Source organism: Brooklawnia propionicigenes (genome assembly GCF_030297015.1).
GTDB classification, from domain to species: domain Bacteria; phylum Actinomycetota; class Actinomycetes; order Propionibacteriales; family Propionibacteriaceae; genus Brooklawnia; species Brooklawnia propionicigenes.
This window is the reverse complement of sequence record NZ_AP028056.1, coordinates 2,356,940-2,584,095: the sequence shown is the minus strand read 5'-3', so window position 1 is coordinate 2,584,095 and position 227,156 is coordinate 2,356,940. Positions and strand designations below refer to the sequence as shown.

The following is a 227,156-nucleotide window of genomic DNA, read 5'->3' as shown; positions in this document are numbered from 1 at the left end:
TGCAAAGCGGCTTCTGCCGAACCGGCCGCCTGTTCGCCAGCGACTACTGGGCCGAGGCCGGCATCCGGCCCGACATCCTGGCCACGGCCAAGTCCATCGCCGCGGGCCTGCCACTGAGCGCGATCATCGCGCGGGAAGAGATCACCGAATCCGTCCCGGCGGGGGTCATCGGAGGCACCTTCGGCGGGAACGCCGTGGCTTGCGCCGCGGGGCTGGCGGTGCTGCGTGTGATGGAACGCGACCAGCTCGCCCGCCGCGCCATCGAGATCGGCGCAATCGTTACCGCGCGCTATCGCGCGTGGGCCGAGCGCTTCGATGTGATCGGTGATATCCGCGGCCTGGGTGCGATGATCGGGCTCGAGTTTGTGAAGGACCGGACGACCAAGGAGCCCTACCCCGAACTCGTCCGCGATCTCATCGCCGAAGCAGCCTCCCGAGGCTTACTCATCGAGAGCGCGGGTACCTGCGGCAACGTCATCCGCTTCCTCGCTCCCCTCGTCATCACCGATGCCCAGATCGCAGCCGGCCTCGACATCCTCGAGGCCTCGTTGGAGGCATCTGTCCCCCGCGTGCCGCAGACCGCCGGATCCACACCGGGCGCCGCATGACCACATCCCGAACACGAAAGGAGGACCACAGATGTCATCAAGGTTCGTCGTCACACTCGCTCGTCAGTTCGGCAGCCTGGGGCGTCCCATCGCACGCACCGTGAGTGAAAGCCTCGGCATCGACTACTACGACCGCGACATCGTAGAGCTCGCCGCCCAGGAAATGGGGCTTCCCGTCTCGACGGTCACCAAGGCCGAGGAGAGCGCGCGTCCGGCGTTCTTCAGCATGAGTGAACCCCTCGGCACCGGCACGATCGCCCTCCAGGACGCGGTCTTCGCCGCTCAGCGCCGGGTCATTCTCAACCTCGCCGAACGGGGGCCGTGCATCATCGTCGGACGATGCGCAGATCACATCCTCGAGGAGCGCCCGGAGGTGATGAAGATCTTCGTCTACGCACCCTATCCCCAGCGGCTGCGCAACTGCGTCGAACACCTCCATATGACGATCCCCGATGCCAAGAAGACCATCGCGGCCGTCGACAAGGCACGCGAGTCCTACCACCGGCACTACTGCGGCTATTCCGTGGCCGACAAAGACCACAAACACCTCATGCTGGATTCCAGCCTGCTGGGAATCGACGGCACCTGCGACGCCCTGTGTTATCTGATCCGCGCCAGGTTCGGCCTTTCCTAGTCCGGACTGCTGAAGATGGCGCCCGGGACGCCGCACCAACAAACCCGGAGAGCCCGCTTTCCGTCCCCAGGAAGAGGCACGCCCCAATGCGGCCAACCCGCACATTGTTAGCAATCCCACCATCGGCGACCTGCCGAGAAGGAGGCGACGGCATGAGCATGCTGGAGATCAAGAACCTATCCAAGTCTTTCGGCGACCTGGAAGTGCTGCGCGACATCAACATCAACATCGAGCGCGGCGAGGTTGTCGTCGTCATCGGCCCGTCCGGATCCGGCAAGAGCACCATGCTCCGCTGTGTCAACCTGCTGGAGCGGCCCACCAACGGCGCGATCCTGTTCGAGGGCCAGGACATCACCCGGCTGGGCCGCGACACTCCCTCCTACCGTCAGAAGGTGGGCATGGTGTTTCAGCGATTCAACCTCTTCCCCCTCAAAACGGTGCTGGAGAACGTGACCTATGCGCCACAAAGGCTGCTGCGGCTGCCGCGGGGGACCGCTCACTTCCAGGGCATGGAGTACCTGCGCAAGGTCGGCATGGAATCCAAGGCCGACGCCTACCCGAACACCTTGTCGGGTGGCCAGCAGCAGCGGGTTGCCATCGCACGGGCTTTGGCGATGCGACCCGAGGTGCTGCTGTTCGACGAGCCCACGTCAGCCCTCGACCCGGAGCTCGTGGGGGATGTCCTGGCCGTCATGAAGCAACTCGCCCGCGAGGGCATGACGATGCTCGTCGTCACCCACGAAATGGGGTTTGCGCGCGAGGTTGCTCACCGCGTGATCTTCATGGACCAGGGCTACATCGTCGAGGAGGGGACGCCGGAGGAGATCTTCGGCAACCCTCGCAACGACCGGACCCGGGCCTTCCTGGCCCGCATTCTCTAGGGGGACGACATGGAACTCCACTTCGGCCGAGCATTCGCTGCCCTGGCGCCGAGCCTGCTGGACGGTGTCGGCATCGTCCTCTACATCACAATCGTCGGGTTTCTCAGTTCGCTTGTCGTCGGCCTGGTGCTGGCGATCGGACGGCTGTCCCACAACCGGGTCCTCAACGTCATCCTCATCGGCTTCATCGAGATCATCCGGGGAACCCCGCTACTCGTCCAGTTCTTCTACATCTACTACGTCGTTCCGATGCTGATCGCCGGATTTGCCTCGATGTTGTTCGGAGTGAACATCAACGTGCAGATCGCAGCCAGCACCAGCGGCATCATCGGATTCGCCATCAACTACGGGTGTTACCTGTCGGAGGTGATCCGCGGCGCGATCGTCGCGGTCGATCCCGGGCAACGGGAGGCCGGTCTCGCGCTGGGTTTCAATGAGGCCCAGGTCTTGTTCCGGTTCATCATTCCGCCGGCCCTGCGCAACTCCATCCCGGTCTTCGGCAACTACCTCGTGATGATGATCAAGGACACGTCCTTGCTGGCCATGATCTCCGTCCAGGAACTGCTCCTGCGGACCCGGACCTTCGCGTCCCAGACCTTCCTCACGGTCGAGGCGTACACCATCCTCGCCCTGGTCTATCTCGTCTTGTCGATCCCACTGTCCCAGGCCGCCAAATACCTCGAGCACAGACTCCAACGGCCCCGATAAATCCCCGATGTTCCAGCGCCCTACGGGCCCCAACCGAAAGCAGTCATCATGAAACTCCTCCGCTCCTGCCGCATTGCGACGGCGGTCGCTCTCACAGCCCTGCTGACCGCCTTGTCTGCCTGCACCATCACCACGGAGACCCCGACCTCCGCCGACAGCGCTTCGGTAGCCGGCGAGTCGGCCCTGCTGACCCAGATCAAGAGCCGCGGCAAGATCATCATCGGCTCTTCCAACGATGCACCGTTCTCCTACATCGACGCCAACACCGGCGAGCTGTCGGGTCTCGACATCGCCATCCTCACCGAGATCAACAAGCGGCTGGGGATCCCCGAGACCGAGATGAAGGTCATCGACTTCTCCAACCTGCTCGTCGAACTCAACAACGGCAATATCGATATGGTGGTGGACGCCATGTATGTCCGGGACGAGCGCCTTCAGGTCGCCGCGTTCAGCGACAAGTGGTACCAGGAAGGCGAAGCACTCGTTGTCCCCAAGGATTCGCCGATCCAGTCGAAGGCTGACCTCGTGGGCAAGTCGGTCGGCGCCCAGCCCGGGACCGCATTCTTCGAGACCGCGCAGGCCTGGCACGACGCGGGCCAGATCGGCGACCTGGTGTCCTACGACAACCAGTCCAACCTCATGACCGCCGTGAACCTGCACAAGGTGGATGCCGTGGTGACCGACGGTATCGTCGCCGGCTACACCCTCGCGCAGGACAGTTCACTCAACCTCCGCCTGGTGACTCCCTACACCCCGGAGGCCGCTGGCCAGATCGGCTCGGCCGTCCGCTTCGGGGACGAGGACTTCCTCGCCGAGGTCAACGCGGCTCTCAACGACATGAAGGAGGACGGCACGCTGCTGAAGATCCTCACCGATTTCGGTCTGTCGGAGGACTACTTCGTCGGTGTCGAGGACGGCAAGACCCAGAACGTCAAGTAAACCCAGAATGTGAAGTGAACTGAGTTCAGGTTCTTCACCACGATCCACGTTCACGCCGTTCCACCGCAACTACCAAGAAATCGCGGCGGCTCCCACCGGTTCGGGAGCCGCCGCGATTCTTTGTGGCTGGGCGGCGAAACGAAGACCATGCCGCAGGGGCACTCGACGCCGAGAGAGTGGCTCGCTCGACGCACCGCGGCCTCGTGGGCCGATGTGATGGGAGGATCAGGCATGGCAGCCGACACTCCTCAATCCCAGCCCGACCTGGCATCCCGCCCGGCTCCGACTTCGCCGCCGGTCGGAGGCGAACCTGCTCGTCCGGCCGGCAGGCACCGCTCTTCTGGGCTGGGCTACCGCGGCTGGGGCGCCGACTGGCCGTTCGGACGCCCCGAGCGGGCCCACGGGGTCGCCATGGAGGGCTACTACTGGCGGATCACCGATCCTGCGACCCACCGGGTCGTCATCGCGCTCATCGGGATCCAGACCGATGACACCGGCTGCTGGGCGCTGGCCGGGCTCGGCACCTCCGACGGGTTCTGGCGTCAGGCGATCATCGCCGGCGCCGAGGCCCGACGCGGCGGGTTGGGGGCGCGAGCGGCCGATCCGCAGGCATCCTTCTTCGGATCGGATAGGCGAGTCGTGGTCGATCTCGGCGCCGACGCCCGCCTCGACATCGGCCTGGACGGGCTCGTCCGCTGGCCTTCCCATCGGCCGTTCGGCGGCTCGAGCTGGTTTCAGCTGATCCCGGGACTCAATCAGTACTGGCACCCGTGGCTGCTGGGCGGACGAGCGTCCGGGACGGTGCTCGCCGGCGACCACCGCTGGGACTTCTCCGACGCTCAGGTCTACGGCGAGAAGAACTGGGGCCGGGCCGGCTTTCCCGATTCCTGGTGGTGGGGTCAGGCACAAGGCTTCTCCGAGCCCGACGCGTGTGTGGCCTTCGCCGGCGGCCAGGTCGTCGCCGGCCCGCTGCAGACCGAGGTGACCGGGCTCGTCGTACGGCTGCCCGGAGGCCGGCTGCTGCGGCTGGGAAATCCGGTCACCTCACCGGTGCGGGCCGACGTCGGCGATGAGCACTGGGTTCTGGAGGGACGCTCGCTCGGCTGGGCCGTCAGCGTCCAGGCCCATGCCCCGCTCAGCGATGCCCACCTGCTGCCGGTGCCGCTGGTCGGGCAACGGCGCGCGGTCCCCGGCGCGATCGAGCACCTCACCGGACACCTCCGCGTCGAGGTGAGCCGGCACGAACGGCAGGTCTGGGCCGGGCAATCCGGGCTGGCCGGACTGGAGCACGGTGGACTCGACCGAGCGGCAGCATTCGCCGCCTCGAAGAAGTGACCGGCCCGCAAGTCAGGTCTGCGCAAGTCAGGACTGCGTAGCGGGTCGCCGTTGCGCCTCGTGGGCCGCGCTGTGGGGGCGGGTAGCGTGGGGATCATCTCAGCGTCGAAAGGAACTCGCATGGACGACACCCACCCTGCGGAAACGCAGGTCACCTCGGTCGAGCGCCTCGACCTCCAGCGATACCTCGGCCGCTGGTTCGAGATCGGCCGGCTGCCACTGCGGTTCGAGGACCTTCATGCCCGCAACATCACTGCCCAGTACTCACTGCGAGACGACGGCACGGTTCGGGTCGACAACCGCTGCCTCGATGACAACGGCAAGCCGAGCCAGGCTATCGGCCGTGCCGTTCCCGACGACGGGCATGAGGGCCGGCTACGAGTGAGCTTCCTGCCCCCGTCGTTGCGGTGGATTCCCTTCGCGCGAGCCAACTACTGGGTACTGAAAATCGACGACGACTACCGTTACGCTCTGGTCGGCACGCCCGACCACAAATACCTGTGGCTGTTGTCACGCACGGCGACCGTCCCACCCGAGATCGAGGCAAAGTATCTGGAGGCCGCACGCGAGCAGGGCTTCGATCTGAGCGAGTGGATCAGACCCGAGCAATCGGGAGAAACCGTGGACGACAGCGTCTTATGACCCGCACCCGGGCGTCCTGACCAGCAGGAGTGAATTCTTGCGGGCCACAAGGCAGATCACCAGGTGCACTGCTACCTTCATGTCGTGAATACTCGCCCAGTGGCCACCAGACGCTCACCGATGCCGATCCGGCGCGGAATCGCTCGGATCTTCTGGAGGCTCAGCCGGTGGACCTATGTTCCGGAATCGCCACGATATGAGGGCTCCCGGATCGTGATCGGGGCTCCGCACACGTCCAACTGGGACTTCGTCTTCATGCTCTGCATCGCGTGGAGCGAAGGGCTGAGGCTGCGATGGCTCGGCAAGAAGTCATTGTTCGCCGGCTGGCGCCGGCCCATCATGCGGGGTCTCGGCGGTATCCCGGTCGACCGGGCGAACCCGGCGGGTCTGGTGGACACCCTGGTCTCCGAGATGCGCGCCGATCCGGATCTCGTGCTCGTGGTCACCCCGGAAGGCACCCGCAGCTCCGGCACCACCTGGCGCAGCGGGTTCTATCGCATCGCTCTCGCGGCGCAGGTTCCCGTCACGCTCGGTTACGTCGACCGCCCGAGCCGGACCTGCGGGCTCGGTGAGACCCTCCGGCTCACTGCGGATGTCTCCGCCGACATGGATCGCATCCGCGCCTTCTACGCGGACAAGTCGGGTTTGCGTCCGGAGTTGCGCACCGAACCTCGCTTGAGCGATGAGGCCGGCGGATCAGCCACGACGACTGATCCGGACAAGCGCTAGGTCCTGTTGCGAGAGTCGTTTGGGCCTGTAGTCAGTCCCAAGACCGGTCGTCCCCTGCTTGGCAGCCGAAGCTAAAGTGAACGTGCATTCAGGTTTCATCAGAACCGGGATCACCACGATATGTCGGGGGTACGGACGACATGACAGTCATCGGCTCGAACGTGCCGATGACGTGCAGGCGACGAGGGGATCCGGTTCATGGGCAGGGTCCCGGAGGAATCCGGAACCGCGCGCTGAAGGCCGCCGCACCCGCTCAGACTGCTCCCGCAATCCTGGCGAGGTGATGTCGGCCCAGAAAGGCTAGGGCATGCTTCAACTGTCGAATGTTCGTAAGTCGTATACGACTGCGGACTTCACACAGGTGGCACTCGACGATGTGTCGATCGCGTTCCGCGACAACGAATTCGTCGCCGTTCTGGGGCCGTCCGGTTCAGGCAAGACGACGATGCTCAACATCGTCGGAGGTCTGGATCACTACGACTCCGGCGACCTGGTCATCGATGGCATCTCGACCAAGCAGTACAAGGACCGCGACTGGGACACCTACCGCAACAACCGGATCGGTTTCGTCTTCCAGAGCTACAACCTGATCCCCCACCAGACCGTCTTGGCCAATGTCGAGCTCGCGCTGACGCTGTCCGGTGTTTCTCCCGCCGAACGCAAGGAGCGGGCGATCACAGCCCTGCGCGAGGTCGGGCTGGGCGACCATATCAACAAGCGTCCGAATCAGCTTTCCGGCGGCCAGATGCAGCGGGTCGCCATCGCCCGCGCACTCATCAATGATCCCGAGATCCTGCTGGCCGACGAACCGACCGGCGCGCTCGACTCGACGACCAGCGTCCAGATCATGAAGCTGCTGACCCAGATCGCCGACGATCGCCTGGTGGTGATGGTCACCCACAACCCCGAACTCGCCGAACAGTACGCCAACCGCATCGTCAATCTGCGCGACGGCGTCGTGGTCGGCGACACCAATCCGTTCGACCCGTCCACCGGCGACATGCGGGTGAGTGAGAAGGACGTCAAGAAGACTTCGATGTCGTTCTTGACCGCGATCGCATTGTCCTTCAACAATCTCATGACGAAGAAGGGCCGCACGCTGATGACTTCCTTCGCGGGGAGCATCGGCATCATCGGTATCGCCGCGATCTTGGCGCTGGCCACCGGTGTCAATGACTACATCAAGAGCATTGAAGAAGACACTCTCTCGGTCTATCCGCTCACTATCCAGAGCCAGGGCATGGACATGACGTCCATGCTTGCTCTTTCGTCCGATATGGGTCCCGATTCGGGCAAGGACACCTCGGGCTCGGACGGGGATGTTCACGAGATCCAGATGCTGACGAATATGTTCGCCAGCATCGGATCGAACGATCTCGCCGCGCTCAAAGAATACCTGGACGGCAATGGCGGGAATATCAATGACTATGTGAACGCGATTCACTATTTGTACAACGTGACGCCGCAGATCTTCAGTCCGGACACCACCGACAAGGTGCGGCAGGTGAATCCCGACACGACGTTCTCCGCCCTCGGGTTCGGCTCCGGCGCGTCCGCGAACAGTCTGATGGCCGCGAACATGAGCACCAACGTCTTCAACGAGATGGTCGGGGACACCTCACTAGTCGAGCCGCAGTACGACGTTGTCGCCGGCCACTGGCCGACCAGCTACGACGAGATCGTCGTGGTGCTGACCGACAACGGCGGGGTGAGCGATTTCATGCTGTACGCCATGGGCCTTCGCGATCCCGCCGAACTGGACTCCATGGTGCAGCAATTGATCAATGACGAACCGATCGTCACCCCGACCGACGGGAACAAGACGTTCAGCTACGACGAGATCATGAATGTGGCGTTCAAGATGGTGAATGCCGCCGATTACTATGCGTTCGACCCGACCTACAATGTCTGGACCGATAAGAGTTCCGACACCGATTTCATGCGAAATCTCGTGAACAGCGGTGAGGAACTGCACATCTCCGGCATCGTCCAGCCGAGGAGCGGGACAACCGCGACGGCACTCACCCCGGGCCTGTACTACACACCCGATCTGACCACCCACCTGATCAACGAGGCAGCCCAGACCCAGATCGTCCAGAAGCAGCTGGCCGATCCGGACGTGAACATCTTTTCCGGACGCACCTTCGCCGACGAGGCGGAAAATCCGCAGAACAGCGATTTCGATATGAGTTCGCTGATGACCGTGGACGAGAACGCTCTCGCCGCGGCTTTCACATTCGACCAGTCGGCGCTCTCGATGGATCTGTCGGGGTTGAATCTCGATCTTTCCGGTCTGGGCCTCGACACGTCCGCGATGGATCTGTCCGCCATGCAGATCGATACCTCGTCGCTGCCCGAACTGGATATCGCAAGCATCATCGGCCAGCTCGATTTCAGTCTGGACGATGTCGACACCGACCTGGCGCGTGAAGTCGCCGGTGAACTCATCCGCGGCTATCTCGACTTCTGCATCAGCAATGATGCCGACCCCACTGATGCACAAACGAACTTCCCGCTGTTCATCGCCTCCGATGCCGGGCAGGAACTGGTCGAGCAAGCGGGTGGGATCATCGACCTGGACAGCCTTCAGACGCAGCTGCAGACCGTGCTCAGCGACTACATGCAGCAGGTCATGACGACGTTCATGAGCCAGATCTCCGCTCAGTTCGGCACGGCCCTGCAAGAGCAGCTCAGCACCGCGCTCAGCGCCCAGATCGGTAGCGCCATCCAGTCCGCGATGAGCCAGCTCACCACCAACATGTCGAACGCCATGAGCATTGATCCTCAAGCGTTTCAAAACGCCTTCCATTTCAACCTGGACGAACAAGAGCTCACCCAGCTCATGATGTCGATGGTGACCACCGGACAGAACACCTTCGACAACAACCTCCAGAAGCTCGGCTATGCCGATTTCGCGAAGCCGTTCAGCATCAACATCTATCCAATCGATTTCGAGAGCAAGACCCAGGTCATCAATGTGCTGGACAACTACAACCAGCGCATGAAAGACGCCGGCAATGATGACAAGGTCATCACCTTCACCGACGTCGTGGGCACCCTGATGTCATCGGTGACCGACATCGTGAACGTCGTCAGCTATGTGCTCGTTGCTTTCGTGGCGATCTCGCTGGTGGTCTCGTCGATCATGATCGGCGTCATCACCTACATCTCGGTCTTGGAACGCAAGAAGGAAATCGGCATTCTGCGCTCCATCGGAGCCAGCAAACGCGACATCCGCTGGGTCTTCAATGCGGAGACACTCATCGTCGGTTTCGTGGCGGGAGTAGTGGGCATCATGTTCACGATTCTGCTGACGATCCCGACGAACATCATCGTCGAATCGAAGTTCAACATCGCCAATGTGGCGAAGCTGCCCTGGCAGGCCGGTGTCATCCTGGTGCTCATCAGTATGGCTCTGACCTTCCTGGCCGGGCTGATCCCGTCGTCGGCGGCCTCACGCAAGGATCCGGTTGAGGCCCTGCGCAGCGAGTAGCAGACACCGGGACTGATGCCGGACCGGCAGCGCGCCGGATTTGGCATCCTGCCAGGGTTGGAGTTGTCTGATCCCAGAGATCGAAGAAAGAAGAACGATGCCCGCAGCCAATGCAGACACTCCCAGCCCAGCGCAGTATCCGCAGGCGCAATCCGTCGAGGACTTCCGAACCCGTCTCGCGGCGGTCCACGCCACGATGGCGGCAGCCGCCCAGCGCGCCGGACGCGACGAATCCGAGATTCGTCTGCTTCCGGTCAGCAAGACGGTCTCCGAGGAGCGCATTCGTCATGCGGTGCAGGCCGGCTGCCATCAGCTCGGCGAGAACAAGGTTCAAGAGGCAAAACGCAAGGCGGAGAACCTCGCTGACCTCGACATCGCCTGGTCGGTGATCGGCCATCTGCAGACCAACAAGGCCAAGGATGTCGCGGCGTTCGCCTCGGAATTCCAGGCCCTCGACAGTCACCGGGTGGCCGAAGCCCTGGACCGCAGGCTGCAATCGGCCGGGCGCAGCCTTGACGTCTTCGTCCAGGTGAACACGTCGGCCGAGGAACAGAAGTACGGGCTGGCTCCCGAAGATGTCGCCGGGTTCTTGCGCAAACTGCCGGCGTTCGAGTCACTGCGGGTGCGGGGGCTCATGACTCTGGCCGTGTTCAGCGCCGACACGCAGCGGGTGCGCGAGTGCTTCGTGCTGCTGCGCGAGCTGCGCGATCAGATCCGCGAGACCGATCCCGACCTGATCGGGCCCGGGGATCTGTCCATGGGCATGTCCGGGGACTACGAGATCGCCATCGAGGAAGGTTCGACCTGCGTGCGCGTCGGCCAGGCCATCTTCGGCGCGAGGTCGCGTCCGGACAGCTACTACTGGCCCACCGATCGGCCACCGGAACAGCGCTAGCACCACTGGCCAACGGCGGGGAGACCCCCACCGTGAACCAGTAGGATCGTGCCACCTCAGCGAAGGAACACACGATGATCGAATTCTTGGCGTCCAATCCCCTGGTCACCATCATGGGTGTCCTCGCTCTGGGCGCGCTGTTCGGGCAGATCAAGTTCGGGCCTTTGCGCTTCGGGGCTGCCGGCGCCTTGTTCGTCGGCCTGCTGGTCGGCATGCTCGATCCGCGCCTCAGCCAGGGCATGGACCTGGTCAAGGCCCTCGGCGTCGTGCTGTTCTGCTACGCCGTCGGACTGGCCGCCGGATCCACCTTTCTCTCGGACCTGAAACGCCAGTGGGCGCTGATGCTCGCCGGCATCGTCGGGCTGGTGGTGATGGCCGGCTTCGGGATCGGCGTCGGCCACCTGATCGGGCTCAGTTCCTCCCACATCTCCGGCCTGTTCGCCGGTGTCCTCACCTCCCCCGCCATCGATGCCGCCCTGAAAGCCACCGATGGCTCACCTGACACCCTGGTCGGCTATGCAGTCTCCTACCCCACCGGTGTGGTCGTCGCGCTGGTCATGGTCGCGATGGTCGCCACCAAACGCTGGCCGGGAAAACGCGACAACGTCTCAATGGCCGAGGCGGGCATCACCGCCACCAGCACCCATGTGACCCGTGAGACCGAGATTTCGGAGATTCCGGGCTGGCCCAACCACATCCGGATGAGCTACCTGCGCCGCCACGGCGAGATGCGGCTGATGACCCGCGCGGACCGCTTGCACGATGGCGACATCGTCCTGGTCGTCGGCATGCCCGACGACGTGAAGACCGCCGTTGACTACCTCGGTTACCCCAGTTCGGCTACCTTGACCGAGAATCGCCGCGATGTCGACTTCCGCCGCTTCGTGGTCTCCAATCCGCACCTCGCCGGACGCTCCATCGGCGAGATCAACGTCCGTCACCATCTTGACGGCATCGTCACCCGGGTGCGCCGTGGCGACCTCGACATGCTGGCCACCGACGACCTGATCATTCAGCCCGGCGACCGCGTCCTGTGCGTCGTGCCGCGCGGACGTCTCAGCGACGCCCAGGATTTCTTCGGCGATTCGGAGGCCCGCATCTCGCAGGTGGACGCGCTCACCCTGGGCCTGGGTATCGCGCTCGGGCTGCTCGCCGGAGCCATCGCGGTGCCCCTGCCCGGCGGCATCACCTTCCAGCTCGGCACCGCCGCGGGGCCGCTGATCGTCGGTATGGTGCTGGGCTCACTGCACCGCACCGGCCCGTTCCGCTGGGATCTGCCGCAGAACATCAACGCCTTGTTGCGCCAGATCGGCCTGATGATCTTCCTCGCCTGCGTCGGGCTGGCCACCGGGCCTGCCTTCGTCTCGCAGGCATTATCGATCACCGGCCTGAAGCTGGTCGGGCTGTCGGCGGTCAGCCTCGTCCTCGGTGGGGCGATCCTGCTGGCCGGGGCCCGGCTGATCGGATTGTCCGCGCAGCGCGCGGTCGGCGGGTTCGCCGGATTCGTGGGACAGCCGGCAGTTCTGAGCTATGCGAACTCGCTGGTCAACGATGAACGCATCGACTCCGCCTATGGCGCGCTGTTCGCGCTGGGGACTGTGGTGAAGATCCTGCTCGTCCAGGTGATCGCCCTGTCCTGACAGCGCGTCAAGCCGCGCCCACTGGGTGACCCGGACCGGCGGCTTCGGCGTGGTGTCGGTGCGGTCTGTCAGAATGGCCACGTGGCAAACCGCATGAGTCAGCTGGCAGCAGGCATCCGCTCCCGCGGAGTCGTGAACTCGATCCGCCTACCGATCGCGTACGCGGTGGGCAATGCGGCCGCCGTCGCCTCCCGGGTGAGCGGACGCGGCAGCGGTGCGTCCATCAAGGGCGCGCTGATGATGCGCATCTACCCCGGCTACTTCAAGGAATTGCTCGTCGGCAAGCGGATCGGCGTGATCTCGGGCACCAACGGCAAGACCACCACGACGCACCTGCTTACCGCAGCGCTGCGCGCTTCGGTGGCCGATCCGCGCGATGTGGTGACCAATGCGGACGGCGCGAACCTGCGCGAGGGGGTGGTCTCCGCGATGTCCACGCGTCCGAAGGCCCCGATTGCGATTCTCGAGGTCGACGAGCAGGTGGTACCCGATGTGATCGCCTACGGCCATCCCGAGGTGCTGATCATGCTGAACTTCAGCCGCGACCAGCTCGACCGTCACCACGAGATCAACGCGCTCGGCAAGAAGTGGCGCAAGGCGCTCATCGCGGCCGGTGAGCAGGGCCCGACGGTTGTCGCGAACGCCAAGGATCCGTTGGTCACCTGGTCGGCGGAGGCGGCCCGCAAGGTTATCTGGGTCGACATGTCCACCGGCTGGACCCAGGATGCTGCGCTGTGCCCGCAGTGCGGGACGATCCTCGAATACGACTGTGCCGGGCATTGGAACTGTCCCGGCTGCCCGCTGGGCGAACACCAGCCCGACTATCGGGTCGAAGGCGGCGAGGTGATCGAGGCCGACGGCGAGCGCTGGCCTCTCGATCTGCAGGTCCCCGGTCGCTTCAATCAGGGAAACGCGGCTTGCGCGCTGGCTGCCGCGGTCGAGATGGGTGTCTACGAACCGATCGCGCTGCGCGGGATGCGGACCGTCCAGGCGCCTGCTGGACGCTTCGCCATCGGCAGCTATGGCGACACCAGGGCCAGGCTGGTGCTGGCCAAGAACCCCGCGGGCTGGGCGGAGTCGCTGCTGGTGATGGCAACCGACCCGGTGATCCTGGCGGTCGATTCGGCGATCGCCGACGGCACCGATGTCAGCTGGATGTGGGACGTCGAGTACGAGAAGCTGCGCGGACGCCGGGTGATCGCCACAGGGCCGAGAGCCACCGACCTGGCACTGCGGTTGAGCTATGCCGAGGTCGAGCATGAGGTGATTCCCGACATGGCGGAGGCGCTGAAGGGCCCGTTCGAGGGCACCGTCGATGTGTTGAGCACCTATTCGGCGTTCCTACGGCTGTGTCACATGGGAGGGGTGGAGCTGAAATGACCCACAAGATCGTCGTCGTCTATCAGTCGCTGCTCGGCATCTACGGAGACCGCGGCAATGCGATGGTGCTCGTCAAACGCCTGGTGTGGCGCGGCATCGATGCCGAGCTGATCATGGTCGAGCCCGGCGACCCGGTGCCCGACGATGGCCTGATCTATCTGCTGGGCGGCGGCGAGGACTGGGCCCAGATCGCCGCGGTGAAGGCTCTCGAAGAAGACCGGGGACTGCATCGTGGTCTGGATGCTGGTGGCGTGCTGTTTGCGGTCTGTGCCGGGTATCAGCTGTGCGGGCACTCGTTCACGGTTGGCGACAACGATGAGGTGTTCGCCGGGTTGGGGCTGCTGGACGTGGAAACCCGCCGCGGCGATCAGCGTGCCGTGGGTGAGATCTTGACCCAGTGGACGAAGCCGGACGGCTCCATGTCATTGATCACCGGATTCGAGAACCATGGGGGTTTCACCGAGCTGGGATCGGATGCGACACCGCTGGCGAAGGTTGTGGTGGGTGTCGGCAACGGCTCCGACGGTTTCGACGGGGCGCTGCAGGACCAGGTGGTCGCCGCCTATCCCCATGGGCCGATCCTGCCGCGCAATCCCGAATTGGCCGACTACCTGCTGGAACGGGCACTGGGCGTCCAGCTCGATCGGTTGCCCCGCCCCGACGTCAATGCCGAGCACGATCAGTTGCGTGCCGAGCGGATACGGATCGTCCGGACGACAAAGAACCGCGCCGAGCAGACGCGCTGAACCACGGGTGCCGCCGCCTGGGCGACGGCTCGACTCGTGCAGGAGGCCGCCGGCCTCAGCATGGTGGTCGCACCGCGAGGTGGGCCGTCCGTGACGGCTGGTCGGCTACTGTTTGCCCGGCTCGGTGGGGACCGCCGGCATCAGCACGGTCGTCTCGTCGCTGGAAACCTCGTAGCTGCCCTCGGGGTGCTCGGTACGGGCGCGGGCGGCGCGCTGGCGCAGTCGGTGCTGGGCCAGCAGACCCCACGGGCTGCGGATACGCGGACCGATCGAACCGGCAGGAAGGCTTCGTCCGAGCTGGGATGAACGCCACGAATCACGCGCCTGGCAGTAGGCGTCCAAGTCGACCTCGGCGATGACCTGGTCGATCGCCGCCAGCAGGCTGCCGCCACGCACCCACAGCTGAGCCTGCGAGGGATCAGCGAGCATCAGCGCAGACAGGTCGTGCCGGGCCGTGCGAACCTTGGCCAGCGCCAGGGTGAGATGTGCCTCGGCGTCGTGCACCCCGCCGGCGACCTCGGCCTCCAGCAGAGCCTCGTAGGCCTCGATGGCCTCCCCCATCGCGCCCAGAACGATCGCGAACTGGATCCGGACGTCATCGCCGTAGCCGTCTTCGGACTGCGGCGACTCACTGACCTCGCCGGTGGTCGGCATCACCGTCAACGCCTGGCGGGTGGCCAACAGGGTCCGCTCGAGGGTGTCCAGCCCTCCCCGCAGCAGCGGCACGATGTTCGCCTGGAACATCTGCCGGGTGTTGAGGTGCTGGACGTCGGCTGCCTCGTCCAGCACCTGGTCGGCCTGGGAGATCAGTGGCGTGATGGCTCGCACCGAGTCGAGCCACTGTCTGGTCGCCTGCGTGTTCGGGGAGTTGACGGTCAGGTAGCGGGCGGCGTCCCGGTAGACCGAACGCAGCCGCAGTGCGATGCGCCTCAGATCGCGGGTCAGGTCGGCGGTCTGCACGCGTCTCGGCAGAACCAACGGCAGCACGATCCCCACGATCGTGCCGATGATGGTGGTGAGGAAGCGGGTTTGCGCAGCCACTTCGGCGCCCACCGAACCGAGGATCAGCATCGCGCTGATGGCTGATTCGAGGCCGGCGTCCCCCAGTTGCAGGACGCGCGCGACCAGCAGTGCGATGAAGACGACCACGGCCAGCGACCACCAGTGCAGGCCGACGAAAGTGGCGACCGCCAGCGCCACCAGAATCCCTGATACCACGGCACCCACCCGCACTAGTCCGGCGCGGAACGAACCACGCAGCGAAGCCTGCGTGACCAGCAGCGCGGTCAGCGCACCGGTCAGGTCGACCGGCGGGGGCAGCAGCTTGACGGTGAGCAGATAGCCCAGGACGGTGGCCAGGGTGAGGCGTGCAACGTCTCGTATCGCGCCCTCCACGGAGCGCTGCCAAGCAACCCGGGTACTTGGCAACCCGGGCCAGATCTTGCGCAACTTGCCACGCAGGAAAGCAACAGTTCCGTTCGTCATTGCCAACGACACTAGCGCGCGTGCCTCAAGAACAGCTATGAACACCGGCAACCTGATTGCCACTTCAGCGGTGGGTTCGGGCCGATCTCCGCACTGACCCCGGACGACCGTCTGCGCCCTCCGCACCCGGAGTCCGGACCCGACACGGTCGTATCCCGAAGCCACGCGAGACTCACGCCGGCCTTGCGCCGCCCCGGCCCGATAGACTCGGCAGATGAGGCTCCGACCGATTGATCTGGTGGACGTGTTCGTCTACCTGGTGGTGCTGGGCGTGTTCTCCGAACTGTTCCCGCGGGTGATCTCCGAAACCTTCCTGCTTGCGCTGCTCACCGCGGTCCTGCTGAAGGTCGTCCTCGAACTCGTTTTGGTGGTGAAGAAGCGGGTGGTTGCACGAATCCGAGCAGCCCCGACTCCCGTCGGCCGGGTCGTCAACGCGTTGTCCTTGGTGCTCGTCATGGCGGGCAGTAAGTTCCTGGTGCTGGAGTTGACCGCCCTGGCGTTCGGCGATTTCGTCCAACTCGGCGGGTTCTTCTCGGTGACGGCTCTGATCCTGACCCTGATGCTGGCTCGCGCCGGCATGCGGTACCTGCTCGCGCGAACCGACCAAGAGGTCGCCGGCTGAACCGCCGGCCGGACCACAGCGGCTAGCCTCGAAGCTATGCGAATCGCCACCTGGAACGTCAACTCGGTGAAGCCGCGCCTGCCCCGCCTGCTGCCCTGGCTCGACCAGCGCCGTCCCGATGTCGTGTGCCTGCAGGAACTCAAGCTCACCGAGTTCGCGTTCGACAACCTCATCGGTCCCGATCTCACCGAGCGCGGCTACGAGTTCGCCGCCTATGGGCAGTCGCAGTGGAACGGTGTGGCGATCGTCTCCCGAGTCGGGCTGGACAATGTCGAGCGCGGATTCTCAGGCATGCCCGGCTTCCCCGAGCCGGAGGCCCGTGCGATCAGCGCGGACTGCGGCGGGATCCGCATCCACAGCCTGTACGTTCCCAACGGGCGCGAGCCGGACTCCGATCACTATCGCTACAAGCTCGATTGGCTTGCGGCGCTGCGCGATGTCGTCGCCGCGGGACCGTCCGACGTGACGCTGTGCGGAGACATGAACATCGCCCCCACCGATGCCGACGTCTTCGATCCGGCCGCCTACGTCGGCCATACCCACGTCACCGAGCCGGAGCGGGCCGCATTGGCGGGCTTCGGCCAGATCGGGCTGCGCGACGTCGTCCGCGACCACTGGCCCACCGCTCGCATGTTCAGCTACTGGGACTACCGCGCGGGCATGTTCCACCAGGATCTCGGCATGCGCATCGACCTGATTCTGGCCAGCCAGCCCGTGGAAGCACGCGTGCGCGCCGCCTGGATCGACCGCGAAGCTCGCAAGGGCAAGGCGCCGAGCGACCACGCGCCGGTCATCATCGACCTGGACAGCGCCCCCGATGGCGACATCGGCCCGGTCGTGCCGCCCCCATCGGCACCGCGACCGACGCGTGGACGACCGGTGCGGCTACCGCAGGCCAAGTAGGGCCTGCTGAGAGTTCATCGAATTCGCTCTGGTGCCCGCCGCGCGAAGCCGATGGGCTTGGCGCGACGGGGACGCATCAGCGCTCAGCTGTTACGCAGCGCATCAATGAGTTCCGACTTGGACATCTTGGAGCGGCCCTTGATGCCGACCTCCCGGGCCCGATCCACCAACTCTTCCTTGGTCCGGTCCTCGTAGTTCTCCGCCTCGCCGCCCTTGTGCCCAACCTCGGAGCGGGACGTCTTGGCCGCGGCATTGACGATGCGAGCGGACTTCTTCTTGCTGAGACCCTCGCGGCGCAGCGCCTCGTACAACCCAGGATCCTTGACCGACGGGCCAGGCTCGCCGGATTCGGCCTTCTTCTGCTTGTTCTTCTTCGCCATGGCGTCGCCTCCCTATAAGGAAAGCGTAGGTTCGCATCTCGAACGGCGGAAGACTTCGGGCCAGCGGCTTGTCATCGTCGGCTTGTCCCCGTTCGGGAACCGAACTTCCCTCGAACTCGGTCCACAGACGACAGAAGCCCCGTCCCAGGGAACCCGGGCGGGGCTTCGATTCGTACACCGCCAGGGACTCGAACCCTGAACCCGCTGATTAAGAGTCAGCTGCTCTGCCAGTTGAGCTAGCGGTGCGCGCGAGAAGTAACTGTAGCGCAACTTCTCAGTGATGCCCAATCGAGGCCACAACTCACAAATAGAGCCCGGTAGACCCATCCTGGAGGCGCTCCGCGGCCACCGCATGGACGTCGCGTTCGCGCAACAACAGGTACGTTTTTCCGCGCAACTCGACCTCGGCACGCTCGGCAGGATCGAAAAGGACGCGATCACCCAGCTTCACCGTGCGCACGCTCGAACCGGTGGCGAGCACCTTCGCCCAGGCGAGTCTGCGTCCCATCTGCACCGTCGCCGGGATGAGGATGCCGCCAGTGCTGCGGCGCTCCCCGGCCTCATCATCGGGATCCACCAGGATGCGGTCATGCAGCATCCGGATGGGCAGCACCGTGGGGCTGGATTCTCCTACCCCGGCCGACTCACCGACGGTCTCGTTGTCATCCGAGTCGTCCGTGGGACGCTCCTCTGAACTCACTTGGCCGCCTTGCGGAACAAAGCCGAGACCCCCGACGCGGCACCGATCACGGTGACCACGCCGACGGCGATCAGCGCGACAGTGCCGAGATTGTTCCAGCGAACCCCGCTCTCGTCCACGAAGTAGCGCCGAGTGCCATCGACGGCGTCGTAGATCATCTGCTTGGTGTCCTTGACGGTCTTCTTGACTTCGTCTTCGGCGCGGTTCTTGATCCCGGTCGGGTGGACCTCCGAGACCAGACCCTGAATACCGACGCTCATCGCATGCCGCGACGCGGCAATGTCGGCCCGGATCTGCTCCGGCGTTCGTTCCCTCGAGGCCACGGTGCCCTCCCGATCATTCGATGTGTTGCTGCGTAACTTAGCCTATTCCCTTCGCCCCGCTCGCCGCATGATCTGACGGATGCCCCGGCGTTTGCCGGGAGTCACTAATCTGAAAGCCATGAGTCAACTGGTCGCTGGAGAAGTCGCGCCCGCCTTCACTCTGCCTGATGCGGATGGGAAGCCGGTTTCGCTGTCGGATTTCGCAGGACGCAAGGTGGTCGTCTACTTCTATCCCGCCGCGATGACCCCCGGCTGCACCACCCAGGCAGTCGACTTCACGGCTGCCCGCGACGACTTCTTGGAAGCCGGCATCGATGTGATCGGCATCTCTCCGGACGCCCCCGAGAAGCTGGCCGCCTTCCGCCAGCGCAAGGGTCTCAAGATCACCCTGCTCTCGGACGAGTCGCAGCAGACCCTGGACGCCTACGGCGCCTGGGGCACGAAGGTGCTGTACGGCAAGTCCATGGAGGGTGTCCTGCGCTCGACCTTCGTCATCGATGTCGACGAAGACGGCGTCGGACGAATCGATCTCGCCCAGTACAACGTTCGCGCGACCGGTCACGTCGACCGCCTGCGTCGCGACCTGGGATTGCTCCACTTGTAGACTGGGCCCGCTCCCCACTCGGGGTGCGCCGGAGTGGTGGAATTGGCAGACACGCAGGATTTAGGTTCCTGTGCCGCAAGGCATGAGGGTTCGAGTCCCTTCTCCGGCACAAGCGATTGAGGCAGGCGGGGAGCAAGCTCATGCACGCCCCGAGCCGATTGAGCGTGCCGCGTTCTCGCCTCAGCCAAAACGACACAAAACCACAGTCTTCACCACACGATCCCCAGCTCGAAGCGTGAGTCTCGAAAGTATCGCTGAATAGCGCCGATATCCTTGCCAGCAGCGGATTCAGCATGTTAGTTTGCCGTTTGAGCCAACCAGCTCACCCCGGTTGTCAATCCTGAGAGGCAGTGCCTGAGCCGCCCTAATGCGAGGACGTGTCTCGGGCCTTTTTCGCCCCCAAGGACCGGGCCGGTAATTCGGCACTTTGAGGAATGACTATGGAGTCAACAGTCGGGCAGTCCCCTGCCGCGCAGATCGTCGCCAATTCGGGTGGTCCCGGGAACATCGAGAGTCTCAGCCACTGCGCGACTCGGCTACGTTTCCAGCTCAGGGACGGTTCCCTCGTCGATCAGGCCGCACTAGAGGCGGTACCTGGAGTGATGGGTGTCGTGCCGCAGGGCGGCGATCGCCTGCAGGTCGTCATCGGCGGCGCGGTGCAATCGATGTATTCCGACATCATGGCACTACCGTCCATGAAATCCGTCAGTACCGGCGACAGCTCGGACGCTGATGTCAAGGCCGCGGCCCGCGCCGGTGGCCCCCGCGGCAAGGTCGCCTGGCTCGACAGCTTCTTCGAGTACCTGTCCGACTCCTTCCGTCCGCTGCTGGGCGTCCTGCTCGGCGCCTCGCTGATCATCGCCTTCGCGGCTGTGCTGGATGCGCTCGGCATCGTCGATTTCCGCGCCGAGAACAAGCCTGCGACGTGGGTTTTCGTGGACGCCATGTGGCGCGCTGTGTTCTACTTCCTGCCGATAATGGTCGCCTACAACGCGTCCAAGAAGCTGAACGTCGATCCCTGGGTCGGCGCCACAGTGATGGCCGCATTGATGACACCCAACTTCGTCAGCCTCAATGACACGACGTTGTTCCCGGACACCGTCTGCACTGTCAACGAGACGCTGGGCACCCAATCGTGTGTGGCCCATGTCTTCGGATTGCCGCTGCAGATGAACGACTACTCCGGACAGGTCTTCGTCCCATTGATCATGGTGGCCGTGCTGGGCCTGGTCTACAAGTGGTTGAAGAAGATCTTCCCCGAGAACATCCAGATGGTCTTCGTGCCGTTCTTCTCCATGATCATCATGATCCCGGTGACCGCTTTCCTGATCGGCCCGCTCGGTGTCTGGCTCGGTAGTGGTCTGGGTGCCGGGCTGGCGTGGCTGAATGGCCACGCGCCCTTCGTCTTCGCGATCATGATTCCGATGCTCTACCCGTTCCTGGTGCCGCTGGGCCTGCACTGGCCGCTGAATGCACTGATGCTGATGAACATCGACACCCTGGGCTACGACTTCATTCAGGGACCGATGGGTGCTTGGAACTTCGCCTGCTTCGGCGCGACCGCCGGTGTGCTGGTGCTGTCGATGCGCGACAAGGACACGACCATGCGTCAGACTGCGACCGGCGCTCTGGCCGCGGGCCTGCTCGGCGGCATTTCCGAGCCGTCTCTCTACGGCATTCACCTGCGCTTCAAGCGCATCTACCCGCGGATGTTGGTGGGATGTTTCGCCGGCGGTCTGACCATCGCTATTCTCGGCAGCCTCGCGACCATCGGCCAGGAGCGCCGCGGTGTCACCACCGAAGCGTTCGCCTTCACCTCGCTGCTGACGATCCCGGTCTTCTCGCCGATGTGGGTCTACGCGATCGCTATCGCGGTGGCCTTCGCCGTCGCGATGACGCTGGTCATCATCTCCGATTACCGCACCCCGGAACAGAAGGCCGAAGCCAAGGCGGCCCTCGAACAGGCCCAAGCCGATGAGGCACTGGCTGCCCGTCATGAGGCTGCTGCCGTGGCCGCCCCGATTGCTGCTTCCGCCGGTTCGGGTGGCGTTGCCACCGCCGTCGCGCCGGCCCCCGCGGCCGTCGCCCAGGCCACCGACGAGATCGCCTCGCCTGTGGCCGGCCATGTTGTCAGCCTGGACGACGTCGCGGACAAGGTGTTCGCCTCTCGTGCGCTCGGCGAGGGCGTGGGCATCGTGCCCACCGACGAGCGTGTCGTCTCCCCGATCGCGGGGACGCTGGTGACGGTCGCCAAGACCGGCCATGCGTTCGGCATCAAGAGTGATGATGGCGTCGAGGTGCTCGTCCATATCGGTATCGACACCGTGCAGCTGGACGGCAAGGGCTTCCAGGTCGCCGTGGCGAAGAAGCAGCGGGTCAACGTCGGCGATCTGCTCGCCACGGTCAACCTGGACACCGTCAAGCAAGCCGGTTTCGATACCACCGTCATGCTGACCGTGACCAACACCGCGGCCTTGTCGGCAGTCACTCCGCACACCGGTATTGACGTTTCGGCCGGACAGACCGTCATCGATGTCGAACATTGATAAGAATGGTGCTACCACTCAGCTACGGCAGCCCGGGATCGTAATCACCGATGACAAGATCCCCCAGTCAAAGGATGAAGATATGAGTACTATTCCAACCCATCAGATCCTGCACGGTATTGGGGTTTCTGCCGGTACGGCGGCCGGACCCGCCGTACTGGTTGTGCCGGCCCCGGGTGTGGACGCCACCGAGCCACCCAGCACCGATGCCGCCGCGGACGGTCAGCGGGTGCGAGATGCCATGAAGGCTGTGTCGGAGGCACTGCTGGCCAAGGCCGAGCACGCGCCCAAGACGTCCAAGCCGATCCTCGAGGCGACAGCTCAGCTGGCGCGCGACCGTGGGCTGGCCAAGTCGGTCGACAAGGAACTCAAGAAGGGCACCGGTATCACCAAGGCCGTGCACAATGCGGTCGAAGAGTACGCGGTGATGCTGACCCAGATCGGCGGATACATGGCCGAGCGCGTCACCGATCTCTACGACATCCGCGACCGGACGATCTGTCAGCTGCGCGGGCTCCCGGCCCCCGGCGTCCCGGATCTGCAGACGCCGTCGATCCTGGTCGCGCACGATCTGGCTCCGGCCGAGACCGCGACGCTGTCGAAGGACACCGTGCTGGGGATCATCACCGAAGCCGGTGGCCCGACGAGTCATACCGCGATTCTCGCCGCCCAGCTCGACATCCCGGCCGTTGTCCAGGCCAAGGGTGCCGAGGTCATCGTCGCCGGCTACCGGGTCGCCCTGGATGGCGGAGTCGGCGAGGTTATCGTCTCCCCGACCGACGCCGAGGTCGAGCTACTTGCCGAGCGGTCCCGCCGCCGGGCGGCAGCCTTGGCCGGCTCCAGCGGCGAGGGTGCAACCCGCGATGGCCACAAGGTGGCGCTGTTGGCCAACATCGGCACCGCCGACGATGCCCGCAAGGCCGCCGGTTACGATCTCGAGGGTTCCGGACTCTTCCGCACCGAGTTCCTCTTCCTGGAACGCGATCAGGCTCCGACGCTCGCCGAGCAGACTGCAACCTACACCGAGGTGCTGAAGGCGTTCGGTGACCGCCGAGTCGTCGTGCGGACCCTCGATGCCGGGGCCGACAAGCCGCTGGCGTTCGCCGATCTCGGTCCCGAAGACAACCCGGCTCTGGGACGCCGCGGTCTGCGGCTGAGCATGGTCCGCGAAGACCTGCTCGACACTCAGCTGCAGGCTCTGGCTGCCGCCTATGAGGCGACCGGAAGGACCGCTGACCTGCGGGTCATGGCACCGATGGTTGCGACCCTGGACGAGGCGAAATGGTTCGCTGAGAAGGTGCGCCCGCTCGGTCTGCCGAAGGTCGGCATCATGGTCGAGATTCCGAGCGCGGCGATCATGGCTGACAAGCTGCTCTCCGTGATCGATTTCGTGTCGATCGGCACGAATGACCTGTCCCAGTACACGCTTGCCGCCGACCGCATGCAGGGCGCGCTGGCGCCCCTGCTGAGCCCTTGGCAGCCGGCGCTGCTGGCCATGGTGAAAAGCACCTGCCTGGGCGGACGAGCAACCGGCAAACCAGTGGGTGTGTGCGGCGAGGCCGGCGGCGATCCGCTGCTCGCCTTGGTGCTGGTCGGCTTGGGGGTGTCGTCGCTGTCGATGGCTCCGAGCAAGGTCGCCACCGTGCGCGCCGCGCTGCGTCTGCACGACTACTCCACCTGCCAGCAGATGGCCGCCTTCGCTGTCGACGCGCCGACAGCCGGCGACGCCAAGGTTGCTGTCGAGACCCTGGTGGCACCGGCCCTGCGAGATCTGTTGTGATCTGACAGGCATTCCACACGAATATCGGGTGTGGTTATGGTTCGTTGAGAGCCATAACCACACCCGATATTTATGTGGCTTCGGCCGATGGACCTGACTGCGGATAATTCGGTCGCCGGCTGGTCATTTGAGTTGGTGCACGGGATCTTCGTGCATGAGGCGCGAAAAATACTCCTGTCCGGAATCTATCGCGGAGCATCTCATGAAACCCGCTGCCACGGCGCGGTTGACCAGTCGATCCTGGAGGATTATCCTGATGCGAGCCTCTCATACAGAGATGTCCGAGATAGGATCACATGCTTGCATCAACACCCGTTTTCGACACCCTTGCGTTCCCTTCCCGCGCCCAACTTGGCGAGGGACCGGTGTGGGATGGCGCCCAGTTGCATTGGGTCGACATTCTGGGACGCAAACTGTTTTCGTCCGACCTGGACGCGGCCGTCACGCGCACGACCGACCTGCCGCAGATGCCCGGCTTCGCAGTGCCGGACATCGCAGGTGGCTGGCTCGCGGGCTTTCCCGATGGCCTGTGGCGCAGCAACGTGGCGCTCACCGAGTGGGAGCAGCTGTGGCACGCCCCGCACCCGCTGGAAACCCACCGGATCAATGACGGCAAGACCGATCCCCAGGGCCGGGTGTGGTTCGGATCGATGACCTACGCCGAGGTCGATCCCCTGTCCGCGCTCTACCGGCTGGACGGTTCCGGGGTCACCGAGGAACTGGCACATGTGACGACCTCCAACGGTTTGGATTGGTCTCCCGATCACCGCACGTTCTATTACACCGATTCGATTCCGCGAGTGATCTGGGCGTTCGATTACGACGAGGCCAGCGGCGATATCAGCAACAAGCGCGAATTCGCCCGCGATCCCGCCGGCTATGTGCCTGATGGCGGATGCATCGACGACGACGGCTGCTTCTGGTCGTGCAAGTGGAATGGCTCCCGGATCGTGCGTTACACACCTGACGGTCGCACCGATCTGGTGTGGGAGCTTCCCGTGCATAACCCGACGAGTTGCGCATTCGTCGGCCCCGATCGTTCGGTGCTTGCCATAACATCCGCCCAATCCACAGATCCGTCGTGCGCCAGCGAATTCGATGGTGCCGTACTGCTGATTCAGACAAGAACGGCCGGGCCGACGATGACCCTGGCCCGGTCCAAATAGGAGGAAAGATGATTCATCAATTCAGCCGCCGCAGTCTGCTTCAAGCAGGACTGGCGATGGGAATCGCGGGTGTGGCCGCCGGATGTTCCACCGCGGGCAGCGGAGGTTCAGGCGGCTCAGCATCTGCCTCGGGCGCCAACCACATGGTGGCGCCGGTCGATGGCAAACTCGTCGTCGGCCTCGCCAACGGCTGGGCCGGCAACTCCTGGCGTTCGCAGATGGTCGCCGAGTTCAAGTACGCGGCAGAGAACAAGTTCGCCGACGACATCTCCCGCACCATCATCACCGATGCGAACCAGTCGGTCGATCAGCAGATCTCGCAGATCAACGACATGATCACTGCCGGCGCGAACCTGATCCTCATTGATGCGGCGAGCGCGACCGCCCTGAGTGGTGTGGTTCAGCGGGCCCAGGAGGCGGGCATTCAGGTCGTGTCCTTCGACAACGCCGTGGAGAGCGAATACAACATCATCATCAACACCAGCGCCGCCGAGTTCGGCCAGATCGGCGGAGAATGGCTTGCCGGTGTGCTGTCCAGCGGTGACGAGGTCTTCATGCTCGACGGCGTCTCCGGCACGCCGAATGACTCGGGCCGTGCAGGCGCGGCCCGTACGGCACTGGAGGCCAAGGGCATCAAGATCGTAGCGAACGCCGCTGGCGACTGGGATCAGGCGAAGGCCCAGGCGGCTGCCGCCAACCTGCTGTCCGCTAACCCCAATGTGAAGGGCATCTACTCCCAGGGCGGCGCCATGTCGCTGGGCGCGATCGAGGTGTTGGAGCAGCGCGGGCTCGACGTACTGCCGATCCCGGGCGAGGGGTACAACGGCTTCTTGAAGAAGTGGAAGGAACTGCGGGATGCCACCGGCTGGGAATCGATCGCTCCCTCGCAATCGCCCGCGCTCTCGGTGACGGCCCTGCAGTACGGCATCAATGCTCTTCGCGGCGAAGATCCCGGGCAGACGGTCGACGTCAAGCTCGACGTGATCGACAAGGACAATCTTGACGAGAACGTGCGCCCCGACATGTCGGATGCGATGTTCCTGCCCACCAGCCTGCCCGACGACATTCTGCACGACCTCTTCGGCTGAGTCATGGCACGAGCTACACACGATGCCGGTGGCGCGATTCTGACCGCCACCGGCATCGCCAAGTCATTCGGCGGAGTGCACGCACTCCGTGGCGTCGACCTGACTCTTCGTCCCCAATCGGTGCTTGCAATCGCGGGCGAGAACGGCGCCGGCAAGTCGACCTTGATCAAGACACTGACCGGCGTCTACCAACCTGATGAGGGCAGCATCGTCATCGACGGCGCCGAGCAGTCGCTCACTCCTGCCCGGGCGCGGGAACTGGGCGTCGCCGCGGTCGCCCAGGAACTCTCGGTGCTTGACCATCAGTCCGTCGCCGACAACATCTTCTTGGGCCGCGAGCCCAGAGGCCGCTTCGGTCTCACCGATAGACAGCGGCGAGACGGGCTCGCTCAGGAACTGCTCACCCGGCTCGGGCTGGGTATCTCCCCGCAGACCATGGTGCGCGATCTGACCCTGGCCGAAAAGCAGATGGTGGAGATCGCCAAGGCCATGTCCACCTCGCCCAGGATCCTGATCCTCGACGAGCCGACATCGGGCCTGCGAGAAGGCGACGTCGAGACGTTACTCAAGCTGATCCGCCAGTTGCGCGATGCGGGCACCTCGCTCGTCCTGGTGACCCACCGGATGAGCGAGATGTTCGAGGTCTCCGACGCGATCATGGTGCTCAAGGACGGCAAACATGTCGGCACGCGGCCGACGGCCGACACCACCGAAGCGGAGATCGTCAAGCTGATGGTCGGCCGGGAACTGGCAGCCGTCTATCCCCCGAAGGCATCGGACCAAGCCGCCGAAACGATCTTGACGGTCTCGGGCTTGTCGGTGCCGGGCACCATGGTGCACGACATCTCGCTGACCATCCCCAAGGGCAAGCTCGTCGCGCTGGCCGGCTTGGCCGGGCACGGACAGAACGATCTCCTGGAGGGTCTTGCCGGGCTGCGTCCGGCGCGCGGCAGCCTGACCCTGGACGGTCACGAGTTCTCGGCCTTTCGGTCTGTCGCGGCCGGAATCCGGCACGGTATCGTTCTCATCCCCGAAGACCGCAAGTCGCAAGGCCTTGTGCTGCCGATGACGATCGGCCAGAACATCTCATTGCCGACGGTCTTCCGCCGCGCGAAGGCAGGCTGGATCAGCCGGACGGCGGAGAAGGAGGTCGCCACGAAGGCGATCTCCGCAATGGCCATCCGACCCGCAGATCCGGGCAAGATCGCTGGACAACTGTCGGGAGGAAACCAGCAGAAGATCGTCATCGGCAAATGGCTGGTAGCTGATCCGCGGGTGATTCTGTGCGCCGACCCCACTCGAGGTATCGATGTGGGAACCAAACAGGAGATCTACGGTCTGCTGCGCAAGCTGACCAACGACGGCATCGGCGTGCTCATGCTGTCGACCGACCTCACCGAGATCGTCGGGCTGGCGGACGTCGTGCACGTGATGGCCGAGGGACGGATCGTCCGCACGTTGACTGGTTCTCAGATCACCGAAGAGACCATCACGGGTGCTGCCTTCCAGGGCGTCGAAGAGAGCATCCAGGAGGAGTCCGCATGAACTCGCTGAAGCGCTTCGCTCGCCGGGAGCCCTCGGCGATTGCGGCGTTCGTGATCCTGGCGATCGTCGCGGTCGGGTGGATGCTCAATACCCCCCGGTTGTCGATCTCATCCATCGCCATCGTGATCGCCCAGACCTTGCCACTGGCGATGGTCGCCTGCGGCATGGCGGTCATCATCTTCGGCAAGGGCATCGACCTGTCGCTGGGCATGATTCTCACCATCACCAACGTGATCATCGCCTATCTGTCCAGTAACGGCGTGCCGGTGCTGCTCGCTGCCCTGATCGCTCTTGCCGTGAGCCTGGTGGTCGGATCGGTGAACGGCGTGCTGGTGGCCTATATGGGGCTGCCGCCGCTGGTCATTACCTTGGCGACGTCGTCCATTCTCGCCGGCGTCGCGCTGTATGTCCTGCCCACCCCGGGCGGGTCGGTGCCCAAGTGGTTCTCCAATATTCCGCTGCTGCTGATCGGCCCGATACCGTTCTCCCTGATCCTGCTCATCGGCATTCCGCTGCTGGTCTGGTACCCGATCCGGCGGTCCTGGCTGGGCACCGCGATCATGGCGGTTGGCGAGGACGACTCATCGGCCTTCACCTCCGGCATCAACGTCCGCGCCGTCCGGGCGAGCACCTATGTGCTCGGTGCGGCCTTCACCTCCTTCGGCGGCATGCTGATGACGATGACCTCAGCCTCCGGTGATCCGAAGATCGGCGTCGATTTCACGATGAACGCTATCGCCGCGGCGGTCATCGGCGGCACGCTGCTGTCCGGTGGACGAGGCACCATCGCCGGAGCGGTTGCCGGTGCCGTGACCCTGCGGCTGATCGGCAACCTGCTGTTCAGCCTCGGCCTGAACGGGTACTGGCAGTACGTGGTGATCGGGACGATCCTGATCGCCGCGCTGGGTGTGCCCTATCTGATCGGCCGCGCCCGCGCGAATTCTCGTCCAGAACTGAGGAGGGCAGCATGAGCGCCACCAGCACTGCCGATACGGGTCCGAGCGCTCCGGCCCCCGCGGTTTCACGTCGCCGCTCGGTGAGCATCCAGACGATTGCGCCACACCTCATCCTGCTGATCGTCTTGGCGGTGACGTTCACGTTCGCGCCCGGCTACCGCAGCACGACCCAGGTCGCAAGCCTGCTGCAGCTGATGGGGCTACTCGGCGTGGTCGCCATCGGCCAGAACCTGGCCATCCTGGTCGCCGGCATCGATCTGTCGGTGGGCGCCGTGATGACACTCACCAACCTGGTGACAGCCCTGGTCATGGCCGGTTCGAATGCGAACATGCCGCTCGCGATGGGGTTGACGCTGCTCATCGGTCTCACCGTCGGTCTGGTCAACGGGGTCGGCATCGCACTGTTGAAGGTGCCCGACATGGTGATGACACTGGCAACCATGACGATGCTGCTGGGTACCGGCTACCTGATCACCGGAGGCGTGAACAAGGGCAATGCCAGTCCCGCGATCGTGACCTTCATGCAGGCCCGGTTCGCCGGGGTGCTGACCGGGGGCGTGGTGCTGTGGGTAATCCTGGGCATCGGCATCATCCTGGTGCTGCGCAAGTCGGTCTTCGGAATGCAGCTGTACGCGGTCGGCCTGAGTCGCCGGGCCGCGCAGGCCTCCGGCGTGCGGGTGGCCGTCATCGTGATCGCCATCTATGTCATCTCGGGCGTGATGTCCGCCTTGGCCGGCCTCATGCTGACCGGCTACATCGGGTCGAGCTACTACGACCTGGGCGGACCGTACCAGCTCAAGTCCATCGCGGCAGTCGTGATCGGCGGCACCAGCATCTTCGGCGGCGTCGGCGGGTACGGAGGCACCTTCTCCGGCGTCGGTACCATCGTGGTTCTGCTCAGCTTCTTGCAGGTCGTCGGCCTGTCGGATGCCGGCCAGCAGATTGCCTACGGCGCCGTGCTGTTGCTGATGTTGATCTTGTTCGCGAGGCAGCAGCGCAAGAACTGACGTCGCCGCACGGATAGGTGGGTCCCGTGTCCGGCCCTCGGATCGCTAGCCGGGGGCCGGATCCTCGCTGTCATCGACCTGGAAGGCCATCGGCAGCGGCCCGACCGGATGAAGTCCCGGGTCGTCGGACGCGAGCGAGCGGACCGGACCGACACCGGTCAACCGGGTCTCGAAACGCACGGTGACGACCCCGTGACCTGCACCCCAGACCCAGCCGCGGCCGTGTTCTTCGTGCTCGACATCCATGCCGGGGATCCATGCGCCGCTCGACCCGTGCCGCCGCCTCATCGCCGGCACCGAGGTGACCTCTTCGGTCATCGGACCGAGTTCCTCGTCGGCCCAGAACAGCTCCTCCTGGGCGGCCGCGGTGAAGTTCGCCACCCCGACCCCCAGCAGGCGCACCCCGCTGGTTGTGGCCAGGCCGCCCAGCAGTCCACGGGCGACGGCCCGGATTCGCTCGGCGGAGTCGGTGGCTCCGTCCAGCGTCCGTGATCGCGTCCATGTGGTGAAGTCTCCAAGCCGCACCTTGATCGTCACCGTCCGCGCAAACAGCCCTGCCTTGCGCATCCGGGCGGCCACCAGCACCGCGTCCCGGTCGATCACCGCGGCGATCTCGTGCGGATCGGTCAGATCGGTCGCGAACGTGTCCTCCACGGAGATGGACTTCGCTTCGCGGACCGCCTGCACCGCGCGATCGTCCCTGGCGAACGCCAGTTCACGCAGGCCGGATCCCGCAGCCTGGCCGAGCTCACGCACCAGTTCCTTGGCCGAGGCTCGCTGCAGATCGGCCACCGTCACCACGCCGAGCCGGGCCAGCCGCTCCATCGTTGCCGGCCCGACACCGGGCACCGCGCGCACGGACATCGGCGTGATCATCTCCAGCTCCCGCCCGGGGGCCACGACGAGCCATCCATCCGGCTTCGCCGCCTCCGAGGCGAGCTTTGCGATGAACTTGCTCGAGCCGACCCCGACCGAGGCACTCAGTCCCTCGGTCCGGCGGGTCAGCTCGGCACGCAGATCACCGACCAGCCGGTCCAGCTCCACGACAGAACTGGTCTCGATACCGCCCGCGGCGAGATCGACGTAGGCCTCGTCGATGCTCAGCGGCTCCACGACCGGGCTCAACTCGTGCAGCAGCGCCATCACGATGCGACTCGATTGCCGGTAGGCGTCGAAGCGGCCGCCCAGATAGGCGGCGTGCGGAGCGCGCCGTCGTGCCTCGGCCGTCGACATCGCCGACCCGACTCCGAACTCGCGGGCCTCGTAGCTGGCAGTAGCGACCACCCCGCGTCCGCCGATGCCTCCCACGATCACCGGTTTGCCGCGCAGCGACGGCTTGTCGCGCTGCTCGACCGATGCAAAGAAGGCATCGAGATCCAGGTGCAGGATCGACGCCGAGGCTCGCACTATTCCGCCCTGCTACGCCAGTGGTGCGTCGAAGAACTTCAGAATGTGCTTGCCCACCGCACACAACTCGCCACCCTGGTTGTGGATCTCGATGCTCGAGTAGGTCTTCGCTGCCTCCTGATCGACCTCGGTGATGGTGTAAGTCACCGTCAATGTGTCGCCGATCAGTACTCCTGCGGTGAACCGCACCTTGTCGTATCCGTAGCTCACGCACGCCTGTCCGGCTCTCGCCTGGATCATCGTCGAGCAGGCGGACGACAGACTCAGCACCAGCATGCCGTGCGCGATACGACCCCCGTAGGGAGTGGTCCGGCCGTACTCCTCGTTGATGTGGTTTGGGGACAGATCGCCGGTGATACCCGCGAACAGGTAGACGTCCGACTCGCCCAGAGTCTTGGTGAACTGGGCGACATCGCCCACCTCGAGGTTGATCTTCATTACTGTGCTCGCGTGTACCGCACGAAGTCGAATTCGCCGCGCGGCTGTCGCGAGACCTCCTTCCATTCTTCGGGTTTGATCTCCGGAAAAAGCACCGAGCCCGCAGCTTGTGCGTGCACCTCGGTGATGTCCAACTCGTCCAGATGTGGCCAGGCGAGCCGGTAGATCTGTCCGCCACCGATGACATACCTGACCTCGTCGGCGTCGCCGGTGGGCACCTGCACTGCCTGCTCCCAGCTGGTCACCGCGATGCCCCGCGGACGCCCATCCTCGGACACCGGGAAGCTGAGCTTCTCGGGATGGTGGGTGATGACGATGCTGGTTCGCCCCGGCAGCAGGCCCATGGCCTCATGAGTCTTGCGTCCCATGATCATCGAGTGGCCCATGGTGATCTTCTTGAACCGTGCCCAGTCCTCGGCGAACTTGAACGGCTGATCGTTGCCATCTCCGATCACGCCGTTGCTGGCCACCACGGCAATCGCAATGAGTTTCATCTGCTGCGCCTCTCCTTTGCGGCGGGACTTCATCAGACCGCGATCGGTGCCTTGATGGCCGGATGCGGGTCATAGTCGGTGACCTTGATGTCATCCAGGGTGAAGTCGAAGATGTCACGCACCTGAGGGCTCAACCACAGTCTCGGCAGCGCGCGCGGTTCGCGGCTGAGCTGCTCATGTACCTGATCGAGGTGGTTGTCGTAGATGTGCGCATCCCCCAGGGTGTGGACGAAGTCGCCCACCTCCAGATCGCAGACCTGGGCCACCATGTGGGTCAGCGTGGCATAGGACGCGATATTGAACGGCACACCCAAGAAGAGGTCCGCCGAGCGCTGGTACAGCTGACAGCTCAGCTTTCCGCGTTCGCCATCGCCGGTCGCGGGCGCCACATAGAACTGGAAAAGCGCGTGGCACGGCGGCAGGGCCATCTGCGGGATCTCGCCGACATTCCAGGCCGAGACGATGTGCCGGCGCGAATCGGGGTTGGTCTTGATCGCATCGATCACCTGAGCGATCTGATCGATGTGGCCCCCGCCGGGGGTGGGCCAGCTGCGCCACTGGTAGCCGTAGATCGGCCCCAGTTCGCCGTCCGGGGAGGCCCACTCGTCCCAGATGTGGATCTTGTTCTGGACCAGCCATTCGATATTCGTCGAGCCCTTGAGGAACCAGAGCAGCTCGCCGAAGACCCCACGGGTGAAGATCTTCTTCGTGGTGAGCAGCGGAAAGCCTGCCTGCAGGTCGAAGCGCATCTGATAGCCGAACACACTGCGTGTCCCTGTTCCGGTGCGATCAGGCTTGTGAACGCCGTGATCGAGAACGTGCTGCAAGAGATCCAGATACTGCTTCATGACGTCTCCAGTCCGAGAACCTCCAGCAGCTGCGGCACCATCGCGCGCAGGGCACGGCCGCGGTGACTGATCGCATCCTTCTGCTCGGCAGTCATCTGCGCGGTGGTCAGGGGTTCGGTTCCGGGCTCCAGCAGCTGATCGTCGGCGACGAAGATCGGATCGTAGCCGAATCCGTTCGCACCCCGAGGGACCCTGGCCAGCTGGCCGCCCATTTCCCCACGGGTGGTGAACTCCCGGCCATCCGGGGTCACCAGCGCGACCGCCGCGACGAAGCGAGCGCCGCGCAGCGGATCGTCCACGTCGTCGATCTGGCGCAGCACCAGCTCGAGATTGGCCTGATCGTCGTGGTCGGGCCCAGCCCAGCGGGACGAGCGGACTCCCGGCATTTGATTCAGGGCATCCACGCACAGACCCGAGTCGTCGGCCAAGGTGACCAGGCCACTGTGCTCGACGCCGGCGCGGGCCTTGATCAGAGCATTGCCCTCGAAGGTCCATTCGGTCTCGGCGGGCTCCGGGTAGCTGTCCACGTCGGCCAGGCCGACGATCTCGACGCCCAGCCCCTGTTCGGCGACGATTCGCCGCAGCTCGGCCAGCTTCTTGGCGTTGTTGGTCGCCAGCATCACTCTGCTGGTCATCGGTGGACCGGTTCGGCGAGAGCTTCGGCCTGCATCCGGGTGAGTTCCGCGCAGCCGGCCTGCCCGAGATCGAGCAGCTGATTGAGCAGGTCACGATCGAACGGCGCTCCCTCGGCGGTGCCCTGCACCTCGATGAAGTCACCGGTTCCGGAGCACACGATGTTCATGTCGACGTCCGCCGACGAATCCTCCTCATAGCACAAGTCGAGCATCGGCTGACCGCGGACGATGCCCACGCTGATGGCAGACACCGAACCGATCAGCGGCTCGCCGGCCAGCAGGTGACGCGCACGCAACCAGGACACCGCGTCGCTCAGCGCCACATAGGCTCCCGTGATGGACGCGGTGCGGGTGCCCCCGTCGGCCTGCAGAACATCGCAGTCGATGACGATGGTGTTCTCCCCGAGCGCCTTGTAATCGATGACTCCGCGCAGCGAACGCCCGATCAGCCGGCTGATCTCGTGGGTACGCCCGCCGATGCGTCCCTTACGGGATTCGCGATCGTTGCGGGTGTTGGTGGCCCGCGGCAGCATCTCGTACTCGCTGGTCACCCAGCCCAGACCGGAGCCCCTGCGCCAGCGCGGCACGCCCTCGGTCACCGAAGCGGCCACCAATACCCTGGTTCGGCCGAACTCCACCAGCACCGATCCCTCGGCATGGTCGAGCCAGCCCCTGCTGAATGACACCGGCCGCAACTCGGCCGCCTTGCGCCCATCGATTCGATCGCTCACGTTCACCAAAGCTACCGTCTATGGAGGAGCGACACGAAGCTTCGGGTCGGCATCGCCATCGAGTGGACGAACACAGTCCGGCGGCGAAACACAGTGCGGCGGCGCCAGCCGGTCAGACCCGCTGGCGCCGCCGCACCGAATGTGTTCTTACTCCGGTATCACTCCGCGATGATCACGTACAGACTGCGTGGACCGTGCACGCCCTCGACACGGCTCAACTCGATGTCGCTGGTCGCGGAACCTCCGCTGATCCAGGTGAGCGGCTGCCCGGCCAGCACAGCGGGCTTCACCCGCTCCACCGCCTCGGGGACACCCGAGACGACCTGATCGGCCATCACTACGCAGATGTGCACGTCGGGCACCAGACTGAGTGCACGGCGTCCCTGATCGGCGCTGTGGTCGAGCACGATCGTGCCGGTCAGCGCAACCCCACAGGCAGCAGCGGTGACCACAGCGCCCGTGTCGTTGAGTTCACTGTGGCTCAACCGGTGACCCGGATTGTCCTCGACGACCTCGACGCCGGCAGCTGCCAGACCGTCTCGCCACGCCTGGGCGAGACCCGCTGGCACCACGGCCGAGGTCACACCCAGATCGCGGGCCGCTGTGGTCAGCGCCGCAGCGAGCTTCGCCTTCGGACTGCGAACCACCGCAGCCTTGTAATCGACGACCCGTTGCTCGAAGGTGTCGATGATGTTCCCGACCTCGACGCTGCGGTGATAAACCCACTCAACGGGCGAATCCGCGGGAGTCTCGTCCGCCGGGACGTCGCGCAGCGCGCTGCGCACCCGGCCCAGAATCTCTTCCTTGGCGCTGGTCACTGCTGATCCCCTCGATTCTTCTTCCACCACTGCCGGAAGCTCTGTTCCGGAAGCATCGGCACGTCACGGGCGCTCGTCCAACGGCTGAGTGGCCCAGGAATAGCACCGAAGCCCTGCACGCCGAGCATCTTGCCGAGAACAGCCGAACCCAACGCGCTGCCGCGCCCGGCCAGTGCCAGATGCCGGTAGTCGTCCATCACCCAGGCAGCCACCCCGATCAACTGCGGCTCGAGTGTGTGCGGGATGTGCGGAGGATCGGCCTTCTTGGCCTCCACCACCTTGTGCCGCTCATGCACGAGCAGATCGGAGATCGGAATGCGTACCGGGCAGACCTCGTTGCAGGCCCCGCACAGGCTGGACGCATAGGGCAGCGAGCGGTCGATCACCGAATCGGTGCCGCGCAGCTGCGGGTTCAGGATCGCGCCGATCGGACCCGGGTAGACCGAGCCGTAGGCATGCCCACCGACACGTTCGTAGACCGGGCAGATGTTCAGGCAGGCCGAGCAGCGGATACAACGCAGTGCGGCTCGTCCGATCGGGTCCGACAGCACATTGGTACGGCCATTGTCGACCAGCACCACATGCACATTCTGCGGACCGTCGCCTTCGGGGCTGGGACCGGTCCAGACACTGGTGTACGGATTCATCCGCTCGCCGGTCGAGCTGCGTGGCAGCAGCTGCATGAAGACCTCGAAGTCGTCGAAGGTGGGCAGGATCTTCTCGATGCCCACCACCGAGATCAGGGTCTGCGGCAGCGTCAGGCACATCCGGCCGTTGCCCTCGGATTCCACGACGACCAGTGAGCCGGTCTCGGCAATCGCGAAGTTGGCTCCCGAGGTCGACACCTTTGCCCGCATGAACTTCTCGCGCAGGTGTGTGCGGGCGGCGCCGGCCAGGTTGACCGGCGCATCGTCCAGCCCCTCGGGTGCCGGGGTGCCGTAGAGTCCCATCTCCTCGAGGAAGATCTCGCGCACCTCGGCCCGGTTGCGGTGCAGCGCCGGAACCACGATGTGACTGGGCCGGTCATGGCCCAGCTGGACGATCAGCTCGGCCAGGTCGGTCTCCCAGGCGGCGATGCCGGCCTCCTCCAGGGCCTCGTTCATGTCGATTTCCTGGGTGACCATCGACTTGACCTTGACGACCTCACTCTCGCCGGTCGCTGCGATGAGGCCGATGATGATCCGGTTGGCCTCGTCGGCGTCGCGGGCCCAGTGCACATGGCCGCCCGCCTTGGTGAAGTTCTCCTCGAACTGCACGAGGTACTCATCAAGATGGCGGCCCACTCTGGTCTTGATCTGCTCACCGGCGGTGCGCAGATCCTGCCAGTTGTCGAGTTCGGCGACCACCCGGGCCCGCTTGTTGCGAATCGTCGTGGTTGCGTGCTTCAGGTTGGCGCGCTGCTGAGTGTTGGCCAGACCTTTCTTGGCGCCAATCTGGAACCGTGGGGAATCGATGTACTCCCCAGGAGGCGGTGCCGGTGTTAGGCGATGTTCGGTTTGGATAGTCATCACTCATCTCCCTCGGTATGGGCGAGGATCTCGGCAATGTGAATAGGTGTGATACCAGCGTTGGTGCGATGGAGCACACCCCCGATATTCAGCAGACAGAGATTGTCGCCCGCGACCAGGTATTCCGCTCCGGTTGAGGCCACGTTGCGAGCCTTGTCTCCGGCCATCGTGACCGACACGTCCGGGTTCTTCAGCGAGAATGTGCCACCGAAACCACAGCACGTGTTGGCGTCCGGCAGGTCGAGCAGGGTCAGCCCCCGCACCGCCTTCAGCAGCTGATAGGGCCGGTCCCCCACGTGCGCCACTCGCTGGGAATGGCAGGTGGGATGGTAGGTCACCTTGTGCGGGAAGTAGGCACCGACATCGGTCACACCGAGCACGTCGATGAGAAACTCGCTGATGTCGTAGGTGCGTGCAGCCACCGCCGCGACCCGATTGGCAACCGCATCGCCGGCCGCCCGCCGTGCCAGCATCTCGTGCTGGTGGCGGACCGAGCCGACGCACGACCCCGAGGGGCCGACTATGTAGCGGTAGGGCTCGAAGGCCTTGAGGAAGTTCTTCACAGAACCCACGGCCTCGTCGTAGTACCCAGTGTTGGTGAAGATCTGGCCGCAACAGGTCTGTTCCTCAGGGAACTCGACCTTACAGCCCAAGCGTTCCAGCAGTTTCACCACCGCAACCGGGGTCTGCGGGAACATCACGTCGTTTGCACAGGTGGCGAACAGCGCGACGGTCTTGCCTGCTCCAGGTTTACCAACCGCCTTTGTGACGGTGGCTGTTGTAGCTGTGGTCGTCGTCATATGTCCTCCTAGTTGATATGTCGAAGCACTAGCCGAAGTTCGGCATCATCCACGACAGCACCGGTGTCGACTGCAATCCGACCAGCAAACACAGCACAGCCAGCAGCCCGAGGCTCCATGGGATGGAACGCCGGAAGATATCCGATTCCTTGCCCACCAGACCGACTGCGGTAGCCGCGATGGCCAGGTTCTGCGGGCTGATCATCTTGCCGACCACACCACCAGAAGTGTTCGCCGCAACGAGCAGGTGCTCGTCGATCCCCAGATGCTGGGCGGCGGTCTGCTGCAGCGTCGAGAACAGGGCGTTGGCCGAGGTGTCGGAGCCGGTCACCGCAGTGCCGATCCAGCCGAGGATTGGCGACAAGAACGCGAAGATCGCGCCGGCGCCGGCGATCCAGGTGCCGACGGTGATGGTCTGACCGGACAGGTTCATAACGTAGGCCAGTGCCAGCACCGAGCCGATGGTCAAGAACGTCCAGCGCAGCTTGTAGACCTGGCGTCCGAAGACCTTCGCCATCAACGCCGGGCTCATCCGGTAGACCAAGCCCACGATGATACCGGTGATCAGCAGCAACGTGCCGGGGTTCGACAGCCAGTTGAAGTTGAAGATGGTCGATGAGTTGTCGGCACCCGCACCGGTCAAAATGAGTGCTCCCTCACCGGTCCACAGCCCCGGCCACCTGAACTTGATATCGGTCATGCCCAGAGCGGTCCGCACCGGCGCGACCAGCTTGGCGACGGTGAATATGACGATGACCAACAGGTAGGGGAACAAAGCCATGGCAACCTTTGGTCCGGTGACCGGCTTAACCTCGTTGATCTCAACCTTGGTGGTGGTGTGGAAGCCTTCACCGGCCTCGTGGGTCTTCATTTCGATCAGACGCTGCGCAGCTTCGGCGGTGCCCTTGGGCTTCCAGAACCGCAGCAGCACGACACCGGCGGCCAGACCAACCAGAGACGCGATGACGTCGGTCAGCTCAACCGACAGCCAGGTAGCGCTGACCCACTGCGCGACCGCGAACGAAAGACCGATGGTCAACGCTGCCGGCCAAACTTCCTTGACGCCGCGCTTGCCGTCGACGATCAACACCAACAGCAGCGGAACGAACCAGGCGAGCACCGGGGTCTGATGACCGACGGTGGCACCGACCTCCTGGTACGGGATTCCGGTCAGGGTGCCGGCGGTGATGATCGGGGTGGCGATAGCGCCGAACGCCACGGGCGCGGTGTTGGCGAGCAGAACCGTCAGGGCGGCCCGCAGCGGCGGGTAACCGATCGACATCAGCATGACACCGGTGATCGCCACCGGCGCACCGAAGCCGGCGAGGGCTTCCATCAGACCGCCGAAGCAGAACGCGATCAAGATCGCGAGAATGCGTGGATCGTCGGAGATGACGTGGAAGGTCGAGCGCAGATCCTCGAAATGGCCCGACTCGACGGTCAACTCGTACATCCAGATCGCGCACAGCACGATCCAGGTGATCGGGAAGATACCGAAGGCCGCGCCTTCCAAGGCCGAAAAGACCGTCAGGCCGACCGGCATGTTGAAGCCGAAGATGGCTACCAAGATGGCGACGGCGACAGCAGAAAGGCCTGCCCAATGGGCCTTCCAGCGCAGCGCGCCAAGCGTTATGAAGATAGTAAGCAAGGGCAGCAGGGCTACCAATGCGGACAACGTCAGGCTGCCGTTGACCGGTGCGATTTCTGGCTGGTATGGCACGCGTAACTCCATCGTTAGTCGCGGACGGAAACAGAACCATCGTCGGGGAGTGGTCTAACCATCGTCAAGGCTTGTCTTCTTAGGTTAGGCTAAGCCTCCTTGTACGACTCCTGGACTTGCGCGGCACTTACTTGCCTCTTTCGTTGCGCTGGTTCGATGATGACGCTGTGAAAGCGTATGAGGCCGTGCGGAAGCACCTCGAGGACCAGATCTTGGCCGGCGAGTTGACGGTGGGCTCCCTGTTGCCCGCCGAACGTGAACTCGCGACCGAATTCGGGGTCAGCCGCGCGGCTGTGAGGGAGGCACTTCGCATGATGGCCGCCCAAGGCCTCATCACCTCGCAGGTGGGTGCCGGACCGAACTCCGGGACGCGGATCACTGCCCAGAACGGGCCTGCCCTGGGCAAGCTGCTTCAGTTGCATGTTGCCTTGTCACAGTTCCCAATCGATGACGTGGTCGATGCCCGGGTGATGCTGGAGCGGTTCAGCGCCACGATGGCTTCGATCAACGCCAATCCCGAGAATCTTGCCAAGCTGGGCGACCTGCTGGGCGAGATGGAGGCCGAGCACATGGAGCTCGACCAGTTCAACGAGCTCGACACTCGCTTCCACATTGTCATCGCGCAACTGGCCGAGAACCAGTTCGTAACCGTGCTGACCACTGCCGTCAGGCAAGCGCTGGCCATCCCGATCCGACGGGCCAGCGAAGAAATGACGGACTATCAGGGTTTCCGCCGTGACCTGAACCGGCAGCACCGCAGAGTCTTCGAAGCCATCGCCAGCCGTGACCCCGAGCGAGCTGCAGACCTCATCGAAGAGCACATCCGGACGGCGTATACGATCCTGCCCATGGGTGGCAGCAAATGTTGATTCGCGTTATGGTCGAACCATATTGCGACGAAGGAGTCCGATATCCATGTCAGTAATCAGTTCCCGAACACAACTGGCCGATGTGCCCGAAGAATACGTCCGCGAACTCGCGGCCGCACTGGGCGAAGATGTTGAAGTCACAACCCGCGCTCTCGACCGCTTCGCGATCGCGATCGATGCGTCCCACTATCTCGCGGTTCCTCAGGCTCTGGCCCGTCCGCGCACTGCCCACCAGGTGGGCATGGCCATGGCATTGGCCGTGCGCTCGGGTTGGCCTCTGACATTCCGCAGCGGCGGCACCAGCCTGTCGGGCCAGGCGTTCTCGCGCGGACTGACGCTCGACGTCAGGCGGCATTTCCGCGATATCGAGATTCTGGACGCCGGTCAGCGGGTGCGCGTCCAGCCCGGAGCGACGGTCCGGCAGGTGAATGCCCGGCTGGCCAAGTACCACACCAAGCTCGGCCCCGATCCGGCCAGCGAGATCGCCTGCACCATCGGCGGCATGATCGCCAACAACTCGTCCGGCATGACCTGCGGAACCACCGCCAACACCTACCGCACGATCGACTCGATGGTGATCGCGTTGCCCTCGGGAACCGTCATCGACACCGCCAGCCCCAAGGCCGGTGAAGTGCTCGCCAACCAGGAGCCGGAGCTGGTCGAGGTGCTGACCAAGCTGCACACGCAGCTGGGTCGCCCCGAGATGCGTACCGACCTGCAGCGCCGCTACTCCATGAAGAACACCATGGGCTACGGCCTGAACTCGTTCATCGATTTCGACGATCCGGTCAAGATCCTCGAGCACCTGATGATCGGCAGTGAGGGCACGCTGGGCTTCGTTGCCGAGGCGACCTTGAAGACCGTCCCGATCCATTCGAAGACCGCCACCGGTTTCCTGCTCTTCAACTCCCTCGACGCAGCCACCGAAGCGCTGCCCACGATCGTCGACAGCGGGGCCGACGTGGCCGAGCTGATCGACTCGGCGTCCATCCTCGCGATGGGCACCGAGGCTGCTCCGGTGCTGCCGAAGAACTTCACCGTCGGCGGCGAAGCGATCCTGCTGGTCGAGTATCAGGGCGACTCGGACGACGAGTTGGCTGCCCGGGCCGGGGCCGGCATGGAAAAGTGCGCGTCGTTCGATCTGTACGCCCCGCCGGAACTGACCCAGGACGCCGGACGCCGCGAACAGATGTGGACGCTGCGCAAGGGCCTGTACACCAAGGTCGCGCGCAATCGTCCGAAGGGCACGGCCGCGCTGCTCGAGGACATCGCGGTGCCGATCATGGATCTCGGCACGGTCTGCAGCGATCTGCAGATGCTCTTCGACCGCCATGGCTACGAAGGCGGTGTCATCTTCGGGCATGCCAAGGACGGCAACATCCACTTCCTGGTCACCGAGGATTTCGACGGTCCGGCGTCCATGAAGCGCTACGAGAACTTCACCGAGGACATGGTCTCCCTGGTGCTCGGCAAGCAGGGCACGCTGAAGGCCGAGCACGGCACCGGACGCATCATGGCCCCGTTCGTCCACCGGCAGTACGGTGACGAGCTCTACGACGCCATGTGGCAGGTCAAGAAGGCCTGTGATCCCTCCCGGATCCTCAACCCCGATTCGGTGCTGACCGAGAACCCGAAGCTGCACCTGGTCGACATCAAGAAGACCACGCCGGTGCGTCCGATCATCGATGACTGCGTGGAATGCGGCTACTGCGAGCCGGTCTGTCCCAGCCAGCATCTGACCACCACCCCGCGGCAGCGGATCGTCATCCAGCGGGCCATCGCCCACGCCGAGGAGGAGCACGACGAGGCTCTGGTCGCCCAGCTGAAGGAAGACGAGCGCTACGCGGTGGTCGATACCTGCGCGGTCGACGGCATGTGCCAGACCGCCTGCCCGGTGCAGATCAACACCGGTCAGCTGATCCGCGATATGCGCGCCGAACTCGCTCCGCGTTGGCTGGACGCCACCTGGAAGGGTGCCGCGAAGATCTGGGGTCCGTTCGTGAACGTGGCGTCGGTCGGCATGACCGTGGTCGACCATGTGCCGAACGCCCCGGTGCGCGGCGTCCTGGGCGTGGCCCGCAAGGTCGTCGGCGAGGACGTCGTCCCGATGCTGTCGCCCGAGCTGCCCGGCGGTGGCCCTGCCCGGCATCCGCATCACGCGCCAAAGCCGGAGATCGTCTTCATGCCCGCCTGCGTGGGCACCATGTTCGGCTCCGATCATGCCTGCGGCAAGGGCTCATCGGACGCCTTCCGGCGGTTGTGCGAGCTGGTGGGCATCCGTATGGAGATTCCGGACGACATCCAATCGCTGTGCTGCGGCACCCCGTGGAAGTCGAAGGGCATGAAGTCCGGCGCCAAGCTCATGGGCGAACGGCTGGCGGCCTCGCTGGCCAAGGCCAGCAACAACTGGGAACTGCCGATCGTCTGCGATGCGGTCTCGTGCACCGAAGGCATGCAGGTGGCGCTGAAGAACCAGGGCGTCACCGACGCGAAGATCATCGATGCCGTGCAGTTCACCGCCGAGCAGATCGCGCCGAAGCTGCCCCAGCTGCCCCGCGAGCATCTGGCCGTGCTGCATCCGACCTGCTCCAGCACCCATCTGGGCGTCAACGACGCACTGATCATGCTGGCCGGGCTGGTGGCCGACGAGGTCATGGTGCCGGACGGCTGGCGCTGCTGCGCCTTCGCCGGTGACCGCGGCCTGCTGCATCCCGAGCTCACCGCCACGTCGACCCGTGACGAAGCGGCCGAGGCCAAGGCTGCCAACGCCGACCTGTACATGTCCCTCAACCGGACCTGCGAGCTCGGCCTGACCAGGGCGACCGGCAAGACCTACGTGCATGTGCTTGAGGAGCTCGCCTCCCGGGCGGCACCCGTCAACGCATAGTCCGGCTCCCCACTGTCGTACCTCTGGGGGCTTCCCGCGCTCCAAATCCGAAGCTGCGCCCGATATACCGGGCGCAGCTTCGGATTCCGGGCGCGGGAACGGGTGGAGTGACCCGCAGGAGGGGGTTCCGTCCCACGCACCTAGGTCGGTTCCGAGCAACCGGGGTATCAGAAGACCTTCAGTCCCAGGTCTACCTGCTCCACGTCGCGGACGAAGCCTCCCATCAGGCGCCGGCCCAGCCCCTCGAACTGCGCCGGATCGCCGGTGGTATTGAAGCTGCGCTCAGCCGTGTGACCGTCGCTGCGCAGCAGGCCCTTGCGCTTGAGGGTGGCGAATGTGGAGCGGGCGCACTCGTCCGCGCTGCTGACCAGGACCACCTCGTCGCCCATGATGAAACTGATCACACCCGACAACAGCGGATAGTGCGTGCAGCCGAGGATCAGCGTGTCGACCTGCTTGTGCTTCAGAGGCTCGAGATAACCGCTGGCGACGGCCATCAGCGAATCGCCGGTGGTGATCCCTGCTTCGACGAAGGGCACGAACTTCGGGCAGACCTGCGTGCTCACCTGCACCGGTGAAGCCGCCAGCGCGTCGTTGTAGCTGCGCGAGGTCGCGGTGCCGGCAGTGCAGATCACGCCGACCCTGCCATTGCGGGTGATGGACGCCGCCTTACGCGCGGCCGGCAGCACGACTTCGACGATCGGCAGCTGGGGGTAGCGCTCGCGGGCGTCACGAAGCGCAGCGGACGACCCGGTATTGCACGCGATGATCAGCGCCTTCACGCCCTGGGCTACCAACCAGTCGAGACTTTGCAGGGTGAACTCCCGCACCTCGGCCAAGGACCGAGGCCCATAGGGGGCGCGGGCGGTGTCGCCCAGGTAGATGATGTCTTCGCCGGGCAACAGATCGACGATTGCGCGTGCAACGGTCAACCCGCCGAAACCCGAATCGAAGATGCCTATGGGCGCCGCGGACAGCTCGTTCACCGGGCCAACTTTAGCCAAAGGATCGCTGCGTGGCTCATTCCTGGGCGTTCAACAGGGATTCCTGTACCCATCCCAGCCATTCATAGATCGAAAACGTCCAGCTGCGGGGATCGTCCTCGGGCAGCTCACTGACGTGATCGGCATCATCGGCATCGCGGATGTCGAGGCGCACCGCGAGGGCCAGCCGCAGATTGGTCAGGGTCTTCAGCCAGCCTGTGGTGTGCGACCCGCAGACCTCGCAGCGGCCATGGGCCTGGATGCCTTCGAGGTCGGCCAGCACCGCGCGCGCCGCGTTCACCTTGTCGTCGAGCTGCGCGGTGTGGGTGAACCGCTGGAAATCGTGACCGGCCGCCGGATCATCGGGGTACGGGTTCGGGAACAGCCGCTGCAGGACCGGATCACCGACCGGCTCGTAGTCGAAATCGTCCTCGCTGACCATCTCGCGCTCCAGCCGGGCGAAGATCTGGTCCTCGTCGTCGACCGCGTCGGATTCGTCCGGGTCGTCGTCGCTGAGCCAGGCGGTGCCCGGGCCGCCCGCCGGGGGGCTCGACTCCAGGAGCAGTTCGATCAGCTGGCTGATCAGCCCGCTCAGCAGACTGAGCTCGGCCGGCTCGAACTGGCAGACCACCCGATCGTCCACCCGGCGGAACGCGAGCATCACTCGGCCTTGTCCAGCGTCGCCCACAGGCCGTAACTGTGCATCGCCTGGACGTCGCGTTCCATACAATCGCGGCCACCACAGCTGACGATCGCGCGGCCCTCCATGTGGACCTGCATCATCAGACGTTCGGCCTGATCCTTGGGGTAGCTGAAATAGGTCGAGAAGACGTGCGTGACGTAACTCATCAGATTGACCGGGTCGTCCCAGACCACGGTCACCCACGGCTGGGTGGTCTGAGATTCTTCGGACGCGAGCTCCTCGACGGCCGTGCCGCCCCCCGTTGCTGCGGATGCCGATTCGCTTGCCATGTGCCTATTGTTACCCACCTGCACAACCCGCGGGCATAGGCTCAACCATATGACGTCCACCGCACTGCTCACCGATATGTATGAGCTGACCATGATCAAGGCGGCCATGCATGCCGGCACGGCATTCCGACGCTGCACTTTCGATCTGTTCCCGCGCAGGCTCCCTACCGGCCGCAGCTACGGCGTCGTGGCCGGCACCGGACGTGCCCTGGAGGCACTGAAACACTTCCGGTTCGGCCCCGAGGAGATCGAATTCCTGCGCGACCGCGGTATCGCCGATGACATGCTCGCCGAGTGGCTGGCCGACTACAAATTCTCCGGGAATATCCGCGGCTATGCGGAAGGCGAACTCTTCTTCTCCGGCTCGCCGGTGGCAGTCGTCGAGGGCAGTTTCGCCGAAGCCGTGGTGCTGGAGACGTTGCTACTGTCGATCTTCAACCATGACTCCGCGGTGGCTTCGGCGGCATCGCGGATGACGCTGGCCGCTGAGGGTCGCCCGATCATCGAGATGGGTGGCCGGCGCACCCACGAGTGGGCGGCCGTCGCGGCGGCCCGGGCGTCGTGGATCGCCGGTTTCGGGCCCAGCTCCGATCTGGAGGCCGGACGCAGCTGGGGCATCCCGGTCAGCGGCACCGCCGCCCACGCCTTCACGATGCTCTTCGATTCGGAAGAAGACGCCTTCAAGGCGCAGCTGGAGGCCATGGGCGAACAGACCACACTGCTGGTCGACACCTACGACGTGGACGATGCCATTAGGAAGGCTGTCGAACTCACCGAGGGGCGCATCGGCGCCATCCGGCTGGATTCGGGCGATCTGAGCGTCGAGGTGCGCCGGCTACGCAAGCTGCTCGACTCGCTGGGCGCCACCAAGACGCGCATCATCGTCACCAACGACCTGGACGAGTACCAGATCGCCGCGTTGCGTGGCGCCCCCGTGGACGGGTTCGGCGTCGGCACCTCGGTGGTCACCGGTTCGGGACATCCGACCTGCGGCATGGTCTACAAGATGGTCAGCCGGGCCGACTCCGACGACCCGGACGCCGTGCAGCATCCGGTGGTGAAGAAGTCGCAGAACAAGGGCACCATCGGCGGGCGCAAGACCGTGATGCGCCAGATCGATCAGAGCGGCACCGCGACCGCCGAGGTCATCGGCGTGGATGTGGCACCGCGCACCGACAGCAACGACCGGCTGGTGATGGTCGATCTGGTGCGAAACGGTGAGATCGTCGGTGAAGAGCCGCTCCAGGACGCCCGCGACCGCCACGCACGCGCGCGCGCCGAACTGCCGCTGGCGGGCCAGAAGATCAGCCGGGCGGAGCAGGCCATCCCGACCATCTTCGTCACCCATGAAGGCGAGAAGACCGAGAACATCTACCTGATCGGCGAGCCCCCGGCCAATCTGTGAGCCATCAGCTCCAGAATCGATAGAAGTGATGAACCGGGCCGTGCCCGTGCCCGACGCCCAGTTCGTCGGCGTGATCCAGCGCCCCGGTGATCCATTCCTTGGCGGCCGCGGCGGTGGACGGCCAGTCGAGGTTGCGCGGACGCAACGCCGCCAACGCCGAGCTCAGTGTGCAGCCGGTGCCGTGGGTGTTCTTGGTCTGTACGACGTGGCTGACGAGCTCGTGGACGCCATCGGGGCCCGCGAGTACATCAGTGGCCCGGGCATCCAGCCGATGTCCACCCTTGAGCAGTACCCAGTCCGCCCCGAGTTCGCGCAGTTTGACTGCCTGGGCCGACATCTCGTCCAGGCCGGTGGCCTGCGTCTCGCCCAGCAGAACCGCGGCCTCGGGCAGGTTCGGGGTGATGATGTCGGCCTTCGCGATGAGCCGCCGGACCGCCTGGACAGCGTCGTCGTCCAATAGGCGATCGCCGGAGGTGGCGACCATCACCGGATCAAGGACCACGGGGGCATCGAGCTCGCCGAGCAGTTCTGTGACCTCGTCGGCCAGCTCGGCGGTGGCCAGCATGCCGACCTTGATCGAATCGATGCGCACATCGGCCACCAGGGTCTCGAACTGCTGAGCGACGAAGTCGACCGGCACCACATGTACCCCGGTGACGCCCTGGGTGTTCTGCGCGGTCAGCGCGGTGATCACGCTGGTGCCGAAAGCACCCAGCGCGGAGAAGGTCTTGAGGTCGGCTTGGATGCCTGCGCCGCCGGAGGGGTCGCTACCCGCGATGGTCAGCGCGACGGGAGGCAGCCCGCCGCTGGCCCAGGCATTCACCAACTCGCGGGTGGCCGCCCGGACATCGGGCTGTCCGCAGATCGCGCTGATCACCGAGACCCCCGCGAAACCCGAACGCCGCACGGCGGCGGTATCGGCCGCCTTCACTCCCCCGATCGCCACGCACGGCCACGGGCTGCGGGCGGCCAGGCCGCTCAGATAACGCAGACCGGTGGCCGGTGCGTGATTGGGCTTGGATGCGGTCGGGCGCACCGGGCCCAGGCCGAGGTAGTCGATGTCACCGCGGCCGAGGTGGGCGACAGCCCAGTCCAGCTGCTCCCCGGTCTCGACCGACAGGCCGAGGATCGGGTCGGGCCCGAGGATCGCCCGGGCCTGTGCCACGGGCATGTCGGACTGCCCGACATGGGCGCCGTCGGCTCCCGCGGCGGCGACCAGGTGCACCCGATCGTCCAGCAGCACCGGCACGCCCGTGCCGCGGACCGTCTCGACGACGTCGCGGGCCATCGCCAGGAATGCATCATCGTCGGCATCGGGGTCGCGCACCTGGACGAGCGTGGCGCCTGCCTGCACGGCCTGCCTGACCGTCTCCGCCACACCGAGCGCCCCGCACTGCACCGTGTCGGTGACCAGGTAGACCGAAAGATCCAGATCCTTGCTCATGAGATCTTCACCCGATCTGCGGCCTGCTCGGCACTCAGCCGAGCGAGCGCATCCAGGAGTTCGACGGCGAAGCTGCCCGGTCCCCTGGCGACGGACGCAGCGTTCTCGGCGGCGATGTTCATATGCGAGGTAGCCGCGATCGCCGCGTTCAGCGGGCTGGTGACCGCCGCATAGCCGGCCATCACCGCGCCCAGCGCGCAGCCGACCCCGGTGACCTGGGTGAGCATCGCGCTGCCGTTGCTCAGTTTCACCAGTTCGTCGCCATCGGTGATCATGTCAACCGGGCCGCTGACCGCGACGACGCAGTGGTAACGACGGGCCAACTCATGGGCCGCGTCCACGGCATCGGTGGTGGAGTCGGTCGCCTCGACGCCGCGTCCGGAGGTGCCGCCCAGGAAGCCCAGGATCTCGGAGGCGTTGCCGCGCAGGATGGTGGCGGGGTTGGCGTCCATCATCTTCTTGACCTCGGCCGTGCGCCACGGCAGTCCGCCTGCCGCGACCGGGTCGAGCACCCAGGGTTTGCCGGCGGCGACTGCAGCGGCTGAGGCCAGGTACATGCCCTGGATCTGCTCGGACGAGGGAGTGCCGTTGTTGACCAGCACACCGGAGGCGACCTGGGTGGCGAATCCTGCGGCCTCCTCGGGGTTGTCACACATCGCCGGGGATGCGCCGACCGCATACAGCACGTTCGCGGTGAAGTTCATCACCACATGATTGGTGAGGCACTGCACCAGCGGGTTGCGCTCCCGCAGTGCAGTGATGCTCTCGGCCAGAGCAGAGGAATGGAAATCGACGTTCATCTGGACGTCCCTTCGCTAGCACTACCTAGATCAGGTCACTACGGGTTTGGTCTCAGCCGGTACCTTCCCCGGCACCCCGCGTCTTGGATGTACGTTAGCACCGGCCACCAGCCGGCAGGCGAGGCGATTCCGGATGGTCGACCGGCCTGCGAGCGTGCTTCCCGGACCGGCGAAGGTCGGATAGCGGGCCATCGCCGCTAGCATCGAGACAGGACTACGGATGCCGGTGCGCGGGAGGCACAGTGACTACTGCATTGATCGTCGTAGACGTTCAGAACGACTTCTGTGAGGGCGGTTCGCTGGCGGTCGCCGGCGGCACCAAGGTGGCCGCGGATATCGCAGCCTTCGTGGAGGGCGAGCTTGGGCGAGGCACCGATCGCAGCTTCGACTATCTGGTCGCCACCCGTGATCGCCATATCGATCCGGGCGCCCACTTCAACGCCACCCCCGATTACATCGACAGTTGGCCCAGGCACTGCGTGGCGGGCACTCAGGGCGCCGATTTCAATCCGGCAGTCGCCGATCTGCCCTTCGACGCGGTCTTCGACAAAGGCGCCTACCAGGCCGCCTACTCCGGTTTCGAGGGGACGATCGGCGGCGACGACGGCGGCGAGGGGTTGGGAGCCTGGCTGGACGCCCACGATGTCGACCACGTCGTGGTCTGCGGCCTGGCCACTGACTACTGCGTCCGCGCGACGGCCGCTGATGCCGCCAAGCATGGCTACCGCACCGAGATGCTGCTCGATCTTTCAGCCGCAGTCAGCCCCGACCGCGTGCCCCAGGTCGTCGCAGGCCTGCAGGAGGCAGGGGTCGTCGTCGCCGGCTGACCGCATCTCGCCGGCCTCGGACAGCCCCGATCGAGCCTCAGGACGCCGGTCTGCTCGGGCCGGGCACCCACGAGTACCCGTTCATCACCGCGGCCAGCCGCATCGGGCGCTCCATCTGGTAGAGGTCCTCCAGCATCAGCGGTGCGCCGTCCGGCCCCGACAACGGTATCTGCCAGTTCGGGTATTGCCGCCAGGTACCCGGCTGGTTCTGGATGCGGTAGTCACCGACGGCATCCACCAGCGCGACATTGAGCACCCGTGAATCGGTGTACGTCAGGTAGCGGTAGAGCGCCAGCACCTTCGCCTCGACATCGTCCTCCACGTCGTCGGTGAACAGGCCGCGCTCGTCGAGACGGCGCATCCAGGCATCCTGCTCGAGTTCAGCGGCGGCCGCTTCTTCCTCGTACGACTCGGTGAGCAGCCCGAGATCGTGCCGCAACCGGACGTGCTCGTTGGCCAGATAGCCCGCGGTCGGAGGCAGATCATGGGTGATCACCGAGGCCATCGCGTATTCGCGCCAATGTTCGGGCGGAGAGGGCTGGCCGTTCGCGTCGTTCTCGAACCACAGCACCGAGGTGCCCAGGATGCCGCGTTCGGCGAGATAGCCGCGCACCCAGGGCTCGACGGTGCCCAGATCTTCGCCGATGACGAATGCCCCGGCGCGCTGAGCCTCCAACATGATGATGCCGATGAGCGCATCGTGGTCGTAGCGCACATAGGTGCCCTCGCGCGGCGTGCCGCCCTCGGGGATCCACCAGAGCCGGAACATGCCGAGGATGTGGTCGATCCGCACGCCGCCCGCATGGCTGAGGGCGGTCTGCAGCATGCTGCGGAACGGGCCGTAAGCGGTATCGGCGAGCCGGTCGGGCCGCCACGGCGGTTGTCCCCAGTCCTGTCCGAGCTGGTTGTAGCCGTCCGGCGGCGCGCCGACGCTGATGTCCTGGGCGTAGATGTCGCTCATCATCCAGGTGTCGGCCGAGGCGCCGCTCACTCCGACGGCGAGATCGGTCACGATGCCGACCGGCATGCCCGCGTCCTGTGCGGCCTGCTGGGCGTCGCTGAGCTGGTTCCAGGAGACCCACTGCAGCCACTCGTTGAACGTGATCTCGTCAAGGTAGTCGTTGTGCAGTTTCGCCACCCGCGGTGAGGTCGGGCGCTGCAGGTCCTCGTCCCATTGCCGCCAGTCGTTGCCGTAGTGCTCGCAGAGCACACACCACAATGCGAAGTCGCGCAGCCGGCGGCCACGGCGACGCTTGAAGTCGTCGAAGGCCATCTGCCGAGCCGGACGAAGACCCGCGCCGAAGATGATGCGCAGCGCTTCTCGTTTGTTGGTCCAGGAGGCGTCGCGATCGAGCAATTGTTCGCCGGCCTGCTCCTCGTTGAGCTGCTCGCGCAGCTCTTTGATCGTGTCCCGATCGTGCTGGCCGAGCAGGGCATATTCGGGCACAGCTTCGGGACGCAAGTACATCGGGTTAAGGAACAGCCGCGAGCTGGGCAGATAGGGTGAGACGTCCATCGGGGGTACCGGCTGCGAGGCGTGCAGCGGGTTGATCAGCACGTACTGGCTGAACTGCTGGGTGGCCGACCAGACGGCCAGATCCGATAGGTCCATCAGATCGCCGATGCCCCACGATCCGGACGAGCGGACGCTGTACAACTGCGCGGCGTATCCCCACAGCCGGGAATCGTTCAGCCGCTCGGGCAGCCCCAGGAAGCGCGGGGTAACGATGAGGGTCGAGTCGGACTGCCGGTCATCGGACAGCAGTTCGAGACGATGGTAGCCAGTGGGCAGATCCGAGGGCACCGCGAAGCTGGCCTCCCCGATCAGCGTCCCGTCGACCTCGCGTGGTTCGACCATGTGGTGGCGCTGGCCGAGGTAGCGGACCTCGCCGTCTTCGAGCCGCAGCCGGATCTGGGCGGGATGGCCGTGCACGACGTGGGCCTCGACGTGAGTGGTGTCGCCTTCGCTGACCACGACGACCGGGGGCAGACCGCGACGCCAGGGTTTCAGTTCGAGTTCGGCGATCGCGGCCTCAGCGCTGGTCTCGGTGGCGGCGTCCACACCCATTGCGGCCATCACCGCGATGATGGTGTGCTGGGGTACCTGAATGTGTCGTCCCTTCCAGTCCCAGAAGTCGGTGGTGACGCCGAGTTTCTCGGCGAGCACATATAGGGACGACTCTAAACTCATTCCGCCTAGTCCTTCGGGTGTGGGCTGACTTGACCAATACACACCCTAACCGATCTGTTACCTGATTTTCACTACTTGGGTTTTGGCGATCATGTCGTGCAGCGCCTGGCGTTTTCTGTTTCCGAGGGGGACCAGCACATTGATGAGGCCGATGATCGTGATTGCGGACAGCCCGTAGAAGGCAATACTGCGTATCAGTGACATGCCGAGCCGCAGGCCGTGCTGCTGGGCTCCCGTGTTGACCGGTACCACCCGGAGTCCCAATGCCATCTGGCCCAGGGTCCCGCCCTTCCACATCAGCATTCCGGTGGAGTAGATGATGCTGACGATCAGGGAAACCAGGTAGATGGTCATGATCGGCCCGGCGAGCCCGTACTGGGGATCGGTGTACTCGGGCGGTATCCCACCGGATTGGGCAGCCCGCACCACGTCTTCCACCCAGGCCTGCATGCCGGTGGCCAGCGCATCGATGAACGGCAGGGCCGCCCCTACGGTCGCGAGCCCCAGAATCAGGCTGTCGATGATCGTCGCCCAGGCCCGCTGCCACCAGCCGGCCAGCGGCACGCCATCGGCGGTGGCCGGGCCGTAACCTGCGGGCTGGTACTGGGAGTAGCCCTGCGGGACATAGCCGGAGGGTTGATAACCCTGCTGGGGGTACCCGGTCTGCTGCTGGAGGTCGGTCCGGGGCTGATAGCCGTACTGCTGTTGCGGGGCCGCCTGTTGCGGAAGGGGCTGCGGCTGGACGGCCTGCGGACGCTGCCGGGTCGTCCAGCTCGTCCCGTCCCAGAATCGTTCTTGCGTCTGGTCGACGGGATCGGGATACCACCCGGACGGCGGCAATTGTTGGGCGGGCTCGTATTGCTGACTCACGTCTCCAGCATCCCACGTCGTGACAATCGGTTCTCAGCCCACCCCGGACGATTCGTTGCGGACCGGGCCGATGCGCAACGCGGCCAGCAGCGAGAGAATGCTCGCGGCCGTACACAATGCGTAGATCGGTCCGAAGGTGAATGCCGCCGAGACCGTGTTCAGTAGCCCGGCGAAGATCGTCCCGGCAAGCCCGGTGACCAGGGCGTTGCCCAGGCCCTCGCCCACCTGCAGCGAGGAGGTGTTGCGTCCGATCAGCTGGGGATCGCTCACCTGCATGTTGATCAGCGAGGTGCTGGACACCACCAGGCCCATCCCGAGCCCGAGGACGACGAAGCCCACCGCGAAGACCGGCCAGGGCCAGACCAGCCAGGTGGCCAGCGTCATCAATCCCGAGCTGAGTACCAGGCACGCCGCCCCGGCGTGGACGATCTCGTCGCGGCGCAGTTTCAGTCCGCTCCAGGCCTGGACGAGCGAACCCAGCGTCCACCCCGTCGCCCCCAGCGCCAGGAAGAAACCCGCCCCTTTCAGCGTGAACCCGTAGACCTGCATCAGCATCACCGGGATGAAACTCTCGCCGGCGAAATAGGCGCCTGCTGCGAGCGCGCGCGTCCACATCACCGACGGCAGTCCCCCGTGCAGGCGCAGGAAGCCGGGAGGCATCAACCGCGGCAACGCCATCAGCAGCACCGCCAGCCCCGCCAGGCCGATGCCGAGGGCAATCAGGTCGAGCCGCTGGCCCGCGAACTGGATCAACGCCGCCCCGCAGGCCGCGGCAGCGGCCGCCCAGATCGGCACCGGATTGATGGCGGTGACCGGCTCGTGATGCAGCCGCATCCGCACCAGCGGACGCCAGGCGAGCGCGCTCACGATCACCAGCAACGGGACGATGCCCAAGAAGACCCAGTGCCAGCTCCAGGTGGTGGTGATCCACGCAGAAACCGGCGGGCCGACGAAGCTCGGCAGCATCCAGCAGAACGACAGGATGCTCATCATCCAGGCCCGCTCGGCCTTGCCGTATGCCTGCGCCACGACGACCATGAATGCCAGGTTGAGTGCGCCGCCGCCGAAGCCCTGGAGCGCGCGGAAACCCAGCAGCATCCCCATGTTGATCGACAGGCCACCGCCGAGCAGTCCGAGGGCGAAGATGAGGACGCCCGCCGCCAGCGGCAGGACCGGCCCGATGCGGTCGACCAGTCGTCCGGCGAGCACGATCGCGAAGACCTGAGCGATGACGAAAGCCGTGAAGGCCCAGGCGTACAGATCCAATCTGCCGAGATCCTGCGCGGCATCGGGCATGGCGGTCAGCGTCCCGTAGGCCTCGAACGCCACCGCCAGGGCACCACCGACCATGGCGATCGTGAAGACGAGCGGTGGGCCGCCGGAGGTGGTGGAGGTCGGCTGAGTCACCAACCCATCGTGGCACGGGTGCGCAAGCGTGCCACACTTGAGGCATGAGTCAATTGGCGCCGGGTTCGCAGAGCATTACCGAGGAACGCGTCGAAGAACGCTATGAAGAAGGCGACGAGGAGCGCTTCAGCCACTATGTGCCGAAGGCCAAGCTGACCGAGGCTCAGGTGATGGGCACTCCGGTTGTCGCCCTGTGCGGGAAGGTCTGGGTGCCCACCCGCAATCCGGAGCGGTTCCCCGTCTGCCCCATGTGCAAGGAGATCTGGGAATCGCTGCAGTCGGGCAAGGGCAAGGGCAAGGATCGCTGATCCGGTCAGCCGACCCGATCCAGCACGCGGGCTGAGGGTGTGGCGTCTGGGCGTCCACCCCACCCGCCCCGCCCACCCAGTTCGCCCGCGTTCTTGCTGGACGGCGAGCGTTCTTGCTCAGTAGCGGTAGTTGTCGGCCTTGAACGGGCCCTCAGTACTGATGCCGAGGTAGTCCGCCTGCTTGTCGGTGAGCGTGCTCAACCGTGCGCCGAGAGCATCCAGGTGCAGGCGGGCGACTTCCTCGTCCAGCAGCTTGGGCAGCACATGGACCCCCAGCGGGTAGGCGTCGTGGTTGCAGAACAACTCGATCTGCGCCAGCACCTGGTTGGCGAACGAGTTGCTCATCACGAAGCTGGGATGTCCGGTGGCATTGCCGAGGTTGAGCAGCCGGCCCTCCGACAAGACGATCACGCCGTGGCCGTCGGGATAACGCCACAGATCGACCTGCGGCTTGATGTTCACCCGCTCGATGCCCGGCCATGCCTCCAGGCCCGCCATGTCGATCTCATTGTCGAAATGGCCGATATTGCCCACCACGGCCTGATGCTTCATCCGGCTGATCTGTTCGGCGCTGATCACATCGCAGCAGCCGGTGGCGGTCACGAAGATGTCGGCGATCGAGACCACATCGTCCAGCCGCACCACCTGGTAGCCGTCCATGGCCGCCTGCAACGCACAGATCGGGTCGATCTCGGTGATCAGGACGCGGGCACCTTGGCCGCGCAGCGACTGGGCGCAGCCCTTGCCGACATCGCCGTAGCCGCAGACCACCGCCGTCTTGCCGCCGATCAGCATGTCGGTGCCGCGGTTGAGGCCGTCGATCAGCGAATGGCGGCAGCCGTAGATGTTGTCGAACTTCTGCTTCGTCACCGAATCGTTGACGTTGATCGCGGGAAAACGCAGGGTCCCGGCGGCAGCCATCTGCACCAGCCGGTGCACCCCGGTCGTGGTCTCCTCGGTCACTCCGAGCAAGGTAGCGGCGATGGCCTCCCAGTCGATGTCGGTGGTGGCACGCAGTTGATCGAGCAGCACCCCGTACTCGTGCGAGTCCTCCGGCCCCGGCTGGGGAACCTCGCGTCCGTATTCGGCGCCCTTGTGCACCAGCAGGGTGGCGTCGCCACCGTCGTCCAGAATCATGGTGGGCAGTTGCCCGTCCGGCCAGCGGAAGATCTCGGTCGTGCACGCCCAGTAGTCCTCGAGGGTCTCGCCCTTCCAGGCGAAGACCGGGATGCCGGCGGCGGCGATCGCGGCCGCGGCGTGATCCTGGGTGGAGAAGATGTTGCAGGACGCCCAGCGCACCTGCGCGCCCAGGGCCACCAGGGTCTCGATCAACACGGCGGTCTGCACGGTCATATGGATCGATCCCGAGATCCGCGCACCGGCCAGCGGCTGGGACGCGACGTAGCGTTCCCGGATCGCCATCAGGCCGGGCATCTCATGCTCGGCGAGGGTGATTTCACGGCGGCCGAAATCGGCCAGATCGAGGTCAGCTACGCGGTAATCCATGCCGGGCAGTCTAGCCGTCCGCCCCCAGCCGGCCCTCCTGGCCGTCGAGCCCGATGGCCAGATAGGTGGCGCCGTACAGCCCCTGCATCAGCAAGGTGATGTAGCGGTCGACCTCGCTGCCCTGCCCCGCACCGATCTCGCAGATCCGCACACCGCTGCGCTGCGCGGTCTCGCGCAGCGACCGCCCGGACTGCTGCTCGGCCTCACCGGAGTGCTCGTCGTCCAGAATCACCAGCACCGTGCGGCGCTGCTGCTCATCGGTGAAGGGATCGGCGAACGGATCGTGCGGCTTGACGTGCCGCAAGACCTCGAGGATCTCGTCGGCGTCGGCGGCCAGCGCATGCCGGCCCGATGCCGCCCGGATGGCCTCGGCCAACCGGCGGCTCGCGCGCGCCGCCAGCACGGATCCGCCCCACAGCAACGGGTCGGCGTCGGCCAGTGCGCACGCCAGGTCTTTGGCGGGGTTGGACGACAAGTCGCGGTGCGGGGTCGACTCCTCGGCCACCATGTCGGCCGCCTCCGCCGCGTTCTCGGTGTTGACGATCGGCCCCAAGCCGGCATTGTGCAGCTGAGCGAGCACTGCCACCGCGGCGGCGGTCGGGTCGTCCGAACGGGTGAACACCTGGATCGCCTGGCTGGAGATCATCTGCGCGATGGGCGAGTCCTCCGGAGCGGCCAGCATCACCTGGGCGCCGCGCCGAGTCGCCTCCGCCACGGTGGCCATCAGTGCTGGGCTCTGGTAGCCCTCGGCTTCGCTGGCCAGCACCACGACCAGGTCGAGCGCTCCGACCCAGCCCGGCAGCCCGGGCAACGGCCAGGCGATCAGCGGCACCGGGCACACCGGCTCCAGCACCGCACGGATCAGCCGGGCCTCTGCACCGGCGACGATGACGCCGCGCGGTGTCATCGTCAGGTCTGCGGGGATGCGCGCGTCCAACGCCTCACTACGAATGCGGGCACCAGCGGTGGCCAGCCGCCGCAGTTGATCGTCATAGTCAGCAAGGACGGCCGGATCGTCGAGCCGGGCCTCATCGAATTCGGAGAACATGTCGGCCTCAGCGCGTGCTTCGTGCCTGATCGACCAGCAGCACCGGGATGCCGTCACGCACCGGGTAGGCGAGTCCGCATTCGGCGTTGACGCAGATCAGCTCAGCCCGGTCGTAGTCGACCGCAAAGGCCGAATGACACGCCGGGCAGGCCGCGATCTCGAGGAACTGCCTGGTCAGACCCAATTCGTCCACGGCATTGTCGGTATTCATCGTCACTCCCCGTCGGCTGTCAGCTCGTTGATGAGCCCGCGTACATAGGTCTGCGTGTCGGCCGGTCCGGTCACCGCATGACAGGGCACCCCCAGCTCGGCGACCGGGTAGTCGTTGCCCCCGGGCATCAGGCGGTCGCCGATGAACAGCATCTGATCCAGGCCGATGCCGGTCTGGCGCGACAGGCTGGTGATGCCGTAGGCCTTGTCGATGCCCCGGCGGGTGACGTCGATGGACGTCGAGCCTCCGGCGCGGACCTCCAGATCGGGCAGCTCCTTGGCGACCGCGGCGCGCAGCTTCTCCCGCTTGCTGCCGTCGGGATCCCAGGCCTTCTTGTCGTCGACCGCGGCCTGCTGGCCCAGCGCGGAGTAGGTGATCTGTGAACCGCGGTCCTCGATGCGAGGCCCGCTCACCAGATCATCGGGCTCCCACAGGCCCAGTCTCTTCGCACAGTTCTCCAGTGCCTCGGTGGCCGCCAGCTTCTGCGCGTGGGAGAGGTCGTGGGCGTAGACCTCGTGCCACAGTCCTTCGTAGAAGCGCAGGTAGCGGGTGCCGCAGGTCGGCATCAGGTGCAGCGCATCGAGGTTGGTGTCGGGCGGCAGGTTGGCCAATAGCTGAGTGTCGAACTGCTCGAACTGGCCACCCGAAATGATGCAGACCGGGCACACCGCGAGCAGATCGGCGAGTGTACGGGCCATCGATTCCTCAAGTGGGGACTTCGATTCAGCGAGGGTGTCATCCAGGTCGAACGCGACCATGCGGATCTGGGCATGCTGATTCACCTGGCCAGTGTAGTTCAGGCGACCATGCTGCGGCCATGCGCGCGTCGAGCTCAGCGCATGAGAGGGCAGACGGAAAACGGCGGGCATGCTCGGGTGGTGCAATGCGTGCTGGCGAACGACCGTGATCAGATGCGCCGTTGCGCGTCGGCGATTACCCTGAGGTGTCCACGGCGTCCCAGTTCGACCACCGAATCCGGGTTGCCGGGCTGCGGGCCGCTGTTCGGGCTGTCCGAGAAGCCGACCTCGCGGACGGCATTGGCGAGGGCGAGCAGATCGTCCTCGTCCGGTTCGGGGACGAGCGTGTCGGGTTCGGCGAGCCGGATGACCTCCCAGCCCTGCGGGACGGTCATTTTGGACGCGTGGGTGGCGCACAGGTCGTAGCAGCCAGGCGTCGCCTGCAGCGCGAGGGGGCCGAGCACGGCGGTGGAGTCCGCGTACACGTAAGTCAATGTGGCCACGGCCCGGCCCTTGCAGCCGCTGCGGGTGCATTGCCTGTTCATCACGACCCCCACGCTAACCCGTGGCACCCGGTCAGGCCAGATCCAGGCAGCTGGAGCCGCGTGTTTCTCAACCTGAGCATTAGAGTGCGGCTATGACCGACAGACGTGACCGTCATGGCCGAGGCGTGCGGGGACCGCTCTCGCTGCCCAACCCCCTGACCGGTGCGCCGATGCGGTTGCCGGGCCATGTCAGCGCCGCGGAGTTCTTCATTCAGGCGATCACGGCCTCGGTCCAGCGGCTGATGCAGACCTGTCCGGATGCCCTGGTCGGAGTCGATATCGGGGTGGAGGACGTGCCCAGCTCCACCTTCGACTGGGCATTGCTGGAGCGGGTGCCGCTGGCGGCTGCCATCGACGCCACCACCACTCGTCCGGCCCGCATCGTGATTTTCCGGCGTCCCCTGGAACGCCGCGCCTCCGACCGCGCGGACCTGCGCGATCTGGTTCACATCACCTTGGTGGAGCAGCTGTCCGCGCTTACCGGGCGCTCGATGCACGATCTGGATCCCGAGATCGACGACGACTGACCAGCGCGGTCGTCGACCTCACCCGCCCAGGCCCGCATCGATCTCCACCGGCATGCTCGCCTGGGTGCGCGCGGCCGGTTCGAGCTGAGCGATGGCGAACCCGGAGCGGCCCTGGGCGCTCAGCAGCAGCGCGGCCGACAGCGGCGCGGTCGAGGTGACGCGCACGGTCTCGGCGCCTTCGGGGATGGGGACGGACACCACGGTCCCGGCGGAGGCTGTTGTGGTGGCCTCGGCCTGGTCTTCTCCCCAGTCGATTACGATGAGCGATTCCTGGTCGCCGGGGTTGGCCAGCTGCAGGCGGCCCGGCCCTGGGACGACCGCAACCAGGTCATTGGCGGCCACCGACTCGTCGACGACCTGGGCCGGCTCGATCCCCAGATCGCCGTTGGTCGTCACCACCGCCGAGGCCGCGATCAGGTCACGTCCGGAGATCACCACAGAGACCGGCAATCCGCCAATCGCGTCGGTGAGGTCGACGGCGGTGGTGCGCTGGGCATCCAGGGTGACCGATTCGAAACCGGGCAGCGCGTAGCGTCCGGCCTCGCTGACGGCTTCGATCTGGACGACAGCGCGGCTGGTTCCCGGGTTGGTCAGCAGCACGACGGTCCCGCTGGCGTCGGCCGGCACCGCCGCGATGATCAGGCCGGTGGACTGCACGGTGCTGGTGGCGAAGTCGCCGCCATCGTCGCGCGCGATCTGGGCGACGGCGCTGACCCGTCCGAGGCTGGTGCGTATCCGGGCGCCCAGTGCGTCCACGTCATCCGCAAACGAGCCGAGATCGATGACCCGTTGCGAGTCGGCGGGAATGGTGATGCCGCGCAGCCCATCGCCGACGATCTCACCGTCGGGTCCGCTCAGCGTGACATCGACCAGCGCGTCGGTCGATTCCGAGTTGATGATCAGCAGGTCGGCATTCGCGCCACCGGGCACCTGCACGTACTGGTCGTCCAGTGGGGCCCGGCAGGCGCCCCACCACAGCTGTCTGTCGCTGCTCAGCAAAGATCCTCCGGTGACCCCGGACTCCTGGACGGCCGGGCTGATGATCACCGGCTGGGTTCGTCCGGGCAGCTGCAGCCACCCGGGCTCGGCGGACGTGCCGGATTCACCGATCGTGCGCAGCTGGATGTCGCCTTCGAGGCTGGCCGCCAGCAGGGTGCTTTCGGCGCCATTGGGGGCCGGGCAGATCCTGCTGATCGCGGTGATCAGCGGGATCGTCTGCGCCAGCGGCGCAGGTTCGGCAGGGATGGCCCCCAATCCGAATGCGGCACCCAAGCCGAGCAGCGTGGCCGCGACCACCCGCAGCCTCCAGCGTGATCCGTCGTCGTCGCCGGCCGGAGTCTCCGGGGCCTGATCGGGTGAGGTCGATGCGGGGCTGTGCGGGGCGGGTCCGGCCGGCGGCAGGTCGGCTGCGGGTTCCTCGTCCGCCTCATCGGCTGGCTCCCCGCGCCGGCTGGGCGCCAGATCGATGGACGACAGCGTGGGCTCGTCGTCCTGGTCATCGGGCAGCGCCCGCGATGCCCGGCGGGGGGCGACGACTTCCTGGGATTCGTCCAGCCACAGTCCGCGCCGGATCGCGCTCTTCTCGAGATCGGTCTCGTCGTTGCTGAACGGGTCGTCCGGTTCGGGCGGCATGCCGCGGCGTGGATTCATCGGCCCTGTCCTCCCGAGCTGCCCTGGTCGGCCTTCAGTGCGCGGCGGGGGGCGTGCGCCCGCTGAATCGTCGGAGCGGCCAGCACCAGCAGCGCGATCAGGGCCAGCGCCTGCCAGCCCACCGCGACGACGTCGGCGCCCAGCCAGTAGCGCAGCTCACCGGTGCGTCCCTGCGTCGCCCAGGCCTGCCGCCAGTCACCGGAATCGGCATCCGGCAACGGTTGGCCATCGATCTCGGCGTGCCAATCGGAATCGGCCGGCGAACTGAGCACGATCAGGGTGTCCGGGTCGGCCTGCTGGACGATCCCGTCGGCCATCGGGCGGAGGTTCTCACCGGCAGGATCGAGCAGCATGGCGCGGCTGGGATTGGTGGTGACGGTGAACACGACGGTCTGTTCGTCATGCACGGCGCTGCTCAGCTGTGCCGCCGAGCCGAGCGCGGCGACGGCTTCCGGATAGGCGCCGCGCAACCAGACGTGGCCGATGCCCAGTTCGGTGAGCCGAGTGGCCAGATCGTCGGAGGGCTGCCCCTGAGCGAACTGTTCGGCCACCTGCAAGATCTCGTCGGCGGCCTGCTCGTTGAGTGCCAGCAGCGGAGACTCTGCACGTCCCCACGACGGGTTGGCTGCCGAGGTGATGTTGAACTCGGCGATCCCGCTGCTCAGGTCGACCATCAGGGCGCGGGTATTGCGCACCGATTCCTGGGCGCCGGTCACGTAACTGGGCAGCACCCCACTGGAACGGTGCAGCGTGGACGTGCTCCCGATCAGCCACCAGGCATAGGCCAGGCACAGTGAGACGGCCAACGCTGCGCCGAGCAGCGTCCGAATACGCGCGGTGGCCGGCTTGGCCGACTGATCGCCCGCCGGATCGGCCACACCCCGGTCGGGATCAGGACCGATGCCGAGGGCGGCCAAGGCCAGCAGCGCGAAAAGGCTGATGAACAGCAGACCGGTCGGGTCCGGGCGCACCGGGACGCGGGCCACCGTGATGACCACGCGGGGCAGCAGCACCGCGAGGATCGCCGTCACCAGGGCGCCGCCGAGCAAGACCGCCGCGCGTGGACGATCCGCCGGCCGGGCGCGTACCGCACCGAGCACCGCGACGAGCCAGAGCAAGCCGATCGCCACGGCCCCCACAGGCCACGGCGCACCCGGCAGGAAGGTCGTCCCGGCGAGCACGTCCCAGGCGTCGGGGGCGTTGCCGGCCAACCGGGTGGCAGGATCGGAGCCGGTCAGCAGACGTCCGGGATCGGCGAAGAGCCGCGGCAGCCAGGGTGCGATCAGCACCAGGGGACCCAGCACGACGGTGAGCATGCCCCGCAGGTCTTTGCGGGTGCGGCCCATCGGGACCGCGATCGCCACACCGAGCAGCCACGCCCACGGCATGGACGCGCAGAGCACCGCGATCAGCACCGCAACCATGGCCGGTGCCCGCAGCCCGTCGGCGCCGGTGACCGCGGCGGTCTGCCAGCGGCGGACGGCCATCCCGAGCAGCGGCAAGGCGATCGCCAGCGCCGACATGTCGAGTGACCCCTGACCGGTGGCGCCGGTCAGCGGTAACAACGCACCCCACAGACAGGCCAGCACGGCGGTCCACCAGCCGGGGCCAGCGATGCCGCGCAGGAAATGGAAGGCCGACCAGCCCGCGAGTGCGGGGCCACCCAGCACCAGCAAGGTGGCGAACCAGTCGGGCTGGCCGAAGGCCAACGTCGAACCGAGAGCCATGAACCCCAGCCACGGCGCATTGGAGCCAGCCATCCCGGGGTCGGACCGGGTCCAGTTCGTCCAGGCCTGAGCCAAGTCGGCAGGCGCAGGCAATAACGCCGGACCCGACAGCTGGCCGAAGTGCATCAGCTGGCGACTGGCGATGACGCAGCCGATGAGCATCACCAGCAACCCGATCACTGCCGGCGACCAGAGCCGGGCGCGCTGCCGGCCGCCGGCAAAGTCGTCGCCGGTCAGTTCGTCGAGCACGCCGGAGTCGTCCTCGGTGGTGAGGTCGTGGTAGTAGTCGCTGACCGCGCCGGCGAGGCGGTCGAAGAAACGCCTGGTCCCCCACCCGCGGCCCGGCAACAGCCCGGCGGGCACGGCCGCGGTGGCCTCGGACTCGCGGCTGGCGGCCGCGGCGACCAGGTCGTCCTTGTGCCGGCGCAGCTGAGCCGCCGCCCGGAGCTGGCTGCCGGCCAGGCTCGGTGATTTGCCGAGCAGATAGCCGAAGGCGGTGACCACCGACTGGGCGCTGATCCGGGTGATCGTGCGCGCCGGCCGGCGGGAGTGCATCACGGCGACAGCCATTCCGGCTGCCTGGTCTGCCTGCACCGAATCGGGCGCCAGCACACTTTCGCGCAGCCCGACGCGTCCGGCCTCGACATGGCGCAAGGCGGCCGTCGGGCAGGTCCGCACCAGCAGTCCTTGCGCGTTGGCCCGCCAGCCCAGGTCGACTCCGTCACGGAAAAGCGGGATCGCCGGGTCAAGCCCGCCGAGTTGCCGCCAGGCGTCCATGGTGACGAGCAGGCCGGCGGTAGATGCGCCCAGCACCTGGGCGGGCTCTTGTTGGTGCTGGTCGATGTCGCCGGGTTCGACGGTGGGCACCCGCTGGCCGGACGGCGAGATGGACTCCCCCACCGCGCTCATCTGGTCGGGGTGATTGCGCCGCTTGGGACGAAGCAGCTTCGGCACCAGGATCGCCGGACGCCGGCCCTGGTCGTCGGTGACGGTGGCGGCCAGCAGCAGTTCGCCGAGCGCGCTTCGGTTCGGCGCGGAGTCGTCGTGCAGTAGCCAGATCATGGTGGGCTCGAAGCCGTCGGCGATGGCCTGCGCCAGGGCCAGATTCACATTCGCGCCGTAGCCCTGCTCGGGATCTCCGTCGATGACGGTGTGGATCAGCCCGTCATGGACGCCCTTGTCGAGCAACGCACGAGAGCCGTCCAGCGAACCGGCGTCCACGGCGACCAGGCGTCCAGGTTGGTGATCCATCCTGGCGATCCCGACCAGGGTCCTGCCGAGCCACTGCTCGGCGTTGTGCGCGACAAGCACCGCCAGCACGGCGCTGGCGTCGATGGGAGTGGGCTGGTCGTCGGGCGAGTGATGAGCCCAGGCCCACATGTCTTCTGGCCGGTCCATTAGCTGAAACCCTAGCCGAACGCCATAAAAAGGCTGATCGACGCGCCCGCGGATCAGACGGCGTGCTTCTTCAGCTGACGGCGTTCCCGCTCCGACAATCCGCCCCAGATGCCGAAACGCTCATCGTTGGCCAGCGCATAGTCCAAGCACTCGGAGCGGACTTCGCAGTTCTGGCAGACCCGTTTGGCTTCGCGCGTGGAGCCTCCCTTTTCCGGGAAGAACGCCTCGGGGTCGGTCTGGGCGCACAGGGCCTGCTCCTGCCAAGCCAGGACGCCGTCGTCTTCTTCGTTGTCGAAGAGCACCTGCAAGGGCTGCATTTTCCCACTCCTTCCGACTGACTCGCGGGGACGGTAAACCTACATGGTTGAAATTACACCCGTGTCGTTCATCGCACGTCAAGATGCAAGATGCTAGCAGAAACGGAATTATGCCCCGGGCGAATCCGGGCCGCGATGGGCCCGCTCAGTCGGACGAATCCGGACGCCGGCCATGCCGGCTGCCTGTGTTCAGCGCCGTCAGCGCCGTTCGGCTACTCAGGACGAGGAGCAGGTGACCAATCCGGTGCCGGCCGCTGGCCCGGTGCGGTGGGCGGCTGCTTGGGGGTCGACGGCGGTTTCGCCGGCTCGGCCTCGGCGGCCGTCTGGTCGGGTGCGGCGGGCAACGCCTCCGGGGGAATACCCCCGCGCGACCACAGCTGGCGAGGTGCAGCCGGCGGCTGGACCGCGGGGCTGTCCGGGGTCACCGCAGCCTCGCCGGTCAGCGAAGGCGGCACCGCCCCGGCCGCGGCATCTCCGGCCCGGTTCCACTGCAGCCCGACGGCTTCCGGCGGATTCCAGACCGGCGGGCGCCCGGGAGCCTGCCCGGACTCCGGCCTGGCGACAGCCTGCTGCTCGGCTTCGTCCGAGCTGGATTCGACCGGCCAACCCCGCAGCCGCCAGAGCACCACTGCCGCGGCCGCCTTGACGAGCGTTTCGACCAGCCCACCCAGAGCCGCCAGCCAGGCCCCGAGACTGAAGTCGCCGAACAGCCCGATGATCCAGAAGACCAGCGCTGCTCCGGTGGCCACGCTCACCACGATGGCGGACGCCTCGATCAACCGGCCGACGTTGGCGACCGGCGGTTTGGTCAGCAGGCACGTCAGCACCAGCGCGACCGTGACGAAGATCCACACCAGCGAGACCGAGTCCGAGCCCGCCTGGCGGGCCGCCGTGGCGATGTAGATGCCGTTGCCGAGCAGCGCCACGAAATAGACGACCGCGACCGCCACATAGAAGCAGATGATGACGAGCACGCCGACCGTGGCCGGACCGCGAAGCTTTCGGGCGTATTCGATCATGGGCATCCTCATCAAGCTAGTTCGGCAGAAACCTCTGCAGCGACCTTATCCGCCAACTGTTTGACCTGCTGGCTGGCCGCCAGCGAGCCGACCACCGTGGCGTCGGCGGTTCGAACCACGAACAAATCCTGGATGCCGACCACTCCCAGCACCGTGCCGGGCTGATCGTTGACCAGCAGGCAGCCGGACGCATCGGCGGTGACCACCGTTCCGACCCGTGCGTTGCCGCCCTCGTCGTGGTCGAGCACTTCCTGAAGCGCGGCATAGCTGCCGACGTCCGCCCACTGGATCGCCAGGGCGACGGCGACGATGTGGGCGCCGGTCTGGCCGTGCGAGACCGGTTCCATCACCGCGTAGTCGACGGAGATCTTGACCAGGTGGGGGTAGATCTCGGCGAGACGCTCGGGATGCTCGGCCAGTTCGAGGACCTTCTGGTAGGTCTGCGGCATCAGGATACGCAGTTGATCGAGCAGGGTGGCGGCCCGCCAGACGAACATGCCGGCGTTCCACCAGTACCGCCCGGACGCCAGGTAGGTCTCGGCGGTGGCCAGATCGGGCTTCTCCTTGAACTCGGTGATCTCGCTGGCCAGGCCGTACCCGGCGATGTCGGCGCCCCGCGCCAGATAGCCGTAGCCGGTGTGCGGGCTGGTCGGCACCACACCGAACGCCACCAGCGCCCCCGGATCATCGGTCGCCAGCCGGAAGCCGTCGTCCAGCGCCCTGGCGAAGACGTCGACCGGGGTGATCAGCTGATCGGCGGTCACCACCGCCACCACCGCGTCCGGATCGCGCCGGGCAAGCACCGCCGCCGGCCAGGCCACCGCATTCAGCGAGTCCCGTCCCTCCGGCTCCCCGAGAATGTTGGCGACCGGCACCTCCGGCAGCTGGGCAGCGACAACATCGGAGTAGGCGGCGCCCGCGCAGACCAGCACGTTCTCGGCCGCAACCACGCCGCGAACCCGCTCATAGGCCAGCTGCAGCAGGCTCTTGCCGTCGAACAGCGGCAACAGTTGCTTGGGCTCGCCTCGCCGCGACAGCGGCCACAGTCGTTTTCCAGATCCGCCGGCCATGATGACTACGTAGCGCACACGATCAATCTAGCTGCCATACGATTGGTCAATGGCCCTACCCGCGAACACGCCCCCGGTCAGCGATCTGCTGGCCGCGCTCGAAGACCGGGTTGCCACGGCAGGTTCCGGTCCGCTCATCACCTGGTACGACCTCGACAAGGGATTCCGCACCGAGCTGTCGGGGCGAACGTTCGCGAACTGGGTCGACAAGTCGGCGAATCTGCTGGTCTCGATGGATGTGGACGAGTTCCCGCGGGTGGCCAACACGCTGCTGATCACCGATCCCGGGCACTGGGTCGGGTTGGTCTGGACAATGGCCACCTGGCAGCTCGGCGGCCAAGTGGTGGCCACCTCACGCGAGGGACTGGCCTTGATCGATCTGCTGGACGCCGTGGTGGTGGGTCCGCACGACCCGCATCCGGTGCCGGGGGTCGAGACGATCGCCTGCTCGCTGCACCCGCTCGGGGCGGGATTCATGCAACGCCCGAACGGGGTCACCGACTACGCCGAAGTGCTCAGCCAGCCGGACGTGCACTGGCGGGTCGCGCCCGAAGCTGCCGTCTGCTTCGACGCCGAGACACCGCACAACTGGGATGAACTGGGCGCTGTCTCGCCGTCCTGCGAGCGGCTGCTGCTCAGTCCCGGCCCCGACCCGTGGACGATGGTCTGCCACGCCCTGGTGGCTCCGATCCTGGGCGGCGGTTCGACCGTGATCGCGGTCGGCGGCACGCCAGACCAGCGGGATTCCCTGGCCCGCCAGGAGCGCGCGACCCTCGCCTGAGCCCCGACTCACGCATGCTGCTGCTCGAGCCGGCCGAACGCCTGCCGGCTCGCCGCTTCGAGGCGATTTGACCCTGTTGCCAGTCGCCGTGAGGAATACGCTGGCTGGCATGACCGACGACCCTGACCGGCAGGCCGACCTCGACTGGCTCTACGGCCGGCCGGCTGCGGAGCAGCCAGAGCCACCACGCCCGTCGCCGGGCGGTGCAGCCGTCCCCGACGCCGCCGCGGGCGGGGCTGCCGGTCGTCCGCGGGTTTCGACGCCCGCCTACGACACCTCACACCTCGGCTCTCGGGCCGCTGAGCAGCCACGGGCGCGGCATTCGGCCTCCCCGTCCAGACCTCAGCCGGCCCAGGCGTCCAGGCCACCGCAGCGTCCGGCGCAGCACCCGAGCGCCGCACCGGCACCTCAGCACGCCCGGCCGGCACCGCGTAAACGGCGACCCCGTTCGCCGCTGCGCATCATCGTCATTCTGCTGGTCGCATTCGTCGTCTGGCTGGTCGCCGTTCCGGTCATCGCCTTGGGACGAATGGGATCGGTCGAAGAATCGAACTCCGCCTACCGGCTCGCCCGGCAGCCGGGCACGGCCGTGCTGCTGGTCGGCAGCGACTCCCGGGAGGGAGTCGACGGCGCGCGGGCCGATACCATCCTGATCCTCTACCGGCCGCCGACCGGACGCTCGGTACTGATCAGCCTGCCTCGTGACTCGTATGTCACGATCCCCGGATACGGGCAGAACAAACTCAACGCCGCGTACTCCTATGGCGGCGCCGCCCTCCTGCAGGACACCGTCGAACAAGCGACCGGCGTCCAACTCGACGGTTATCTGGAGATCGGCTTCGAGGGCTTCACGGATCTGGTGAATGCGGTCGGCGGCATCGAGGTCTGCGTCGACACAGCCGTCAACGACGAGCTGTCGGGGCTCGACCTGCCCGCCGGATGCAGCCTGATCAAGGGCGACATGGCGCTGGCCTACGTGCGGATGCGCTACTCCGACCCCGAGGGTGATATCGGGCGCGCCAAGCGGCAGCGTGAAGTGATCGGCAAGGTGGTCGCCAAGGCCGCCACCCCGTCCACGATCCTCAATCCGATCAAGTACTGGAGCACCGCCATGGCGGTGGCCAGCATGCTGAACAAGGGTGATCAGACCGGCCTGCTCGATCTGATGGGCGCCGGCATGGCTTTGCTGAGCGTGTCGGGCGGCAACGGACTGTCCCTGGTGGTGCCGATCGCCAGCACCGACGGCTGGACCGACGACGGCCAGTCCGTGGTGATCTGGGACGACGCGGCCGCCGCGGAACTGTTCGGCAACATCGCCCGAGGTGACACCTCGGATCTGGACCGATTCATCAGCTGACCACGCAAACCGACCGACAGGAGAACCCCGAGTGCTCGATGTCATACATCTCACCCGTACCTTCGGCCAACTGACCGCCGTTGACGACGTCACGTTCACGGTGCCGGCAGGCCAGATGATCGGCTTCGTCGGCGGCAACGGCGCCGGCAAGACCACGACCATGCGCATGATCATGGGGCTGCTGGCACCCGACAGCGGACAGGTGAACCTGAACGGGCGCCCCATCACCAGATCCGACCGTTCCCGCTTCGGATATATGCCCGAGGAGCGCGGCCTGTATGCCAAGCAGCCGATCCTGAGCCAGCTCATCTACCTGGCCGAGCTCAAGGGCATGACCCGGGACTCGGCAGCGGCCGAGGCGTCCGGGTTGATGGCACGATTCGGCCTGGGTGACCGGCTCAAGGACAAGCTGGAGAAGCTGAGCCTGGGCAACCAGCAGCGCGTCCAGATCGCAGCCGCCGTGATGGCCGACCCGATCGGGCTGATCTTGGACGAACCGTTCAGCGGCCTGGATCCGAAGGCCGTCGACGAGATGGCCGGGCTACTCGCCGAGCGGGCCTCCCGTGGGGTGCCCGTGCTGTTCAGCAGCCATCAGCTCGATCTGATCGACCGGCTCTGCGACGGGCTGGTCATTCTGGCCAACGGACGCGTGGTCGCCGCCGGCACCAAGGACGACCTCGAGTCGCGCGGCGCCACCAAGCACCGGCTGGTCACCGACACCGACGCCGGGTGGGTCCGCGACGTCCCCGGGCTGCGGGTGGACGCAGTCGACGGTGGCACCGCACTGTTCGAGATCCTGGTTCCCGGCGCAGGCGACGATCTGCTCGCCCAAGCCCTGCAGCGCGGACATGTCATCGAGTTCACGCCGGTGCGTCCGACCTTGTCGGAAATCTATCGGGAGGTGACGGCATGAGCCGCCCCAGCACTGCCCAGGGCACGCCCGCCCGCCGGCCCGCCTGGCTGATCGTCACGATCCGCGAGATCGTCGTCAAGGTCACCGACCGGGCCTTCATCATCGGAACCCTGACCACGCTCGGCCTGATCGCGGCCGGATTCGCCATCGGTTTCCTGGTCAGCGGACGCGCGCAAACCACCGATGTCGTGGTCACCACTCCCGATGCGGCCGCGCTGGCCCGCTCCGTGGAAGCCGTGGCCAAGCAGTCCGATCCCCGCAGCAGCGTGCACGTCAGCGAAGCAAGCAGCGACGAAGCGGCCCGCGCCCAGGTGGCCGCCGGGGACGCCGATGTCTACCTGTATCACGGCGACACCGGCTGGTCCACCACCTGGGAATCGGAGTCGGACGATGGCTTCATCACCTCGTTGACCGACGTGCTCAGCGCCCAGACGATCAACGATCTCGCTGCTCAGGCGGGTGTGAGCCCTGAACAGATCAGCCAGCAGATGGCGGTGAACGTCGAGCTGCTGAACGCCGGCGGCACCGCCGGGCCGATCGCCTTCATCGCGACGGTCGTGTTCGGCGTGCTGTTCATGATGTCGGCGATGACCTACGGCATGCAGATCGCCACCTCGGTGATTGAGGAGAAGCAGTCACGCATCGTCGAGATCCTGGTGGCGGTGATCCCGATCCGGGAGCTGCTGGCCGGCAAGGTCATCGCCAACACGCTGATCGCTGCCGCGCAGGTGATGCTGCTGCTCGGCGCCGGGCTGATCGGCTTGACCTTCACCCCACTGAGCGATCTCCTGCCGCAGTTCGCCGGGGCGGCCGGCTGGTTCCTGGTCTTCTTCCTCGCCGGATTCCTGGCGCTGGCGTGCATCTGGGCCGCGGCCGGCGCACTCGGCACCCGCAGCGAGGACCTGAACCAGACCTCCACGCCCCTGATGTGGGTGATCATGGCGACCTACGTGGCCGCCTTCGTGGCCACGGGGACGACCCGGGACATCCTCAGCTTCGTCCCGATCGTGTCCGCCGTCCTGATGCCGGCCCGGCTGATCGACGGTACGGCGGCGTGGTGGGAGCCGCTGGCCGCGTTGGCGTCCAACCTGGTATTCGCGGCGCTGATGGTGTTGCTGGGTGAGCGCATCTACCGCCGGGCGCTGCTGCGCACCAGCGGACGCCTGAACTGGCGTCAGGGCCTGCAGCTGTCCGAGTGAGCGCTGCCGCGGCAGCATCGTGGCGACCTGCCGAGACACCCTGATTCGATCGGTGCTTCCGGTTCGATCGGTGCTCCGGTTCGATCGGTGCGGGGTTCGTCACACCAGCTTCAGTGTGGTGATGCAGGTGGCGTCCTGGTCACCGGTGGCGAACGGCACGGTGCCCGACTTGCCGTCCTGGCTGACGGTAATGGTGCCCGAACTGCCGGTCGGCACCCAGAAGCCGATGAAGCCGTTGGCATACGTGGTGGCGTCCCTGTTGACGATGACGATGCCGTCGGCGGTGGTGATGGTCACGTGGACCTGGGAGTTGACCAGCTCGCCTTGGCAACTGCCGGTGTTGTGGTAGAAGCAGTCATGAGTGTGCGTGAGGTAGGGCGCCACGGAAAGGTAGAACTGGTCGTCGGGCATGTCCAAGGCGAGCTGCTCATCGCCCTCGCTGAGCAGCAGTTGATCGGGACGCACCGAACCCGCCAGTTTCGTGGGCCGGGTCTCCGGCGATTGATCGAGCTTCTCCACGATCTCGGCAGTCGTCAGCGACGCCAGACCATAGCGCTCGAGTAGATCGGACGACGGGCTTGCGCTCGAGTCGCCGCCGGCGGGGCTGCCGCAGCCGGCCAGCACCACCAAACCGACGAGCAGCGCCACGATCCATCTGCCGGCAGATTTCATGAGCTACCCCTTCGACGTCTGTTCCCGGACTCGCTCCCCCTTGGCCAGCGCCGTCTGGCGCAGATTCTGCTGAAAGCTCACCATCTTGTCGATGAGGCCGGGATCACTGGCACCCAGGATACGGACAGCAAGAAGGCCCGCGTTCCGCGCCCCCCCGATGGCGACCGTGGCCACCGGGACTCCGGCCGGCATCTGGACGATGGACAACAGCGAGTCCATTCCGTCCAGGTACTTCAGCGGCACCGGCACGCCGATCACCGGAAGCGGAGTGAGCGCGGCGAGCATGCCGGGCAGGTGAGCCGCGCCGCCGGCACCCGCGATGATGCAGCGCAACCCGCGGGTGTGCGCCTCGCGGCCGTAGCGGACCATCTCCTCGGGCATGCGATGCGCGGAGACCACATCTGCCTCGTAGGCGATGCCGAACTCGTCGAGCGCTTCGGCCGCCGGATTCATCGTCGGCCAATCCGAATCCGAACCCATCACGATCCCCACCAGTGGCGTGGCCATAGTCATCCCTCTCCGATCTCACCCATGAGATAGCGCGCCGCATGCTCGGCCCGCGCTCGTACCTCGTCCAGGTCGTCGCCGTAACAGTTGACATGCCCGACCTTGCGTCCGGGACGCATGTCCTTTCCGTACAGTTCGACGCGCAGCTTCGGATCGCGCGCGAAACAGTGCAGCAGCTCACTGGGCAGATCGTCGCGTGTCCCGCCCAGCACATTGACCATCACGCTCCACCGATCACGGGCTCGCGGATCACCCAGCGGCAGATCGAGAACCGCGCGCAGGTGATTCTCGAACTGGCTGGTGTGGGCGCCGTCGATCGTCCAATGGCCGGTGTTGTGGGGACGCATCGCCAGCTCGTTGATCACCACGCTGCCGTCGTGGCGCTGCATCAGTTCGACCGCGAGCACCCCGGTGACCTGCAATTCGTCGGCGATGTCGAGCCCCAGCTTCGCGATCCGGGTGGCCTGCTCCTCGGTCAGTCCGGGAGCCGGCGTGATGGTTTCGCGGCAGACACCTGCCCGCTGAATCGTCTCGCTGACCGGGTAGACCACGGCCTGGCCCGATGGTGCGCGGACCACGATCACCGACAGCTCGCGGGCGAAGTCGACGAACTCCTCGCCGATGATCTCGACCTTCTCCCCCGCGGACTCGGCGAGCGCCTCTTCGAAGGGAATCTCCGTCTGGTCCGGTCGATCGACCTTCCAGACGCCGTGTCCGTCGTAGCCGCCCCGGCTGGCCTTCGCGATGATGGGGAAACCGATCTGCTTGCCGAATTCCCACAACTCGTCGCCGTTGGCACAGGCCCGCCACTTCGGCGCGGGCGCATTCAGCGAATCGGTGAGACGTTGCCGCATCAGGAGCTTGTCCTGGGCATGCTGCAGCGCGTCGGGCCCCGGTCGCACGAGCTTCCCGTCGGCCACCAGGCCGCGCAGGATGCGGGTGGGCACGTGTTCGTGGTCGAACGTGATGACGTCGCAGCCGGCCGCGAAGGCGCGCACGGTCGCCTCGTCGGTGTAGTCGCCGACCGTCACGTCCTTGAAAATCCGCGCTGCGCCCACGTCCGGCCCTTCGGCCAGCAACCGCAACCCGATGCCCAGCCTGGTGGCTGGGGCATACATCATGCGGGCCAACTGGCCGCCGCCGATAACTCCGATGGTGGTGCGACTCACCCGCACAGACTATCGCCCGTGGGATGATGAGCCCATGACCACGCACATCGTGACCATGGGTGGCGGCGGATTCTCGATGTCTCCCACGGGCGCACCGACGAATCTCGACAGGTACCTCGTGGAACTCACCGGCAGACGTTCTCCCCTGGTTTGTTTCGTACCCACCGCCTCGGCCGATGACCCGACCTATGTGCGCAAGTTCCTCACCGGCTACGCCTCACTCGGTGTGCGAACCATGGTGCTGACCCTGTGGCAGGACGCCGCCGCCTCGCTGGACCGGCTGCCACAAGCAGACCTGGTGCTCGTCGGCGGCGGATCGACGGTGAATCTGCTCGCGCTGTGGCGTGCGCACGGGGTCGACCGGGTGCTCGTCGACATGATGGGCCCCGGGCGCGATCTGGTGCTCGGAGGCCTGTCGGCCGGTGCGGCCTGCTGGTACCAGGGCTGCGTCACCGATTCGTTCGGCGACGTGCGGGTGCTGCCGGACGGGCTGGGCATCCTGCAGGGCAGCTTCTGCCCGCACTGGGACGGCGAGAGCAAACGCCAGCCGATCTTCACCGATGCGATCGCCGCCGGTCTGCTGCCTGCCGGGTACGCGGCCGACGACGGTGCCGCGCTGCACTGGGTGGATGCCAAGCTCAGCGGCGCGGTCGCCGAGCGTGAAGGGGCCAGGGTGGCGAGGTTCTCGCCCAGCGGGGAGCCTGCGTCCGGCGGTCTGGTGATCGAGCAGCTTCCTGTTGAGCTGCTGTGACGGGCCTGGCTCAGTAACCGCGCAGGGCGGCCTGGACGTCGGCGAAGACCTGGTCGTGGTCGACATCCTCAGTGGTGTTGACCAGCCAGCGAGGCTCGGCTGCCCACGATTCGGCTTCGGCGTAGGCCACCACCACATCGTCGAAGCTGATCCTCGGCTGCCCGGCGGGCAGCCGGCGGGTGGCCAGCCGCGCGGCGTGGGCGGCCAGATCGGTGCAGACCACCTCGACGAACAGCAACTCGGTGCCGAACTCACGAGCCAACGAAGTCCAGATGTTGCGGGCATAGCCGGCCGAATTGGCAGCATCGACGATGACGTGACTGCCGAGCGCCAGATTGACGCGCGCCACCTGTTCGGCCACCAGGTAGCCGGCGAGCCCGGTCGCGAAGGAACGTTCGAACTCTGCGCGCACCAGGGCGGACGCGACATCGTCCACGTTGATCAGGACGCCGGGAAAACGCTCGGCGAGCCCGCGGGCGATGGTCGACTTGCCGACCCCGGGCAGCCCCGCCATGGCGATCAGTGCCACTGATCGGGTCCTTCCAGAACCCGGGTCTGCGTCCAGGGATCGGGTCCGGTCCACAGCTCGGGCTGGGCTTCGGTGGCCAGCTCGCTGACCGCCTGCCGCATGGCCTTGATCTGCGGTAGGTGAGCCAGCCTCAACTGTTGCCCGCCGACGGTGGTGAGTAGCAGGGTGCCCGATCCGAAGCCGAGATCGGCGGCGGCGCGGCTGGTGGCGACGTCGACGATGCGGTTGAGCGGTATCTGATGCTCGACATGGCGGACGATGCCGTTGCGCACGATGATCCGTTGGGTCGTCAAGGTGATGCTGCTGGTCGCCCAGCGCAGCAGCGGACGCACGAGGACCACGACACCGAGCAGCGCTCCCGAGGCGGCCACCAGTTGCTGACCGATCGGGCGGTAGTCGCGGGGAACGACCGCGATGCCGGTGCCGACCAGGGCCGATATCGCGAACAGCCCGATGACCGGCCACAACAGTGTCCGGGCATGCGGGCGGATCTTGGTGACCAGCTCCTCCCCCGGATACAGCTCAAGCGCCATGCCTCCATTGTCCCGCCCTGGTCAACGCGGCCGGCCGGCAGGCCGTCGGACCCTTACCGGTCAGCGCAGGTGGACGACATCTCCGGCGGCGAACGACTCGATCTGGCCGCCGAGGTCGACGAGCAACTCACCATTGGGCCCGATGCCCACGGCCTGCCCGCTGACCGAGGGGCTATCGGGTGACTGGGCGTCCAGGTGAACCCGGACCCGTCGTCCCACCGTGGCGCAGCCCGCGGCGTACTCGGCACTCAACTCGGCGCCGGCGTCCCAGCGTGTGTACAGGTCGCCCAGCCGTCCCAGGATCGCTGCCGCCACCTGATCCTTGTCGATCGGCAGGCCGCTGAGCAGCAGGCTGGTCGCCTGCGGCACGGGAAGTTCGGACTCGTCGAACGAGACATTGATGCCCCAGCCGCAGATGGCCGCATTGCCGAGATCGGTGACCACCAGCTCCGACAGGATTCCGCAGACCTTCTTGCCGTCGATCAGGGCGTCATTGGGCCATTTGAGCTGGATGCGGTCCTCGGCGCCGAGGCTGCGCAGGCCGTCGGTGACCGCCAGGCCGACCAGCAGCGAAAGCCATCCCCAGTCCAGCGAGGCGCGCCGCGGACGCAACAGCACCGACGTCGACAACGAGGTTCCGGGCGGCGACTGCCAGACCCGCGCGAAGCGTCCGCGTCCGGCCTGTTGATGCTCGGCGATCAGTACCTCGCCCGCACGCCCCCCGTGGCGGGCAAGCTCGGCGAGATCCTCATTGGTCGATCCGGTGGCGGCGACCGTGGTCACCCGCCATGGGCTGTGCGGCCCCAGGAGGTCAGTGATCCGTTCGGCATTTGCTGCAGGCGTTGAAGGCACGAACTCGATTATCCCCGATCGTGGATTCGCCATCTTCTCCACCACCCTGGCCGCCCGAATCGGGTTATCTTGAGCACATGGAGGCTAACAGCACTGCCGCAAAACTCGCCGACCTCGGCACTCGAATGGACGATGCCGTTCATGCGTCCGGCGCTCAGGCAGTCGAGAAGCAGCACGCTCGCGGGAAGATGACCGCACGCGAGCGCATCCTCGCGCTGGTCGACGAGGGCAGCTTCACCGAGATGGACGAATTCGCGCGGCATCGCAGCACCGCTTTCGGGATGGAGGCCAAACGTCCGTACGGCGATGGCGTGGTCATCGGTCTCGGGGAGATCCATGAACGCCCGGTCTGCGTCTTCAGTCAGGACGTCGGCATCTTCGGCGGCTCGCTGGGCGAGGTCTACGGCGCGAAGATCGCCAAGATCATCGACTTCGCCACCACCACCGGGTGCCCGCTGATCGGCATCGACGAGGGCGGCGGTGCCCGCATTCAAGAAGGCGTGGTTTCGCTGGGTGCCTACGGCGACATCTTCTTGCGAAATGTGCAGGCCTCCGGAGTCATCCCGCAGATCAGCGTGATCATGGGCGCGGCTGCCGGCGGCCACGTCTATTCGCCGGCACTCACCGACTTCATCGTCATGGTCGACCAGACCAGTCAGATGTTCATCACCGGCCCCGAGGTCATCCGCACGGTGACCGGCGAGGACGTCTCGATGGAGGAACTCGGCGGTGGCCGTACCCACAACACCAAGTCGGGCAACGCCCACTATCTGGCGGTCGATGAGGCCGACGCTCTCGAGTACGTCCGCGAGTTGGTCACCTACCTGCCGCAGAACAACCTCGAGGACGCCCCCATCTACGAGTTCACCGAGACCGCCGATCTCGACTTCACCGACCATGACCGCACCCTGGACACCCTGGTTCCCGACCATGCGGCCCAGGCCTACGACATGCGCGAGGTGATCCGCACGGTGCTCGACGAGGACGAGTTCCTCGAGATCATGGAGTTGTACGCGCCGAACGTGATCTGCGGCTTCGGACGAGTGGAGGGCCGCAGCATCGGCATCGTCGCCAACCAGCCGATGGTCCTGGCGGGCTGCCTGGACACCAAGGCATCCGAGAAGGCGGCGCGTTTCGTGCGCACCTGCGACGCATTCAACATCCCGGTGCTGACCTTCGTCGACGTGCCCGGCTTCCTGCCGGGTGTCGAACAGGAGCACGACGGCATCATCCGCCGCGGCGCGAAGCTGATCTACGCCTACGCCGAGGCGAGCGTCCCGTTGATGACCGTGATCACCCGCAAGGCCTACGGCGGCGCCTACATCGTGATGGGCTCCAAGCATCTGGGTGCCGACGTCAACCTGGCCTGGCCGACCGCGCAGATCGCGGTGATGGGTGCCGAGGGTGCCGTCAAAGTGCTCTACCGCAAGGAGCTGGCCGCGGCACCCGATCCGGCTACGAAGGCGAATGAGCTCATCGACGAGTACAACCGGACATTGGCGAATCCATATGTGGCGGCCGAGCGCGGCTACGTCGATCAGGTGATCTACCCGCATCAGACCCGCTCACAGGTCATCCGGTTCCTGCGGGTGCTGCGCACCAAACGCGAGGCGCTGCCGCCCAAGAAGCACGGGAACATCCCGCTATGAGCGAGTTCGAGGTCGTGCGCGGTAATCCGGACGATGAGGAACTCGCCGGTGTCGTCGTGGTGCTCGCGGCCGAACTGGCCGGCCCGGGACCTGCCCAGCCGAACAAGGATCGCCCGATCGCCGGCGGCTGGAACTCGTACTGGCGCAAGGTCCGGCAGCCGTTTGTGTCCGGGCCGGAAGCCTGGCGAGGCAGCCTTCTCTAGGATGGGACCGTGCCCAAACCCACAGCCGCACCGCAGCCCCGACTGGTCGTCCTCGGATCGAGTTCGCCGGCGCGGCTTCTCACGTTGCAGCAGGCAGGCATCGAGCCGCTGATCGTCGTCCCTGATGTGGACGAACAGACGGTGCACCGTCCGGGCGCCCCCGAGATGACCGCCGAACTCGCGCGGCTGAAGGGCGAGTCCGTGCTGCGCAAGATCGAGGCGTCGGGCGAGCTCGAGGCACCGTTCGTGCTGCTGGCCTGCGACTCCATGCTGGAGATCGAGGGGCGCGTCTACGGCAAGCCCGGGACCCAGGAGGCCGCCATCGTCCGCTGGTACCGGATGCGGGCACGGCAGGGCCTGTTCTACACCGGTCACTATGTCGCCGTGGTGCACGGATCAGATGATGTGCGTTCCCAGGTGCGGGTCGCCGAGACCGGGGTGACCTTCGCCGACCTGACCGATGCCGAGATCGCCGCATATGCGGCTACCGGGGAACCCCAGCGGGTGGCCGGGGGGTTCACCATCGATGGTTTCGGTGGGCCCTTCATCACTCGCATCAGCGGCGACCCACACAATGTGGTGGGTATCTCGCTACCGCTGGTGCGGCAGATGCTGCTCGACCTGGGTGTCGCCTGGCAGGGATTGTGGGCACTCGACCAAGGCGGCGAAGAGCTGTAGCGGCGGGCTCTGTCGTCGCACCGCCACAGTCCTCGACGCCACAGTCCTCGACGCCAATCAGCTGCTCAGTTCACCGGCAATGTCGGTGACCATCCAGTGGGCGATCTCCTCGGCCGCCAGACCCTGGCAGAGCAGGAAGACGAGCTTCGCGTAGACCGCCTCGATCGTCATGTCGCGAGCGCTGATCGCGCCGGCCTGGGCCAGCGCGTGGCCGGCCTCGTAATGCCCCAACAGCACATCGGCCTGAGGGCACTGGGAGGCGACCACCAGCGGCACTCCGGACGCAATCGTGTCGCTGATGACCGCGGCCAGGCCCGGCTCCTCGCTGGGCATATTCCCCACCCCGAAGGCGCGGAGCACCACGGCCTCCGGAAGAGGATCCAGAGCCGCCGCCAGCCGGGCTGCGGTGATGCCCGGCGCCAGATCCAGCACCAGTACGTCATGGCGCTGATACGGGGCCGGGTCGTGCCAGCCGCAGCCGGTCTGCACGGCGGGCGTCCACTGCCAGGGCGCTCCGGTGAGCGCCAGAGCAGGCACGCTCGGACAGTCGAACCCCTGGAAGGCCCACGATGAGGTCTTCATCACTCGGTTACCGGCCAGCAGCTTGTGCCCGAAGAAGACCGCCACCCGATCGAGCTTGCCGGACGTGACGGCACGCAGGGCCCCGGTCACGTTGGGGGTGGCGTCCGAGCCGACCACGCCCAGCGGATACTGGGAGCCGGTGAGCACCACCGGCTTGCCGAAATCGGTCAGCGCGAAGCTCAGCGCCGATGAGGTGTAGGACATGGTGTCGGTGCCGTGCAGCACCACGAATCCGTCGGCCTCCTGCTGGTGAGCCCACAGGTCGGCGGTGATCGCAGCCCAGTCCGCGGGCGTGGCATTCGACGAGTCGATGAGATGATCGAAGGCGCTCAACGTGACCTCGTCGGCCAGATCGGTGCCGGTGAGCAGCCGGTCGAGCCAGCCGGTCAGGTCGGCGCCGGGCGCCAGGCCGGCAGGCGTGTCGATCATGCCGAGAGTGCCGCCGGTGTACAGGATGTGAACGCGCATCGTCGGTCGCTAGGAGTTCTCACCCGGAGCCAGTTCTGCGGGCTCCTCGATTGCGATCTCGTCCAGCTTGTCGGCCCTGATGCGGTCGCGCACGCTGTACCAGCCGATCACCATCGCCAGGCAGATGAGCCCGAACAGGGCGAGCGTCCAGGGCCCGCCGTTGTTCACGTCGAAGGCCATGGAAACGATCACCACGAGCAGGAAGATGATCGTTGCGGCATTCGTATAGGGCGCGCCGAACAGCCGGTACTCCGGACGCGTGTCCAAGCCCTGCGCAGCCCGCCGGATGAAGATCCAGTGCGTCACCAGGATCGACATCCAGGTGCCGGCGATGCCGATGCCCGCCAGGTTCATCACGATGCTGAAGGCGTTCTCGGGCACGATCAGGTTCAGTGCAACCCCGAACAGCCCCAGGACCGCGGTGATGATGATGCCGCCGTAGGGCACCTTGTGGCGGTTGAGCCGGCCGGCGAAATGTGGGGCCTCGCCGGCAATGGCCATGGAGCGCAGGGTGCGGCCCGTCGCATACAGGCCCGCATTGAGCGAGCTCAGGGCGGCGGTGAGCACCACCACCTGCATGATGTCACCGGCGTGCGGCACACCGATCCCGGAGAAGAACGTCACGAACGGGGACTCGTTCTTCGAGTAGGCCCGCCAGGGCAGCACGAGCGTCATGAGGATGACCGACCCCACATAGAAGACGAAGATGCGCAGGATCATCGAGTTGACGGCCTTGGGCAGGATCTCCCTGGCGTTCTTCGCCTCGCCCGCGGCCACACCGACCATCTCGGTGCCGCCGAAAGCGAAGACCACGCCGAGAGTCAGCATCAGCATCGCACCGACTCCGGCGGGGAAGAAGCCGCCGTAGTTCGTCCAGTTCGAGAAGCCTGCCTGGGCGTCGGGGATGGTGTCATTGGCCACGGCGTGCCCGGTCAGGATCGCCCAGATCGCCACGACCATGAAGGTCACGATGGCCGTCACCTTGATAGCGGCGAACCAGAACTCTGCCTCGCCGAAGAACTTCACGCTGAGCATGTTGAGGACGAAAACGAGGGCCAACGCGGTCATGGCCAGCGACCACTGGGGGATCGGCTGGAAGAACCGCCAATGGTGCAGGTAGAGCGCGACGGCGGTGATGTCGGCCATCACGGTGGTCGACCAGTCGAGGAAGAACAACCAGCCGGTGACGAATGCGCCCTTCTCGCCCATGAACTCCCGCGCGTAGGACACGAAGGCACCCGACGAGGGGCGCCGGATCGACAGCTCCCCGAGCGCGCGCACCATGATGAAGGCGAAAACGCCACAGATGGCGTAGGACAGCGCCAGCGCCGGGCCGCCGTCGGCGATGCGTCCTCCTGCTCCCAGGAACAGGCCGGTGCCGATGGACCCGCCGATGGCGATCATCTGGATATGGCGGCGCTTGAGTGCCTTGTCGTAACCCTGATCACCCTTATCCACGATCTTCTCGGCTACCTGGGCCGAATGAGGGGTGGCCATGGAGACTCCTTTCTGCGGACGGCGGAGGGGTTGAGCCGTTCGCGATCGGTGCATCAGGAATCGATGCGTCATGATCACGGCACGCTACGCGGCGGGCATGATCGCAATGGCCGTTGTCCATCCAGCGAGCGCCCGTATACCGTTGTCAGCCGCGCAGCGCAGACTTGGCACATATGGCCGGGACCGCCGCGGGGGTTCCCCCGGACGAACGCGCTGACTTAGCGCGGCACCCCGTCCAAGACGACATCACGGGGATTGGCGACCGCGATCTCGATCCGGGCCAGATCGGAAGCCGGAATCGGAGCGGGCAGATCGTCCAGCCTGAACCAACCGGTGTCGACCGACTCGTCATCGCCCACCACCGGTTCTCCGGAGATCCAGCGCGCCCGGACGGTGTGATCCAGGTAGTCGGTCACATCGCCATTCGCGTACCGGACCGGACCGTTGACCGCCACACTGACCAGGCGGTCGATCTCAATGACGACGCCGGTTTCTTCGAGGCATTCGCGCTTGGCTGCCGCCGTAACCGATTCGGCCGGCTCCATGATCCCCTTCACCGGAGTCCAAGTTCGGTCGTCCGCGCGACGCACCAGCAGCACCTCTTCGGGCTCGTCGAACGGCCGCAGAACCACGGCGGTGACCCCAGGCACCCACAGCGGATGATTGCCGACTTTGGCGCGCAACGCGAGGATGAAATCTGGAGTAGGCATGAAACCAGACTAAAACTTCTAGACTCCCCATCATGACGATCACCAAGCTGGTGGTGGCCAACCGCGGCGAGATCGCGGTTCGTGTCATCAGGGCCGCACGGGACGCGGGCATCACCTCAGTCGCCGTCTACGCCGATTCAGATTCCGCTGCACTGTTCGTGGAACTCGCGGACGAGGCGTTCGCACTTCGTGGCGCCACCCCTGCTGAGACCTACCTCAACATCGACAAGCTGCTGGACATCGCGAAACGCAGCGGGGCGGACGCAGTTCATCCCGGCTACGGGTTCTTGTCGGAGAACGCCGGATTCGCGCAGGCTGTCATCGACGCCGGCCTGACCTGGGTCGGCCCTCCCCCGGCAGCCATCGAGGCACTCGGCGACAAGGTGCAGGCCCGCCACATCGCGCAGCGGGTGGGTGCCCCGCTGGTGCCCGGCACCGCCGATCCGGTGGCAGATGCGGACGAGGTAGTCGCCTTCGCCGACGCCTACGGCCTGCCGATCGCGATCAAGGCTGCTCACGGTGGCGGCGGACGCGGCCTAAAGGTCGCCCGGCAGCGCGACGAGATCCGTGAGATGTTCGAGTCGGCGACCCGCGAGGCGGTGACCGCCTTCGGACGCGGCGAGTGCTTCGTCGAGCGCTATCTCGATCGTCCGCGGCATGTGGAGACCCAATGCCTGGCCGACCAGTACGGCCAGGTGGTCGTGGTCTCGACCCGGGACTGCTCATTGCAGCGCCGCCACCAGAAGCTCGTCGAGGAGGCGCCCGCGCCGTTCCTCGCGGACGCCCAAACCCAGCGCCTCTACGAGTCGAGCAAGGCCATCTTGCGCGAGGCCGGCTACGTGGGCGCCGGGACCTGCGAGTTCCTGGTCGGCATCGACGGCACGATCAGCTTTCTGGAGGTCAACACTCGCCTTCAGGTGGAGCATCCCGTCAGTGAACAGGTCACCGGATGGGACTTGGTCCGCTGGCAGTTCGCGATCGCCGAAGGCACTCATCTGCCCGATGCCGACCCCGTCATCAATGGGCATTCGATCGAATTCCGCATCAACGCCGAAGATCCCGGGCGTGGTTTCATGCCGGCTCCCGGCACGCTGACCCGCTGGCGTCCGCCGTGCGGCCCGGGCGTGCGCATGGACGAAGGCTACCGCCGTGGCATGACCGTGCCAGGAGCCTTCGATTCGCTGCTCGGCAAGCTGGTCATCACCGGTTCGAGCCGCGAGGAGGCGCTCGCCCGGGCTCGCCGCGCACTCGACGAGTTCCTCATCGAAGGCATGCCGACGGTCGCGCCATTCCACAAGGCTCTCCTGCGCGATCCAGCCTTCACTGCGCCCGATGGCCAGTTCGGCGTCTACACCGACTGGATCGAGACGGGATTCACCGGCAGGATCGAGCCGTACCTGGGCGAGCTCGGCGAGCCCGACGTGCAGACCCCGTCCAAGGTCGTCGTCGTGGAGGTCAACGGCCGTCGCCTGGAGGTCAAGGTGCCGGCCAACCTGGGTGGTGCAGCCGGGCCCGTCAAGCCGAAGAAGCCGACCCGCCGGGCCCGCTCGATCAGCCCCGCCGATCAGTCCGAGGCGCTGACCTCTCCGATGCAGGGCACCATCGTCAAGACTGCGGTGTCCGACGGCGACACGGTGAGCGAGGGTGACCTGATCGTGGTCTTGGAGGCCATGAAGATGGAGCAGCCGATCAGCGCGCACCACTCCGGTGTGGTGCGCGATCTGGTCGAGGCCGGGACATCGCTGACCTCGGGCGAGGTCATCTGCCTGATTGTCGAGGATTGACCGGCTTGCGGATGGCGTCGATGCCTGCCCGGCCGGGTCGCGTAGGGGTGGGCGAGCAGGATCGCCCGGGCCGCAGATCCGTGGGCTGGCCGGGGCACGCGGTGCTGCAGGTCCCGGTCATCGAGTTGGAGGATTGGATCGTCACGCGCACCCGGCACTACGACGCGGGTTTCATCAGCGACGATCCGGGCTTCCACCATGCGCACATCACCGTGCTCGCTCCGCTGACCAGCTGGGACGTCGAAGCGATCGCCGCCTTGGCGGCGTCCAGCAAACCGTTCGATTTCGAGCTGGATCACGTCGACACCTTCGCCGACGGCACGATCTATCTGCACACCGACAAGACCGGAGAGTTCAAGCAATTGACGGCCGGCGCGTGGCTGGCGCATCCGCAGGTGCGCCCCTACGGCGGGGACGATCCCCTGCCGCATCTGACACTGGATCGGTTATCAGCTCAGGTCGGCGTGGCGTCCACCGAGGCTCTGCTGGACGGCCTGCTGCCGGTACATGGGCGCGCCAATGCCCTGGAATTGGTTTGGTACCGCAGCAACGAGTGTCACCTCATCGGACGCTGGCCGCTGGGCGGGTGACGAAGGTCGGAAGCGACCGCGGCGTCTTGGTGGCCGGGGTGGTTGCACGAAAGCAGTGACCACCAAGACGCCCTGACGGATCAGGCGTCGAGGTCCTTCTCGATGAGGGCGGCGATCTTGTCGACGGCCTCGGCGTTGTCGGACTCAACGGTGATTTCGCTGCCGTGCTCGGCACCCAAGGTCATGATGAGCAACACCGAGGACGCGTCGATCGGGTCGCCACCGGCCAGTGAGAGGGTGATCTCGTCGTCGTACTCACCCGCTGCGGCGGCGACGGTGGCTGCGGGGCGGGCGTGCAGTCCAACAGAAGAACCCACGATGACGGTCTTCTTGGCCATGGCATATCTCCTTCAAATCGGCTTACGAGACCACACGGATTGGCCGGTCTCCAACTGGCAGGAATCTTACGGCCTATCGCCGACCGTCGCGCGCCGACTCAAGAATTCTCAGCCGTCCCGGCGATTTCGCCACTGCCGGCGCAGTTCGCCATGATCCAACTGCTCGCGCTCGAGCTTGTCCTTGATCCACCAATCGGGATCGCCGACGCGTTTGAGGTGCAGCGGCTTGCCCTTGCCCGGCAGATTGTCGAACTCCCCCCGCTCGATCGCCTCGCGCACGATCCTGTCGGCAAACGGCTCGTAGCGGGGCACCGGATCCTCAGCCATGCTTCGACGCTACCCGGTTGCGGTCACAGGGACGAGGTGACGACCTTCATGTACTGGGCGCGCTCGAACTGGCCCGGGTCGGGAACGTTGGCCGCGCTCATCGAGCCCCGCAGCTGACGCACCGACTCGTAGTCATGCTCGTCCAACCAGGCGTCCAGCTCGCGCAGCATCACGGCGAGATAGCCCGGTCCGCGCTGCAGCACCGCAGAGGTGGTACAGGCCACATCGGCGCCGACCAGCAGGGCCTTCGCAGCGTCCAAACCACTGTGGACACCCGAAGTCGCGGCGAGCGACAGGCCCGGACGCTGCGCCCGCAAGATCCCGATCCACCGCAGCGGAAAACGCAGTTCGTCGGGCGACGAGAGCGCCAGACGGCTCTCCAACGTCAAGGAGTCGAGATCGACCTCGGCGCCGTAGAAGCGGTTGAACAGCACCAACCCATCGGCTCCGGCCTCCTGGATACGGCGCGCGAACGAACTCAACCCGGTGATGTGCTGCGAGAGCTTCACCGCCAACGGCACCGCGATGCGTCCACGAACCGACTCGATGATCTGCAGGTACCGGGCCTCGACATCAGCCGATGACTCGTCGGGGTCGGTGTTCACCGAGAACAGGTTCAACTCGATCGCGTCCGCGCCGGCCTCGGCGAGCATCTGGGCATATCTGGCCCAGTCCCCCACCCGGGAGCCGTTTACGCTGGCCAGCACCGGAATGTCGACCAGTTCCTTGGCGCGGCGCAGCCGGTCGATATGGCGGGCCGGCCCGATCTCCGTGAACTCGATCTCCGGCAGCGGCGCGGAGGCGAACTCGGCGAAGTCGTCACCGGTATCCATCAAGTCGGACGCCGCGAGCTCTTCGGCTTCGGCCTCTTCCTGGAACAGACTCGGCAACACGACGGCTCCCGCACCGGCTTCGGCCAGCTGCAGCAACGAGTCCTCGTGTCCGGTCAGCGGGCTGCACGACGCGATGATCGGCGCTCGCAGGTCCAAACCCAGATACGACGTTGTCAGATCTGCCATGACTCAGCTCTCCTTCGGACCCGATTCGGCTTCGCTGGCCGCGGCGCCATGGTCGGCGGGCAACGCCCGCTGGACGCCGGCGAGTTGGCTGTAATAGTGCCAGCGCTCGTCCGCGTCTGCTTGGGCCAGGGCGAACAGCTGGGCGGCGCGCTCGGGATTCGAGCGTCTCAGCATCGCGTACCGGGCCTCGTCGGCCATGTAGTCGGCGACCGCACCCACGGGCGCCTTCGAATCCAGGTGCAGCGGGATGCCCTCGGACTCCTCGGTCGGGCGGAAGCGGTAGAGCGGCCAATAGCCGGTCGCCACCGCGTTCGCCTGGTGAGTCATCGAGGTCTGCATGTCGATGCCGTGCGCGATGCAGGTGCTGTAGGCGATCACGATGCTCGGGCCGTCCCAGGCCTCGGCCTCCAACAGCGCGCGCACCGTCTGCTGCTGATTGGCGCCCATCGCGATCTGAGCCACATAGACATTGCCGTAGGCCTGCGCGATCATGCCCAGATCCTTCTTCGGCGAGCTCTTGCCGGCGGTCGCGAACTTCGCCGCCGCACCGCGCGGGGTGGCCTTGGACGCCTGCCCGCCGGTGTTGGAATAGACCTCGGTGTCGAGCACCAGCACGTTGACGTTGCGCCCCGACCCGAGCACATGGTCCAGACCGCCCGAGCCGATGTCGTAGGCCCAGCCGTCCCCACCAACGATCCACACGCTCTTGGTCACCAGTTCGTCCGCAAGGGTCAACAGCGTCGACGCCTTGGCATCACCGACACCGGCCAGCTGCTGTTTCAGCACAGCCACCCGCTCGCGCTGGGCGATGATTCCGGCTTCACCGGACTGATCGGCGCCGAGAATCCCCGCCACCAGCTCCTCATCCAGTGACCCACGCAGTTCACCCAGCAGCCGGCGCGCCTGCGAGTTCTGCATCTCCCAGGCCAGCCGAATCCCCAGCCCGAACTCGGCGTTGTCCTCGAACAGCGAGTTGCTCCAGGCCGGGCCGCGGCCCTGCGCATTGGTGGTGAACGGGCTGGTCGGCAGGTTGCCGCCGTAGATGGACGAGCACCCGGTCGCATTCGCCATGATCAGCCGGTCACCGAACAGCTGGGTGAGCGTGCGGATATACGGCGTCTCACCACAACCCGAGCAGGCCAGCGAGAACTCGAACAGCGGCTCCAACTGGGCGGCGCCCTTGACCTGATCGTGGCGCACCTTCGTGCGGTCGAGGTCGGGGATTCCCAGGAAGAAGTCGTAATTGGCGCGCTCGGCGTCCAGGTGATCGCGTCGCGGTTCGAGGTTGATCGACTTGTGTTTGACTTCGGTCTTCGACCGTGCCGGGCAGACATCGACGCAGATTCCGCAGCCCGTGCAATCGTCGGGGGCGACCTGGACGACCAGCTGGTGACCCTTGAGATTGCGGTCCTTGTAGGGCTTCGACTTGAAGGTGTCCGGCGCGCCTTCCAGCTGGTCGGCCGGGGCCACCTTGATGCGAATCGCCGAATGCGGGCAGACGATCGCGCACTTGCCGCAGTCGATGCACAGGCTCGGATCCCAGATCGGGATCTCCTCGGCGATACCACGCTTCTCGAACTTCGCGGTACCGCTGGGCCAGGTGCCGTCGACCGGCATCGCGCTGACCGGCAGCAGATCGCCCTCGCCACGCAGCATCGTCGCGGTGACCTGCTTGACGAAGTCCGGCGCGCTGTCGGGCATCGGAGGCATCCGGTGAATCGTCGTGGTGCCGGCTTCGGTGATCCTCAACGGCTCCAGCGCGGCGATGGCGCCGTCGATGGCCGCGAAGTTGCGCTCCACCACCGTGCGTCCGCGGCGGCCGTAGGTCGCCTCGACGGAGGCCTTGATCTGCGAGATCGCATCGGAGCGCGCAACCACGCCCGACAGATAGAAGAAGCAGGGCTGCATCACGGTGTTGATGCGTTTACCCAGGCCGGCAGCGTGTGCGACGGCAGCGGCGTCGATCACCCAGACCGACAACTCACGTTGGACGATCAGATCGCGGATCTCGGCGGGCAACTCGTCCCAGGTGCGGTCGCCGTAGGGCGAGTTGAGCAGCACGGTGGCGCCGGGCTTGGCCAGATCGAGAGTGCGCATCTGGAATAGCAGCTCGAACTGGTGCACCGCGACGAAGTCGGCCCGGTCGATGAGATAGGCCGAGTTGATCGGCTTCTCACCGAAGCGCAGATGGCTGACGGTGGTTGCTCCCGACTTGCGCGAGTCGTAGACGAAGTAGCCCTGCGCGTAGCGTTGCGGATCCGATCCGATGATCTTGACGGTGTTCTTGGCCGCACCGACGGTGCCGTCCGAACCCAGACCGAAGAAGACCGCCGTGAGCGCGTCGGTCGAGGTGCGGAAATCGGCAGGTACCGGCAGCGAAAGATGCGTCACGTCGTCGTTGATGCCGACCGTGAAGCGCCTCTTGGGCTGGTCGGCGGCCAGCTCGGCGAACACGGCGGCCGCCATCGCAGGGGTGTACTCCTTGCTCGACAGGCCGTAGCGTCCGCCGATGATCGCCGGCATGCCGGCGTCGAAGCGGGTGGCATTCTCCGCGGCGGCAACCATCACATCGGTGAACAGCGGCTCGCCGGCAGCACCGGGTTCCTTGGTGCGGTCGAGCACCGCGATCGAGGTGGTGGTGGCCGGCAGTGCGGCGATCAGCTCGGCGGCCGGGAACGGACGATAGAGCCGTAACGTCGCCACGCCGACCTTCTCGCCGCGGGCCACCAGTTCGTCCACCGCCTCACAGGTGGTACCCCAGGCAGAACCGAGGACGATGACGACCCGCTGCGCGTCGGGCGCGCCGTGATACTCGACCAGTGAGTAGCGGCGTCCGGTGCGCTCGGCCAGCTCGTCGAAGACCTCCGCAACAACCTTGGGCACCGCGTCGTAGAACAGATTGGAGGCCTCGCGCGCCTGGAAGAAGACGTCGGGATTCTGTGCGGTGCCGCGAATGCTCGGCGCGTCCGGAGTGAGCCCGCGCTCGCGATGGGCCAGAACGTCTTCTTCGCGCACCAGCGCCCGCAGGTCGTCGCGGCTGAGCACCTGAATCTTGTTCTCCTCGTGGCTGGTGCGGAAGCCATCGAAGAAGTGCAGGAAGGGCACCCGGGTACGCAGCGTGGCGGCGTGCGAGGCGAGCGCGAAATCATGGGCTTCCTGCACGCTGCTGGCACACAGCATCGCCCAGCCGGTCATCCGGCAGCCCATCACATCGGAGTGATCACCGAAGATGCTCAACGCATGCGTGGCAATGGTGCGAGCCGCCACGTGAATGACCGCCGGAGTGAGCTCACCGGCGATCTTGTACATATTCGGGATCATCAGCAGCAGGCCCTGCGAAGCGGTGAAGGTCGTTCCCAGGGTGCCCTTGGTGACCGCGCCGTGCAGCGCGCCCGCTGCCCCGGCCTCGGACTGCATCTCGACGACCTCGGGAACCTCACCCCAGATGTTCGTGCGTCCGGCCGCGCTCCAGGCGTCCGACGACTCGGCCATCGCCGACGAGGGCGTGATGGGGTAGATCGCGATGACCTCGCTGAGGGCGTGCGCCACGCGCGCGGCGGCCTCGTTCCCGTCCATCGTTTGCCATGTTCGTGTGTCTGCCACGTTCCCCAGCTTGGCACATCTGCGATAATGCGCGGCCACCCGTCCGCCAAAGCCTCGCCGGGCGCACGCCGCGACCATTCGCCAAAAACCACACATAACAACAGTGGTATTGCATGGCATTTGTGTGTATTGTCTTCGTTATCGACACGCGCCATCGCAGGCGTCGAAGCAACGGGAGCTTGGAGTTGTGCCACCACATGTATGCCGAGGAACGCAGACAGCTGATCTGTGACGCGCTTGACAGGGACGGCCGGGTGACCGTGGCCGAACTCGCCGAACGCTACGACGTCGTCACCGAGACGATCCGGCGCGACCTCGATACTCTCGAGTCCTCGGGCCTGCTTACCCGGGTGCACGGCGGGGCCATCGCCAAGCGCACAGCCGATCCCGAACCGGACCTGCCGACCAGATTGAGCACGAACACGGCGGCAAAGAAGCGCATCGCACTAGCCGCCTCCCGGTTCCTGCCCTCCGGCCCACTCAAGTCCGTCCTGCTCGATGCGGGTTCCACCACTCTCGAGCTGGTGGGCTATCTGAGCGGCAGGAATCTTCAGGTGGTCACCAACGCCGTGGGCATCGCACAGGCCGCGTTGATGGTCACCACCGACCGGCTCGACCTGCTTCCCGGGCGGCTGCGTCACAGCACTCACGCCGCGGTCGGCGTCGACACCGTGCAAGCCCTGTCCAGGTTGCATCCCGACGTGGCCTTCATCGGCTGCAACGGCATGAGCGCTGCGGGGTTCACCACCCCCGATGTGGACGAGGCAGCCACGAAGACCGCGATGGTCACCCAGGCGGGCCGGCGTATCGTGCTCGCCGATTCGTCGAAGGCAGGTCTGGTTCAGCTCGTCACCTTCGCCGAACTCGGCGAAATCGACGTACTGGTCACCGACTCCGGCCTGTCTGACTCCTACACCCAACTATTCGAAGACAATGGAATTGAGGTTGTGCGGGCATGATTGCAGCCCTGAGATTGCCCGTCGGCCTCCCCCGACAGCACGGTCGGCCCGCTCGACTGAACGTGGCCTGTTTTGTAGCACAATCTCGCCGGCGAGAGCCTGCGATCAGAGAGGAAACGCGATGACCGAACCGCTTATCACTCCCGAGCTGGTCAGACTCGGGGTTACTGTCACTGGCGACAAACATGCAGTCATCGCCGAGATGGCGACGTTGATCGCTGCCAGCGGACGCGCTGATCGCGCAGGTTTGCTGGATGCATTCGAAAAGCGCGAAGCGCAGTTCACCACCGGCATGCCCGGCGGCATTGCGATTCCGCACTGCCGCGCGGGGTCAAGTCCAGTGGAGTGGTGTAGCGGTTCCTTCGTCTAGGCGGTGAGGGCGAGGGGTTCGGTCACCTCCTCAACGGCGTTGGTGATGGTGCTGAGTCGGCATCGTGCGAGGACGTCGAGGCCGAGGTAGCGGCGCCCTTCTGCCCACTCATCGGTCTGCTCGGCCAAGACAGCGCCGACGAGGCGGATGATCGCTTCCCGGTTGGGGAAGATCCCGACCGCGTCGGTGCGGCGGCGGATCTCACGGTTCAGGCGTTCGGCGGGGTTGTTCGACCAGATCTGGGTCCACACGTCCTTGGGGAAGCCGGTGAACGCGAGCACGTCTGCCCGGGCGGCTTCGAGGTGCTCTGCAACCTCGGGTAGCTTCTCGGCGGTGTAGTCGAGCAGACGGTCGAACTGCGCCTGGACCGACTTTTTGTCGGGTTGGTCATAGACCGAATGGAGCATCGCTTTGACCGCGGGCCACATGCTCTTCGGGGTCACGGACATCAGGTTCGCGGCGTAGTGGGTTCGGCAGCGCTGCCAGGACGCGCCAGGCAGGTTCGCCGCGATCGCCTCCACCAGCCCGGCGTGGGCATCGCTGGTGACCAGTCGGACCCCCGCAAGGCCGCGGGCCACCAGATCGGCGAAGAACGTGTTCCACGCCGGTTTGGTCTCGGAGGTGACGACCTGCAGGCCCAGGACCTCGCGGTGTCCGTCGCCGTTGACGCCGGTGGCGACGAGGACCACGGCGTTGATCACGCGTCCGCCTTCGCGGACCTTCATCGTCAACGCGTCAGCTGCAACAAACGTGAACGGCCCGGCCTCGCCCAGGGGGCGGTGCCGGAACTGCGCTACGTGTTCGTCGAGGTCGGCGGCCATGCGTGAGACCTGTGACTTCGACAGGCCGTCGATGCCCAGGGTCTTGACGAGTTTGTCCATCCGACGAGTACTGACGCCGGCGAGGTAGCAGTCAGCGATCACCGTGATCAGGGCCGCTTCGGCTCGTTTGCGGCGCTCCAGCAGCCACTCGGGAAAGTAGCTGCCGGAGCGCAGCTTCGGGACGGCCACGTCGATGGTGCCGACGCGGGTGTCCAGCGGGCGGTGGCGGTAGCCGTTGCGCTGCGCGACCCGCTCGGTTGAGGGCTGTCCCCATTCGGCGCCGCACACGGCGTCGGCATCGGCCGAGAGGAGGGCGTTGATCATGTTCTGCAGCAGCTGGCGCATCATGTCCGGAGAGGCTTCGGTCAGCAGGTTGCCCAGCACGCGGGCGGGGTCGACAATGTGAGGAGCGGTCATCGTGGTTGATTTCCTTTGAGAGAGCTTTGGTAGGTGAACTCGAAGGATCCCACGGTGACCGCCCTGCCGTCATCGACGGCCACGGCCACTGTGGGGGCTACACCACTCTAGGGGGCTCTACTCCGCGCGGCGGCCGTCAAGCAGGCCTCGCTGGGACTGATCCGGCTGGCCGAACCGGTCGACTTCGGGTCGAAGGATGGGCCCGCCGACCTGATCATCGGCATCGCCGCGCCGGAGGGCACCGGCGATGCCCACATGAAGCTGTTGGCCAAGCTCTCCAGGGCGCTGGTCCGCAAGGATTTCCTGGCCTCGTTGCGTGCGGCCAAGACGCCGGCCGAAGCCGCCGCCCTGATCTCGGCGATCGTCCAGCCCGATGAGCCCAAGCCAGCCGCGGCCCCGGCGCCTGTCCCGGCCGCCAGTACTGCGCCCGCTCCGGCCGGGGAACCCGCCAAGCCGGTGATCTTGGCGATCACCTCCTGCCCGACCGGCATCGCCCACACCTATATGGCGGCGGAGGCGCTGGAGGAGGCAGCCAAGGAGAAGGGCATCGAGCTGCACGTCGAGACTCAGGGCTCGGGTGGGGTCGTCCCCTTCACCCCGGATGACATCGCCAAAGCCGGCGCCATCATCATCGCTGCCGATGTCGGCGTCACCGGACGCGACCGGTTCGCCGGCATGCCGCTGATCGAATCCAGCGTCAAGCGTCCGATGTCGGAAGCCGGCAAGATGCTCGACGAAGCCGTCGCGGCAGCCAAGGACCCGAATGCTCGCCGCGTGGTCGCGAGCGGTGAAGGGGGCTCGGAGGCTAGTAGAGCCCCCTAGAGTGGTGTAGCCCCCACAGTGGCCGTGGCCGTCGATGACGGCAGGGCGGTCACCGTGGGATCCTTCGAGTTCACCTACCAAAGCTCTCTCAAAGGAAATCAACCACGATGACCGCTCCTCACATTGTCGACCCCGCCCGCGTGCTGGGCAACCTGCTGACCGAAGCCTCTCCGGACATGATGCGCCAGCTGCTGCAGAACATGATCAACGCCCTCCTCTCGGCCGATGCCGACGCCGTGTGCGGCGCCGAATGGGGACAGCCCTCAACCGAGCGGGTCGCGCAGCGCAACGGCTACCGCCACCGCCCGCTGGACACCCGCGTCGGCACCATCGACGTGGCCGTCCCGAAGCTGCGCTCCGGCAGCTACTTTCCCGAGTGGCTGCTGGAGCGCCGCAAACGAGCCGAAGCGGCCCTGATCACGGTGATCGCTGACTGCTACCTCGCCGGCGTCAGTACTCGTCGGATGGACAAACTCGTCAAGACCCTGGGCATCGACGGCCTGTCGAAGTCACAGGTCTCACGCATGGCCGCCGACCTCGACGAACACGTAGCGCAGTTCCGGCACCGCCCCCTGGGCGAGGCCGGGCCGTTCACGTTTGTTGCAGCTGACGCGTTGACGATGAAGGTCCGCGAAGGCGGACGCGTGATCAACGCCGTGGTCCTCGTCGCCACCGGCGTCAACGGCGACGGACACCGCGAGGTCCTGGGCCTGCAGGTCGTCACCTCCGAGACCAAACCGGCGTGGAACACGTTCTTCGCCGATCTGGTGGCCCGCGGCCTTGCGGGGGTCCGACTGGTCACCAGCGATGCCCACGCCGGGCTGGTGGAGGCGATCGCGGCGAACCTGCCTGGCGCGTCCTGGCAGCGCTGCCGAACCCACTACGCCGCGAACCTGATGTCCGTGACCCCGAAGAGCATGTGGCCCGCGGTCAAAGCGATGCTCCATTCGGTCTATGACCAACCCGACAAAAAGTCGGTCCAGGCGCAGTTCGACCGTCTGCTCGACTACACCGCCGAGAAGCTACCCGAGGTTGCAGAGCACCTCGAAGCCGCCCGGGCAGACGTGCTCGCGTTCACCGGCTTCCCCAAGGACGTGTGGACCCAGATCTGGTCGAACAACCCCGCCGAACGCCTGAACCGTGAGATCCGCCGCCGCACCGACGCGGTCGGGATCTTCCCCAACCGGGAAGCGATCATCCGCCTCGTCGGCGCTGTCTTGGCCGAGCAGACCGATGAGTGGGCAGAAGGGCGCCGCTACCTCGGCCTCGACGTCCTCGCACGATGCCGACTCAGCACCATCACCAACGCCGTTGAGGAGGTGACCGAACCCCTCGCCCTCACCGCCTAGACGAAGGAACCGCTACACCACTCCACTGGACTTGACCTTCAGGGACGGAGCACCCGGGCAGGATAGAATCACCCGCGTGGGCTTTCATCATTTCGGTGCGGATAGTGCCCCCACCCTCTTGTTAGTACACGGTGCAGACACCACTTGGGAGCGGAGCTTCTCCCGAGCGATTCCTCTACTGTCGCGCCACTTTCACGTGGTTGCCTATGGGATGAGTGGTTTCGACTCGACCGAGGACACGACATTCCGAAACGCACGGGCCGAGGCCGAACGGATTATCGGATTTATCGATTCCGAACTCGACGGCATGCTCACCTGCCTGTACGCCCACTCTCTGGGCTGTCAGACCGCGACCTATGTCGCCCACCACGAGCGGGTACTCACCACAATCCTTGACGGCGCCGTCTACGCGAACACCGGCTCGTTCACTCCCGCAATGGCCCGTCTGGAGGAACCGCTGGCTCGCTTTCTGGCGTCCGACACCCTTCGGAAGATCGCAAGCTTCACGGGGCTGCCCGTACTGTCCGGAGGCGTCAGCGATGCGATCTACCTCGGCGCATCCCGCCAGTCCTATCGCAACACCGCATGGTCGAACCTCGCGTGGTCGGCCGACCTCCACACGCTCGAACCGCGACCGCAGGCCCGCGTGCACCTGTGGTGGGGAGAGCGGGAACGCCGGGCCGTGCGCCCCACCCAACGCCTGATGACGCGGATTTTCCCGAGTCTCCAGTCGAAGGAATTCAGAGGGTTCAGCCACGGCGACCTGTGCGCACGCCACCCCGAACTCTTGACGCAGGAGATCACGGTCGTGGCCAGATCACACACGGAATCGGGGCCCCAAGATCAGTCAGCCCAGGTTGACCATTCGCCAGGAAGGTGACGGGACTGCTGACGGTTTGGTTGACTCCAAGATCGCATGACTCCCATGAAAGGGTCGTGCTGGAAGGATGGCATCCATGCCGAAGATCGTTTACACTGACGAGTTCAAGCGCGACGCGGTCGCGCTTGTCGCCTCAGGCATCCCGCAGAAGCAGGTCGCCAAGGACATGGGGATGGCCAAGACCACCCTCCAAGCCTGGGTCCGCGACGCTCGCTTCCAGTCCCACGGGATGACCCCGACCACCGATCCTGAGCAGCGCAAGGACATGGCCCAGGCGCTAGGGCGTGTTGCTAAAGCCATTGGAGGGTGGCGGCGAGGCAGAGCGCAGAGTGGTAGTTCCGGGCGGTCTTGTCTGAGCGCATCGCGATACCGCGCCACTGCTTGAGCTTGTTGAAGCATCGTTCGACGACGTTGCGGCCCTTGTAGCGTTCTCGCTGCTCGCGGCCGAAGTCGATCGGTCGGCCGGACCGCTTGCGGCGGTGGGTGATCTGGTCCTCGCGTTCAGGGATCGTCGCGGCGATGCCGTGCTCGCGCAGCCAAGCCCGGTTCGCCTTTGAGGGGTAGCCCTTGTCTGCGAGCAACCGGTCCGGCCGTGACCTCGGCCTGCCGGTGCGGCCAGCCACGCGGATCTCAGAGAGCGTGTCGATGACCTGAGTTGGACCTCTGCAGCGGATTTCGGGGTTTCGGCCATGTATCGCGGCTAGTCAGTCGCATTTGGGCGTCGGGTTCGGGGCACTAAAGGGCTCTTGTGACTCTTCCGTGGGTGGTTGAGCGGGTCTGTGGGGGTGCACGCCGTTCTCTGGTCTATGTTTCTGGCTTGTCTAGAGTCAGTCACGAGACGCGGAGAACGGCGTGCAGGAAACCACCCTATGGCGAGGGCTGCTGGGAGTCGAGAAGACCACCATCATCGAGCGGGTCGAGTACGACGATGACGAGGAGGTCGTGGTCGCGTCAGTGCGCCCGTCGGGCAAGTTGAAGCCTCGGTGTGGCAAGTGCGCGAAGCGTGCTCCCAGGTATGACTGGGGTGAGGGGCCGCGTCGGTGGCGTGGGCTGGATCTGGGCCCTGTCCCGGTGTGGCTGGAAGCCAACGCGCCGCGTGTTGACTGCCCCGAGCATGGGGTGACAGTCGGCCAGGTCCCCTGGGCGCGTCACGGTGCCGGACACACGAGGTTCTTCGACGATCAGGTCGCGTGGTTGGCGACAGTGTCCTCGAAGTCTGCGGTGTGCGAACTGATGCGCATTGCGTGGCGCACGGTGGGGAACATCATCTCCCGGGTGTGGGAGGACACCGCCGGTAGTGTGGATCTGTTCGCCGGGCTCACGCGCATCGGGATCGATGAGATCAGCTACAAGAAGGGCCACAAGTACCTCACCGTCGTCGTCTGTCACGACACCGGCCGACTCGTGTGGGCAGCGCCTGGGCGGGACAAGAAGACGCTGCGAGCCTTCTTTGACGCCCTGGAGGCCTCCGGGGCGGGCAGGTGCGCCCAGGTCACGCATGTCAGTGCGGACGGGGCGGACTGGATCGGCGACGTCGTGGCGGAGAAGTGCCCTCATGCAGTGCGCTGCGCTGACCCGTTCCACGTCGTCAAGTGGGCCACCGACGCCCTGGATGAGGTGCGCCGGCAGGCATGGAACGATGCCCGCAAGGCCGCCCGGAGTGAGCCGCGCCGCAACGTCGGCAGACCTCGCAAAGACGCCCCCGCCAGACCCGCCAACGACACAGCCCGCAGGTTGAAGAACTCACGCTACGCGCTGTGGAAGAACCCTGAGGATCTCACCGAGAGGCAGACCGAGAAGCTCGCCTGGATCGCGCAGACCGACCCCAGGTTGCACCGCGCCTACCTCCTCAAAGAAGGACTACGGGTCGTCTTCAAGCTGCCCTACGAGCAAGCCATCGACGCACTGGAGCGGTGGATCTCCTGGGCGCGTCGATGTCGCATCCCCGCCTTCGTGAAACTCCAACGCTCGATCGTCAAACACCGCGAGAGGATCCTCGCCGCGATCGAGCACGGACTCTCCAACGGGCGCATCGAGTCCGTCAACACCAAGATCCGACTCATCACCCGCGTCGCGTACGGGTTCCGCTCACCCGACGCACTCATCGCCCTGGCCATGCTCACCCTCGGCGGCCACCGCCCCACCCTCCCCGGCCGACCATGACCCACGGAAGAGTCAGAAGCGCCCACTAAAGGCCCGGTAGGATCGCCCGGTGAGCCCGTTCCTGCGGAAGGTGAAGACCGCTTCGGGGGCCACTGCGGTGCAAATCGTCGAGAAGCGCCATGGGGTCCGCACGATCCTGGAGCACCTCGGGTCCGCCCATGATGAGGCCGAGTTGGCGGCGTTGATGCGGGTCGGCCACGACAAGCTGCACGCGAACCAGCCGGCGCTGGAGTTGCCCGGCGAGCGGGGGGTGCGGCCGGGGGTGGCGGTCATCGAGGGGAAACGCTCCCAACTATTGGTCGACGTGGTCCGTGACTCGTGGGGACGACTCGGGTTCGACGCCATCGAGGATGAGGCGTTCTTCCAGCTGGTGCTAGCGCGTCTGGTGGAGCCCACGTCGAAGCTGGACAGCTTGCGGGTCATCGCGGAGCTCGGGCTGGTGCCGGTGCACCTGTCCACGGTGAAACGCTGCCTGAAACGCTGTGCTGACAAGGGCTATCGCGACAAGATCGCGCAGGCGTGTTTCCAGCATGTGTGGTCCGAACAGGGCGGTGATGTGTCCCTGCTGTTATACGACGTCACGACGTTGTACTTCGAGACCGACACCGAAGACGACCTCCGCAAGGTCGGGTTCAGCAAGGAACGTCGGGTCGACCCACAGATTGTGGTCGGTCTCCTGGTGGACCGCACGGGCCACCCGTTGGAGATTGCCTGCTTCGAGGGCAACAAGGCCGAAACGCACACGATCATCCCGGTCATCAAGGCGTTCCAGCAGCGGCACGGTGTGGCCGACATGGTGGTCGTCGCCGACGCCGGCATGCTGTCGGCGGCAAACCTGAAGGCGATCGACGAGGCCGGGTTGCGGTTCATCGTCGGGTCCCGCGTCGTCAAGGCCCCGCACGACCTGGCCAAGCACTTCCGCTGGCACGGCACTGCGTTCACCGACGGCCAGGTCATCGACACGATCACGATGCGCTCCACCGCCCCCGACCCCAACCGCGTGAAGACACGCGCCGAGCCGGTGTGGGACCCCGCGGTGCATCCCACGGCGTGGCGAGCCGTGTGGCAATACTCGGCCAAGCGAGCAGCCCGGGACACACGCACCCTGGCGCTGCAACGCAACCGCGCCCAGGCCGTCGTCGACGGTGACAAGCCGGCCAAGAAGGTCCGGTTCGTGAAGACCACCGGCCAGCAGGCGAGCTTGGACGAGGCCTCCCTCGCCCGCGCGGAGGCCCTGGTCGGTTTGAAGGGGTACGTCACCAACATCACCGCTGCAGTCATGCCCGCAGCCGAGGTCATCGCCAGCTACCACGACCTGTGGCACGTCGAGCAGTCGTTCAGGATGTCGAAGAGCGACCTCGCCGCCCGCCCGATCCACCACCGGCTGAAGGACTCGATCGAGGCCCACCTCACCATCGTGTTCACCGCGCTCGCCGTCGCCCGCGACCTGCAAGCCCGTAGCGGGTGGTCGCTGAAGAAGATCGTCCGTGGACTACGCCCGTTGCAGCAGGTCACCATCCAACTCGGTGGTCAACGACTCGACGCCGAACCCGCCATCCCCGACGACATCGCCGAACTACTCACCGCCCTCCATCGAGGGCACTAAAGAGGTCCAACTCAGGTCAGAGAGCGTGTCGATGAGCATGCTTGTGTCTGCTGCCTGCCCCGGCGTCAGCAGAAACGCGAGAGCCCTGCCCCTCCCGTCACACACCAGGTGGTTCTTCGTCGTGAGCCCGCCGCGAGAGCGTCCTATCGCGTGATCAGGCGGCTCCGCCCCGAACTTCTTGTAGTTCGATCGAGCCCCCTGTGTCCCGGCGGAGGGTTGCGCCGTGCTGGTGCACGCGCACGATCGTCGAGTCGATCGACGCGACCCAGTCCAGCTCCCCGCGCTGATGCGTGAGGGACTGGACCTTCTCGAGCACGCGCGCCCAGACGCCCTGCTCCGACCAGCGATTGAAGTTCTTGTAGATCGTGTTCCAGTTCCCAAACCGCTCCGGCACATCCCGCCACGGAGCGCCCGTGCGGTACCGCCACGAGTAGAGCCCCCTAGAGTGGTGTAGCCCCCACAGTGGCCGTGGCCGTCGATGACGGCAGGGCGGTCACCGTGGGATCCTTCGAGTTCACCTACCAAAGCTCTCTCAAAGGAAATCAACCACGATGACCGCTCCTCACATTGTCGACCCCGCCCGCGTGCTGGGCAACCTGCTGACCGAAGCCTCTCCGGACATGATGCGCCAGCTGCTGCAGAACATGATCAACGCCCTCCTCTCGGCCGATGCCGACGCCGTGTGCGGCGCCGAATGGGGACAGCCCTCAACCGAGCGGGTCGCGCAGCGCAACGGCTACCGCCACCGCCCGCTGGACACCCGCGTCGGCACCATCGACGTGGCCGTCCCGAAGCTGCGCTCCGGCAGCTACTTTCCCGAGTGGCTGCTGGAGCGCCGCAAACGAGCCGAAGCGGCCCTGATCACGGTGATCGCTGACTGCTACCTCGCCGGCGTCAGTACTCGTCGGATGGACAAACTCGTCAAGACCCTGGGCATCGACGGCCTGTCGAAGTCACAGGTCTCACGCATGGCCGCCGACCTCGACGAACACGTAGCGCAGTTCCGGCACCGCCCCCTGGGCGAGGCCGGGCCGTTCACGTTTGTTGCAGCTGACGCGTTGACGATGAAGGTCCGCGAAGGCGGACGCGTGATCAACGCCGTGGTCCTCGTCGCCACCGGCGTCAACGGCGACGGACACCGCGAGGTCCTGGGCCTGCAGGTCGTCACCTCCGAGACCAAACCGGCGTGGAACACGTTCTTCGCCGATCTGGTGGCCCGCGGCCTTGCGGGGGTCCGACTGGTCACCAGCGATGCCCACGCCGGGCTGGTGGAGGCGATCGCGGCGAACCTGCCTGGCGCGTCCTGGCAGCGCTGCCGAACCCACTACGCCGCGAACCTGATGTCCGTGACCCCGAAGAGCATGTGGCCCGCGGTCAAAGCGATGCTCCATTCGGTCTATGACCAACCCGACAAAAAGTCGGTCCAGGCGCAGTTCGACCGTCTGCTCGACTACACCGCCGAGAAGCTACCCGAGGTTGCAGAGCACCTCGAAGCCGCCCGGGCAGACGTGCTCGCGTTCACCGGCTTCCCCAAGGACGTGTGGACCCAGATCTGGTCGAACAACCCCGCCGAACGCCTGAACCGTGAGATCCGCCGCCGCACCGACGCGGTCGGGATCTTCCCCAACCGGGAAGCGATCATCCGCCTCGTCGGCGCTGTCTTGGCCGAGCAGACCGATGAGTGGGCAGAAGGGCGCCGCTACCTCGGCCTCGACGTCCTCGCACGATGCCGACTCAGCACCATCACCAACGCCGTTGAGGAGGTGACCGAACCCCTCGCCCTCACCGCCTAGACGAAGGAACCGCTACACCACTCCACTGGACTTGACCAGACGCTGCTGAGGGCGGCGTGCAGGTCGGCTGGGGCAAGCGCATCCAGCAGGCGGTCATGACCGGCGTCTCGTACATGATCCCGTTCGTGGCTGCAGGTGGCCTGCTCATCGCGCTCGGCTTCGCTGTCGGTGGCTATGACGTGGCGTTCGTCTCGAACGACGTGGCACTCAACTACTCGCTGTGGAACCTGCCGGACGCGCAGACCTATATGTCGGGCGGCGTCGAGATGACGACCTCGGCTTCCGGGCTTGCGTTGTACATCGGCGCGCTGCTGGCATCTCTCGGCGGCTGGGGCATGGGCTTCCTGGTTGCGGCCCTGTCGGGCTACATCGCCTTCGGGCTTGCCGGACGCCCCGGCATCGCTCCTGGCTTCATCGGTGGTGCACTGTCGGTGGCCATCGGCGCAGGCTTCATCGGTGGCCTCGTCACCGGCATCCTGGCAGGTCTGGTCGCGCTGTGGCTGACCTCACTGAAACCACCGCGCTGGCTGGCCGGACTGATGCCCGTGGTCATTATTCCGCTGCTCACGACCATGCTCGTCGGTCTGCTGATGCTGCTGCTGCTGGGCCGTCCGCTGGCGGCGGCCATGACCGGTCTGCAGGACTGGCTGACCGGCATGACCGGCGCGTCCGCGGTGCTGCTCGGCATTATCCTCGGCCTGATGATGTGCTTCGACCTCGGCGGCCCGGTCAACAAGGCGGCCTACCTGTTCGCCACCGCGGGGCTTTCCCAAGGCACTGAGGCGTCCTGGATGATCATGGCGACCGTGATGGCTGCCGGCATGGTTCCGCCGCTGGCGATGGCCCTGTCGACCACGGTGCGCCGGAACCTCTACACCCCGGCCGAGCAGGAGAACGGCACAACAGCCTGGCTGCTGGGCGCAGCGTTCATCTCCGAAGGCGCTATTCCGTTCGCGGCGGCAGATCCGCTGCGGGTGATCCCGTCCATGATGGCCGGTGGCGCGGTGACCGGCGCACTGTGCATGGCTTTGGGTGTGGGCTCGAAGGCTCCGCATGGTGGCCTGTTCGTCTTCTTCGCGATCGACCCGTTCTGGGGATTTGTGGTCAGCATCATCGCGGGCACTCTGGTCGCCGCACTGCTGGTGACGGTGCTCAAGCAGATCGGGGCCAACAAGAAGAAGGCCGTGGCGGCCGCCGCCTGATGCTTGCGGCCACCAGCACCGGCACGGTGTCTTGGTGGCGGCAAGATCTCCCGGTGGCATGATCCGATGATTCACAACGGCCAGGGAGCATGTGTCGAACACATGGTCCCTGGCCGTTTGTCGTGTGCCGTACCCCGCCGGTGTGAGCCGGCAACCCAAGGTCAGACGAGGAAGCGGTAGAACGGGCTGTCGGGGTCGATGGCTTCGACCTGCAATGGCGAATCGGCGAGCCGCCGCAGCAAGTCCGGCAAATTCGCCGGATCGCCGATCTCGATCCCGACCAGGGCTGGGCCGAGTTCCCGGTTGCTGCGCTTGGTGTACTCGAACAAGACGATGTCGTCGTCGGGACCCAGCACGCTGTCCACGAAGTGCCGCAATGCGCCCGGCTCCTGAGGGAACTGCACCAAGAAATAGTGCTTGCGTCCTTCGAAGACCAGCGAGCGTTCGATGATCTCCGAATACCTCGAGACGTCATTGTTGCCACCCGTGACGATCGCAACCACCGTCTGATCGGGCTCAACGCTGACGACGCTGCGCAGCGACGCGGACGCCAGCGCACCCGCCGGCTCGGCGATCACACCGTCCACCTGGTAGAGGTCGAGCATCTCGCTGCAGATCTGGCCTTCGGCGACCGTCGCCCAGTCGCAGCCGATCCGGTTGATGATCTCGAAGGTCTTGTCACCGGCCTTGCGCACCGCCACGCCGTCGGCGAAGGTCTCGATGTGGTCCAACCGCACGGGGTGGCCCGCCCGCAGCGCAGCCTGCATGGACGCGGCCCCGGCCGGCTCGACCCCGATCACCCGGGTGGCAGGCCAGCGTTCGTGCAGCCAGGTCAGGCAGCCGGCCAGCAGGCCTCCCCCGCCGACCGGGACGAGCAGCACATCGGGAGCGGTCCCCAGCTGATCGACGATCTCGATGGCGACGGTGCCCTGCCCGGCGATCGTCCGCAGGTCGTCGAAGGCCGGCACCTGGATCGCGCCGGTGGTCTGGGCGACCGATTTCTCGGCCGCTGCCGCCTCGTCGTAGGAGTTGCCGACGAAGACCAGATCCACCCAGTCTCCGCCCAGCGACTTCATCCGATCGCGCTTTTGCCGTGGAGTGGTCGTCGGGCAGAAGATACGCCCCTTGATGCCCAGCCGGGCGCACGCATAAGCCACCCCTTGGCCGTGATTACCCGCGGACGCGCAGACCACGCCGGCCGCCCGCTCGGTCGTGGTGAGCGTGCTCATCAGGTGGTAGGCGCCACGCAGCTTGTAGGAACGGACCGGCTGCAGGTCCTCGCGCTTGAGCAGCACCTGAGCACCGGTCAGCTTGCTCAGCCGATCGTTGTAGTCCAACTCGGTCCGCCGGGCCACCCGGGCCAGGCTCCCCGCCGCCTTCTCGACGTCGGACGCAGTCAGGGTCATGCCAGTTCCACATTGTCGGGACTCGATCCGGTGCGCTGACCGCGGTCGAGTGAGTTGATGCGGGCCATCTGGTCGTCCGACAGCTCGAAATCGAAGACGTCGGCATTGCTCGCGATGCGCTCGGGATGCACGGACTTGGGGATGACCACCAAGCCGCGCTGCAGATGCCAGCGGATGATCACCTGGGCGGTGCTGCGTCCCAATTCATCGGCTATCGAGGTGAGCACCGGGTCGGTCAGCAGCGCGCCGCGGCCCAACGGCGACCAGGACGCAGTGACGATCCCCAGTTCGGTGTCGAAATCGACGAGCTCACGCTGGGCAAGATACGGGTGGATCTCGATCTGGTTCAGTGCCGGCTTCACACCGGTGGCGTCGATGATCGCCCGCAGGTGTTTCTGCTCGAAGTTCGAGACACCCACGGCGCGAGCCCGGCCGTCGGCCTGGAACTCGAGCATCGTCCGCCAGGTCGCCACGTAATCGGTCGTCTTGGCCATGGGCCAGTGGATGAGGAAGAGGTCGACGGCCTCGACCTGCAGATCCTCCAGCGTTTGAGCGAATGACCGTCGGGCGGCCGCGGGCTCGTGGAAGGGGTTGTTGAGCTTGCTGGTGATGAACACCTCGTCACGGGCCAAACCGCTGTCGGCGATGGCCCTGCCCACGTCTGGCTCGTTGCCGTACATCTCGGCGGTATCGATGTGCCGATATCCCGCATCGAGCGCGGCCCGCACGCTCGAATACGCCTCCGATGACGTGGCCTTGTAGGTGCCGAATCCGAGCTGCGGAATAAGCACTCCACCAGCCATTTCGATCAGCGGTGACGGTACTGCAGAAGACATCTCATACCTCCGTGGTCAGTCTAGCCAAGGCCGCCGAGAGCGGAATATCCAAGCGGACGGCAGCCAGGTCGTCGGCGCGGGTCGCGCCGTGATTGATGATGACGATCAGTTTGCCCTGTTTGGCCATCTGGCGCGCGAAACGCAACCCTGACATCACGGTCAGGCTCGACCCGGCCACCAGCAGCGCGTCCGCACCACCGCACCAGGCCATCGCGGCACTCACCCGGTGCTTGGGCACGGACTCGCCGAAGAAGACCACATCGGGCTTGAGCACACCACCGCACCGCTCGCATTCCGGCACCCGGAAGCCGCGCCAGTCGGCGACCTCGGCGTCGGCATCCGGACGCAGTTCGGCATGCTCGAGCCGGCGCATCGGCTCGACATCAGGGTTGAGTTCGGCCAGCCTGGTCTGGAGTCCCGCCCGGTCGATCAGCTCGCCGCAGCTCAGGCAGATGACGTCGGCCGAGCGCCCGTGCAGGGTGATCAGGCGCTGGGTGCCGGCGGCTTCGTGCAGCCCGTCGACGTTCTGGGTGATCACCCCGGCCAGGGCGGTGGGTCGTCCGCCGCGCTCCCAGGACGCGATCGCACGGTGGCCGGCGTTCGGCTGTGCGCCGCGTAGATGTGCCCAGCCCTGATAGTTGCGCGCCCAGTAGCGCTGTCGGGCCGCGGGGTCTGAAACGAACTCACTGAACAGCATCGGAGTGGCCCTGATCGAATTCGGCCCGCGGTAGTCCGGGACGCCGGAGTCGGTCGAGATCCCCGCACCGGTCAGCACGACGACGCTGGACGCTTGGGCCAGCACCTGCCGGGCGCGCTCCAGGTCGCCGGCCAGCCGAGCGGTCGGTTGCCAGGGGCTGGTGGCTTGTCGCAACACCGGCGGTCTAGGCGATCGGAGCCCACTCGGGGCCGGTCTCGCCGAGCGAGTCGTCCAGTTTGCGGAACAACGGGGTCGGCTTCACCAGCGGGGTGCCCGCAACGATCGGACGCGACTGCCAGACGGCCTGTTCGTGGGCGTAGTCACCGGTCAGCACCGGGTATGTTGCGGTGCCCGGGCCTTCGTCCACCTCGTGGATCTCGGGCTGGGCCGCCCAGACGCCCTCACCGCCGAGCAGTTCGAACACCCGCTGCGCGGAGTGCGGCAGGAAGGGCGTCAGCAGCGTATTGGCATCCGAGACGATCTGCAAAGCGACGTGCAGCACCGTGTCGCGACGGTCGGTGTCGTCCTTCAGCTTCCAGGGTTCGGTCTGAGACAGGTACTGATTGGCCGAACTCACCACCCGCATCGCCTCGGTGATCGCCTGCTTGAACTTGCGCTGCTCCAGCAGCGTGCCGACCGTGTCGAAGGCAGCCTTGCTGTGCTCGAGCAGTTCGACGTCGACCGGCAGCAATTCGTGAGCCGGCGGAATGGCGCCGTTGTTCTTGTGGGCCATCGAAACCGAGCGGTTCACGAGGTTGCCCCACTCGTTGGCCAACTCGGTGTTGTTGCGACGGACGAACTCGTCCCAGGTGAAGTCGGTGTCGCGGGCTTCGGGGCCGGCCACCGCGATGTAGTAGCGCAGGGAGTCGGGTCCGAATTCACGCAGGAAGTCGCCGACGTAGATGACGTGCCCGTGGGAGGTGTCGACCTTTGAGCCCTTCATGGTGAGGAACTCGGAACTGACGACCTCGGTCGGCAGGTCGAGGATTCCGAACCACTGGCTGGGGTTGCCGCCGCGGCTTCCCTGGCCGTTGACGCCGAGCAGCATCGAGGGCCAGATGACCGAGTGGAAGACGATGTTGTCCTTGCCCATGAACATGTAGCAGCGAGCGCTGGGGTCGTTCCACCAGTCGCGCCAGGCGTCGGGATTGCCGGTGCGCTTGGCCCATTCGATCGATGCCGACAGGTAGCCGGTGACCGCGTCGAACCAGACGTAGATGCGCTTCATGTCGTCGTCGCGCCAGCCGTCGATCGGGATCTTGATGCCCCAGTCGAGGTCGCGGGTGATGGCGCGCGGCTTGAGCTCCTTGACGTAGTTGTAGCTGAAGTTCAACACGTTGGGACGCCAGTCCTGGCGGGTGTCGAGCCATTCCTTCAACTGGTCGGCCAACGCGGGCAGATCCAGGAAGAAGTGCTCGGTCTCACGGAACTCCGGAGTCTCTCCGTTGATGCGGCTGTGCGGGTTGATCAGGTCGATCGGATCGAGTTGGTTGCCGCAGTTGTCGCACTGGTCGCCCCGGGCGAACTCGAACTTGCAGATCGGGCAGGTGCCCTCGATGTAGCGGTCGGGTAGCGTGCGCCCGGTGGACGGCGAGATGGCACCCATCAGGGTCTTCTGCACGATGTAGCCGTTGTCGTACAGGACGCGGAACATCTCCTGCACGACCTTGGCATGGTTGTCGGTCGTGGTGCGGGTGTACAGGTCGTAGCTGAGCCCCAGGCCCTGCAGGTCCTGCACGATGACACGGTGGTACTTGTCAGCGGCCTCCTGCGGGGTGAGCCCCTCCGATTCGGCCTTCACCTGAATGGCGGTGCCGTGCTCGTCCGAGCCGGAGACCAGCAGTACCTCGTGACCCGACATTCGCATGTACCGCGCGAAAACGTCCGAGGGCACCCCGAAGCCGGAGACATGCCCGATATGACGCGGCCCATTCGCATAGGGCCAGGCAGCGGTAGCAAGAATGTGAGCGCACATGGTCCACAGTCTAGGGGCTCGGCGCTGGTGGGCCACCCACCGCTCAGGGCTGTTGCCGGCCGGTCGCCGGCAGACCCGCCGATCGCGCAGACGATGCGCTGACGGCCGCCGCGAATACGTGAGGAATAATCGACCCGTGACCTCATACCGGACGCAAGTGCGATACCGGACGCCAGCGCTGCGAGTGATCGGTCATGCGCTGTGGATCGGGTCGCTGCTGATGTTGGTAGCGATCATCGCCGTCTCGGTGTGGTTCGACAGCACAGCCGGCGGATATGGGCTCACGTCGGTACTTCTGACCATCCGGCTATTCGGCATCACCCGCCTGCCCACCAGCGCGGCACTGTCCGTCCTCATCGGAGCACTCACCGCGGCGGCGATGAACGCGCCGAACCGGATCGCGAGGGCAGGGATTCTCGCGGGTGGCTACGCACTGGTCATGGTGCTGCTCGACGCGCTGGTCCAGCTGACTTACCATGCGTCGGCCTGGTCGAAATGGCTGACGCCACCGCTGTCGCTGTGGATCATCGTGACCGCAGCCGGAGCAGCAGGGCTCGCCTGGCGACAACGAAAGCAGGATCTGCGGCTCCCACCCGCGGCACGACGGATCGCCTGGCGGCTGATCGCCGCGGGTCTCGTCCTCGTCATCGCGCGGCAGGGCTGGCTGCTCGTCCAGCACGGCCGGTACCACAGCCCGTACTCCTCCCAGACGGCGTCTTCTTCCAGCACCGGCGGCGGCGACGAGGCACCGGCGCAGACATATCCCACAGCAGAGCCCGTCGAGCCGCTTGATCCGGCGGTGCCTGTCGCTGCCGTCCGCGAGGACCTGTCCGCGCTGTATGACAGCACCCTGCGAGCAGCCGGCCCTGACATGTTGTGGGTGGTGCCGTTGAGCGTGTCTGAAGCCCCCTGCACGAACTCGTCCGGAGCCGACGGCACCAAGGTGAGCCTGACCGGCCAGTTCAGCACCCGCGATCTGGACACCGCCACCGACAATGTCGATTTTCTGGAGATCACCCAGGCAAACGAGGCGGTAGCAAGGCAGATCGCAGACACCTGGGTGGCAGATGGGCTGATGGGCAACCCCGACGTGATGAAGGGCAACTTCTACTTCGGCGACCGCGGACGAGGCACTCTCGCATCGGCAAAGATCGACTTCGATCAGGGCAACGGCAACATCGACGTTGCGGGCCGGTGCGCCACCTACGCCTAGGTCCTTTCCGGCAAGGGCTGGGACCGGTTACGGCACCTGCGTGCCCTGCGAGAACAGCAGCCGCCAACTACCATCCACCAGCTGCCAGACCGAACTGCGCAGCCAGGTGCTGTGGGCGCCGACCGCCCGCCAGCGCAACAGGATCACATCGTCTGCCAGCCGGTCGGCGGCGATCGGTTCGTAGCTCACCCGCACAGGCATCGGCGCGATATCGGCCAGCAGCCGGTTGCGTGTCCAGATCCTCCCGGACGCGCCGAACTCGCTGAACTGCGGGTGCAACAGCTCACGCACCCTCATGGGATCGCTGCGCACCTTGTCGGAAAGCAGTTCTTTCTCGTAGCCGATGACCGTCTGGATGCCGGGGTCGAATTCGGTCGCCGACGTCGGCCGGGGCTGCCCCTGAGCCGACAACGCGGGCGCAGCTGGCCTCGCCGCGGGCTGTGCAGCAGCCGCCGGTGAGACAACCGGTATCTCTTCGAGGACCGCTGCTTCGGCCGCCTCGACCGACCCGAAGCCCGGTCCGTGCTCCACGGCGGTCCCGTCCCGGTAGGCGGTAGCTGCTGCCCGGGCCCGCTCATCGGCGGCCTCGTTCATTGCATGCCCCGCGTGACCCTTGACCCACTCGAAGCTGACATCGCGGCCCACCAGCGCCTCGTCCAGGGCCTTCAGCAGGTCCTGGTTGAGCACGGGCTGGCCGTCGGCCTTTTTCCAGCCCTTCCGTTTCCAGCCGGGCATCCACTTGGTGACGGCATTGATGACGTACTGGCTGTCGCACAAGATCTTCAACGGCTCGTCCGGCAGATGTGCGGTCGAGCGCAGCAGATCGAGCACCGCGTACAGCTCGCCCTTGTTGTTCGTGCCTTTCGGCCAGCCCCCGGCGTGCCAGTGATCGTCGTCGATGTACCACGCCCAGCCCGAAGGACCGGGGTTCGACAAGGACGAACCGTCTGCGGCTGCGATGATCACGAGCGACAGGCTAGCGCATGAGATCTGCCGGGCCGAAGGCCTGCGGCAGGAGATCGCAGATGGCTTGTGGCCCGTTCGGAGTCAGCACCTGGAGATCGGGACCGCCGTGCTCCCACAAGAGCTGGCGGCAGCGTCCGCACGGCATGATGACGGTTCCGGACGCGTCGACGCAGCACAACGCGGCCAGCCGTCCGCCTCCAGTCGCGATCAGCTGCGAGATCAGCCCGCACTCGGCGCACAGCGTCAACCCGTAGGAAGCGTTCTCGACATTGCAGCCGGTGACCAGGCGTCCATCGTCGGCCGTGCCGGCAGCACCCACCGGGTACTTCGAGTAGGGAGCGTAGCTGCGGGTGGTCATCTCCCGAGCCGCAGCCAGCAGCTCGTCCCAGCCGGCCATCACCGGGCGGTTCAGTCCTCGTCCGCCTCGATCTGGAGCACCACGCTGGCCTCGGCCGTGTAAGCCAGGAAGGTGAACGACTCCTGCAGGTACAGCTCGATGGTGTCGGCGTTGTGCGAGAGGTAGCCGATCGACAGGTCCTGGCCCAGGTACAACTCGTAATCGCCACCGCGGGTGGTCACCAACAGGCCGCCGCTTTCCAGCCCGGGTGCCCAGATGATCTCGCCGTCGAGCATCCGCGCCAGATGATCGACGATGGGATAGCCGTGATCGCTGGTCTCCGAGACCTCGGTGTACAGATCGGCCGACAGCAGCAGGCTGTAGGGGCCGCCGACCCCGGCCAGGCGCAGTTCATTGACCGCGTGTGCGACGGCTTCGGGGAACTCGGTCACGTCGTCGGAGGCGTGGACGAGCTGGTTGCTGCTGGTGGGTGCGATGCCGTCGATCCCCGCCGAGCCCAGGCCGTGGAAGATCGCCCGGTCCTCGGCCAGCGCGATCTGCTGGACGGCATCCTTGACCGGCTGCCAGTCCGAATCCTCGGAGCCGCGCTCCACATCGTCCACGTCCTGACGGGTCACCCGGAACGGGACCCGCAGTTCGATGACCTGCTTGGCCGCGCGCTGGCTGGTGATGACGCCCTCCGCGACGCCCTCGATCGCCCGCAGGTGCCCGGTGCCGACCGCCGACAGCTCGAAGCCTTCGGGGCCGGTGACGTCGACGACCCGACGCCCAGCGATCCACCGCGTGTAGGTGCGGCGCGCCTCGTCCTCGATCTGTTCCCATGCAGCCTCGGAGATCGGGGCTAGTTCGCGATGCAGGTTGTTCATTTCTGACCACTCCTTTTCAAGCTGCCGATACCCAGCGAGCCGTCGGTACGTGATGAATGCGTTGAATTTGTGGACTTGCACGGTTCGGCAGGAAGATCGGCATACGATTCCGGATCGTCGAGCAACCCGATCGGGGGGACGAAGAACAGGCATCCGGTGACCGCCGTCGAGAAATCGAGAATGCGGTCGTAATTGCCCGGCGGATTGCCGATGAACATGTTCGTGAGCATCTGCTCGGTTACCGCCGGGTCGGCGGCGTAGCTGATGAAATAGGTGCCGAATTCGCTCTGCCCGACGCGCCCGAACGGCAGATTGTCACGGACGATCTGGAGCTCGTTGCCGTCGGCGTCCTCGATCACGTTCAACGCGACGTGACTGTTCGACGGCTTGACGTCATCGGGCAGTTCGATGTCACTGAGCTTGGTGCGGCCGACCACCCGTTCCTGCTCCTCGACCGGCAGCGCATCCCAGGCGCTCATATTGTGCAGATACTTCTGGACGACCAGATAGCTGCCGCCGTTGTAGAGCGGGTCATCGGCGATCAGCGCTGCGGTGATGTCGTCGACCGGAGGCTCGGGGTTCTCGGTGCCATCCACGAATCCGAGCAGATCACGCTCATCGAAATAGCGGAAGCCGTAGACCTCGTCCTCGACATCGACCATGCCGTCGAAATGGAGCATCAACTGGCGGGCCAATTCGAAACACATATCAGGCTGAGAAGCGCGCAGGTGGAAGAAAACGTCTCCTGGCGTGCTGACCGCCGTATGGACCGACCCGGTCAGCGCAATGAACGGGTGCAGCCCCGACGGCCTCGGCAGATCGGCATACGCGCGATCCCAGAACCGCGAACCGATGCCGGTCACGCAGCTGAGCCCCGTCTCGGGGACGCGGAACCCGACAGAACGCTTAAGTCCGGGCACGTCTGCGAGCCCTTCACGCACCGCCTGCTCGGAACCTGCCCGCACGGTCACGGTCAGATAGATCGCCGACTTTGCGGGCACCCCCAAGATGGGCTGTGCAAGCTCTTGTGGCTTCGCCCCAGACATCAAACCGCCCTTCATCCGCCCTATTGGTCAACCATCCTAGGGGTTCCCAATTCGGTGGCGGGGGCGGCTGTTCGCAGGTCAGCCAATTGCGGAAGGTGAGGTCACGCTTATCGAGCCATCGATGATATCCTTAGCGATTCGGTCGAGTTCAGCGGTCAAGTCGGCACCGAAATCCCCATCCCGTGCTTCGACCAGTGCCGTGCCGTCATTGCGCAAGGCAGCGGTGAAGACCCCGGAGGCATTGCGTCCGTCCTTGTCGGCGCGGATCAGCTCGTACACGGCCGAGCCGCGATCCTTGACCACCGAGCCCAATTGCTGGTCGCAGGCGACGGCCTCGGTCAGGCAGCCGTTGGTGTCGGTCCAGATCACCTTGAGGGTCCCGGTGTCGGCCGCCAACTGCAGAGCGCCGGTGCCCGAGTCGCCGGCGACAGCCATGATCACATCGGCGCCCTGGGCCGTCAACGCCTCGGCGGCCACCCGCCCGGCCGCCGGGTCCTGGTAGGGCGCCGCGTCGGAGCGAACAAAGGTGCCGTCCTGAGCCGCCAGGTCCCAGCCGAGTGCCTGCACCTGGGCGCCCTTCGCCTGGTTGTAATAGTCGACACCCTGCACGAAGCCATCCATGTAGATGGTGACCGCAGGCACGCTCAGCGCGCCGAAGACGCCGACCTTGCCGCTGGCCGAACGGGCGGCAGCAAGGTATCCGGCAAGGAAGGACGATTCGTGAGTGCTGAACAACACCGGACGCAGGTTGGGCGGGGCCGTGTTCGGGGTGGCATCCACCAGTGCGAACTGGACGTCGGTATTGGTCTTTGCCGCAGCCTCGACCGAATCGGCCATTCCGCTGCCCAGCGCGACCACGATGGAGCACTGGGCGTCCACCAGCGACTGCAATACCCGCGGATAGTCGGCGGCCGAATCAGCGGTCACCGAGTTGGTCTCGATACCGAGTTCGCGCTGCGCACGATCCAGCCCGCTGATCGCCTGCTGGGCGGGGCTGCCGTCGGACGCGCTGCCGGCGTCGGTGATCAGGCATGCCTTGTAGCTGCCCGCGGCAGAATCATCGGGTTCGGTGACGTCGGTAGTGGCGGTCACCGGCGGTTGAGCGCACCCGGCGAGAGCGAATGCCAGCAGCCCGGCGGCGAACGCCATCCATCGCTTCGTCATGGTTCGACAGCCTAACCCGCGGCCGGCGGTGTGACCGAACCATTGATCAGCGCGGCGCGAACTGCTTCCACCTCGGCTTTGAGCTCATCGCCGGCCGAGGCGTCCAGCGGCGCGATGTCGACTCCGCCGTCCTTCAGCGTTCCGTAATACGGCGAGCTGGTGAACTGGCCGCGCGCGGCCTCACCGATCGCGCTGATGACGGCCGCGTCGACGACCTTGCGAACGCCATCGGTGCTGGCAGCAGCATCCGGGACGACCGCCACGGCAGCACCCTTGGCCTGATTGAAGTAGTCCACCCCCGCCGCGAAACCGTTGCGGTAGGGCTCGTCGGCACCGGTCGGCTCAGCGACCGTGCCGGTCTGGGTCTGGGCCGCGGCCACGTAACCGGCCAGGAAGGCGGCGTCGGCAAGGTCGAACAGCAGTGGTTTCAGGTTTGCCCGGGGTTCGGCCGGTTGGGCATCCACCAGCAGGAACTTGACGCCGGAGTTGGCCTGCGCTGCGGCCTGAGCGTCGCCGGCATGCTGCTGGCCGACGGTGATGATCAGCGTGCACTGCGCGGCGGCCAGTGAGGCGATCGATGCCGCGTAGTCGGTCTGGGCATCGGCTTGCGCCTGCCCGACCAGAAGCTTCAGATCGGTGGCGGCCGCCATCATGCCGGTGTAGGCCAACTGGTTGATCCCGCCATCGCTGAAGCCCGCCTCGTCGGCGACCATGCAGACCTTGAATGCTCCCGGTGAAGCCACCGGGGTGGACGAGACTGCCGTACCGGCATCGGGACCGCTCGCACAACCAGCGACGGTGATGGCCGCCAGGGCACACAACAGTGGACGAACCAGACGCACCGGCGAACCTCCTTATGATCCACGGCGACCATAGTTCAGTGATCAGCTAGCCTCAACCCATGACCGATGAGCGCACCAAGTTCCTGCTGCCCGAGGACCAGATGCCGACGCACTGGTACAACCTCACTCCCGATCTTCCGACTCCCCCGCCGCCCCCGCTGAACCCGGCCACCAAGCAACCCGCCGGGCCGGCCGATCTGGCGGCGATCTTCCCGGAGGCGCTGATCGCTCAGGAGGTGAGCACCGAGCGCTGGATCCCGATTCCCGATGCTGTGGCCGAGATCTACCGACTGTGGCGTCCGTCGCCGCTGTACCGGGCGCACCGCTTCGAGCAGGCGCTGGGCACAAAAGCCCGGGTCTACTACAAGTACGAGGGCGCGTCCCCGGTCGGCAGCCACAAGACGAACTCGGCGGTCGCGCAGGCCTTCTACAACAAGCAGGCCGGCATCAAGCGGCTGTGTACCGAGACCGGAGCCGGCCAGTGGGGCGCTGCGCTGTCGTTCGCCTGTCAGGTGTTCGGGCTGACCTGCGATGTCTGGCAGGTGCGCAACAGCTACGAGACCAAGCCGTACCGGCGGATTCAGATGGAGACCTTCGGCGCGCATGTGACGCCGAGCCCCTCGGATCGCACCGAGATCGGCCGCCAGCTGCGCGAGCGGTTCCCCGATACGACCGGTTCACTGGGCATGGCCATCAGCGAGGCCATCGAAGAAGCCGCGAAGGATCCGCATGCCAACTACTCGCTGGGCAGCGTGCTCAACCACGTGGCGTTGCATCAGACCATCATCGGTTTGGAGACCCTGGCCCAGTTGGAGCTCGCGGGTGAGAGGCTGCCCGATCACCTGTTCGCCTGCGCGGGCGGCGGCTCGAACCTGGCCGGTCTGAGCTTCCCGTTCCTGCATGAGAATCTGACCGCCGGCGCCTCGGTGCACGTGCGGGCCTGCGAGCCGGCCGCGGCGCCGTCGCTCACCCAGGGCGAATACCGTTACGACTTCGGCGACACCGGTGGTTTCACTCCGCTGCTGAAGATGTACACGCTGGGTGCCGACTTCGTGCCGGCCTCCGTACACGCCGGCGGGCTGCGCTATCACGGCATGTCCCCGCTGGTCAGCGCCGCCTACGACCAGAAGCTGCTGGACGCGGTCGCGATCAAGCAGCGCGATGCGTTCGCCGCGGGCGTGCTCTTCGCCCGGGCCGAGGGCATCATCCCGGCCTCCGAGTCGAACCATGCCATCGCCGGAGCGGTGGCCCATCTGCGGGCTGCCGACAACGATGCGGACGGTCAGGTCGTGCTGATCGGGCTTTCCGGTAACGGGCAACTCGATCTGCCGGCCTATGCGGACTATCTGTCCGGCACGATGATCGACGCCTGATTGGGATGAGTCAGCCCGGCTGGTATCCCGATCCCGCGGGCTCCGGAGGGCTGCGGCGCTGGGACGGGGCGCAGTGGACCAATGATGTGCGGTCTGCCGCCGGGACCGGCGCGGCGCCGCGCCCGCCCGGCCGGAATGGTGGCCGGGGCTGGCTGCTCGCGCTGCTCGTGGTTGTCGTCGCCGTCGTGGTGGTGGCCGCGCTCATCTGGCAGGGTGGGCGCGGCCCCGGCCCGGGTGTCGAGGACACCAACTCGGCGGCGCCGACCGCCAGCGGTTGGGACGAGACGTCGGCCCCGACCCCGGACCCCAGCAGCGCCGCGCCGCTGAACTGCGAAGCCGCTTCGGGCTCGGGCACGTCGGCGGTCACCATGGATCCCCTCACAGTGGGGCCGCTGTCGATGCCTTCGCCTGGTGCGGACTGGTCGGGTCCGCGGTCCGAACCGCGGATGCCGCTGGGACGAGACGGTTGGGGCTACTCGCAGCAGCTGCCCTATCAGCGGCCGTGGGCATCGTCCATGACGATCGGGATCCTGGCCGACCCAGGTTTCACCAGCACCGCCAACTCGGCACGGACGATGGCCCAGTGCATCTTGACCAGCGGCTTCTATGTGAGCATCGATGTCGCGATGGACGACTACACCGAGCAGTCTGTGGTCATCGACGAGGTCGCGGGCACCCAGGCCGACTTCATCGTCCGCTTCGATGACCCGCAACTCGAGACCAAAGGTTCCCGGCTGCGGCTGATCGTCATCGACAGTGCGCCCGAGCGCACCTGGTTCTTCTCCGCCGTGCCGGTCGAGCGGGACGACCACGCTGCCGCAGTCGACCAGGTCGCCGCCGGCCTGCGGATCAGCCGCTGACGGCCGTCCGCGGGCCGGGCTGCTCAGATACCAGGGGTCGCCTCGTCGGCTGCCTGAGATGCCTCGGCCAGCTGGCGGCGCAGCGCGCTGTCGTGGCGACGGGCTCGGTCGTTGTCGTCCACCGGCTCCTTGGCCGAGGCGTCCTCGCGCGGCGGGGCGGCCTCCGCATTCTCTTGCCGCGTGACATCGATCCAGGCGATCCGGCGGCCATCCATCTCCGAGACCCGCATCGAGAAACTCGCCAGTTGCGGGGCGTCCTCGGATGCGTTGACCGGGGCCAGATCGACGATGATCTCGTCGTTCAGGCGGGGCACGCGTCCCAGGCGGCACATCAGGAACCCCGCGAGCGTGTCGTAGGGCCCCTCGGGGATCTCATAACCAGTGCGATCGGCGAAGTCCTGCAGCGAGATCAGGCCCTCCAGATCGGAGACCATCTCGTGCTTGATCTGGTCATCGTCCACGACATCGTACTCATCGGTGATATCACCAATGAGTTCTTCGATCAGGTCTTCCATGGTGACGATGCCCGCCGTGCCGCCGTATTCATCACGCACGATCGCCAGATGGGATGATTCCCGGCGCATCTCGGTGAGCGCCCGGAGCACCTTGACGGTCTCCGGCAGGCTGAGCACCGGACGCGCCAACTGCCGGACCGGGGCCTGCCGGGCGGCCGCGTCCAAACCCATCAGATCGCGCACGTGCAGGAAGCCGATCACCTGATCGGGCGAGCCGTCGGTGACCGGATAGCGGGACCGCTGATTGCCCTGCACCAGCCGGATTGCCTGGTAGGCGGACATATCGCCGGGAAGGAAATCGACCTCGGTACGCGGCACCATCACTTCGCGCAGGCTGCGGTCCCCCGCGTCGAAGACGTCGTCGACGATGCGTCTCTCCTCGTCGCCGAGCATGTCCGCGTTGGCCACCATCGAACGCAGGTCGTCCTCGGTGACGGCCTCTCGGCCCGCCTCGGGGTCACCGCCGAGTATGCGCACCATGATGTTCGTGCACTTGTCGATCAGCCAGATCAAGGGGGTCGCGGCCTTCGCGATCGCGCTGACCATCGGCGCGAGCGCGAGGGCGTATTCCTCGGGGCGCTGCATGGCCAGCCGCTTGGCGGTGAGCTCGCTCAGCACGATCGACAAGAATGAGATGATCGCGGTCACCACGACCACTGCCAGCACGCTGGCGAGCCCCGCGGCCATCCCGCGGCTCTCGAACCAGGGCGCCAGATACTTGCCGGCCAGCGAGTCGCTGCCGAAGGCCGAGGACAGGAACCCCGCCAGCGTCACGCCGATCTGCACCGACGACAGGAAGCGGTTCGGGTTGTCGGTCAGGGCCATGATGGCCCGGCCGCGCTTGCCCTTGGCCTGCAGCCGCTGGATCTGGGAATCACGCAGGGTCACCAGCGCCATCTCCGCGGCGGAGAAGAGGAAGCCGACCAACAGCAGGACGAAGATGACCCCGATAGAAACGAGCAGGTCAGACATGATTACTCACTCCAGTGAGTCTACCGGGGCCATTCGGCATGCGATTGTGCGCGAGCGCTCACGCCAGCCGGGCGGCCAGCCCGTCGTCCAGCGCGGCCAAGAACTCCTCGGTGGTCAGCCACGGCTGGTCGGGGCCGACCAGCAGGGCGAGGTCCTTGGTCATCCGGCCCGACTCCACGGTCTGCACGCAGACCTCCTCGAGGGTGCGCGCGAACTCGGTGACCTCGGGGGTGCCGTCCAGCTTGCCGCGGTGCTTCAGACCGCCGGTCCAGGCGTAGATGGACGCGATCGGATTCGTCGAGGTCGCCTTGCCCTGCTGATGCTGACGGAAATGCCGGGTCACGGTGCCGTGCGCCGCCTCGGCCTCCACCGTCTTGCCGTCCGGGGTCATCAGCACCGAGGTCATCAGGCCCAGCGAGCCGAAGCCCTGCGCCACGGTGTCGGACTGCACGTCGCCGTCGTAGTTCTTGCAGGCCCAGACGTAGCCGCCCTCCCATTTCAGGGCGGAGGCCACCATGTCGTCGATCAGCCGGTGTTCGTAGGTGATCCCGGCCGCCTCGAACTGCGACTTGAACTCGGCGTCGTAGACCTCGGCGAAGATGTCCTTGAACTGGCCGTCGTAGGCCTTGAGGATGGTGTTCTTGGTGGACAGGTAGACCGGGTAGCCGCGCTGCAGGCCGTAGCTCATGGACGCCCGCGCGAAATCGCGGATCGAGTCGTTGAAGTTGTACATGCCCATCGCGACGCCGCCGTGCTCGGGCATCTTGACCACTTCGAGTTCCAGTGGTTCGGAGCCGTCCTCGGGGGTGTAGGTGATGGTCACCGTGCCGGCGCCCGGCACCTTGAAATCGGTGGCGCGGTACTGATCGCCGAAGGCGTGCCTACCGACCACGATCGGCTTCGTCCAGCCCGGCACCAACCGCGGGATGTTGCTGATCACGATCGGCTCGCGGAAGATGACCCCGCCCAAGATGTTGCGGATCGTCCCGTTGGGCGAGCGCCACATCTTCTTCAGGCCGAACTCGGCCACCCGCGCCTCGTCCGGGGTGATGGTCGCGCACTTGACCCCGACGCCCTCGCGCTTGATCGCGTTCGCAGCGTCGACGGTCACCTGGTCGTCGGTGGCGTCGCGGTTCTCGATGCTGAGGTCGTAGTAGTCGAGGTTGACGTCCAGATAGGGCAGGATCAGACGGTCTTTGATGAACGCCCAGATCACGCGGGTCATTTCGTCCCCATCGAGTTCGACGACGGTACCGGCCACCTTGATCTTGCCCATGAGCGCTCCTGTTCGTTGACGATTACTGCGCACCAATGTAGCGTCTGGCAACCCCGGTCAAGCCTGATGCCGATACGTAGTCACTCGGCGGCCGGACGGGTAGGCTCTCCGGGTGCACCAGTTGATTCTGACGTTTTCCTGCAACGACACTTCCGGCATCGTTCATGCGGTGACCGGGGCGATTGTCGGTTGCGGGGGCAATATCACCGAACTTCAGCAATTCACGTCGCTCGATACCGGACGCTTCTTCATGCGGGTCGAGGTCGATACTCCTGTTCATCCGGACGATTTCTGCCAGGTGATCGAGCAGGTCAGCGACCTGTTCGGCGCTGCCTGGCAGGTGAGTGCGGCGAACCGGAAGGCCCGCGCACTGGTGCTGGTCAGCAAGGCCGCAGGACCGCTGAATGATCTGCTGTTCCATCTGCGGGCCGGTGATCTGCCCATCGAGATTCCGCTGATCTTGTCGAACCATGACAACCTGCGCTCGTTGGCCGAGTTCTACGGCATCGAGTTCGGTTCGCAGGCGGTGCTCCCCGAGAACAAGCACGAATTCGAGAACCGCATCCGGCAATGCGTGGCAGATCTGGATATCGATCTGGTGGTACTCGCCCGCTACATGCAGATACTGTCTCCCGAACTGTGCGACGATCTGGCCGGGCGCGTCATCAACATTCACCACAGCTTCTTGCCGGGCTTCAAGGGCGCCAATCCCTACCGCCAGGCGCACATCCGGGGCGTCAAACTGATCGGCGCGACCGCGCACTTCGTGACCTCCGATCTGGACGAGGGCCCGATCATCGAACAGAACGTGCACCGCGTGGACCACAGCTACACGGTCTCGGAACTGTCCAGTGTCGGCCAGCGCCTCGAATCGGAGACCCTGACCGCAGCGGTACGTCTCTTCGCCCAGAAAAGGATCTTCCTCGACGGCATCCGCACCGTCATCTTCAAGTGACCCCGGCACTCCCCTTCGACCGCGCCCGCCCTACGTCCGCAGCCCCTGCGCCCGCGTCCGCCCGCCCTACGTCCGCGCCTGCCCTCCGGCCGCCCGCCCTACGTTCCCGCGCCCGAAATATAAAGACGCGCCTGATATATCGGGCGCATCCTCATATTTCGGGCGCAGGAAGTGTGAGGGCGGGGCGACGACGGCGGGACGCGGGGAGGCGCAGGCCGGGCGGACGCGGGGAGGCGCAGGTGGGACGCGGGGAGCGCAGGCCGGCGGGGGCGGGGGCGCGAACTGCGGGTGAGCGGGGAATGTGCCACCCGGGCTGCGCGCGGATCAAGCGGCTGCACTAGCCTAGGAACGTCGGACTCAAACCAATGTCGAGAAGAGGAATCCTCGTGAGTGAGACTCCCGTCAAGGTGGCTGTCACCGGTGCAGCCGGCCAGATCTGTTACAACCTGCTCTTCCGTATCGCCAGCGGCTCCTTGCTGGGCGATCGTCCTATCGAGCTGCGGCTCCTGGAGATCACCCCAGCCCTGAAGGCACTCGAGGGCGTCGTCATGGAGCTCGAGGACTGTGCGTTCCCGAACCTGACCAATATCGTCATCGGCGACGACCCCAAGAAGGTCTTCGACGGGGCCAACGTGGCCATGCTGGTCGGGGCCATGCCCCGCAAGGCCGGCATGGAGCGCAGCGACCTGCTGAGCGCCAACGGTGCGATCTTCACCGCTCAGGGCAAGGCGCTCAACGAGTCGGCCGCTGACGACATCCGCGTCCTGGTGACCGGTAACCCGGCCAATACGAACGCTCTGATCGCGATGAGCAACGCCCCCGACATCCCCAACGAACGCTTCAACGCTCTGACTCGTCTCGACCACAACCGCGCCAAGGCTCTGCTGGCTCGCAAGCTTGAGGTCAACGTCGGTGATGTCACGAACATGACCATTTGGGGCAACCACTCCTCCACGCAGTACCCCGATCTCTTCCACGCCAAGGTCGGCGGTAGGGATGCCGGGCTGCTGGTGGACCAGATCTGGGTCGAGAGCACCTTCATTCCCAAGGTCGCCAAGCGCGGCGCGGCCATCATCGAGGCCCGCGGCGCGAGCTCGGCTGCCTCGGCTGCCAACGCCACCGTCGAGCACATGCACGACTGGCTCACCAACACCCCCGAGGGCGACTGGGTGTCGATGGCTGTTCCGGCCGACGGCTCCTACGGTGTCCCCGAAGGCGTCATCAGCTCGTTCCCCTGCATCGTGCGCGACGGCAAGTACGAGATCGTGCAGGGCCTCAGCCTGGACGGCTTCAGCCAGGCCAAGCTGCAGGCGTCGATCGACGAACTGCTGGACGAGAAGCAGGCCGTCACGGAGCTCGGCCTGATCTGATCGGGTCCCGCCTCGACACTGATCGTGTCCGTTTGTCTCCCGTGATGGGCGACAGACGGGCACGATCTTTTCTTGAGTAGGGTGCTTGGGTGCTCCCGATTCGCTCGATCCTATTGTTCTTGGCGGCTGCCGTGTGCGAGATCGGCGGGGCCTGGCTGGTCTGGCAAGGTGTCCGCGAACACCGCGGCTGGCTGTGGATCAGCAGCGGCGTGGTCGCGCTGGGCATCTACGGTTTCGTCGCAACCCTTCAGCCCGACGCCAACTTCGGACGCATCCTCGCGGCCTACGGAGGCGTCTTCATCGCCGGATCGTTGCTGTGGGGCATGGTCGCCGACGGCTTCAAACCGGATCGCTGGGACGTCACCGGCTCGCTGATCTGCCTGGTCGGCGTCGCACTGATCATGTACGGGCCGCGGGGAGTCACTGCCGCCTAGCCGCGCGCCGGGCGCCCTAGGGTTCGTAGACTCCCGGGACGATCATTCCCAGCACCATGATGGCAAGGCCCATGCTCAGCAGCAGCGTCACGTCGAAGGGTTTGCTGCGTACCTGCAGCAGGCCGACCCATTTCGGTGGCAGCAGGAGCCGCAGCACTCCGGCCAGCGTCACCGATGCCCCGATCACCACCGAGCCGCGGCGCCAATGCCAGTTGATGATCAGCACCACACCGACCGCGAAAACGGCGAGCACCGCCAGCAGTGACCAGGGGTTGAGCCCCTCGGATCCCCGCTGTTCGGCCGCCGGCTGCTCGGGGGCAGCCGGCTCGCCGTTCTTCTGATCGTCGGTCTGCTGATCGTCCATCGTCTAGACGATGCCCTCGGCCAAGTCGACGACATTGGCGAGCAGCATCGCCCGAGTCATCGGGCCCACCCCACCCGGATTGGGGGTCACCAGCGAGGCGACATCCCAGACATCGGGCGCCAGATCGCCTACTGGCTTGCCGTTCACCCTGGTCACGCCCACGTCGATACAGACCGCGCCGGGCTTGATCATGTCCGCGGTGATCATGTGCGCACGTCCGACGGCGGCCACCACGATGTCTGCCTGCCGCACATGCCCGGCCAGATCCCGTGTTCCGGTGTGGCACAGTGTCACGGTCGCGTTGAGCGACTTGCGGTTTAGCAACACGCCGAGCGGACGCCCCACCGTGGTGCCTCGTCCGATGATGCACACCTCGGCCCCGGCGATCGGCACGTCATAGCGGCGCAGCAACTCCACGATGCCGCGCGGCGTGCACGGCAGCGGCGCGGGCTGGCCGAGCAGCAGCCGCCCCAGGTTGGCGGGAGCCAGCCCGTCGGCGTCCTTGGCCGGATCGATCTGTTCCAGAGCCCAGTTGTCGTCGATATGACCGGGCAACGGCAGTTGGACGATGTAGCCGGTGCAATGCGGGTCCTCGTTCAGCGACTCGATGGCTTCGCTGATCTGCTCGGCAGATGCGTCGCCGGGCAGGTCGACCCGCAGCGACTCCAAGCCCACCTGAGCGCAATCCCGATGTTTGCCGGCGACATAGAGCTGACTGCCCGGGTCGTCGCCGACCAGAACGGTACCGAGCCCGGGCACGATGCCCCGCTGTTTCAGGGCGGCCACTCGCACGGCCAACTCGGCCTTGATGTCGGCCGCCACCTGCTTGCCGTCGATGCGTTGCGCGCTCATTCGCTGTTACCTCCTCAGCCGACCGGTCTCAGTGGAAGAAGTGCCGGGTGCCGGTGAAGTACATCGTCACGCCGGCCTTCTTGCAGGCCTCGATGGTCTGCTCGTCGCGCACCGAACCGCCGGGCTGGACGATCGCCTTCACGCCTGCGTCCAGCAGGATCTGCGGGCCATCGTTGAACGGGAAGAAGGCATCGGAGGCGGCCACCGAGCCGACGGCCCGGTCCCCCGCCCGGTCGACGGCCAGCTTGCAGGAGTCGACCCGGTTCACCTGTCCCATGCCGACCCCCACCGAGGCGCCGCCCGAGGCCAGCAGGATCGCGTTCGACTTCACCGACCGGCAGGCCCGCCAGGCGAAGACCAGATCGGCCAAGGTGGCCTCGTCGGCAGCTTCTCCGCTGACCAACTGCCAGTTGGCAGGATCATCGCCGGGGGCGTCGATCCGGTCGGGCTCCTGCAACAGCGCGCCACCGGAGATCGTGGTGAGCTTGGCGGTACCGAAGGGATAGGGTCCGGCGGTCAGGATCCGGATGTTCTTCTTGCGCTCCAGGATCTCCAGGGCGCCCTCCTCGTAGCTGGGGGCGATGATCACCTCGGTGAAGATCTCGGCGACCTGCTCGGCCATCTCGATGTTGACCGGACGATTGGTCGCGATCACCCCACCGAAGGCCGACACCGGATCGCAGGCGTGTGCCTTGCGATGTGCCTCGGCGATGTCCGCGCCGATCGCGATGCCGCACGGATTGGCGTGTTTGATGATCGCCACCGTCGGCTCGTCGAAATCGTAGGCGGCCCGATAGGCGGCATCCCCATCGGTGTAGTTGTTGTAGCTCATCTCCTTGCCGTGCAGCTGCACGGCCTGGGTGATACCCGATGACCTATCCTGCCTCGCGTACAGCGCGGCCCGCTGGTGGGAGTTCTCGCCGTAGCGCAGCGCGCCGACCTTCGTCCAGCTGGCGCCGGCCCACGCGGGGAAGCCGTCACCATCGGAGGTGTCGGTCAGCACCGAACCCATCCAGCTGGCCACCGCGATGTCATAGGCCGCGGTATGAGCGAATGCCTTTGCCGCCAGCCGCTGCCGGGTTTCCAGCGTCGTGCCACCGGCGGCCAGCGCGTCGGCGACCAGCCCGTACTGGGCAGGCGAGGTGATCACCGCAACGCTCGGATGGTTCTTCGCGGCGGCCCGCACCATCGAGGGACCACCGATGTCGATCTGTTCGACGCAATCGTCGGGGGCGGCGCCCGAGGCGACCGTCTGGGTGAACGGGTAGAGATTGACCACGACCAGGTCGAACGGCGCAATCCCGAGTTCGTCGAGCTGCTGGCGGTGCGAGGCGAGACGACGATCTGCCAGGAGGCCGGCATGAACCCGCGGGTGCAGCGTCTTGACGCGTCCGTCGAGGCACTCGGGGAAACCGGTCAGTTCCTCCACCGAGGTCACCGGCACGCCGGCATTCGCCAGCTTCGCCGCTGTCGAACCGGTGGAGACGATCTCGACGCCGTTGTCAGCCAACTGCTGTCCCAGCTCGATCAGCCCCGTCTTGTCGTAAACCGAGACCAGGGCCCTACGAATCGGTTGCAGCTCAGTCATGCTTCTCCTTCACCAGTTCGGAAACTACGTGGACGAGCAGTGCGCGCTCAACCACCTTGATGCGTTCATGCAGCGTGGCCTCGGTGTCGTCGGGTGCCACGTCGACTGCCCGCTGGGCGAGAATCCGGCCGGTGTCGACACCCTCATCGACGACGAAGATCGTCGTCCCGGTCACCTTGACCCCGGCCGCCAGAGCGTCTCGGACGCCGTGCATACCCGGGAAGCTGGGCAGCAATGCCGGATGCGAATTGATGAAGCGGCCACCGAACTCGCTCAAGAAAGCAGCTCCGACCAGCTTCATGAATCCGGCGCTGACCACCAGGTCCGGCCGGTATGCCGACACGGTCTCAGCGAGCCTGCGATCCCACAGGGCTCGGTCGGGCAGCATGGGGACGACGAAGGTCGGCACTCCCGCGTCCAGTGCGCGCGTCAACCCGTAGGCATCTGCCCGGTCGGAACCGACGGCCACGATCTCGAAAGCTGCGCCGGGGGCGGAGCTCGCCTCCAGCAGCGCCTGCAGAAGGGTTCCCGATCCGGACAACAGTACGACGACCCGAGATGTCACCCTCAGAGCCTACCTGTCGCGCTCGGCCAGCTTCGACCGGTCTTCCACCACGGTCGTCGGGACTTCCGCCTCGTCAGCTGCCTCCCCGGTGGTCGCCACAGCCGGCACCGGGCCGTCAGCAGGATTCAATGACGGCACCGGCGCTTCGGCAGACCGCACGGACTGCCAATCCGAGCGTCCGGCGCGCCAGCCGAGCACCGCCCCGGTGGCCATCCCGGCCAGGCCCATCGTGGACGGGGCCATCACCAGCAGCGCCGACATCCGCGCTCCCAACGACGTCAGCCGCACCGAACCCAGATCACCGCCGGCCGGAAGCTGCAGCAATGTGAAGACCAGTCCACAACCGACGCCGGCCAGCGCCCCGACGATCGCTGTGACGTCGACCCCGAGCTGTCGGCCATTGGCCGCAGCGCGAGTCTGCAGCCGCTTGACGAGCACCGCTGCCGCGGCACCACCTGCCACCACCCCGCTGAGCAGCCACAACAGGCAACTGGGCGGCATCGGCCCGGCCGCCGGCACTGCGCCGAGGACGGGAATCGACGGCAGCATGCCGAGGGTCGTCTGGGCGGGCGAGACGACGGTGCCCAAGCCGAGTTGGATGCCTGCTCCGACCGACCACGCGCCGGCCCACAGGATCAGATTCGGTAACCAGGCGAGCTGACCCAGCAGCAGCATCACCCCGCCGAGGGTTCCGGGCAGCAGCGACTCGTGGATCATGATGACCTGCGAGCGTCCCCTGATAAGCGCTGTCGCGGTCACCGCAGACCCGGCAGCGATCATCACCAACAGTCCGGCCGCCAACGACCAGCCGACGGTTCGCACGATCGTCATCCCGCGCGGCGGGCGCCAGGCCAGCGCCCGCGCGAATCCGGCCAACGGCAGCAGACACGACAACGCCATCGCACCCAGCAGCGTCGAGGCGCTTCCGCCCGCCTCGACGAATTGGCGGCCCCCGGCGAGCACTACGACATAGACCACCGCGAACACCCCGGACATCCGAAGCAGCCGGGAGCCGATCTCCCCGGCAAGCGGCGGACGGCTGTGCAGCACGGCCTGATGACAGGCCGCCAGGCCGATGAGCACGATGATCAGCGTCAACCCCAGCGGCATGATCGACAATTGCGCACCCGGCAGCGACACCGACACCCCATGCGCCAGCAGCCAGCCCTGGGTGCTCAGGGCGAGCACCGCGGAGGCCTTCAGCTGCGGCACAGAGATCCACCCGAGCACGCAATAGCCGGCCACCAGTACCCAGCCGAGGGCGGCGGTGATCACGGCTGCGAGCCCACTGGTCACGGGCCAGGGCAGCCGCCACGGCTCGGCCTGCTCGGTCATCGCCTCCAGATGGCGGACCCGGGCACTGGGTGTATTGCGATGCCGTCTACCGAACCTCATCAACCGTGCAGGATCTCGCGCATCAGTGCGGCGGTCTCACTGGGGGTACGACCCACCGTGACACCGACGGCCTCCAACGCCTCCTTCTTGGCCTGAGCGGTACCGGACGACCCGGACACGATCGCACCGGCGTGACCCATGGTGCGGCCTTCCGGCGCCGTGAAACCGGCGACGTAGGCGACCACCGGCTTGGTGATGTTCTCGGCGATGTAGGCGGCAGCGCGCTCTTCGGCGTCCCCGCCGATCTCGCCGATCAGCACGATGGCCTCGGTCTGCTCATCGGCCTCGAAAGCGGCCAGCGCATCGATGTGCGTGGTGCCGACGATCGGGTCGCCGCCGATCCCGATGGCCGTCGAGAAGCCGAGATCGCGCAATTCGAACATCATCTGGTAGGTCAGGGTGCCCGACTTGCTGACCAAGCCGATCGGACCGGGGCCGGTGATGGACGCCGGAATGATGCCGGCGTTCGACTTGCCGGGCGAGATGATGCCGGGACAGTTCGGGCCGATCAGGCGGACGCCCGCGTCCAGGGACTGGTTGACGAACCGTGCCGAATCGGCGACCGGGACACCCTCGGTGATGCACACGACCAGGTCGAGATCGGCATCGATGGCCTCACCGACCGCCGATCCGGTGAACTTCGGCGGCACGAAGACTACCGACGTGTTGGCCGCGGTGGCCTCGACTGCCTCTGCCACACTGCCGAAGACCGGGAGGTCGGCGCCGTTGAACGACGCGGTCTGCCCGCCCTTGCCGGGGGTCACCCCGCCGACCACGACAGAACCACTGTCCAGCATTCGCTGGGTGTGCTTGCGTCCCTCCGAACCGGTCATGCCCTGCACGATGATCCGGGAGTCGGTTCCGAGCCAGATCGCCATCTCAGGCCTCCTTGCTTGCGTCGTCGGCCTGCTGGTCATCGGCCAAGATCTCGACCTCGGCAGCCAGTTCGGCCGCCAGCCGGGCGCCATCGTCCATGGTCTCGGCGAGCCGGACGCGTGGGTGCGCATACTCGGCCAGGATGCCACGTCCTTCTTCGACGGCATTGCCGTCCAGCCGCACCACGATCGGACGCGTGGCCTGGTCTCCCAGCACCATCAGGGCCTGCTTGATGCCGTTGGCCACCTCGTCGCACGCGGTGATGCCGCCGAAGACGTTGACGAAGACCGACCGCACCTGCCCGTCGGACAAGATGATGCTCAGTCCGTCGGCCATCACCTGGGCGGACGCGCCACCTCCGATGTCGAGGAAGTTTGCCGGTTTCGGCTGACCGGGCAGGTCGGCGCCCGCGTAGGCGACCACGTCGAGGGTGCTCATCACCAGGCCCGCCCCGTTGCCGATGATGCCGACGTCGCCGTCCAGCTTCACGTAGTTGAGACCGCGTTCGGCAGCCGCCAACTCCAGCGGATCGGTGGCGGAGAGGTCCTTCAGCCCGGCATGATCGGGATGCCGGAAGTCGGCGTTGTCGTCCAAGGTGACCTTGCCGTCAGCCGCCAGAATCTGCCCTGAACCGGTCTTGACCAGGGGATTCACCTCGACCAGCGTGGCGTCCTCGGCGACGAACGCAGCCCCCAGAGTGACCAGTACCTCAGCGATCTTCACGCGGTCGGCCTCGTCGAACCCGGCGGCGTCCACGATCTCGACAGCCTTGGCGGCGTCGATGCCCACCCTGGGGTCGACAGCTACCCGGGCCAGCGCTTCGGGATGCTCGGCGGCCAACGTCTCGATGTCCATCCCGCCCTGGGTGCTGCACATCGCCAGCCAGCGCCGTTCGGCTCGATCGACCAGCAATGAGAAGTAGTACTCCTCGGCGATGTCGATGCCCTCGGCGACCATCACCTGGTGCACCGTGTGACCCTTGATGTCCATGCCGAGGATCTTTTCCGCGGCCTGCGCCGCCTCCTTCGGCGAACGGACGACCTTGACACCGCCGGCCTTGCCGCGTCCACCGGTCTTCACCTGGGCTTTGACGACGGTCACGGGAGTACCGAGCGTGATGGCGGCTCGCTCTGCTTCTTCCGGCGTTCGAGCGACGATGCCTCGCGGAACCGGAACGCCCTGGGCTTCGAACAGATCCCGGGCCTGATACTCGAATAGATCCACCCCGTCAGCCTAGCGGGGCATCGATCACAGCTTCTCCAACGGCGCGTACTTCAAAGCGAATCGCTTCACCCCGCTGGATCCGAAATCGACGTCGGCCTTCGCATTGTCACCACTGCCATGGGTAGCCACCACGGTGCCCATGCCGTAGGTGGAGTGCAGCACCCGGTCGCCGGTGTTCACTGTGGGCAGAGTCTTCTTGATGGCCTGGCCGCGTCCGGTGCCGAAGATCGTGCCCGACCCGAGCGCGGCGCGGGCCGAGGCGGTCCGTTCGGCCGCGCCGGACGCCCAGCTGGCCACCTCGGATTCCTTGCGCCGCCAGTCGATGAGGTCGTCCGGGATCTCGGCGAAGAACCGGCTGGCCGGGTTGTAGGCGGGCTGACCGAACATGGTGCGGACGACCGAACGGCTGAGATAGAGCTTCTTGCGGGCGCGGGTGATGCCGACGTAGGCGAGTCTTCGTTCCTCCGCCAGTTCGGCGGGGTCGGTCATGGCACGCATGTGCGGGAAGATGCCGTCCTCCAGGCCGGTCAGGAAGACCGTGTCGAATTCCAGGCCCTTCGCGGTGTGCAGGGTCATCAGCGTGACGACCCCGGCATCGGCGCCGGCGTCGGGAATCTGGTCGGAGTCGGCGACCAGCGCGATCCGCTCCAAGAAGGCTCCCAAGGACGCGTCCGGCTCGGGCTGGGCCGTCGCCAGAGCACCGGCCAGCTCGGCGCCCGGGTCGGCAGCGCCGTCGGTGCCGGTCGACGCAACGACCTCGAAGTCGTCTTGTCCGGCCAGGTCCTGGGTGGTGGCCTGCGCGACGAACTCCTGGGCGACCTTGACCAGTTCGATCAGGTTCTCCAGCCGGGTCTCGTCCTGCGGGTCGGACGAGTTGCGCAACTCATCGATCATCCCGGAGCGTTTGAGCACCGCCTCCAGGACATCGCTGGCCGGCAGGCCGGCATCGACCATGGCTCGGAAGTCGGCCATCATCTGCCCGAACGCTCTCACCTGGTTGAGCGAGCGGGTGGCGATACCCGGGGCCTGCTCGGCGCGCTCGATGGCGTCGGCGAAGCTGATCTGTTCGTTGGCGGCCAGCATCGCCAGCGCTACCTCGGCGCGCTCCCCGATCCCGCGCTTGGGCACGTTGATGATGCGGCGCAGCGAGACGTCGTCCGAGGGGTTGGCGATCGCGCGCAGATAGGCCAGCGCGTCACGGATCTCGCGGCGCTCGTAGAAGCGCACCCCACCGACCACCCGGTAGGGCAGGCCGACCCGGATGAACACCTCTTCGAATGCCCGGGACTGGGCATTGGTGCGGTAGAAGACCGCCACATCGGAGTACTTGGCCCGGCCGCCATCGACCAGCGAGTCGATCTCGCCGGCGACGAAACGCGCCTCGTCGTGCTCGGTGTCGGCGACGTAGCCGACGATCTGTTCGCCGGCGCCGGCCTCGCTCCACAGCTTCTTGTCCGGACGCCCCGAGTTGTGCTGGATGACCGCATTCGCCGCCGACAGCACGGTCTGGGTGGATCGGTAGTTCTGCTCGAGCAGGATCGTCCGGGCGCCGGGGAAGTCGTTCTCGAAGTCGAGGATGTTACGGATCGTCGCTCCGCGGAATGCGTAGATCGACTGGTCGGAGTCACCCACCACCATGAGCTCACCCGGGGTGATGCGCGGCGCGTCGTCCGGCAGCCCGTCGTCGGGGCCGAGATCCCCGCACAGCTGCTTGATCAGCAGGTATTGGGCGTGGTTGGTGTCTTGGTACTCGTCGACCAGCACATGACGGAAACGCCGGCGGTAGGCCTCGCGGATCTCGGGATGCTGCTGGAACAACAGCACCGTGGTCATGATCAGGTCGTCGAAATCGAGTGCATTCGCCGCGCGCAGCCGCTCGTTGTAGGCCTTGTAGGCCTCGGCACGCACCTCGTCCAAGCCGGAGGCCTTCGCGATGGCCTGGTCGGGAGTGATCAGCTCGTTCTTGCAGTTGCTCACCCAATTGAGCAGGGCCCGCGGCGGGAACTTCTTGGGGTCGAGGTTCTGGTCGCGGGCGACCAGCGTCATCAGGCGCTTGGCGTCGGTGTCGTCGTAGATCGAGAACGTCTTGCGAAAGCCCATCGCATCGATCTCGGATCGCAGGATGCGCACGCAGGCCGAGTGGAATGTGGAGACCCACATCAGCCGGGCTCGGTTGCCCACCAGATCGATGACGCGCGAGCGCATCTCGGCGGCGGCCTTGTTGGTGAAGGTGATCGCCAGTATCGAACCGGGGTGCACATCGCGCTGCGACACCAGATAAGCGATGCGGCGGGTCAGCACCCGGGTCTTGCCCGATCCCGCGCCGGCGACCACCAGCACGGGACGACCGGCATGCGTAACGGCTTCCCGCTGCGGCGGATTCAGGCCCTCGAGCAGATCTGATTGAGTCATAGCCCTATCAGGGTAGCCGGGTCCCCCAACGCACCCTGATAGCGACCCTGACCACGACCAGACCTTCGGGTTCGTAACACTTCTCCTGCCTACACTGGCGCCATGATGTTCATTTCATGGCTTGTCCTGGGTCTCATTGCAGGATCGATTGCGCGAGCTGTAGTCGGCGGGGGCGGTGGATGGATCATGACCCTGCTGCTCGGTGTGCTAGGCGCAGTCGTCGGTGGCTGGATATCGTCGGCGATCTTCGGCATCTCGCTGCAGGGATTCTGGAACCCCATCACCTGGATCATCGCCATCCTCGGCGGATTCCTGGTGACCTTCCTCTACAACAAGCTGACCAAGAAGGCCTGACGGCGCAGGGCCGGCCGCACAGACGTCCGGTCCTCCCCACCCGTCACTCCAAACGCTCGCCATAGAACAGTTTGCTACAGACAGCAGCGAACTGACTTATGGCGAGCGTTCCGTATTTGTGGCGAGCGTGCCGGATCCGCGGCGGGGGTCTACGCCAGCTTGGGATTCATACGAGTTCGGGATTCACACCAGCTTGCGGTCGGTTGCCCACTTGGTCAGCTGATAGCGGTTCGACAGCTGCAGCTTGCGCAGCACGCTGGAGACATGCGTCTCGACGGTCTTGATCGAGATGAACAGCTCCTTGGCCACCTCTTTGTACGAGTAGCCGCGGGCGATCAGCTTCATCACCTCGCGTTCGCGCTGGCTGAGCCGATCGAGGTCCTCATCGATGGACGCCACGTCGATCGAGCCCGAGAACGCGTCCAGGACGAAACCGGCCAGCCGCGGCGAGAAGACCGCATCATTGGTGGCCACCCGTCCGATCGAGTCGATCAGGTCGTCCGTGCTGATCGATTTCGTCACGTAGCCGCGGGCGCCGGCCCGGATGACGCCGATGACGTCCTCGGCGGCGTCGCTGACCGACAGTGCCAAGAACTTCACCTTCGGCTGGGTGGCGTGCACCTTCTTGATGACCTCCGCGCCGCCACCACCGGGCAGGTGAACGTCCAGCAGCACCACATCGGGCACCGTGGCGAGGATGGCTTTCACCGAGGTGGCCACGTCTTCGCCCTCGCCGACGATTTCAACCTTGTCGGACGCCTGTTCGAGTTCGTGGCGGACGCCGGCCCGGAAGATGCCGTGATCGTCCACCAGAACGACCCGCCACGGACCGGTGTGCTCGGGGGTTGGTTCGGTCTGGGCGTTGGTCATGCCTTCATCTCCAATCGGATCTCGGTTCCCTCACCGGGCGCCGAGCGAATCTTCGCGCTGCCGCCATGGCGTTCCATGCGGCCGACAATCGACGAACGCACCCCCATCCGGTCGTCCGCGACATCGGCAGGATCGAATCCCTTGCCCCTATCACGGACGAAGACCTGGACGAGTTCACCCTCGCCGGTAGGTTCCACCTCAGCATAGACATCGATGAACGGCGCGCCGGAGTGCTTCGCAGCGTTGGTCATCGCCTCCCGCGCAGCCTGGACGAGTGCTCGCAGCCCCTCGGTCAGTTCGATGTCGCCCACGCAGACCACCTCGACCGGAACACCGCGTTCGTCCTCGACCTCACCACCGGCCTCGGTCAGGGCGGCCTTCAGAGTCGACGGCCCGGCCTGGTCGGCGTAGAGCCAGGCGCGCAGTTCACGCTCCTGACGACGAGCAAGTGTCGCCACCTGCTTGGGATCGTCGGCCTGGCGTTGAATCAGGGCCAGGGTCTGCAGCACCGAATCGTGCAGATGGGCCGCCATATCGGCCCGGGTGTCGGCGATCAGCTTCTCTTCATAGGCTGCGGCCATCCTGCGCCGGTAGCGCAGGATCCACGGCGCAGCCACCACGGCCACACCCGCGACGGTCAGCGCCGACACCATCGCCACCAGCGGCAGCTGACCGACTCCACCTTGCGATGCCGCCAGCAGCGCCACCGCACCGCCGATCAGAGTCATACCACCCAGCACCCGCACCGCCTCGACCCACTTGCGGCCACCGACGGATACGATCGGCCGCCGGGTCTGCTCGGAACCTGCCGCCACCTCAGCCGCAGACTTCGAGACCGCGGGCTCATCATCGGCCTGTAGCCAGACCAGACCGACACCGAGCGCGGCCAGCATGATCGGCCAGAAGAACGCATTGGCGGGCCCCATGCCGAGCATCCGGGCCAGCATGATCAGGCCGAACCCGACCATCACCACCGCGCTCACCCGACCGAAGCTGACATTCTTCGGACGAGTCGACTGGCGCATGCCCTGGTTGGTCGCCGCCTGCAGCCCGGGCGGCTGCTCGACCGGCGACGGTTCGGGCATCAGGATCCACAGCACCGCGTAGACGCCGATGGTCAGGAAGTTCGCAAACGCCAGACCGACGAAACACAGCCGGACCAGCCACGTCGGCCAGCCCAGATGATCAGCGATGCCGGCAGCGACCCCACCCAGCCAGGCCTCGGAGCGGCTGCGGGTCAGTCGGGTGCGTACCGGCGGGTTCGGTGGTACGGGCGCGACGGGACCAGGTTGTTGATAGCTGGGTTCCGGAACGCTCGTCACCCTTCAAGGTTCACACGTCTGCCCCTGCAATTCCACCGAGCCCGACCCCGAAGGCTCCCGGAAATGGATGTTCCGCAGGACCATAGCCCCGGTAGGATTTTGGGGGATCGCTCCGGGTCCGAATCGATACCATGAGCCGACTAGGGCGGCAAGACTTGACTACATGTCCGCCAGCACGCCACCGCCACCTCAGCAGTGGCCGTTGCGTCCGGATTCTCCTCGGCCGTCTCGTGACTGGGCAGCCGAGTTCCTCGATCTGAAGCGCACTCCTGCTCACGGCAATATCACCGGTCTGAGCGTGGCGCTGGCGGACTGGTTGGGCATCGATGTGCTGCTGGTGCGGTGCCTGTTCGTGTTGACCGGACTGTGTTCGGGCATCGGTGTCCTGGCGTATCTCACCGGATGGATACTCACTCGCAACGCGACCACCGGCATGGCTCCCCTCGATCACGTCGGCCGCCGCTGGCGCAATGCGCCGCCGAAGGTCGTGGTGAGCTGGGCGCTGGCGTTCGGCATCCTGGGCAGCCTGTTGTTCGGCACCGTCACCGGGGTCGGCTGGCTGCCTGTCGCGATGATCGCCGTGACGGCTTGGGCCGGAACCCAGGGCCGGCTGCGCCGAGGTGGCACCCCGCGCCGGGTGACCACCCGCTACTGGTCCCCCACGCCGGCCCCGGTCAAGGCGCATGACCGCGCCGCTGTCGCCATCACCCTGGGGACGCTGCTGTTGGCCGCCGGTGCCGCGTTCGCGACGACGGTCTGGTTCCCCGACAAGGTGGTGCTGCCGCTGGCGGCAGCACTCGGGATGATCGGCCTGGGTCTGCTGATACTCGCCCGGCGCGGACGCGGCCTCGGCCTGATCATTCCGGGCGTGATTGTGGCGGTGGCGATGGCCGCAGCGATGATCGCGCTGCCGCCGCGAGGCAGCGACGCGATCCGCTATCTGGCGTCCGACCAACTCGGTGACGTCTCGCTCTACGACTCGCAGCAGAGCCTGGACATTGGCGCAATACCCATCACCGAGGATGATCAGTGGCAGATCGATCTGCGGGACTCCCGGCTCGGCCTGACGCTTGCGGCCGATCAGAACGTGATCATCGAGCTCAGCTACAGCGACTCGACGGCCATGTTGCCGATCGGCTTCTACAACGGATCAGGCCAGGTCACCTACCACCAGATCATCGATGAGACCCAGCCGACCCTGACGATTGTGATCTCCGCCCACGATTCACAGCTGTGGGTGATGCCATGACCCGCAAACCCAGTCTGGTGGCGATCATCTGGGGGCTTGCCTTCATCGCGATGGCGGGTCTGGCGGTACTGCAAGAACTGAAAGTCCTGACCACGATGACCGTCTTCGGTCTGCTCGCACCGCTCGGGCTGATCGTCCTCGGCCTGCTCGGGCTGGTGCTGAGTAACCGACGCGACAGCCCCCACTGATCCCACCATCACCGACCACGCAACCCACTACAGAAGGGACAATAGACTCATGACAACTCGGAAACTCGTCCGCAGCCGTGATCATCGCGTCATCGCAGGTGTTTGCGGTGGCATCGCCGAATACTTCGACATCGACCCGACCATCGTGCGGGTGGTGACCGCTGCGCTCGGCCTGTTCAGCCTCGGAGCCGTCTGCGCTGCCTACGTGATCGCCTGGCTGGCCATCCCCGACCAGGGAAGCGGCCAGACCGGGGCCGACCAGCTCTACGACCGCTACGGCGACTATCAGCGTCGCCGCGACGCCCGCCAGTCCGGTGGTGAGCCCGACAACGGTCCCGCTGACACCTTCAGCGCCGACTAACTCCCGGATTCGCCGGCATGCCGCTGGGCACCGATCACTCCCACTCGATCGTGCCCGGCGGCTTGCTGGTTACGTCCACCACGACCCGGTTGATCTGGCGCACTTCGTTGGTGATGCGCGTGCTGATCTTCTCGATCACCTCGTAGGGCAGCCGCGACCAATCGGCGGTCATGGCGTCCTCGCTGCTCACCGGACGCAGCACGATCGGGTGACCGTAGGTTCGTCCATCACCTTGGACGCCGACTGAGCGCACATCGGCGAGCAGGACGACCGGCATCTGCCAGACAGCGCGATCGAGACCGGCAGCAGTCAGCTCGTGGCGGGCGATCGCGTCCGCGGCACGCAGCAATTCGAGACGCTCCCAGGTGACCTCACCAATGATGCGAATGGCCAGGCCCGGGCCCGGGAAGGGCTGGCGCCAGACCATCTCCTCGGGCAGACCCAACTCCACACCGGCCGCGCGTACCTCATCCTTGAACAGGGTGCGCAAAGGTTCGATCAGGGTGAACTGCAGGTCGTCGGGCAGTCCGCCGACATTGTGATGACTCTTGATATTGGCCGCGCCGTCGCCACCCCCGGATTCCACGACATCGGGGTACAAGGTGCCCTGCACCAAGAAATCGATGCCGCGCTCGCCCGCGATGGCCCGGGCGGCCGCCTCGAAGCTGCGGATGAACTCACGGCCGACGATCTTGCGTTTGGTTTCGGGGTCCGAGACGCCGGCCAGCGCCTCCAGGAAACGATCCTTCTCATCGGCGACCACCAGCCGCACGCCGGTCGCCGCCACGAAATCCTTCTCGACCTGCTCGGCCTCGCCGGCGCGCAGCAGGCCGTGATCGACGAACACGCAGGTCAGCTGATCGCCGATGGCGCGCTGCACCAGAGCAGCCGCGACCGCCGAATCGACGCCACCGGACAGCCCGCACAGCACCTGCCGGTCGCCGACCTGCGCGCGGATCGCCGCGATCTGCTCGGCGACGAAATTCTCGCTCGTCCAGTCGGGGGTCAACCCGGCCACGTTGTACAGGAAGTTCTCGATGACCTGCTGGCCCAACTCGGTGTGAGCGACCTCGGGATGCCACTGCACACCGGCGAACCCACGATCGGTGTCGGCGAACGCCGCCACCGGGGTGCCCAGGCTGTGCGCGAGCCGACCGAAGCCGGCAGGTTCCTGGGTCACGGAGTCGCCGTGGCTCATCCAGACGTTGAGCGTCTGCGGGATTCCGGCCAGCAACGGCGACGGCTCGTCCACCTCGAGATGGGTACGCCCGAACTCGGAGGTGTCGGTGCGGCGCACCACGCCGCCCAGCGCCTGGGCCATCGCCTGGAAGCCGTAGCAGATGCCGAAGACCGGCACCCCCGCGGAGAACAGCGCCGGGTCGACCTGCGGGGCGCCGCTGGCGTAGACCGACTGCGGGCCGCCCGACAAGATGATGGCCTGCGGGTCGCGGGCGAGCACCTCGGCCACCGACGCGGTATGGGGCATGATCTCGGAATAGACGTGCGCCTCACGCACCCTGCGGGCAATGAGCTGGGCGTACTGCGCGCCAAAGTCGATGACAATGACCGGTCGTGAAGGCATGCGCCAGAGTCTATGCCATCCGATTCGCCCGACTGCATCGAGTGATCCGCGCTGGACCCGGGTTGACGTGGCCTGACGTTGACGTGCGATGACTGGGTATGACGATGTCACTTCGGCGGACGCGACGGCGCAGTCTGCTGTGGGCGGATCTGCCCGGCTCCGGGCAGCCGAGTTCAGCAGTAGTCGACGAAGCCTGTTGCCAGGTGGTTGGATGGTCCCGTGAGCTTGTTTTCGAGGGTCCGCCTGATTGCCTCGCGCGTCGACGAGGACCTGGCCGCCGCCCAGCGTGAGGATCCGGCGGCCAGATCCAAACTCGAGGTCGCGATCATCTACTCAGGCCTTCACGCGATCTGGATGTATCGGGTCGCTCACTGGATGTGGGGCAAGCCGGGGCTACGATTCAGCTCCCGGCTGCTCAGCCAGATCGCCCGCTTCCTCACCGGCATCGAGATCCATCCAGGCGCGACGATCGGGCGGCGGTTCTTCATCGACCACGGCATGGGCGTGGTGATCGGCGAGACCGCGATCATCGGGGACGACGTCCTCATCTACCACCAGGTCACCCTCGGCGGCCGCGCCCGCGGACGCTTCAAGCGGCACCCCACGATCGGCAACCGCGTCCTGATCGGGGCCGGAGCCAAGGTGATCGGCGACATCACCGTCGGCGACGACGCCAAGATCGGCGCGAACGCGCTGGTCGTCAAGGACGTCGCGCCCGGCGCCGTGGTCGTCGGTATCCCCAGCAACGTCCGCTCGGGCGACGTGATCGCCTGAGGGCCCGGTCAGTCCTCGGTGGCCGGGCCGCCCGCGTGCTCGTCGGCGATCTTCATGTGGTGGCGCACCACCTCGCGGACGATGAAGTTCAGCAGCTTCTCGGCGAACTCCGGATCCAGATCGGAATCGATCGCCAGCTGGCGTAGCCGCCCGATCTGAAGCGCCTCCCGCTCGGGGTCGGCGGCCGGCAACCCGTGCTGGGCCTTCAGCGCGCCGACCCGCTTGGTGATCTTGAACCGCTCAGCCATGATGTGAATCAGCGCAGCGTCCAGATTGTCGATGCTACCGCGCAGCCGCAGCAGTTCGGCCAGCGTCCGCTCCTGATCCTCGGTCATGTCAGCGGACGATCAGGTCGATGCGCTGGAAGGCCTTGACCTCGGTGTAGCCGGTGCTTGCCAGCGCGCGGCGCAGCGCGCCGACGATGTTCATGGTGCCGTCGGGGGAATGCGACGGACCGAGCACGACCTCGGACAGTGAGCCGACCTGGCCCACCTCGACCCGGCGACCGCGCGGCAGGGCCTCGTGCCAGGCCTCGGCGCCCCAATGCCAGCCCTGTCCGGGAGCCTCGATCGCGCGAGCCAGTGGCGTGCCCAACATGGCGGCGTCGGCACCGCAGGCGAGCGCTTTGACGACGTCACCGGAATACCCCATCGAACCGTCGGCGATGACATGCACATAGCGGCCGCCGGACTCGTCCAGGTAATCACGGCGGGCTTCGGCGACATCCGAGATGGCGGTAGCCATCGGCACCTCGATGCCCAGCACATGGCGGTTCGTCGAGGTCGCGGCTCCACCGAAGCCGACCAGCACACCGGCGGCGCCCGTGCGCATCAGGTGCAGCGCGGTCTGATAGGTCGCACAACCACCGACGATGACCGGCACGTCGAGGTCGTAGATGAAGCGGGCCAGGTCGAGCGGCTCGGCAGCGTTCGAGACGTGCTGAGCGCTGACCGCGGTGCCGCGCACCACGAAGAAATCCAGGCCCGAGTTCTCGATCACCGAGGCGAACTCCTGGGTGTTCTGCGGGCTGAGGGACCCGGCCACCGGAACCCCCGTGTCCCGGATCTCGCGCAGCCGTTCGGCGATCAGCTCGGCCTTGATCGGCTCGGTGTAGATCTGCTGCAGCTTGCGGGTGGCCTCGGCGGCGTCGGTGATGGCGGCGAGCTCATCGAGCACCGGCTGCGGGTTGACGTAACGCGTCCACAGCCCTTCGAGGTTCAGCACACCCAGACCACCGAGGCGTCCGAAGGCGATCGCCGTGGCGGGGCTCATCACCGAATCCATCGGCGCAGCCATCAACGGGAAATCGAAGGTGATGGCGTCGATGCGCCATTCCAGATCGATGGTCTCGATGCCGCGGGTGCGGCGCGTGGGCATGATCGCTACATCATCCAGCGAGAACGCCTGCGCGGCGCGTTTGCTGCGTCCGATGTCGTACAACATGGATCCTCCATTTTCGGCTGAGCGCCCCACCAATCTAGGCGATCCGGCGCGCTCGCGCAGGCATCGGCCACTAGGCGGTTCCCGACCGACTTCTCGCGGTCACAGCGATCCCGCGGCTGCGGCCACGACGCGCATCACTGCTTGGAGGCGTAGTTCGGTGCTTCCACCGTCATCTGGATGTCATGCGGATGGGACTCGCGAAGCCCGGACGCGGTGATCCGGACGAACCGTCCGTTGGTCTGCAGCTCTTCGATGCTGTGCGCACCGCAGTAGAACATCGACTGGTGCAGGCCGCCGGCCAACTGGTAGAGCACCTGCGACAGCGGCCCACGGTAGGGCACCTGGCCCTCGATGCCTTCGGGAATGATCTTGTCGTTGCTGGTCACATCGGCCTGGAAGTAGCGGTCCTTGGAGTAGCTCATGGTGCGTCCGCGGGTGGCCATCGCGCCCAGCGAACCCATGCCGCGGTAGCTCTTGAACTGCTTGCCGTTGATGAAGACCAGATCGCCGGGGCTCTCGTCACAACCGGCCAGCAACGAGCCGAGCATCACCGTGTCGGCACCGGCCACGATCGCTTTCGCGGTGTCACCGGAGTACTGGAGACCACCATCACCGATGACCGGGACACCGGCCGGCTTCGCCGCCCGGGCGGCCTCATAGATCGCGGTGATCTGGGGGACGCCGACACCGGCGACCACCCGCGTCGTGCAGATCGAGCCCGGCCCGACACCGACCTTGATGCCATCCACCCCGGCGTCGATGAGCGCGCGGGCGGCTTCGTAGGTGGCGACGTTTCCGCCGATGATGTCGACATTGCGGGTGGACACCTCAGCCTTGAGCCGCTTGATGAACTCCACCTCTGCCCGGGAATGACCATGCGCGGTATCGACCACCAGACAGTCGACGCCCTCCTCGACGACGGCCATCGCGCGCTCCCAGGCGTCGCCGAAGATGCCGACCGCGGCACCGACGCGCAGGCGTCCCTGCGGATCCTTGCAGGCCTTCGGGTACTGATCGGACTTCACGAAGTCCTTGAGGGTGATCAGGCCACGCAGGCGTCCGGTGTCGTCGATCAGCGGCAGCTTCTCGATCTTGTTCTTGGCCAGCAGCGCGAGCGCATCGTCCGACTTGATGCCGACCGGTGCGGTGACCAGCGGCATCTTGGTCATGACCTCGCCGACCAGTCTGGTGGGGTCGCTCTCGAAGCGCATGTCACGGTTGGTGATGATGCCGAGCAGCATCATGGACGAGTCGACCACCGGAATGCCGCTGATGCGGTAGGTGGCACACAGTTCATCGGCCTCGCGCAGGGTGGCGTCCGGGCTGATGGTGATCGGCTCGTCGATCATGCCGGCCTCGGAGCGCTTCACCTGGTCGACCATGCGGGCCTGGTCGTCGACCGACAGGTTGCGGTGCAGGACGCCCAGACCGCCCTCGCGGGCCATCGCGATGGCCATCCGCTGCTCGGTGACGGTGTCCATCGCGGCCGATAGGAACGGCACATTGAGGGTGATGTTGCGGCTCAGCCGAGCATTCGTCCGGACCTCGCTCGGGATGACATCCGATTCCCGGGGTTGCAGCAAGACGTCGTCGAACGTCAGGCCCAGAGCTTCGAACATTGGTGGTATTCCGGCGGGAGTCAACTGTTCGGACACCGCACTTCCCTTCCATCACTCAGCTGGAAAAGGCCAGTTTAGCCGCCCCAAATGACCGGTCAGTCGCCAGCGGGCCACCAGCACGGCAACGGCCAGGCCGACGCCCTGAGCGACCGGTATCGGCAGTCCCGCGTAGTCCAGCAGCACACTGGTGCTCAGCAGGGCGCCGACACCTCCGATCACCCAAGCCGAGGCCTTCGGCGACAGCGCGACGGCGCCCAGCAGAACGCCTCCCCACAGCACGTACCAGGGCTGCAGGCTCGGATAGCTGAACGCGAAGACGATCAGCGCCCAGGCCGTGAAGGCGATCGGACGCGTCGCGCCCAGGCGCAATCCGAGCCACCCGATGGCTACCGCGCCGATGATCAGGAAGATTGGGCCGACCACCGACATAGCTCCGCGCAGCGAGACCGAGGTGAACATCTCGATCGTGGCGGCCACCGTGTGGGCGATCGACTGGCTGCCTGCGCTCTGCGGAGAGCCCGACCCGGTGGCCCAGCCGAGTCCCCAGCCCGACGCGAGGGTCGGGATCGCGAAGCCCGCCGCCGTCGCGGCCAGGCCCACCGGCAACCGCCACAGCGCCTGCGGGAAGATCTTTCGCCAGGCCTGCCGGGCGGTGAGGTCTGAAGGGCTGTGACCGAGCGCGACACCGGCCAAGGCAACGGCGACCATCATCAGGCCGAGGGGCTGTTTGACAGCCATCCCCAGCCCCACCGCGACACAGCCCAGGGGCCACCAGGCCGGCCGGCGCAGCGCTGTCCAGATGCCCAGCACACCCAATGCGACCGCCCAGGAATCGTTGTGACCACCTCCGATGAAGTGGACGATCACCAGAGGATTCAAGATGCCGAACCACAGCGCGTTGCCGGCGCTCTGACCGGCGGCACGTCCGATGCGCGGCAGGCAGGCACCGATGGCGATGACCGAGGCCAGGCCGGGGATCCGCATCGCGAACAGTGACCACAGCGGGCTTGCCCCGCTGATCGCCACCATGGCGGCCTGGATGAGCAACGCCAGCGGCGGATAGACGGTGGTGGTGTACTTCCAGTACGTGTCAACGCGTGAAGCGAAGGGCCCGCCCACCGAACTGATGGCGGTGTGATATGGATCGAACCCCTGCAGCACGAGCCAGCCCTGCTCGAGATAGGCCCAGACATCCTTGCTGAGCAGCGGGGGGCAGACCAGCAGCGGCAGGCACCACACGGCAAAGGTGCGCCACGCGTTCTTCTGATCGGTGCCGCGCATCATCAGCCAGCCGGCGAACAGCAGCACCACACCGAGCGCCGCCGGCAACGTGTGCGCCCAGCGGATCGGCAGCGGATTGGAGCGTCCGGCGAAGCCGAGCCCCCACGGTGAGGCCAGCCAAGCCGACACGGCCAGCAGAAGGGTGCCCGCCAGCCCGACCATTCTCCCCCGGCCCGTCTGCTGCACGCAGGCATCGTAGCCGGTGGCTCTCGGCGCGTTGACCACGCCCATCCGATCGATGCCGAACCGTCACCCAAACGAACTGGGTGCAGCTATCTCCCTGTCACGGGAGATAACTGCACCCAGAAACGACTCAGAATGGCTGAGTCATTGACTACTTGGCGTCGTCCTCGTCGTCATCGTCCTTCTTCTCGACCACCAAGGTTTCGGTGGTGAGCAGCAGGGACGCGATGGAGGCCGCGTTGGCCAGCGCCGAACGGGTCACCTTGACCGGGTCGATAACGCCCTGGTCGATCAGGTTGCCGTACTCGCCGGTCTTGGCGTTGTAGCCCTCGTTGGCGCCGAGTTCGGCGACCTTGGCCGCGATCACGTAGCCGGGCACGCCACCGTTCTCAGCGATCCAGCGCAGCGGCTCGATCAGCGCCTTGCGGACGGTCTGGACACCGACGCGCTCGTCGTGATCGGAGCTCTCGACGCCGTCCAGCACCTTGGCGGCATGAACCAGAGCAGCGCCACCGCCGGCGACGATACCCTCTTCGATCGCCGCGCGAGTAGCCGAGACGGCATCCTCGATGCGGTGCTTCTTCTCGTTCAGCTCCACCTCGGTAGCAGCGCCGACCTTGATCACGCAGACGCCACCGGCGAGCTTGGCGACCCGCTCGGCGAGCTTCTCACGGTCCCAATCCGAGTCGGTGCGCTCCATCTCGGCGCGCAGCTGCTCGACGCGGGCCTTGACCTCGGCCTGGTCACCGGCGCCGTCCACGATGGTGGTGTTGTCCTTGGTGACCACGACACGACGGGCACGACCGAGAACCTCGAGACCGACCTGGTCGAGCTTGAGCCCGACCTCCGGAGCCACAACCTGGCCGCCGGTGAGGATCGCAATGTCCTGCAGCATGGCCTTGCGGCGATCGCCGAAGGCGGGAGCCTTGACGGCGACGGCGTTGAAGGTGCCACGGATCTTGTTCACCACCAGGGTCGACAGCGCCTCGCCGTCGACGTCCTCAGCGATGATGACCAGCTGGCCGTGCGCTGCGATGACCTTCTCGAGCATCGGCAGCAACTCGTTCATGTTGCTGATCTTGCCCTGGTTGATCAGGATGTACGGATCGTCGAAAACGGCCTCCATACGATCCTGGTCGGTCACGAAGTACGCCGAGATGTAGCCCTTGTCGAACTGCATGCCCTCGGTGAAGTCGAGCTCTGTGCCCAGGGTGTTCGACTCCTCGACGGTGATGACGCCATCCTTGCCGACCTTGTCGAAGGCCTGCGCGATGATCTCGCCGATCTCCTCGTCGCGGGAACTGATGGTGGCGACACTGGCCATGTCGGCAGCCGACTCGACCTCACGGGCCGCCGAGCGCAGTTCGTCGATCACCAGGCCAACGGCCCTGTCGATGCCCCGCTTGAGGCCGATGGGGTTGGCCCCAGCGGCCACGGCCCGCAGACCTTCATGCACCAGCGCTTGCGCCAGCACCGTTGCGGTGGTGGTGCCGTCGCCGGCGACGTCGTTGGTCTTGGTGGCGACCTCTTTGGCAAGCTGAGCGCCGAGGTTCTCGTAAGGATCGGTCAGGTCCACTTCCTTGGCGACGGTCACGCCGTCGTTGGTGATAGTGGGAGCGCCGTATTTCTTGTCGAGGACGACGTAGCGGCCCTTCGGGCCGAGCGTCACCTTGACGGTATTGGCGAGGGTGTCCACACCGCGCTCGAGAGAGCGGCGGGCCTCCTCGTCGAACTGAAGCTGCTTAGCCATGAATCAGTGCCTCACTTCTCGACGACTGCGAGAATGTCGCGCGCGTTGAGCAGCAGGTAGTCCGTAGCGTTGTAGCGCACTTCCGTGCCGCCATACTTGCTGAAAATGACGACGTCTCCGACCTTAACGTCCATCGGCACGCGGTTGCCCTTGTCGTCGATGCGACCGGGGCCGGCGGCGACGACCTTGCCTTCCTGCGGCTTCTCCTTGGCGGTGTCGGGGATGACCAGACCCGATGCGGTGGTGGTCTCAGCCTCGAGAGGCTCAACGAGGATACGGTCCTCGAGCGGCTTGATCGTGGTTGCCACGTTCAAACCCCTTTCTGTTGTCTAGGTGTCACGGTGCAGTACGAGCGGGACGTCGTCGCGGGTGCCGTTCCGATCGTTGGCACCCGGGCCTGCCGAGTGCCAAGAACCACCTTAGACCCGCGATTGGCACTCAGACAAGCCGAGTGCCAGAGCTAGCTGCGGCGGCAGACCAGGGCCTTCGTCCCGGCGGTCGTGCGGGCGACGATCAGCGTCGCGGCATTGGGTCCGGATGGCTTCAGACTGCGGCGCAGCTGGGCTGGATCGATATCGACGGCCCGCTTCTTGATCTCCAGCACACCCACCCGGTCCGTCCGCACCCACGCCCTGAGCACCTTGGGATTGAAGTCCAAGATCTGCAGCACTTCGAAACAGGACGCGAACGGCGTCCGAATCGGCACGTCGCTGGACAGGTAGGCGACACCGGGGTGCAGCAGCCAGGCCTGCGAGCTGATCTGGTCGATCGCCCGGGCCCGGATGACCGCGCCGTTGGGGTCGAGAAGGTAGCGTCCGGGCGCCGCCACCGGCAGACCCGGCGCCGCCGGATCCGACTCGATGCGATGCTCACCGGGCAGCAGAACAGCCGCACTGGCATTGTCCTGGGCGCCCGCCAGCCGCCACAACCCGGCCTCCACGACGTCTCCCCGGTCGGACACCCAGCAGGCCTCGACACCGTGGGGGATGAGTTCGCGGGGCAGGCCCGGCCCGAGCTTGACACACAGCGGATGCCCGCTCGCGACCAAGCTGAGCACGAAGTCCCAGGACGGACTGAAGTCGGCGACCCGCCAGCTGCGTCCGGACGCGTTGCGCCGGGCGGGGTCGATGAAAATCCCGGTGGACGCATCGGCGTGCGCCAGCAACCGCGGACCGGCCTCGGTCGCGTCGCCGCAGATCACTTCGACGCCCGGCAGGTTGGCGCGGGCCAGCTCCGCGGTGAGCCGATCGGCCTCGACCGCAACGACCTCCAGGCCCGCAGCGCGGAATCCGCGAGCGTCCGCACCGATGCCGCAGCACAGATCGATCACCCGCCGCACTCCGGCGGCGCGGTACCGCTCGGCGCGCCAGGCAGCGACCGACGGCCTGGAGGCCTGCTCAAGGCCGTCGCGGGTGAACCACATCCCCTCGGCCGCGGCACCGAACTTGGCCCTGGCCTGGCGTCGCAGACTCGCCTGGGTCAAGGCGAAGGCGGCCACCTCGGGGCTGAAGCGGGAGCGCAGCCGCGCCGCCGCAGCCAGCGATTCGGGGTCGGCCTCGGCCATCGCCATCTCGGTGGCGGCCGCTCGCTGGTCCCAGGGCTGGTCACTCACTGGGCGTCCTCACCGCAGCGTGCCCGACCAGCCGAGGGGCTGCCCGTTACGGTACGGAATCACCAGATGAAACTGCTCGACCTGCGGATCGAAGGTCTGCGGCAGGAAGTACCGGTCCCCCGCCCACATCGGCAGCTGGTCCAGCGCCGAGAGGGGCTGCCAGGCCAGCGGGCCCTCGGCGTTACGTTCAGGGATCTCTCCGGTCCATGAATCCACCACGAAGACGAAACCGAAGACCGAGGTGCCATCGGGATGAAAACCCGGCCAGCTGACCGTGCCGCGCAGCCGCATCGAGACGACCTCGATCCCGGCCTCCTCGCGCAGCTCGCGGGCCATCCCCGACCAGACGTCCTCGTCCGCCTCGACCTTGCCCCCCAGCCCGTTCCACTTGCCGAGTTGCTCGTCATCGGATCGGCTGATGCGGTGCACCATCAGCACCTGCCGGCCGTCGGGCGAGAGGACGAAGCCGAGCGTGGTCAGCTCCGGGCTGTAGGCCATGGCAGACCTCCCAAACAGAAAAAGAAGAAAATCAGGCGATGACCTGGGTGACCGGCATGCCCGAGTCGGCGGGGATCTCCAGGCTGCTCGGGGCGCGTCCGGCCTCGATCACCTGCGCGCCGAGCACAGCGATCATCGCGCCGTTGTCCGTGCACAGCCCCGGACGGGGACGCCGCAGCTCCACCCCGGCTTTTTCGCAGCGTTCGGCCATCAGGGTGCGTAGCCGCGAATTCGCCGCTACTCCGCCACCGAGCACCATGTGTTTGATGCCCAGCTCCTGGCAGGCATCGACGGCCTTGCCGGTGAGCACATCGGCGACCGCCTCCTGGAAGCTCGCGGCCACGTCGTCGACGCTGATCGGCTCGCCGTCGCGTTCGGAGCGCTCGACATACCGCGCGACCGCGGTCTTGAGCCCGGAGAAGGAATAGTCGAAGCGATGCTTGGCCATGTCGTGGCGGGCGGTGAGCCCGCGCGGGAACGCGACCGCCTTCGGATCACCGTCCTGAGCAGCCTTGTCGATCACCGGTCCGCCCGGGTATTCCAGACCGAGCAGCCGCGCCACCTTGTCGTAGGCCTCCCCTGCCGCGTCGTCGATGGTGGTGCCCACCTCGTCGATGTCGCCCGTGATGTCGCGCACCTCGAGCAGCTGGGTGTGCCCGCCCGAGACGAGCAGCGCCAACACCGGGGTCGGCAGCGGGCCGTGGTCGAGAATGTCCACCGCGACGTGGCCGACCAGATGGTTGAGCCCGTAGAACGGCACCTTCAGCACTGACGCGAGCGTTTTGGCAGCGGACAGCCCGACGACCAGCGAGCCCATCAGGCCCGGGCCCGCGGTCACCGCGATCGCGTCCACCTCGCCCAGATCGGTGTCGGCCTTGGCCAGCGCCCGTTCGAGAGTGGGCACCATGGCCTCCAGATGGGCGCGGGAAGCTACCTCGGGCACCACCCCGCCGAAACGGGCGTGCAGTTCGACCGAACTGGCCACCTCGTTGGCGAGCAGTTCGGTGCCGCGCACGATGCCGACACTCGTCTCATCGCAGCTGGACTCGATGCCCAGTACGAGAGGACCGCTCATGCCAGCCACCCGGCGTGGGCGGCCAGCGCAGGATGCTGCAGCGCGCATTCCATGACCACGGCATCATGACCGGCGCCGTAGTAGTCACGACGGCGCAAGATGGCCTGAAAACCGGACGAGCCGTAGAGCGCGAGTGCGGGCGCGTTGTCCCGCCGGACCTCGAGCAGCATCCGGTCGGCGCCGGCGGCCTCGGCCCATTCCTTGCCGACGCTGACCAGCCGGCGGGCCACGCCGTGGCCGCGGTGGGCCGGAGCGACGATGACCCGCAACAGCTCGGCGGTGTCGTAGAGCACACTGAAGCAGGCGACGGCTTCGATGCCGGCCGAATCCCGGCTGACCAGCACCAGTCTGCCGGTGGCGTCCAATTCACTGACCCACGACGCAGCGCTCCAGCGCTGCGGACGATCGAATCCGGACTCTTCAAGGCTCAGCAGTGCATCCAGATCGTTGCGATTTGCGGTAGAGACGATCATCGACCCTCCTGTCGGTAAGCGATGCGCAGCTTCTTTGTCGAAGGCAGCGCCGATTTACGCGTGCGGGGTACCTCAGCATCAGGTTTGCGCAGATAAGCGGGCTCGAGCCCGGTGTCCGGTAGGTGGTCGATCATGGCGGCGGCCAGCGCAGCATCCAACCGGTGCGGCGCACCCGGAGCAATCCGGTCGGCGAACACCTCGGGGTAGACCTCAATGCCCGGGCCGCCGACCGGCAGCAGCGGCAGCCCACCGGGGACCGTCACCGCCGGGCCGGTCTCCCGAATCCCGGACGCGTCGTAGGCTGCCCAGTAGAGCTCCTTGCGGCGAGCATCGGCGGCGACCACCACCGGGGAGTCCGGCCGGGACTCACCGGCGAACCAGGCCGCCGCGATGGCGTCCAGGCTGCCGAAACCGCGCACCGCGACACCGGCGACCAGACCCAGGGTGCGGGCAGTCACGATGCCGATACGCAGCCCGGTGAACGGTCCCGGCCCGATACCGACCGCGATCAGCGACAGGTCGGACGCCGACAGATCGTGGGCTGCGAGCAACTCGTCGATCATCGGCATCAGCTCTTCGACATGCTTGCGGGAGCTGGTTTCGGTGCGCGAATCGACCGGCCGGCCGTCATGGGCCAGTCCGACGTTGATACCGCTTGCGGTGTCGATCGCCAGCACCCATCCGGAAGTAGAACTCACCATTCCTCCTGCACACCGGCGAGCGCCCACAGATCCACCCCACGCCAGCGCGGCCCGATGCCCCGGACGGTCACGATGCGGGTCTCGTCGTCGACGTCACCACTGCGTTCGATATCGATCTCCAGCCGGTCGGTGGCCAGATACTCGGCCAGGCCGGCGCCCCACTCGACCAGGGTGACCGAATCGGCCAGCGTTTCGTCCAGGTCGAGATCATCGAGCTCGGCGGCCGATCCGAGCCGATAGGCGTCGACGTGCACCAGCTGCGGTGCCGTCCCGGTCGAGTGATGGATGCGGCTGAGCACGAACGTCGGCGACGTGACCGGGCCACTCACCTGCAGCCCCTCGGCGATTCCCTGGGTGAGGGTCGTCTTGCCGGCGCCGAGTTCACCATTGGCGACGATCAGGTCGCCGGGAGCCAGCAGCGCAGCCAGCCGGACGCCGAGATGGCGCATGTCGTCCGCGGTGGGAACCACCACCCGGGCGGGCAGCGCGGCAGCGAGAAGCAGCTGATGGTCATCCAGTTCGCGGATCACCTCGAAGCCATAGCCCTGCCACCAGCAGACGACATGCGGCAGTTCACGGCGGGCGATGAGTTGCAGCCGGCGCATGCCGGCATCGGTCGCCAGCTGAGCGGCAGCCACGATCATATGAAAGGCCACCCCATTACGGCGGTGGCCAGGAAGTACGGATACTCGATGCAGCATGCCCGACGGCACGTCTGCATCGGGATGCAGCGAACAGAACAGGCAGCCGACCACACCGGAGTCGTCGGAGGCGATCAATCCGATCTGGGTTGCGATGCGTTCCTCGATGTCTGCCAGCTCGTCACTCATGGCATCAGCCGGCGGATCGAGCGCGTCTCGTGCGCCGAACGCTTGGGTGATCACCTGCTGCATCGTTTCAGCGTCGCCCGGCTCAGCGAGCCGCAACTGCAGCTGCTGGTCGGTCTCGGTTTCGATCACATCGTGCGAGTCTACGCGCGCGCGGGGCGAAGACCGAATCTTGCGGCCCGGAGGGGCCACCGGCAGCAAACGTTTCCCCGCTAGTCGGCTGCCGGCCATCCGGCACCCGATCAGCGGACTGAGAACGTCGGAATCATCCAGAGTTTGCCATTCGGCAAACTCAATGTCATGCCAGGTTTCATCGGTAACCTAAACTGAAGTCGTGCGAGTTGGATTTGTAACCGAGTGCTTCTTGCCGTCAATCAATGGTGTCACCAACTCAGTACTTCGAGCTTTGGAACACCTGAGACGCCGCGGCCATGAGGCTTTGGTGATCGCCCCCAGTGACCCTCGCGGTGTCCCGGAAAGCTATGCGGGCTTTCCTGTTGTGACGACCGCCTCGCTCTATCTGCCCTGGTATCCCGATCTTCGGCTGTCGGCCACCTCCGCGAATTCGCTGCACAAGCTGCTCGCTGATTTCGCTCCTGATGTCGTGCACCTGGCCGCTCCGGTGATTCTCGGTTCGAAAGGGGTGATGGCCGCAGCCGAGTTGGGCGTGCCGAGCGTCGCCCTCTACCAGACCGAGGTACCCCGCTATGCCGTGCAGTACGGATATCCGGCTGCCGAGCCGATCTTCTGGCGGCACCTGCGCAAGCTCCACAACATGGCGACCATCAATCTGGCGCCGTCCAGCTATACCCGTGACCAGCTGATAGCGCACGGGTTCTCACGGGTGGATGTTTGGGGACGAGGCGTCGACACCGAGTTGTTCAGCCCCGACAAGCGTGATCAGGCGCTGCACGATTCGTGGGCCCCGCACGGCGAGGTCGTGGTGGGCTTCATGGGACGCCTGGCTCCCGAGAAACAGGTCAAAGATCTGCGCGCGCTCACCGATCTGCCCGGCGTTCGGCTGGTGATCATCGGGGACGGTCCACAGCGTGCCGAACTCGAGGCCGACCTGCCTGGTGCGGTCTTCGTGGGCATGAAGTCCGGGGAGGAGTTGGCTCGCTGCCTGGCCTCCCTCGACCTGTTCGTTCACCCTGGGGAGTCGGAGACCTTCTGCCAGGCGGTCCAGGAGGCTCACGCGTCGGGGCTGGCTGCCATCGCACCCCGCCGGGGTGGCCCGATCGACCTCATCGATCCGTCACACAACGGCTGGCTGTACCCGCCCGGTGATCTGAGCGCCATGCGCAATCAGGTCGCCGACCTGGTGGGTGACGGCTTCAAGCGGACGATCTTCGGGCAGACCGCCCGCAAGAGGGTCGAAAATCGCACCTGGCCGCGGGTGTGCGACCAGTTGCTCGACTACTACTGCGCAGCGATCGACCTGGGCGTCAGGTCACCGGCCAAGACCGGCTGATCAGCCAGTTCGGCAAGGTGCACCAGCACCTCGGGAATCGCCTGCGCGACAACATCGGGCGGGAACGGGCCGGGCTTGCGGGCCGCAGCCATGGCCTGAACCGACGCCGCGAGCGCTGCCGCCTTCGGGGCGGGCAGTCCCGCAGCCAGCAAGGTGCCGCAGATGCCCGCCAGCACATCACCCGATCCCGCCTGCGCCGTCCATGAGGGGCCGGCGATCGCCAGGGTGACCCGCTTCTCGAACGGATTGGCGATGTACTGGGTGGCGCCCTTGAGCAGCACCGTGGTCTCCCAGCGTTCGGCCGCCTCGTAGGCCTTGCCGACCGGATCGTCCTCCACCTCGGGTCGGCTGATGCCCAACAGCTCGGCCAGCTCCCCGGCGTGGGGGGTGAGCAACGATCCTTCGGGCAGCCGCTTGGGTAGATAGCGCAGCGCATCGGCGTCGATGACCAACGGCACCCCTGATTCCAGGATCGGGCCGAACCGCTGCTCAGCTCCCTCTTCGGACCAGCCGCAGCCGACCAGCCAGGCCTCGACGCGCCCACTGCCGACCGTCACCGACGGCAGCTTGTGCAAGATGAGGTCGGCCAGCCGGTCGGGGCCGGTGAACCGGATCATGCCGGCCCCCGAATAGACCGCGCCGGTCACCGGCAGCACGGCGGCACCGGGATAGCGATCCGAACCGGTATCGATGCCGAGTACACCGCGGGAGTACTTGTCGGTATAGGGCGTCGGCCACGGCCACCAGCGGGCCACATCCATCCGCTGCATCTGACGCAGGTTCGACTTCGGCAGCTCGAGGCCGATGTCGGCCACCTCGACATCCCCGCAGGCGCTGGCTGCCGGCTGCGCGAGATGGCACAGCTTGGGCGCCGCGAAGGTGATCGTCCGGGTGGCGGCGAGGACATGAGCGGGACGATGATGGTCCTCGGCCGCGAGTCCGGAGGGAATGTCGATGGCCAGCACGGGGATCTTCAAGACGTCACACATCTCGGCGAACCAGTGCACATTCTCCGGCAGACCGGTGCGTCCTCCAATGCCCGTGATGCCGTCGATGACCAAGGCGATGTCGGGCAGCAGCCTGCCGACCTCCAAGTCGTTGAGGAAGCGGATGCCGACCTGGCGGGCAGCCACGACGCCCTGCGGGTGGGCTGTGCCGGCGACCGGCCAGACCATCACCTGGCGGCGCCCGTCGCGCACCAGTTTGCGGGCCGCGAACAGTCCATCACCGCCGTTGTTGCCGGGGCCGACCACCACCAGGATGGTGCCGGACGGAACCATCCGCTCCGCCAGTTCGGCCACCTGGTCGGCGGCGCGCAGCATCAGATTGACGTCGGGATTCGCTTCGGCGAACTCCCGTTCGGCAGCGCGGATCTTATCGACTGGCTGAATCCCGATCACGATTACCCCTCACAGATGACAAATGCCGTTGCCAACCCGCCGTCATGGCTCAGTGATAGCCGGATGTTCTGCACTGCGCATTCGGCGGCTCTCGCCGCAACCGTACCGCGAATGACGAACTCGGGGGCGCCATTGGCCGATGTGATGACCTCGGCGTCCAACCAACTCATGCCGCCGGGCGAACCGAGTGCCTTGGCCAACGCTTCCTTGGCGCAGAATCGGGCGGCCAGCGAATCGGCGGACCGCGGTCTGCCGTCGGCGGTGTGGGACTCGGCCGAGTTGAACAGCCGATCCATCAGCCCGGGGTGACGCTCCAGCATGGCCGCGACGCGGTCGACCTGGCAGATGTCGACCCCGATGCCGATGATCATGCCGAGATCACTCGACGGTGACGGACTTCGCCAGGTTGCGGGGCTGATCGACATCGTGGCCGAGCTCGGTCGCCAACTCACAGGCGAGCAGCTGCAGCGGGACGGTCGCGACCAACGGCTGCAGCAGCGTCGAGGTGTGCGGCAGCCGGATGATCAGATCGGCGTCCGCCTCGATGCCGTCGTCCCCGTTCTCGGCCAGGACGATGGTGTGCGCGCCGCGCGCCTTGACTTCCTTGATGTTGCTCAGCACCTTGTCGCGCAGCTGATCGCGGCCGGCCGGCGGCACGACGACGAACACCGGCATGCCCGGCTCGATGATGGCGATCGGCCCGTGCTTGAGCTCGCCGGCGGCGAATCCCTCGGCGTGCTGGTAGGCGATCTCCTTCAGCTTGAGTGCGCCCTCGAGGGCGACCGGGTAGCCGACATGACGCCCGAGGAAGATGAAGTCCTCGGCGCTGGCCAGATCGTGGGCCAGCTGGTAGATCTCGTCGGCGCCGTCCAGCATCTGCTGGATCATCTGCGGGGTGTGCGCCAGCTCGTCGGTGATGACGCGGATCTCGTCGGCGTACTTCATGCCGCGCACCTGGGCGAGGTACAGCCCCAGCAGGTAGCAGGCGGCCAGCTGAGTGAGGAAGCCCTTGGTGGACGCCACACCGATCTCGGGGCCGGCGTGAGTGTAGATGACTGCGTCCGATTCGCGCGGGATCGTGGCGCCGTTGGTATTGCAGATGGCGATGATCTTGGCGCCTTGGATGCGGGCATGCCGGATGGCCATCAGCGTGTCGGCGGTCTCGCCGGACTGACTGATGGTGACGCACAACGTCTGCGGATCGATGATCGGATCGCGGTAGCGGAACTCGGAGGCCACCTCGACCTCGCAGGGCACCCGCGTCCAGTGCTCGATGGCGTATTTGGCGACCATCCCGGCGTAGTAGGCGGTGCCGCAGGCGACGATCACGATCTTGTTGATACGGCGCAGGTCTTCGGGTGAGATGCCGCGCATCTCGTCGAGCACCAGCTCCCCCTTGGAGTTGAAACGACCCAGCAGGGTGTCGGCAACAGCCTTGGGCTGCTCGAAGATCTCCTTGCGCATGAACCAGTCGAAGCCGGCCTTCTCGGCGGCCGAGGTGTCCCAGTCGACGTGGTAGCGGGCGGTCTCGGCCGGCTGGCCGTCGAAGCCGACCACGGTGATGTCATCGGCGGTGATCAGGACGATCTGATCCTGCCCGAGCTCGACCACATCGCGGGTGTGTTCGATGAAGGCCAGCACATCGGAGGCGACGAAGTTCTCGTCCTTCCCGACGCCGACCACCAGCGGGGAGTTGCGGCGCGCCGCAACGACCTCACCCGGACGCGTGACGTCGATCGCGACGAGCGTGAACGCGCCCTGCAGACGCGCGACGACCGCGCGCATCGCGTCGATCAGCCCGTCGGCGCTCTGCAGTTCGGCGGCCAGCAGGTGAGCAACGACCTCGGTATCGGTCTCGGACTTGAAGTGCACGCCCGCCTCGGTCAGCTCGGCGCGCAGATCGGCGAAGTTCTCGATAATGCCGTTGTGGACCACGGCCACTCGGCCGTCCGCGGAGACGTGCGGGTGCGCGTTCTCATAGGTGGGTGCACCGTGGGTGGCCCATCGGGTGTGCCCGATGCCCTGATGGGCTACGGGGAAGTCAACAGTCGCCAGTTCGGCTTCGAGATTGGCGAGTTTGCCGGCCTTCTTCGCAACACTCAGCCGGCCGTCAGCGACCACCGCGATGCCCGCCGAGTCGTATCCGCGATACTCCAGACGCCGCAGTCCCGAGATGATGACATCACGCGCATCGCGAGGGCCGACGTAGCCAATGATTCCACACATGGGGGAGAGTCTAAGGTATGCCTGGTAGTCGCAGCACACGCACCCGCCCGCTAGGCTGTCCCTCGTGTCCAGAGCCGGGAGTCTCGAGCCGTGAGTAGTCCATGGGTGACCCTGTTACGCCAGACGTGGGCAGATCTCGCCACCGACGGCCAGCTGACGCTGAACACTGCCACGGTCGAAAGGCTGCGCGGCCTGCAGGATCCGACCGATGAACGCGACGTCACCGAGGTCTACCTGCCCCTGGCGCAGCTGTTGAATCTCTACCGCATCAACCATGATCAGCTCTACGCCGATTCGTACGGGTTCTTGAAGATCGCCCCCACCCGAACGCCGTTCATCATCGGAGTGGCCGGCTCGGTTGCGGTGGGTAAATCGACGTCGGCGCGCCTCTTGCGGGAGCTTCTGAGGCAATCGGCCGGCCATCCGAGGGTCGAATTGGTGACCACCGATGGATTCCTGTACCCGAATTCGGTTCTGGAAGCCCGCGGCATCCTCGACCGCAAGGGCTTCCCGGAAAGCTATGACCGCCGCGCGCTGCTGGATTTCGTCATCGCCGTGAAATCGGGTGTCGCCGAGGTCACGGCGCCGGTCTACTCCCATGTCATCTATGACATCGTCCAGGGTGAGAGGATCGTCGTCACGCGCCCGGACATCTTGATCGTGGAAGGCCTGAACGTATTGCAGCCGGCCCCGGCCGGACGAGGCGATCTGGCGGTCAGCGATTTCTTCGATTTCTCGGTCTATGTGGACGCCGACGAATCCGATATCCGCGACTGGTATGTAGCGCGATTCATGGCGCTGCGCGACACCGCATTCCGCGATCCCACCAGCTTCTTCCGTTCCTATGCCGAGCTGTCCGACGAAGAGGCGGTATGGCAGGCGCGCGAGGTCTGGGACACCATCAACAAACCGAACCTCGTCGAGAACATCGAACCGACCCGCGACCGCGCCACCGCGATCCTGCGCAAGGGCAGCGATCACGTGATCTCCGAGGTGCGGATCCGGCGGATCTAGCCGTCGGCGACCTCGGCCCGCGGCAGTTCCACGGCAGCTGTTTCACCGGCAGCCAGCTGGGAGCCGTTGCGGGACGGCTGGTGGTTCTGCGCACCGGTAGTTTCGACGGCATCGGGTCCGTCGCCGGAGATGATCAGCGGTTCATCGGCTTGGACGGCGGTACCCAGCTGGGCCTCCAGCCGGTCGAGCACCGTCCGGAGTTCATTGATGGTCGCCTCCACCCCGGCCCGTTCACCGCCGGTCGCCATGTATTCCAGCGCACGCTCGTGGTCGCGTTCCTTGTACGCCTCGTCCAGGCTGTTGATGACGATGCCGACCACCAGGTTCACCACGATATAGGTGCCGATGAGCAGGAAAGAGATCACATACGGCACCGCGAACGGGCTGACCTGACGCAGGTCATGCAGCGTCTGGTTCCAGCCTTCCAAGGTGAGCAGCTCGAACATCGTCAGCATGGCTTCGCCGATGTTGTCGAAGTAGCCCGGAATGTCGGCATTCCCATGGTCACGAAACGCCATCCAACCGACCACCGCATACAGATAGCACAGCAGTACGGTCAGGGCCGCCAGCGACAGCGCGGGTCCTGCTGCCCGGCGCAGCCCGCGCAGCAGCACACGCGAATCGGGCATGATGCGCAATAGTCTGCTGACCCGAAGCAGCCGGATCACCCGCAGCGCCGTGGCGCTGGTCGACACCCCGGGAATGAAGCAAACCGCCACCACCAGGAAGTCGAAGGTATTCCAACTCGACCTGAAGAAGCGGCGCGGGTCCAGCCCATCGGCGGCGAAACGCACCACCAGTTCGATCACGAAGATCGTCACGAAGATCCAGTCCAGGCGCATCAGCACACCGGAGACCCAGCCGTCGAGCGTGAAGGTGTTGATGCCGATGATGACGGCATTCGCGACGATTGCGCCGATGATGAACGACTGGAAGAAACGCGACCGGACGAGGCGATCTGGCGGTCAGCTCTGCCAAGCCGGCATCGGCTCGGCGGGTGGGCGGGGCTGGGGGAACGGCACGGCCCTTACAGAGCGAGGCGGCTCGCGACCAAGCCCGCGAGTTGCTCGGCGACCTGCTGGGCGTTCTCGGCGGTGGACGCTTCGACCATCACGCGAACCAGCGGCTCGGTGCCCGACGGACGCAGCACCACGCGCCCGCTCATGCCCAGCTTGTTGTTGGCCTGGGTGACCGCACGAGTGATCTCGGGGTCGACGCCGGCCCGCATCTTGTCGACATTCGGCACGTTGATCATGACCTGCGGCAAGGTGGTCATCACCGAGGCCAGCGAGGCCAGCGAGCGCCCCGACCGTGCCACCCGGGCCGCGACATGCAGCCCGGTCAGCACACCGTCGCCGGTATTCGCATACTCGCTGATGATGACGTGGCCGGACTGCTCACCGCCCAGCGTGAATCCGTTCTGAGCCATCGCCTCCAGCACGTAGCGATCGCCCACCCGAGTCTGCTCGACCTGGATGCCGTGCTCGCGCATCGCGATGATCAGCCCGAGGTTGCTCATGATGGTGGCGACCAGGGTGTTGTTGTGCAGCTTGCCCTGCTCCTTGAGATCCAGTGCCAGGATCGCCATGATGTGGTCGCCGTCCACGACGGCACCGGTCGCGTCCACGGCCAGGCAGCGGTCGGCGTCGCCGTCCAGTGCGATACCCAGGTCGGCGCCGTGCTCGACGACCGCCGCCTGCAGTCCCTCGATGTGGGTCGAGCCGGCGTTGTCGTTGATATTGAGGCCGTCGGGAGTGTTGTTGATCCCGACGACGGTGGCGCCGCTGGCCTCGAAGGCGGGCCCGGCGGTATAGGACGCGGCGCCGTTCGCGGCGTCGATGACCACCTTCAGGCCATCCAGCCGCACGCCTTCCAGGCTGGCGACCAGCGCGTCGATGTAGGTCTGGCGCAACGCATGTCCCTCGTCGGTGGTGATGCGTCCTACGTCACCGGCGATCGGGCGCTCCCACTGCTCGTTGAGGCGTTCCTCGATGGAGTCCTCGATCGAGTCGTCCAGCTTGACGCCGCCACGCTGGAAGAACTTGATGCCGTTGTCGGGCATCGGATTGTGGGAGGCCGAGAGCATCACTCCCAGGTCGGTGCCCTGCGTGTTGACCAGGTAGGCCAAGCCGGGGGTCGGCACGATACCGACATCGATGACGTCCACACCGGTACTGGCCAGCCCCGCGTTCACCGCGGCTGACAGCAGCTGGCCGGATATCCGAGTGTCACGTCCCACCAGCGCGGTGGGACGCCGGCCCGTGAATGCGCCGGCCTCACCCAGTACCTTGGCGGCTGCTGCGGACAGTTCCATGGCGAGTTCGGCAGTGAGGTCGGCATTGGCGACTCCACGCACTCCGTCGGTTCCAAAAAGTCGTGCCATAGGGGCTAAGCGTAATGGCCAGCCGCCCCGCTGTGTAAAACGGGCTGAAACGCAACACAGCCGACCGCGTGGGCGATCGGCTGTGTTGAGCAGGTATCGAAGATCAGCGCTTCGAGTACTGCGGGGCCTTACGGGCCTTCTTGAGGCCGGCCTTCTTGCGTTCCTTGATGCGGGCGTCGCGGGTCAGCAGGCCTGCCTTCTTCAGGGCAGGACGGCTGGCCTCGGTGTCGATGGCGTTGAGCGCGCGGGCGATGCCCAGGCGAAGCGCCCCGGCCTGGCCGGTCACGCCGCCACCGTTGATGCGGGCAATCACGTCGTAGGAATCCACCACGCCGGCGGTGACGAACGGCTCATTGATCGACTGCTGATGCACCTTGTTGGGGAAGTACTCCTCCAGCGGGTGGCCGTTGATCGACCACTTGCCGGTGCCGGGCACCAGGCGGACGCGGGCGATGGCTTCCTTGCGACGGCCGGTGCCCTGCCCGGCAGCGATCACTGCTGGACGGGAGGTCGAGGCGACCTGGGCAGAGCCCGCCGAATCTGCACGGTAGGCGATCTCACGGTTCTCTTCGTCCACGAACGGGGTCGTGGTGGCTTCGAGGTCTTCGGTCTGAGTCTCGGACACGGTCAAATCCTTGTTGTTGTGCGCGCTCACTGCGCGATCTGGGTGATCTCGTAAGGCTGCGGCTGTTGCGCAGCGTGCGGGTGATCGGGTCCGGAGTAGACCTTGAGCTTGGACATCTGCTGACGGCTCAGCTTGTTCTTCGGCATCATGCCCCAGACAGCCTTCTCGACCAGTGCGCGGGGATCGTTATCACGAAGCTCGCCGGCGGTGCGGGTGCGCAGGCCGCCCGGACGCCCCGAGACGGTGTAACGCTTGGAGTCGGTGGCCTTGTTGCCGGTCAGCGCGACCTTGGACGCATTGACGATGATGACGAAGTCGCCGCCGTCCATGTGCGGGGCGAAAGTCGGCTTGTTCTTGCCGCGCAGCAGCCCAGCCACCGTGGTGGCCAAGCGTCCGAGCACGACGTCTGTGGCATCGATCACGAGCCAATTCCTGGTGATCTCACCAGGCTTCGGGCTGTAAGTAGTCACGGTTAGTGCGTCTTCCGGTTGTGGTGGTCACGAACACACGGGCGCAGGCTCGCGTGAACACGCTTCAATGGCCGCCCCCATTCTTCCTGGGACCCGGCGCCACTCGGGCACCGCGCGGGAACGACCGTTTTCAACTTTAGCCAGCTGCCGCGCTCACGTCAAAATGACAGCTGCGTCAAAACGACAGTTCCTCCACCGCCGCGATGACCCTGTCGCGAGCGGGGGCTGCCATCGTGGATGCGTAGTCCTTGGTCAGATGATCATGATCCATCCAGACCAGCACATTGCCGATCACCACTGGGCATTCGTCGTCCGGACAGTACAGATCGGTGAAGTCGAGATTGCGGTATCCCGGACGATCGTCCCACGCCTCGGCCGGGCTCACGGGAGCCAGCAGTTCGCTGGTCGGCACGGTGCAGCTTTCACGAGAGTCACGCTGCCGTGTCCAGCAGTCGACCGGGCTGGTCTCGAAACGCGGCGTGTCGCGGATACCGACCACCGCGATGTCCTGGTCGAGCAGCGGTGCGACGACGTCGTCGAAACCGAGAGGAGCGTGCTCACCATCAGCGCTGCCGACTTCAGTTCGGGTGGCCATCGTGACTACGACATCGGGACCTACCTCGAGCAAGTAGCGCAGGAACGCGGCACTGGTCTGCGGACACGGGTCCGGCCCCCCGATACCGAAGCTGCAGCCGGGCTGAAGCAGCGCGACCAGTTGCCAGTTCCGCTCCTCGGCGATCGGCAGCAGCGCGGCGAGCAGCTGCTGAGCGTGCGAGCTACCCACCACGACGACGGTGCGCGACGGCAGGAAGATGGTCGGTGTCTGCCAGCAATAGCCCGGGCCCATGTCTTCGATGGGGGCGAATCTGCCGGAGCAGGCTTCGGACAACCTCATCCACTGGTCGTCCAACTCCCCCCACTTCCGGCAGGACCGGTGCCCCGGGATCGCCCTGGTAGACGAAGTCGTCCATCAACGACCGAGCGCCCGGATTGTTGCGCTCGAAATCGGCGCGGGCCTGCTCTGTCTCCTGCCGAAGACGCGACGTCTCGAAGCTGATCCAGCCGCCCACCGCAGTCGCGGTGACCATCACGATGAACGCAACGACCGCGGCCATGTGCTTGGTGGTGGCCTCCGCCCAACGCCAGCGGCGCAACGGCTCGTCGATGAACCTGGTCAGCACCACGGCCAGGCCGATCGAGCTCAGCACCAACAGCGCGCCCGGAACGAGGGCCACGTCCAGCTGGCCGGTGACGGCCCGGTAGGTGGTCAGAATCGGCCAGTGCACCAGGTAAAGCGCATAGGCCGAATCACCCAGCCGCTGCACCGGCGACCAGCTCAAGAAACGATCGACGCCGAGCGCGGAGCCGGACGATCCGGCGATCATGATCGCGGCGGCCGAGCCCAGCGGCCACAAGGCGATCCAGCCCGGGAAGACACCTTGGACATCGAGCACGATGCCGCACAAGATCATGCCCGCCAGCCCGACCCAGCCGAGCGTGACGCGGGTCCACTTGGGCGATCTCACGAAGGGAATCGTCAGGGCCAGCAGCGAGCCGAACGCGAACTCCCACAGTCTCGCTCCGGTGTCGAAATAGGCGTGCTGCTGGTCGGCTTTGGTGATGTAGACCGAATAGGCCAGCGAGCCGGCGAAGAGCAGGCCGAACAGCACTGCCAGCACCCTCACCGGACGCCAGCCCATCTTGCGGCAGATCAGCCACGCCAACCCGAAGATCAACGGCCAGATCAAGAAGACCTGGCCCTGCACGGACAACGACCAAAAATGCTGGAAGGGCGAGGCCAGCGATTCGTCGGCGGCGTAGTAATCGGCCTGCACCGCCGCCAGTTGCCAGTTCTCCACATAGAACAGAGCCGCCAACCCGTCCCCCCGGTAGGCCCAGACCGCCCACTCCGGGTACCACAGACCGAGCGCGATCGAGGTCAGCAGGATCGTTGCCGCGGCCAACGGCAGCAGCCGTTTGAAGGTGTGCAGCCAGTAACGTCCGATCGCCAGCGGTCTGCCATTCTCGGACTTACGGACGAATGACAACGTCATGAAGAAGGCAGAGATGAGCAGGAAGATGTCGACACCGCCGGACACGCGTCCGATGAAGACGTGATAGACGACCACCATCAGCACCGCGATGGCGCGCAGGCCCTGCACCTCGGGCCGGAAGCCCGAGTAGCGGTTGACGACCTGAGAATCTGATGGCACGCAGCGAGGCTACCCAACGATCCTGAGGAGCCACGAATACGGGGCATGCCCGCGGCGTTTTCGATGACAAACTGATATCGGCCAGATGACCGGAATGCTTGCGGCAGGCCACCAGGCGCGGCAATGTTGGGTCATGGCTTCAAAGACGAGCACCCAAGCACCCAAGGTGACCTCTCCGGCAGACATACGCAACGTGGTCCTGGTCGGATCTGCTGGTTCGGGCAAGACCACATTGTTCGAGAACCTGATCAAGACGCGTATCCCCGGATATCGCGGCGAGAAGGAAAGCGCGGAGCGCTCCGCAGCGTTGACGCTGGCCACGATCACCACCGGGCAATCCACCGTCATCAACCTGCTGGATGCGCCGGGCAACCCCGACTACGTCGGCGAGTTGCGCGCCGGACTGCGCGCCGCCGATGCCGCACTGTTCGTCGTGAGTGCCGCCGATGGCATCGATGCCATCACCCAGATCCTGTGGTCCGAGTGTGCGGGCGCCGGGGTGCCGCGCGCGATCGTGGTCACCAAGCTCGATACCGAGCACGCCAGCTTCGAGCAGACCGTGCAGCGTTGCCAGGAGATCTTCGGGGCCGGCGTCCATCCGTCCTATCTGCCGTTCGTCGGCGAGGATGACCAGATCGTCGGCAACCTGTCATTGCTGAGCCAGAAGGTGCACGACTACTCCTCGGGCACGCGGGTGGCGCGCGCCGCGAGCCCTGCCGAACTGGCGGCGATCGCCGACTTCCGCACCGACTACGTCGAGTCGATCATCACCGAGTCCGAGGACGACGAACTTCTGGAACGCTACTTCGAGGGCGATGAGCTGGCCGTCGACGAAGTCGTCACCAACTTGATGAAGGCGCTCTACCACGGCAAGTTCTACCCGGTGATTCCGGTCACCACGACCGGTGTCGGCACCGAAGAACTCATCGGGGTGATCGACCGCGGCTTCCCGACTCCACTGCGCTACCAGCCGCCGATGATGGCCGACCTATCGGGCGACCCCATAGATCCGCCGGAGGTGGACCCCGACGGCCCGGTGCTCGCCGAGGTCATCCGCACCACCTCCGACCCGTACGCGGGCCGGCAGTCGATGGTCCGCGTGTTCAGCGGCACACTGCGCCCCGATTCGGCAGTTCACATCGCAGGGCATCGCGAACAACTGCAGGGCGTGACCAACTCTCATCATCCGGACCATGACGACGAGGAGCGGGTCGGGCTGCTGAGCGCGCCGAACGGCCTCGATCTGTATCCCAAGGAGTCGGCGATCGCCGGCGAGATCGTCATGGTCGCCAAGCTGGCCACCGCCGAGACCGGCGACACCATTTCGGATCCCGGCCATCCGGTGGTCATCGAGCCTTGGCTGCTGCCCGAACCGCTGTTGCCGGTGGCGATCCGCGCGGCGAGCCGCAACGACGAGGACAAGCTCGCCGGCGCACTGCAGCGCCTGGTGGTCGAGGACATCACCATTCGGCTGGAACGAGCCGCCCGCACCGACCAACTTCTGCTGTGGACGATGGGCCAGGCTCACCAAGACCTCCTGATGAACCGGTTGCGCGACAAGTACGGTGTCAACATCGTGGCCGATCAGATCCGCACCGCATTGCGGGAAACCTTCATCGCTCCCGCGACCGCCCACGGACGTCACGTCAAGCAGTCGGGCGGGCACGGCCAGTACGCGGTCTGCGATATCCGGGTCGAGCCCAACGAGCGCGGGGCCGGTTTCGAGTTCATCGATCGGGTCGTCGGAGGCGCCGTGCCACGCCAGTTCATCCCTTCGGTGGAGAAGGGCGTGCGGGCCCAGCTCGAGAAGGGCACGCTCACCGGCTACCCGATGGTCGACGTCAAGGTGACGCTGTACGACGGCAAGGCACACTCGGTCGATTCGTCCGACATGGCTTTCCAGTCGGCCGGCGCGCTGGCCTTGAAAGAAGCGGCCTCCGCGTCCACGGTGACACTGCTGGAGCCGGTCGACGAGGTGACGGTGACGGTTTCGGACGAGTATCTGGGGTCCGTGATGACCGATCTGAGCAACCGTCGCGGGCAGGTGCTCGGCACTGACGCGAATGATGAGGGCAAGTCCATCGTCCGGGCACTGGTGCCGCAGAGCGAACTCAGCCGCTACGCGATCGACCTGCGCGGCCTGGCCCGCGGGTCCGGCAGCTTCACCCGCGTCTTCCACGGCTACGAGCTGATGCCGCAGAACCTGGTGCAGGAGTACATGAAGTCCTGACTCGACCCGGTCAGCCGATCAGTGGGTGCGGTGGCCTCCCGTCATGGGAAATCGCCGCACCCACTGACCATATTCAGACTGACCATATTCACACCGATCACGTTCGCGCTGATCACGTTCATGCGATGAACGTGGCTCACCACCGCAGCGGTGCTCAGGCTCGACGTGAGTCTCCCGCGCAGCCGACCCGACAGCGTGTACGCCGGCGATTCAGCCCCACTGAACCAGCGAGGTCTGGTACGCCGCGCGGGGATCGTCCTTGTCGAGCACGTCCTTGCCGAAGGGGAACGCGGTCACCGGGATCATCATGATCGAGACGACAGCGTTGGCGATGCCGACGATGGTCACTGCCTGGGTCAGCGCGGTGACGATATGCAGGACGACCAGAATCCAGCCGACGGTGACGAACCAGATGGCGTTCATCACCGCGGACCCGGCGCCGGCGTTGGGCTTCTTCACCACGATCGAGCCGAATGGCCACAGCACGTAGCGGGCCATCCGGAACGACGCGATGCCCACGGGAATGGTGATGATCAGCAGGCAGGCGATGATGCCCGCGACGAAGTAGGCTGCGGCGAGCCAGATGCCGCCGAGAAAGAGCCAGATCAGGTTCAGGAGGGTACGCACATTTCAATCGTGCCAGACAGACCTGCGATGCACCGCGAATGCCGGGGGAACCCGGGAGAATCAGGGGCGACGAGCCACTAGTCTGATCACCATGCCTGATGCGCGCGAACGAGGACTGCCGGGGGTTGTTTCGTACGTGCGCCGCAGCCCCCGCATGAACCCGGGCCAGCAGCGCACCCTCGTCCGGCTCGCCTCGCGTTATCTGATCGAGGTGCCTCGTGGCGATCTGAGCACATCGCTCGCCTCCGATGCGCAGGTGCACTGGGACGCCGAGTTCGGCCACCCGACCGGCACAGCCGATTCGCCGGTATTCGTGGAGATAGGTTCGGGCACCGGGGATGCGCTGCTGGCCTGCGCTCTTGCGCATCCCGAGGCGAATGTGATCGGTTTCGAGGTCTACGAGCGCGCGGTCGCCAGCACCATGTCGAAGCTTGCCGCGGCCGGAGTGAGCAATGTGCGGCTGATGACCGTGGACGCTGTACAGGCGCTGGACCAGCTCTTCGCGCCGGCCTCCATCACCCGGTTGTCGGTCTTCTTTCCCGACCCGTGGCCCAAGAAGCGGCATCACAAGCGACGCCTGGTCTCCCCTGCTTTCGCCGAACTTGTGGTCAGTCGGTTGGCGGTCGGCGGTCAGTGGTGGCTGGCGACGGATTGGCCGGACTACGCCGAACAGATGCGTGAGGTGCTGGACGCCACCGTCGGATTGGTCAACGACTACCCGGCCGCGGGTGGTTGGGCGCCACGGCCCGCCGAGCGCCCGATCACCAAGTTCGAACAACGCGGGTTGGCGTCCGGGCGACCGGTCCTCGACCTGGCATACCGGAGGATCTCGTGAGCACCCGGACGCCGGCCACTACCGAGGCAGACAGCGAGGCGCCGCGGTGGGCCCCAGCGCAGTTGGATGCGTCGAACAAGCCGGCCCGGCGCTGGCGGCTGGACCTCGCCTATGACGGCAAGGGTTTTCACGGCTGGGCGGTTCAAGACGGGTTACGCACCGTACAGGGCACCCTTGAGGAGTGGATCAGTACTGTGCTCCGCACCGCCGAGCCGGTGCAATTGACCGTGGCCGGACGCACCGATGCCGGCGTCCACGCCCGTGGCCAGGTCGCCCATCTCGACCTGGCCAGGCAATACGATGCCGCTCATCTGGCCGAGCGACTGCTTCGAGTGCTCCCCGACGACGTGGTGGTGCGCCGGGTATCTCGTGCTCCCGACGGCTTCGACGCGCGTTTTTCCGCGATCTGGCGGCACTACGTCTACCGGCTGTGGGATGCCGGTTCGCGCCCCGACCCGTTGCTGCGAGGTCATGTGGTGCGGGTGCGTGAGCGGCTCGACCTCGAGGCGATGAATCAGGCGGCCGCAATGCTGATCGGGCTGCGGGATTTCGCGCCGTTCTGCCGGCGCAACGACTTCGGCACGTCCATCCGCCACTTGACCCATTTCGAGATGACCAGAACCGACGACGACACGCAGCTGATCGAATGCCACGTTCAGGCCGATGCTTTCTGCCATTCCATGGTGCGCTCGCTGGTCGGGGCTGTGTGGGCAGTTGGTGCCGGGCGCCGCGATCTGGCGTGGCTGGAAAGAGTGGCGGCCCATCCGGTACGGCACAACGATGTCTACGTGATGCCCGCGCATGGCCTGTGTCTGGAGCGGGTCGGCTATCCTCCGGACGACCAATTGGCCGACCGGGCCGAGCAGGCCCGATCGTTGCGGACACCACAGGAGGTGGATCGATGAGTCACTATTTCGAAACCCCGGCATCGCAGGCGTCCCGGCACCTGGTGCACGCCACGATCTGGGATCACGACTACGAGTTCACGTCGGCCCCGGGAGTCTTCAGCTCCCACCGGCTCGACCTCGGGACACGGGTGCTCTTCCGCACCACCGAGCCCCCCGGCCCTGACGCGACGCGACTGCTCGACCTGGGCTGCGGATTCGGACCCATCGCCGTGGCACTGGCAACCGAATGCCCTGATGCCCGGGTGGACGCAGTCGACGTCAACGATCTGGCTCTCCAGCTGACCAGGGAGAACGCCGAGGCCTTGGGGGTCGGTGATCGAGTGCACGCTTCGCGTCCGGAGGAGCTGGCGTCCAGCGACGCGAGCTACGACGAGATCTGGTCGAATCCGCCGATCCGGATCGGCAAGCAGGCGCTCCACGAGATGCTGTCGACCTGGCTGCCCAGGCTGCGTCCCGGCGGACTGGCCTGGCTGGTCGTGGGCAAGAACCTCGGCGCCGACTCGTTGCAGTCCTGGCTCAACACCGAGGGCTGGCAGGCCGACCGAATTGGTTCGGCGAAGGGCTTCCGGGTTTTCCGCGTAGAGCGAACCTGACCTTATTGGTACCCATGCCGCCTAGGGTGAACGGAGAACTGTACGACTAGCACAGGAGGTCATCATGGGTTTGGGCGACGACATCAAGAACAAGGCTCAAGAGGTCGGCGGAAAAATCAAGGAAGGCGTCGGGAGCGCTAGCGACAATGAGCGTCTCGAGGCCGAGGGCAAAGCCGACCAGGCCAAGGCAAAGGCCAAGCAGGCAGCCGAACAGATCAAAGATGCTGTTAAGGATGCTGCCGACGACCTGAAGGACTGAACCCCAATCCTGATCAGTCCGGAATAAACGCGGGGCCGGGCGTCGCTTTACAAGTTGACGGCGCCCGGCTTCGGCATTTCCGGGACCACAACCAGACCCCGCATGGGAGAGGAAAGAAGCGACTATGGCCATTTACACCCTGCCCGATCTCGACTATGACTACAGCGCGCTGGAGCCCTATATCAGCGCCGAGATCATGCAATTGCACCATGACAAGCATCACAAGGCCTATGTTGATGGCGCCAATACCGCACTGGACAAGCTGGCGGAGGCGCGCGACAAGGGCGAGTTCGGAGCAATCAGCAAGCTCGAGAAGGATCTCGCCTTCAACCTCGGTGGCCACACCAATCACAGCGTCTTCTGGAAGAACCTCGCCCCGAGCGCTCCCGAGCGTCCCGATGGCGAACTCGCTGCCGCTATCGACGAGTACTTCGGCACTTTCGAAGGCTTCCGCGCCCAGTTCAGCGAAGCCGCCAAGTCGATCCAGGGATCGGGTTGGGGCGCACTGGTCTACGATCCCATCGCGGGCCGTCTCAACACCTTGGCCTTCTACGATCAGCAGAACAACCTGCCGGTGGGCTCGGTCCCGCTGCTGTTGCTCGACATGTGGGAGCACGCCTTCTACCTGCAGTACAAAAACGTCAAGGCAGACTATGTGACTGCGTTCTGGAACATCGTCAACTGGAGCGACGTCGCCGAACGCTTCGCGAAGGCTTCGGCCAAGTAAGCACCTGATTCATCGCTGTCTCCAAGCGCCCTCGTCCTCGTGGACGGGGGCGCTTTGCTGTGTTCGCAGCCTTCATCGTCGCCGGAATCCGCGGGGCACCGGTACCCATCTGAGAGATGTTCAGAAATAGCAGGCAGCGCTGACTAGGCATTATGTACAACTCTTCAGTTTTTCTTGGATTATTCTCAGGTTTCAACTAGGCTTACGTCTTGTCCGAGCCGTCCAGCGCACTGGAGAAACGAATCCATGAAACGATCCGTCACCATAGCCGTCGCAGGCGTCGTGACCGTGGCATCCCTGAGCATCGGTGGAATCGCCAGCGCCGCCAACAAGGCTGTGGAGCTCACGATCGACGGACAGCAGCAAGTCGTGCACGTCTGGGGCACGACGGTGCAGGATGTCCTGGACGCCAACGGCATCCAGATCAACGATGCCGATGAGCTCAGCCCGGCCGCGAACACCCCCCTCAGCGACGGCACCGAAGTGACGGTCAAATATGTGCGTCCGGTCACCGTGATCACCGATGGCGTCTCGCAGACCTACTGGACCACCGCCACCACCGTGCAGGATGCCCTCGCTGAGATCGGCCTGCACGATCCGGCCACCCGCCTGTCGGTCGATCGGTCCACTCCGCTGGGCCGCGAGGGTCTCACCCTCACCGCCAGCACCCCGAAGACGGTCCACCTCACCGTGGACGGCCAGACCATCGATACTGTCACCACCGCGGCCGACGTCAAGAGCCTGCTGAACGAAGCCGGCATCCGGTTGGGCAGCAACGACCGCGTCACCCCGGATCGCACCGCCACGCTCACCGAGGGCACCACGGTGCAGGTGCAGCGGGTCGATGTCTCCGAAGTCAACCAGACCGAGAAGATCGACTATCAGAGCGTACGCACCGAGGATTCGACGCTGGCCAAGGGCGTCACCAAGGTGACCACCGAGGGCAAGGCCGGTGAGAAGAAGGTCATCTACCAGGTGACCACCGTCGACGGCACCGAGGAATCGCGCACCGCGCTGAGCGAAGAGGTCATCACCCAGCCTGTTGACGAGCAGGTCAGCGTCGGCACCAAAGCCACCAGCTACACCGGCAGCCACGCCGATTGGATGTCGGCAGCTGGCATCGCCGAGTCGGATTGGTCGGCTGCAGAGATCTTGGTCCAGCGCGAATCCAGCTGGAATCCGAGTGCGGTCAACGCATCGAGTGGCGCCTGCGGCCTAGTGCAGTCACTGCCCTGCTCCAAGCTCGGGCCCAACTGGACCGACCCGGTCGTCGCGCTCAAGTGGGGCGACCAGTACGTGAAAGAACGCTATGGCGGCTGGCAGCAAGCACTGGCGCATTCATACTCCTATGGCTGGTACTGACCGCAAGCTCCGCCTGCGGGTTCCGAGGCGACTGAGCTGGCCGAGCATCGCACAGCGATGCACATACTGAGGATCGGAGAGACCCTTGAGGATCAACAAGAAGACCGTGGTCGGGATCGTGGCCGGCACCGTCGTCGCAAGCTCTCTGGGCTTCGGCAGCTACGCCAGCGCCATGAACAAGGATGTGACACTCAGTGTCGACGGTGGACCCTTGGCGGTCACCGTGTGGGGCAGCAGCGTCCAAGATGTGCTGGATGCCAACGACATCGATCTCACCGACAAGGACGAGGTCAGCCCAGCGGCCGGCGATCAGGTTTCCGATGGCGACACGATCACCGTCAGGTACGCGCGTCAGCTGACCGTCATCGCCGACGGCGACAAGCAGACCTACTGGACGACCGCCACCACCCTGGACGACGCACTCGCCGAGATCGGTCTGCACGATCCCGACCTGCGGCTGTCTGTGGATCGTTCGATGCCACTGGGACGCGAGGGCCTGACCGTCACCGCAACCACCCCGAAGGACGTCCAGATCACCGTGGACGGCCAGACGATCTCAGGCCGCTCAGCCGCTGCGACGGTCGCCGACCTGCTCGCTGAGCAGGGCATCACCGTGAGCGCCGATGACCGCATCACTCCGGGAGCCGATGCGCTGGTAACGGCCGGGCTGAGCGTGACCGTGCAGCGGGTCGAGACCTCCGAGGAGACCGTCAGCGAGCGGATCGACTATCAGACCGTCAGCACCGAGGATTCGAGCCTGGCCAAGGGCACCACTCAGGAAGTGACCGCGGGCAAGGAAGGCGAGAAGAGCGTCGTCTACAAGATCGTCAAGGTTGATGGACAGGAAGAGTCGCGGACCGTCATCTCCGAGTCCGTGGTGAGCGAGCCGGTCACCCGCGAGGTGAAGGTCGGCACGAAGGTCACCACCTCGTCCGGCAATACCGGTGCAGCGGCGCCGGCTGTCAGTAGTGGAAGCACCTGGGACGCCATCGCGCAATGCGAGTCGGGCGGCAACTGGGCCATCAACACCGGCAACGGCTACTACGGCGGTCTGCAGTTCAGCGCCTCGACCTGGGCCGCCTACGGTGGCACTGCGTACGCACCGACCGCCTCACAGGCCACCCGCGAGCAGCAGATCGCGATCGCCGAGAAGGTCCAGGCAGCCCAGGGTTGGGGCGCTTGGCCGGCCTGCACGGCCAAGCTCGGGCTGAGGTGAGCTGCTCCTTCGCCGATTCATGATTGCCAGTAGGGGCTGTGCGGACCATGCCGCACAGCCCCTACTGCATCTTTGTTGGGTTCCAGATGTCTGTTGGGTTCCAGGGCCCGAACCGCCCCACTGAACTCCGCGCCCGGTGACTCAGCCGCGGTCGTGGAAGCCACGGAAGACCCAGCGTGGCACCGGCCTTCCGGAAAGCCACGACTTCCACACCTCGTAGGTGACCGGCCCGGCAAGACCGAGCCGGATCAGACCGCCCGTCCAGAAGTGCACCGGCCGGGGATCACTGAGCGGCATGAAACTCACCTTCCCGGCGCGATGACCGGCTCGTGAGGCACAGACGTCCAGGGTCTCGCCCCGGTAGCTGACCCGAAGCCAGGTGTGGCCGTTGCGCCAGCTCTCGGTGCCGGGCCGCTCCGGGTCGAAATGCACATGCCTGGCGTGCACAGCCTGCACGTCGTAGCCCAGACCCGACAAGACGCGCGCCAAGCCCAGGTTGTACTGCTCGGAGAACCCGCGGCTGTTCTTGAACGCCAGTCCGGAGTTCTCCCACAGATGCCAGACCGAGTAGCGGGTGAACTTCTCGTTGACCAGGCGGGTCGCGAAATCCACCAGCTCCCAACCGTCCAATCGCGATTCCAGGCAGTCCTCGAGGGCTTCGTGGAGATCGCGGACATCGCGCGGAAGATTCATCGCAGGTTTGGGTGCCCGCAGCACCACGGGCGTGAAGGCCGCCGCTGCGAGGCCCGCCACCGGGGCCAACCACCATGCGCACTTGGAGTTCATCGTGCTCGCCTGCCTTTCTCCGCAGCCTGCTCGTGTATATCCATCATGCGCGAAATCGGCCTGCTCCAATCGAATTCGCACGCATGTGACCGGGCCGCGATGCGCACCTGCGCCGACAGCCGGCCGGCCAGCCGTTCGATGGCGTCTGCAATGCCGGACGAGTCGGGGCTGCCCCACTCGCCACAGCGGGAGGTGATCAGTTCGCTGGCTCCCCCGCGGTCGGAGGTGACCACCGGCGTTCCGCAGGCCAGCGCCTCGAGTACCGCAAGACCGAAGGTCTCCGTCGGGCTGACGGACAGCGAGATATCGGAGCGGGCCAGCCTGCGGGCGACCTCCTCGCGTCCGGCGACGAAACCGTGGAAGTGGACCGGAGCATGACCGGCCTGCGCCTGCAGAGCCTTGAGATCGGGCCCGGTGCCGCACATGTGCAGGTCGAAATCCACTCCCCTGCGGTGCAGTTCGGCGGCCGCCGCCACCGCCAGTTGCGGATGCTTCTCATGCGACATCCGGCCCGCGTAGCACAGCTGCAACGCCCGCTCGCCGCCGCTCGGGGCGCCCTTGTCGGGATTGAATATCGCCAGGTCCACACCCAGCGGCACCTGCCGCAGATCAACGTCCAGCCCCGACCATTCGCCCGCCGAGTAGTCGGAGGTCACCACGATGATGTCGAAACTCCTGGCCAGACGACGGTTCATCATCAACCGAACCGCGGGTTTCGCGATCGTGCCCGACCGCATCCAGCCCGATGCCATGTCGTCCAGCCGTTCGTGGCTGAACAACACCGAACCCACGCCGCGCCGCGCAGCCCAGCGTCCGACACCCGACAGCGTCCACTTGTCGGAGCATTCCACCGACGTGGGCGAGAATCGCCCCAGCATGTCGAAGACCCGATGGGGCTCCGCGATCATGCGGTAAGTGGACGATACCTTCGGCGCCCGCACCTGCACGATGGTGCCCATCTCGGTGTCCGTGATGCAATCCCGCGGCCCGGGAATGATCAGCATCCTGTCGGCGCCGCTGGCCAGATAGCCGCGGCCCAGCTCGTCGATGGCGATCTTCATACCGCCCGAGGTCTCGCTGACGAAGTTGGCGAGCTGGGCTATCCGTAGCCGAGCCATTCACGCCTCCCTGATCAGATAACCTCATGAGTTTATCCGCCCCGGTCCGGCCCTGCGCGGCAATGCAAAAACCGGCGGTACCCGCAGTGGGTACCGCCGGTCTCGGCGATCAGCAGGAGATCAGGCCTTGGCCTGGTCGTCAGCAGTCTCGGCCGCAGCCTCATCGGCGCTGTCGGCGACGACCTCGGCATCAGCCGCAGTCTCGATCTCGTCTGCAGCAGCCTGCGCGGCCTCGACCAGATCGGTGGCCGCGGCCTGTTCGGCAGCCGCGGCATCGTTGATGGCAGCAGCGACGTCCGCGGCGGCGGGAGCAGCCTTCTTGGCCGCCACCGGAGTGGTGATCAGTTCGATGACCGCCATCGGAGCGTTGTCGCCCTTGCGCGGACCGATCTTGGTGATGCGGGTGTAGCCACCCTCACGACCCTCCATGGCCGGCGCGATCTCGGCGAAGAGCTTGTGCAGCACGTCCGGGTTGGTGATCGTCTGGCGAACGATCCGGCGGTTGTGCAGATCACCGCGCTTGGCCTTGCTGATCAGTCGCTCAGCCAACGGCTGGACGCGACGGGCCCGGGTCTCGGTGGTGGTGATGCGGTCATGCTCGAACAGCTGGCTGGCCAGGTTGGCCAAGATGATCCGCTCGTGGGCAGGGCTGCCGCCGAGGCGGGGGCCCTTAGTTGGCTTGGGCATTATTCGTTCTCCAGGTAATTAGTGAGGGATCAGTACTGCTCGGTCTCGATGAACTCGTCGTCCTCGTCGCCATCGGCATCGACGAACTGGTCGGCGGCGGCCAGCGGATCGAAGCCGGGAGCGCTGTCCTTGAGCGCCAACCCGAGTTCGGCCAGCTTCTGCTTGACCTCGTCGATCGACTTCGAGCCGAAGTTGCGGATGTCGAGCAGGTCTTGTTCGCTGCGTCCGACCAGCTCACCCACGGTGTGGATGCCCTCGCGCTTGAGGCAGTTGTACGAGCGGACGGTCAGGTTGAGGTCCTCGACCGGCAGCTGCAGGTCCGCGGCCAGCTGCTCGTCCATCGGGCTCGGGCCGATCTCGATGCCCTCGGCCTCCGCGTTGAGCTCGCGTGCCAGTCCGAACAGCTCGACCAGGGTCTTACCGGCGCTGGCCACGGCGTCACGCGGGGTGATGGCGGGCTTGGTCTCGACATCGATGATCAGGCGATCGAAGTCGGTACGGGTCTCGACACGGGTGGCCTCGACCTTGTACGTCACCTTGGTGACCGGCGAGTAGATCGAGTCGACAGCGATGCGGCCGATCTCCGCGTCCGGGTTGTCGTTCTGAGCAGCCGAAACGTAGCCGCGGCCACGCTCGACGATGAGCTCCATCTCGATAACGCCCTTCTCGTTGAGCTCGGCGATGTGCAGCTCGGGGTTGAGCACCTCGACACCGGCCGGAGCGGCGATGTCAGCGGCGGTCACCGCGCCCGCACCCGACTTACGCAGGTACATGGCGACGGGCTCGTCGTTGTCGCTGGTCAACACCAGTCCCTTGAGGTTGAGGATGATCTCGGTGACATCCTCAACCACCCCGGGCAGGGTGCTGAACTCGTGCTGGTTGCCCTCGATCTTGATGCTGGTGACCGCTGCGCCCGGAATGGACGACAGCAGCGTCCGGCGCAACGAGTTGCCCAGTGTGTAACCGAAGCCCGGCTCCAGCGGCTCGATGACGAACCGTGAACGATTGTCGGCGACGACCTCTTCGACAAGGGTCGGGCGCTGTGCGATGAGCATGTGGTGTCCTTCCCGCGCCGCCCGCTATATGACGACGCGATCAGTGGGGCGCGGAACCGTTCCGCGCCCCGTTGGCAGTGCTTACTTCGAGTAGAGCTCGACGATGGCCTGCTCGTTGACGTCGATCACGATCTGCTCGCGGGTGGGCAGCTGGTGCACCAGGATCCGCATGCGGTTCGGCTTGACGGTCAACCAGCCCGGGATCTCGCGCTCGCCCCAGGTCTCGCGGGCAATAATGAACGGAGTCAGGTTGGCCGACTTGGGGGCCACGTCGACGATGTCGAGCGCGGTGACCCGGTAGCTCGGGATGGTGACGCGCTTGCCGTTGACCAGGAAGTGGCCATGGCTGACCATCTGGCGGGCCTGACGGCGGGTGGACGCGAAACCGGCGCGGTACACGACATTGTCGAGCCGCGATTCGAGGATCTGCAGCAGGGTGTCACCGGTCTTGCCGGGCAGCCGGTCGGCCTCCTGGTAGTAGCGGCGGAACTGCTTCTCCAGCACGCCGTACGCGTAGCGAGCCTTCTGCTTCTCCTTGAGCTGCAGCAGGTACTCGGAGTCCTTGGTCCGCCCGCGGCCGTGCTGGCCCGGCGGGTAGGGACGATGTTCGAAAGCCTTGTCGTTTCCGACCAGGTCAGTCCCGAGGCGACGGGACTTCTTGGTAATGGGTCCGGTGTAACGGGCCATGGTGTGTTAAGTCCTTTCTGAGGCTCGGATGATTAGACGCGACGGCGCTTCGGCGGGCGGCAGCCATTGTGCGGGGTCGGGGTGACATCCGAGATGGTGCCCACCTCGAGCCCGATCGCACCGAGCGAACGAATCGCGGTCTCACGTCCCGAGCCGGGACCCTTGACGAAAACATCAACACGCTTCATGCCGTGCTCCATCGCGCGCCGGCCGGCGGCCTCGGCAGCCATCTGAGCGGCGAACGGCGTCGACTTGCGCGAGCCCTTGAAGCCCACGGTGCCCGAGCTGGCCCACGAGATGACCGCACCATTGGCGTCGGTGATGGTGATGATGGTGTTGTTGAACGTGCTCTTGATGTGGGCCTGTCCGGTGACCACATTCTTCTTTTCCTTGCGCCGCACCTTCGTCTTGGCAGCGGCGCCCTTTCGGCCTGCAGTAGCCATAAGTCTGTTGTTCTCCTTGGCAGATGTCTGGGTGAGGGCTTACCCCGCGGGGTGGTCGGCGCTTCGCACCGCAACCCCCGGCGTGTGGGGTCAGCGAACCTTCTTCTTGCCCGCGACGGCCTTCTTCTTGCCCTTGCGGGTGCGGGCGTTGGTGCGAGTGCGCTGACCGCGGACGGGTAGGCCGCTGCGGTGACGACGGCCCTGGTAGGTGCCGATCTCGATCTTGCGGCGGATGTCCGCGGCAACCGAGCGCCGCAGGTCGCCTTCGACCTCGTAGTTCGCGTCCATGAAATCACGCAGCGCGACGAGTTGCTCGTCGGTGAGGTCCTTCACGCGGATGTCACCACTGATCCCAGTGGCTGCCAGGGTTTCGGCGGCACGGGTCTTGCCGATGCCGTAGATGTAGGTGAGTGCAACTTCCAGACGCTTCTCGCGCGGAAGGTCAACACCTTGGAGGCGTGCCATGTGGCGGTTACCTTTCGTTTCATTCGTCGCCGGCTCTTTCGGGGCCGGTCAACGCGAAGGTGTGTGGCGTGAGGCGTTCCCAGATCGCCTTGCCGAGAATCTTCCCGGGTCTGGGTCCCCGGCCTTCGTCCGGGGGTAGTCACTGGGCTCCGAAGAGTCAGGTTGCTCTCACGTTGCTGAGATATTCAGTTGTGGTCGTCTTGCGTCGGATCAGCCCTGACGCTGCTTGTGCCGCGGGTTGGTGCAAATCACCCGGACGACACCACGGCGACGAATCACCTTGCAGTTGTCGCAGATCCTCTTGACGCTCGGCTGAACCTTCATTCGAGCTTCTCCTTGTTATTTGTGGCGGTAGACGATGCGTCCACGGGTCAGATCGTACGGAGACAACTCGACCACCACCCGGTCCTGCGGAAGGATCCGAATGTAGTGCTGACGCATCTTGCCGCTGATGGTGGCAAGCACCTTGTGACCGTTGTCCAGCTCAACACGGAACATCGCGTTGGGTAGGGCTTCGACCACTGTTCCCTCGAGTTCGAGTGCTCCTTCTTTCTTCGCCATTCACTCCTGCTCTCTGCATGGTTGGACGCACGTCACCCGGCCCAACATGCTGAGGGCATGATGAACCCAATGACCGACGTCCTATGCTACTCTTCTGCGTCACGCCGCCCAAATCGGGGGTCCTGGGTGGGCGGCAGAATCGGCATTCCACCCCTAAGCTGTGCGCATGGCTTATTTCGCAGTGCAGTACGTCTACAGCAGTGACGCCGAACTGGTCGCCCGGGTGCGCCCCGAGCATCGCGTCTATCTCCGCTCGCTGGTCGAGGCGGGATCCCTCAAGGCTTCGGGCCCCTACGTCGGTGCAGATCGTGATTCCGCGCTGCTGATCTTTTCGGCCGACAATGTCGATCAGGTGCGGGCTCTGGTCGCCGATGACCCGATGTCGGTGAACGACGTCCTGGACTCGCTGACCATCACCGAGTGGAACCCCTTGCTGGGGGTTTTCGCGTCCTGATCGCCGCTGACGGGCCGGCTGTGGGTTCCGGCTGGGGACACCACTGCCGACGGCCGTCGGGGCACTGGCAGGGCCTTGAGGACGTGGCTAGAGCTCGTTGATCGTGACACCGCGGGCAGCGAGCTCGGCTCGTCCCCCGTCGGGCTCGGTGAGCACCCACAGCCCGTCCTCGGTGATCGCCACGGTGTTCTCCCAGTGGGCGGCCCACGAGCCGTCGTCGGTGACCGCTGTCCACTCGTCGTCCAGTTCGACCGTGCCGGCCGAACCGAGGGTGAAGATGGGTTCGATCGCCAGGCACATACCGGTGCTCAGGCGCGGACCGCGTCGAGGGTTGCCGTAGTTCGGCACATCCGGCGGCTGATGCATGGCCGAGCCGATGCCGTGCCCGGTGTACTCGCGCACGATGCCCAGCCGGCGTCCCGAATGGGTGGCCGATGCCTGGATGGCGGCACTGACATCGCCCACCCGCTTGGCGGACGCCACCGCCGCGATACCGTCCCACATGGCTTTGCGGGTGATCTCGACCAGGTCGGCGGCCTCGGGAGTGGTCCCGCCACCGACGATGAAGGTTCGTGCCGCGTCACCGTGCCAGCCGTTCAGGATCGCACCGAAATCCACCGAGACGATGTCACCCTCGGCGAGCCGGCGGTCGCCGGGGATGCCGTGCACGACCTCTTCGTCCACCGAGATGCACACGGTGGCCGGGTAGGGCGGGATACCGAAATCGGTGCCGTAGTTCAGGAACGAACTGGTGGCGCCGTGGTCGCCCAGCACCGTGCGGGCGACGGTGTCGAGGTCGGCGGTGCGGACACCGGGCCGCGCCGCCTCCCCCATGGCGATGAGTGCCTCTGCCACCACCAGACCGGCCTTGCGCATGGCTTGGATCTGTTCGGTGGTTTTGACCTCGATGCCGCGTAGATTCACCGTGCGTCAGCCACCCCGGACAGTGCGGCGAAGATCCGTTCGGAGACCTCGGCGATCTGGCCGTCGCCGTCGACCTCGATCAGCAGGCCGCGGTCGCGGTAGTCGTCGATCAACGGGCTGGTGTCCTGCTGGTAGACGTCCATGCGATGCCGGATGGTCTCCTCGGAGTCGTCGGCGCGTCCTTCGATCTGGGCGCGCTTCAGGAGACGCTGAATGAGCGCCTCAGTGTCGACGGTCAGCGACAGCACGGCGTCGAGCTGGTGACCGCGCTCGGCGAGGTAGTCGTCCAGCGCGCCGACCTGGTGCAGGGTGCGGGGGAAGCCGTCCAGCAGGAAGCCGGACTGCGCATCGTCCTGATCCAGCCGGTCGGCGACGATCTGCTCGGTGAGCTCGTCCGGAACATAATCACCGGCCGCCATGATCGCTTCCACCTTGAGGCCCAGCGGGGTCTTCTGCTTCACGTTCGCACGGAAGATGTCACCGGTCGAAATCGCCGGAATGCCGTAGTGGGTAGCGATGCTTGGGGCCTGGGTGCCTTTACCTGCGCCCGGAGCCCCCATAATGATCAGTCTCATTTGAGGAATCCTTCGTAATGTCGCTGGTGCAGCTGGCTCTCGATCTGCTTCACCGTGTCGAGGCCAACGCCCACCATAATGAGGAGGCTCGTCCCGCCGAACGGGAAGTTCTGATCAGCATTGAACAGCAGGATCGCCACCGATGGGATGAGCGAGATGATACCAAGGTAAAGAGCGCCTGGCGCGGTCAAACGCGAAAGCACGTAGGCCAGATAGTCTTCGGTGGGCTTGCCGGCGCGGATGCCCGGGATGAAGCCGCCGTACTTCTTCATGTTGTCGCTGATCTCGACGGGGTCGAACGTGATCGAGACATAGAAGTACGCGAAGAAAATGATCAGGACGAAGAAGATGAGGTTGTACCACAGCCCGGTACCGGTCGCCAGGTTGGTGGAGACCCATTCGGCGACCTTGCCGGTGGACGAGAACATGGTGAACAACACCGGTAGATACAGAATCGAGCTCGCGAAGATCACCGGGATGACACCGGCCTGGTTGACCTTCAGCGGGATGTAGGTGGACGACCCGCCCAGCAGCCGGTTGCCAACCATCCGCTTGGCGTACTGCACCGGGATCCGGCGCTGTGCCTGCTCGACGTAGACGACACCGGCCATCACCAGCAGACCGACCGCGATCACCAGCAGCATCACCAGCAGACCGCGGTTCGGGTCGTTCTGGCCGTTGCGGATGTTCCACATGGATGCCGGGAAACGCGCCGCGATCTGAGTGAAGATGATGACCGACATGCCGTTGCCGACGCCGCGGTCGGTGATCAGCTCGCCGAACCACATGATGATCGAGGTGCCTGCGGTCATGGTGAGGATCATCACCACGATCGGGAAGATGCCGTTCGAGTAGACGATGTCCAGGGCGCAGGTGGTGAACAGATTGCCGTTGACCGCCAGCATCGTGAACGAGGTGGCCTGCAGAACCGCCAGGACGATGGTCAGCCAGCGGGTGTACTGAGTGATCTTCTGCTGGCCCGAGCCGCCCTCCTTCTTCAGCGTCTCCAAGCGCGGAATGACCACGGTCAGCAGCTGCAGGATGATCGAACTCGTGATGTAGGGCATCACGCCGAGTGCGAAGATCGACAGGTGCAGCAACGCGCCGCCAGAGAACATGTTGATCATCGAGTAGACCCCGGCGGACTCGCCGGTGGTGGCGGCAGTCGCACAGCTGCGGATGGCGCTCGCGTTGACGTTCGGCGTCGGGATCGTGGAACCCAGCCGCAGCAGCACCAGGATGCCCAGCGTGAAGAGGATCTTCTTGCGAAGGTCCGGCGTCCGGAACGCATTGAGGAAGGCGGAGACCATCCGGTTCCCTCTTTCATTGACTCGATGATGGATCAGCTTGTCGGTGGACGAACAACGCACACACGGCACGCAAACTCTTGTAGCCTACCAAGCCGGGCACGCTATCCCCTACTCCGATCAGATCACGGTTCGGTCAGATCGCTGGCGCCACCTGTTGGCCGGCAGCAGATACGGCAAGACGGGCGACCCCGGATGGGATCGCCCGTCTCACTGAATCAACTGGAACCAGTCGGACCGCTCAGCAGGTCACCGCTCGGTGACGCTACCTCCGGCGGCCTCGATCTTCTGCTTGGCCGACGCCGAGAAAGCATCCGCGGTCACGTCGAGCTTCACGCTGACCTCACCGCTGCCCAGCACCTTGACCGGCTTGCCCGAACGGACTGCGCCGGCGGCAACCAGATCGTCCACGCTCACAGCTCCGCCTTCGGGGAACAGCTCGCCGAGCCGCGAAACGTTCACGACCTGGAAGCTCACCTTGAACGGGTTCTGGAAGCCACGCATCTTCGGGATGCGCATGTGCAGCGGCATCTGGCCACCCTCGAAGTTCTCGGGGATGTTCTTGCGTGCGCCGCTGCCCTTGGTGCCGCGGCCGGCAGTCTTGCCACCCTTGCCGCCCTCGCCACGACCGACGCGCTTGGCGTCGGTGTGTGCGCCGGGCGCGGGGCGCAGATGATGTACCTTCAGCGCCATTGTCAGTTCACCTCTTCTACTTCGACCAGGTGCCGCACGGCCTGGGCCATCCCGCGAATCTCGGGACGATCAGCGTGCACGACCTGGTCACCGATCTTGCGCAGCCCCAGCGCACGCAGGGTCTTGCGTGCAGCCGGCTTCTCGCCGATCCCGGACTTCACCTGGGTCACCTTCAGCTCAGGCATGCGCCGCCTCCTTACGAGCCCGGAGCAGAGCCGCCGGAGCGACCTCCTCAACCGACTTGCCGCGCCGCTTGGCAACCTGCTCCGGCTCCTCCAGCTGCTGGAGAGCCGCGACGGTGGCGTGCACCACGTTGATCGAGTTGGCCGAGCCGAGCGACTTGGCCAGCACGTCCTGAATGCCTGCGCATTCGAGGACCGCACGGGCCGAACCACCGGCGATCACACCGGTACCGGGCGAAGCCGGGCGCAGCATGACCACACCAGCGGCGCGCTCACCGATCACCGGATGCGGGATGGTGCGCTGCACCATCGGCACCTTGAAGAAGTGCTTCTTGGCCTCCTCGACGCCCTTGGCGATGGCCGCGGGCACCTCCTTGGCCTTGCCGTAGCCGACACCCACGGTGCCCTCGCCGTCGCCCACCACGACCAGCGCGGTGAAGCTGAAGCGCCGGCCACCCTGGACGACCTTGGCGACGCGGTTGATGGACACTACCCGCTCGAGGTACTGATCCTTCTTCTCACGATCGCTGTTCTGGTCACGGCCACGACGATCATCACGGCCGCGACGCTGGCCCTGGCGGCCAGTGCCGCGCTGGGTTTCACTCATCGCTCATCTACCTTTCGTCGTGTCTCAGAGTCCGAGGCCGGCTTCGCGGGCGGCATCCGCCAGCGCAGCAATCCGGCCGTGGTATTGGTGGCCTGCACGGTCGAAGACGACCTGCGTGACGCCGGCGTCCTTGGCACGCTGAGCGATCAGCTCGCCAACCTTGGCGGCCCGGGCCGACTTGTCGCCGGCCAGCGCGCGCAGCTCCGGCTCCATGGTGGACGCGGAAGCCAGCGTCTTGCCGGCAACATCGTCCACGACCTGAACCAGGGTGTGGCGGGCGCTCTTGGTGACCACCAGACGAGGACGCTCCGGGTAGCCGAAGATCTTCTTGCGGCCACGGGCGGCCCGGCGTCCGCGAGCAGCCGTCTTTGCGGCCTCGTGCTTGCTCGTACGCAGCGAGATAGCCATGATCACTTACCAGCCTTTCCAGCCTTGCGGCGCACGTGCTCGCCCTGATAGCGCACGCCCTTGCCCTTGTACGGCTCGGGCTTGCGAATCTTGCGAATGTTCGCGGCCACCTCGCCGACGACCTGCTTGTCGATGCCACGGATGTGGAACCGCTGCGGGGTCTCGACCTCGAAGGTGATGCCCTCGGGGGCGTCCACGATCACCGGATGGCTGAAGCCCAGGGCGAACTCGACCTGCTTCGGGGTCTTCTGGATCACGCGGTAGCCGACGCCGACAATCTCGAGCGTCCGCGAGTAGCCATCGGTGACACCGATGACCATGTTGTTCACCAGGGTGCGGGTCAGTCCGTGCAGTGCGCGCGAGTTGCGCTCATCGTCGGGACGAGCGACCACCAGCTGGCCTTCATCGTTCTTCTCAATAGTGATGGGGGCGGAGATCGTACGGCTCAAGGTGCCCTTCGGACCCTTGACTCGCACGTCGCGACCATCGATGGTCACCTCGACACCGGATGGGACGGTGATCGGGAGCTTGCCAATTCGTGACATGTCAGTTCCTCCTTCTCATCCTCGTCCGGTCACCAGACGTAGGCGAGGACTTCCCCGCCCACAGACTTCTGGTGTGCCTGCTTGTCGGTCATGAGGCCCTGGGAGGTCGAGATAATCGCGATTCCCATGCCACCCAGAACCTTGGGCAGGTCGTTCGACTTCGTGTAGACCCGCAGACCGGGCTTGCTGATGCGGCGCAGCCCCGCCAGGGAGCGGGTGCGATCCTCGCCGTACTTGAGGGTGATGGTCAGCGTCTTGCCAACCTCACCGTCAGCCGGCTCGGCCACCTGGTAGGACTCGATGTAGCCCTCCTGCTTGAGGATCTCGGCGATACGCACCTTGATCTTCGAGTGGGGCATGGTCGTCGAATCGTGGTAGGCCTGATTCGCGTTACGCAGCCGCGTCAGCATGTCTGCGATCGGGTCGGTCATCGTCATGGCTTATGAGCCTCTTTCTCGCAGCGGTTTCCCGGTGAGGGGACCTGCCGCGTCGGGATTGGGATCGGTGAGTAGCTCACCAGGAAGACTTGGTCACACCCGGCAGCGCGCCGGCATGGGCGAGCTCACGCAGGCAGATGCGGCACAGACCGAAGGTACGGTAAACCGACCTCGGCCGTCCGCAACGCTGGCAGCGGGTGTAGGCGCGCACCTTGAACTTCGGCTTGCGGGCCTGCTTGACCCGCAGAGCAGTCTTGGCCATCGCGGCCTCACTTCCTCTTCGCGGCGGCCTTGGCAGCCGACTTCGACTTGAACTGGATCTTCACGCCACGCTGGGCCTTGGCGTCATCGACAGCCTTGAACGGGAAGCCCAGATGCTTGAGCAGCGCCCGGCCCTCGCGATCGTTGGTGGCGGTGGTGACGAAGGTGATGTCCATACCGCGCAGGCGATCGATCTTGTCCTGATCGATCTCGTGGAACATGACCTGCTCGTTCAGACCGAAGGTGTAGTTGCCATTGCCATCGAACTGGTTGCCGTTCAACCCACGGAAGTCGCGGATCCGCGGCAGCGCGGTGGTCAGCAGCCGGTCGGCGAACTCCCACATGCGGTCGCCCCGCAGCGTGACGTGGCAGCCGATCGCCTGACCCTCACGCAGCTTGAACTGCGCGATGGACTTGCGGGCCTTGGTCACCTGCGGCTTCTGTCCGGTGATGGCGGTCAGATCGCGGATCGCTCCATCCAGGATCTTCGAATCGTGAGCAGCCTCGCCGACGCCCATGTTCACCACGATCTTGGTCAGACCGGGGATCTGCATCACGTTGGCGTACTTGAACTCTTCGTTCAGCGCGGGCACGATCTCTTCGCGATAGCGCTTCTTGAGGCGCGGGGTGGTCGCAGCGGACGCGCGGACCACCTCGGCCGGCTTCTCGACGGCTTCGGACTTGCGGGCCATCAGATCTCCTTCCCGGTCTTGCGGGCGATACGCACACCACGGGTGCGGGTGTACTCCGAGCCGTCGGAACGGGTCTTGGTGACCTCGACGCGCTGCGAACCTGCGCGGGTCAACACCTCGTTGCCGTCGGCATCCTTGGTCACCAGCTGCACGTTCGACGCATGAATCGGCGCCTCCGAGCTGATGACACCACCCTTGGTGGTACGCCCGGTATTCGGGTCGGCCTGATCGCGCACATGGCGCTTCATGATGTTCACGCCCTGAACCAGGACGCGGTTGGCGTCCGGGTAGACGGCCATGATCTCGCCGACCGCACCCTTGTCCTTGCCCGCGATGACCTTGACGCGGTCACCCTTCTTGAGCTTCACTCAGATCACCTCCGGGGCGAGCGACACGATGCGCATGAACTTCTTGTCGCGCAGTTCACGAGCGACCGGGCCGAAGATGCGGGTGCCGCGAGGCTCGCCGTCGTTCTTCAGGATGACAGCCGCATTCTCGTCGAACTTGATGTAGGAGCCGTCGGCGCGACGATGCTCCTTGGCGGTACGGACGATGACGGCCTTGACCACATCGCCCTTCTTGACGTTGCCGCCGGGGATGGCGTCCTTCACGGTGGCCACGATCGTGTCACCGAGACCGGCGTAGCGACGCTTCGAACCACCGAGCACACGGATGCACAAGATCTCCTTGGCACCAGTGTTGTCGGCGACTCGCAGTCGCGTCTCCTGCTGGATCATTTCTTCTCCTCCGCTCCACCGGTTCCCTGTTCAGAGGGCCTTGCGGAACTCGTTGGGTTGCCCTGGATTTTGCCAGGACGGTATTAGCGGGCCTTCTCGACGATCTCGATCAAGCGCCAGCGCTTGGTAGCCGACAGCGGACGAGTCTCCATGACGCGCACGCGGTCACCCACGCCGGCCTGGTTGTCCTCGTCGTGGGCCTTCAGCTTGGTGGTCTGGCTCAGGACCTTGCCGTACAGCGGGTGCTTCACGCGATCAGCGACCGCGACCACGATGGTCTTGTCCATCTTGTCGGACACCACGACGCCCTCGCGGACCTTGCGTCCGGCGCGCCGGGGTTCGGTGTTCGTCTCGCTCATGCTTCGTCAGCCTTCTGATCTGGGTCTTCGATGATGCCGAGGTTGCGTTCCTGCAGCACCGTGTAGATGCGGGCGATGTCCTTGCGAACCTCACGCAGCCGAGCGGTGGAACTCAGCTGACCGGTGGCCGACTGGAAGCGCAGGTTGAACAGCTCTTCCTTCAGTGCCAGAACCTGGTCGTTGAGCTCCTTGCCGGACAGACCGCGCAACTCGACGGCGTTGAGTGCCTTGGTGTCAGCCATGGTCAGTTCACCTCTTCGCGCTTGATGAAGCGGGCTTTGAAGGGCAGTTTGTGAATGGCGAGGCGCATGGCTTCACGAGCCACATCCTCGGTAACACCGGACAGCTCGAAAAGCACGCGTCCGGGCTTGATATTGGCGACCCAGAACTCCGGAGAGCCCTTGCCCGAACCCATCCGGGACTCGGCCGGGTGCTTGGTCAGCGGACGATCGGGGAAGACGTTGATCCAGACCTTGCCACCACGCTTGATGTGACGGGTCATCGCAATACGCGCGGCCTCGATCTGCCGGTTGGTCAGGTAGGACGACTCCAGCGACTGAATGCCGTAGTCGCCGAAGGCCAGCTGAGTGCCACCCTTGGCCAGACCGTCGCGGTGCGGGCGGTGCTGCTTGCGGTGCTTCACTCGACGAGGAATCAGCATGCTCAGGCTCCTGCGTTCTCGGTAGCGGGGGCGCTGGCAGCGCCCTGGTCAGCTGCGGCGGGAGCCTCGCTGCGAGCCTCTTCGGCCCGATTGCGGCGTCCACCACGATCACCACGGTCGCGGCCCTCGCCGCGTCCGGGACGACGGTTCGACCGCTGACCACGTGACGGAGCGGCCTGACGGGCCGCCTTCTGGGCGGCGCGCTCGGCGCGGGTGCCGATCACATCGCCCTTGTAGATCCAGACCTTCACGCCGATGCGGCCGAAGGTGGTCTTGGCCTCGTAGAAGCCGTAGTCGATATCGGCGCGCAGGGTGTGCAGCGGCACACGGCCGTCGCGGTAGCCCTCGGAGCGGCTCATTTCGGCGCCACCCAGACGACCGGAGCACTTCACGCGGATGCCCTGGGCACCGGCGCGCATGGCGGTCTGCTGGGCCTTGCGCATCGCGCGGCGGAAGGCCACGCGGGCGCCGAGCTGCTCGGCGATGCCCTGGGCGACCAGCTGGGCGTCGGTCTCGGGGTTGCGCACCTCGAGGATGTTCAGCTGGACCTGCTTGCCGGTCATCTTCTCCAGCGCTGCACGAACCCGCTCGGCCTCGGCACCGTTACGGCCGATGACGATGCCCGGACGAGCAGCGTGCAGGAAGATGGTGACGCGCTCGGAGCGACGCTCGATCTCGATCTTGCTGATACCGGCGCGCTCCAGCGAGCTCGTCAGGTACTTGCGGATCTTGTCGTCCTCGCCCACGAACTCGGCGTACTGCTTGTCGGCATACCAGCGAGCGGTGTGGTCTGTGGTCACACCCAGGCGGAAGCCGATCGGGTTGATCTTCTGTCCCATGCTCAGGCCTCCTTCTTGGTGTTGGCGGCCTCGGCGGCCTTGGGCTCGACCACCACGGTGATGTGGCTGGCGCGCTTGTAGATGCGGCTTGCCGAACCCTTGGCGCGTGGCCGGATGCGGCGCATGGTCACGCCCTCGTCGACGAACGCCTGTGAAACGTACAGGTCGTCCGCGCGCAGGGACTCGGTGTTCTCGGCGTTGGCGACCGCGGAGGCGACCACCTTGTAGACCGGCTCGCTGGCCGCCTGCGGGGCGAACCGCAGCGTGGCCAGGGCATCGTTGACGTCCATCCCGCGCACCAGGTCGACCACTCGGCGGACCTTCGTCGGGCTCATCCGCACGTGACGCGCGATGGCATACGAGCCAGGCCGATCGCCGAGCAGGGCAAGGCGACGGCTGGGTCGCTCGTTGTTGTTGCTCATTGTCGAATCAGTTCCTTGTCTCCCCAGGCGTCAGCGCCGACGGCTCTTCTTGTCGTCCTTCACATGGCCGCGGAAAGTACGCGTGGGGGCGAACTCTCCGAGCTTGTGACCGATCATGGCCTCGGTGATGAACACCGGCACATGCTTGCGACCGTCATGCACCGCGATGGTGTGACCGAGCATGTCGGGCACGATCATCGAGCGTCGCGACCAAGTCTTGATGACGTTCTTGGTGCCCTTCTCGTTCTGGGCATCGACCTTCTTGGCCAGGTGCTCGTCGACGAAGGGACCCTTCTTAAGGCTGCGTGGCATTACCTAAACTCCCTGTCAGCGCTTCTTGCCGGTCTTGCGGCGACGGACGATCAACTTGCTACTGGCCTTCTTCTTGCTACGGGTGCGGCCTTCCGGCTTGCCCCAAGGTGACACCGGATGACGACCACCGGAGGTACGGCCCTCGCCACCACCGTGCGGGTGGTCGTGCGGGTTCATCACAACACCGCGGACAGTCGGACGGACGCCCTTCCAGCGCATCCGGCCGGCCTTGCCCCAGTTGATGTTGGACTGCTCGGCGTTGCCGACTGCACCGATCGTGGCGCGGCAGCGCACGTCGACCATCCGCATCTCGCCCGAAGGCATCCGCAGCGTGGCGTGCTTGCCCTCGCGGGCCACCAGCTGAATGGCCACACCGGCCGAGCGGCCCATCTTGGCTCCGCCGCCGGGACGCAACTCCACGGCGTGCACCGTGGTGCCGACCGGGATGTTGCGCAGCGGCAGGTTGTTGCCGGGCTTGATATCGGCCTCGACGCCCGAGACGACCACGGCACCTTGTGCCAAGCCCGCCGGAGCGATGATGTAACGCTTCTCGCCGTCCGCGTAGTGCAGCAGCGCGATGCGGGCGGTACGGTTCGGGTCGTACTCGATGTGAGCGACCTTGGCCGGCACGCCGTCCTTGTCGTAACGCTTGAAATCGATCAGGCGGTAAGCCTGCTTGTGACCGCCACCGATGTGACGCGTCGTGATGCGACCCTGGTTGTTGCGTCCACCGGTCTTCGTCTTGGGGGCCACCAGCGACTTCTCAGGAGTCGAGCGGGTGACTTCGGCGAAGTCGGAGACGCTCGCACCACGGCGACCGGGAGTGGTCGGCTTGTACTTGCGAATTGCCATCTGTCTCGTCGTCCTTGTTGTCGTCAGGCCGTCGGGCCCTGGAAGATGTCGATCCGGTCGCCAGGCGCAACGCTGATGATCGCACGCTTGGTGTTGGCGCGACGACCGAGCCCGTAACGGGTGCGGCGCGTCTTGCCCTGCCGGTTGATCGTGTTGACCGACAGCACCTTGACCCCGAAGATCTGCTCAACGGCGATCTTGATCTGGGTCTTGTTGGCGCGGGGGTCAACGATGAACGTGTACTTGTTCTCGTCGAGCAGGCCGTAGCTCTTCTCGGAGACGACCGGCGCGATCAGAATGTCGCGCGGATCGCTGATCTTGACGTCGCTCACTTCTCATCCTCCTGCGCCGCGGCCTCGGACTCCGTGGCCACAGCCTTGACCGACTTGCCCTTGGCAGGACCGGCAACGAAAGCCTCGAGCGCGGCGGTGGTGAACACCACGGCATCCGAAACGACCACGTCGTAGGCGTTCAGCTGATCAACAGCCAGCACATGAACACCCGGCAGATTGCGCAGGCTCAGCCAGCTGGTCTCGTCCTTGCGGTCGAGCACCACCAGGTAGCGGGTGAAATCGCCGACCGCAGCAAGCCGGATGGCGGCCTGGCGGGTCGAGGGGGTATCGCCGATGCCGAACTGGTCGACGACGAAGACCAGACCCTCGCGGGCACGATCGCTCAGCGCACCGCGCAACGCGGCCTGAATCATCTTCTTGGGGGTCCGCTGCGCGTAGCTGCGCGGCTGCGGGCCGTGCACGACGCCGCCACCGGTCCACTGCGGCGCGCGCCGCGAACCCTGACGGGCGCGACCGGTGCCCTTCTGGCGCCACGGCTTGGCGCCGCCGCCGCGAACCTCACCACGCGTCTTGGTGGCGTGCGTGCCCTGACGAGCCGCCGCCTGCTGAGCAACCACCACCTGGTGGATCAGCGGCACATTCGTCGTCGCATCGAATAGTTCAGCGGGCAGCTCGGCCGAACCGGCCTGCTTTCCGTCGGCGCCGACGACGTCAACCTTCAACGTCTCGCTCACTTGGCATCACCCTTCTTGGCTGCGGTGCGGACGACCACGAGCGAACCCTTGTTGCCCGGGACAGCACCGGTGACCAGCAGCAGACCCTTTTCCGGGTCGACCGCATGCACGGTCAGATTCTGGACAGTGGCCTGAGAAGCACCCATGCGACCCGCCATGCGCATGCCCTTGAAGACCTTGCCTGGGGTCGAGCAGCCGCCGATGGAACCCGGCGAGCGGTGCTTGCGGTGCACACCGTGGCTGGCGCGCAGGCCCTTGAAGCCGTGGCGCTTGACGACACCTGCGGTGCCCTTGCCCTTGGTGATGCCGGTCACGTCAACAACGTCGCCACCAGCGAAGACATCGGCGGTGATCTCCTGGCCGATGGTGTACTCGGTGGCATCGGCGGTACGCAGCTCCACCAGATGCTTGCGGGGAGTGACACCCGCCTTCTCGAACTGGCCGGCCTGCGGTTTGGTCACCGACTTGGCGCGAACCGCACCGAAACCGAGCTGAACAGCGGAGTAGCCATCAATCTCGGGGGTACGCACCTGGGTAACCACGCATGGGCCCGCCTGAATGACGGTCACCGGGACGATGTGGTTGTTCTCGTCCCAGAGCTGGGTCATGCCGAGCTTGTAGCCCGCCAGGCCCTTGGATTTACGTTCAGTAGTCATGTCGATCGACCTCACGGGAGCTTGATCTCGATGTCGACACCAGCCGGCAGGTCGAGACGCATCAGCGAATCCACCGTCTTGGGGGTCGGGTCGAGGATGTCGATGAGCCGCTTGTGGGTACGCATCTCAAAGTGCTCGCGGCTGTCCTTGTACTTGTGCGGCGAGCGAATAACACACCACACGTTCTTCTCGGTCGGCAACGGCACTGGGCCGGCGACCTTGGCACCCGTCCGGGTGACGGTGTCGACGATCTTGCGCGCCGACGAGTCAATGACCTCATGGTCATAGGCCCGAAGCCTGATGCGGATCTTTTGTCCCGCCACGGTTGTTCCTTCTACTCGTCCCTGCCGGAATCCGGACCCGGAAATGGCCCAAATCCCGCCCAACATCGCTTGTCAATGCCGTATTGCTCGACCCCCGTGGTCGGGCGTGTCGCACATGGTTCACCGCACTACCCACAAGCCCTCTGTTCAGATGCTTGCCAGCCCGCAACGTTCACCCCGAAGGACGAGCGCCGACGCAGTGGGCACTGCCCACGTCCAGCTGGTGCGGCTCCCCCGGCGGCCACACGCCAACCATTGGAAGCCTGCGCTCCAGAACCCCTGTCTGCCCGCACGGCCTCAGCAGTTCGTCTGCTTGATCCGCGGCGCGCACACAACGGCCCCAAAGGAGCAACCTGTAAATCATCGCACGCCGGAGGGGGTGGTTTCAAATCGGGCTACCGTTTGCACCCCTCCAACTTGGGTCGGATTATCCGCAAGGCCTGCAGACAGCCCGACCCGCGAGCAGCGCGGAGGCTCACAGTGCAGCGCTCAGACGCCGGATCCGCGCCAGGCTGGCGTCCTTGCCGAGAATCTCCATCGATTCGAACAGCGGCGGCGAGACCTGCTCGCCGGTGATCGCCACCCGGATCGGCGCGAAGGCGAACTTCGGCTTGAGCTCCATACCCCCGACCAGTGCAGTACTGAGCGCCTCGTGGATCAGCTCGGCATTCCACTGCTCCAGCTGCCCCAAGACGTCGGCGGCCACCGACAGCACCTCGCCGGCGTTGTCCTTCAGCTTCGCCACCGCCGCGGGATTGATGGTCAGCTCATCGTCGGCGACGAACAGGAACTGCAGTTTGGGCAGCGCTTCGGCGAGGGTGACCAGCCGCTCCGAGATCAGCGGCGTCGCGGCGAGCACGATATCGCGACCTTTCGGCGGTACCTCGCTCCACTGTCCCGATTCGAGCGCGTAGGCGATGATCCGGTCGGCCAGCTGCTCGGTCGGCAGCGCGCGGATGTAGACACCGTTCAGCCAATCCAGCTTCTTGACGTCGAAGATCGGCCCGACCGTGCTGACCTTGTCCCAGTCGAAACCGTCCACGAACTCCTCGAAGCTGGAGACCTCCTGCTCACCGGCTGCCGGCGGATATGCGAGCAGCTGGAGGAAATTGCGCAGCGCCTCGGGCAGATAGCCCTGTTCGCGGAACCACATCAGCCGGGCGGCCGGGTTCTTGCGCTTGGAGATCTTCGATTTGTCGGTATTGCGCAGCAGTGGCATGTGCGCGAACTGGGGAGCGTCCCAGCCGAGCCATGAGTACAGCAGCAGATGCTTGGGGGTCGAGCTGATCCACTCCTCGCCGCGCACCACCGTAGTGATGTCCATCAGGTGATCGTCCACCACGACCGCCAGGTGGTAGGTCGGGAAACCATCGGCCTTCAAGATGACCTGATCGTCGGGACGCGGGGCCTTCACTTCGCCACGGATCAGATCCTGAAAGCTCAACGGCACATCGTCGGGAATCAGCATCCGGACGACCGGTGTCTCGCTGAAGCCGGGCAACTCGGCGCGCTCCTCGCGGGTCATGCCCAGGCAGAGCCGGTCGTAGCCGGTATCGGACTGCTTGCTGGCCTGCTGCTCGGCACGCATCTGCGCCAGCCGCTCACCCGAGCACCAGCAGTAGTAGGCGTGGCCGTCCTCGATCAGCTGGTCGACGAACGGACGATAGGTGTCCAGGCGCTGGGACTGCTTGTAGGGCGCGTGCGGGCCACCGACCTCGGGGCTCTCGTCCGCCTCCAGACCGAGCCAACGCAGCGAATCGTAGATCTGCTGTTCCGAGCCCTCCACCAGACGGTTGCGGTCGGTGTCTTCGATGCGCAGGACGAACTGTCCGCCGGTCTTGCGCGACCAGGCCTTGTCGAACAACGCCATATAGGCGGTGCCGACGTGGGGATCGCCGGTGGGACTGGGAGCAACACGGGTTCGGGCTGGTGCGGTCACGTCGCCCCATCCTAGCGTCCGGCTCTCGTCGTGCCGATCGCACATTCGTTAACGGCGACTGAGAGTTCGGCCGCCGATCGGCCGATAGCGCCCCAAAACGCCTCGGGGGCGACCTCGCGACCGCTACCGTGTTTGCATGCGAGTCCATGACGTACTGAAGCGTAAAGGCCACGACGTGGTCGTGGTCTCACCGGATGCCACTGTGGCGGAGTTGCTGCAGTTGCTGGTCGAGCACCGCATCGGGTCTGTGGTGGTGGTCGACGATGGGCGGCCCATCGGGCTGGTCGCCGAGAGGGACATCGTGATCGCTCTGGCCGGCGCGAACGACGATGTCCGCTCTCATCAGGTCAAGGAGGTGATGGAGACAGACCTACACGTCGCCTCGCTCAACGATGACACTGCCGATTTGGCCGCCGTCATGACGCAGTTCCGCATTCGCCATCTGCCTGTGGTGGACGAGTCCGGTAGATTGCTCGCAATCGTCAGCATCGGCGACGTCGTCAAGGCCCGCCTCGACACGCTCACCGATGAGCGAGATCACCTCATCAACTACGTTCAGCAGTAAACCCATCGGCAATTCGATCCTTGAGGGCGTCCGGTCAACCGGGCGCCCTCGCCTATTCGACCACGACGAGTCGGGGCCCGCCGCCGGTCAGCTCGGGGTGATGAGATGCCACAGCAGCCACAGGCTCCACACCAAGGCTGCCAGCAGCATCACCAGCGTTGCGGCGATCAGGCTGATTGCACTGACCAGGTAGACGACCGAGCGCTGTGTGGTGCGCTGTCGGTCGTTGACGGCCGCCTCGAGCAGCCGCAGGTTCTTCCGGTTGGCGCGGTGCGCCACGTCGAGCAGATCGCCCACTCCGGGCACCAGGCCGAGCAGCACATCGATGCCGAGATTCAGTCCCATCCGCGCCAGCACCGGTATCGGCACGCGGTTGCGTACCGCGTCCGCCATGACCGCGCTGGCCACTACCGTCGTTCCCGCATCACCGATGCCGGGGATCAGACCCACCAGAGCGTCGAGTCCGACGCCGACCTGGGTGCCGGGCACCCTGAACAGGTCGTCAAGAATCAGGGTGAGCGTCCGGCTGGTCGCCGAGATACCAGGAACCGGCTCAAGGACCGCGTCCGGCTCCACGGTGGGCAGCTCGACAACCGCGTCCGGTTCGATGGCCGGCGCGCTGCGCTCGCCAGAAGCGCCGGACCCCTCGTCCGGTGCCGATGGCGGCGGCTGAAGCCAAGCTGGTGGCTGCGGCATGCCGCAAGTGTAGGAGCAGATCAGGCTGTGGCGTAGGGCAGCCAGACGCTCGACCAGCCGATGATCGGCTCACCCCACGACGAGGACGGCGTGTACAGCGAGATCATGCCCACTCCCCCGTTGGCCGCGCCGTTGCTGTAGATCATCCCGTCCCCGGCATACATGGCGACGTGGCCGTACGGATTTCCGGCCGGGGTGCCGTCGTAGAAGACCAGCGCACCCACCGGGATGTTCGACATGTCGTAGCGCATCTGGCCGGCCGCCTCGATCATCCCGGCCGCAGCAGCGGCACTGTTGACCCCCGAACTGGAGTAGCCGTAGAAGGCCGCCACCAGAGCCAGGCACATGTTGCCGTAGTTCATGTTGCCGATCATGGAACGCGCCTGCGCGATGGCCTGGTCGACGCTGAACGGCGGGATCTGGCCGGACGCGATGTTCGCCGTGACCCACGAGGTCTGCGCAGTCACCCAACTCGCGGCCGCTGCCTGAGCAGCTGATGCCGCCGCAGCGGCCGCGGCATCGTTGCGCGCCTGGATCTGTGCGGCAAGGCCGGATGCCCGGCTGCGCAGTTCTTCATTGGTGGTCAGCGCGGCATTGAGCACCTGCTGAGCGGCATCGAGCGCCGACTGGTTGGCCGATACCTTCGCCGCCACCTCGTTGGCGGCGTTCAATGCCGCCAGCGACAACTGTTGAGTCTGCTCGAACTGGGCGACAGCGGCGTCCCTGGCAGCCTTGGCAGCCGTCTCGGCCGCGGCCATCGCGTCCCGCCGCTTCTGCAGTTCCTCCAGCGCCGCGTTCAGGGCGTTGAGTTCGTGCTGCACGGTATTGACCGTGTTGTTCGTCCATTGCAGCCGGTTGTTGATGTCACCGGTGCCCATATTGGTGAAGAACAGCCCGATGCCCTGCAGTGACCTGCCCTGCTGGGCCTCCTGCTGGGCCGCCAGGCCGACCCGCTTGTGCTGCTCGTCGACCGCGGTCTGGGCGGTGTCGACATCGGCCTGGGCCTGAGTGAGGTTGTCGACCGCGGTCTGCAACGCGATGGACGCGTCGGTGGCCTGCTGCTGGGCGGCTGCTTCTGCCGACTGCGCGGCGGCCAGCGCGGCCTGTGCGTTCGCCAGTTCGGTCTGCGACTGCTGGAGAACGGCATTGGCCGCGTCGAGCTGCGACTGGCCACCTCCGATGTCGGTCTGCGAAGCGTCGATCTGGTTCTGAACCTGGGCGTACTGGTCGTCCAGCTCGTCAGCCTGGACGGTGGCTGCAGCTGGCCCGAGCAACAGCGCGACGGCAAGCCCGACAGTGGCAAGGACCTCGCCGATGCGCTGCCTGCTGCACCGCAGTGACCGAACAGCCGTATTCGAGTTGCGGGGAAGGTCCCGAATCACGTTGTCCTGCTTTCTGTTGTGTGCGCGGTTGACGTTCCGACACCGCTCCGCCGAACCTAGGGCAACTCGAAGATGATCTCCACGAGACACACCCGCGAGTCGCAATATCTCTCGCCTGTGAATCTGAGATCCATCTGAGAGCAGGGCTTCGGGTTACCGGCGCGCAAACGACTGAAGCCCGCCCCCTTGCGGGAACGGGCTTCAGCCAGCGATGAGCTGGTGCGTCAGATCACTTGATGATCTTGGTGACGCGGCCGGCGCCAACAGTGTGGCCACCCTCGCGGATAGCGAACTTCAGGCCTTCCTCCATGGCGATCGGCTTCTGCAGCACGACGTTCATGTCGGTGTTGTCACCAGGCATAACCATCTCGGTGCCCTCGGGCAGCGAAACGGTGCCGGTCACGTCGGTGGTGCGGAAGTAGAACTGCGGGCTGTAGTTCGAGAAGAACGGCTTGTGACGGCCACCCTCCTCCTTGGTCAGCACGTAGACATTGCCCTGGAACTCGGTGTGCGGAGTGGTCGAACCCGGCTTGGTCACGACCATGCCGCGCTCCACGTCTTCCTTCTTGGTGCCGCGCAGCAGCAGACCAACGTTGTCTCCCGCCTGACCCTCGTCGAGGATCTTGCGGAACATCTCGACACCGGTGACGGTGGTGGTCTGGGTCGGGGCCAGGCCCACGATCTCGACGGTCTCGCCAGTCTTGACGATGCCGCGCTCGATACGACCGGTGACCACGGTGCCACGACCGGTGATGGTGAAGACGTCCTCGACGGGCATCAGGAACGGCTTGTTGGTCTCACGCTCGGGCTGCGGGATGTAGTTGTCGACAGCATCCATGAGCTCGAGGATCGACGCGCTCCACTTGGGGTCGCCGTTCATGGCCGGGTAAGCGGCCACGCGGATGACCGGGCAGTTGTCGCCATCGAATTCCTGCTCGGAGAGGGCCTCGCGGACCTCCATCTCGACCAGCTCGATGAGCTCCTCGTCGTCCACCATGTCGCACTTGTTCAGGGCAACGACAATGGCCGGAACGCCAACCTGGCGGGCCAGCAGGATGTGCTCACGGGTCTGAGCCATCGGGCCGTCGGTCGCGGCGACAACCAGGATCGCGCCATCCATCTGGGCGGCACCGGTGATCATGTTCTTGACGTAGTCAGCGTGACCTGGGCAGTCAACGTGCGCGTAGTGACGCTTCTCCGTCTGGTACTCGACGTGCGCGATGGAGATGGTGATGCCGCGCTGGCGCTCTTCCGGCGCCTTGTCGATCTGATCGAACGCCGAAACCGCGTTCAGGTCAGGGTACTTCTCGTGCAGCACCTTGGTGATCGCCGCCGTCAGCGTGGTCTTGCCGTGGTCGACGTGGCCGATGGTGCCGATGTTACAGTGCGGCTTGGTCCGCTCGAACTTGGCCTTTGCCACTTGGGCTCCTTCTGGTTAGTCGCCACGCTGGTTGCGTGGCACACCTTTTGTCGTGGCTGTGGGAGGGTCCCGCAGCTCGATTGTCCTGATTTGGTACAGCTTGTTCAGGGCCGCGGGCAATCACCCACGAACCTTAGTAATTGTCGTCGTCCAAACGCCGGGAGTCAAACCGGTTTTGTGGTGCTGTTAGCGAACCACCAGCGGGCCGGTCCGCACCACCCGGAGACCTACGGCCGACAGCAATCATAAACGGCCATTCGGGCAGGGCCGCAGCAGGATCGTCCGCACCCACCAGATCGTCCACACCTACCACCAGACAGCGAGGCGGCCGGCCCGGATCCGAAGTTCCGGGGCCGGCCGCTCACCGGTTCAAACAGCAGGCGGTCAGTTCTCGCCGCGAGCCTTGGCCACGATCTCGTCGGAGATGTTCTTGGGAACCTCACCGTAGGAGTGGAACTCCATCGTGTAGGTGGCCTGGCCCGAGGTCTTCGACCGCAGGTCGCCGACGTAGCCGAACATCTCGGCCAGCGGGACCAGAGCGCGCACGACGCGGTTGCCGTGCTCCTCGTCCATCGACTGCACCTGACCGCGGCGAGCGTTCAGGTCACCGATGACGGTGCCCAGGTAGTCCTCCGGAGTGGTCACCTCGACGGCCATCATCGGTTCCAGCAGAGCCGGGCTGGCCTTGCGGGCGGCCTCCTTGAAGGCCATCGCGCCGGCGATCTTGAACGCCAGCTCCGAGGAGTCGACGTCGTGGTAAGCACCGTCGGTCAACGTCACCTTGACGTCCTCGACCGGGTAGCCGGCCAGCACACCGAACTGCATGGCCTCCTTGGCGCCGGCATCCACCGCGGGGATGTACTCCTTGGGGATTCGGCCACCGGTGACGGCGTTGACGAACTCGTAGCCCGCGCCGGTCTCCTGCGGCTCCAAGGTGATGATGACCTTCGCGTACTGGCCCGAACCACCGGACTGCTTCTTGTGCACGTAGTTGACGTTCTCGACCTTGCGGCGCAGGGTCTCACGGTAAGCCACCTGCGGCTTGCCGATATTCGCCTCGACGTGGAACTCGCGCTTCATCCGGTCGATCAGCACCTCGAGGTGCAGCTCGCCCATGCCCGCGATGATGGTCTGGCCGGTGTCCTCGTCGGTGTGCACCTGGAAGGTCGGATCCTCTTCGGCAAGCCGCTGGATGGCGATCGAGAGCTTCTCCTGGTCGGCCTTCGACTTCGGCTCGATGGCCTGCTCGATGACCGGGTTCGGGAACTCCATCGACTCCAGCATCACCGGGTTCGCCGGATCGCACAGGGTGTCACCGGTGCCGGTCTGCTTCAGGCCCATGACCGCGCAGATGTTGCCGGCGGGCATGAAGTCGACCTCCTGACGCTTGTTGGCGTGCATCTGGTAGATCTTGCCGATGCGCTCCTTCTTGCCAGTCTCGGCGTTCAGCACCTGGCTGCCCGACTGCAGGATGCCCGAGTACACCCGGACGAACGTCAGCTTGCCCAGGTGCGGATCGGCGGCAATCTTGAACGCCAGCGCAGCCAGCGGCTCATTCTTGTCGGCGTGACGCTCGATGATCACCGACTCGTCGCCGGGCTTGAAACCCTCGATGGCCGGAACGTCGATCGGAGAAGGCAGGTAGTCGATGACCGCGTCCAGCAGCGGCTGCACGCCCTTGTTCTTGAACGAGGTGCCACAGACCACCGCGGTGAAGGCGTTGGCCAGCACGCCGCGGCGAATCGCCCGCTTGATCTGCTCCACGGTGGGCTCTTCGCCCTCCAGGTAGAGCTCCATGAGCTCATCGTCGAAGTCGGCGATGTTTTCGATCATCTCGGCGCGCGCCTCCTCGGCGGCGTCCTTCAGATCGGCCGGGATCTCTTCGACGACATAGTCCTCGCCCATCTGGGTCTCGCCGCGCCAGGTCTTGGCGTTCATCTCGACCAGGTCGACGATGCCGAGGAAGTCGTGCTCGGAGCCGATCGGCAGCTGCAGACGCACTGGCACGACCTGCAGGCGATCCCTGATGGTCTGGACGCAGTGCTCGAAGGAGGCACCGGTGCGGTCCAGCTTGTTGACATAACAGATGCGCGGGACGCCGTACTTGGAGGCCTGACGCCATACGGTCATCGACTGCGGCTCGACACCGGCGACACCGTCGAAGACGGCGACCGCACCGTCCAGGACGCGCAGCGAACGCTCCACCTCGACGGTGAAGTCGACGTGGCCTGGGGTGTCGATGATGTTGATCTGGTAGCCCTTCCAGAAGCAGGTGGTGGCTGCCGAGGTGATGGTGATGCCGCGTTCCTGTTCCTGCTCCATCCAGTCCATGGTGGCAGCGCCGTCGTGCACCTCACCGATCTTGTGGGTGATGCCGGTGTAGAACAGGATCCGCTCAGTAGTGGTGGTCTTACCGGCATCAATGTGAGCCATGATGCCGATATTGCGTACCTTGTGTAGGTCGGTTTGCAGGTCGAGGGCCACGAAATCCCCTATTTCTTGTCGTGTGTGTGGCGGGAGTTGGGATGGACATCGTTCACGTGGTGTTCGACTCCGCGTAACCGAAGCCGGACATGCGAAAGGTCGCCCCCCAAACGAGGGCGACCCCTCAGCACATCACCAGCGGTAGTGAGCGAAGGCTCGGTTGGCCTCTGCCATCTTGTGGGTATCTTCGCGCTTCTTGACCGAAGCTCCCAGGCCGTTGGAGGCGTCCAGGATCTCGTTCATCAGCCGCTCGGACATGGTCTTCTCGCGGCGGTCGCGGGCGTAGCCGACCAGCCAGCGCATCGCCAGCGTGTTGGAGCGCGCGGGCTTGACCTCGACGGGCACCTGGTAGGTGGCGCCACCGACGCGGCGGCTGCGCACCTCAACGGCAGGCCGCACATTGTCGAGGGCCTTCTTGAGGGTCTGCACCGGATCAACACCGGTCTTCTCACGAGTTCCCTCGAGAGCGGTGTAGACGATGCTCTGGGCGACGGTCTTCTTGCCGTCCAGCAGGATCTTGCTGACCAGCTGGGAAACCAGCGGCGAGCTGTAGACCGGGTCGATGATGACCGGGCGCTTGGGCGCCGGACCCTTGCGAGGCATTACTTCTCCTTCTTCGCGCCGTAGCGGCTGCGGGCCTGCTTGCGGTTCTTCACACCCTGGGTGTCAAGCGCACCACGGATGATCTTGTACCGCACACCGGGCAGATCCTTCACACGGCCGCCGCGCACGAGCACCATCGAGTGCTCCTGGAGGTTGTGGCCGACGCCTGGAATGTACGCAGTGACCTCGACACCCGAGCTGAGGCGGACGCGAGCCACCTTGCGCAGCGCCGAGTTCGGCTTCTTGGGGGTAGTGGTGTACACGCGAGTGCACACGCCGCGGCGCTGCGGAGAACCCTTCAGCGCGGGCGTCTTGTTTTTGCTGACCTTGTCAGTGCGGCCCTTTCGGACCAACTGCTGGATGGTTGGCACCTGCTGGTATCTCTTTCCGTCAAGCGGTGGGCATCGTGGTTGGACGACACCCACCTCGTTGTCTACTTCCCTGGCTGCGGCACGTCACTTCGGCTGAGAAACCACCAATATCCCTCAGGCGAGCGGGAGCCACCGTGCGAACTCCGCACTTGTCCTAGGCTCCTCGCAACGTTTAGGTGCCCAGCTCAACCGCCAGGGTACGCACATGGTGCCGGACAGACCGGACACAACTATGCAGTCTACTCGGTGCCCACCAGCCGGTCAAAACTCGGCTTCCTGAACGCGGCAGCAGCACCGGGTCCGATGGGCTTGTTTTCGCGCCGGACGCCCTCCATCGAGCGGGCTCAGTCCTGCTTGCGCGAGCGCAGAGCCACCGCGACCCCGCCCATCGCGACGCTGATCAACGCGGCCGCCGAGGTCAGCCCCATGCCCTCACCGCCGGCATTTGGAAGCGCGCTGGGACGGCTGTCGTCCCGGGGAACGCTCTGCTCACCCGGCCCATCGCCCAGTTGATCGGCCGGGATCTCGAACCACGCAGTGCCGGGGATGACCTGGTTGTCGAGCTGCCGGCCGCCGCCCGACGAAACAGGCTGCTCGGGACTCTGCGCGACCGCAACCGTGGCAACAGGACTGATGTCGGCGTTCGCGAAGCTCGCGGCAGTCAGGCTCAACGAGCCCGACACGATGACAGCGCCGAACACTGCGCCGATCTTGAGCGAGTTCTTCATCAGTCCTCTTCCACCTCAGACCTGGGGCTGTTCATCGGACGAGCAGGCCATCTTCGGCCGGGATAGTTCCGTTACTTGCACCAGTTCATCACGGGATACGTTCTGCTGGCAACCGAGTTGCCAGATCTGGCATCCGCCCGAGTGCCGAGCCCTGCCACACCCGGACGACGAGAAGGGGCACCCGGAGCACAGCCCGGATACCCCTTCTGGTCAGATCGGCAGGATCACCGCAGGTCGCGGTAGTCCATATCGTCCAGCGGAACCGCCGCGCCACTGCCCGACCCGAAGTCGTAGTCGAACGCGTCGTAGCTGAGCGTGTAGGCGTTGGCCCGTGCCTCGGCGGTCGGCTCGACCCGGATGTTGCGGTAGCGCTCCAGCCCGGTGCCTGCCGGGATCAGCTTGCCGAGGATCACGTTCTCCTTCAGACCGAGCAGGTGATCGGACTTGCCGTTGATCGCAGCGTCGGTGAGCACCTTGGTGGTCTCCTGGAAGGAGGCCGCCGACAGCCAGGAGTCGGTTGCCAGCGACGCCTTGGTGATGCCCATCAGCACGGGCCGGCCCTCTGCCGGACGTCCACCCTCGGTGAGCGCCTTGCGGTTGGCCTGCTCGTAGGACTGACGATCGATCAGTTCGCCGGGCATCATCTCGGTGTCGCCCGAGTCGATAACCGTCACGCGGCGCAGCATCTGCCGGATGATGATCTCGATGTGCTTGTCGTGAATCGGGGCGCCCTGGGTCGCGTAGACCTTCTGCACCTCGGCCACCAGATGCTCCTGCACCTTGCGCACACCCTGAACCCGCAGGACGTCCTGCGGGTCGATCGTGCCAGCGGTCAGCTGATCGCCAACGTTGACGTGATCACCGTCGGCGATCACGCGGTGCACACCCTCATGGTCATCGAACTCGAGCCGGGCACGACGCGGAACGACGTACTCGACATCGGACTGGCCGTCGTCGCGGACGATGAGCAGCTTGCGGCCGCGGTCGCCGTCCTCGATCTTGATGCGACCATCGGCCTCGGCGATCGGCGCCTTGCCCTTCGGAGTGCGGGCTTCGAAAAGCTCGACCACACGCGGCAGACCCAAGGTGATGTCGTCGCCCGCCACACCACCGGTGTGGAAGGTACGCATCGTCAGCTGGGTGCCGGGCTCGCCGATGGACTGAGCGGCCTGAATACCGACGGCCTCGCCAACATCGACCAGCTTGCCGCCGGCCAGCGAACGTCCGTAGCACATCGCGCAGGCACCGCTGGCGGCCTCACAGGTGAGCACCGAACGCACCTTGATGGTGGTCACTCCGGCGGCAACCAGGACCTTGATGTGATCTTCGGTCACATCGGTGCCGGCCGCGACAACGACCTCGCCCGAATCGGTCACCGCGTCGGTGGCCAGGTTACGGCCGACCACGGTGGTATCCAGCGCCTTCACCTGACGCAGCACCCCGGTCTCGTCCGCGGCTGCGATCACCTTGGTGAGACCACGTTCGGTACCGCAGTCCTCCTCGCGGATGATGACGTCCTGCGAGACGTCGACCAGGCGACGGGTCAGGTAACCCGAGTCGGCGGTACGCAGTGCGGTGTCGGCCTGCCCCTTGCGGCCGCCGTGGGTGGAGATGAAGTACTCCAGCACGGTCAGGCCTTCGCGGAAGTTCGACTTGATCGGGCGGGCGATGATCTCGCCCTTCGGGTTGGCCACCAGGCCTCGCATGGCGGCGATCTGGCGCATCTGGGTCATGTTTCCTCGAGCACCCGAGTTCACCATCATGTAGATCGGGTTGGTCGCCGAGAAGTTGGCTTCCATCGCGCTGGTCAGTTCGGCCGTCGCGTCGGTCCAGATCCGGATGAGTTCCTCGCGCCGCTCGTCCTCGGTCACCGCGCCACGCTCGTAGAGCTTGTCGATCTTGGCGGCCTTGGTGTCGTAGCCGGCCATGATCTCCGGCTTGTCGGGCGGGGTCTGCACGTCGCCGATGGACACCGTGACACCCGAGCGGGTACCCCACTTGAAGCCCATATCCTTCAGCGCATCGAGCACCTCGGTGACCACGGTCTTCGGGTACTGCTCGGCCAGCTGATTGACGATCGCGCCGAGTTGCTTCTTGCCGACGTGGCTTTCGACGAACGGGTAGCTGTCGGGCATGGCCTCGTTGAAGATGATCTTGCCCAAGGTGGTGTCCATGAGCAGCGTGCCATCGGGACGCACCTTGTCGGCCAGCCGGGCCGGCGGGGTGATGTCGCGCATCCGGACCTTGATCTTGGAGCGGATGTCGATCTCGTGCAGGTCGTAGGCCATGATGGCCTCTTCGACCGAGCTGAAGACCCGGCCCTCCCCGCGCAGACCGTCGAGGTTCTGCGTTAGGTAGTACATGCCGATGATCATCTCGTGGCTCGGCAGGGCGACCGGGCGGCCGTCGGCAGGCTTGAGGATGTTGTTGCTCGACAGCATCAGGATGCGGGCCTCGGCCTGCGCCTCGGTGCTCAGCGGCAGATGGACTGCCATCTGGTCGCCGTCGAAGTCGGCGTTGAACGCCGCACAGACCAGCGGGTGCAGCTGGATCGCCTTGCCCTCGATGAGCTGCGGCTCGAACGCCTGGATACCCAGACGGTGCAGCGTCGGTGCGCGGTTCAGCAGCACCGGATGCTCACGAATGACCTCTTCGAGCACGTCCCAGACCTGCGGACGCTGCCGCTCCACCATGCGCTTGGCACTCTTGATGTTCTGCGCGTAGTTCTGCTCGGCGAGCCGCTTCATCACGAACGGCTTGAACAGTTCGAGAGCCATCTGCTTCGGCAGGCCGCACTGGTGCAGCTTCAGCTGCGGGCCGACCACGATGACCGAACGGCCGGAGTAGTCGACGCGCTTGCCCAGCAGGTTCTGGCGGAAGCGGCCCTGCTTGCCCTTCAGCATGTCGCTGATCGACTTCAGCGGACGGTTGCCCGGGCCGGTGACCGGACGCCCACGGCGACCGTTGTCGAACAGGGAGTCCACGGCCTCCTGCAGCATGCGCTTCTCGTTGTTCACGATGATCTCGGGAGCACCCAGATCGAGCAGCCGCTTGAGACGGTTGTTGCGGTTGATCACGCGGCGGTACAGATCGTTGAGGTCGGAGGTCGCGAAGCGGCCGCCGTCCAGCTGCACCATCGGGCGCAGGTCGGGCGGGATGACCGGGACTGCGTTCAGCACCATGCCGAGCGGCGAGTTGCCGGTGTCGAGGAAGGCGCGCACGACCTTGAGACGCTTGAGCGCGCGGGTCTTGCGCTGGCCCTTGCCGCTGCGGATGATCTCGCGCAGCGAGTCGGCTTCTGCGGCCAGGTCGAAGCTCTCCAGACGCTTCTGGATCGCCTCGGCACCCATGTAGCCCTCGAAGTAGCGGCCGAAGCGGGTCTTCATCTCGCGGTAGAGCACCTCGTCGCCCTCGAGGTCTTGCACCTTGAGGGTCTTGAAGCGGGTCCACACGGCGTCCAGGCGGTCGAGGTCACGCTGGGCACGGTCACGCAGGTGCTTCATCTCGCGCTCGGCGGAGTCGCGCACCTTCTTGCGGGTATCGCGCTCGGCACCTTCGGACTCCAGCGCTGCGAGATCCTCCTCGAGCTTCACGCTGCGGGCCTCGATGTCGGCGTCGCGGCGCTTCTCGAGGTGGGCGCGCTCGTCGGCGACCTTGGCCTCCAGGCTCGGCAGGTCGCGGTGACGGGCGTCGTCGTCCACCCTGGTGATCATGTACGCGGCGAAATAGATGACCTTCTCGAGGTCCTTCGGCGCGATGTCCAGCAGGTAGCCCAGCCGGCTCGGCACGCCCTTGAAGTACCAGATGTGGGTCACCGGGGCAGCCAGCTCGATGTGGCCCATGCGGTCGCGGCGCACATTGCTGCGGGTCACTTCGACGCCACAGCGCTCACACACGATGCCCTTGAAACGAACGCGCTTGTACTTGCCGCAGTAGCATTCCCAGTCACGGGTCGGGCCGAAGATCTTCTCGCAGAACAGACCGTCCCGCTCCGGCTTCAGCGTGCGGTAGTTGATGGTCTCCGGCTTCTTGACCTCGCCGAAGCTCCACTCACGAATCTCATCCGCGGTCGCCAGCCCGATGCGCAGCTGGTCATAGGTATTGGCATCCAGCACTTGTATGTCTCCCGATTTATGGGTCGTTGGTCTAATCGAATGAGGGTTGGCGGATCAGACTTCGTCGGCGATGGCGAACGAGTCAGCACCCGGACGCCTCGACAGGTCGATACCCAGATCGTCTTGCGAGCGGTAGTCGTCCTCGCTGTCACGCAACTCGACGACTGCGCCATCGCTGCTGAGCACCTCGACGTTCAGGCACAAGGACTTCATTTCCTTGACGAGCACCTTGAACGATTCGGGGATGCCGGGCTCGGGAATGTTCTCGCCCTTGACGATCGCCTCGTAGACCTTGACGCGACCAGGCACGTCATCGGACTTGATGGTGAGCATTTCCTGCAGGGCCCAGGCGGCGCCGTACGCCTCCAAGGCCCACACTTCCATCTCACCGAAGCGCTGGCCGCCGAACTGCGCCTTACCACCCAGCGGCTGCTGGGTGATCATCGAGTACGGGCCGGTGGAGCGCGCGTGGATCTTGTCGTCGACCAGGTGGTGCAGCTTCAGCATGTACATGTAGCCCACGCCGACCTTCTCCGGGAATGGCTCACCGGAGCGCCCGTCGAACAACGTCGCCTTGCCGTCGGCGTTGACCATGCGCTCACCGTCACGGTTGGGCAGGCCGTTCGCCAGCAGACCACCGATCTCGTCCTCGTCGGCACCGTCGAATACCGGGGTCGCCAGCCGCGAGTTCGGCTCGACGGTGCCCAGACCGACCTCGCGCAGCCGCTCCGCCCAGTCGCTGTCGACATCATTGATGTCCCAGCCGGAGTGGGCGATCCAGCCGAGGTGCGTTTCGAGCACCTGGCCCACGTTCATACGCGAGGGCACACCCAGCGGGTTCAAGATGATGTCGACCGGGGTGCCGTCCGGCAGGAACGGCATGTCCTCGGCGGGCAGGATCTTGGAGATGACACCCTTGTTGCCGTGGCGGCCGGCGAGCTTGTCGCCTTCTTGCACCTTGCGCTTCTGAGCGACGTAGACCCGCACCATCTGGTTGACGCCGGGGGGCAGTTCGTCGTCCTCTTCGCGGTCGAACACGCGAACGCCGATGACCGTGCCGTTCTCACCGTGCGGCACCTTCATCGAGGTGTCGCGGACCTCGCGGGCCTTCTCGCCGAAGATGGCGCGCAGCAGGCGCTCCTCGGGAGTGAGCTCGGTCTCGCCCTTCGGGGTGACCTTGCCGACCAAGATGTCGCCGGTGCCGACCTCGGCGCCGATGCGGATGATGCCGCGCTCGTCGAGGTTGGCGAGCATGTCGTCGGACACGTTCGGGATGTCGCGGGTGATCTCTTCGGGACCCAGCTTGGTGTCGCGGGCGTCGACCTCGTGCTCCTCGATGTGGATCGAGGTGAGGATGTCTTCGCTCACGATGCGCTGGTTGAGGATGATCGCGTCCTCGTAGTTCAGGCCCTCCCAGGGCATGAACGCGACGAGCAGGTTGCGACCCAGGGCCAGTTCGGCGTTGTCGGTGCAGGGGCCGTCGGCCAGCGGCGTGCCGACGTCGACACGGTCGCCGGGCGAGACCATCGGACGCTGATTGACGCAGGTACCCGCGTTCGAGCGACGGAACTTCTCCAGCCGGAAGGTCTGGTAGGTGCCGTCGTCGTTGGCCACATCGATGAGATCGGCCGAGACGCTGGTGACCACACCGGGACGCTGAGCCAGCGTGACATCGCCGACGTCGACAGCGGCGCGGTACTCCATGCCCGTGCCGACGTAGGGAGCCTCGCTGCGGATCAGCGGGACGGCCTGGCGCTGCATGTTGGCGCCCATCAGGGCACGCGATGCGTCGTCGTGCTCGAGGAACGGGATCAGCGCGGTCGCGACCGACACCATCTGGCGCGGGGACACGTCGATGTAGCCGACCTCGCTGGCCGGCACGGTATCGGCATCACCGTGGCGAACGCGCACCAGGACGCGGTCCTCGGTGAAGTGGCCGGTGGAGTTCAGCTCCGCGTTGGCCTGCGCGATGTTGTAGCGGTCTTCCTCCCCGGCGGTCAGGTAGTCGATCTGGTCGGTGACCCGACCGTCGATGACCTTGCGGTACGGGGTTTCGATGAAGCCGAATGCATTCACCCGGGCGAAGGAGGCCAACGAACCGATCAGGCCGATGTTCGGGCCTTCAGGGGTCTCAATGGGACACATGCGTCCGTAGTGCGAGGGGTGCACGTCGCGGACTTCCATACCGGCCCGGTCACGGCTCAGACCACCGGGGCCCAGAGCCGACAGGCGGCGCTTATGAGTCAGCTCGGCCAGCGGATTGTTCTGGTCCATGAACTGGCTCAACTGCGAGGTGCCGAAGAACTCCTTCAGGGCAGCGGTCACCGGACGGATGTTGATCAGGGTCGACGGCGTGATCGCCTCGATGTCCTGCGTGGTCATCCGGTCGCGGACGACCCGTTCCATGCGTCCCAGGCCGGTGCGCAGCTGGTTCTGGATCAACTCACCGACGGTGCGCAGACGACGATTGCCGAAGTGGTCGATGTCGTCCGCCTCGACGATGACGGTCTCGCCGCCCTCGCGCTCGATCTCGGCCTTGCCTTCGTGCAGGGCGCAGATGTAGTCGATCGCTGCGACGATGTCGTCGATGGTCAGCACCTGCATGTCGAACGGCAGGTTCAGTCCCAGCTTCTGGTTGATCTTGTAGCGGCCGACCTTGGCGAGGTCGTAGCGCTTCGGATTGAAGTAGTAGTTCGTCAGCAGCTGCTCGGCGGCCTCGCGGGCCGGCGGTTCGCCCGGACGCAGCTTGCGGTAGATATCGAGCAGCGCCTCGTCCTGGGTGGTGACGTGGTCCTTCTCCAGGGTCATCCGGATCGACTCGTACTGACCGAACTGCTCGAGGATGCGGTCCTCGCTCCAGCCCAGCGCCTTGAGCAGCACGGTGACGTTCTGCTTGCGCTTGCGGTCGAGGCGCACGCCGACCTGGTCGCGCTTGTCGATCTCGAACTCCAGCCACGCGCCACGCGAAGGAATCACCTTGCAGGTGAAGATGTCCTTGTCGGAGGTCTTGTCGGGGGTCTGCTCGAAGTAGACGCCCGGCGAACGGACCAGCTGGCTGACCACGACGCGCTCGGTGCCGCTGACGATGAAGGTGCCCTTGTCGGTCATCAGCGGGAAATCACCGATGAAGACGGTCTGGCTCTTGATCTCGCCGGTCTCGTTGTTCATGAACTCGGCGGTCACGAACAGCGGGGCCGCGTACGTGGTGTCGCGATCCTTGCATTCTTCGATGCTGTGCTTGGGCTCCTCGAAGCGATGGTCGCGGAAGCTCAGCGACATCGTCTGATTGAAGTCCTCAATGGGGCTGATCTCGTCGAAGATCTCCTCCAGGCCGGACCTGGTGTTCACGTCAGTACGGCCCTCTGCGAGAGCCTGCTCCGTCTTCTGCTGCCAGGCCTCACTGCCGATCAGCCAGTTGAACGAATCGATCTGCAGGTCGAGCAGATTCGGTACCTGCAACGGCTCAGCGATCTTGGCGAACGATATGCGGCCGCTGGTGGAGATGACGTTGGTGTTCTTCGACGCATTGCGCGAGGTGGCCAAGATGTGGTCCTTCCAGAACTCACGGTGGTTCTATGCATGCTGAACGACCCATGTCAAATCCATGGGTCACCAAACGATATGTGCAACAAAAAACTATAGCTCACGCTATATACCGGATGCAAATCCGGCGGATCAACTTTGATCTGCCGCCGCCTCCTCGTCAACGTCCACCGCAAGAGTGCATCATCGGACCGCCTTCAGTCAAGCACGGACGCGGTGTGCCGCGGTTCCCGCGCTGACCGGACGCAGATGCGGATGGGGCCGGACACCGAAGCGTCCGACCCCATCCGCGTTCAAACGGTCAGCAGACCGTTCGGGTGGCTTGCCTCACTTGAGGGTGACGGTAGCGCCCTCGGCCTCCAAGGCCGCCTTGGCCTTCTCGGCATCTTCCTTCTTGGCGTTCTCGACGACGACCTTCGGAGCCGACTCGACGAGATCCTTGGCCTCCTTGAGGCCCAGGCTGGTCAGCGAACGAACGGCCTTGATGACGCCGATCTTCTTGTCGCCGGCGGCCTCGAGGACCACATCGAACTCGGTCTTCTCCTCGGGAGCCTCAGCCTCTTCGGCAGCAGCCGGGGCGGCGGCAACGGCAACCGGAGCGGCGGCCTTGACGTCGAAAGCTTCCTCGAACGCCTTCACGAACTCGGACAACTCGATGAGGGTCATTTCCTTGAACTGATCGAGGAGATCCTCGGTGCTCAGCTTCGCCATGGTTGGCGTCCTTTCTTACTGGGTGTCAGCAGCCGCAGCTGCCGCGTCGGTGGTGGTCTCGGCTTCTGCCGAGGTGTCGGGCTTCTGGTCGGACTGCTTGGATTCCAGAGCGCCGAAAAGCTGTGCAGCCTGGGTGAGCGGAGCGGCGAAGGTACCCACCGCCGTGCTCAACGAAGCCTTCATCGCGCCAGCCAGCTTGGCAAGCAGAACCTCACGCGACTCAAGGTCGGCCAGCTTCTTGACCTGGTCGGCGTCGAGGATCTTGCCCTCGAGAACGCCGCTCTTGATGACCAGAAGCGGATTGGCCTTTGCGAAGTCACGCAGAGTCTTGGCTGCCGTGGCCACATCGCCCTTGACGAAGGCGAGTGCGGTCGGACCGGTGAGCTGGGCGTCGAGTCCTTCGACGCCAGCCTCGCGGGCGGCAATCAGGGCCAGAGTGTTCTTCGCAACGGCGTAGCTGGCGTCCTCCCCCAAGGACCTGCGAAGGTCCTTCAGGTTCTTGACGGTGAGTCCGCGATACTCGGTCAACACGACGGCAGAGCTGCTGGAGAATTCTTCCTTCAGCTGCGCGACCGCGGCTGCCTTGTCAGGCCTCGCCATTGGGTCTCCTTCCCACTTCTTGTTGGTGCCGTCGACCACTGAGGTTGCGCTCGCCTGCTGCTCGGGCATCAAAAAAGCCCCGGGACGCAGGCGTCTTCCGGGGCACACGCGCTCACCCATGAATGGGCAGCTCGAGGCTGGATCAACCTGCGCAGGCGTCCTTGCGGACTTTGAAGTGCAACTACCGGCGGTCTGCGGCTCGACCCATGCTAGTTGCCCGGCCGCTGCGAACCAAATCGCGCTCCCGGCCGGGGCCGGCGACCCGGATGCGACGACCCCCGCCAAGCCTGGGGCCTGACGGGGGTCGGTTGATTGATCGGATCAGCCGATCAGGAGGCTGCCTCCGCGGTGACCGGCTTCGAGGCGGCCACATCGACGGGCACGCCGGGGCCCATCGTGGTCGACAGGGTGATCTTGCGGACGTAGCGTCCCTTGGAGGTGTTCGGCTTCAGGCGAGCGATCTCGTCCATGGCCGCCCGGTAGTTCTCGACCAGGGCCTGCTCGGTGAAGCTGACCTTGCCCACGATGAACTGCAGGTTCGCGTGACGATCGACACGGAACTCGATCTTGCCGCCCTTGATGTCGGACACGGCCTTGGTGACGTCCATGGTCACAGTGCCGGTCTTCGGGTTCGGCATCAGGCCGCGCGGGCCGAGCACGCGGCCGAGGCGTCCTACCTTACCCATCAGGTCGGGGGTGGCCACGACGGCATCGAAGTCGAGGTAGCCGCCGGCCACCTTCTCGATGAGTTCGTCGGAGCCGACCTCGTCAGCTCCTGCCGCCAGTGCCTCTGCAGCCTTGGGGCCTTGGGCGAAGACGAGGACCCGTGCCGTCTTGCCAGTGCCGTTGGGCAGATTCACCGTGCCGCGGACCATCTGGTCGGCCTTGCGGGGATCGACACCCAGCCGCATCGATACCTCGACCGACTCGTCGAAGCCTCCGGCCGGGAACTGCTTGATGATCTTGATGGCCTCTTCGGGCGTGTAGAGCTGATCGCCGTCACGCAGCTCTGCCGAAGTGCGATAGCGCTTGCTGTGCTTCATGTCTGGTTCCTTTCTGTCAGCCTCGCAGGCTGATTCACCAGGTCCTGGTCCGGATTGCACGTCCTGCCAGGTGGTTGGTCATGTCGGATGCCCACGCTCACGCAGGGCATGGGAGCGTCACTCGACGACGACACCCATCGAACGGGCGGTGCCCTCGACGATCTTCATCGCGGCGTCAACGTCGTTGGCGTTCAGATCGGGCAGCTTGGTGTTGGCGATCTCGCGCACCTGATCCTTGGTGATCTTGCCGACCTTCTCCTTGTTCGGCTTGCCCGAGCCCTTCTGCAGGCCAGCGGCCTTCTTGATCAGCTCTGCGGCCGGCGGGGTCTTCACGATGAACGTGAAGGTCCGGTCCTCGTAGATGGTGATCTCAGCAGGGACGACGGTGCCGCGCTGGGCTTCGGTCTTGGCGTTGTAAGCCTTGACGAACTCCATGATGTTGACACCATGGGGACCGAGGGCGGTACCTACGGGCGGAGCCGGAGTAGCGGCACCCGCATTGATGGCGATCTTGACGATCGCCGCTACCTTCTTCTTGGGAGGCATTCTGGGTCCTTTTCCAATCTTGTTCTTACTGACGCATCCCCGGTCGGGTAGACGGCCTGTCCGGAGTATGCGGTTGCACCGTCCGAAGACGGCATGATCCTTCGGGTCAGAGGTCCTTCTGGATCTGGGCGAAGGTCAAGTCTACTGGCGTCTCGCGACCCAGAATCTCGACCATGGCCTTCACGCGCTGGTTGTGGGGGTTGATCTCGGTGATCGAGGCATGGACGCCCGCGAAGGCACCGTCGATGATCTGCACCGAGTCGCCCACCTGGTAGTCGACGACCTCGATCTTCTTGCGCTTCTTGGACGGCGTCTGGCTGGCTGCTGCCACCTTCGCCTGCACGGCCGGGGTGAGCATCCGCTCCACCTCGACCAGATCGAGGGGAACCGGCTGGCTGGCATGGCCGACGAAGCCGGTCACCGATGCCGTGTGGCGCACCGCGGCCCACGATTCGTCCGTGAGCTCCATGCGGACGAGCACATAGCCAGGCATGAAGGTGCGGGTGACATTCTTCTTCTGGCCGTTGCGAATCTCGACGGCATCCTCGGTGGGCACCAGGGTCTCGTAGATGTAGTCCTCGAGGTTGAGCGAGATCACCCGGGCGTCGATGTTCTGCTTGACGCGGTTCTCCATGCCGGAATAGGTATGCACGACATACCAGTCGCCGGGCTTGGCGCGCAGTTCGGCGCGCAGATCCTCGAGGGCCTTCTCCAGTGCTTCGTCGGGCTCCTCATCGGCGGCCTCGGCCTCAGCGGCTTCGGCGCTGTCCTGGTCGTCACCGAGCGACAGGTCGATGCCGAGGTCCTCGTCCGAAGTCTCGGGCTCGGAGAAATCATCGAAGTCGAGGTTGATCTCAATATCGTCCGACGGCTGTGACTCGTCCGCGAGACCGGCCCCCAGGTCGATCTCAACCTCGTCGCGACTCAGATCGTCATTGGCGTCTTGGCTCATCATTCCTCCTTCGTCGATCACGCTAGCCACAGCAGCAAGAGCCAGCCGAACAGGGCGTCCAGACCAGCCACGAACGCCATGATGAACAAGACGAAGACCAGCACGACGACGAAATACTGCCGGGTCGTGGCGGCAGTGGGCCAGACGACTTTCTTCAGCTCACCGATCGCCTGCTTGATGAACTGGACGAGCGTGGTGCGCTTGTGATCGGTCTTCTTGGCTTCCGACTGCTTGGGGGTTGGTTTGGCTTTCTTGACCGGTGCGACGGTCTGATGGCGTTTGGCGGGCTTGGGCGCGGACACCGGTGCCTCGTCAGCCAAGGCCTCTTCGCCCTCGCCCGGTTCGGACGAGTCGTCGGCATCGGCGAGGTCATCGTCGACGGCTTCGGTCAGTTCGTCGTCCACCTCGCCGGTTTCCTCGACGACCAGTTCTTCGGCCTCAGACTCCGGGGACGACGAAGCGGCACGAGCCGGTTTGCCGTCGCCACGGGACTTGCTGCTATCCGCCACTACTCGTCCTCCACCGAAATCCTGCTGTCATGAAACTGGCGTGGGCAAGGAATCCCGCCTCGACCCACGCCCGGTTCGCAGGGCAAGAGGGACTCGAACCCCCAACCTGCGGTTTTGGAGACCGCTGCTCTGCCAATTGAGCTATTGCCCTTCGACTGCACCCAGGTGTCCGGTCGCCCGCCTCACAGGCGCACTCCAGCACTGAATGATGCCGACAAGTACCCGAGTGTACTAGCTGGCCGCGCGCAATGCGAACCCGGCCTGCCACGCAACCGGAGGCTCCGGCCGTCCGCCACATTCCAGCGGTAGCCTTGGGGACGGCAATCCGCATTCGAAGGGTATACAGATGTCGCTGTTCAGCACCGTCGAGCAAGCTCCCCCGGACCCCATCCTGGGCGTGACTGAGAAGTACCTGGCCGATAAGCGTCCGGCGAAGGTCAATCTGGGCGTTGGTGTCTACCAGGATGCCTCCGGCAGGCTCCCCCTGATGCGTTGCGTGGAGATCGCCGAGCAGCGGCTCGCCGAAGACCCCAAGCCGCGCGGTTATCTGCCGATCGACGGTCTGGCCAGCTACACCGCCGACGTGCGCGAGTTGGTCTTCGGGGCCGATTCCCCACTGATCAGCCAGGGACGGGTCGTGACCGTCCAGGCGCTGGGCGGCACCGGCGGTCTCAAGCTCGGCGCCGACTTCCTGCGCCAGGTCGACGCCGCGGCCACTGTGTTGATCAGCGATCCGTCGTGGGAGAATCACCGGGCGTTGTTCACCCGGGCCGGGTTCTCGGTGTCGTCGTACCGCTATTACGACCCGGCCCGCCGGGGCATCGATTTCGACGGGATGCTGGCCGATCTGACCGCCGCCCAGCCGGGCACGATCGTGGTGCTGCACGCCTGCTGCCACAACCCGACCGGCTATGACCTCAACCGCGAGCAGTGGGCCCAGGTGCTGGACGTCGTCGAGGCGCGGAATCTGGTTCCGTTCCTCGACCTGGCCTACCAGGGCTTCAGCGTCGGGCTTGCCGATGACGCCTGGGTGGTGCGCACCTTCGCGTCCCGGCTCGGCAATCTGTTCTGCGCCAGCTCGTTCAGCAAGAACTTCGGTCTCTACGGCGAACGGGTCGGCGCCGTGTCGGTGCTGTGCCGCGACGCCGACGAGGCTGCCCGCGTCCGCTCACAGTTGAAGATCGTGGTGCGGACGAACTTCTCGAACCCGCCGACTCATGGCGCCCAGCTGGTCGCCACGGTGCTGGCCGATCCGACGCTGCGCGAGATCTGGACGAGCGAGCTGACCGGGATGCGGGAGCGCATCAAGTCGATGCGGACCTCGCTGGCCTCCCAACTCGCCCAAGCCGGGGTGCCCGAGATGGGCTATGTGGCTGAGCAGGTCGGCATGTTCAGCTACTCGGGGTTGACCCGCGACCAGATGCTGCGGCTGCGTGAGGAATTCGGCGTCTACGGAACCGACGCCGGGCGCATCTGCGTGGCGGCGCTCAACGAGAACAACGTCGGCTACGTGGCGTCGTCGATAGCCTCGGTGGTTCGCGGCTAGGCCACCGGCCGGGCCGGCTCAGATCTCGAGGCCGACCAGGACCGGTTCGGGCTCCAGCCACACACCGAACCGCTCGGCAACACCGGCCCGCACGGTACGTGCCAGCTCGGCGATGTCGGCTGCGCGGGCGCCGTCGTGGTTGGTCAACGCCAGCACATGCTTGCTCGACAACCGTGCCGGCCCCTGCGAGGGGAAGCCCTTGACGAAGCCGGCGTGGTCGATCAGCCACGCGGCCGAGCTTTTCACCCTGCCGTCGGGTTGCAGGAACCGGGGCGCATCGGCGGGCAGCTGCACGGCCGCCTCCGGCTCCAGGATCGGGTTCATGAAGAAACTGCCCGCCGACCAGGTGTCGTGGTCGGCCGGATCGACCACCATGCCCTTGCTCGCGCGCAACGCCAAGACGGCCTCCCGTACGCGGGCGGTCGGCGCGCGATCGCCGATCTCGACCCCGAGCGCCGCAGCCAACTGTCCATAGCGCACCGGCTCGGAGCGGCTGGCCAGCCCGAGATGGAACCAGACCTCCAGCACGACATATCGTCCGGTCGCCTGGCCGGCGACCCGCGAGCGCTTGAACAGGGAGTCGCGGTAGCCGAAGCCGCACTTGTCGGCGACGAAGGTGCGGAACTCTCCCGCCTGGCGATCCCAGGTGCGTACGCGGGCGATGGTCTGGGAGACGTCTTGCCCGTAGGCGCCGATGTTCTGGATCGGGGCGGCCCCCACCAGCCCGGGGATGCCGCTCAACGCCTCGATGCCGGCCCACTCCTGCTCGATGGTGTAGGCGACGACATCGTCCCAGATCTCGCCCGCCTGGATGCGCACGAAGGCTCCCCCGCAGGCACTCACATCGGCGTCCACGCCGTGGGTGTCGACCAGCACGACCGTGCCGTCGAAGCCCCGGTCGGCGATCAGCACATTCGATCCACCCGACAGCACCAGCAGGGGCTCCCCCGCGGCATCGGCCTCGCGGACCGCGTCGACGACCTCGTCGGGGGTGCGGGCACGCACCAGCCGGCGTGCCGACCCCCCGATATGAAACGTCGTATGGTCGGCCAGCACGACCGAATCAGTGGTCGCGCGGGTGGGCAGCGCACCGGACAGACGTTCCAGCGAGCAGGAATCCACCTGCATCGGATCGAAGTCGTCGGGCACGTTGGAATAGTCAGACATGAGTTCCTCAGTCGAGGCGCACGGTCGCCTTGGCCGCCCCCAGCACCTTGTCGGTGCCATGAGTTGCCTCAATGGCGATCGTCGCCACTCCGTCGCTCACGCCGGTGACGTGGGCCTGCACCTGCACCGTGGTGCCCTCATCGTCGTCGGGCACCGGCACCGGGTTGACGAACCGGACGAAGTAGCTGGCGACCAGGGCCGGATCGCCCACCCAGTCGGTGACGATGCGCAGCGCGGCACCCATCGTCCACATGCCATGAACGACCACTCCGGGCAACCCGATCGCCTTGGCGATCCGGTCGGAGTAGTGAATCGGATTGAAATCTGTCGACGCACCGGAGTAGCGCACCACATCCGGCCTGGTCAGGTGCAGCTCCAGATCGGGCAGCCGATCGCCGGCAGCAACCTGGGACAATTCGACGGCGGTCATGCCACGGCCTCCTCGCGGGTATGAATCAGCTGGCTCGTCGCGGTGCCCAGGGGTTCTCCCCCGACGGTCGACAGGGCGACTCCGATGGTGACCATGTCGACATTGCCGCGGGAGCGAACCTTCTCGATGGTCAGCGTGGCCACCACATCGTCGCCTTCGCGCAGCGGCCGGACGATGTCGAAACGCTGGTCGGCGTGGATCGTACGGCGCAACGCCAGCCCGAGATCGGGATCATCGAACATCGCACCCCAGGCCTGCGCAGCGATTACCGCCGCGAAGGTGGGCGGGGCGATCGGAGACTCGTCGTCGAAGTAGGCCGGGTTGGTGTCCCCCAGCGCGGTGGCGAACTCAGCAATCTTGGCGCGGCTCACCCGGTACGGCTTGGTCGCCGGGTAGACGCGTCCGACATGGTCTGCAGAAATGGGCACCCACCTAAGGTATCCGAAGCGCAGACGTTTAACGGCCGCCTGCGCAATGCAGACGGCCGTTCGCTTTGGGATGGCAGCGAGACTCAGCGGGTCTCGCGGTGCAAGGTGTGCTTGCCCTCGCGCTTGCAGAACTTCATCAGCTCAAGACGATCCGGGGTATTGCGACGGTTCTTCTTGGTGATGTAGTTGCGGTCCTTGCATTCCGTGCACGCCAAAGTGATCTTCGGACGAACGTCCTGCGCCTTCTTCGCCATGATGGTCCCTCTTCAGCTTGGTGCTCGTGTGACTTGTGTTCACGATGCTACGCATCGCGCAGCCGATTCCATCGACTCGGGGGGATTCGAGTTGCGCTCGATCTCCACTCATCTCAGTCACCGGTAGCGGGAGCGGGACTCGAACCCGCGACACAGCGATTATGAGCCGCTTGCTCTACCGCCTGAGCTATCCCGCCTTGCGCTTCACCCGGATTCTAGCCCCACCGCGGTAGCGGAGCCTCCGGGATCAACGGAGCCCCGATGCGGAATTGAACCGCAGACCTCGTCCTTACCAAGGACGCGCTCTACCATCTGAGCTATCGGGGCCAGCCGAGGAGATAACTTATCGTGCTTTGGATCAACTATCAAATCGGGAGTTGAGCCGTCTTCAGCTTGCTGACTGCGCAAGAATCGACTTCGACAGGTGAGGTTTTTTACTCCGCCCACAACTCTGGAGGATACCGTGACCATACGCTACAGCCCCCTGGTTCGCGACGCACTCGACCACGGCTATCCGGTGCTGGCGCTGGAGACCGCCAACGTGACCCATTCGATGCCGCGGCCCCTCAATCTGGAGACCGCCAAGGCCGTGCAGGAGCAGATCCTGGCCGCCGATGTCGTCCCGGCCGCGATCGCCGCCATCGACGGAGACGCCGTGATCGGCCTGACCGAAAGCGAACTCGAGCGCATCGCCAACGAACCCGATCCGGTCCGGGTCGCGATCAGCGACCTGCCCATCGTCGAGACCCGCAAACTGACCGGCGGCACGAACCTGGGCGCCGTGATCCACCTGGCCCACCGCGCCGGCATCAAGGTCTGCGCCACCACCGGGCTGGGCGGGGTTCATCGCGCCAGCCGGCGCGGCAGCCTGATCCAGGAATCCAGTGACTTGATGGCATTGTCGACTCATCCGTTGGTGCTGGTCACCTCGGGTGTGCGTCCGATGCTGGACGTCGCAGCCACCTTGGAACGGCTCGAGACCATGGGCATTCCGGTGCTGGGCTACCGCACCCTGCAATTCCCCAGCATGTACCTGGCCGAGACCGGCTACGAGGTCGACCATCGGGTGGAAAGCGCCTCGGAGATCGCCGACATCGCCCGGGCCCGCGATGAGCTGAATCTGAGCCAGTCACTGGTGATCGCCAATCCGACCCCGCCCGACCTCGAGGTGAGCGACTATCAGGCGCGCGTCAGCGAGGCCATCGAGATCGCCTCTCACCTGCCTGAAGGCGGCGCCGAGGACACTCAGGTGCTGCTGGCCAGTTTCGAGGAAGCCACGCACGGCCAGGCCCGCAAGCTCAACACTGAGCTCTATCGCCGCAATGTCGCGCTCGGTGCGCAGATCGCCAAGGAACTGGCGATCACCCCGCACTACACCGACTGATTAGGCCAGGGCAACAGATCCCAACCAGGACGAGAAGACTTCTCGACTTCAGCGGCCGCCGCACCAACAGAACTGCCCGAACAAGAGAACCCGAATAAAAGAACCCCGAACAAAGAACAAGAGCCCCGATCGACATGGATCGGGGCTCTTTTCTTCACTGGTGGCAGCTGATGGATTCGAACCATCGTAGGCGAAGCCGACGGTTTTACAGACCGCTCCCTTTGGCCGCTCGGGCAAGCTGCCGTATTGCGAACCAGCGAAGAAAGACGATAGCAGACCCTCGCGGGGATGTCATAACCGGTCGGCCGGCGATGGCAAGATGGACGCATGGCTGCAGACAGTTCCTTCGATATCGTCAGCAAGGTCGACCGCCAGGAGGTCGACAACGCGCTCAATCAGGCTGCCCGGGAGGTACGGCAGCGTTTCGACTTCAAGGGCACCGACGCGTCCATCAGCTGGTCGGGCGACCAGATCGCGATGCAGGCCAGCGGCGAGGAGCGGGTGAAGGCCGTCTGGGATGTCTTCCAATCGAAGCTGGTGCGCCGTGGGGTCGACCTGAAGTCGGTGCAGGCCAGCGAGCCCAAGCTGTCCGGCAAGCTGTGGCATATGACCGCCGACATGCAGAACGGCATCTCGCAGGAGAATGCGAAGAAGATCTCCAAGCTGATCCGCGATGAGGGTCCGAAGGGCGTGAAGGCGCAGATTCAGGGCGACGAGCTGCGGGTCAGCTCGAAGTCACGCGATGCACTGCAGCAGGTGCAGAAGATGGTCAAGGACGCCGACTACGAGTTCGCGGTGCAGTTCGTCAACTACCGCTGAGTTCCTCACCGGCCGGTCAGATGGGCAGTGGATTGCGCGCGGCGGGCTGGGCGCGGGGGCTTACGTGCGGAGGGTTACGTGCGGCGGGTTACGTGCGGCGGCCGAAGACCATCGCCACCGATCGCAACGCGAGAATGAATCCGCTGAAGCCCAGCAGGAAGCCGAGTAGGTCGGAGATGCGGAAACCGTAGATCTCGGGCCCGCCCGATGCCGTCACCAACAGGATCGCCCCGATCACGGCGAAACCGGCGAGGATCGCGACCACCACCTGGTTCGCCAGGCCCGTCAGGAAGGCCCGGTCGTCGGGATGCGAGACGATCCGGGTGTGGGTGGTGAAGCGTCCGGTGGCAAGGTCTTCGGTGATGCGGTTGACCCGGCGCGGCAGGTGGCTGATCAGCGGCACCAGCCGGATCGCCTGGTTCGCGATCTGCTGCTTGGCGCCGGCGGGGGTGACATCGCCGACCACGGCGCGGGCCTGGTCGCGGGCGGTGTCGATCAGATCCAGCGACGGATTGATCTGCTTCAAGGTGCCCTCCAGCGCACCCAGCGAGCGGAGCGCCAACGCAATATTGCCCGGCACGCTCATGCCTTTGTCCAGCACCAGCCGCAGCAGCTGGGAGAAGAAGGCCATCGTGGTGCCGGTCGCACCCGCCCGCACCTGCGTGATGATGCTTCCGAGCTGGCGCTGCAGATCGCGCTCATCGATCTGCCCGTCGTGATCGAGCAGTTCCAGCACGGCGTCGGTGGCCAGCGCGGCATCATCGGCGTCCACCGACCACAGCAGCAGACCCAGGCTGCGGCGAGCCGTGGCGTCCAGGCGTCCCACCGAGCCGTAGTCGAGCAGGCCGACGGCGCCGTCGGGCCAGATCAGCACATTGCCGGCATGCAGATCGGCATGAAAGATGCCCTTGCCGAGGATCTGCCCCAGCACGGCTTTGAGCAGCACCGTCGCGGATTTCTCACGGACCGGCTGCGGAATGGACGCGATCAGTTCGCTCGCCCGCGAGACGGGAACGCCGTCGAAACGTTCCATGATGATCACTCGCTCGTCGCACAGCTCGTGGTAGACCGCCGGCACCCGCACCCCACCGGCCACCAGTTCGGGACGCAGCGCATCCATATTGCTGACCTCGATGGTGAAATCGAGCTCATCGCGCACCGAGTCGGCAAAACCGCCCACGATGTCGTCGACGCCGAGCCTGCGGGCCCATTCGGCGTTGCGGACCAACCTGCGGGCCAGGCGTCCGAGTATCTGCAGATCGATCTCGACCTGCTCGGGGGCGCCTGCGCGCTGCACCTTGGCGACCACCTGATACTTGCCGTCCAGAGTTGCGGCATGCACCTGGGCCAGTGATGCGGAGGCAAGCGGGGCGGGATCGACGTCCAGTCTGGCCAGCTTGTCGCCCAGTTCCTTCTCGAGGGTCGCGCGGACCCGTTCGTAGGGCTGGGGTTCGGCCTGGCTGGTGAGCTTGGACAGTTCGGCGATGTACTCGGGGGGCAGCAGGTCGCTGCGGGTCGACAACAGTTGCCCGAGCTTGACGAAGGTGACTCCGGCGTCCTCCATAGCCAGCCGCACCGACTCGGCCGTGCTCGGCCCGACGTTGAGCACCCCGCGCAGAGGGGCGGTCAGGCCCCGCCGGAAGAGGATGACCATGATCTGCACGTAACGTCCGGTGCGGCGCAGGCGAGCGCGCCAGCCGGTCAGCATCACCCGCAGCGGCGGGGTCGACCCGGTGGGGATGATGACCTCGAGCACCATCAGCGCCAGCAGCCCCAGCGCGAACACGCCAAGTGCCAGGCCGACCATCAGCACGGTCACGGCGACCATATTGGACGCCGAGGTGCCCTCCAGATCGGTGTGCTCGCCGAAGTAGACGAGCACCGGGCCCAGCATCGCGAAAATGCCGATCACCACCAGCATCGCCCGTATCGCCGACACCTGAATGCCGAGCACCCGTTTGCTGGTGCGCGCCACCAGCAAGGTGACCAGCGCCAGCGTGATGAGGCTGTAGAGCGCGACCGCGCCCTGTCCGAGGACCTCCCAGAAAGTCATTCCCGCCCCCGGCTCAGCCGACGCGCACGGTGGTCTCGAAGGCCTCGGTGATCACCGTCACCACCTCGCCCCCGTGCAACTGGCGGCCGCGATGGGTCTCGATCTCACCGTCGACTTCCACATCGCCGGCCTCGATCATTTCGCGGGCATGCGCCCCCGATTCGGCGATGCCCGCGTACTTGAGGAACTGCCCGAGCCGGATCATGCTGCCGACGTCCACCGTTTCGATGCTCATAGGCTGATCCTTGCCGGTCGGGATCGGCGATTCAAGAAGTACCCAGATGCTCTGGCAACACGATCAGCAGCGTTCCCACCAGCAGCAACAGGCCCGAGATGATCACCCACAACACCGGCAGCGGATCAGTAGGCCGTTCGACGGTCGATGAGACCGCGATGATTCCCATCACCAGGCTGACGATCGGTATGGCGAGCAGACAGCTGGCGCCGGCGCGGACGCGTCCATCGTCCTTGAGTACCGAACCGATGCTGCCGACCCAGCCGGTGATCGCGGCCAGCGCGGCGAAACCGGCCAGCCAGATGCCGGCGCGCTGGGCGCCGATGCGGGTTTCGTCGGCCAGCCAGCTGTTCAGCAGCACAGTCGCCACGATCGCCAGGACGACCGCGCTCCACCAGCCGATCACCGCGATCCAGGCAGGACGGCTGCGGAAACCGGGCCCGATGCTGTGCTTCGCCGTTGCTCGCCGCTTGCTCACACGGCGAGCCTAGCCGCCGTCGCTTTGCCCGGTCGGAGGCTCGGCGCGGGTCGTCTATGGTGGCGCCATGCGCATCGCCACACACAACGTCAACGGGATCCGGGCTGCTCAGCGACGAGGGTTCGAAACCTGGCGTGACGAGCGGATGGCCGATGTCATCGGGCTGCAGGAGGTGCGCTGCCCGGCCGATCAGCTGCCGCTGGAGGTCTTCGGCGGCTATCACGTGACCTATGATCCGGGCACTCTGGCCGGACGCAACGGCGTCGCCGTGCTCACCCGGGAGCCGGTCGCTGCGGTGCGGTCCTGGGGAACCCAGGTCTTATCCTGGGCGCCCGGCACGGTGCCGGTGCTGGCCGACGTTGAAGACGACTGCGTGCTGGCCCGCGAGTTGCGTGCGTTCGTCGCCGAGGGACGCTACCTGGAGGTCGATCTGGCCGGGGCGCCGGTGACGATCGCCAGTGTCTACGTGCCGAAGGGCGACTCCCCCGTTGCCCCGCGCGATCGGTCGGGCAGCGCGGCTGCCCAGGTCCGCTATCAACGCAAGATGGCTTTCCTCGCCGGTTTCGCGCGGCAGTTGCGCCGGGCGCGGCTGGCGGCGGCCGGACGCGGCCGGGAGTACGTGGTGCTGGGCGATTTCAACATCGCCCATACCCGGCGGGACCTGCGCAACTGGCGCGGCAACCAGACCTCGGCCGGGTTCTTGCCGGAAGAACGTGAATGGTTCGGTTCGATCGTGTCGCCGCGCACCCTGGTGGATGTGATGCGGCAGCTGCATCCGGACGCCGACGGCCCGTACTCGTGGTGGAGTTGGCGTGGCAAGGCGTTCGACGCCGACACCGGATGGCGGATCGACTATCAGTTGGCCACCCCCCGATTGGCGAGGCTGGCCACCGCGGGTCAGGTCGACAAGGAGACCTGCTATGAAGCGCGGATCAGCGACCACGCGCCCGTGGTGATCGACTACGCGATCTGAGCTCGGACGAACCGGCGGCGGGTCAGATCTCCGTCATGAAGCGCGTGACCACCTCGGCGGGGTCGACGTCCTCGATGCGAGCGTGCCGCCAGCGCGGGTCGCCGTCCTTGTCGACCATCTTGGCCCGAACGCCCTCCACGAAGTCGGCCGGATCGGCCATGAATGTGGTGGCCAGCTTCCCGTCCTGGTCGAAGACATCGCCGATCTCGGCCATCGCGCGGGCATTGCGGACAGCTTGCAGCGCGACACAGACCGACAACGGGCTGCGCGCCCGGATCGTTTCGGCAGCGCCTCGCGCATCCTTGTCCGGATGCAACTCCAGCGCAGCGACGATTTCGCCGGCGTCCTCACCGGCGAAGCACTCATCGATCCAGCCAGACGCGGCTGCCAGCGCCGACGATGCCGGGTCGTCACCTCCACGGCATTCGACCAGCAGCCCCGCCCAGTGGGCCGACAGTCCGTCGATCGTCTGCCCGCTCATCGCCAGGTACTCCCCGATGCGCCCCGGGGCACGCGACAGCTCGTAGCAGACCCCGACGTCGGGCCACAGCCCGATCGCGGTCTCCGGCATCGCCCACCGGGTGCCCGGCTGCCCGATGCTGGTCGTGTTGTGCAATCCGATGCCCAACCCCGCACCCATCGCGATACCCGACAGATATGAGGTCACCGGCTTGGGATAGTAGGCGATGTAGCGCTCCATCTCATACTCGGCGTACAAGAAGTCCAGCGCCTGATCGGGATGGCCGGCCACGATGCTGTCACGCAGCGCGCGCACATCGGCCCCCGCGCAAAAACCGCGCTCCCCGGCACCGGCCAGCCTCACCTGCTGCACCCGGTCGTCATCGGCCCAGGCATGCAGGATGTCCGACATCTGGTCGACCATGGCACGATTCACCGCGTTGATGCGTTGTGGACGATTCAGTGTCAACGTGGCGATACCGTCGCCGACTTCACTGAGGATCTCGTTGGTCATTGATTCAGTCCTCCTGCAACTCGATATGGGCGGCGCCCCCGGGAACCTTCCGGCGCCGGTCGCCCCTGCCGGGCGAGGTATCACGATGGGTCCGCGCGAGCCACCAGATACCGGCGGCGGCCGCGAACCCGAGAGCCATAGCATCATTGCGCCACGCCATGTTGATGCCGTTGTAGCACAGCAGCACGACCGTGGCCCAGACCGCCACATTCACCACCCGCCGCGGCGGATCGGACAGCGGCAGCAGCAATCCGCCCCACAACACGTACCAGCTGCGCACCGCGGGCAGGGCGAGGGCGGCGGTCAGATAACCCAGGGCCAAGAAAAGCAGCGGACGAGTCCGCGCGATCGTCACCGCCATCGCTGCAATCACCACTGCGGCGATCACCACGCCGGCGGCACGGGAAACCGTAATCGCCGCCCATCCGCTCGGGTCGAGCCCGAACAGGTTCAACACCAGCTGAATGGCTTGGCCGATGATGGTGAACGGGGCGATGGTGAGCACCCGGCCGGGCACGCTGACCGCATTGATCCAGCCGAATCCCAGTCCGGTGGCCACCGTGACCAGGCTGAACGAGCCGATCGCCACGGCGAAGCTGGCCAGCACGCGTCCGGCAGTGATGGCGACCTCGCGCAGGCTCCAGTCCGCCCATGGACGCGCCATCAACGGCAGCGCATAGGCAGCCATGATGGCCGGCTGTTTGATCGCCGCACCGATACCGACGAGCACCGCACCGAGCAGCCACCAGCCGTTGAAGCGGCCCTTGACGGGCAGCAGGGTCACCCACAACCCCGCCACCACAAGGCCCATCATCAGCGAGTCGTTGTGCGCGCCGCCGATGAAGTCGATCACCAGCACCGGGTTGAGCGTCCCGAACCACGCCGCGAAGGCAGGGTCCGCGCCCCGGATACGCGCGATCCGCGGAATCAGCAAGCCGATCAGGCCGACGCCGATCACCGCCAGGGCCCGCATCGCGACCGCGGAGGCGTAGGGACGAAAGCCCATCAGGTCGACGATCAGGTGCTGCAACTGCAGCGCGAGCGGCCCGTAGGGGGCCGGGGTGTCTCGCCAGACCCAGGAGACCTGGTCGGCGAACGCGCCGGGCAGCACGGCCGGGCCGGCCTCATAGGGGTTGATGTTGTTGTGCACCAGCCAGCCCTGCGCCGCGTAGCTGTAGGCGTCATGGCTGAAGATCGGCGGCGCCAGCAGAAACGGTGCACCCCAGATCAGCAGGATCGCCCAATGCCGCACGTGATGGTAGGCGTAGACGTCGGCTTCGCTGGCCCCGTCCTTGGGTCGCAGCCGGAACCAGGCGTCCAGGAGAAGGAACAGCCCGACCATCGTGAACAAGGTGCCCGCCAATTTGGCCGGCCAGCCGCTTATCTGAGCGTCCGTGAGCATCTGCCACCACGGCGAATTGCGCGGCAGGTAGGCGGGCGAGAAGGCGCCGAGGGTGATGAGCAGCGTGCCGTAGAAACCCCGGCGCACATTCTTCACGCGCCAGGCTTCGACAACCTTTGCCCAGTGGGACGCGAACCAGCCGATCACTGGGCGCAAGGCCTCAACTGAGGGGGGTCTGCGGGCATGCGCATAAGCCTACGCCCTGAGTGAACAGCCCGGCAGAAGGCACTACCCGCGTCCGAGACCGCCCGCCAACTTTTCTACAACAACTATCGTTGAAAAAGCTCGTCCGACGCGCACACGCGAAATCCTCGCCAAGGACGATGAACGAGGCGTTTCTTACTGGAGGTTATCGGAGTGCCTGAGCAAGTCAGCAGGGTAGTCGTGCGGTTCGCCGGAGATTCCGGCGACGGCATGCAACTCACCGGTGGCCGATTCGGAGCCGAATCCGCCCGCCAGGGCAACGACATCGTCACTCTGCCCGACTTCCCGGCCGAGATCCGCGCCCCGCAGGGCAGCATCGGTGGCGTCAGCAGCTTCCAGGTGCATTTCGCCGACCGCGACATCGTCACTCCCGGTGAAGATCTGGACGTCCTGGTCGCCATGAATCCGGCCGCGCTGAAGGTGCATCTGCCCTCGCTGCGCCGCGGCGGCGTGCTGATCACCGACTCGTCCGAGTACACCAAGCGCAATCTCAACCATGCCGGCTATGCGGTGAGCCCGCTGGACGACGGCAGCCTCGAAGCCAGCTACCAGCTGGTCCGCCTCGACCTGAACTCGGTGACCGGGGATGCGGTGGCGCCGTTCGGACTGGGCCGCAAAGCCGTCTCCCGGGCACGCAATATGTTCGCCTTGGGACTGGCCAGCTGGCTGTACAGCCGCGACATGACCCCCACCCGGGAGTGGCTGCAGCAGAAGTTCGCGGCCCAGCCCGAGGTTCGAGACGCCAACCTGGCCGCCTTGGAGGGCGGCTGGAACTACGGCGAGAACACCGAGACCTTCGCGGTGCGCTACGAGGTGGCCTCCATCTTCCAGGCCCCCGGACGCTACCGTCAGATCTCCGGTAGCCAGGCGACCGCGCTCGGCCTGCTGGCCGCCTCGGTCGCCTCCGGCCTGCAACTGTTCCTGGGTGCCTACCCGATCACCCCGGCCTCCGATCTGCTGCATGAGCTGAGCAAGCGCAAGGCGTTCGGCGTGCAGACCTTCCAGGCAGAGGACGAGATCGCCGCCGTCGGTGCAGCCCTGGGTGCGTCCTTCGGTGGTGCGCTGGGTGTGACCACGACGTCGGGGCCGGGGCTGGCGCTGAAGCAGGAGATGATCAACCTTGCGGTGATGACCGAACTGCCGCTGGTGATCATCGACGTGCAACGCGCCGGGCCGTCCACCGGGATGCCCACCAAGACTGAGCAGGCCGATCTGCTGCAGGCCATGTGGGGACGAAACGGCGAGTCCCCCGTGCCGGTGATCGCGCCCAGTTCGCCGGCCGACTGCTTCAGCGCGGCCTTCGAGGCCTGCCGGATCGCGCTCACCCACCGCACGCCGGTGATCATGCTCTCCGACGCCTACCTGGCCAACGGTTCGGAGCCGTGGCTGGTTCCGGACGCCGGTAGCCTGCCGACGATCGATCCCGGGTTCGCGACCGAAGCCAATACCGAGCAGGGCACCTTCGCGCCTTACCACCGCGATCCGCTGACGCTCGACCGGCCGTGGGCCATTCCGGGCACCCCGGGTCTTGAGCACCGGATCGGCGGCTTGGAGAAGTCGAATGGTCTCGGCACGATCAGTTACGACGGCGACAACCACGACACCATGGTCAAGCTGCGCGCCGAGCACATCGCACGTATTGCAGTACCGGAGGCCACCTGGGACGACCCGAGCGGGGTCGCCAAGCTGGCGGTGCTCGGCTGGGGTTCGACGTGGGGTGCGATCACCGCCGCGGTGCGCCGGGTTCGCGAGTTGGGCGTCCCGATCGCCCAGATACACGTGCGCAACCTGAATCCGCTGCCGGCCAACCTCGGGCAGCTGCTGCACCGGGCCGACCGAGTCATCGTCCCAGAAGTCAATCTCGGCCAGTTCGCCATGATCGTGCGGGCGAAATACCTGGTGGACGCCAGGAGCTGGTCGAGAATGCGAGGCCTGCCGCTGGGAGTCAGCGAGCTGACCGAATACCTGCTGTCACAAGTCGAGGAGGTGCAGCATGTCTGAAGCTTCCGTGCACGGGCTCGGAGTCGGCGGGCTCGGGCAGGTGCCCTTGAGCATCAACCCGCTGAAACGCAAGGACTTCACCAGCGATCAGGAAGTCCGCTGGTGCCCGGGCTGCGGTGACTATGCGATCTTGAGCGCGGTGCAGGCGTTGCTGCCCGAACTGGGTATCGCCCGCGAGAACACCGTGGTCGTCTCCGGTATCGGATGCTCGGCGCGCTTCCCCTACTACGTGAACAGCTACGGCATGCACTCGATTCATGGCCGCGCTCTGACGATCGCCACCGGCCTGGCCGTCACCCGGCCCGATCTGGCGATCATGGTGGCCACCGGCGACGGGGATGCGCTGTCCATCGGCGGCAACCATCTGATCCACGCGCTGCGCCGCAATGTCAACCTGACCGTGGTGCTGTTCAACAACCGCATCTACGGGCTGACCAAGGGCCAGTTCTCACCGACCAGCGAGATCGGCAAGGTCACCAAGTCGAGCCCCGCGGGGTCGCTGGACACCCCGGTCAACGCGGTCAGTCTGGCGCTGGGGTCGGAGGCGACGTTCGTGGCGCGCAGCATCGATTCGGATCGCGCGCATCTGACCTCCGTGCTGCGTGCGGCATTCGAGCATCGCGGGTCCTCGCTGGTCGAGGTCTACCAGAACTGCCCGATCTTCAACGATGGCGCCTGGGATCAGCTCACTTCCCCGGACGCTCCGGACGGAGAGGGTGTCATCAAGCTGGAGGCCGGCGAACCGGTGCTGACCCCGGGCGGCAGCTTCGGGGTCGTGCAGGCTCCGGACGGGCATCTGCAGGTCAAGGCGGTCGACGAGGTCGGTTTGGAGAACGTCATCGTCCACGATCCCGGCGCCGATGACCCCACCCGCGCCTTCGCGCTGAGCCGCATCACCGACTCCGGCGTGATGCGCCGCAGCCCGATCGGCATCTTCCGCAGTGTCGAGCGTCCGAGTTTCGATGACCTGGCGCGGCAGCAGATCGCCACCGCCGAGGGCGGGCCGGCCGACAGCCGTGACGACAAGCAGACCCAGCTGCAACAGTTGCTGGCCGGCGACGATCCCTGGACGGTCAGCTGACCTGCGGACTCCGGCTCCCGTCCCGGACCCAAGGGTAGGCTGACTCAGTGACTAGCGAAGCTTTGAACCGCGACTTCTTCGACGACGACATCCGTGCGTCCGACGACCTCTTCCGGCATGTGAACGGCGCCTGGCTGGCTCGGGCCAAGATCCCGGAGGATCGCAGCGGGTGGGGTGCGTTCTACGAGCTGCGAGAGGCCTCGGAGGCGGCCGTCCGCCAGATCATCGAGACTCGGGACGCCGAGGGCGAGGGCGCGGACGCCGCGCGTATCGCGAACCTCTACGCCTCCTTCATGGACACCGAGGCCGTTGAGAAACTGGGCATCGCGCCGCTGCGCGCGCTGCTCGACAAGGTGGACCAGATCACCTCGACCGCCGATCTGGCACGTTTCTGGGGATGGTCGCTGCGACACGGCATCGGCGGTCTTTTCGATTTGGACAACGACGCCGATCCGGGTAATCCGGCGCGCTACCTGCTGTTCGTCGGCCAGTCCGGGATCAGCCTGCCGGACGAGGAGTACTACCGTCTCGACGAGCATGCCGAGATCCGGGAGGCCTACCTGGCGCACATCGAAGCCATGCTGTCGTTGGCCGGGATCCCCGATGCGGCTGACCAAGCCCGCCGGATCTTCGATCTGGAGACTCGCATCGCCGCCTGCCACTGGGACAAGGTACGCACCCGCGACATGGTGCAGATGTACTTCCCGCAGACCTGGGAGGAGTTCACCGCTCTCAGCCCCGACCTGGCCTGGGACGACTTCCTGGCCGGCGCCGAACTGCCCGAGGCCGCTGTAGCCGAGGTTATCAATTGCCAGCGCACCTTCCTGCCTGATGCCGCGGCCCTGGTGACCGCCGACTCGCTGGACGACTGGCGGGCCTGGGAGCGCTGGCAGATCGTGGATGCGCTCGCACCCTACCTGCCCGAGGCGCTGGTGGAGCAGAACTTCTCCTTCTATGGCCGGACACTGCAGGGCATCCCCGTGCTGCGGGAGCGCTGGAAGCGGGGCGTCTCGCTGGTCGAGGGCGTGCTGGGCGAGGCCGTCGGGCGCATCTACGTCGCCGAGCATTTCCCGCCGGCCACCAAGGCTCGCGCCGAGGAACTGGTCGCCAACCTGCTGGAGGCCTACCACCAATCGATCAGCAAGCTCGACTGGATGACCGACGCCACCCGCGCCGAAGCCCTCAAGAAGCTGAGCAAGTTCCGCGCCAAGATCGGCTACCCGAACCGCTGGCGTGACTACTCGGCGCTCGAGGTGACCTCCGACGATCTGCTGGGCAACGTGCTGCGGGCCGAGAGCTTCGCCTTCGACTACATGATTCACCAGCTTTCGGGGCCGATCGACCCCGAGGAGTGGCTGATGTACCCGCAGACCGTCAACGCCTACTACCACCCGCTGCGCAACGAGATCGTCTTCCCCGCGGCGATTCTGCAGCCGCCGTTCTTCAGCGCGGACGCCGACGATGCGGTCAACTACGGCGGCATCGGCGCGGTCATCGGGCACGAGATCGGTCATGGCTTCGACGATCAGGGCTCCACCTGCGATGGGGATGGGCGGCTGCGCAACTGGTGGACCGACGAGGACCGCGAGGCTTTCGAGAAGCGCACCCAGTCGCTGGTCGACCAGTACAACCGGCTCTCCCCCGCCGAAGTGCCCGACGTGCATGTCAACGGCAAGCTGACCCTCGGCGAGAACATCGGTGACCTGGGCGGCCTGCAGGTGGCCTATCAGGCCTGGCGGCTGGCCGTGGGCGATACCGACCCCGAACCGGTGGACGGCATCCCCGCCAATCAGCGGCTCTTCTTCGGCTGGGCCCAGACCTGGCGGACGATCCTGCGCCCGCAGGCTCAGAAGGAGCGGCTGGCCACCGACCCGCACTCGCCGGACGAGATCCGCTGCAATCAGACCGTCCGCAATATCAACGAGTTCCATGACGCGTTCGGGACGACACCCGGCGACGCGCTGTGGCTGGAGCCGAGCGAACGCGTCCGCATCTGGTGACCCCCCGCTGGACTAAGCTTGGTCCCGGCGTATGCCCTTACTGAAGGAAACTCATGAACATAACCGAATCCCTCAAGTACACCCTTTCCAAATACGTGGTCTTCGATGGCCGCGCAAGCCGCCGGGAGTGGGTCACCTGGTGGCTGTCGTGCCTGGTCATCAATGCCGTACTCGGCCTGCTGGTTTCGCTCACCACCAATGCGAACGGCAACTCGCCGATCTCCATCCTGCTCAGCCTGTTCAGCCTCGCAATTCTGCTGCCCTCGCTGGCGGTCACTGTTCGCCGGCTGCATGACACCGGTAAGAGCGGCTGGCTCATCCTGCTCAACCTGATCCCCGTCGTCGGCTGGATTATCCTCCTGGTGCTCTGCCTGGGAGCC

Annotated in this window: 227 protein-coding genes, 6 tRNA genes, 6 pseudogenes and 1 riboswitch (2 of these 240 running past the window's edge); of the genes and pseudogenes, 82 read left to right on the top strand and 157 right to left on the bottom strand. The window is 65.8% G+C overall.

Features of this window, described 5'->3' with window-relative positions; all coding sequences use genetic code 11:
• The 13 genes from QUE25_RS11925 to QUE25_RS11865 form a co-directional block, all read left to right on the top strand.
• Positions 1-608, top strand: the final stretch of a protein-coding gene (locus tag QUE25_RS11925) for an aspartate aminotransferase family protein (protein WP_286265263.1). 787 nt of this gene lie to the left of the window's left edge; the window shows 608 of its 1,395 coding nt (coding positions 788-1,395); the start codon falls outside the window, past its left edge; the stop codon is at positions 606-608.
• A gap of 31 nt (positions 609-639) precedes the next feature.
• A complete protein-coding gene (locus tag QUE25_RS11920; RefSeq protein ID WP_286265261.1) occupies positions 640-1,242 on the top strand; it encodes a cytidylate kinase-like family protein in 603 nt (200 codons plus the stop codon).
• A gap of 158 nt (positions 1,243-1,400) precedes the next feature.
• Entirely contained in the window at positions 1,401-2,123 is a 723-nt protein-coding gene (locus QUE25_RS11915; protein ID WP_425332773.1) for an amino acid ABC transporter ATP-binding protein, read from the top strand.
• A gap of 9 nt (positions 2,124-2,132) precedes the next feature.
• A complete protein-coding gene (locus QUE25_RS11910) occupies positions 2,133-2,831 on the top strand; it encodes an amino acid ABC transporter permease (RefSeq protein WP_286265257.1) in 699 nt (232 codons plus the stop codon).
• Positions 2,832-2,879: 48 nt separating this feature from the next.
• Positions 2,880-3,770, top strand: coding sequence for a substrate-binding periplasmic protein (locus QUE25_RS11905; protein WP_286265255.1), 891 nt, complete (start codon positions 2,880-2,882; stop codon positions 3,768-3,770).
• Positions 3,771-4,001: 231 nt separating this feature from the next.
• A complete protein-coding gene (locus QUE25_RS11900) occupies positions 4,002-5,105 on the top strand; it encodes a tocopherol cyclase family protein (protein ID WP_286265253.1) in 1,104 nt (367 codons plus the stop codon).
• 120 nt (positions 5,106-5,225) lie between these two features.
• Positions 5,226-5,747, top strand: a complete 522-nt coding sequence (locus QUE25_RS11895) for a lipocalin family protein (protein ID WP_286265251.1) — start codon at positions 5,226-5,228, stop codon at positions 5,745-5,747.
• Positions 5,748-5,831: 84 nt separating this feature from the next.
• On the top strand, positions 5,832-6,476 hold the full coding sequence (locus tag QUE25_RS11890; RefSeq protein ID WP_286265250.1) for a 1-acyl-sn-glycerol-3-phosphate acyltransferase: 645 nt from the start codon (positions 5,832-5,834) through the stop codon (positions 6,474-6,476).
• A gap of 307 nt (positions 6,477-6,783) precedes the next feature.
• A complete protein-coding gene (locus QUE25_RS11885; RefSeq protein WP_286265248.1) occupies positions 6,784-9,969 on the top strand; it encodes an ABC transporter ATP-binding protein/permease in 3,186 nt (1,061 codons plus the stop codon).
• Between the two features lie 97 nt (positions 9,970-10,066).
• Positions 10,067-10,864 (top strand): YggS family pyridoxal phosphate-dependent enzyme, encoded by a 798-nt coding sequence (locus QUE25_RS11880; protein WP_286265245.1) that lies wholly within the window; start codon positions 10,067-10,069, stop codon positions 10,862-10,864.
• A gap of 74 nt (positions 10,865-10,938) precedes the next feature.
• Positions 10,939-12,504: an aspartate:alanine exchanger family transporter gene (locus tag QUE25_RS11875; protein WP_286265243.1), complete on the top strand. Its 1,566-nt coding sequence runs from the start codon at positions 10,939-10,941 to the stop codon at positions 12,502-12,504.
• A 93-nt stretch (positions 12,505-12,597) separates the two neighbouring features.
• Positions 12,598-13,884, top strand: coding sequence for a DUF1727 domain-containing protein (locus QUE25_RS11870; RefSeq protein WP_286268559.1), 1,287 nt, complete (start codon positions 12,598-12,600; stop codon positions 13,882-13,884).
• Positions 13,881-14,630, top strand: coding sequence for a type 1 glutamine amidotransferase (locus QUE25_RS11865; RefSeq protein WP_286265241.1), 750 nt, complete (start codon positions 13,881-13,883; stop codon positions 14,628-14,630). The genes QUE25_RS11870 and QUE25_RS11865 overlap by 4 nt, the downstream gene beginning before the upstream one ends.
• Positions 14,631-14,735: 105 nt before the next feature.
• On the opposite strand, the gene QUE25_RS11860 is transcribed toward QUE25_RS11865, so the two are convergent.
• Positions 14,736-16,115 carry an FUSC family protein gene (locus QUE25_RS11860; protein WP_286265240.1) on the bottom strand — a complete coding sequence of 460 codons (1,380 nt, stop codon included), beginning with the start codon at positions 16,113-16,115 and terminating at the stop codon, positions 14,736-14,738.
• Positions 16,116-16,329: 214 nt separating this feature from the next.
• On the opposite strand from QUE25_RS11860, the gene QUE25_RS11855 reads away from it, so the two are divergent.
• A complete protein-coding gene (locus QUE25_RS11855; RefSeq protein ID WP_286265238.1) occupies positions 16,330-16,737 on the top strand; it encodes a hypothetical protein in 408 nt (135 codons plus the stop codon).
• 36 nt (positions 16,738-16,773) lie between these two features.
• Positions 16,774-17,640: an exodeoxyribonuclease III gene (locus tag QUE25_RS11850; protein ID WP_286265235.1), complete on the top strand. Its 867-nt coding sequence runs from the start codon at positions 16,774-16,776 to the stop codon at positions 17,638-17,640.
• Positions 17,641-17,723: 83 nt separating this feature from the next.
• On the opposite strand, the gene QUE25_RS11845 is transcribed toward QUE25_RS11850, so the two are convergent.
• From QUE25_RS11845 to QUE25_RS11830, 4 genes are all read right to left on the bottom strand, one after another.
• Entirely contained in the window at positions 17,724-18,020 is a 297-nt protein-coding gene (locus tag QUE25_RS11845) for a DUF7218 family protein (RefSeq protein WP_286265233.1), read from the bottom strand.
• Between the two features lie 173 nt (positions 18,021-18,193).
• Positions 18,194-18,266: transfer RNA gene (locus QUE25_RS11840), tRNA-Lys, on the bottom strand.
• A gap of 55 nt (positions 18,267-18,321) precedes the next feature.
• Positions 18,322-18,618, bottom strand: coding sequence for a GroES family chaperonin (locus QUE25_RS11835; protein WP_286268558.1), 297 nt, complete (start codon positions 18,616-18,618; stop codon positions 18,322-18,324).
• Positions 18,619-18,716: 98 nt separating this feature from the next.
• On the bottom strand, positions 18,717-19,043 hold the full coding sequence (locus QUE25_RS11830; RefSeq protein ID WP_286265231.1) for a DUF3618 domain-containing protein: 327 nt from the start codon (positions 19,041-19,043) through the stop codon (positions 18,717-18,719).
• Between the two features lie 118 nt (positions 19,044-19,161).
• Between QUE25_RS11830 and bcp the strand changes: the two genes are divergently transcribed.
• The 9 genes from bcp (at position 19,162) to QUE25_RS11785 (ending at position 29,735) form a co-directional block, all read left to right on the top strand.
• The gene (gene bcp, locus QUE25_RS11825; protein ID WP_286265229.1) at positions 19,162-19,647 is read left to right on the top strand and encodes a thioredoxin-dependent thiol peroxidase; all 486 of its coding nucleotides are present in this window, start codon (positions 19,162-19,164) and stop codon (positions 19,645-19,647) included.
• Positions 19,648-19,674: 27 nt separating this feature from the next.
• Positions 19,675-19,756 (top strand) — tRNA-Leu (locus QUE25_RS11820).
• Positions 19,757-20,087: 331 nt separating this feature from the next.
• Complete coding sequence (locus tag QUE25_RS11815; protein ID WP_286265228.1) at positions 20,088-22,193, top strand: glucose PTS transporter subunit IIA; 2,106 nt, start codon at positions 20,088-20,090, stop codon at positions 22,191-22,193.
• 82 nt (positions 22,194-22,275) lie between these two features.
• Positions 22,276-23,973 carry a phosphoenolpyruvate--protein phosphotransferase gene (gene ptsP / locus QUE25_RS11810; protein WP_286265226.1) on the top strand — a complete coding sequence of 566 codons (1,698 nt, stop codon included), beginning with the start codon at positions 22,276-22,278 and terminating at the stop codon, positions 23,971-23,973.
• Between the two features lie 296 nt (positions 23,974-24,269).
• Positions 24,270-25,139, top strand: a complete 870-nt coding sequence (locus QUE25_RS11805) for an SMP-30/gluconolactonase/LRE family protein (protein ID WP_286265223.1) — start codon at positions 24,270-24,272, stop codon at positions 25,137-25,139.
• 8 nt (positions 25,140-25,147) lie between these two features.
• Positions 25,148-26,227: a substrate-binding domain-containing protein gene (locus QUE25_RS11800; protein WP_286265220.1), complete on the top strand. Its 1,080-nt coding sequence runs from the start codon at positions 25,148-25,150 to the stop codon at positions 26,225-26,227.
• Between the two features lie 3 nt (positions 26,228-26,230).
• The gene (locus QUE25_RS11795; protein WP_286265218.1) at positions 26,231-27,772 is read left to right on the top strand and encodes a sugar ABC transporter ATP-binding protein; all 1,542 of its coding nucleotides are present in this window, start codon (positions 26,231-26,233) and stop codon (positions 27,770-27,772) included.
• A complete protein-coding gene (locus QUE25_RS11790) occupies positions 27,769-28,743 on the top strand; it encodes an ABC transporter permease (RefSeq protein ID WP_286265215.1) in 975 nt (324 codons plus the stop codon). Before QUE25_RS11795 ends, QUE25_RS11790 begins: the two co-directional genes overlap by 4 nt.
• Positions 28,740-29,735, top strand: a complete 996-nt coding sequence (locus QUE25_RS11785; protein WP_286265213.1) for an ABC transporter permease — start codon at positions 28,740-28,742, stop codon at positions 29,733-29,735. Before QUE25_RS11790 ends, QUE25_RS11785 begins: the two co-directional genes overlap by 4 nt.
• A gap of 45 nt (positions 29,736-29,780) precedes the next feature.
• On the opposite strand, the gene QUE25_RS11780 is transcribed toward QUE25_RS11785, so the two are convergent.
• The 10 genes from QUE25_RS11780 to QUE25_RS11735 form a co-directional block, all read right to left on the bottom strand.
• Positions 29,781-31,142, bottom strand: a complete 1,362-nt coding sequence (locus QUE25_RS11780) for a DNA polymerase IV (protein ID WP_286265211.1) — start codon at positions 31,140-31,142, stop codon at positions 29,781-29,783.
• A 12-nt stretch (positions 31,143-31,154) separates the two neighbouring features.
• Positions 31,155-31,580, bottom strand: a complete 426-nt coding sequence (locus tag QUE25_RS11775; RefSeq protein WP_286265209.1) for a MaoC family dehydratase — start codon at positions 31,578-31,580, stop codon at positions 31,155-31,157.
• On the bottom strand, positions 31,580-32,074 hold the full coding sequence (locus tag QUE25_RS11770) for a dihydrofolate reductase (RefSeq protein ID WP_286265208.1): 495 nt from the start codon (positions 32,072-32,074) through the stop codon (positions 31,580-31,582). The genes QUE25_RS11775 and QUE25_RS11770 overlap by 1 nt, the downstream gene beginning before the upstream one ends.
• A gap of 32 nt (positions 32,075-32,106) precedes the next feature.
• On the bottom strand, positions 32,107-32,922 hold the full coding sequence (locus tag QUE25_RS11765; RefSeq protein WP_286265206.1) for a thymidylate synthase: 816 nt from the start codon (positions 32,920-32,922) through the stop codon (positions 32,107-32,109).
• Positions 32,919-33,557, bottom strand: coding sequence for a non-canonical purine NTP pyrophosphatase (locus QUE25_RS11760; protein WP_286265204.1), 639 nt, complete (start codon positions 33,555-33,557; stop codon positions 32,919-32,921). The genes QUE25_RS11765 and QUE25_RS11760 overlap by 4 nt, the downstream gene beginning before the upstream one ends.
• Complete coding sequence (gene rph, locus QUE25_RS11755; protein ID WP_286265201.1) at positions 33,554-34,288, bottom strand: ribonuclease PH; 735 nt, start codon at positions 34,286-34,288, stop codon at positions 33,554-33,556. The genes QUE25_RS11760 and rph overlap by 4 nt, the downstream gene beginning before the upstream one ends.
• Positions 34,289-34,446: 158 nt before the next feature.
• On the bottom strand, positions 34,447-35,106 hold the full coding sequence (locus QUE25_RS11750; RefSeq protein ID WP_278934324.1) for a LutC/YkgG family protein: 660 nt from the start codon (positions 35,104-35,106) through the stop codon (positions 34,447-34,449).
• On the bottom strand, positions 35,103-36,614 hold the full coding sequence (locus QUE25_RS11745) for a LutB/LldF family L-lactate oxidation iron-sulfur protein (protein WP_286265193.1): 1,512 nt from the start codon (positions 36,612-36,614) through the stop codon (positions 35,103-35,105). Before QUE25_RS11745 ends, QUE25_RS11750 begins: the two co-directional genes overlap by 4 nt.
• Complete coding sequence (locus tag QUE25_RS11740; RefSeq protein WP_286265191.1) at positions 36,614-37,414, bottom strand: (Fe-S)-binding protein; 801 nt, start codon at positions 37,412-37,414, stop codon at positions 36,614-36,616. Before QUE25_RS11740 ends, QUE25_RS11745 begins: the two co-directional genes overlap by 1 nt.
• Before the next feature lie 28 nt (positions 37,415-37,442).
• Entirely contained in the window at positions 37,443-39,146 is a 1,704-nt protein-coding gene (locus QUE25_RS11735) for an L-lactate permease (RefSeq protein WP_286265190.1), read from the bottom strand.
• 155 nt (positions 39,147-39,301) lie between these two features.
• Between QUE25_RS11735 and QUE25_RS11730 the strand changes: the two genes are divergently transcribed.
• Complete coding sequence (locus QUE25_RS11730; protein WP_286265188.1) at positions 39,302-40,003, top strand: FadR/GntR family transcriptional regulator; 702 nt, start codon at positions 39,302-39,304, stop codon at positions 40,001-40,003.
• A 46-nt stretch (positions 40,004-40,049) separates the two neighbouring features.
• Positions 40,050-42,890, top strand: coding sequence for an FAD-binding and (Fe-S)-binding domain-containing protein (locus tag QUE25_RS11725; RefSeq protein ID WP_286265186.1), 2,841 nt, complete (start codon positions 40,050-40,052; stop codon positions 42,888-42,890).
• A 167-nt stretch (positions 42,891-43,057) separates the two neighbouring features.
• Here QUE25_RS11725 and murI read toward each other — a convergent pair whose 3' ends face one another.
• Genes murI through clpS form a run of 3 tightly spaced genes read right to left on the bottom strand, consistent with a single transcriptional unit; the run spans position 43,058 to position 44,845 of the window.
• Positions 43,058-43,876, bottom strand: a complete 819-nt coding sequence (murI, locus tag QUE25_RS11720; protein ID WP_286265184.1) for a glutamate racemase — start codon at positions 43,874-43,876, stop codon at positions 43,058-43,060.
• A gap of 34 nt (positions 43,877-43,910) precedes the next feature.
• Complete coding sequence (locus tag QUE25_RS11715) at positions 43,911-44,534, bottom strand: DUF2017 domain-containing protein (RefSeq protein ID WP_286265182.1); 624 nt, start codon at positions 44,532-44,534, stop codon at positions 43,911-43,913.
• A complete protein-coding gene (clpS, locus tag QUE25_RS11710; RefSeq protein ID WP_286265180.1) occupies positions 44,534-44,845 on the bottom strand; it encodes an ATP-dependent Clp protease adapter ClpS in 312 nt (103 codons plus the stop codon). The genes QUE25_RS11715 and clpS overlap by 1 nt, the downstream gene beginning before the upstream one ends.
• 49 nt (positions 44,846-44,894) lie before the next feature.
• Between clpS and QUE25_RS11705 the strand changes: the two genes are divergently transcribed.
• Entirely contained in the window at positions 44,895-46,250 is a 1,356-nt protein-coding gene (locus QUE25_RS11705; protein WP_286265178.1) for a nicotinate phosphoribosyltransferase, read from the top strand.
• Positions 46,251-46,254: 4 nt separating this feature from the next.
• On the opposite strand, the pseudogene thiD reads toward QUE25_RS11705, so the two are convergent.
• From thiD to thiM, 3 genes and pseudogenes are all read right to left on the bottom strand, one after another.
• A pseudogene (gene thiD / locus QUE25_RS14915) lies at positions 46,255-47,025 on the bottom strand (bifunctional hydroxymethylpyrimidine kinase/phosphomethylpyrimidine kinase); the annotation flags it as partial.
• A gap of 36 nt (positions 47,026-47,061) precedes the next feature.
• Positions 47,062-47,694, bottom strand: a pseudogene (thiE, locus tag QUE25_RS14910) (thiamine phosphate synthase); the annotation flags it as partial.
• On the bottom strand, positions 47,691-48,494 hold the full coding sequence (thiM, locus tag QUE25_RS11695) for a hydroxyethylthiazole kinase (RefSeq protein WP_286265174.1): 804 nt from the start codon (positions 48,492-48,494) through the stop codon (positions 47,691-47,693). The gene thiM and the pseudogene thiE, both read right to left, overlap by 4 nt.
• A riboswitch (TPP riboswitch) is annotated at positions 48,485-48,583 on the bottom strand. It overlaps the preceding gene by 10 nt.
• Positions 48,584-48,736: 153 nt before the next feature.
• Between thiM and QUE25_RS11690 the strand changes: the two genes are divergently transcribed.
• Positions 48,737-49,321: an isochorismatase family protein gene (locus tag QUE25_RS11690; protein ID WP_286265173.1), complete on the top strand. Its 585-nt coding sequence runs from the start codon at positions 48,737-48,739 to the stop codon at positions 49,319-49,321.
• A 37-nt stretch (positions 49,322-49,358) separates the two neighbouring features.
• On the opposite strand, the gene malQ is transcribed toward QUE25_RS11690, so the two are convergent.
• From malQ to QUE25_RS11675, 3 genes are read right to left on the bottom strand one after another with little or no spacing between them, the layout of a single operon-like run.
• Positions 49,359-51,512, bottom strand: coding sequence for a 4-alpha-glucanotransferase (gene malQ / locus QUE25_RS11685; RefSeq protein ID WP_286265169.1), 2,154 nt, complete (start codon positions 51,510-51,512; stop codon positions 49,359-49,361).
• Between the two features lie 57 nt (positions 51,513-51,569).
• Positions 51,570-52,382 (bottom strand): RDD family protein, encoded by an 813-nt coding sequence (locus QUE25_RS11680; RefSeq protein ID WP_286265167.1) that lies wholly within the window; start codon positions 52,380-52,382, stop codon positions 51,570-51,572.
• A gap of 33 nt (positions 52,383-52,415) precedes the next feature.
• The gene (locus QUE25_RS11675) at positions 52,416-53,789 is read right to left on the bottom strand and encodes an MFS transporter (protein ID WP_286265165.1); all 1,374 of its coding nucleotides are present in this window, start codon (positions 53,787-53,789) and stop codon (positions 52,416-52,418) included.
• Positions 53,790-53,833: 44 nt separating this feature from the next.
• Here QUE25_RS11675 and QUE25_RS11670 point away from each other — a divergent pair, with 44 nt between their 5' ends.
• A complete protein-coding gene (locus tag QUE25_RS11670) occupies positions 53,834-54,097 on the top strand; it encodes a DUF3039 domain-containing protein (protein ID WP_286265163.1) in 264 nt (87 codons plus the stop codon).
• 117 nt (positions 54,098-54,214) lie between these two features.
• Here QUE25_RS11670 and ahcY read toward each other — a convergent pair whose 3' ends face one another.
• The 5 genes from ahcY to QUE25_RS11645 form a co-directional block, all read right to left on the bottom strand.
• Positions 54,215-55,603: an adenosylhomocysteinase gene (gene ahcY / locus QUE25_RS11665; protein WP_286265160.1), complete on the bottom strand. Its 1,389-nt coding sequence runs from the start codon at positions 55,601-55,603 to the stop codon at positions 54,215-54,217.
• A 10-nt stretch (positions 55,604-55,613) separates the two neighbouring features.
• Positions 55,614-56,651: an SIS domain-containing protein gene (locus QUE25_RS11660; protein WP_286265158.1), complete on the bottom strand. Its 1,038-nt coding sequence runs from the start codon at positions 56,649-56,651 to the stop codon at positions 55,614-55,616.
• A 7-nt stretch (positions 56,652-56,658) separates the two neighbouring features.
• Positions 56,659-56,862: a Trm112 family protein gene (locus tag QUE25_RS11655; RefSeq protein WP_286265156.1), complete on the bottom strand. Its 204-nt coding sequence runs from the start codon at positions 56,860-56,862 to the stop codon at positions 56,659-56,661.
• A 2-nt stretch (positions 56,863-56,864) separates the two neighbouring features.
• Positions 56,865-57,620: an HAD-IIB family hydrolase gene (locus QUE25_RS11650; RefSeq protein WP_286268557.1), complete on the bottom strand. Its 756-nt coding sequence runs from the start codon at positions 57,618-57,620 to the stop codon at positions 56,865-56,867.
• 149 nt (positions 57,621-57,769) lie between these two features.
• On the bottom strand, positions 57,770-58,102 hold the full coding sequence (locus tag QUE25_RS11645; protein WP_425332714.1) for a DUF3499 domain-containing protein: 333 nt from the start codon (positions 58,100-58,102) through the stop codon (positions 57,770-57,772).
• Positions 58,103-58,236: 134 nt separating this feature from the next.
• On the opposite strand from QUE25_RS11645, the gene QUE25_RS11640 reads away from it, so the two are divergent.
• Positions 58,237-58,671: a metallopeptidase family protein gene (locus tag QUE25_RS11640; RefSeq protein WP_286265154.1), complete on the top strand. Its 435-nt coding sequence runs from the start codon at positions 58,237-58,239 to the stop codon at positions 58,669-58,671.
• A gap of 18 nt (positions 58,672-58,689) precedes the next feature.
• Here QUE25_RS11640 and QUE25_RS11635 read toward each other — a convergent pair whose 3' ends face one another.
• From QUE25_RS11635 to QUE25_RS11615, 5 genes are all read right to left on the bottom strand, one after another.
• Positions 58,690-60,321, bottom strand: coding sequence for a DUF5719 family protein (locus QUE25_RS11635; protein ID WP_286265151.1), 1,632 nt, complete (start codon positions 60,319-60,321; stop codon positions 58,690-58,692).
• A complete protein-coding gene (locus QUE25_RS11630; protein WP_286265149.1) occupies positions 60,318-63,446 on the bottom strand; it encodes a glycosyltransferase in 3,129 nt (1,042 codons plus the stop codon). The genes QUE25_RS11635 and QUE25_RS11630 overlap by 4 nt, the downstream gene beginning before the upstream one ends.
• A gap of 53 nt (positions 63,447-63,499) precedes the next feature.
• Positions 63,500-63,763, bottom strand: a complete 264-nt coding sequence (locus tag QUE25_RS11625; RefSeq protein ID WP_286265147.1) for a WhiB family transcriptional regulator — start codon at positions 63,761-63,763, stop codon at positions 63,500-63,502.
• A gap of 212 nt (positions 63,764-63,975) precedes the next feature.
• Positions 63,976-64,788 (bottom strand): hypothetical protein, encoded by an 813-nt coding sequence (locus QUE25_RS11620; protein ID WP_286265145.1) that lies wholly within the window; start codon positions 64,786-64,788, stop codon positions 63,976-63,978.
• 5 nt (positions 64,789-64,793) lie between these two features.
• The gene (locus QUE25_RS11615) at positions 64,794-65,870 is read right to left on the bottom strand and encodes a mannose-1-phosphate guanylyltransferase (RefSeq protein ID WP_286265143.1); all 1,077 of its coding nucleotides are present in this window, start codon (positions 65,868-65,870) and stop codon (positions 64,794-64,796) included.
• A 31-nt stretch (positions 65,871-65,901) separates the two neighbouring features.
• Here QUE25_RS11615 and QUE25_RS11610 point away from each other — a divergent pair, with 31 nt between their 5' ends.
• The 4 genes from QUE25_RS11610 to QUE25_RS11595 all read left to right on the top strand — a co-directional run bounded on the left by QUE25_RS11610 (position 65,902) and on the right by QUE25_RS11595 (position 70,102).
• The gene (locus QUE25_RS11610) at positions 65,902-66,633 is read left to right on the top strand and encodes a TIGR03089 family protein (RefSeq protein ID WP_286265141.1); all 732 of its coding nucleotides are present in this window, start codon (positions 65,902-65,904) and stop codon (positions 66,631-66,633) included.
• 109 nt (positions 66,634-66,742) lie between these two features.
• Entirely contained in the window at positions 66,743-67,990 is a 1,248-nt protein-coding gene (locus QUE25_RS11605; protein ID WP_286265139.1) for an LCP family protein, read from the top strand.
• 31 nt (positions 67,991-68,021) lie between these two features.
• Entirely contained in the window at positions 68,022-68,903 is an 882-nt protein-coding gene (locus QUE25_RS11600) for an ABC transporter ATP-binding protein (protein WP_286265137.1), read from the top strand.
• Positions 68,900-70,102: an ABC transporter permease gene (locus tag QUE25_RS11595; protein WP_286265135.1), complete on the top strand. Its 1,203-nt coding sequence runs from the start codon at positions 68,900-68,902 to the stop codon at positions 70,100-70,102. The genes QUE25_RS11600 and QUE25_RS11595 overlap by 4 nt, the downstream gene beginning before the upstream one ends.
• Before the next feature lie 99 nt (positions 70,103-70,201).
• Here QUE25_RS11595 and QUE25_RS11590 read toward each other — a convergent pair whose 3' ends face one another.
• The 3 genes from QUE25_RS11590 to QUE25_RS11580 are packed head-to-tail and all read right to left on the bottom strand — an operon-like array spanning position 70,202 to position 72,450.
• Positions 70,202-70,774, bottom strand: coding sequence for a CueP family metal-binding protein (locus QUE25_RS11590; RefSeq protein ID WP_286265133.1), 573 nt, complete (start codon positions 70,772-70,774; stop codon positions 70,202-70,204).
• 3 nt (positions 70,775-70,777) lie between these two features.
• Positions 70,778-71,281, bottom strand: coding sequence for a 5-(carboxyamino)imidazole ribonucleotide mutase (purE, locus tag QUE25_RS11585; protein WP_286265131.1), 504 nt, complete (start codon positions 71,279-71,281; stop codon positions 70,778-70,780).
• Between the two features lie 2 nt (positions 71,282-71,283).
• Complete coding sequence (locus QUE25_RS11580) at positions 71,284-72,450, bottom strand: 5-(carboxyamino)imidazole ribonucleotide synthase (protein WP_286265129.1); 1,167 nt, start codon at positions 72,448-72,450, stop codon at positions 71,284-71,286.
• Between the two features lie 34 nt (positions 72,451-72,484).
• On the opposite strand from QUE25_RS11580, the gene QUE25_RS11575 reads away from it, so the two are divergent.
• Complete coding sequence (locus QUE25_RS11575; RefSeq protein ID WP_286265127.1) at positions 72,485-73,201, top strand: Type 1 glutamine amidotransferase-like domain-containing protein; 717 nt, start codon at positions 72,485-72,487, stop codon at positions 73,199-73,201.
• A 10-nt stretch (positions 73,202-73,211) separates the two neighbouring features.
• On the opposite strand, the gene QUE25_RS11570 is transcribed toward QUE25_RS11575, so the two are convergent.
• The 3 genes from QUE25_RS11570 to QUE25_RS11560 are packed head-to-tail and all read right to left on the bottom strand — an operon-like array spanning position 73,212 to position 75,115.
• On the bottom strand, positions 73,212-73,730 hold the full coding sequence (locus QUE25_RS11570) for a P-loop nucleotide/nucleoside kinase family protein (RefSeq protein ID WP_286265126.1): 519 nt from the start codon (positions 73,728-73,730) through the stop codon (positions 73,212-73,214).
• The gene (locus QUE25_RS11565; protein WP_286265125.1) at positions 73,721-74,263 is read right to left on the bottom strand and encodes a PH domain-containing protein; all 543 of its coding nucleotides are present in this window, start codon (positions 74,261-74,263) and stop codon (positions 73,721-73,723) included. Before QUE25_RS11565 ends, QUE25_RS11570 begins: the two co-directional genes overlap by 10 nt.
• Before the next feature lie 60 nt (positions 74,264-74,323).
• The gene (locus tag QUE25_RS11560; RefSeq protein WP_286265122.1) at positions 74,324-75,115 is read right to left on the bottom strand and encodes a biotin--[acetyl-CoA-carboxylase] ligase; all 792 of its coding nucleotides are present in this window, start codon (positions 75,113-75,115) and stop codon (positions 74,324-74,326) included.
• Between the two features lie 77 nt (positions 75,116-75,192).
• On the opposite strand from QUE25_RS11560, the gene QUE25_RS11555 reads away from it, so the two are divergent.
• Genes QUE25_RS11555 through QUE25_RS11545 form a run of 3 tightly spaced genes read left to right on the top strand, consistent with a single transcriptional unit; the run spans position 75,193 to position 77,645 of the window.
• Positions 75,193-76,764 carry an acyl-CoA carboxylase subunit beta gene (locus QUE25_RS11555; protein WP_286265121.1) on the top strand — a complete coding sequence of 524 codons (1,572 nt, stop codon included), beginning with the start codon at positions 75,193-75,195 and terminating at the stop codon, positions 76,762-76,764.
• On the top strand, positions 76,761-76,967 hold the full coding sequence (locus QUE25_RS11550) for an acyl-CoA carboxylase subunit epsilon (protein ID WP_286265119.1): 207 nt from the start codon (positions 76,761-76,763) through the stop codon (positions 76,965-76,967). The genes QUE25_RS11555 and QUE25_RS11550 overlap by 4 nt, the downstream gene beginning before the upstream one ends.
• A 42-nt stretch (positions 76,968-77,009) precedes the next feature.
• The gene (locus tag QUE25_RS11545; protein ID WP_286268555.1) at positions 77,010-77,645 is read left to right on the top strand and encodes a Maf family protein; all 636 of its coding nucleotides are present in this window, start codon (positions 77,010-77,012) and stop codon (positions 77,643-77,645) included.
• A gap of 57 nt (positions 77,646-77,702) precedes the next feature.
• Here the strand turns inward: QUE25_RS11545 and QUE25_RS11540 are convergent, their stop codons facing one another.
• The 3 genes from QUE25_RS11540 to QUE25_RS11530 all read right to left on the bottom strand — a co-directional run bounded on the left by QUE25_RS11540 (position 77,703) and on the right by QUE25_RS11530 (position 80,902).
• Positions 77,703-78,695, bottom strand: coding sequence for an asparaginase (locus QUE25_RS11540; RefSeq protein WP_286265118.1), 993 nt, complete (start codon positions 78,693-78,695; stop codon positions 77,703-77,705).
• A gap of 9 nt (positions 78,696-78,704) precedes the next feature.
• Entirely contained in the window at positions 78,705-80,192 is a 1,488-nt protein-coding gene (locus QUE25_RS11535; protein ID WP_286265116.1) for an amino acid permease, read from the bottom strand.
• 218 nt (positions 80,193-80,410) lie between these two features.
• Complete coding sequence (locus tag QUE25_RS11530) at positions 80,411-80,902, bottom strand: NUDIX hydrolase (protein ID WP_286265114.1); 492 nt, start codon at positions 80,900-80,902, stop codon at positions 80,411-80,413.
• 32 nt (positions 80,903-80,934) lie between these two features.
• Between QUE25_RS11530 and QUE25_RS11525 the strand changes: the two genes are divergently transcribed.
• Together QUE25_RS11525 and QUE25_RS11520 are read left to right on the top strand one after the other, a co-directional pair.
• The gene (locus tag QUE25_RS11525) at positions 80,935-82,686 is read left to right on the top strand and encodes an ATP-binding protein (RefSeq protein WP_286265112.1); all 1,752 of its coding nucleotides are present in this window, start codon (positions 80,935-80,937) and stop codon (positions 82,684-82,686) included.
• A gap of 11 nt (positions 82,687-82,697) precedes the next feature.
• Positions 82,698-83,276 (top strand): 2'-5' RNA ligase family protein, encoded by a 579-nt coding sequence (locus QUE25_RS11520; protein ID WP_286265110.1) that lies wholly within the window; start codon positions 82,698-82,700, stop codon positions 83,274-83,276.
• 80 nt (positions 83,277-83,356) lie between these two features.
• Here QUE25_RS11520 and QUE25_RS11515 read toward each other — a convergent pair whose 3' ends face one another.
• The 4 genes from QUE25_RS11515 to nifJ form a co-directional block, all read right to left on the bottom strand.
• Positions 83,357-83,614 (bottom strand): HPr family phosphocarrier protein, encoded by a 258-nt coding sequence (locus QUE25_RS11515; protein ID WP_286265108.1) that lies wholly within the window; start codon positions 83,612-83,614, stop codon positions 83,357-83,359.
• A 108-nt stretch (positions 83,615-83,722) separates the two neighbouring features.
• Positions 83,723-83,941, bottom strand: coding sequence for a DnaJ family domain-containing protein (locus QUE25_RS11510; protein WP_286265106.1), 219 nt, complete (start codon positions 83,939-83,941; stop codon positions 83,723-83,725).
• Positions 83,942-83,964: 23 nt separating this feature from the next.
• Positions 83,965-84,960, bottom strand: coding sequence for a dihydroorotate dehydrogenase-like protein (locus QUE25_RS11505; protein WP_286265104.1), 996 nt, complete (start codon positions 84,958-84,960; stop codon positions 83,965-83,967).
• A gap of 3 nt (positions 84,961-84,963) precedes the next feature.
• Positions 84,964-88,536: a pyruvate:ferredoxin (flavodoxin) oxidoreductase gene (gene nifJ, locus QUE25_RS11500; protein ID WP_286265103.1), complete on the bottom strand. Its 3,573-nt coding sequence runs from the start codon at positions 88,534-88,536 to the stop codon at positions 84,964-84,966.
• 206 nt (positions 88,537-88,742) lie between these two features.
• Between nifJ and QUE25_RS11495 the strand changes: the two genes are divergently transcribed.
• Together QUE25_RS11495 and QUE25_RS11490 are read left to right on the top strand one after the other, a co-directional pair.
• The gene (locus QUE25_RS11495) at positions 88,743-89,522 is read left to right on the top strand and encodes a DeoR/GlpR family DNA-binding transcription regulator (RefSeq protein ID WP_286265101.1); all 780 of its coding nucleotides are present in this window, start codon (positions 88,743-88,745) and stop codon (positions 89,520-89,522) included.
• Positions 89,523-89,643: 121 nt separating this feature from the next.
• Positions 89,644-89,892, top strand: a complete 249-nt coding sequence (locus QUE25_RS11490; RefSeq protein WP_286265099.1) for a PTS sugar transporter subunit IIA — start codon at positions 89,644-89,646, stop codon at positions 89,890-89,892.
• Here QUE25_RS11490 and QUE25_RS11485 read toward each other — a convergent pair.
• On the bottom strand, positions 89,889-91,130 hold the full coding sequence (locus QUE25_RS11485; RefSeq protein WP_043537034.1) for an IS256 family transposase: 1,242 nt from the start codon (positions 91,128-91,130) through the stop codon (positions 89,889-89,891). The genes QUE25_RS11490 and QUE25_RS11485 overlap by 4 nt on opposite strands.
• 141 nt (positions 91,131-91,271) lie before the next feature.
• Between QUE25_RS11485 and QUE25_RS11480 the strand changes: the two are divergent.
• The 5 genes and pseudogenes from QUE25_RS11480 to QUE25_RS11460 form a co-directional block, all read left to right on the top strand.
• Positions 91,272-91,475, top strand: a pseudogene (locus QUE25_RS11480) (PTS sugar transporter subunit IIA); the annotation flags it as partial.
• 111 nt (positions 91,476-91,586) lie between these two features.
• Positions 91,587-91,952 carry a PTS fructose transporter subunit IIB gene (locus QUE25_RS11475; protein ID WP_286268554.1) on the top strand — a complete coding sequence of 122 codons (366 nt, stop codon included), beginning with the start codon at positions 91,587-91,589 and terminating at the stop codon, positions 91,950-91,952.
• Between the two features lie 107 nt (positions 91,953-92,059).
• Positions 92,060-93,301 (top strand): IS256 family transposase, encoded by a 1,242-nt coding sequence (locus QUE25_RS11470; protein WP_043537034.1) that lies wholly within the window; start codon positions 92,060-92,062, stop codon positions 93,299-93,301.
• A gap of 76 nt (positions 93,302-93,377) precedes the next feature.
• Entirely contained in the window at positions 93,378-94,181 is an 804-nt protein-coding gene (locus QUE25_RS11465) for an alpha/beta fold hydrolase (RefSeq protein WP_286265097.1), read from the top strand.
• A 76-nt stretch (positions 94,182-94,257) separates the two neighbouring features.
• Positions 94,258-94,470, top strand: a pseudogene (locus QUE25_RS11460) (transposase); the annotation flags it as partial.
• 1 nt (position 94,471) lies between these two features.
• Here the strand turns inward: QUE25_RS11460 and QUE25_RS11455 are convergent.
• Positions 94,472-94,828: a transposase gene (locus QUE25_RS11455; protein ID WP_286268553.1), complete on the bottom strand. Its 357-nt coding sequence runs from the start codon at positions 94,826-94,828 to the stop codon at positions 94,472-94,474.
• A 205-nt stretch (positions 94,829-95,033) separates the two neighbouring features.
• Here QUE25_RS11455 and QUE25_RS11450 point away from each other — a divergent pair, with 205 nt between their 5' ends.
• The gene (locus tag QUE25_RS11450) at positions 95,034-96,344 is read left to right on the top strand and encodes an ISL3 family transposase (protein ID WP_286265096.1); all 1,311 of its coding nucleotides are present in this window, start codon (positions 95,034-95,036) and stop codon (positions 96,342-96,344) included.
• A 49-nt stretch (positions 96,345-96,393) separates the two neighbouring features.
• Positions 96,394-97,950: an IS1634 family transposase gene (locus QUE25_RS11445; protein ID WP_286265094.1), complete on the top strand. Its 1,557-nt coding sequence runs from the start codon at positions 96,394-96,396 to the stop codon at positions 97,948-97,950.
• A 154-nt stretch (positions 97,951-98,104) separates the two neighbouring features.
• Here QUE25_RS11445 and QUE25_RS11435 read toward each other — a convergent pair whose 3' ends face one another.
• A complete protein-coding gene (locus QUE25_RS11435) occupies positions 98,105-98,413 on the bottom strand; it encodes a transposase (RefSeq protein WP_286268552.1) in 309 nt (102 codons plus the stop codon).
• 88 nt (positions 98,414-98,501) lie between these two features.
• Here QUE25_RS11435 and QUE25_RS11430 point away from each other — a divergent pair, with 88 nt between their 5' ends.
• Together QUE25_RS11430 and QUE25_RS11425 are read left to right on the top strand one after the other, a co-directional pair.
• Positions 98,502-99,743 (top strand): IS256 family transposase, encoded by a 1,242-nt coding sequence (locus QUE25_RS11430; protein ID WP_043537034.1) that lies wholly within the window; start codon positions 98,502-98,504, stop codon positions 99,741-99,743.
• A 53-nt stretch (positions 99,744-99,796) separates the two neighbouring features.
• Positions 99,797-100,945 (top strand): annotated as a pseudogene (locus QUE25_RS11425) (PTS fructose transporter subunit IIC); the annotation flags it as partial.
• A 161-nt stretch (positions 100,946-101,106) separates the two neighbouring features.
• Here QUE25_RS11425 and ilvA read toward each other — a convergent pair.
• The 4 genes from ilvA to metG are packed head-to-tail and all read right to left on the bottom strand — an operon-like array spanning position 101,107 to position 105,859.
• Positions 101,107-102,351 (bottom strand): threonine ammonia-lyase IlvA, encoded by a 1,245-nt coding sequence (gene ilvA / locus QUE25_RS11420; protein WP_286265090.1) that lies wholly within the window; start codon positions 102,349-102,351, stop codon positions 101,107-101,109.
• Complete coding sequence (locus QUE25_RS11415; RefSeq protein WP_286265088.1) at positions 102,348-103,187, bottom strand: aldo/keto reductase; 840 nt, start codon at positions 103,185-103,187, stop codon at positions 102,348-102,350. Before QUE25_RS11415 ends, ilvA begins: the two co-directional genes overlap by 4 nt.
• A gap of 1 nt (position 103,188) precedes the next feature.
• Complete coding sequence (locus tag QUE25_RS11410; RefSeq protein ID WP_286265086.1) at positions 103,189-104,061, bottom strand: Sir2 family NAD-dependent protein deacetylase; 873 nt, start codon at positions 104,059-104,061, stop codon at positions 103,189-103,191.
• A 7-nt stretch (positions 104,062-104,068) separates the two neighbouring features.
• Positions 104,069-105,859 (bottom strand): methionine--tRNA ligase, encoded by a 1,791-nt coding sequence (gene metG, locus QUE25_RS11405; protein ID WP_286265084.1) that lies wholly within the window; start codon positions 105,857-105,859, stop codon positions 104,069-104,071.
• Positions 105,860-105,995: 136 nt separating this feature from the next.
• Here metG and QUE25_RS11400 point away from each other — a divergent pair, with 136 nt between their 5' ends.
• Positions 105,996-107,072 carry a hypothetical protein gene (locus QUE25_RS11400; RefSeq protein ID WP_286265081.1) on the top strand — a complete coding sequence of 359 codons (1,077 nt, stop codon included), beginning with the start codon at positions 105,996-105,998 and terminating at the stop codon, positions 107,070-107,072.
• A 27-nt stretch (positions 107,073-107,099) separates the two neighbouring features.
• On the opposite strand, the gene QUE25_RS11395 is transcribed toward QUE25_RS11400, so the two are convergent.
• From QUE25_RS11395 to QUE25_RS11370, 6 genes are all read right to left on the bottom strand, one after another.
• Positions 107,100-108,038 carry a ribonuclease HI family protein gene (locus QUE25_RS11395; RefSeq protein ID WP_286265079.1) on the bottom strand — a complete coding sequence of 313 codons (939 nt, stop codon included), beginning with the start codon at positions 108,036-108,038 and terminating at the stop codon, positions 107,100-107,102.
• Positions 108,039-108,048: 10 nt separating this feature from the next.
• Positions 108,049-108,438, bottom strand: a complete 390-nt coding sequence (locus QUE25_RS11390; protein ID WP_425332713.1) for a cytidine deaminase — start codon at positions 108,436-108,438, stop codon at positions 108,049-108,051.
• An 8-nt stretch (positions 108,439-108,446) separates the two neighbouring features.
• Positions 108,447-109,262 carry a family 1 encapsulin nanocompartment shell protein gene (locus tag QUE25_RS11385; protein ID WP_286265075.1) on the bottom strand — a complete coding sequence of 272 codons (816 nt, stop codon included), beginning with the start codon at positions 109,260-109,262 and terminating at the stop codon, positions 108,447-108,449.
• Complete coding sequence (locus QUE25_RS11380; protein WP_286265074.1) at positions 109,259-110,308, bottom strand: Dyp-type peroxidase; 1,050 nt, start codon at positions 110,306-110,308, stop codon at positions 109,259-109,261. Before QUE25_RS11380 ends, QUE25_RS11385 begins: the two co-directional genes overlap by 4 nt.
• 78 nt (positions 110,309-110,386) lie before the next feature.
• Positions 110,387-111,472: a BMP family lipoprotein gene (locus QUE25_RS11375; RefSeq protein WP_286265072.1), complete on the bottom strand. Its 1,086-nt coding sequence runs from the start codon at positions 111,470-111,472 to the stop codon at positions 110,387-110,389.
• Positions 111,473-111,483: 11 nt separating this feature from the next.
• A complete protein-coding gene (locus tag QUE25_RS11370; protein ID WP_286265069.1) occupies positions 111,484-112,314 on the bottom strand; it encodes a BMP family lipoprotein in 831 nt (276 codons plus the stop codon).
• 59 nt (positions 112,315-112,373) lie between these two features.
• Here QUE25_RS11370 and QUE25_RS11365 point away from each other — a divergent pair, with 59 nt between their 5' ends.
• Positions 112,374-113,687 (top strand): TrpB-like pyridoxal phosphate-dependent enzyme, encoded by a 1,314-nt coding sequence (locus tag QUE25_RS11365; RefSeq protein WP_286265068.1) that lies wholly within the window; start codon positions 112,374-112,376, stop codon positions 113,685-113,687.
• A gap of 5 nt (positions 113,688-113,692) precedes the next feature.
• Positions 113,693-114,547 (top strand): DUF2510 domain-containing protein, encoded by an 855-nt coding sequence (locus QUE25_RS11360; RefSeq protein WP_286265066.1) that lies wholly within the window; start codon positions 113,693-113,695, stop codon positions 114,545-114,547.
• Between the two features lie 23 nt (positions 114,548-114,570).
• On the opposite strand, the gene QUE25_RS11355 is transcribed toward QUE25_RS11360, so the two are convergent.
• Entirely contained in the window at positions 114,571-116,034 is a 1,464-nt protein-coding gene (locus tag QUE25_RS11355) for a hemolysin family protein (protein ID WP_286265065.1), read from the bottom strand.
• A gap of 58 nt (positions 116,035-116,092) precedes the next feature.
• The gene (locus QUE25_RS11350; RefSeq protein ID WP_286265063.1) at positions 116,093-117,310 is read right to left on the bottom strand and encodes an NADP-dependent isocitrate dehydrogenase; all 1,218 of its coding nucleotides are present in this window, start codon (positions 117,308-117,310) and stop codon (positions 116,093-116,095) included.
• 112 nt (positions 117,311-117,422) lie between these two features.
• On the opposite strand from QUE25_RS11350, the gene QUE25_RS11345 reads away from it, so the two are divergent.
• From QUE25_RS11345 to QUE25_RS11335, 3 genes are all read left to right on the top strand, one after another.
• Positions 117,423-118,265 (top strand): formyltetrahydrofolate deformylase, encoded by an 843-nt coding sequence (locus QUE25_RS11345; protein ID WP_286265061.1) that lies wholly within the window; start codon positions 117,423-117,425, stop codon positions 118,263-118,265.
• Between the two features lie 386 nt (positions 118,266-118,651).
• A complete protein-coding gene (locus tag QUE25_RS11340; RefSeq protein WP_286265059.1) occupies positions 118,652-119,635 on the top strand; it encodes a malate dehydrogenase in 984 nt (327 codons plus the stop codon).
• 89 nt (positions 119,636-119,724) lie between these two features.
• On the top strand, positions 119,725-120,069 hold the full coding sequence (locus tag QUE25_RS11335; RefSeq protein WP_286265057.1) for a YnfA family protein: 345 nt from the start codon (positions 119,725-119,727) through the stop codon (positions 120,067-120,069).
• Positions 120,070-120,085: 16 nt separating this feature from the next.
• Here the strand turns inward: QUE25_RS11335 and QUE25_RS11330 are convergent, their stop codons facing one another.
• The 8 genes from QUE25_RS11330 to QUE25_RS11295 are packed head-to-tail and all read right to left on the bottom strand — an operon-like array spanning position 120,086 to position 129,345.
• Positions 120,086-120,433, bottom strand: a complete 348-nt coding sequence (locus QUE25_RS11330) for a DUF3017 domain-containing protein (RefSeq protein ID WP_286265056.1) — start codon at positions 120,431-120,433, stop codon at positions 120,086-120,088.
• A gap of 3 nt (positions 120,434-120,436) precedes the next feature.
• Complete coding sequence (locus QUE25_RS11325; RefSeq protein WP_286265054.1) at positions 120,437-121,285, bottom strand: bifunctional methylenetetrahydrofolate dehydrogenase/methenyltetrahydrofolate cyclohydrolase; 849 nt, start codon at positions 121,283-121,285, stop codon at positions 120,437-120,439.
• Positions 121,286-121,313: 28 nt separating this feature from the next.
• Positions 121,314-122,873: a bifunctional phosphoribosylaminoimidazolecarboxamide formyltransferase/IMP cyclohydrolase gene (gene purH, locus QUE25_RS11320; protein ID WP_286265052.1), complete on the bottom strand. Its 1,560-nt coding sequence runs from the start codon at positions 122,871-122,873 to the stop codon at positions 121,314-121,316.
• Positions 122,866-123,438, bottom strand: a complete 573-nt coding sequence (gene purN / locus QUE25_RS11315; RefSeq protein ID WP_286265050.1) for a phosphoribosylglycinamide formyltransferase — start codon at positions 123,436-123,438, stop codon at positions 122,866-122,868. Before purN ends, purH begins: the two co-directional genes overlap by 8 nt.
• A gap of 9 nt (positions 123,439-123,447) precedes the next feature.
• Positions 123,448-124,833: a cell division protein PerM gene (locus tag QUE25_RS11310; RefSeq protein WP_286265048.1), complete on the bottom strand. Its 1,386-nt coding sequence runs from the start codon at positions 124,831-124,833 to the stop codon at positions 123,448-123,450.
• Positions 124,833-125,711, bottom strand: a complete 879-nt coding sequence (gene sucD / locus QUE25_RS11305; RefSeq protein ID WP_286265046.1) for a succinate--CoA ligase subunit alpha — start codon at positions 125,709-125,711, stop codon at positions 124,833-124,835. The genes QUE25_RS11310 and sucD overlap by 1 nt, the downstream gene beginning before the upstream one ends.
• A gap of 1 nt (position 125,712) precedes the next feature.
• Entirely contained in the window at positions 125,713-126,933 is a 1,221-nt protein-coding gene (gene sucC, locus QUE25_RS11300) for an ADP-forming succinate--CoA ligase subunit beta (protein ID WP_286265044.1), read from the bottom strand.
• Between the two features lie 24 nt (positions 126,934-126,957).
• The gene (locus QUE25_RS11295; protein WP_286265042.1) at positions 126,958-129,345 is read right to left on the bottom strand and encodes a UvrD-helicase domain-containing protein; all 2,388 of its coding nucleotides are present in this window, start codon (positions 129,343-129,345) and stop codon (positions 126,958-126,960) included.
• Between the two features lie 102 nt (positions 129,346-129,447).
• Here QUE25_RS11295 and QUE25_RS11290 point away from each other — a divergent pair, with 102 nt between their 5' ends.
• Positions 129,448-129,699, top strand: a complete 252-nt coding sequence (locus QUE25_RS11290; protein ID WP_286265041.1) for a GlsB/YeaQ/YmgE family stress response membrane protein — start codon at positions 129,448-129,450, stop codon at positions 129,697-129,699.
• A 183-nt stretch (positions 129,700-129,882) separates the two neighbouring features.
• Here the strand turns inward: QUE25_RS11290 and QUE25_RS11285 are convergent, their stop codons facing one another.
• Positions 129,883-130,569, bottom strand: a complete 687-nt coding sequence (locus tag QUE25_RS11285) for a LuxR C-terminal-related transcriptional regulator (protein ID WP_286265037.1) — start codon at positions 130,567-130,569, stop codon at positions 129,883-129,885.
• A complete protein-coding gene (locus QUE25_RS11280) occupies positions 130,566-131,891 on the bottom strand; it encodes an ATP-binding protein (protein WP_286265035.1) in 1,326 nt (441 codons plus the stop codon). Before QUE25_RS11280 ends, QUE25_RS11285 begins: the two co-directional genes overlap by 4 nt.
• A gap of 163 nt (positions 131,892-132,054) precedes the next feature.
• Between QUE25_RS11280 and QUE25_RS11275 the strand changes: the two genes are divergently transcribed.
• The 3 genes from QUE25_RS11275 to QUE25_RS11265 are packed head-to-tail and all read left to right on the top strand — an operon-like array spanning position 132,055 to position 133,689.
• Positions 132,055-133,140, top strand: coding sequence for a PspC domain-containing protein (locus QUE25_RS11275; RefSeq protein ID WP_286265032.1), 1,086 nt, complete (start codon positions 132,055-132,057; stop codon positions 133,138-133,140).
• Positions 133,137-133,328, top strand: coding sequence for a hypothetical protein (locus tag QUE25_RS11270; protein ID WP_286265030.1), 192 nt, complete (start codon positions 133,137-133,139; stop codon positions 133,326-133,328). Before QUE25_RS11275 ends, QUE25_RS11270 begins: the two co-directional genes overlap by 4 nt.
• A 49-nt stretch (positions 133,329-133,377) precedes the next feature.
• Complete coding sequence (locus QUE25_RS11265) at positions 133,378-133,689, top strand: PspC domain-containing protein (RefSeq protein WP_286265028.1); 312 nt, start codon at positions 133,378-133,380, stop codon at positions 133,687-133,689.
• A 34-nt stretch (positions 133,690-133,723) separates the two neighbouring features.
• On the opposite strand, the gene guaA is transcribed toward QUE25_RS11265, so the two are convergent.
• Positions 133,724-135,271: a glutamine-hydrolyzing GMP synthase gene (guaA, locus tag QUE25_RS11260; RefSeq protein WP_286265026.1), complete on the bottom strand. Its 1,548-nt coding sequence runs from the start codon at positions 135,269-135,271 to the stop codon at positions 133,724-133,726.
• 219 nt (positions 135,272-135,490) lie between these two features.
• Between guaA and cysE the strand changes: the two genes are divergently transcribed.
• The gene (gene cysE / locus QUE25_RS11255) at positions 135,491-136,045 is read left to right on the top strand and encodes a serine O-acetyltransferase (protein WP_286265025.1); all 555 of its coding nucleotides are present in this window, start codon (positions 135,491-135,493) and stop codon (positions 136,043-136,045) included.
• An 8-nt stretch (positions 136,046-136,053) separates the two neighbouring features.
• Here cysE and QUE25_RS11250 read toward each other — a convergent pair whose 3' ends face one another.
• From QUE25_RS11250 to tsaE, 12 genes are all read right to left on the bottom strand, one after another.
• Positions 136,054-136,380 carry a chorismate mutase gene (locus QUE25_RS11250; RefSeq protein ID WP_286265023.1) on the bottom strand — a complete coding sequence of 109 codons (327 nt, stop codon included), beginning with the start codon at positions 136,378-136,380 and terminating at the stop codon, positions 136,054-136,056.
• Position 136,381: 1 nt separating this feature from the next.
• Positions 136,382-137,485: a GuaB3 family IMP dehydrogenase-related protein gene (locus QUE25_RS11245; protein WP_286268551.1), complete on the bottom strand. Its 1,104-nt coding sequence runs from the start codon at positions 137,483-137,485 to the stop codon at positions 136,382-136,384.
• Between the two features lie 137 nt (positions 137,486-137,622).
• The gene (guaB, locus tag QUE25_RS11240) at positions 137,623-139,107 is read right to left on the bottom strand and encodes an IMP dehydrogenase (RefSeq protein WP_286268550.1); all 1,485 of its coding nucleotides are present in this window, start codon (positions 139,105-139,107) and stop codon (positions 137,623-137,625) included.
• 51 nt (positions 139,108-139,158) lie between these two features.
• Positions 139,159-140,574 carry a polyprenol phosphomannose-dependent alpha 1,6 mannosyltransferase MptB gene (mptB, locus tag QUE25_RS11235; RefSeq protein ID WP_286265021.1) on the bottom strand — a complete coding sequence of 472 codons (1,416 nt, stop codon included), beginning with the start codon at positions 140,572-140,574 and terminating at the stop codon, positions 139,159-139,161.
• Positions 140,575-140,722: 148 nt separating this feature from the next.
• A complete protein-coding gene (groL, locus tag QUE25_RS11230) occupies positions 140,723-142,321 on the bottom strand; it encodes a chaperonin GroEL (protein WP_286265019.1) in 1,599 nt (532 codons plus the stop codon).
• An 11-nt stretch (positions 142,322-142,332) separates the two neighbouring features.
• Positions 142,333-142,629 carry a co-chaperone GroES gene (gene groES / locus QUE25_RS11225; protein ID WP_286265017.1) on the bottom strand — a complete coding sequence of 99 codons (297 nt, stop codon included), beginning with the start codon at positions 142,627-142,629 and terminating at the stop codon, positions 142,333-142,335.
• Positions 142,630-142,781: 152 nt separating this feature from the next.
• Positions 142,782-143,933: a THUMP-like domain-containing protein gene (locus QUE25_RS11220; protein ID WP_286265015.1), complete on the bottom strand. Its 1,152-nt coding sequence runs from the start codon at positions 143,931-143,933 to the stop codon at positions 142,782-142,784.
• Between the two features lie 9 nt (positions 143,934-143,942).
• The gene (locus QUE25_RS11215) at positions 143,943-144,431 is read right to left on the bottom strand and encodes an NUDIX hydrolase (protein ID WP_286265013.1); all 489 of its coding nucleotides are present in this window, start codon (positions 144,429-144,431) and stop codon (positions 143,943-143,945) included.
• 31 nt (positions 144,432-144,462) lie between these two features.
• A complete protein-coding gene (gene tsaD / locus QUE25_RS11210) occupies positions 144,463-145,506 on the bottom strand; it encodes a tRNA (adenosine(37)-N6)-threonylcarbamoyltransferase complex transferase subunit TsaD (RefSeq protein WP_286265010.1) in 1,044 nt (347 codons plus the stop codon).
• Positions 145,503-145,979 (bottom strand): GNAT family N-acetyltransferase, encoded by a 477-nt coding sequence (locus QUE25_RS11205; RefSeq protein WP_286265008.1) that lies wholly within the window; start codon positions 145,977-145,979, stop codon positions 145,503-145,505. Before QUE25_RS11205 ends, tsaD begins: the two co-directional genes overlap by 4 nt.
• Positions 145,976-146,677 (bottom strand): tRNA (adenosine(37)-N6)-threonylcarbamoyltransferase complex dimerization subunit type 1 TsaB, encoded by a 702-nt coding sequence (gene tsaB, locus QUE25_RS11200; protein WP_286265006.1) that lies wholly within the window; start codon positions 146,675-146,677, stop codon positions 145,976-145,978. Before tsaB ends, QUE25_RS11205 begins: the two co-directional genes overlap by 4 nt.
• The gene (gene tsaE / locus QUE25_RS14765; RefSeq protein ID WP_340312695.1) at positions 146,674-147,639 is read right to left on the bottom strand and encodes a tRNA (adenosine(37)-N6)-threonylcarbamoyltransferase complex ATPase subunit type 1 TsaE; all 966 of its coding nucleotides are present in this window, start codon (positions 147,637-147,639) and stop codon (positions 146,674-146,676) included. The genes tsaB and tsaE overlap by 4 nt, the downstream gene beginning before the upstream one ends.
• 202 nt (positions 147,640-147,841) lie before the next feature.
• Between tsaE and QUE25_RS11185 the strand changes: the two genes are divergently transcribed.
• Positions 147,842-148,978, top strand: a complete 1,137-nt coding sequence (locus QUE25_RS11185; protein ID WP_286265005.1) for a glycosyltransferase family 4 protein — start codon at positions 147,842-147,844, stop codon at positions 148,976-148,978.
• On the opposite strand, the gene QUE25_RS11180 is transcribed toward QUE25_RS11185, so the two are convergent.
• Genes QUE25_RS11180 through glmS form a run of 3 tightly spaced genes read right to left on the bottom strand, consistent with a single transcriptional unit; the run spans position 148,927 to position 152,604 of the window.
• Entirely contained in the window at positions 148,927-150,378 is a 1,452-nt protein-coding gene (locus QUE25_RS11180; RefSeq protein WP_286265003.1) for an NAD(P)H-hydrate epimerase, read from the bottom strand. The two genes, QUE25_RS11185 and QUE25_RS11180, sit on opposite strands and share 52 nt — an antisense overlap.
• 2 nt (positions 150,379-150,380) lie before the next feature.
• The gene (locus QUE25_RS11175) at positions 150,381-150,749 is read right to left on the bottom strand and encodes a holo-ACP synthase (protein WP_286265000.1); all 369 of its coding nucleotides are present in this window, start codon (positions 150,747-150,749) and stop codon (positions 150,381-150,383) included.
• Between the two features lie 7 nt (positions 150,750-150,756).
• Complete coding sequence (gene glmS, locus QUE25_RS11170; RefSeq protein ID WP_286264998.1) at positions 150,757-152,604, bottom strand: glutamine--fructose-6-phosphate transaminase (isomerizing); 1,848 nt, start codon at positions 152,602-152,604, stop codon at positions 150,757-150,759.
• Between the two features lie 90 nt (positions 152,605-152,694).
• Between glmS and coaA the strand changes: the two genes are divergently transcribed.
• Complete coding sequence (coaA, locus tag QUE25_RS11165; RefSeq protein WP_286264996.1) at positions 152,695-153,618, top strand: type I pantothenate kinase; 924 nt, start codon at positions 152,695-152,697, stop codon at positions 153,616-153,618.
• Here coaA and QUE25_RS11160 read toward each other — a convergent pair.
• The 6 genes and pseudogenes from QUE25_RS11160 to QUE25_RS11135 form a co-directional block, all read right to left on the bottom strand.
• Positions 153,615-154,547 (bottom strand): annotated as a pseudogene (locus QUE25_RS11160) (ion transporter); the annotation flags it as partial. The gene coaA and the pseudogene QUE25_RS11160 sit on opposite strands and share 4 nt — an antisense overlap.
• Before the next feature lie 98 nt (positions 154,548-154,645).
• Complete coding sequence (gene glmM / locus QUE25_RS11155) at positions 154,646-156,001, bottom strand: phosphoglucosamine mutase (protein WP_286264994.1); 1,356 nt, start codon at positions 155,999-156,001, stop codon at positions 154,646-154,648.
• A 103-nt stretch (positions 156,002-156,104) separates the two neighbouring features.
• On the bottom strand, positions 156,105-156,626 hold the full coding sequence (gene rpsI, locus QUE25_RS11150; protein ID WP_286264992.1) for a 30S ribosomal protein S9: 522 nt from the start codon (positions 156,624-156,626) through the stop codon (positions 156,105-156,107).
• A gap of 26 nt (positions 156,627-156,652) precedes the next feature.
• Entirely contained in the window at positions 156,653-157,096 is a 444-nt protein-coding gene (gene rplM, locus QUE25_RS11145; protein WP_286264990.1) for a 50S ribosomal protein L13, read from the bottom strand.
• 175 nt (positions 157,097-157,271) lie between these two features.
• Positions 157,272-157,880, bottom strand: coding sequence for an SGNH hydrolase domain-containing protein (locus tag QUE25_RS11140; RefSeq protein WP_286264988.1), 609 nt, complete (start codon positions 157,878-157,880; stop codon positions 157,272-157,274).
• The gene (locus QUE25_RS11135; protein WP_286264986.1) at positions 157,873-159,309 is read right to left on the bottom strand and encodes an acyltransferase family protein; all 1,437 of its coding nucleotides are present in this window, start codon (positions 159,307-159,309) and stop codon (positions 157,873-157,875) included. Before QUE25_RS11135 ends, QUE25_RS11140 begins: the two co-directional genes overlap by 8 nt.
• Positions 159,310-159,442: 133 nt before the next feature.
• Between QUE25_RS11135 and QUE25_RS11130 the strand changes: the two genes are divergently transcribed.
• Positions 159,443-161,539, top strand: coding sequence for an elongation factor G-like protein EF-G2 (locus QUE25_RS11130; RefSeq protein WP_286264984.1), 2,097 nt, complete (start codon positions 159,443-159,445; stop codon positions 161,537-161,539).
• Between the two features lie 210 nt (positions 161,540-161,749).
• Here QUE25_RS11130 and QUE25_RS11125 read toward each other — a convergent pair whose 3' ends face one another.
• Positions 161,750-162,166, bottom strand: a complete 417-nt coding sequence (locus tag QUE25_RS11125; protein ID WP_286264983.1) for a YccF domain-containing protein — start codon at positions 162,164-162,166, stop codon at positions 161,750-161,752.
• A gap of 91 nt (positions 162,167-162,257) precedes the next feature.
• Between QUE25_RS11125 and trmB the strand changes: the two genes are divergently transcribed.
• From trmB to QUE25_RS11090, 7 genes are all read left to right on the top strand, one after another.
• The gene (gene trmB, locus QUE25_RS11120; protein WP_286264981.1) at positions 162,258-163,001 is read left to right on the top strand and encodes a tRNA (guanosine(46)-N7)-methyltransferase TrmB; all 744 of its coding nucleotides are present in this window, start codon (positions 162,258-162,260) and stop codon (positions 162,999-163,001) included.
• Between the two features lie 62 nt (positions 163,002-163,063).
• A complete protein-coding gene (gene truA, locus QUE25_RS11115) occupies positions 163,064-163,906 on the top strand; it encodes a tRNA pseudouridine(38-40) synthase TruA (RefSeq protein ID WP_286268549.1) in 843 nt (280 codons plus the stop codon).
• A complete protein-coding gene (locus tag QUE25_RS11110; RefSeq protein ID WP_286264980.1) occupies positions 163,903-164,502 on the top strand; it encodes a class I SAM-dependent methyltransferase in 600 nt (199 codons plus the stop codon). The genes truA and QUE25_RS11110 overlap by 4 nt, the downstream gene beginning before the upstream one ends.
• Before the next feature lie 64 nt (positions 164,503-164,566).
• The gene (locus QUE25_RS11105) at positions 164,567-164,761 is read left to right on the top strand and encodes a CsbD family protein (protein WP_286264978.1); all 195 of its coding nucleotides are present in this window, start codon (positions 164,567-164,569) and stop codon (positions 164,759-164,761) included.
• 124 nt (positions 164,762-164,885) lie between these two features.
• Positions 164,886-165,488 (top strand): superoxide dismutase, encoded by a 603-nt coding sequence (locus tag QUE25_RS11100; RefSeq protein ID WP_286264976.1) that lies wholly within the window; start codon positions 164,886-164,888, stop codon positions 165,486-165,488.
• A 246-nt stretch (positions 165,489-165,734) separates the two neighbouring features.
• Positions 165,735-166,850 (top strand): resuscitation-promoting factor, encoded by a 1,116-nt coding sequence (locus QUE25_RS11095; protein WP_286264974.1) that lies wholly within the window; start codon positions 165,735-165,737, stop codon positions 166,848-166,850.
• 85 nt (positions 166,851-166,935) lie between these two features.
• The gene (locus tag QUE25_RS11090) at positions 166,936-168,066 is read left to right on the top strand and encodes a resuscitation-promoting factor (RefSeq protein WP_286264972.1); all 1,131 of its coding nucleotides are present in this window, start codon (positions 166,936-166,938) and stop codon (positions 168,064-168,066) included.
• Positions 168,067-168,207: 141 nt separating this feature from the next.
• Here the strand turns inward: QUE25_RS11090 and QUE25_RS11085 are convergent, their stop codons facing one another.
• The 9 genes from QUE25_RS11085 to infA all read right to left on the bottom strand — a co-directional run bounded on the left by QUE25_RS11085 (position 168,208) and on the right by infA (position 173,868).
• Positions 168,208-168,852 (bottom strand): hypothetical protein, encoded by a 645-nt coding sequence (locus QUE25_RS11085; RefSeq protein ID WP_286264971.1) that lies wholly within the window; start codon positions 168,850-168,852, stop codon positions 168,208-168,210.
• Positions 168,849-169,970 carry a glycosyltransferase gene (locus tag QUE25_RS11080; RefSeq protein ID WP_340312694.1) on the bottom strand — a complete coding sequence of 374 codons (1,122 nt, stop codon included), beginning with the start codon at positions 169,968-169,970 and terminating at the stop codon, positions 168,849-168,851. The genes QUE25_RS11085 and QUE25_RS11080 overlap by 4 nt, the downstream gene beginning before the upstream one ends.
• A 120-nt stretch (positions 169,971-170,090) precedes the next feature.
• The gene (gene rplQ / locus QUE25_RS11075; RefSeq protein WP_286264969.1) at positions 170,091-170,657 is read right to left on the bottom strand and encodes a 50S ribosomal protein L17; all 567 of its coding nucleotides are present in this window, start codon (positions 170,655-170,657) and stop codon (positions 170,091-170,093) included.
• Between the two features lie 29 nt (positions 170,658-170,686).
• Positions 170,687-171,712: a DNA-directed RNA polymerase subunit alpha gene (locus QUE25_RS11070; RefSeq protein ID WP_286264967.1), complete on the bottom strand. Its 1,026-nt coding sequence runs from the start codon at positions 171,710-171,712 to the stop codon at positions 170,687-170,689.
• A gap of 81 nt (positions 171,713-171,793) precedes the next feature.
• A complete protein-coding gene (gene rpsD / locus QUE25_RS11065) occupies positions 171,794-172,399 on the bottom strand; it encodes a 30S ribosomal protein S4 (protein WP_286264965.1) in 606 nt (201 codons plus the stop codon).
• 32 nt (positions 172,400-172,431) lie between these two features.
• The gene (gene rpsK / locus QUE25_RS11060) at positions 172,432-172,842 is read right to left on the bottom strand and encodes a 30S ribosomal protein S11 (RefSeq protein ID WP_286264963.1); all 411 of its coding nucleotides are present in this window, start codon (positions 172,840-172,842) and stop codon (positions 172,432-172,434) included.
• 90 nt (positions 172,843-172,932) lie between these two features.
• The gene (gene rpsM / locus QUE25_RS11055) at positions 172,933-173,307 is read right to left on the bottom strand and encodes a 30S ribosomal protein S13 (RefSeq protein ID WP_286264961.1); all 375 of its coding nucleotides are present in this window, start codon (positions 173,305-173,307) and stop codon (positions 172,933-172,935) included.
• A 210-nt stretch (positions 173,308-173,517) separates the two neighbouring features.
• Positions 173,518-173,631: a 50S ribosomal protein L36 gene (gene rpmJ / locus QUE25_RS11050; protein WP_286026074.1), complete on the bottom strand. Its 114-nt coding sequence runs from the start codon at positions 173,629-173,631 to the stop codon at positions 173,518-173,520.
• Positions 173,632-173,646: 15 nt separating this feature from the next.
• Positions 173,647-173,868 (bottom strand): translation initiation factor IF-1, encoded by a 222-nt coding sequence (gene infA / locus QUE25_RS11045; RefSeq protein WP_286026073.1) that lies wholly within the window; start codon positions 173,866-173,868, stop codon positions 173,647-173,649.
• A gap of 166 nt (positions 173,869-174,034) precedes the next feature.
• Between infA and QUE25_RS11040 the strand changes: the two genes are divergently transcribed.
• Positions 174,035-174,322 carry a YciI family protein gene (locus QUE25_RS11040; protein ID WP_286264955.1) on the top strand — a complete coding sequence of 96 codons (288 nt, stop codon included), beginning with the start codon at positions 174,035-174,037 and terminating at the stop codon, positions 174,320-174,322.
• Between the two features lie 87 nt (positions 174,323-174,409).
• Here QUE25_RS11040 and map read toward each other — a convergent pair whose 3' ends face one another.
• The 25 genes from map to gltX all read right to left on the bottom strand — a co-directional run bounded on the left by map (position 174,410) and on the right by gltX (position 189,125).
• Positions 174,410-175,246, bottom strand: coding sequence for a type I methionyl aminopeptidase (gene map / locus QUE25_RS11035; RefSeq protein ID WP_286264953.1), 837 nt, complete (start codon positions 175,244-175,246; stop codon positions 174,410-174,412).
• Positions 175,243-175,821 carry an adenylate kinase gene (locus QUE25_RS11030; protein ID WP_286264951.1) on the bottom strand — a complete coding sequence of 193 codons (579 nt, stop codon included), beginning with the start codon at positions 175,819-175,821 and terminating at the stop codon, positions 175,243-175,245. The genes map and QUE25_RS11030 overlap by 4 nt, the downstream gene beginning before the upstream one ends.
• Positions 175,818-177,131 (bottom strand): preprotein translocase subunit SecY, encoded by a 1,314-nt coding sequence (secY, locus tag QUE25_RS11025; RefSeq protein WP_286264949.1) that lies wholly within the window; start codon positions 177,129-177,131, stop codon positions 175,818-175,820. The genes QUE25_RS11030 and secY overlap by 4 nt, the downstream gene beginning before the upstream one ends.
• Before the next feature lie 246 nt (positions 177,132-177,377).
• Positions 177,378-177,821: a 50S ribosomal protein L15 gene (gene rplO / locus QUE25_RS11020; RefSeq protein ID WP_286264947.1), complete on the bottom strand. Its 444-nt coding sequence runs from the start codon at positions 177,819-177,821 to the stop codon at positions 177,378-177,380.
• 2 nt (positions 177,822-177,823) lie between these two features.
• The gene (gene rpmD / locus QUE25_RS11015) at positions 177,824-178,006 is read right to left on the bottom strand and encodes a 50S ribosomal protein L30 (protein ID WP_286264945.1); all 183 of its coding nucleotides are present in this window, start codon (positions 178,004-178,006) and stop codon (positions 177,824-177,826) included.
• Positions 177,999-178,610: a 30S ribosomal protein S5 gene (gene rpsE / locus QUE25_RS11010; protein WP_286264944.1), complete on the bottom strand. Its 612-nt coding sequence runs from the start codon at positions 178,608-178,610 to the stop codon at positions 177,999-178,001. Before rpsE ends, rpmD begins: the two co-directional genes overlap by 8 nt.
• 24 nt (positions 178,611-178,634) lie before the next feature.
• A complete protein-coding gene (gene rplR, locus QUE25_RS11005) occupies positions 178,635-179,018 on the bottom strand; it encodes a 50S ribosomal protein L18 (RefSeq protein ID WP_286264941.1) in 384 nt (127 codons plus the stop codon).
• Positions 179,019-179,020: 2 nt separating this feature from the next.
• Positions 179,021-179,563 (bottom strand): 50S ribosomal protein L6, encoded by a 543-nt coding sequence (rplF, locus tag QUE25_RS11000; protein WP_286264939.1) that lies wholly within the window; start codon positions 179,561-179,563, stop codon positions 179,021-179,023.
• Positions 179,564-179,592: 29 nt separating this feature from the next.
• A complete protein-coding gene (gene rpsH, locus QUE25_RS10995) occupies positions 179,593-180,000 on the bottom strand; it encodes a 30S ribosomal protein S8 (protein ID WP_286264938.1) in 408 nt (135 codons plus the stop codon).
• Between the two features lie 76 nt (positions 180,001-180,076).
• The gene (locus tag QUE25_RS10990) at positions 180,077-180,262 is read right to left on the bottom strand and encodes a type Z 30S ribosomal protein S14 (RefSeq protein WP_286264935.1); all 186 of its coding nucleotides are present in this window, start codon (positions 180,260-180,262) and stop codon (positions 180,077-180,079) included.
• Between the two features lie 7 nt (positions 180,263-180,269).
• The gene (rplE, locus tag QUE25_RS10985) at positions 180,270-180,953 is read right to left on the bottom strand and encodes a 50S ribosomal protein L5 (protein WP_286264933.1); all 684 of its coding nucleotides are present in this window, start codon (positions 180,951-180,953) and stop codon (positions 180,270-180,272) included.
• Positions 180,953-181,321 (bottom strand): 50S ribosomal protein L24, encoded by a 369-nt coding sequence (gene rplX / locus QUE25_RS10980; protein WP_286264931.1) that lies wholly within the window; start codon positions 181,319-181,321, stop codon positions 180,953-180,955. The genes rplE and rplX overlap by 1 nt, the downstream gene beginning before the upstream one ends.
• Positions 181,322-181,690: a 50S ribosomal protein L14 gene (rplN, locus tag QUE25_RS10975; protein WP_286264929.1), complete on the bottom strand. Its 369-nt coding sequence runs from the start codon at positions 181,688-181,690 to the stop codon at positions 181,322-181,324.
• Positions 181,691-181,773: 83 nt separating this feature from the next.
• Positions 181,774-182,049, bottom strand: a complete 276-nt coding sequence (rpsQ, locus tag QUE25_RS10970; RefSeq protein ID WP_286264926.1) for a 30S ribosomal protein S17 — start codon at positions 182,047-182,049, stop codon at positions 181,774-181,776.
• The gene (rpmC, locus tag QUE25_RS10965; protein ID WP_286264924.1) at positions 182,046-182,291 is read right to left on the bottom strand and encodes a 50S ribosomal protein L29; all 246 of its coding nucleotides are present in this window, start codon (positions 182,289-182,291) and stop codon (positions 182,046-182,048) included. The genes rpsQ and rpmC overlap by 4 nt, the downstream gene beginning before the upstream one ends.
• 2 nt (positions 182,292-182,293) lie before the next feature.
• Positions 182,294-182,710, bottom strand: coding sequence for a 50S ribosomal protein L16 (rplP, locus tag QUE25_RS10960; RefSeq protein WP_286264922.1), 417 nt, complete (start codon positions 182,708-182,710; stop codon positions 182,294-182,296).
• A 2-nt stretch (positions 182,711-182,712) separates the two neighbouring features.
• Positions 182,713-183,549: a 30S ribosomal protein S3 gene (gene rpsC / locus QUE25_RS10955; protein WP_286264921.1), complete on the bottom strand. Its 837-nt coding sequence runs from the start codon at positions 183,547-183,549 to the stop codon at positions 182,713-182,715.
• 2 nt (positions 183,550-183,551) lie between these two features.
• Complete coding sequence (gene rplV, locus QUE25_RS10950) at positions 183,552-183,971, bottom strand: 50S ribosomal protein L22 (protein WP_286264919.1); 420 nt, start codon at positions 183,969-183,971, stop codon at positions 183,552-183,554.
• A 30-nt stretch (positions 183,972-184,001) separates the two neighbouring features.
• Entirely contained in the window at positions 184,002-184,283 is a 282-nt protein-coding gene (rpsS, locus tag QUE25_RS10945; protein ID WP_286264918.1) for a 30S ribosomal protein S19, read from the bottom strand.
• A gap of 15 nt (positions 184,284-184,298) precedes the next feature.
• A complete protein-coding gene (rplB, locus tag QUE25_RS10940; RefSeq protein ID WP_286264916.1) occupies positions 184,299-185,135 on the bottom strand; it encodes a 50S ribosomal protein L2 in 837 nt (278 codons plus the stop codon).
• 23 nt (positions 185,136-185,158) lie between these two features.
• Complete coding sequence (rplW, locus tag QUE25_RS10935; RefSeq protein ID WP_286264915.1) at positions 185,159-185,467, bottom strand: 50S ribosomal protein L23; 309 nt, start codon at positions 185,465-185,467, stop codon at positions 185,159-185,161.
• Positions 185,464-186,162 carry a 50S ribosomal protein L4 gene (gene rplD / locus QUE25_RS10930; RefSeq protein ID WP_286264913.1) on the bottom strand — a complete coding sequence of 233 codons (699 nt, stop codon included), beginning with the start codon at positions 186,160-186,162 and terminating at the stop codon, positions 185,464-185,466. The genes rplW and rplD overlap by 4 nt, the downstream gene beginning before the upstream one ends.
• On the bottom strand, positions 186,159-186,818 hold the full coding sequence (gene rplC / locus QUE25_RS10925) for a 50S ribosomal protein L3 (protein ID WP_286264911.1): 660 nt from the start codon (positions 186,816-186,818) through the stop codon (positions 186,159-186,161). Before rplC ends, rplD begins: the two co-directional genes overlap by 4 nt.
• Positions 186,819-186,829: 11 nt before the next feature.
• Positions 186,830-187,141, bottom strand: coding sequence for a 30S ribosomal protein S10 (gene rpsJ, locus QUE25_RS10920; RefSeq protein WP_016668002.1), 312 nt, complete (start codon positions 187,139-187,141; stop codon positions 186,830-186,832).
• Positions 187,142-187,616: 475 nt separating this feature from the next.
• On the bottom strand, positions 187,617-189,125 hold the full coding sequence (gene gltX / locus QUE25_RS10915; RefSeq protein ID WP_425332712.1) for a glutamate--tRNA ligase: 1,509 nt from the start codon (positions 189,123-189,125) through the stop codon (positions 187,617-187,619).
• A 91-nt stretch (positions 189,126-189,216) separates the two neighbouring features.
• Between gltX and QUE25_RS10910 the strand changes: the two genes are divergently transcribed.
• A complete protein-coding gene (locus QUE25_RS10910) occupies positions 189,217-189,645 on the top strand; it encodes a CBS domain-containing protein (protein WP_286264892.1) in 429 nt (142 codons plus the stop codon).
• 87 nt (positions 189,646-189,732) lie between these two features.
• Here the strand turns inward: QUE25_RS10910 and QUE25_RS10905 are convergent, their stop codons facing one another.
• The 16 genes from QUE25_RS10905 to QUE25_RS10830 form a co-directional block, all read right to left on the bottom strand.
• Positions 189,733-190,341 carry a DUF4112 domain-containing protein gene (locus QUE25_RS10905; RefSeq protein ID WP_286264890.1) on the bottom strand — a complete coding sequence of 203 codons (609 nt, stop codon included), beginning with the start codon at positions 190,339-190,341 and terminating at the stop codon, positions 189,733-189,735.
• Positions 190,342-190,361: 20 nt separating this feature from the next.
• Positions 190,362-191,723 (bottom strand): coiled-coil domain-containing protein, encoded by a 1,362-nt coding sequence (locus QUE25_RS10900; RefSeq protein ID WP_286264889.1) that lies wholly within the window; start codon positions 191,721-191,723, stop codon positions 190,362-190,364.
• Positions 191,724-191,952: 229 nt separating this feature from the next.
• Entirely contained in the window at positions 191,953-193,143 is a 1,191-nt protein-coding gene (gene tuf, locus QUE25_RS10895; RefSeq protein WP_286264887.1) for an elongation factor Tu, read from the bottom strand.
• A gap of 384 nt (positions 193,144-193,527) precedes the next feature.
• On the bottom strand, positions 193,528-195,627 hold the full coding sequence (fusA, locus tag QUE25_RS10890) for an elongation factor G (protein ID WP_286264885.1): 2,100 nt from the start codon (positions 195,625-195,627) through the stop codon (positions 193,528-193,530).
• A 132-nt stretch (positions 195,628-195,759) separates the two neighbouring features.
• On the bottom strand, positions 195,760-196,230 hold the full coding sequence (gene rpsG, locus QUE25_RS10885; protein WP_286264883.1) for a 30S ribosomal protein S7: 471 nt from the start codon (positions 196,228-196,230) through the stop codon (positions 195,760-195,762).
• Positions 196,230-196,601 (bottom strand): 30S ribosomal protein S12, encoded by a 372-nt coding sequence (rpsL, locus tag QUE25_RS10880; RefSeq protein WP_286264882.1) that lies wholly within the window; start codon positions 196,599-196,601, stop codon positions 196,230-196,232. The genes rpsG and rpsL overlap by 1 nt, the downstream gene beginning before the upstream one ends.
• Before the next feature lie 344 nt (positions 196,602-196,945).
• Positions 196,946-197,329: a hypothetical protein gene (locus QUE25_RS10875; RefSeq protein ID WP_286264880.1), complete on the bottom strand. Its 384-nt coding sequence runs from the start codon at positions 197,327-197,329 to the stop codon at positions 196,946-196,948.
• Positions 197,330-197,553: 224 nt separating this feature from the next.
• On the bottom strand, positions 197,554-201,444 hold the full coding sequence (locus tag QUE25_RS10870; RefSeq protein WP_286264878.1) for a DNA-directed RNA polymerase subunit beta': 3,891 nt from the start codon (positions 201,442-201,444) through the stop codon (positions 197,554-197,556).
• 54 nt (positions 201,445-201,498) lie between these two features.
• Positions 201,499-204,987, bottom strand: coding sequence for a DNA-directed RNA polymerase subunit beta (rpoB, locus tag QUE25_RS10865; protein WP_286264876.1), 3,489 nt, complete (start codon positions 204,985-204,987; stop codon positions 201,499-201,501).
• A 327-nt stretch (positions 204,988-205,314) separates the two neighbouring features.
• Positions 205,315-205,698, bottom strand: a complete 384-nt coding sequence (gene rplL / locus QUE25_RS10860) for a 50S ribosomal protein L7/L12 (RefSeq protein WP_286264874.1) — start codon at positions 205,696-205,698, stop codon at positions 205,315-205,317.
• Between the two features lie 15 nt (positions 205,699-205,713).
• Complete coding sequence (gene rplJ / locus QUE25_RS10855; protein WP_286264872.1) at positions 205,714-206,298, bottom strand: 50S ribosomal protein L10; 585 nt, start codon at positions 206,296-206,298, stop codon at positions 205,714-205,716.
• Positions 206,299-206,627: 329 nt separating this feature from the next.
• Positions 206,628-207,341: a 50S ribosomal protein L1 gene (gene rplA / locus QUE25_RS10850; RefSeq protein WP_286264870.1), complete on the bottom strand. Its 714-nt coding sequence runs from the start codon at positions 207,339-207,341 to the stop codon at positions 206,628-206,630.
• Positions 207,342-207,458: 117 nt separating this feature from the next.
• On the bottom strand, positions 207,459-207,887 hold the full coding sequence (rplK, locus tag QUE25_RS10845) for a 50S ribosomal protein L11 (protein ID WP_286264869.1): 429 nt from the start codon (positions 207,885-207,887) through the stop codon (positions 207,459-207,461).
• 106 nt (positions 207,888-207,993) lie between these two features.
• Complete coding sequence (gene nusG / locus QUE25_RS10840) at positions 207,994-208,839, bottom strand: transcription termination/antitermination protein NusG (protein ID WP_286264867.1); 846 nt, start codon at positions 208,837-208,839, stop codon at positions 207,994-207,996.
• A 17-nt stretch (positions 208,840-208,856) separates the two neighbouring features.
• The gene (gene secE, locus QUE25_RS10835) at positions 208,857-209,348 is read right to left on the bottom strand and encodes a preprotein translocase subunit SecE (RefSeq protein WP_286264864.1); all 492 of its coding nucleotides are present in this window, start codon (positions 209,346-209,348) and stop codon (positions 208,857-208,859) included.
• Between the two features lie 78 nt (positions 209,349-209,426).
• A tRNA-Trp gene (locus QUE25_RS10830) sits at positions 209,427-209,499 on the bottom strand.
• 195 nt (positions 209,500-209,694) lie between these two features.
• Between QUE25_RS10830 and QUE25_RS10825 the strand changes: the two genes are divergently transcribed.
• Positions 209,695-210,894, top strand: coding sequence for an amino acid aminotransferase (locus tag QUE25_RS10825; RefSeq protein WP_286264863.1), 1,200 nt, complete (start codon positions 209,695-209,697; stop codon positions 210,892-210,894).
• Positions 210,895-210,912: 18 nt separating this feature from the next.
• Here the strand turns inward: QUE25_RS10825 and QUE25_RS10820 are convergent, their stop codons facing one another.
• The 6 genes from QUE25_RS10820 to QUE25_RS10795 form a co-directional block, all read right to left on the bottom strand.
• On the bottom strand, positions 210,913-212,061 hold the full coding sequence (locus QUE25_RS10820; protein WP_286264861.1) for a UDP-N-acetylmuramate dehydrogenase: 1,149 nt from the start codon (positions 212,059-212,061) through the stop codon (positions 210,913-210,915).
• Between the two features lie 7 nt (positions 212,062-212,068).
• Positions 212,069-212,491, bottom strand: a complete 423-nt coding sequence (locus QUE25_RS10815) for a MaoC/PaaZ C-terminal domain-containing protein (RefSeq protein ID WP_286264859.1) — start codon at positions 212,489-212,491, stop codon at positions 212,069-212,071.
• Positions 212,488-212,919 carry an FAS1-like dehydratase domain-containing protein gene (locus QUE25_RS10810; RefSeq protein ID WP_286264857.1) on the bottom strand — a complete coding sequence of 144 codons (432 nt, stop codon included), beginning with the start codon at positions 212,917-212,919 and terminating at the stop codon, positions 212,488-212,490. Before QUE25_RS10810 ends, QUE25_RS10815 begins: the two co-directional genes overlap by 4 nt.
• An 83-nt stretch (positions 212,920-213,002) precedes the next feature.
• Entirely contained in the window at positions 213,003-213,173 is a 171-nt protein-coding gene (gene rpmG, locus QUE25_RS10805; RefSeq protein ID WP_286264856.1) for a 50S ribosomal protein L33, read from the bottom strand.
• 124 nt (positions 213,174-213,297) lie between these two features.
• A tRNA-Met gene (locus tag QUE25_RS10800) sits at positions 213,298-213,370 on the bottom strand.
• Between the two features lie 57 nt (positions 213,371-213,427).
• A tRNA-Thr gene (locus QUE25_RS10795) sits at positions 213,428-213,500 on the bottom strand.
• Between the two features lie 136 nt (positions 213,501-213,636).
• Here QUE25_RS10795 and QUE25_RS10790 point away from each other — a divergent pair.
• On the top strand, positions 213,637-214,557 hold the full coding sequence (locus tag QUE25_RS10790; protein WP_286264854.1) for a pseudouridine-5'-phosphate glycosidase: 921 nt from the start codon (positions 213,637-213,639) through the stop codon (positions 214,555-214,557).
• Between the two features lie 158 nt (positions 214,558-214,715).
• Here QUE25_RS10790 and QUE25_RS10785 read toward each other — a convergent pair.
• Positions 214,716-214,800 (bottom strand) — tRNA-Tyr (locus tag QUE25_RS10785).
• 84 nt (positions 214,801-214,884) lie between these two features.
• Here QUE25_RS10785 and QUE25_RS10780 point away from each other — a divergent pair.
• A complete protein-coding gene (locus QUE25_RS10780) occupies positions 214,885-215,376 on the top strand; it encodes a YajQ family cyclic di-GMP-binding protein (RefSeq protein ID WP_286264852.1) in 492 nt (163 codons plus the stop codon).
• An 88-nt stretch (positions 215,377-215,464) separates the two neighbouring features.
• Here the strand turns inward: QUE25_RS10780 and QUE25_RS10775 are convergent, their stop codons facing one another.
• The 3 genes from QUE25_RS10775 to QUE25_RS10765 form a co-directional block, all read right to left on the bottom strand.
• Positions 215,465-217,429, bottom strand: coding sequence for an ABC1 kinase family protein (locus tag QUE25_RS10775; RefSeq protein ID WP_286264850.1), 1,965 nt, complete (start codon positions 217,427-217,429; stop codon positions 215,465-215,467).
• A gap of 13 nt (positions 217,430-217,442) precedes the next feature.
• Positions 217,443-217,634: an RNA-binding S4 domain-containing protein gene (locus QUE25_RS10770; RefSeq protein ID WP_286268548.1), complete on the bottom strand. Its 192-nt coding sequence runs from the start codon at positions 217,632-217,634 to the stop codon at positions 217,443-217,445.
• 61 nt (positions 217,635-217,695) lie between these two features.
• Positions 217,696-218,142, bottom strand: a complete 447-nt coding sequence (locus QUE25_RS10765; RefSeq protein WP_286264848.1) for a hypothetical protein — start codon at positions 218,140-218,142, stop codon at positions 217,696-217,698.
• Positions 218,143-218,209: 67 nt separating this feature from the next.
• Here QUE25_RS10765 and QUE25_RS10760 point away from each other — a divergent pair, with 67 nt between their 5' ends.
• Entirely contained in the window at positions 218,210-219,115 is a 906-nt protein-coding gene (locus QUE25_RS10760) for an exodeoxyribonuclease III (protein ID WP_286264847.1), read from the top strand.
• Between the two features lie 22 nt (positions 219,116-219,137).
• Here the strand turns inward: QUE25_RS10760 and QUE25_RS10755 are convergent, their stop codons facing one another.
• Together QUE25_RS10755 and mptB (QUE25_RS10750) are read right to left on the bottom strand one after the other, a co-directional pair.
• Complete coding sequence (locus QUE25_RS10755; RefSeq protein ID WP_286264845.1) at positions 219,138-220,088, bottom strand: enoyl-CoA hydratase/isomerase family protein; 951 nt, start codon at positions 220,086-220,088, stop codon at positions 219,138-219,140.
• A gap of 4 nt (positions 220,089-220,092) precedes the next feature.
• A complete protein-coding gene (gene mptB / locus QUE25_RS10750; RefSeq protein WP_286264843.1) occupies positions 220,093-221,586 on the bottom strand; it encodes a polyprenol phosphomannose-dependent alpha 1,6 mannosyltransferase MptB in 1,494 nt (497 codons plus the stop codon).
• A 261-nt stretch (positions 221,587-221,847) separates the two neighbouring features.
• Here mptB (QUE25_RS10750) and QUE25_RS10745 point away from each other — a divergent pair, with 261 nt between their 5' ends.
• The 4 genes in view from QUE25_RS10745 to QUE25_RS10730 are tightly spaced (at most 53 nt apart) and all read left to right on the top strand, a layout consistent with a single transcriptional unit that may run on beyond the window.
• Positions 221,848-223,695, top strand: a complete 1,848-nt coding sequence (locus QUE25_RS10745) for a 2-oxoacid:acceptor oxidoreductase subunit alpha (protein WP_286264841.1) — start codon at positions 221,848-221,850, stop codon at positions 223,693-223,695.
• Positions 223,688-224,776 carry a 2-oxoacid:ferredoxin oxidoreductase subunit beta gene (locus tag QUE25_RS10740; RefSeq protein ID WP_286264839.1) on the top strand — a complete coding sequence of 363 codons (1,089 nt, stop codon included), beginning with the start codon at positions 223,688-223,690 and terminating at the stop codon, positions 224,774-224,776. The genes QUE25_RS10745 and QUE25_RS10740 overlap by 8 nt, the downstream gene beginning before the upstream one ends.
• Positions 224,777-224,823: 47 nt before the next feature.
• Positions 224,824-226,776, top strand: coding sequence for a M13 family metallopeptidase (locus QUE25_RS10735; RefSeq protein WP_286264837.1), 1,953 nt, complete (start codon positions 224,824-224,826; stop codon positions 226,774-226,776).
• A 53-nt stretch (positions 226,777-226,829) separates the two neighbouring features.
• Positions 226,830-227,156 carry the 5' portion of a DUF805 domain-containing protein gene (locus QUE25_RS10730; RefSeq protein ID WP_286264835.1) on the top strand. 57 nt of this gene lie beyond the right edge of the window, so 327 of the gene's 384 nt are visible here — the first part of the coding sequence; it begins with the start codon at positions 226,830-226,832; its stop codon lies beyond the right edge, outside the window.

Coding starts and splice junctions, on each gene's coding strand:
- QUE25_RS11785 (WP_286265213.1), top strand. CDS start 28,740: ATGAGCGCCACCAGCACTGCCGATACGGGTCCGAGCGCTCCGGCCCCC.
- QUE25_RS11430 (WP_043537034.1), top strand. CDS start 98,502: ATGACCGCTCCTCACATTGTCGACCCCGCCCGCGTGCTGGGCAACCTG.
- purE (WP_286265131.1), bottom strand. CDS start 71,281: ATGGCCACGCCACTGGTGGGGATCGTGATGGGTTCGGATTCGGATTGG.
- QUE25_RS11080 (WP_340312694.1), bottom strand. CDS start 169,970: ATGGCTCGGCTACGGATAGCCCAGCTCGCCAACTTCGTCAGCGAGACC.
- QUE25_RS11105 (WP_286264978.1), top strand. CDS start 164,567: ATGGGTTTGGGCGACGACATCAAGAACAAGGCTCAAGAGGTCGGCGGA.
- infA (WP_286026073.1), bottom strand. CDS start 173,868: ATGGCGAAGAAAGAAGGAGCACTCGAACTCGAGGGAACAGTGGTCGAA.
- rplV (WP_286264919.1), bottom strand. CDS start 183,971: ATGAGCAACAACAACGAGCGACCCAGCCGTCGCCTTGCCCTGCTCGGC.
- metG (WP_286265084.1), bottom strand. CDS start 105,859: ATGTGCGCTCACATTCTTGCTACCGCTGCCTGGCCCTATGCGAATGGG.
- QUE25_RS11515 (WP_286265108.1), bottom strand. CDS start 83,614: ATGGCCAAGAAGACCGTCATCGTGGGTTCTTCTGTTGGACTGCACGCC.
- QUE25_RS11900 (WP_286265253.1), top strand. CDS start 4,002: ATGGCAGCCGACACTCCTCAATCCCAGCCCGACCTGGCATCCCGCCCG.
- gltX (WP_425332712.1), bottom strand. CDS start 189,125: ATGTGCGATCGGCACGACGAGAGCCGGACGCTAGGATGGGGCGACGTG.
- QUE25_RS11735 (WP_286265190.1), bottom strand. CDS start 39,146: ATGGAGTTACGCGTGCCATACCAGCCAGAAATCGCACCGGTCAACGGC.
- rpmD (WP_286264945.1), bottom strand. CDS start 178,006: ATGCCTGAGCTGAAGGTGACCCAGGTGAAGTCCGGGATCGGCGAGAAG.
- QUE25_RS11775 (WP_286265209.1), bottom strand. CDS start 31,580: ATGAAGATCAACCTCGAGGTGGGCGATGTCGCCCAGTTCACCAAGACT.
- QUE25_RS10755 (WP_286264845.1), bottom strand. CDS start 220,088: ATGACCAACGAGATCCTCAGTGAAGTCGGCGACGGTATCGCCACGTTG.
- QUE25_RS11100 (WP_286264976.1), top strand. CDS start 164,886: ATGGCCATTTACACCCTGCCCGATCTCGACTATGACTACAGCGCGCTG.
- ptsP (WP_286265226.1), top strand. CDS start 22,276: ATGAGTACTATTCCAACCCATCAGATCCTGCACGGTATTGGGGTTTCT.
- QUE25_RS11130 (WP_286264984.1), top strand. CDS start 159,443: ATGGCTTCAAAGACGAGCACCCAAGCACCCAAGGTGACCTCTCCGGCA.
- trmB (WP_286264981.1), top strand. CDS start 162,258: ATGCCTGATGCGCGCGAACGAGGACTGCCGGGGGTTGTTTCGTACGTG.
- malQ (WP_286265169.1), bottom strand. CDS start 51,512: ATGAGTTTAGAGTCGTCCCTATATGTGCTCGCCGAGAAACTCGGCGTC.
- QUE25_RS11310 (WP_286265048.1), bottom strand. CDS start 124,833: ATGAGGTTCGGTAGACGGCATCGCAATACACCCAGTGCCCGGGTCCGC.
- QUE25_RS11905 (WP_286265255.1), top strand. CDS start 2,880: ATGAAACTCCTCCGCTCCTGCCGCATTGCGACGGCGGTCGCTCTCACA.
- QUE25_RS11770 (WP_286265208.1), bottom strand. CDS start 32,074: ATGAAACTCATTGCGATTGCCGTGGTGGCCAGCAACGGCGTGATCGGA.
- guaA (WP_286265026.1), bottom strand. CDS start 135,271: ATGCCTTCACGACCGGTCATTGTCATCGACTTTGGCGCGCAGTACGCC.
- QUE25_RS11610 (WP_286265141.1), top strand. CDS start 65,902: ATGGCCCTACCCGCGAACACGCCCCCGGTCAGCGATCTGCTGGCCGCG.
- nusG (WP_286264867.1), bottom strand. CDS start 208,839: ATGAGCCAAGACGCCAATGACGATCTGAGTCGCGACGAGGTTGAGATC.
- ilvA (WP_286265090.1), bottom strand. CDS start 102,351: ATGACCCTGACTGCGTCCGACGTCGAGAAGGCGGCGGGGAGCCTGGCC.
- rplR (WP_286264941.1), bottom strand. CDS start 179,018: ATGGCTATCTCGCTGCGTACGAGCAAGCACGAGGCCGCAAAGACGGCT.
- QUE25_RS11415 (WP_286265088.1), bottom strand. CDS start 103,187: ATGTCTTCTGCAGTACCGTCACCGCTGATCGAAATGGCTGGTGGAGTG.
- QUE25_RS10780 (WP_286264852.1), top strand. CDS start 214,885: ATGGCTGCAGACAGTTCCTTCGATATCGTCAGCAAGGTCGACCGCCAG.
- groL (WP_286265019.1), bottom strand. CDS start 142,321: ATGGCTAAGCAGCTTCAGTTCGACGAGGAGGCCCGCCGCTCTCTCGAG.
- QUE25_RS11660 (WP_286265158.1), bottom strand. CDS start 56,651: ATGTTCTCCGAATTCGATGAGGCCCGGCTCGACGATCCGGCCGTCCTT.
- QUE25_RS11725 (WP_286265186.1), top strand. CDS start 40,050: ATGTCAGTAATCAGTTCCCGAACACAACTGGCCGATGTGCCCGAAGAA.
- QUE25_RS11530 (WP_286265114.1), bottom strand. CDS start 80,902: ATGCCTACTCCAGATTTCATCCTCGCGTTGCGCGCCAAAGTCGGCAAT.
- QUE25_RS11085 (WP_286264971.1), bottom strand. CDS start 168,852: ATGAACTCCAAGTGCGCATGGTGGTTGGCCCCGGTGGCGGGCCTCGCA.
- rpsS (WP_286264918.1), bottom strand. CDS start 184,283: ATGCCACGCAGCCTTAAGAAGGGTCCCTTCGTCGACGAGCACCTGGCC.
- QUE25_RS11855 (WP_286265238.1), top strand. CDS start 16,330: ATGAGGCTCCGACCGATTGATCTGGTGGACGTGTTCGTCTACCTGGTG.
- rpmG (WP_286264856.1), bottom strand. CDS start 213,173: ATGGCGAAGAAGGCGCAGGACGTTCGTCCGAAGATCACTTTGGCGTGC.
- QUE25_RS11795 (WP_286265218.1), top strand. CDS start 26,231: ATGGCACGAGCTACACACGATGCCGGTGGCGCGATTCTGACCGCCACC.
- QUE25_RS11470 (WP_043537034.1), top strand. CDS start 92,060: ATGACCGCTCCTCACATTGTCGACCCCGCCCGCGTGCTGGGCAACCTG.
- QUE25_RS11290 (WP_286265041.1), top strand. CDS start 129,448: ATGATGTTCATTTCATGGCTTGTCCTGGGTCTCATTGCAGGATCGATT.
- QUE25_RS11805 (WP_286265223.1), top strand. CDS start 24,270: ATGCTTGCATCAACACCCGTTTTCGACACCCTTGCGTTCCCTTCCCGC.
- QUE25_RS10910 (WP_286264892.1), top strand. CDS start 189,217: ATGCGAGTCCATGACGTACTGAAGCGTAAAGGCCACGACGTGGTCGTG.
- rplF (WP_286264939.1), bottom strand. CDS start 179,563: ATGTCACGAATTGGCAAGCTCCCGATCACCGTCCCATCCGGTGTCGAG.
- QUE25_RS11275 (WP_286265032.1), top strand. CDS start 132,055: ATGTCCGCCAGCACGCCACCGCCACCTCAGCAGTGGCCGTTGCGTCCG.
- QUE25_RS11575 (WP_286265127.1), top strand. CDS start 72,485: ATGACCACGCACATCGTGACCATGGGTGGCGGCGGATTCTCGATGTCT.
- rplQ (WP_286264969.1), bottom strand. CDS start 170,657: ATGCCCAAGCCAACTAAGGGCCCCCGCCTCGGCGGCAGCCCTGCCCAC.
- QUE25_RS10990 (WP_286264935.1), bottom strand. CDS start 180,262: ATGGCCAAGACTGCTCTGCGGGTCAAGCAGGCCCGCAAGCCGAAGTTC.
- QUE25_RS11325 (WP_286265054.1), bottom strand. CDS start 121,285: ATGAGCGCGCAACGCATCGACGGCAAGCAGGTGGCGGCCGACATCAAG.
- QUE25_RS11520 (WP_286265110.1), top strand. CDS start 82,698: ATGGCGTCGATGCCTGCCCGGCCGGGTCGCGTAGGGGTGGGCGAGCAG.
- rpmC (WP_286264924.1), bottom strand. CDS start 182,291: ATGGCTGACACCAAGGCACTCAACGCCGTCGAGTTGCGCGGTCTGTCC.
- QUE25_RS11110 (WP_286264980.1), top strand. CDS start 163,903: ATGAGTCACTATTTCGAAACCCCGGCATCGCAGGCGTCCCGGCACCTG.
- QUE25_RS11250 (WP_286265023.1), bottom strand. CDS start 136,380: ATGACCGAGGATCAGGAGCGGACGCTGGCCGAACTGCTGCGGCTGCGC.
- QUE25_RS11895 (WP_286265251.1), top strand. CDS start 5,226: ATGGACGACACCCACCCTGCGGAAACGCAGGTCACCTCGGTCGAGCGC.
- rpsC (WP_286264921.1), bottom strand. CDS start 183,549: ATGGGACAGAAGATCAACCCGATCGGCTTCCGCCTGGGTGTGACCACA.
- QUE25_RS11790 (WP_286265215.1), top strand. CDS start 27,769: ATGAACTCGCTGAAGCGCTTCGCTCGCCGGGAGCCCTCGGCGATTGCG.
- QUE25_RS10820 (WP_286264861.1), bottom strand. CDS start 212,061: ATGTCTGACTATTCCAACGTGCCCGACGACTTCGATCCGATGCAGGTG.
- QUE25_RS11885 (WP_286265248.1), top strand. CDS start 6,784: ATGCTTCAACTGTCGAATGTTCGTAAGTCGTATACGACTGCGGACTTC.
- QUE25_RS11670 (WP_286265163.1), top strand. CDS start 53,834: ATGAGTCAATTGGCGCCGGGTTCGCAGAGCATTACCGAGGAACGCGTC.
- secY (WP_286264949.1), bottom strand. CDS start 177,131: ATGGTCTCCGCCTTCCTCAATGCGTTCCGGACGCCGGACCTTCGCAAG.
- QUE25_RS11360 (WP_286265066.1), top strand. CDS start 113,693: ATGAGTCAGCCCGGCTGGTATCCCGATCCCGCGGGCTCCGGAGGGCTG.
- QUE25_RS11490 (WP_286265099.1), top strand. CDS start 89,644: ATGACCGAACCGCTTATCACTCCCGAGCTGGTCAGACTCGGGGTTACT.
- QUE25_RS11605 (WP_286265139.1), top strand. CDS start 66,743: ATGACCGACGACCCTGACCGGCAGGCCGACCTCGACTGGCTCTACGGC.
- QUE25_RS11625 (WP_286265147.1), bottom strand. CDS start 63,763: ATGCAGCCCTTGCAGGTGCTCTTCGACAACGAAGAAGACGACGGCGTC.
- QUE25_RS11910 (WP_286265257.1), top strand. CDS start 2,133: ATGGAACTCCACTTCGGCCGAGCATTCGCTGCCCTGGCGCCGAGCCTG.
- rpsE (WP_286264944.1), bottom strand. CDS start 178,610: ATGAGTGAAACCCAGCGCGGCACTGGCCGCCAGGGCCAGCGTCGCGGC.
- purH (WP_286265052.1), bottom strand. CDS start 122,873: ATGACTGAGCTGCAACCGATTCGTAGGGCCCTGGTCTCGGTTTACGAC.
- QUE25_RS10760 (WP_286264847.1), top strand. CDS start 218,210: ATGCGCATCGCCACACACAACGTCAACGGGATCCGGGCTGCTCAGCGA.
- QUE25_RS10775 (WP_286264850.1), bottom strand. CDS start 217,429: ATGACTTTCTGGGAGGTCCTCGGACAGGGCGCGGTCGCGCTCTACAGC.
- QUE25_RS11800 (WP_286265220.1), top strand. CDS start 25,148: ATGATTCATCAATTCAGCCGCCGCAGTCTGCTTCAAGCAGGACTGGCG.
- QUE25_RS11510 (WP_286265106.1), bottom strand. CDS start 83,941: ATGGCTGAGGATCCGGTGCCCCGCTACGAGCCGTTTGCCGACAGGATC.
- nifJ (WP_286265103.1), bottom strand. CDS start 88,536: ATGGACGGGAACGAGGCCGCCGCGCGCGTGGCGCACGCCCTCAGCGAG.
- QUE25_RS11870 (WP_286268559.1), top strand. CDS start 12,598: ATGAGTCAGCTGGCAGCAGGCATCCGCTCCCGCGGAGTCGTGAACTCG.
- guaB (WP_286268550.1), bottom strand. CDS start 139,107: ATGTTCGAAGCTCTGGGCCTGACGTTCGACGACGTCTTGCTGCAACCC.
- QUE25_RS10815 (WP_286264859.1), bottom strand. CDS start 212,491: ATGACCGCCGTCGAATTGTCCCAGGTTGCTGCCGGCGATCGGCTGCCC.
- rplP (WP_286264922.1), bottom strand. CDS start 182,710: ATGCTGATTCCTCGTCGAGTGAAGCACCGCAAGCAGCACCGCCCGCAC.
- QUE25_RS11705 (WP_286265178.1), top strand. CDS start 44,895: ATGACGTCCACCGCACTGCTCACCGATATGTATGAGCTGACCATGATC.
- rplC (WP_286264911.1), bottom strand. CDS start 186,818: ATGACTACTGAACGTAAATCCAAGGGCCTGGCGGGCTACAAGCTCGGC.
- thiM (WP_286265174.1), bottom strand. CDS start 48,494: ATGAACGTCGATTTCCATTCCTCTGCTCTGGCCGAGAGCATCACTGCA.
- QUE25_RS11590 (WP_286265133.1), bottom strand. CDS start 70,774: ATGAAATCTGCCGGCAGATGGATCGTGGCGCTGCTCGTCGGTTTGGTG.
- rpsM (WP_286264961.1), bottom strand. CDS start 173,307: ATGGCACGCCTCCAAGGTGTTGACCTTCCGCGCGAGAAGCGTCTGGAA.
- QUE25_RS11550 (WP_286265119.1), top strand. CDS start 76,761: ATGAGCGAGTTCGAGGTCGTGCGCGGTAATCCGGACGATGAGGAACTC.
- QUE25_RS11650 (WP_286268557.1), bottom strand. CDS start 57,620: ATGGTCGCGTTCGACCTGGATGACACCCTCGCTGAATCGAAGTCCCCA.
- QUE25_RS11555 (WP_286265121.1), top strand. CDS start 75,193: ATGGAGGCTAACAGCACTGCCGCAAAACTCGCCGACCTCGGCACTCGA.
- QUE25_RS11205 (WP_286265008.1), bottom strand. CDS start 145,979: ATGATCGTCTCTACCGCAAATCGCAACGATCTGGATGCACTGCTGAGC.
- rpmJ (WP_286026074.1), bottom strand. CDS start 173,631: ATGAAGGTTCAGCCGAGCGTCAAGAGGATCTGCGACAACTGCAAGGTG.
- QUE25_RS10825 (WP_286264863.1), top strand. CDS start 209,695: ATGTCGCTGTTCAGCACCGTCGAGCAAGCTCCCCCGGACCCCATCCTG.
- QUE25_RS11640 (WP_286265154.1), top strand. CDS start 58,237: ATGACCGACAGACGTGACCGTCATGGCCGAGGCGTGCGGGGACCGCTC.
- tsaD (WP_286265010.1), bottom strand. CDS start 145,506: ATGAGCGGTCCTCTCGTACTGGGCATCGAGTCCAGCTGCGATGAGACG.
- QUE25_RS11635 (WP_286265151.1), bottom strand. CDS start 60,321: ATGAATCCACGCCGCGGCATGCCGCCCGAACCGGACGACCCGTTCAGC.
- QUE25_RS11070 (WP_286264967.1), bottom strand. CDS start 171,712: ATGCTCATCGCACAGCGCCCGACCCTTGTCGAAGAGGTCGTCGCCGAC.
- QUE25_RS11745 (WP_286265193.1), bottom strand. CDS start 36,614: ATGACTATCCAAACCGAACATCGCCTAACACCGGCACCGCCTCCTGGG.
- rpsH (WP_286264938.1), bottom strand. CDS start 180,000: ATGACGATGACCGACCCGATCGCAGACATGCTGACGCGGCTGCGTAAC.
- QUE25_RS11630 (WP_286265149.1), bottom strand. CDS start 63,446: ATGGACCGGCCAGAAGACATGTGGGCCTGGGCTCATCACTCGCCCGAC.
- QUE25_RS11715 (WP_286265182.1), bottom strand. CDS start 44,534: ATGCTCGCGTTCCGCCGGGTGGACGATCGGGTGGTCTGCCAGTTCGAG.
- QUE25_RS11030 (WP_286264951.1), bottom strand. CDS start 175,821: ATGAGACTGATCATTATGGGGGCTCCGGGCGCAGGTAAAGGCACCCAG.
- QUE25_RS11355 (WP_286265065.1), bottom strand. CDS start 116,034: ATGTCTGACCTGCTCGTTTCTATCGGGGTCATCTTCGTCCTGCTGTTG.
- QUE25_RS11565 (WP_286265125.1), bottom strand. CDS start 74,263: ATGGCGCTTGAGCTGTATCCGGGGGAGGAGCTGGTCACCAAGATCCGC.
- QUE25_RS11835 (WP_286268558.1), bottom strand. CDS start 18,618: ATGCTGCATGACCGCATCCTGGTGGATCCCGATGATGAGGCCGGGGAG.
- bcp (WP_286265229.1), top strand. CDS start 19,162: ATGAGTCAACTGGTCGCTGGAGAAGTCGCGCCCGCCTTCACTCTGCCT.
- rplO (WP_286264947.1), bottom strand. CDS start 177,821: ATGGCGCTGAAGGTACATCATCTGCGCCCCGCGCCCGGCGCACACACC.
- QUE25_RS11535 (WP_286265116.1), bottom strand. CDS start 80,192: ATGGCCACCCCTCATTCGGCCCAGGTAGCCGAGAAGATCGTGGATAAG.
- QUE25_RS11740 (WP_286265191.1), bottom strand. CDS start 37,414: ATGACGACGACCACAGCTACAACAGCCACCGTCACAAAGGCGGTTGGT.
- clpS (WP_286265180.1), bottom strand. CDS start 44,845: ATGGCAAGCGAATCGGCATCCGCAGCAACGGGGGGCGGCACGGCCGTC.
- QUE25_RS11375 (WP_286265072.1), bottom strand. CDS start 111,472: ATGACGAAGCGATGGATGGCGTTCGCCGCCGGGCTGCTGGCATTCGCT.
- QUE25_RS11875 (WP_286265243.1), top strand. CDS start 10,939: ATGATCGAATTCTTGGCGTCCAATCCCCTGGTCACCATCATGGGTGTC.
- QUE25_RS11215 (WP_286265013.1), bottom strand. CDS start 144,431: ATGGCCTACAGCCCGGAGCTGACCACGCTCGGCTTCGTCCTCTCGCCC.
- QUE25_RS11270 (WP_286265030.1), top strand. CDS start 133,137: ATGACCCGCAAACCCAGTCTGGTGGCGATCATCTGGGGGCTTGCCTTC.
- QUE25_RS11285 (WP_286265037.1), bottom strand. CDS start 130,569: ATGACCAACGCCCAGACCGAACCAACCCCCGAGCACACCGGTCCGTGG.
- sucD (WP_286265046.1), bottom strand. CDS start 125,711: ATGGCGATCTGGCTCGGAACCGACTCCCGGATCATCGTGCAGGGCATG.
- QUE25_RS11765 (WP_286265206.1), bottom strand. CDS start 32,922: ATGAAGCAGTATCTGGATCTCTTGCAGCACGTTCTCGATCACGGCGTT.
- QUE25_RS11860 (WP_286265240.1), bottom strand. CDS start 16,115: ATGACGAACGGAACTGTTGCTTTCCTGCGTGGCAAGTTGCGCAAGATC.
- QUE25_RS11365 (WP_286265068.1), top strand. CDS start 112,374: ATGACCGATGAGCGCACCAAGTTCCTGCTGCCCGAGGACCAGATGCCG.
- rpsQ (WP_286264926.1), bottom strand. CDS start 182,049: ATGAGCGAGACGAACACCGAACCCCGGCGCGCCGGACGCAAGGTCCGC.
- glmS (WP_286264998.1), bottom strand. CDS start 152,604: ATGTGTGGAATCATTGGCTACGTCGGCCCTCGCGATGCGCGTGATGTC.
- QUE25_RS11350 (WP_286265063.1), bottom strand. CDS start 117,310: ATGGGCAAGATCAAGGTGGCCGGTACCGTCGTCGAACTCGATGGGGAC.
- QUE25_RS11595 (WP_286265135.1), top strand. CDS start 68,900: ATGAGCCGCCCCAGCACTGCCCAGGGCACGCCCGCCCGCCGGCCCGCC.
- rplB (WP_286264916.1), bottom strand. CDS start 185,135: ATGGCAATTCGCAAGTACAAGCCGACCACTCCCGGTCGCCGTGGTGCG.
- glmM (WP_286264994.1), bottom strand. CDS start 156,001: ATGGCACGACTTTTTGGAACCGACGGAGTGCGTGGAGTCGCCAATGCC.
- rplE (WP_286264933.1), bottom strand. CDS start 180,953: ATGGCCCGCAAGTCCGAAGCCGTCGAGAAGCCGGCCGAGGTGGTCCGC.
- QUE25_RS11845 (WP_286265233.1), bottom strand. CDS start 18,020: ATGGCGAAGAAGAACAAGCAGAAGAAGGCCGAATCCGGCGAGCCTGGC.
- rplK (WP_286264869.1), bottom strand. CDS start 207,887: ATGCCTCCCAAGAAGAAGGTAGCGGCGATCGTCAAGATCGCCATCAAT.
- QUE25_RS11295 (WP_286265042.1), bottom strand. CDS start 129,345: ATGACTCAATCAGATCTGCTCGAGGGCCTGAATCCGCCGCAGCGGGAA.
- QUE25_RS11655 (WP_286265156.1), bottom strand. CDS start 56,862: ATGAATACCGACAATGCCGTGGACGAATTGGGTCTGACCAGGCAGTTC.
- QUE25_RS11040 (WP_286264955.1), top strand. CDS start 174,035: ATGGCTTATTTCGCAGTGCAGTACGTCTACAGCAGTGACGCCGAACTG.
- ahcY (WP_286265160.1), bottom strand. CDS start 55,603: ATGGATTACCGCGTAGCTGACCTCGATCTGGCCGATTTCGGCCGCCGT.
- QUE25_RS11865 (WP_286265241.1), top strand. CDS start 13,881: ATGACCCACAAGATCGTCGTCGTCTATCAGTCGCTGCTCGGCATCTAC.
- QUE25_RS11915 (WP_425332773.1), top strand. CDS start 1,401: ATGCTGGAGATCAAGAACCTATCCAAGTCTTTCGGCGACCTGGAAGTG.
- QUE25_RS11380 (WP_286265074.1), bottom strand. CDS start 110,308: ATGTCTGGGGCGAAGCCACAAGAGCTTGCACAGCCCATCTTGGGGGTG.
- QUE25_RS11485 (WP_043537034.1), bottom strand. CDS start 91,130: ATGACCGCTCCTCACATTGTCGACCCCGCCCGCGTGCTGGGCAACCTG.
- QUE25_RS10905 (WP_286264890.1), bottom strand. CDS start 190,341: ATGCCGCAGCCACCAGCTTGGCTTCAGCCGCCGCCATCGGCACCGGAC.
- rpsG (WP_286264883.1), bottom strand. CDS start 196,230: ATGCCTCGCAAGGGTCCGGCGCCCAAGCGCCCGGTCATCATCGACCCG.
- QUE25_RS11525 (WP_286265112.1), top strand. CDS start 80,935: ATGACGATCACCAAGCTGGTGGTGGCCAACCGCGGCGAGATCGCGGTT.
- QUE25_RS10770 (WP_286268548.1), bottom strand. CDS start 217,634: ATGATCCGGCTCGGGCAGTTCCTCAAGTACGCGGGCATCGCCGAATCG.
- QUE25_RS10875 (WP_286264880.1), bottom strand. CDS start 197,329: ATGAAGAACTCGCTCAAGATCGGCGCAGTGTTCGGCGCTGTCATCGTG.
- rplJ (WP_286264872.1), bottom strand. CDS start 206,298: ATGGCGAGGCCTGACAAGGCAGCCGCGGTCGCGCAGCTGAAGGAAGAA.
- QUE25_RS11760 (WP_286265204.1), bottom strand. CDS start 33,557: ATGACCAGCAGAGTGATGCTGGCGACCAACAACGCCAAGAAGCTGGCC.
- QUE25_RS11880 (WP_286265245.1), top strand. CDS start 10,067: ATGCCCGCAGCCAATGCAGACACTCCCAGCCCAGCGCAGTATCCGCAG.
- rpsK (WP_286264963.1), bottom strand. CDS start 172,842: ATGGCTACTGCAGGCCGAAAGGGCGCCGCTGCCAAGACGAAGGTGCGG.
- QUE25_RS11920 (WP_286265261.1), top strand. CDS start 640: ATGTCATCAAGGTTCGTCGTCACACTCGCTCGTCAGTTCGGCAGCCTG.
- QUE25_RS11095 (WP_286264974.1), top strand. CDS start 165,735: ATGAAACGATCCGTCACCATAGCCGTCGCAGGCGTCGTGACCGTGGCA.
- rplL (WP_286264874.1), bottom strand. CDS start 205,698: ATGGCGAAGCTGAGCACCGAGGATCTCCTCGATCAGTTCAAGGAAATG.
- QUE25_RS11330 (WP_286265056.1), bottom strand. CDS start 120,433: ATGGACGATCAGCAGACCGACGATCAGAAGAACGGCGAGCCGGCTGCC.
- QUE25_RS10740 (WP_286264839.1), top strand. CDS start 223,688: ATGTCTGAAGCTTCCGTGCACGGGCTCGGAGTCGGCGGGCTCGGGCAG.
- rpsD (WP_286264965.1), bottom strand. CDS start 172,399: ATGGCCCGTTACACCGGACCCATTACCAAGAAGTCCCGTCGCCTCGGG.
- QUE25_RS11540 (WP_286265118.1), bottom strand. CDS start 78,695: ATGCGCGTTCACATCCTGTACACCGGCGGCACTCTCGGCATGATCGAC.
- QUE25_RS11175 (WP_286265000.1), bottom strand. CDS start 150,749: ATGATCATCGGCATCGGGGTCGACATCTGCCAGGTCGACCGCGTCGCG.
- rplN (WP_286264929.1), bottom strand. CDS start 181,690: ATGATCCAGCAGGAGACGCGACTGCGAGTCGCCGACAACACTGGTGCC.
- QUE25_RS11620 (WP_286265145.1), bottom strand. CDS start 64,788: ATGCCCATGATCGAATACGCCCGAAAGCTTCGCGGTCCGGCCACGGTC.
- QUE25_RS11265 (WP_286265028.1), top strand. CDS start 133,378: ATGACAACTCGGAAACTCGTCCGCAGCCGTGATCATCGCGTCATCGCA.
- QUE25_RS11505 (WP_286265104.1), bottom strand. CDS start 84,960: ATGGCAGATCTGACAACGTCGTATCTGGGTTTGGACCTGCGAGCGCCG.
- QUE25_RS11850 (WP_286265235.1), top strand. CDS start 16,774: ATGCGAATCGCCACCTGGAACGTCAACTCGGTGAAGCCGCGCCTGCCC.
- QUE25_RS11385 (WP_286265075.1), bottom strand. CDS start 109,262: ATGAACAACCTGCATCGCGAACTAGCCCCGATCTCCGAGGCTGCATGG.
- QUE25_RS11815 (WP_286265228.1), top strand. CDS start 20,088: ATGGAGTCAACAGTCGGGCAGTCCCCTGCCGCGCAGATCGTCGCCAAT.
- rplA (WP_286264870.1), bottom strand. CDS start 207,341: ATGAAGCACAGCAAGCGCTATCGCACTTCGGCAGAGCTGCGTGACGGC.